Here is a 230,686-nt window from a genome sequence, read left to right on the forward strand (position 1 = left end):
CACCGACGCCTACAGCGTCAGCCGCGCCTGCGCCACCAGCTTTCAGGCGGTCGCCAACGTGGCCGAAAGCCTGCTGGCCGGCACCATTCAGGCCGGGATCGCAGGCGGTGCCGATTCCGCCTCCGTACTGCCTATCGGCGTCAGCAAAAAGCTGGGCCGCGTGCTGGTCGATCTCAGCAAAGCCCGCTCCCTGCCGCAAAAACTCCGGCTGCTCAGCCAGCTTCGCCCGCGCGATCTACTGCCTGTACCGCCAGCCGTGGCGGAATATTCCACCGGGCTGCGCATGGGCGACACCGCCGAACAGATGGCGAAAAGCTACGGTATCACGCGCGAACAGCAGGACGCGCTGGCGCATCGCTCGCACCAGCGCGCCGCGAAAGCCTGGCAAGAGGGCAGTCTGGCGCAGGAAGTGATGACAACCTGGGCGCCGCCGTGGCGCGCGCCATTACAGCAGGACAATAATGTGCGGCTGCACTCCAGCCTGAAAGACTACGCCAGGCTACGACCCGCTTTTGACCGTAAACACGGTACCGTCACCGCGGCCAACAGCACGCCGCTGACCGACGGCGCCGCCGCTGTGGTGATGATGACGGAGAACAAAGCCAGAGAGCTTGGCATTGAGCCGCTCGGCTATCTGCGTAGCTACGCTTTCACCGCGATCGGCGTGCAGGAGGATATGCTGCTCGGCCCGGCCTGGGCTTCGCCGCTGGCGCTCGACAGGGCAGGCATCAACTTACAGGATTTGACGCTAATCGATATGCATGAGGCTTTTGCGGCGCAGACGCTGGCTAACCTTAAAATGTTCGCTGATGAGAGATTCGCGCGCGAAGTCCTTAATCGGCCGCGCGCGCTGGGCGAAGTGGACGAAGAAAAATTCAACGTGCTGGGCGGCTCTATCGCTTACGGCCATCCTTTTGCCGCGACCGGCGCGCGGATGATCACCCAGACATTATATGAGCTGCGTCGTCGCGGCGGCGGTCTGGGACTGGTTACCGCCTGCGCCGCGGGCGGTCTGGGCGCGGCCATGGTTCTGGAGGCGGAATAATGACGAAATCCGCATTTACCTTCGAGCTGCGCGCGGACAATGTCGGCGTAGTCACTTTCGATGTGCCAGGTGAAAAACTGAATACGCTGAAAGCGGAATTCGTCGGGCAGATTCGGGAGGTTATCGCCCAGGCTCGCCGCCAGCCGCAGCTGGTCGGGCTGGTGTTGATTTCCGGTAAGCCGGACTCTTTTATCGCCGGCGCGGACATCACTATGATCGCCGGCTGCCGCTCGGCGGAAGAGGCGGCGGCGCTGGCGCGGCAGGGACAAAAAGTCATGGCGGAGATCGCGGCTCTGCCTTTTCCGGTAGTGGCGGCTATCCACGGCGCCTGTCTTGGCGGCGGGCTTGAGCTGGCGCTCGCCTGTCATCAGCGCGTCTGCACGCTGGATGAAAAAACGCAGCTTGGACTGCCGGAGGTGCAGCTGGGCCTGCTGCCCGGCTCTGGCGGTACGCAGCGGCTGCCGCGGCTGATTGGCGCCTCGCGCGCGCTGGAGCTGATACTGACCGGTAAAACGCTGCGCGCTAAGCAGGCCTTAAAACTGGGACTGGTGGAGGAGGCCGTACCGCAGACCATCCTGTTGGAAACGGCGGCGGAAATGGTGCGCAAAGGACGGCAGCCGCGCAAAAGCCTGCCGCTGCGCGAGCGCCTGCTCAATGCGCCTTTAGGTCGCGCTCTGCTTTTTAAACAGGCGGCTAAAAGCGCGGAGGCGAAAACCCGCGGCAACTATCCCGCCACGCGCAAAATTCTTTCGGTGGTACGTACCGGGCTACAGCATGGTCGCAGCGCGGGCTACGCCGCCGAAGCGAAAGCCTTCGGCGAGCTGGCGATGTCGCCGGAATCCGTTGCGCTGCGCGGCCTCTTTTTTGCGACCACGCAAATTAAGAGCGATCGCGGCGCCGAAGCCGCGCCGGTCGAGTTGAAAACGATCGGCGTGCTGGGCGGCGGACTAATGGGCGGCGGCATCGCTTACGTCACCGCCTGTCGCGGCAACCTGCCGGTGCGCATCAAAGATATTCGGCCGGAGGGCATTAATCACGCGCTGAAATATAGTTGGGATCTACTAAGCAAAAAGGTCGAACGCCGCCACCTGACGGCAGGGCAGCGCCAGCGGCAGATGGCCCTGATAAGCGGCGCTCTGGATTACCAGGGGTTTCGCCATCGCGATCTGGTGATCGAAGCGGTGTTTGAAGATCTCTTTCTCAAGCAGAAGATGGTAGCGGAAGTCGAAGCCAACGCCTCGCCGACCACGATTTTCGCCTCCAATACCTCTTCGCTGCCGATTAGCGATATCGCCGCCCATGCCCGCCGGCCCGAAAACATTATCGGCCTGCACTATTTCAGCCCGGTTGACAAAATGCCGCTGGTTGAGGTGATCCCTCACGCGCAAACCAGCGCGCAAACCGTCGCCACCACGGTAAAGCTGGCGAAGCTGCAGGGAAAAACGCCGATAGTAGTGGCGGATCGCGCCGGATTTTATGTGAACCGGATCCTTACGCCCTGCATCAACGAGGCGCTGCTCTGCCTGTTAGAAGGCGAACCGATAGAAAATATCGACGAGGCGCTGATGGACTTCGGCTTTCCTGTAGGGCCGATCCAGCTGCTGGACGAGGTCGGTATTGATACGGGCGCGCATATTTCGCCAGTGCTGGAAAAAGCCTGGGGCGAGCGTTTTCAGGCGCCGCCCGCGCTGGACGCTATCCTTAACGATAACCGGAAAGGGAAAAAAAACGGTCGGGGATTTTATCGTTACGACAGGCCCGGTGGTAAAAAACAGCCGGACGCGTCAGTTTACCGCTTGCTGAACCTGCAGCCGAAGGCGCGGCTGGGCAAGGAGATCATCGCCCGACGCTGTGTCATGATGCTGCTGAACGAGGCGGCCAGGGCTTTTGACGAAGAGGTCATTCGCAGCGCGCGCGACGGCGATATTGGCGCGGTGTTCGGCATCGGTTTTCCGCCGTTTTTAGGCGGCCCGTTCCATTATATGGACAGGCTGGGCGCGGAGCGGATAGTGGCGCAGCTGGAGCAGCTTTCGCAAAGTTTGGGGGCGCGCTTTACGCCCTGCGAGCGGCTGCGAAAAATGGCGCAAACGGGAGAAACCTTTTACAAAACGTTAAGTAAGGCGAATACCCAGCCTGTTTCAACGGGTTAAATCAGGCGCTGTGAAAACCGGCTGGCAACCGCTGGTTAACGGGCGGTTATTTAGTAAACAATCGGTTGACTTGCCTTCGGGCATTAGGGTACAACACAGCGTTCATTCACAGAGTGAAGAGTCGGGCAACGCGTTTTACCCGGCGTTTATGTTTAATAACAGCGGTGCGATATGCAAGTTTTCATTATGCGTCACGGCGATGCGGCACTGGATGCAGCCAGTGATGCGGTAAGACCTTTGACTCTTTGCGGCTGCGACGAGTCAAGACAGATGGCGGGCTGGCTTAACGGACAGAAACCCGATATCGATCGGGTGCTGGTGAGTCCTTACCTTCGGGCCGGGCAGACGCTTTCCACAGTGCGTGAAGCGCTGATCCTGCCTGCGGAACCGGAAGTGCTGGCCGAGCTGACGCCCGGCGGCGATCCAGGCCTGGTGGCTTGCTACCTGCAGGCGCTGGCGAAAGAGGGCGTGAAAGCGGTGCTGGTGATCTCTCATCTGCCGCTGGTGGGCTATCTGGTTTCCGAACTCTGCCCGCAGGAAGCGCCGCCGATGTTCGCTACTTCCGCTATCGCCAGCGTCACGCTGGACGCCGAGAGCGGCTGCGGCAAGCTCGAGTGGCAGGTCAGCCCGAGGCGGCTGGCAAAAGCGATGTAGTTTGCCGAGGATACCGATCTCGTTGCGGGCAGCTGTAGCGGCTGCCGCTTCTCAACGCGGGTCGGATAGCCTGACTCCTCTCTAAGGCAGTTCCGGCGGCTGCCACTCTTCCACTTCAATCAGCACCAGCAGCGCGGCGTCGCCGCCGAACAGCTTCGGCGCCTGATGAAAAGCCATCACCATCGGATGCTGCGCCAGCCACAGCGGCGTCTGCTGCTTGAGCACATGCTTGCCGTGACCGTGCATCACGCTGGCGCAAAAAATATGCTCGCGACGGCAGGCCGCAATCAGCGCGCCCAGCTCCTCTTTGGCCTGCTTCTGCGTCAGGCCGTGCAAATCCAGAAAGATTTCCGGCGTGTAGTCGCCGCGCCGCAGCTTCTTCAGCTCATAGTGGCTGACATCGCTTCTGACATAGCGCACCGGGCCTTCCGCCGAGAGCAGAGGTTGAAACTCATCGGAAAAATAGTGGCTGTTGTCCATCTGCTCTGAAAGCAGGCGTTTTTGCGGCACCTGCGAAAATTTTTTGCGCGCCGGCTTATGGACAATAGTGTCCTGAGCCAGCCTGCGGGTGCCGGTCATCAATCCACGAAACAGCGCTTCATCTTCGGCGCTCAGGGGCTGTTTTTTACTCATTTTTTCCTCGGGCGGCGCGCGGCGGCGGGATTTTTAGCAATATATTTGCAAGTTTACCCTGTCTGCTCCCCGCAAATAAACAAATGTCAGTTTTTTCACGCCTGCGCGCTGGATTCTCGTCAGCTTCATGGCAAACTAGCTGCCGAGTTGAGTTTGGCCTGTGGAGGGCATTTTGGACAAAATTTTCGTTGATGAGGCAGTCAGTGAGCTGCATACCATCCAGGATATGCTGCGCTGGACGGTTAGCCGGTTTGCGGCCGCGGATATCTGGTACGGCCACGGCACCGACAATCCCTGGGACGAAGCCGTACAGCTGGTGCTGCCGACGCTCTGGCTGCCGCTGGACATCCCGGAAGATATGCGCGCCGCGCGGCTGACTTCCAGCGAGCGCCACCGCATTGTCGAACGGGTTATTCGTCGCATCAACGAGCGCCTTCCTGTCGCCTACCTGACCAATAAAGCCTGGTTCTGTGGTCACGAGTTCTATGTGGACGAGCGCGTGCTGGTGCCGCGTTCGCCTGTCGGCGAGCTGATCAACGATCGCTTCGCGGGGCTGATTTCGCATGAGCCGAAACATATTCTGGATATGTGTACCGGCAGCGGCTGTATCGCTATTGCCTGTGCCTACGCCTTCCCGGAAGCGGAAGTGGACGCCGTGGATATCTCAGCGGACGCGCTGGCCGTCACCGAACAAAACATCGCCGCCCACGGTATGGATCACCAGGTTACGCCGATTCGCGCCGATCTGTTCCGCGAGCTGCCGAAAACCCCTTACGATCTGATCGTCACTAATCCGCCTTATGTGGATGAAGAAGATATGGACGACCTGCCGGATGAGTATCGTCACGAGCCGGAGCTGGGACTGGCGGCGGGCCGCGACGGGCTGAAGCTGGCGCGTCGCATTCTGGCCTGCGCGCCGGACTACCTGAGCGAAGAGGGCGTGCTGATCTGCGAAGTGGGCAACAGCATGGTGCATATGATCGAACAGTATCCCGATGTGCCTTTCACCTGGCTGGAATTCGCCAACGGCGGCGACGGCGTCTTTATGCTGACCCGTCAGCAGCTGATCGACGCGCAGCACCACTTCTCCATTTATAAAGATTAAGCTAAGAGGTCTTAATGGCAGGCAATACGATTGGACAGTTATTCCGCGTCACCACTTTTGGCGAATCTCATGGACTGGCGTTGGGCTGTATCGTCGACGGCGTGCCGCCCGGCATTCCCCTGACGGAAGCCGATCTGCAGCACGATCTTGATCGCCGTCGTCCCGGCACTTCGCGCTACACCACTCAGCGTCGCGAGCCGGATCAGGTAAAAATCCTCTCCGGCGTGTTTGAAGGCGTTACTACCGGCACCAGCATCGGCCTGCTGATTGAAAACACCGATCAGCGTTCGCAGGACTACGGCGCAATCAAAGATCTGTTTCGTCCTGGCCATGCCGACTATACCTATGAGCAAAAATATGGCCTGCGCGACTACCGCGGCGGTGGACGCTCGTCGGCGCGCGAAACCGCGATGCGCGTAGCGGCCGGCGCTATCGCCAAAAAATATCTGGCGCTAAAGCACGGCGTGAAAGTGCGCGGCTACCTGGCGCAGATCGGCGACGTAGCCTGCGAGCTGAAAGACTGGGAGCAGGTTGAGCAGAACCCATTTTTCTGCCCCGATCCTTCTAAAATCGAGGCGCTGGACGAGCTGATGCGCGCGCTGAAAAAAGAGGGCGATTCAATCGGCGCAAAAGTTTCCGTGATGGCGGAAAACGTGCCGGTCGGCCTGGGCGAACCGGTATTCGACCGACTGGACGCCGATCTGGCCCACGCGCTGATGAGCATTAACGCGGTGAAAGGCGTGGAGATTGGCGACGGTTTTGCCGTGGTCACCCAGCGCGGCAGCGAACATCGCGACGAAATCCGCGCGGGCGGCTTTAGCAGCAACCATGCGGGCGGCATCCTCGGCGGCATCAGCAGCGGCCAGCCGATTCTGGCGACGCTGGCGATGAAACCGACCTCCAGTATCACCGTGCCGGGCAACACCATTACCCGTCAGGGCGAAGAAACCGAGATGATCACCAAAGGCCGCCACGATCCCTGCGTAGGGATCCGCGCCGTGCCGATCGCCGAAGCGATGATGGCGATTGTGCTGATGGATCATTTACTGCGTCACCGCGGGCAGAACGCAGACGTACAGACCACTATTCCACGCTGGTAAAAACATGAACAAGACGCTGTTCGCGCTTTGCGGCCTGCTGCTCAGCGCTTCCGCTCTGGCGGCGACGCCCTGGCAATCTATCCGGCAGCCAATAAGCGGCACGCCGCAGGCGATCGGCTCCTTCGCCAACGGCTGTATCGTCGGCGCGCAGGAACTGCCGCTGAACGATCCGACTTACCAGGTGATGCGCCAGGATCAGCGTCGTTTTTATGGCCATCCCGATCTGATCCTCTTTATTCAGCGGCTCAGCGCGCAGGTGCACAATCTGCAGCTGGGCGAAGTGCTGATCGGGGATATGGGTATGGCGGCAGGCGGGCGCTTCAGCAGCGGTCACGCCAGCCACCAGACCGGGCTGGACGTCGATATCTGGCTGCAATTGCCGAAAACGCGCTGGAGCCCGCAGCAGCTGCTTAAGCCGCAGCCGCTGGATTTGGTGACGGCAGACGGCAAAAATGTGGTGGCGCGCCACTGGCAGCCGCAGATCGACAGTTTGATTAAACTGGCGGCGAAAGATGACGATGTAACGCGCATCTTCGTTAATCCGGCGATTAAAAAGCAGCTTTGCGCTGATGCGGGCAGCGATCGCGACTGGCTGCGCAAGGTGCGGCCGTGGTTTGGTCATCGCGCGCATATGCACGTGCGTCTGCGCTGTCCGGTGGGCAGCATGGAGTGTGAGGATCAGCCAGCGCCGCCGCCGGGCGACGGCTGCGGCGCGGAGCTGGAAAGCTGGTTCGCGCCGCCAAAACCGTCCGGCGCGCCGGTGAAGCGCGAGCCGCCGCCGCTGCCGCCTTCTTGTCAGGCGTTGCTGGATAATCATCAGCTTCAGGAATAAAAAATGGAATGGTTTGCCGTTAGTCCGCTGCTGCTTGGCGTGCTGTTTTTTATCGCCGTACTGGCCGCGTTTATCGATTCCATCGCGGGCGGCGGCGGCCTGTTAACGGTGCCGGCGCTGCTGGCGGCCGGACTCTCTCCGGCCCAGGCGCTGGCCACCAACAAGCTGCAGTCGGTAGGCGGCTCGTTCTCCGCCAGCCTCTATTTTATCCGCCGTAAAGCGGTGGATCTCAGCGCGCAGCGGCTGAATATTCTGATGGCCTTTATCGGTTCGATTATCGGCGCGGTGCTAATCCAGCATATCCAGCCGGGCCTGCTGCGCCAGGTACTGCCGCTGCTGATTATCTCAATTGGCCTCTATTTTCTGTTGATGCCTAAAATCGGCGAAGAAGATCGCCAGCGGCGCCTGCATGGTCTGCCGTTCGCGCTGGTGGCGGGCGGCTGCGTCGGTTTTTACGACGGCTTTTTCGGGCCGGGCGCCGGCTCCTTCTACGCGCTGGCCTTCGTCACGCTGTGCGGCTTTAACCTGGCGAAGTCCACGGCACATGCCAAAGTACTTAATTTCACCTCTAACCTCGGCGGCCTGCTGTTTTTTATCTTCGGCGGCAAAGTGGTGTGGGGCACCGGCCTGATTATGCTGATCGGCGCCATCTGTGGCGCGCGGCTCGGCGCGAGACTGGTGCTGAGCCGAGGACAAAAGCTGATCCGTCCGATGGTAGTCACCGTTTCCGTGGTGATGAGCGCTAAGCTGCTCTACGACAGCCACGGCGCGGCGATTTCCGCCTGGCTGCACCAGCTGTCGGGCTGAATTTTTGACTCTCAGCGTCGCAAGACATGAATTTTTGCAGAAGAGAACCATGCTGACTCACGACTATCCGCAGCTGATTGAGATTTTCGACCGCTGCTTTTTCGCCGATTATCAGACTCGTCTGGTAAAGGGCGACGACGAACCCATCTATCTGCCCGCCGATGACGAAACGCCTTATCACCGTATCGTATTCGCTCACGGCTACTACGCCAGCGCGCTGCATGAGATTTCGCACTGGTGCATCGCCGGCGCGGAGCGGCGTAAGCAGGTGGATTTCGGCTACTGGTACTGTCCCGATGGCCGCGACGCCATGACGCAGGGCCAGTTTGAGGCGGTGGAAGTGAAGCCGCAGGCGCTGGAGTGGATGTTTTGTGTCGCGGCGGGCTTTCCCTTCAACGTAAGTTGTGACAATCTCAATGGCGATTTCGAGCCGGACCGCATCGCGTTCCAGCGCAAGGTACATGCGCAGGTAATGGCTCACCTGGAAAAGGGAATTCCGTCACGGCCAGCCCGCTTTATCGCCGAACTGGGTCGCTACTACTCAACGCCGCCGCTGACCGCAGCGCAGTTTTCCTGGCCGGAAGATCTCTGAGCCAGCAGGGTAAATAAGGAATTGTATGATTGATGAATTTGAAGCGCGTATTCTGGCTCTGATCGACAACATGGTAGAGAGCGCCAGCGACGACGAACTCTTCGCCAGCGGCTATCTGCGCGGCCATCTGACGCTGGCGGTAGCCGAGATTGAGCAGTCTGGCGAGCATACGCCGGAAGCGCTGCAGATCCAGGTGCTGAACAGCCTGGAAAACGCCATCCATGCCGGTGAGCTTTCGCCGCGCGACCAGGCACTGGTTCTGGGCATGTGGGATAATCTGTTCCTGCAGGCGCGCCATCCTTCTTGATCCGCAGGCGGCCGTAGCGCCGCCTCAACTCGCTAGCCCGTCGCCTTCACCGCTTTGCCTTTCAGCAGCTTTCTGACCCAGTAGCGGTTAGGATGCGTGGCCGCCAGCGTCTGGCGATCCAGCGGAATCGGCTCGCCGCACAGCTCCGCCGCCAGCGCTTCCGCCGCTAGCGGGGCGCTGCATAAGCCTCGCGAGCCCAGCGCGCCCAGCACGAACAGACCGCGATAAACCGGCGCGGGTTGAGCATCGACCAGATTTTTCGCCAGATCCGCATACTGCTCCAGCGTTTGCTGATAGTCGGGCAGCGGCCCGATCATCGGCAGGTGATCGCGGGTGGCGCAGCGCACGCCGTTACGCGCACTGCCCGCGCTGACGTCCACTTCCTGCGGCCAGTCGGCCTCCGGCAGGCAGCGGATCAGCCGTTCCCGGTTCTCCTGCTGATCGGCTTCCCGATAGTGCGTAGAGCTGTCGGCGCGATGATAGCTCGCGCCGATGCAGTGATGCTGATTGCGCGGATTCACCGGCGTCAGATAGCCGTCGTAGCATAATACCTGCTTAAGCTGGCCCAGCTTTGGCGCGGTTGGAATATGGCTAACCTGACCGCTAACGGCATAGGCGGGAAGCTTTTCGCTCTGCGCAAACGCGGTTAGCTGATGGCCGGTCGCCAGCACCACGTTGCGATGTGTCCGCGCGGGCCTGTCGACGAACTCAAGGCGCCAGCCCTCAGCGGTATCGGTAAGCGTTGTCAGCGCGTGATGCCAGTGGACAATCAGTCCCTGCTGCTGTGCCAGCCCGAACAGCGCGGGCGTCAGCTGCCCTGGCGAAAGCCAGCCACCGGCCGGATAGGTGATGCCGCCGCAGCCGGTTTCCACGCCGCACAGCGCTTCCGCCTGCTGGCGATCTACTCCGCAGGCAATCTCTTCCGGCAGCCGCATCGTCAGCATTTTAGCGATCTTCTCCGCGCTTTTTTCATCCCAGCCAAGCTGCGTCACGCCGCACCAGTCGTGATCGAAGGCGACCGGCAGCCGATCGTACAAGCGACGGGCAAAGGTAAAAGCCGCCGGAAAAAAGCGAGCCAGCGCCGGATCGTGATGGTTCAGCAGCGGATAAAGCGCGCCCTGACGATTGCCGGAAGCGCCCTGAGCCGGTTCGCCGTCGCTGCTGTAAAGCGTGACTTTTTTGCCGCGCCGCAGCAGCGCCAGCGCCAGCAGCACGCTGGCGATACCGCCGCCGACCAGCGCGATATCCTCACCTTCCGCCGCCGGACGGCAGTACCACGGCGCAACGGCCTGCGCATCGACACCGTTTTCCAGCACGCCGCAAAGCATATGACGTTTGGGGCCGAACCCTTTACGCTTAGTCAGCGTGAAGCCCGCCTCCTGTAAACCGCGCCGTACAAAGCCAGCAGAGGTAAAGGTCGCCAGCGTGCCGCCTGGACGCGCCATTTTCGCCATGCAGGCAAACAGCTCGGGCGTCCACATATCGGGGTTTTTCGACGGCGCGAAACCATCTAAAAACCAGGCGTCGACCTGCTGACGCAGGCTGTCGTCAAAAGCGGTAATCAGCTGATTGATATCGCCAAACCAGAGATCCAGCGTGACGCGCCCGCCATCCAGCAGCAGACGATGACAGCCGGGCAGGGCGACGGGCCACTGTTCGCGTAGCGCCTGCGCGTACTCCGCCAATTCCGGCCAGCGCTGATGCGCGCTGGCCAGATCTTCGGTGCTGAACGGGTATTTTTCACAGCTGATAAAGTGCAGGCGCCGCAGCTGCGCCTGCGGCTTTTCGGCGCGGAAGCGGTCGAACGCCTGCCACAGCGTCAAAAAGTTCAGGCCGGTGCCGAAACCGGTTTCGGCAGCGATAAACAGCTCGCGTGAGTGCTGCGTGAAACGGTCGGGCAACCCGTTGCCGCCGAGAAACACGTAGCGCGTCTCTTCCAGTCCGTTTTCGTTGGAAAAATAGACGTCGCCAAAGGTTCGGGATACAGGTGTACCCTGTTCATTCCAGCTTAGTTCGGCCTGCTCAATCGGGGCGCTGTTCACGGCAAAAGCTCAGTTATCTTGTGGTGTTGCGATTGTAATCCCGAGGGCGCGCCCACGCAAATTTACAAAAGTTAACCGCTGGTTGGACTTGTTCGGCTTACAACTGTAAGCTAAAGTGCGTGTCGAATCCTAATATAAGTAGTTAACGAGGTATTGAATGAAACGTGCAGTGATTACTGGCCTGGGTATCGTTTCCAGCATTGGTAATAACCAACAGGAAGTTCTTGCATCTCTGCGTGAAGGTCGTTCCGGCATTACCTTCTCCCAGGAGCTGAAAGACTCCGGCATGCGTAGTCACGTCTGGGGCAACGTCAAACTTTCTAAAGACGAAATCTCCAGCCTCATCGATCGCAAAACCCTGCGTTTTATGAGCGACGCTTCCATTTATGCCTATATCTCTATGCTGGAAGCGGTAAAAGATTCCGGTTTAACCGTTGAACAGTACCAGAACAACCCGCGCGTTGGCCTGGTGGCCGGTTCCGGCGGCGGCTCGCCGATCAACCAGGTAGCCAGCGTTGACGGTATGCGCGCCAAAGGCCTGCGCGGCGTCGGCCCTTACATGGTGACCAAAGCGATGGCTTCCGGCGTTTCCGCCTGCCTGGCGACGCCGTTTAAAATTCACGGCGTTAACTACTCTATCAGCTCCGCCTGCGCCACTTCCGCGCACTGCATCGGCAACGCCGTAGAGCAGATTCAGCTGGGCAAACAGGACGTAGTCTTTGCCGGCGGCGGCGAAGAGCTGTGCTGGGAAATGTCCTGCGAGTTCGACGCTATGGGCGCGCTCTCCACCAAATATAACGAGACGCCGGAAAAAGCGTCACGCACCTACGACAACAACCGTGACGGCTTTGTTATCGCCGGCGGCGGCGGCATGGTAGTTGTGGAAGAGCTGGAGCACGCACTGGCTCGCGGCGCGCACATCTACGCGGAAGTGGTCGGCTACGGCGCCACCTCCGACGGCGCGGACATGGTAGCGCCATCGGGCGAAGGCGCAATGCGCTGTATGCATCTGGCGATGGAAGGCCTCGATACGCCAATCGACTACCTGAACACGCACGGTACTTCCACGCCGGTCGGCGACGTAAAAGAGCTGGGCGCAATCCGCGCAGTCTTTGGCGACAAGACGCCAGCCATGTCGGCTACCAAAGCGATGACCGGTCACTCTCTGGGCGCGGCCGGCGTTCAGGAAGCGATCTACTCGCTGCTGATGCTGGAGCACGGCTTTATCGCGCCGAGCATCAACATTGAAGAGCTGGATCCGGCAGCGGAAGGTCTGAACATCGTGACCAAACCAACCGAACAGCAGCTGACCACCGTTATGTCCAACAGCTTCGGCTTCGGCGGCACTAACGCTACGCTGGTAATGCGCAAGCTGTAATCGTCTGTCTTAAAAGGATGCTCCACAGGGGCATCCTTTACTCCCTTCGTTGTTTACCCCGCTAAACGCTCTGTTTACCACCTTAAACAATGTCTTGCCGTTAGCCAGTTATACTTCTGTTTTTAACTCCTTTAAGCGTGATTGTATCGGGAAGCGTTGCCGCCTCGGAGCTGCTGTTCCGACACCGACGGCTTAAGGATTTCCGTTCGTTATCTTCAGAAAACAGGCGATCCATGCTCTCCCTTATGCATAAAAACGTCTCTGTGAGGCTGGCCTCAATCTCTTTCGCCGTCTTTCTGACTTATCTGACCGCCGGCCTGGCGCTGCCGGCAATCCCGCTGTTTGTCTATCAGGAGCTGGAGCTGAATAACGTGATGGTCGGCGTAGCAGTTGGCATTCAGTTCTTCGCTACGCTGCTGACGCGCGGCTATGCCGGAAAGCTGGCCGACCAGCGCGGCGCGAAGCGCTCGGTGCTGCAGGGAATGATCGCCTGTGCACTGGCAGGCGTCGCCTGCATGCTGGCGGCCACGCTACCCGTGCCGGTGATGGCGAAATTTACGCTGCTGGCGGCAGGAAGGCTGCTGCTGGGCTTTGGCGAAAGCCAGCTGCTGACCGGCAATCTCACCTGGGGAATGGGGCTGGCGGGAGCAACGCGCGCCGGTCAGGTCATCTCCTGGAACGGCATGGCTATTTACGGCGCGCTGGCCGCTGGCGCGCCGTTGGGACTGATGCTGTACCAGCGTTGGGGATTCGCCGGGATCGGCGTTGCCGCTCTGTTGCTGCCCGTTGTCGCGCTACTGTTTAACTTTTGGGTAAAGCCAGTGCCGATACATGGCGGCGAGCGGCCTTCGCTGTGGAAAGTAGTGGGGCAGATCCGCTCTCCCGGTATTGCGCTTGCCCTACAGGGAACGGGCTTCGCCGTTATCGGGACTTTTACCACGCTTTGGTTCACCAGCCAGCACTGGAGCAATGCCGGCTTCGCGCTGACCGCTTTTGGCCTCGCCTTTGTGCTGGTGCGCATCCTGTTCGGCTGGATGCCGGATCGCCTCGGCGGCGTGCGGGTGGCGTTGTTTTCGCTGGCGGTGGAAGCGGTCGGGCTGCTGCTGCTGGGGATGGCGACCAACGGCTGGCTGGCGCTGGCGGGCGCGGCGCTGACCGGCTGCGGCTGCTCGCTGGTATTCCCGGCGCTGGGCGTGGAAGTCGTTAAACGGGTTGCGCCGCAGGTTCGCGGCACGGCGCTGGGCGGCTTCTCGGCCTTTCAGGATATCGCCTACGGCGTCAGCGGCCCGCTTACCGGCATCCTCGCCACCTCGCTGGGCTACGGCTCCGTTTATCTTGCCGGCGCGGCCTGTGCGGCGTTGGGTATCGGCGTCACGCTTGGCTTTGCACGAAAGGGGTAAAAGGTCGCGAGCGATACAGGGCTGATTGTTATCGCCAAATACGTTAATCTTGCCGTTTCGTAGACCGCAGATAACACTCATGATGAAAAACCGGCTGACAATCAAGGATATCGCCCGACTGAGCGGCGTAGGGAAATCCACCGTTTCGCGCGTGCTGAACGGTGAGCAGGGTGTCAGCCAGAAAACGCGAGAAAAAGTAGAAGCGGTTATCCACCAGCAGGATTTTACGCCTTCCAGATCGGCCCGCGCCATGCGTGAACAAAGCGACAGGGTCGTTGGCATTATCGTCTCGCGACTCGACTCGCCGGCGGAAAACCAGGCGCTCAGGGCTATGCTGCCGCTGTTTTATCAGCAGGGCTTCGACCCGGTGATAATGGAAAGCCAGTTCGACCCGGAGCAGGTGCAGGGACAGCTGCATATGCTGGCGCGACGCCACGTGGACGGCGTTATCCTGTTCGGCTTCAGCGGCCTGAGCGAAGGGATGCTCGACGGCTGGCAGCAGAAAATGGTGGTGATGGTGCGCAGCTACGCCGGTTTCTCATCGGTCTGCTATGACGACGCGGGCGCGGTCAATCTGCTGATGGATAAGCTTTATCAGCAGGGGCATCGCCATATCAGCTACCTGGGCGTACAGCAAAGCGACGCCACCACGGGAGCCTGTCGCTGGCAGGCCTATCTGGCGGCCTGTCGGCGGCTGGAGCTCAATGCGCTTGGCGAACTGGGCGAGTTAAGCTGGCAGCATGGTTTTGAGCGCGCGCGCGACGTGCTGACGCCGCAAACCACGGCGCTAATCTGCGCCTCGGACAGCATCGCGCTTGGCGCCAATAAATATCTGCAGCAGCAGCCTGGCCGCATCCAGGTTTGCGCCATCGGCAATACGCAGCTGGCGAGCTTCTTGTTCCCGGAAACGCTGGCCGTCGAATTTGGCTACGGCGAAGCGGGCACGCAGGCGGCCAGGCAATTGCTTGCCCAGCTAAACGGCGAAGCTGACATCACTCATTTTATCGTTCCGTGTCGCCTTTCCGGCGTTGAATAAGCATTATTCCCTCCGCTTTTGTGATCTTCTTTTAAAAATGGGAACGTTCCCTTTTTCTGCGGAAATATTTCCCGTTACACTCGGATAAATCAATAAGGCGCTGTGCCTGCAGTCAGTTTGAATAAAGGAAGCCAGAGTGTTATCAACAGGTTAATTATCTCTTCTTCAGCTTTCAGAATTAACGGCAAATAGTCTCTGATAAGAGTGCCGGGTTAAATATATTTTATTTTTTAATAAAAGGATTTCCCGTGGATAAAATAAAAGAAAACAGCGATCGGCTGATTGAGCTGGTCGGCGGCAAAAACAATATTGCCGCCCTTAGTCATTGTATTACCCGATTACGTTTTGTTCTTCACGATGCCAGCCTGGCGCAGCCCAAACTTATCGAAGCGCTGCCGATGGTGAAGGGCTGCTTTACCAATGCCGGCCAGTTCCAGGTGGTGATCGGAACTGAAGTCGGCGTCTGGTATCAGGCGCTACGGGCCGCCACAGGCGTTGGCGAAGCCAATAAAGAACAGGTCAAAGTCGCGGCGCGGCAAAATATGAAATGGTCCGAACGAGCGATATCCCATCTGGCTGAAATATTCTTCCCGCTGCTGCCGGCGTTAATATGCGGTGGTTTGCTGCTGGGCTTCCGCAATATTATCGGTGACGTGCCTTTTTCCAATGGGCAAACGCTGGCGCAGCAATCTCCGGCCTGGCAAACGCTCTATGATTTTTTATGGCTGCCGGGCGAAGCGATATTTATGTTTTTACCTGTAGCCGTTTGCTGGTCGACGGTGAAAAAAATGGGCGGCACGCCGGTATTGGGTATCGTGCTGGGCGTAACCCTGGTTTCTCCGCAGCTGATGAACTCTTATTTGCTGGGCCAGCAAATACCGGAAGCCTGGGATTTCGGCTGGTTCGTCATTGAAAAAGTCGGCTATCAGGCGCAGGTGATTCCGTCGGTGCTGGCCGGAATGGCATTGGCCTGGATAGAACTTCGCCTGAAAAAATGGGTACCGGACTATCTCTGGCTGGTAGTCGTGCCGGTCACCACTATCCTGCTGGGCGTCTTCCTCGCGCACGCGTTGATTGGGCCTTTTGGCCGCCTGATTGGCGATGGCGTCGCCTGGGGCGTGAAAGCCCTGATGACCGGCAGCTTCGCCCCCATCGGCGCCACGCTGTTCGGCTTCCTCTATGCGCCGCTGGTGATCACCGGCATTCATCAAACCACGCTGGCGATCGATCTACAGATGATCAACAGCATGGGCAGCACGCCGCTCTGGCCACTGATCGCGCTTTCCAACATCGCTCAGGCTTCCGCCGTGGTCGCGGTGATTATTATCAGCCGCAAAGCCAACGAGCGTGAAATCTCGGTGCCTGCGGCGATCTCCGCCTATCTGGGCGTCACTGAACCCGCCATGTACGGCATCAACCTGAAATACCGCTTCCCGATGCTCTGCGCCATGATCGGCTCCGCGCTGGCGGGCCTGCTCTGCGGCCTGACCGGCGTGCTGGCCAACAGTATCGGCGTCGGCGGCCTGCCGGGCATCTTATCCATACAGCCGCAGTTCTGGCTGACTTTTCTGGCAGCAATGCTGATAGCGATTGCGGTGCCGCTGCTGTTGACGCTGCTGGTGTGGCGTCATAAGGCCAAACGCGGCGAACTGCCCGCTTAACGCTTCAGGAACTACCGCAATGAATAAAGAACTTGCCTGGTGGCAAAACGGCGTTATCTACCAGATCTATCCAAAAAGTTTTCAGGACAGCAGCGGCGACGGACACGGCGATCTGAACGGCATTATCGTCCGGCTGGACTATCTGCGGCAGCTCGGCGTGGACGCGATCTGGCTGACGCCGGTTTATCTCTCGCCGCAAATTGATAACGGTTACGACGTGGCCGACTACTACGCCATCGATCCCGCCTACGGCACGATGGCCGACTTCGACAGGCTGGTGGCCGAAGCGCGTCGGCGCGGCATCCGTATCGTGATGGATATGGTGTTTAACCATACCTCGACCGCTCATCCCTGGTTTGTGGCTGCGCAGCATCCCGACAATCCTTACCGACAATTTTATATCTGGCGCGACGGCAGGGAAGGCGCGCCGCCGAACAACTGGCGCTCTAAGTTTGGCGGTTCAGCCTGGCAGTGGCACGAGGCGAGCGGGCAATATTATCTGCATCTGTTCGCCGCAGAGCAGGCCGATCTTAACTGGGCGCATCCGCCGGTGCGCGAAGAGTTGAAAAAGGTCTGTCGCTTCTGGGCGGCGAAGGGCGTCGACGGCCTGCGGCTGGACGTCACTAATCTTGTCTCCAAACATCCGCATCTGCCGGACGATGAAGAAGGCGACGGACGGCGTTTCTATACCGATGGCCCGGCGATCCACGACTACCTGCAGGAGATGAGCAGAGAGGTGTTTCAGCCGCTGGGCCTGATGACCGTAGGCGAAATGTCCTCCACCACGCTGGAAAATTGTCAGCGCTACGCCGCCAGCGACGGCAGCGAACTCTCAATGACGTTCAACTTTCATCACCTGAAAGTGGACTATCCCGGCGGCGACAAGTGGACGCTGGCCGCGCCCGATTTCGTCGAGCTGAAGCGCATTTTCAGCCACTGGCAGCGCGGGATGCACGGTCGCGCCTGGAACGCGCTGTTCTGGTGTAACCACGATCAGCCGCGCATTGTTTCGCGCTTTGGCGACGAAGGTGCGCTGCGCATCCCTTCGGCGAAGATGCTGGCGATGGTGCTGCACGGCATGCAGGGCACGCCCTATATCTATCAGGGTGAAGAGATCGGCATGACCAATCCGGGCTTTACCCGGATCGATCAATACCGCGATGTGGAAAGCCTGAATATCTATGCCGAACGGCGCGCCAGCGGCGCCAGCGAAGCGGAACTGCTTGCCGTGCTCGCCAGCAAATCGCGCGACAACGGCCGTACGCCGATGCAGTGGAGCGCGGAGGCAAACGCGGGCTTTACAACAGGTCAACCCTGGCTGAGCTGCGCAGCGAACTATCCGTCGGTAAACGCGCAGCAGGCCGTGGCCGATCCCGACTCTGTCTTTAATACCTATCGCCAGCTTATCGCCTTGCGCAAGCACTATCCGCTGCTGACCTTTGGCGACTACGAGGATCTCGATCCGTCGCACCCGCAGTTATGGAGCTATCTGCGGCGCTGGAACGGGCAGCAGCTTCTGGTTGTGGCCAATCTGAGCCGCGATCCGCTTCGCTGGCATCCCGCCGACATGCCGGCCAAAAGAAGCTGGCGCAGGTTGCTCAGCAACTACGGCGATGCGCCGCAGCAGCCTCAGAGCGTCATGCTGCGTCCTTTTGAGGCAATCTGGTGGCTAATGGAATAACCTTTCCGGTTTTTTTTTACTAAGGGAATAACTAAATGAAAAATAAGAACATACCTCTGGGCAAAACCTTACTCGCCGCCACGGTGGCCGTAGCCTTTTCCACGCCGGCGCTGGCGGTGGATTTTCACGGCTATGCGCGATCGGGCATCGGCTGGACAGGCAGCGGCGGCGAGCAGCAGTGCTTCCAGGCTACCGGCGCGGGCAGCAAATATCGTCTGGGCAACGAGTGCGAAACCTACGCGGAATTAAAGCTGGGTCATGAGGCGTGGAAAGAGGGCGACAAAAGCTTCTATTTCGATACCACGCTGGCCTACGCCGTCTCCCAGCGGTCCGATTTCGAAGCCGTTTCGCCAGGCTTCCGCGAGGTAAATATCACCGGCGTTAACCTGATCGACGCGCTGCCCGGCTCGACGCTGTGGGCGGGTAAACGTTTTTACCAGCGCCACGACGTCTTTATGACCGACTTCTTCTACTGGGATATTTCCGGGCCGGGCGCCGGACTGGAAAATGTCGATCTGGGCTTCGGCAAGCTGTCGTTCGCGGTTACCCGCAACAGCGAAGCGGGCGGCACTCAGGGCTATATCGATACGCAGCAGGATGAGCGGCCGACGGTTAACGATGTTTTTGACCTGCGCCTGGCCGGACTGCAGACCAATCCCGGCGGCAGTCTGGAGCTGGGCGTCGATTACGGTCGCGCCAACGTGCAGGATGGCTATCGACTGGCGGAGAACGCCAGCAAATCCGGCTGGATGCTGACCGCTATCCATACGCAAAACGTGACGGGCGGCAATAACAAGTTCGTGGTGCAGTACGCTACGGATTCCATGACTTCGCTGGGCAATGGCCGCAATGAAGGCGCGTCAGTGGACAACAACGGCTATATGCTTCGCGTGCTCGACCACGGCTTTGTGGATCTCAACGAGCGCTGGGGAATGATGTATATCGCGATGTACCAAAATAGCAATCGCGACAATAACAACGGCGCCGAATGGTATACGGCAGGCGTCAGCCCGATGTACAAGTGGACGCCGATAATGAGCACCGTGCTGGAAGCGGGCTATGACAATATCAAATCGCAGCGTACCGGCGAGCGCAACAGTCAGTATAAGGTGACGATCGCCCAGCAGTGGCAGGCTGGCGACAGCGTCTGGTCGCGTCCGGCGCTGCGCCTGTTCGCCACCTGGGCCAAATGGCAGGAAAAATGGGGTTATGCGGGCGCGAGCGATAGCGGTTACGATGCCGGACTGGCTTACAGCGACACCAGCCTGCGTACCTTCAGCCGCGGCAACAATGATGAGGTGACCGTCGGCGCGCAGATGGAAATCATGTGGTAAACCCGCCTGGTTAATCCGGCGCGGCGAAAAGCGCTGCCAGCTTCTCTACCGCGCCGACGATCTCCGCTGGCTGCAGGGCGGAAAACCCCAGCAGCCAGCCTTCCTGACGCGCCGCGCCGCGATACAAAGGCGACAGCCGCGGCAGCAGCAAACCCGCCCGCAAACCCTGTCGCGTTAATCTCTCTTCGCCGCCCTCCGGCAGCGTTACCGTCAACTGCAGGCCGTGCTGCTGGCTCAGCGGCCGCACTCTGTCGCCAATTTTAGCGGCAAGCGCCGACAGCAAAATGTCGCGTCGGCTGGCGTAAAGCCGGCGCATCAGCCTTAAATGCGCCTGAAAATGGCCGTTATCGATAAAATCCGCCGTGACCGCCTGCATCAGCTGCGCGCTGTGGCCATCCATTACGCTGCGCATTCGCTGGAAAGCTTCGGCCAGCACGGGCGGCACGACCAGATAAGCCAGCCGCAGGGAAGGAAACAGCGTTTTGGAAAAGGTGCCGAGATAGAGCACGCGTCCGGCTTTATCCAGCCCTTGCAGGGCGGGCGCGGGCTGCGCGCCGTAGTAAAATTCGCTGTCGTAATCATCCTCAATTATCCAGCTGCCTTGCGCGCGGGCAAACGCCAGCCACTGCAGGCGACGAGACAGGCTCATGGTGACGCCGGTAGGATACTGGTGCGAAGGCGTCAGGTAGATTAGCTTTGGCGCTGGCCGGTCAGCTATTTTCGCGCCCTGGTCGTCCAGCTCAAGCGTGCCGAGGGTCGCGCTCGCGCTGACAAAAGCGTGGTAAGCGCCGCTATAGCCCGGCTCTTCCAGCCAGATATCATCGCCCGGATCGCACAGCAGCATCGCCAGCATCTGCAAAGCCTGCTGCGAGCTGGTAAGAATAATGACCTGTCCGGCATCGCAGCGTACGCCGCGCGACTGCCCCAGATAGCGCGCGACCGCCTCGCGCAGTTCGGGCAGGCCCTGCGGCGCGCCGTAACCCATGAGCTTTTCCGGCGCGTGACGCAGGCGCTGCGTCGTCAGCCTGCGCCAGATATCGTGGGGAAAAGCGCGCAAATCGGGCGATCCTGCGGCGAAGGCCTGTGGAAAAAGCGGGTCGTCGCAGCCGCCGCTCGCGGCTATCTTGCCGCCGCGCAGGGAAAGCGTCGGCGCCGCAGCGGGCAACGCCTTCTTTACCGGCTGCGCCGTAGAGAGTCCGGTGGTCACAAAAGTGCCTCTGCCGCTTTGCCGCAGCAGGCAGCCTTCGCTTTCCAGCTGCGTATAGGCAGCTTCCACCGTCACTCTGGAGAGCGAAAGATCGGCGGCGAGCAGCCGCGAAGAGGGCAGCCGCTCGCCCTGGCGTAGCGTACCGTCGGTAATAAGCTGCCGTAAAGCCGCGCACAGTTTATCCCGCCGCGAACGGGCCTGCTGCGAGGCGAAAATCTGAATCAGGGGAACGCTGTTGAGCGGCATAGTGGTCTTATCGTCTGGCCGGAATGGGTATTATTTTTAAGGCCGTTTTACCCTATCATCAGGCCAACATTAAGCAAAGGAGTTCACGCTATGACTATTTCCGCCGTTTTACAGTTTCCGCCGCCCAATGCCATGCAAAGCGAGGCCTGGCTGAGCGCAAAGCTGGCTTACTATAGCGACGCCTGGGATCTGGCGCAGGATCTCGCCAACGGTGTCACCGATATTGCGGTGATCGATACCCGTTCGGCAGAGCAGTACCAGGCCGGGCATATTCCCGGCGCGATAAGCTTTCCTCATCGCACCATGAACGCTAAAACGCTGGCGCTGCTGGATAGCAGCAAGGTATATGTGACCTACTGCGACGGCATCGGCTGTAACGGCTCCACCAAAGGCGCATGGAAGCTGGCCGCAGCAGGCCTGCGGGTAAAAGAGCTGATTGGCGGACTGGATTTTTGGCTGCGCGACCGCCATCCGATCGCGCAGGGAGAAGAAGCGGGCGTCTGGCCGCTACAGGATTTGCAGGAATGCGGCTGCTGAACTCAGAGAAAAACCCACACCAGGAAAATAAACAGCAGCAGGGCGGCGAATGCGGTTACTGCCGGACGGGTCGCCAGCGGCCTTAGCGCCGGCGGCACATAGCCGGAAACAATCGGCTGCGGGTGGATTTCGCTGTCGGCCAGCGGCATCTCTTTCAGACGTTCGGCGCGGCGGGCGAAAAGCAGGTTGATCAAATCCTGCGCCTGCGCGGCGGTCAGGATCGCCTGCGGCGGCAGCTGAAAACGCTGCTGGCTGGCTTCCTCCAGCATACGCTGCTCGGCGTGATCGGAAGGCACTTTCAGCGAGGCGAGCAGCGAGTGCAGCGTCGGCGCAGGCTGTTGACTGAGCATCTGGCTAACCTGCAGATATTGCGTCAGCAGCGGGAACAGACGCGAAGGAATAGGGTCGCCGCTGTGCAGGTTGACCACTTTCAGTACGGAAGTCCACAGCTTAACCGGCTGCTCGCCGGTGACGGCGGCCAGTCGGGCGACCTGCTGATTAAGCGCGTGATGCTCGGCCGGCAGCAGCGAGCGATCGGTCACGCGATTCTGCTGCGGTTGCGGGATCGCCATCTCGCCGTTTTGCAGCATGGTCAGCACCTGACGCAGCTGATCGGGATTCAGGGAACTGAGCACGGTATGGCCAAACTGCTGGCGGATAAAGTCGCTGACCGCCTGACGGTTGTTGCCTGCGGGCAGCAGATCGCTCAGCTGCTGAAAAAGCTGGCGGGTCGCGTGAGTATTCTGCACCTGCGCCAGACGCGTATTCAGAAACTGTTCCGCCGCCGGGAAATGGCGAGCCAGCAGGCCAGCATCGTTTCTGACGCCCACTTCGTGGCGCAAACCGGCCCATAATTCCGGCGCTTTTAGTGAACTGAGCGACATGATTTTGACAATCAGCCTTTCCAGCGTGGTGCGCTGAGCGGGCGTAAGCGGCTGATCGCCCAGGCCGCTGCGGCTGGTATCAGCGGCACTCGCTCGTTCGCCGGGTAATGGCGTGCCGGGGCCATTAAGAGGTTGCATGGCAAAATCCTTAACTCAACACTGTCCGGAAAACGCCGGAAAAACGGGGATTGGCTATGATAACAATCCCGTTACGCGATAGGTAGTAGTGCCGGGCCGTCCGGCGGATTATTTTTCAGGAATCGGCCGCGGCGCGCGCGGTTTTGTCAGGCCGCAGCGGCGTGCGCAGCCGCTGCGCCAGGATAACGCCGCCTAAGGTGACGCCGCCGCCGATAAAGTGATAGCTGTGCAGCTGCTCATGCAGAAAAAGCACGGCGATCGCGGCGGTAAAAACAGGCGTAAGATTCATAAAAATCGAGGCGGTACTGGCGCCCATTCGCATTACGCCCTGAATCCATAAAAAAGGCGCAATCACCGAAGCCGGGATCGCGGCAAACAGCACCAGCGGCAAATTTTGCGCGTTCAGCGACACATCCTTCGCCAGTAAAAATCCCGGCAGCAGCAGCGCGACGCCGAAAACGATCTGCACATAAAGGCTTTGCCAGTTGGGTAGCGGGATCGCCCAGCGGCGAGTCAGCACGCCATAGAGCGCGTAGGAGGTGGAAGCGGCAAACATCATCAGCTCGCCCGCGCCCATGCCCTGGGTCAGCAGCCGCTCAGGATTGCCCTGGCTAATCAGCCACACCAGCCCGCTAAACGACAGCACGCTGCCGATAAGAATGCCCAGCGTCGGCGCCGCTTTCAGCACCGGAATGCTGATCAGCACCGTCAGCAGCGGAATAAGCGAAACCAGTATCCCCATCGAAAGCGCGCTGACGCTGTGCGCCGCGTAGTAGGCCAGGCTCTGATAAAGCACCATGCCGAGCAGACCGAGCGTCAGCAGTTTCCACCACAGCTGCCTGACCAGCGCGCGGTTGCGCCAGACCGCAGGCAGTACAAAAGGCGTCAATGCCATCAGCGCTATCAGCCAGCGATAGAAAGAGATCGCTGCGGGATCGATGGCGTTAGCCGAAACTTTGCTGACTATCGCGTTAAACGACCAGATCAGCACCGCCGTCAGCGGATAGAGAAAATTCATTTTTAGGCCTGTAGCAATCATAGAACGGCAGAAGTGTACCTCGCTTAGCGCAAATAAATAACTTTTCCTTCCTCGTGATCCCGGTTCAAAAAGCGACAAATCATTCCCGATCTTATGTATATTTTTTGTTATAAATACATAGTTAATGTTACATGAGTTATTAATGACATTGAATATCAACGAGATAAGAAAATCCTATGGCAAACCCAGGCTAAGGCTTTTACACGATTTTCATCAAAAGTCAGAATGAATTCAGGAAATGACAGTTTCATGACAGCGAAGCTGTGAAAGGGAATTCGTACAGGAGAAAGCGCTAAACATCCTCACCTCTTATGCGGGAATATCTATGAGTCACACACCAAACATGCAGTCTGCGCTCGGCAACGGGCTGACCAGCCGTCAGGTCACGATGATTTCCATTGCCGGTATTATCGGCGCAGGATTGTTTATCGGTTCCGCCAGTGCCATTGCTACTACCGGCCCGGCGATATTAATTTCTTATGCTCTTGCGGGCGTTCTGGTACTGCTTGTTATGCGGATGCTGGGCGAAATGGCGGTCGCGCAGCCCGATTCCGGCTCCTTTTCCACCTATGCTTCGCGGGCGCTTGGTCCCTGGGCGGGCTTTACCATCGGCTGGCTCTACTGGTGGTTCTGGGTGCTGGTAATCCCGGTTGAAGCGATCGCCGGCGCTAATATCCTCCACGCCGCTCTGCCTGCCGTCCCCGCCTGGCTTTACACGCTTGCCATTATGTTCCTGCTGACCGGCACCAATCTCTTTAACGTAAAAAATTTTGGCGAGTTTGAATTCTGGTTCTCTCTTATCAAGGTTGTCGCCATTATCGCTTTTATCGCCATCGGCGTGATGGCGGTCACGGGCTACTGGCCGCTGGCACGGCTTAGCGGCGTGTCGCGTCTCTGGGATCACGGCGGCTTTATGCCACACGGTGGCGGTGCGGTGCTTTCCGGCGTGCTGATCACTATCTTTTCTTTCTTTGGCGCGGAGATCATTACTATCGCTGCCGCCGAGTCGAAAGATCCGGGCCAGCAGATCCGTCGCTCAACCAATCTGGTGGTTTACCGTATTGCCTTGTTCTATCTGCTGTCGATTTTCCTGGTCGTCTCGCTGGTCGGCTGGAACGATCCACAACTGAAAGAACAGGGAACTTTTCAATACGTATTGAAAACGCTTAATCTGCCGGGCGCCGAAATTCTGGTCAGCGCGGTGGTGTTTATCGCCGTTTGTAGCTGCATGAACTCCGGGCTTTATACCGCTTCCCGCATGTTTTATTCGCTGGCGCAGCGCGGCGACGCGCCACAAGCCGGCACGCGCGTATCCGCTGGCGGCGTGCCGCGCGTCGCCGTGCTCTGTTCGACGCTGGCCGGTTTTGCCGGCTGTGTCGCCAACTATGCTTTCCCCGGCAAAGTGCTGGATTTTCTGCTGTCGTCCACCGGCGCCATCGCGCTGCTGGTCTATCTGACCATCGCCGTCTCTCAGCTGGTGATGCGCCACAGGCTGGAGCGCAGCGGTCAGCCGCCGGAATTTAAAATGTGGCTGTTTCCGTGGCTGACGCTCTTTACCATCGGCATTATCCTGCTGGTGCTGGGCTATATGTTTTTCTCACCGGCCTTTCGTTATGAAGCGCTGATGACCGGCGCGGTGACGGTTATCATCCTGATGTTAAGCTTCTTTGTAACCCGCAGACGCACGACGCAAAGCCGTGGTGCCTTGCGTCCTCAGCCGCGTGCCGTACAGACGATGCGATAAATCGGAGATCGGCTTTGTCGGCGACGGCGTCTCTTCCTGATTAACCAATCCAGTGCGCGCCTGCAGAAAAGCGGCGCGCATTTTGACTCGGCGTATTACTTAAGCCTAAAGTTAGCGGGATCAAACGCGGGCAGCTTCTCTGCCCGTACGGCCGTCATTCAAGGAGATTATGATGAAAACAAGGCTGGTTATTCTGCTTCTGACCCTGTTTCTCGGCGTGGGCAACACTTTTGCCGCCACGGTGCAGGAGGTTGATCAACGGCTCGATTCCCTGTTTGGCTCGCACCAGCCGTACCGCGACTTTTTTATGGATCTGCAGAAAGCGGTGGCGGCGAAGGATAAAGATAGAGTCGTTACGCTGGTCGCTTATCCGCTGAAAGTCGGCGTAAAAGGCAAAGAACATATTTTCCGGACGCCGGCAATGCTAAAAAAACGCTACGACAGCGTTTTCACTCCTGAATTAAGTCAAATCATCGTCAGTCAGAAATATGAAGAGCTTTTCGCCAGGGATCAGGGCGTGATGATGGGCGACGGCCAGCTCTGGTTTAGCGGCGTCTGCGCGGACAAAGCCTGTAAAAAGAGCCGCGTGCTGATAACCCGTATTAATCAATAAAGAATGTGATGCTTAAAGGCCTGAATTATTAGCGGCTCGCAGCCTGCCAACAAAATCCTTATCGCAATATGATCTACAAGCCGCCTGTCGGGCCAATCGGCCCGCCGCACCGCAGGCTTATCCCTTACGCCGCTTTATGGCAGAATAGCGCCCCTCACTGTTACCAGCAGGAACCCGATTGTGAAAATTCTCGTTGATGAAAATATGCCCTACGCATGCGAACTCTTCAGCCGTACCGGCGATGTAGTAGCCGTGCCGGGCCGTCCGGTACCGCAGGCCGAGCTGAATGACGCCGACGGGCTGATGGTACGTTCCGTCACTAAGGTTAATGCCGAACTGCTGAGCGGCAAACCGGTGAAGTTCGTCGGCACGGCCACCGCAGGCACCGATCATATTGATGAGGCTTTTCTGCGCGAGCAGGGCATTGCTTTCTCGGCCGCGCCCGGCTGCAACGCGATTGCCGTGGTTGAGTACGTTTTCTCCGCGCTGCTGATGCTGGCGGAGCGCGACGGTTTTGAGCTGAAGGATCGCACCGTTGGCATTGTCGGCGTTGGCAACGTCGGCGGCCGCTTGCAGGCTCGCCTCGAAGCGCTGGGTATCCGCACGCTGCTTTGCGATCCGCCGCGTGCCGATCGTGGCGACGAGGGCGATTTCCTGCCGCTTTCACAGCTGGTGGCCGAAGCCGATATCCTGACTTTTCATACGCCGCTGTTTAAACAGGGCGACTACAGAACGCTGCACCTGGCCGACGAGGCGCTGCTGCTGGCGCTTAAGCCTGACGCCATCCTGATCAACGCCTGCCGCGGGCCGGTAGTGGATAACCAGGCGCTGCTGAAGGTGCTGGAAACGCGCCACGATCTCAGCGTGGTGCTGGATGTCTGGGAGCCGGAGCCGGAACTCTCTCTGCCGCTGCTGGATAAAGTGGATATCGCCACCGCGCATATCGCTGGCTATACGCTGGAAGGGAAAGCGCGCGGCACCACGCAGGTATTTGAAGCCTGGACGCAGTTTTTAGGCAACCCGCAGCAGGTGGCGCTGGAAACGCTGCTACCCGCGCCGGAATTCGGCCTGGTAACGCTGCGCGGCGAGCTGGATCAGCCGACGCTGAAAAGGCTGGTGCATCTGGTGTATGATGTGCGCCGCGACGACGCGCCGCTGCGCAAAGTGGCCGCCGTACCGGGCGAGTTCGATCGCCTGCGCAAAAATTATCTGGAACGTCGCGAATGGTCTTCGCTGCGCGTGCAGTGCGATACCGAAAGCACCGCGAAGCTGCTGGCGAAGCTGGGCTTCAACGCGTTCTGGCAGGCAGGCTGCTGACAGATTCCTGCGCGAAGCGGGCTGCGAAAAATTCTGAATCGTCGGGCGGTGGCGTCACCGCCCTCTGTTTTTTATGTACATTATCTGGAGTAAACCAACATGTCTGACGGCTGGAATATTGCGCTACTGGGCGCGACAGGCGCAGTAGGGGGAGCAGTACTGGAACTACTGGCCGAGCGCCAGTTCCCGGTTGGTGAGCTGTATCTGCTGGCGAGCGAACGCAGCGCGGGCGAAAACCTGCGTTTTGAAGGCAGAACGCTGCTGGTCGGCAACGCCGGCGAATTTGACTGGTCGCAGGCGCAGCTGGCTATTTTCGCCGCCGGGCGCGAAGCTTCAACGTGCTATGCCGAAGAAGCCGCCAGCGCCGGCTGCCTGGTGATCGACACCAGCGATCTCTTCGCGCTGGAGCCGGACGTGCCGCTGGTGGTGCCGGACGTTAACCCGCAGGTGCTGGCCGATTACCGCAACCGCAACATCGTCAGCGTGGCCGACAGCGTCACCAGCCAGCTGCTGTGCGCGATCAAACCGCTGGTGGATCAGGCGGGACTGGGCCGTTTACAGGTCACCAGCCTGATTGCCGCTTCGGCGCACGGCAAAGCGGCCGTGGACTCGCTGGCGGGCGAAAGCGCGCGGCTGCTCAACGGCATGCCGGCGGAAGAGAACTTCTTCGGTCGCCAGCTGGCTTTCAATATGCTGCCGCTGCTGCCGGACGCTGAAGGCAGCGTGCTGCAGGAGCGCCGCCTGATCGACCAGGTGCGCAAAGTATTGCAGGACGAAGGTTTGCCGATCGCGGTTTCCACCGTACAGGCGCCGGTTTTCTACGGCAATGCGCAGATCGTGCATATCGAAAACCTGCGCCCGATGTCGGCGGAAGAGGCGCGAGAAGCGCTGATGCAGGCGGAAGATATCGCGCTCTCTGAGGAAAACGATTATCCGACGCAGGTCGGCGATGCTTCCGGCAATGCGCAGCTCAGCCTGGGCTGCGTGCGTAACGACTACGGCATTCCGGAGCTGCTGCAGTTCTGGTCGGTAGCGGACAACGTGCGCTTCGGCGGCGCGCTGATGGCGGTGAAGACTGCCGAGAAGCTGGTGCAGGAGTACTTCTGGTAATGTCAGCGGCAGAGACCTATAAGCTGGCGCTGGGCGTTGAATATGACGGTAGCCGCTACTATGGCTGGCAGCGGCAGCAGGAAGTCAGAAGCGTGCAGGAGAAGCTGGAAAAGGCGCTCTCTAAAGTAGCCAATCATCCGGTCGTGGTTTTCTGCGCCGGACGTACCGATGCGGGCGTCCACGGCACGGGGCAGGTGGTGCATTTCGAAACCACGTCGCTGCGTAAAGATGCTGCCTGGACGCTGGGCGTCAACGCCAACCTGCCGGACGATATCGCTGTGCGCTGGGTAAAGCCTGTGGCGGAGGATTTTCATGCCCGCTTCAGCGCGACCGCGCGGCGCTATCGCTACGTTATCTACAATCGTCGCCTGCGTCCGGCCATTTTGCATGGCGGCGTCACGCACTTTTACCATCCACTGGATGCGGAAAAAATGCATCGCGCGGGGCAGGCGCTGCTGGGCGAAAACGACTTTACCTCTTTTCGCGCGGTGCAGTGTCAGTCGCGCACGCCCTGGCGTAATGTGATGCACCTTAATGTCAGCCGTCACGGCGCTTATGTGGTGGTGGATATCAAAGCCAATGCTTTTGTGCACCATATGGTACGCAACATTGTCGGTAGCCTGATGGAAATAGGCTGTGGAAATCAGCAGGAAAGCTGGATGGCCGAGCTGCTGGCGGCAAAAGATCGCACGCTGGCGGCGGCGACGGCAAGAGCCGAAGGGCTTTATCTGGTCGCGGTCGATTACCCTGAACATTATGATTTACCACGTCCACCGATGGGACCGCTGTTCCTCGAGGATTAACGCATTAAGGAACCCAATATGGAAGTGATTCACACCGTCATCGACTTTATTCTGCACATTGATGTGCACCTGCAGGCGATGGTTGCGCAATACGGCGTCTGGATCTACGCCATTCTGTTTCTGATCCTGTTTTGCGAAACGGGTCTGGTGGTCACGCCTTTCCTGCCCGGCGATTCGCTGCTGTTCGTGGCCGGCGCGCTGGCGGCGATCCCGGACAGTGCGCTGAATGTGCATCTGATGGCGCTGCTGCTTTGCGTCGCGGCGATTGTTGGCGACGCGGTGAATTACACCATCGGCAGGCTGTTCGGCGACAAACTCTTCAGCAATCCGAACTCGAAGATTTTCCGCCGCAGCTACCTGGATAAAACCCACCAGTTTTACGAGCGTCACGGCGGCAAAACGATCATCCTGGCGCGTTTCGTGCCGATCGTACGCACCTTTGCGCCGTTCGTTGCCGGTATGGGGAAAATGTCCTATCGCCACTTCGCGCTGTTCAACGTAGTGGGCGGCATTCTTTGGGTCGTGCTGTTCTCCTATGCCGGTTATTTCTTCGGCAACTTGCCGGCGATTCAGCAAAACCTGCACTACCTGATTATCGCTATTATCCTGGTGTCCGTGCTGCCGGGTGTGGTGGAGGTGCTGCGCCATCGTCGCGCGGCGCGTCAGCAGAAGCCGCAATAACCGTTTTATCGCCCGCACGCCGGTAGCGGCGGCGGGCGCCTCCTCTTTCACCCATTTTTTCCGCCTTTTCCGTTTTTTTTATCTGTTTTCCTCCACGCTTTCACGCATTTCCTACATTTTGCCGTTAGGGTCGCAGATCGCCTCGCGAACGAGAAATAAACAGCCTGAAGTCCCGGCGTGCCGCGGCGTTAAAGAGAAAATCGCTCCCTTGACGAATAGGTAGCGCACCAGGCTGTTTTATGGTGTAATACCGCCTAATTCTCAGGCGATAATCTGTGTTAAGTATCTGATTTAGCACAACAAACAACATAACAGGTCATCAATGAGCTGGATTGAAAAAATTCTCAACAAGAGCACAATTACTCCATCGCGCAAAGCCAGCATTCCGGAAGGCGTGTGGACTAAATGCGACAGCTGCGGTCAGGTTCTCTACCGCGCCGAGCTGGAGCGTAATCTGGAAGTCTGCCCGAAGTGCGATCACCATATGCGTATGCATGGCCGCGATCGTCTGCACAGCCTGCTGGATGAAGGTTCGATGACCGAACTGGGCAGCGAGCTGGAGCCGAAAGATGTGCTCAAGTTCCGCGATTCCAAAAAGTATAAGGATCGTCTGGTCGCGGCGCAGAAAGACACCGGCGAAAAAGACGCGCTGATCGTAATGAAAGGCACGCTGCACGGTATGCCGGTTGTGGCGGCGGCTTTTGAGTTCGCCTTTATGGGCGGCTCTATGGGCTCCGTGGTTGGCGCGCGCTTTGTTCGCGCCGTTGAGCAGGCGCTGGAAGACAACTGCCCGCTGATCTGTTTCTCCGCTTCCGGCGGCGCGCGTATGCAGGAAGCGCTGATGTCGCTGATGCAGATGGCGAAAACCAGCGCCGCGCTGGCGAAAATGCAGGAGCGTGGACTGCCTTATATCTCCGTGCTGACCGACCCGACGATGGGCGGCGTTTCCGCCAGCTTCGCGATGCTGGGCGATCTGAATATCGCCGAGCCGAAAGCGCTGATCGGCTTCGCCGGCCCGCGCGTTATCGAGCAGACCGTGCGTGAAAAACTGCCGCCGGGCTTCCAGCGCAGCGAGTTCCTGATCGAGAAGGGCGCTATCGATATGATCGTGCGCCGTCCGGTGATGCGCTTCAAGCTGGCCAGCATTCTGGCGAAGATGATGAATCTGCCGGAACCGCAGGTAGAGCGCGTACAGGAAGTGGAAGAGGCGCCGCAAACCCCGGAAGCCTGACCGATGACCGAAAGGGCGCGCGTCGCCCTTTCACCAATGAACCGTAACTTGTGAACGGGATACATGGATAATCTTCCTCAAGCCACGTCGCCTCTGGTCACGTGGCTTCATTATCTTGAGAATCTGCATTCTCAGGCTATCGAACTGGGGCTGGCGCGCGTGCAGCGCGTCGCCGCGCATCTTGACCTGTTAAAACCCGCTCCGGTCGTCTTTACCGTCGCCGGCACCAACGGCAAAGGCACTACCTGCCGCACGCTGGAAACGCTGCTGATCGCCGCAGGCTATCGCGTTGGCGTCTACAGCTCGCCACATCTGGTGCGCTATACCGAACGCGTGCGCATTCAGGGCGAGGAACTGCCTGAATCCGACCATACCGCCTCTTTTGCCGATATCGAGCAGGGACGAGGCGACACTTCGCTGACCTATTTTGAATACGGCACGCTTTCCGCGCTCTGGCTGTTTAAGCGTGCGCAGTTAGACGTGGCGATCCTGGAAGTCGGCCTGGGCGGTCGTCTGGACGCGACCAATATCGTCGATGCCGACGTAGCGGTGATCACCAGCATCGCGCTCGATCACACCGACTGGCTTGGCCCGGATCGCGAGAGCATCGGCCGGGAAAAAGCGGGGGTGTTCCGTAGCGGCAAGCCCGCCGTGGTCGGCGAGCCCGATATGCCGCATACCATTGGCGAAGTGGCCGAGGCGTCAGGCGCGCGGCTGCTGAGGCGCGGCCATGACTGGTCTTACTGCGTCGGCGAAAACGACTGGAGCTTTACCGACGCGAAGGGGACGCTGAACGGTCTGCCTCTGCCGCAGGTGCCTTTACCCAACGCGGCTACCGCATTGGCCGCGCTGCGCGCTGCGCCGCTTAACGTGGCCGATGAAACGCTTTACGAGCTGGATAAGGCCGTTTTACCCGGTCGTTTCCAGACCGTTGCAGAGTCGCCGCGCATTATTCTGGACGTCGCGCATAACCCTCACGCGGCAGGTTATCTGGCCGGACGCCTGAGCGAGCTGCCGAAAAGCGGCAAGGTTCACGCGGTGGTCGGTATGCTGCATGACAAAGATATTGCCGGTACCCTGGCCTGCCTCGCGCCGCAGGTGGATTACTGGTACTGCGCGCCGCTGGCAGGGCCAAGAGGCGCGACGGCAGAACAGCTGCTGGCCCATCTGCCGGATGGCCAGGCTTGCTCCAGCGTCGCCGCGGCGTTTCACCAGGCGCGGCAACAGGCCGAAACGCAGGATATCGTGCTGGTGTGCGGCTCTTTCCACACCGTAGCGCAGGTAATGGAAACGATGGAAACGGAGAGTGGCAGTGGCAAGTAAGTTTCAGAATCGTTTAGTGGGAACGGTGATTATAGTGGCGCTGGGCGTGATTGTGCTGCCGGGCCTGCTGGACGGTAAGAAAAAGCATTACAAAGAGGAGTTCGCCGCCATTCCGCTGGTGCCCAGGCCTGGCGATCAGCAGGAGACGGAAATGGTGCCGCCGGTAACGCAGTCGCTACCGGCGCAGCCGCCGGAAGGCGCCGGCTCGGCGGTCGCGGGTGAAAACACCTCGCAGGCGGAAAGCGGCTCGACCGCGCCGCAGGCTGACAATCAGCCAACCGTGGTGTCGCCGCCGCCGGTAAGTCACGTAGAGACAAAGCCTGCGGAAAAACCCGTTGAGAAACCCAAACCGCAGCCGAAACCGGTAGAAAAGCCGAAGCAGGAACCGAAGCCGGTAGTGAAAACGGAACCTAAACCGGAAGCTAAGCCGGAAACCCGGCAGGAGAGCGCGCCGGCAGGGCAAGCCTGGGTCGTGCAGCTGGGCGCGTTGAAAAACGCAGCCAAGGTCAACGAGATTGTCGCCTCGCTGCGCCTTTCCGGCTATCGCGCCTATACGGTGCCGTCGACGCCGGTGCAGGGTGAAATCACCCGTATTTACGTCGGGCCGGACGCCTCGAAAGCGAAAATGCAGAGCGCGGTCGGCGAGCTGAAAGGCATTTCCGGTCTGAGCGGCGTGGTTAAGCCTTACAGCGCGCGTTAGGCGTTCGCTATCGTTGAAAAAGGCAGCGCCTTTCAGGCGCTGTCAGGCCGCCGCTTCAGCCGAAGCGGTGGCGTGTAAAATAAGTTAAAACAAACAGTTGCCGAGGCATTACGGCCAGCCTGTTTCACGCTTTTTCCCGCAGGCTCCGCGCCGTTTTTTTTCATGCCCGGTTTTCATCAGAACGGTTAAGGAAAAGGTACGCAAACGTTTTCTTTTTCTGTTAGAATTCGCCCCGAACTCAGGCTGCGTTCTGTGTTGCCCCGTGCCGCCGCGGTACGCGGCAGAAAAATGCAGCCTGATCAGAGGCACAGTCGCTGGAAGAGTTCATGGTCTGGATAGATTACGTCATTATTGCGGTTATTGGTTTTTCGGCTCTTGTCAGCCTGATCCGCGGGTTCGTTCGGGAAGCATTATCGCTCGTCACCTGGGGTTGCGCATTTTTTGTCGCCAGTCATTACTACTCCTTCCTTGCTGTCTGGTTCACAGGTTTTGAAGACGAACTGGTTCGAAATGGAATCGCCATCGCAGCCTTGTTTATCGCCACGCTAATTGTGGGCGCGATAGTCAACTATGTGATTGGTTCGCTGGTTGAAAAAACCGGCCTGTCGGGAACCGACAGGGTGTTGGGAGTCTGTTTCGGGGCATTACGCGGCGTACTGATTGTGTCGGCCATGCTGTTTTTCCTGGATACCTTCACCGGCTTTTCCAAAAGTCAGGACTGGCAACAGTCTCAGCTGATTCCCCAGTTTAGCTATATTATCAGGTGGTTTTTCGACTACCTGAAAAGCACGTCGAGTTTTTTACCCCGGTAATCGAGCCGGGGTTGCGGCTTATGAGGAAATGACCACATGTGCGGTATTGTCGGGATCGCCGGTTTTATGCCGGTCAACCAGTCGATTTATGATGCGTTAACGGTGCTGCAGCACCGTGGCCAGGATGCTGCGGGCATCGTGACTATCGATGCTTTAAACTGCTTCCGCCTGCGCAAGGCGAACGGCCTGGTGAGCGATGTGTTTGAAGCTCGCCACATGCAGCGCCTGCAGGGCAATATGGGCATCGGCCACGTACGTTACCCGACTGCTGGAAGCTCCAGCGCTTCCGAAGCGCAGCCTTTTTACGTCAACTCGCCTTACGGCATCACGCTGGCGCATAACGGCAACCTGACCAACGCCCACGAGCTGCGCAAGCAGCTGTTTGAAAGCGGCCGCCGTCACATCAACACCACTTCCGATTCGGAAATTCTGCTCAATATTTTTGCGGCAGAACTGGATCGCGTTCAGCACTACCCGCTGGAAGCCGAAAACATTTTTACGGCAGTGGCGTCGGTACATCAGCAGGTGCGCGGCGCCTACGCCTGCGTGGCGATGATTATCGGCCACGGCCTGGTCGCTTTCCGCGATCCTAACGGCATTCGTCCGTTAGTGATCGGCAAGCGCGCGCTACCGGATGGCCGCAATGAGTATATGGTGGCTTCTGAAAGCGTGGCGCTGGATACCCTGGGCTTTGAGTTCCTGCGCGACGTCGCGCCGGGCGAGGCGATCTACGTCACCGAAAAAGGGCAGCTTTTCACCCGCCAGTGCGCGGAGAACCCGAAATTCAATCCGTGCCTGTTCGAGTACGTCTATTTTGCCCGCCCGGACTCGTTCCTGGACAAAATTTCCGTCTACAGCGCGCGCGTGCGTATGGGCACAAGGCTCGGCGAAAAAATCGCCCGCGAATGGGAGGATCTGGATATCGACGTGGTTATTCCGATTCCGGAAACCTCCTGCGATATCGCGCTCGAAATGGCCCGTATTCTGGACAAGCCATACCGCCAGGGCTTTGTGAAAAACCGCTATGTGGGCCGTACCTTTATCATGCCGGGCCAGCATCAGCGCCGCAGCGCGGTACGTCGCAAGCTGAACGCCAACCGCGCCGAGTTCCGCGGCAAGAACGTGCTGCTGGTGGATGACTCCATCGTGCGCGGCACTACCTCGGAGCAGATTATTGAGATGGCGCGCGAAGCGGGCGCGAAAAAAGTCTATCTGGCCTCGGCCGCGCCGGAAATCCGTTTCCCGAACGTTTACGGTATCGATATGCCAAGCGCGACCGAACTGATTGCGCACGGTCGTGAAGTTGATGAGATCTGTAAGCTAATTAAAGCCGATGCGCTGATTTTCCAGGATCTGGACGATCTGATCGAAGCTGTACGCGAAGAAAATCCGGATATCGCCCAGTTTGAGTGCTCGGTGTTCAACGGCGTCTACGTTACCAAAGACGTTGACCAGCGTTATCTGGAGCATATCCAGTCGCTGCGCAATGACGACGCCAAAGCGGTAGCGCGGCAGAACGAAGTGGAAAACCTGGAAATGCACAACGAAGGCTGATGCGTTCGCAGGTTTCCTGGTATCATGGGTCGGAAGCAATTCCGGCCCATTTTTTTTGCGGCGCGGACACAGACGGCTAAGGACTATTATGAAACGACTGATCATCGGCATTTCGGGCGCCAGCGGCGTGATTTACGGCGTGCGCACGCTGCAGATCCTGCAGCAGGTTGCAGGCGTGGAAACGCATCTGGTCATGAGCCAGGCTGCGCGGCAGACGCTGGCGCTGGAAAGCGACTATTCGGTGCGCGACGTGCAGGCGATGGCGGATGTGGTGCATGACGCGCGCGATATCGCCGCCAGCATCTCCTCCGGCTCTTTTAAAACCGATGGCATGGCGATCCTGCCTTGTTCGATGAAAACGCTCTCCGGCATCGTCCACAGCTACAGCGACGGTTTGCTCACGCGCGCGGCCGACGTGATCCTGAAAGAGCGGCGTCGGCTGGTGCTCTGCGTGCGCGAAACGCCGCTGCATCTCGGTCACCTGCGCATGATGACTACCGCGGCGGAGCTGGGCGCGATTATTATGCCGCCCGTGCCCGCTTTCTATCATCGTCCGGAAAAAGTGATGGATATCGTCGATCAGACGGTTAACCGCGTGCTGGATCAGTTCGAGATCGAACTGGCGGAAGATCTTTTCACGCGCTGGCAGGGTGCATAGACGCCTGTCTCGCGCTCCTTTTTGGTGCATTTTTCCGCATAAAAACGCTTTGCGTGCAAAAAATGCACCAAAGCGATGCATTTTTCTTCGCTATCCTCGCCATCGGGTCGCGTTTTTTTAACGTTTCCCTGACCCGGTGCGCCCAATCGCTTTGCCTGAAAGCTGGCATGAAACCTGCAAGTGTTTGCGCTGGCCCCTCCATAATAAAACTCTGAGGATAATCTATGAAGAAGCAGGTTATGGCTCTTTCCCTGCTGCTGGCGCTCTCTGCCGGCAGCGCTTTTGCCGCCGCGCCGAAAACGCTGCGTATCGGCACCGATCCAACCTACGCGCCATTCGAATCGAAAAACGCTCAGGGCGAGCTGGTGGGCTTTGATATCGATTTGGCCAATGAACTCTGCAAGCGTATGGAGGCTAAGTGTACCTTTGTGGAAAGCGACTTCGACGCGCTGATCCCGTCACTGAAGGCGAAAAAAATCGACGCGATTATTTCTTCGCTCTCTATTACGGAAAAGCGCCAGCAGGAGATCGCCTTTTCTGAAAAACTCTACGCGGCCAATGCCCGTCTGATTGCGCCGAAAGGCTCTAAGATCGAACCGACAATAGCGTCGCTGAAAGGCAAAACCATTGGTTTGCTGCAGGGCACTACTCAGGAAACCTATGCTAACCAGTACTGGCGCACTAAAGGCGTCACCGTTACGCCTTACGCCAATCAGGATCTGGTCTATCAGGATCTCACCGCTGGCCGTATCGACGCTGCCTTCCAGGATGAAGTCGCCGCCAGCGAAGGTTTCCTCAAGCAGCCTGTAGGCAAAGATTACGCTTTTGCTGGCCCGGCAGTGAAAGATGAGAAAATCTTCGGCGTCGGCACCGGCATCGGTTTGCCGAAAGAGAGCACCGAGCTGAAAGCCGCTATCGATAAAGCTTTCGACGACATGCGCAAAGACGGTACCTACGACAAGCTGGCAAAAAAATATTTCAATTTTGACGTGTACGGCGGTTAAGAAAACCTGTCACGGGGAGGGCGCTGGCTCTCCCCGATTTGCCCTGCGCGCGGCGGGTCAAACGTTCAGAATCAGACAGGAAACTGCTTATGCTGTATGGCTACTCTGCACTTATTTTTAAAGGCGCGATGGTAACGCTGGAGCTGGCGCTCAGCTCGGTGCTGCTTTCAGTGGCGCTGGGCCTGATCGGCGCCGCCGCCAAGCTCTCCCGACGTCGCGCGCTGGTGATGCTTTTTGAAGGCTACACTACGCTGATCCGCGGCGTGCCCGATCTGGTGCTGATGCTGCTGATTTTCTACGGCCTGCAAATCGCGCTTAACCAGCTTACCGATCTGCTGGGTTTCAGCCAGTTTAATATCAATCCTCTGGCGGCGGGCATTATCACGCTGGGATTTATCTACGGCGCCTACTTCACTGAAACCTTTCGCGGCGCCTTTATGGCCGTGCCGAAAGGGCAAATCGAAGCGGCGACAGCCTTCGGTTTTAGCGCTTCTCAGACCTTCCGCCGCATTCTTTTTCCGGCGATGATGCGCTACGCGCTACCCGGAATCGGCAACAACTGGCAGGTTATCCTCAAAGCTACCGCGCTGGTATCGCTGCTGGGGCTGGAAGATGTGGTGAAAGCGACGCAGCTGGCGGGTAAAAGTACCTGGCAGCCATTTTATTTCGCCATCGTGGCCGGCGTGATTTACCTGATTTTCACCACGCTCTCCAACGGCGTGCTGTGGTGGCTGAATCGTCGCTACTCGGTGGGCGTCAAGAGGGCTGACTTATGATCGATATCCTGCAGGAGTACGGGAAAGCTCTGCTGTGGTCGGACGGCTACCGCTTTTCCGGCGTGGCGATTACGCTCTGGCTGCTGATTATCTCCGTGGCGCTTGGCGGCTGCCTGGCGGTGCTGCTGGCGATAGCGCGCGTCTCCAGCCTGAAAGTCGTGCGCTTGCCGGTCTGGCTGTTTACTTATGTTTTTCGCGGCACGCCGCTCTATGTGCAGCTGCTGGTGTTCTACTCCGGGATGTACACGCTGGAAGTGGTCAAGGGCAGCGAGTTGCTGAACGCCTTTTTCCGTAGCGGCCTGAACTGCACGCTGCTGGCGTTGACGCTCAATACCTGCGCCTATACCACGGAAATTTTCGCCGGCGCCATCCGCGCCGTGCCGCATGGTGAAATCGAGGCGGCGCGCGCCTACGGTTTTTCCACCTTTAAGCTCTGGCGTTGCATTATCCTGCCTTCGGCGCTGCGTATCGCGCTGCCGGCCTACAGCAACGAAGTCATCCTGATGCTGCACTCTACGGCGCTGGCGTTTACCGCTACCGTGCCGGATTTGCTGAAGGTGGCGCGTGATATCAACTCCGCCACCTATCAGCCTTTTACCGCCTTCGGTATCGCCGCGGCGCTTTACCTGATTATCTCTTATGTGCTGATTAGCCTGTTCCGTAAGGCGGAAAAACGCTGGCTGGCACATATAAAATCTTCTTCGACCCACTGAGCAGAGCTATGGCCAATAAACTAAACGTCACCGAGCTGCATAAGCGTTACGGCGATCATGAAGTGTTGAAAGGCGTCTCGCTGCAGGCGAACGCGGGCGACGTCATTACCATCATCGGCTCTTCCGGCTCGGGAAAGAGTACATTTCTGCGCTGTATTAATTTCCTAGAAAAGCCCAGCGAAGGATCTATCTCCGTTAATAATCAGCCGATTAATCTGGTGCGCGACAGCGACGGTCAGCTAAAGGTTGCTGACAAAGAGCAACTTCGGGCGCTGCGCACCAGCCTGACCATGGTATTCCAGCACTTTAATCTCTGGAGCCATATGACGGTGCTGCAAAACGTGATGGAAGCGCCGATCCAGGTATTGGGACTGAGCAAGGCGGAAGCGCAGTCGCGCGCTATCCACTATCTGGAAAAAGTGGGCATTGACGAGCGTGCCCGGGCGAAATATCCGGTGAATCTTTCCGGCGGTCAGCAGCAGCGCGTATCCATCGCTCGCGCGCTGGCGATGGAGCCGGAAGTGCTGCTGTTTGATGAGCCAACGTCAGCGCTCGATCCGGAGCTGGTAGGCGAAGTGCTGCGCATCATGCAGAAGCTGGCGGAAGAGGGCAAAACCATGGTGGTGGTGACGCACGAAATGGAGTTCGCCCGTCACGTTTCCAGCCAGGTTATCTTTCTGCATCAGGGCAGAATAGAAGAGCAGGGGCCGCCGGAAGCGCTGTTTAATAATCCGCAGAGCCCACGGCTGCAGCAGTTTTTATCGGGCGCGCTGAAGTAGAGCGCGTGGCTGAGCTACACCACGTCCGCCAGCGCCTCGTCCAGCTGATACCAGCGGAAGCTGAAGCCGGAATCCTCCAGCCGCTTTGGCAGCACGTGCTGACCGCCCAGCACCAGCACCGCGGATTCGCCCATCATCAGCTTAATCGCGCTGGCGGGCGTGCGCATAAAGGCCGGACGATGCATCGCGTGTCCCAGCATAGCGGCGAACTGTTCGTTGCGCACCGCATAGGGCGAAACCATGTTAAACGGGCCGCGCAGCTGCGGATTGTCGAGCAGCCACAGAATGGCGTTCAGCATATCGTCGATATGTATCCACGGCATATACTGCTGGCCGCTGCCGAGCGGGCCGCCGATGCCCAGCTTAAAGGGCAGTTTCATTTTGCCCAACGCGCCGCCCTGTTTCGCCAGCACCACGCCGGTGCGCAGCAGGCAAACCCGCGTTCTGTCGCTGTCGGCCGCCATTGCCAGCGATTCCCAATGGGCGCACAGCTTGTGGGTAAACTCCTGCTGGCCGGGATCGTCCTCGGTGAGCACCAGATCGCCGGTGTCGCCGTAAAAGCCCGTCGCCGAGCCGGAGATAAACACCCCGGGCGGCGTGGCGCTGGCGTTGATCAGCGTCGCCAGCCGTTCGGTAATCTGCCAGCGGCTTTCGCATAGCTGCTGTTTATGCTGTTCGGTCCAGCGTTTGTCGGCGATAGGCTCGCCGGCCAGGTTGATAATGGCATCCACGCCGTCAAGATTACGCTGTTGATCCAGGCCGGACCACAGGCTCACTTTTTCACCCAGCTTCTGGCGCGCGCTGACCACGTCGCGGGTAACCACGCTCACGCTTTCGCCGCGGGATAACAGACGAGGAATCAGGTGGCTACCGATCAGGCCGGTACCGCCCGTGAGTAAAATGTGCATGCTGAAACTCTCCCCAAATAGTATCGTTAAGCATGCCATAAGCTTAGGCGAAGTTAGCGGAAAAGAGCGTCCCGCGACCGTCGCCAACCTCAGCGTCTCGCGTGCCGATTGCCTTTCGTCAGAAAAATGGGTAAACAGAGTGCAGACGCCGCGCTTTAAGGAACCCGGAATGAACTCTCCTAACGTTGTTTTGTGGTCTGACGCCTGTTTTTTTAGTCCGTATGTGATGTCCGTCTTTGTCGCGCTGAGTGAAAAGGGCGTGCCGTTTTCGGTAAAGCGCCTCGATCTCGCAAGCCGGGAGCATCTTCAGCAAGCCTACGGCGAGCTCTCACTGACGCGGCGCGTGCCGACGCTGCAGCTTGACGGTTTTCTGCTCTCTGAGTCTTCCGCCATCACGGAATATCTGGAAGAGCGCTTTCCCGCGCCGGACTATGAGCGGCTCTATCCGCGCGAGCGTGAAAAGCGCGCCAGGGCCAGAGAGATTCAGGCCTGGCTGCGCAGCGATTTTTTGCCGCTGCGTCAGGAGAGGCCAACAGAAGCGATCTTTGCCGGCGAAACCTTTCCGCCGCTCTCCGCAGCCGCGCTCCGTTCCGCTGAGAAGCTTATTTCCGCCGTCGAACGCCTGCTGCCGTCCGGCCAGCAGAATCTTTTCGGCGAATGGTCGATAGCGGACACGGATCTGGCGATAATGATTAACAGGCTGGCGCTGCATGGCGACAGCGTGCCGCAACCTCTGGCCGATTACGCCCATTTTCAGTGGCAGCGCGCTTCGGTACAGCTCTGGCTGACAGAATCTTTTAAAGATGCCGCGCAATGACACAGCGGGATCAATATTTTAAGACAGCCCGTGGCAGACTGCGCGGGCAGGCATCAACGAGCGCAAAAGCGCCAGACAAGTAAGGGTTAGGGATGGTGGAGCAAGACAGCAACACGGAGTGGGTGGATATCGTTAACGAGGATAACGAAGTGATCGCGCAGTCCAGCCGCGCGCATATGCGTGCGCAGTGTTTACGTCATCGCGCGACCTATATTGTGGTGCACAACGGCGCAGGAAAGATTCTGGTGCAGCGTCGGACGCAGAATAAAGACTTTATGCCCGGGATGCTGGATGCGACGGCGGGCGGCGTGGTGCAGAGCGGCGAAGAGATGCTGGAATCGGCGCGCCGCGAGGCGGAGGAAGAATTGGGCATCGCTGCCGTGCCTTTCGCTGAACACGGTCTGTTTTACTATGAAGACGACTATTGCCGCGTTTGGGGCGGGCTGTTTAGCTGCGTTTCTCATGGCCCTTTCGCGATGCAGGAAGAAGAAGTGGAAGAGATATTCTGGATGACGCCGGAAGAGATCACCGCCCGCTGCGACGAATTCACTGCGGATTCGCTGAAGGCGCTGTCGCTGTGGCTAAGCCGTAACGGCGAGCAACACCGTTAAAAAAGGCCGCTATAGCGGCCTGAAGAGCGTTGAAGAACCCCATGCTTTCATGGGGTTCTGCTTTTTTAACGACGCTGCTTAACGGGTTTCGCGTACGGCCAGACGAGGCTGCGTTTTGCGGCCCAGCATACCTAACCAGCCGGCGATAGCAGCTTCGACCAGCAGGACAATCAGCGTAATCCAGCTGGCTTTCGCCGTGGCCGCGGCGGCTTTATCGCCTGCTTCACGGGCTTTCTGCTCAGCCTGTTTTTTCAGCTCCTGATATTTCTGATAAGCCTGCTCATAGCTCTGCTGAGTCTGGGCGACGATCTGATCGACTTCCTGATCGCTTTTGCCGGTGCGGGCTTTAATGATGTTTTTCAGCGCGTCCACGTCAGCAGCCTGCAGCGTAGCCTGATTGCGCTGCACTACGCCAGAAAACCAGTTAGCCAGATCGGTATCGGCGTTCTGCTGGTTTTGCGCGGTATTCTCTGCCTGATTCTGCGCGGTGTTGGCTTCCTTGTTGGCGTCCTGCTGCAGTTTTTCCGGCTGCAGTTCCGGCTTACCGGTCTGACGCAGCGTGGTTTCCAGCTCGTTCTGCAGATTATTCAGGTCGATATTGTTTTCCTGCAGCTTCTGCTTGATGTTCTGACCGACGGAAGGCGCGATAGCGGAGATGCCATTGCCCAGCATACTGAAGCCGGAACCGACCACGCTGGCAGTACCGCTCACCGCGCTGCTGAGCACGGCAACGACCAGCCAGACGCAGACCAGCGTATTAACCGCCCACATCAGCAGTCCGTGCAGCGCACCTTCGCGCTGTGCCAGACGGCCGCTAATATAAGCGCCCGCGCCGACAGAGATCAGCATACTTAATCCTGTCCAGATGGTGGCGCCGGTGCCCAGGCCATCAAGCGGATTCTGCTCTTTTAAAGGATCGATGGTGGTGGCACCTATCGCCGTGCCTAAAACGGTCAGCAGCAAATAAATAACCATAGAAAGGATCACGCCCGCAAAAATAGCGCTCCATGAAATACGTTTTAGCGGAAGACCGCTATTTACTTCATTATAAACCGGATGAATTTGATGATCGCTCATGAGAGAACTCCCTTGCCTGATATCGGTTGGTTCCTGATGACATTATTATCGATAAGACTCAGTCTCTTGCCATGATAAGCCTGGCACCGGAAGCTGAATTCTACCAGGAATAATTTCACCTCGATTTTTTGTCTTATAATTCAACAGGAAAGGGGGTGTTTTGCTTACAAAAAACGCCAGAAGGGAAGCACGAGACGCCTGATTGAAATAGCGGTTTTCGACTTATTTCCGCTTGAAAGATTCTTTTATTATAAACAAAGAAAGGCGGATCTTTCGATCCGCCTTAATTTAAAGCGCGCTTAGCCTTCGGCCTGTTTTGCCTGAATGGCGGTCAGCGCGATGGTATAAACAATATCGTCCACCAGCGCGCCGCGTGACAGGTCGTTAACCGGCTTGCGCATGCCCTGCAGCATCGGCCCGATAGAGATCAGATCCGCTGAACGCTGCACGGCTTTATAAGTGGTGTTGCCCGTGTTCAGGTCAGGGAAAATAAACACGGTGGCGCGACCGGCGACCGGCGAATTCGGCGCTTTGGATTTAGCCACGTCCGCCATAATAGCCGCGTCGTACTGCAGCGGGCCGTCGATAACCAGATCGGGACGTTTTTCCTGCGCGATACGCGTTGCTTCACGAACTTTCTCTACGTCGCTGCCCGCGCCGGAGTTGCCGGTGGAGTAGGAGATCATCGCCACACGCGGCTCGATACCGAAAGCGGTCGCGGAATCGGCAGACTGAATGGCGATCTCAGCCAGCTGCTCCGGGTTAGGATCCGGGTTGATGGCGCAGTCGCCGTAGACCAGCACCTGCTCCGGCAGCAGCATAAAGAACACCGAGGAAACCAGCGAGCTGCCCGGCGCGGTTTTAATCAGCTGCAGCGGCGGACGAATGGTGTTGGCCGTGGTGTGCACCGCGCCGGAAACCAGACCGTCCACTTCGCTGCGCTCCAGCATCATGGTGCCGAGCATCACGTTGTCTTCCAGCTGCTCCTGCGCCACCACTTCGGTCATGCCTTTGTTTTTACGCAGCTCCACCAGGCGAGGAACGTAGTTCTCACGCACGACTTCCGGGTCGACAATCTCAATGCCTTTGCCCAGCTCGACGCCCTGAGCGGCGGCCACGCGCTGGATCTCTTCCGGATTGCCCAGCAGCACGCAGGTAGCGATACCGCGCTCGGCGCAGATGGCGGCGGCTTTAACCGTGCGCGGCTCGTCGCCTTCCGGCAGCACGATGCGTTTGCGCGCCTGGCGGGCCAGCTCGGTCAGCTGGTAGCGGAAGGCAGGCGGCGACAAACGACGGCTGCGTTCGGAAGCGGCGGTCAGCGATTCGATCCAGTCAGAGCTGATATGGCTCGCGACATACTCCTGCACGCGCTCGATACGCTGGGTATCATCGCTTGGCACTTCCAGGTTGAAGCTTTGCAGGCTCAGCGAGGTTTGCCAGGTGTTGGTTTTCACCATAAAGACCGGCAGGCCGGTAGCGAAAGCGCGTTCGCAAAGGCGCTGGATAGGCTCGTCGATTTGATAGCCGCCGGTCAGCAGGATCGCGCCGATCTCCACGCCGTTCATCGCCGCCAGGCAGGCAGCGACCAGCACGTCGGGACGGTCGGCAGAAGTCACCAGCAGCGAACCGGGACGGAAGTGCTCCAGCATATGCGGCAGGCTGCGGGCGCAGAAAGTCACCGACTTGACGCGGCGCGTGGCGATATCGCCTTCGTTGATAACGGTGGCGTTCAGATGACGGCACATATCAATGGCGCGGGTAGCGATCAGATCGAAGCTCCACGGCACGCAGCCCAGCACCGGCAGCGGACTGTTAACGGCGAGCTGCTGCGGATCGATATTGGCCACGCTGGCTTTGGTGGAGTCGTCGAAAATCTCGGACAGATCGGGACGTGTACGCCCCTGTTCATCGACCGGCGCGTTCAGCTTGTTGACGATAACGCCGGTAATGTTTTTATTTTTGCTGCCGCCAAAGCTGCTGCGTACCAGCTTGATGCGCTCCTGCAGCTGGGCTGGCGAATCGTTGCCCGGCGACATCACGAACACGATTTCCGCGTTCAGCGTTTTGGCGATCTCATAGTTCAGCGCGGAAGCGAACTGATGCTTACGCGTCGGCACCAGGCCTTCCACCAGCACGACTTCCGCGTCCTGGGTGTTTTCATGATAGCGCGCGATGATCTCTTCCATCAGCACGTCCTGCTGATTGGCGCCCAGCAGCGACTCAACATGGCTCATCTGCAGCGGTTCGGCGGCCGGAATGGCGGAGTTGGCGCGGATAATCAGCGTGGTCTGATCGAGCGAGTCGCCGCCCGAACGAGGCTGGGCGATAGGTTTGAACACGCTCAGGCGAACGCCTTTGCGCTCCATCGCGCGAATAACGCCAAGACTGACGCTGGTTAGACCGACGCTGGTGCCGGTCGGGATTAGCATTATGGTACGAGACAAAGTAGACCTCTCAAAATTAGACCCGCGATGCCGTGGTTCGGACTGTCACTGCCGAAAAACGGCGCCGGTGGATTTCCTGATGCCTGAAACAACACCGTCAGCCTCGGCTGACGGTGTTCACTTAAGCGGTTAAACGGCTGGCGTCCTGCGCAATCACCAGCTCTTCGTTAGTTGGGATAACGATAGCGGGCCGCGTGCCCTCTTTATTAATAAAGCCGCCTTTACCGAAGCGGGCCGCCAGGTTGCGTTCGTGATCGACCTCGAAGCCGAGCAGCGCCAGTTTATTCAGCGTCAGCTCGCGCACCATCGCGGCGTTTTCGCCGATGCCGCCGGTAAAGATCACCGCGTCCAGACGACCTTCCATCAGCGCCGTATAGGCGCCGATATACTTGGCGAGACGGTGGCAGAACACATCCATCGCGCGCTTCGCATCCTCTTTTGTGGCGTAGTTATCCTCCACGTAGCGGCAGTCGCTGGTCACGCCGGTCAGGCCAAGCAGGCCGGACTCTTTGGTCAGCAGCTTGTTGATAGCGTCCACGCTCATGCCCAGCGTGTCGTGCAGGAAGAAGATGATGGCCGGATCGATATCGCCGGAGCGGGTACCCATCACCAGGCCTTCCAGCGGCGTCAGGCCCATAGAGGTATCCACGCACTCGCCGTTGCGAATGGCGCTGATGGAGCCGCCGTTGCCCAGATGACAGGTAATGATGTTCAGTTCGCTCAGCGGCTTGTTAAGCACCTTAGCCGCCTCGTGCGTCACATAGTAGTGGCTGGTGCCGTGCGCGCCATAGCGGCGCACGCCATGCTCTTCATATAAATAGTAAGGCAGGGCGTAAAGATAGGACTCTTCCGGCATGGTCTGATGAAACGCGGTATCGAATACCGCCACGTTTTTATCGGAGAGGTGCGGAAAGTTTTTCATCGCTTCATCGATGCCGATCAGATGTGCCGGATTATGCAGCGGCGCGAAAGAGGAAGCGTCCTTGATACCCTGGATAACGTCCTGGTCAATTACCACGGACTGGGTCAGTTTCTCGCCGCCATGCACGATACGGTGGCCTATTGCAGTAATTTGTGCAGACAGCGCTGGTTTTTGTGCCAGAATAGTTTTAACGATAAAGTTAAGAGCCTCACTGTGAGCTGCGCCAGCGCCTAGTGCCGCTTCCTGTTTGTCGCCCTCCATTTTCCACTTGATGCGCGCTTCAGGCAGATGGAAACATTCGGCTAAACCGGAAAGGTATTCGTCGCCGTTTGCGGGGTTGAGAATAGCGAACTTTAACGATGAGCTACCGCAGTTCAAAACCAGAACTAACTTACTCGACATGGTAGGTCCTATTGGTTGAGGGTGGCGAAAAAAAACTCAATCAACTATCAGCGTAGCGCATGAAAGCTGGTACATTAATGATGAACATCATGCTGACGGCAATATTTGTCCGAAAGCAAAAAAATTTCATAAAAATCACAAGATTTTTTGAATTTGTGCGCGCTGGTGGACTCTGAACCAGCAGAATCGCAGCAAGCATGTAACAGCCATTCAACAATCGCGCACAGGATAACCGAGTGCCTTGCAAAGACAAAATTTTTTGAAAGATGTCAGGTAAAGTTGTTGAGCTATATTTTTTGTTTAATTTTTATCCCTGAAGTTGAGGTCAACCATGGCAAATGAATCCGGCACCGTCGGTTGGTTTAAACTGTTCCAGAACGGGCAGCACTACATGAAAACATGGCCAGCCGACAAGCGTCTCGCGCCTTTGTTTCCGGAAAACAGAGTGACGACAGCGACGCGCTTCGGCATTCGTTTTATGCCGCCGTTGGCTATCTTCGCCATGACCTGGCAAATCGCCTTAGGCGGCCAGCTCGGGCCAGCCGTCGCTACCGCGCTGTTTGCCTGCAGCCTGCCGATGCAGGGTCTGTGGTGGCTGGGCAAGCGCTCCGTTACGCCGCTGCCGCCCGCGTTGCTGAGCTGGTTCCATGAAGTGCGCGAAAAGCTGCAGGCGGCCGGACAGGCGCTGGCGCCCGTGGAAGGCAAGCCTACCTATCAGTCTCTGGCCGACGTGCTGAAGCGCGCTTTTCGCCAGCTGGATAAAACCTTTCTCGACGATCTCTGAGTTTTGCCGTTTTTCGCTGCGGCGGCGGCGAAAAACTGGCCTGCGTCAAAGAAGTGGCGGTTTGCTGTGCCTTGCCGCAGCGCGTTGTGCAATCCTTGCGCCATCCTAATTTCACCTGTCCTACGGACACCAGGAGTTGATGATGGAAATGAGCCATGCGCAGCGTTTAATCCTTTCTAACCAGTACCGGCTGATGAGCCTGCTGGATCCCGACAACCTCGAGCGCTATCGCCGCCTGCAGACTATCGTCGAGCGCGGTTACGGATTGCAGATGCGTGAGCTGGACCGCGAGTTCGGCGAACTGCCCGAAACGGTGTGCCGCACCCTTATCGATATTATGGAGATGCACCACGCGCTGCACGTGTCCTGGACAAATCTGAAAGATCCCAACGAAATCGAAGAGCGGCGCCTGCAATTTTTGGGCTTCGACGCCGCTACCGAGGCGCGATATCTCGGCTACGTGCGGTTTATGGTGCAGACTGAAGGCCGCTATACCCATTTTGACGCCGGCAGCCACGGCTTTAACGCGCAGACGCCGATGTGGGAAAAGTATCAACGTATGCTCGCCGTATGGCACACTTGTCCAAGGCAGTATCATCTGAGCGCGAACGAGATCGCGCAAATCATCAACGCCTGAGAAGGAATATGCAGTGAAGTGTAAAGGTTTTCTGTTTGATTTGGACGGCACGCTGGTGGATTCCCTACCGGTGGTCGAACGCGCCTGGGTAAACTGGGCCTCGCGGCACGACATCGCAGCGGATGACGTGCTGAATTTTATCCACGGCAAGCAGGCTATCACCTCACTGCGTCATTTTATGGCCGGCGCTTCGGAAGAGGCGATCCAGCAGGAGTTCCTGGCGCTGGAAAAAACCGAAGCGGAAGACACTGACGGCATCGTGGCTCTGCCGGGTGCGGTGCAGCTGCTCGCCACGCTGAACGAGCTCCGCGTACCCTGGGCTATCGTCACCTCCGGCTCGGTGCCGGTCGCCTCAGCCCGACGCAAAGCGGCTGGCCTGCCGGAGCCGGAGATTTTTATCACCGCAGAGCGAGTGCAAAACGGCAAGCCAGCGCCTGACGCCTATCTGCTGGGCGCACAGCTGCTGGAGCTGGAGCCGGAAGAGTGCGTGGTGGTGGAAGATGCCGCTGCGGGCATCCTTTCCGGACTCGCTGCCGGCAGTCACGTTATCGCCGTCAACGCGCCCGCCGGATCGCCGAGGCTGGAGGATGTCGATATGCAGCTCAGCTCGTTGGAGGAGCTGATTATCAGCAAAAATGCTGACGGCACGCTCGATGTGCACCGAAAGCACTAAGATATGATTTAGCCCCGCATCAGCGGGGTTTTTTTATGGCATCCTCCCGAAAGTTTTTCTCACGGGCGGGAAGCGGAAGTGAATAAAGAGCTTATCTGGGTGTTGAGCCTGCTGGCGATAGCGATAGCGCTGTTCGTCAGCGGCAAAATGCGTATGGATGTCGTGGCGCTGCTGGTGATTATCGCTTTTGTGCTGAGCGGCACATTAACCTTGCAGGAAGCGATGATGGGCTTCAGCGACGCCAACGTTATTCTGATCGCGGCGCTGTTTGTGATTGGCGAAGGACTGGTGCGCACCGGCGTGGCGCTGCGTATGGGCGAATGGCTGATGAAAGCGGCCGGCAGCAGCGAGGCGAAAATGCTGGCGCTGCTGATGCTGACCGTGGCTGGCCTGGGCGCCTTTATGAGTTCGACCGGCGTGGTGGCTATTTTTATTCCGGTGGTGCTGAGCGTATCGGCGAAAATGAACCGTTCGCCAGGCAGGCTGATGATGCCCCTGAGCTTTGCGGGTCTGATCAGCGGCATGATGACGCTGGTCGCCACAGCGCCTAACCTGGTGATCAACAGCGAGCTGGTGCGCGAAGGGCTGGCGGGCTTCGGCTTTTTTGACGTGACGCCAATCGGGCTGGTGGCGCTGGTGCTGGGTATCGGCTATATGCTTCTTGCCCGCTTCTGGCTGGGCGCGGCGGAAAACAAACAGGCGAAAAAAGGGCAGGAGCGCACCTTCCGCGATCTGATTCGCGACTACAAGCTTAGTGGCCGCGCGCGTCGCCTCGCGGTGCATCCTGGATCTTCGCTGATTGGGCAGCCGCTGGACGATTTACAGCTGCGCGAGCGCTACGGCATCAACGTGGTCGGGCTGGAGCGCTGGCGTAAATTCCGGCGAGTAATGGTGCCGGTGACCGGCGTTACGCAGTTTCGCGTCCGCGACGTGCTGCTGATCGATATGTCCGCCGCCGATATCGATATCCGCGAATTTTGCAGCGAGCATCGCCTGGAACCACTGATCCTGCGCGGCGAATATTTTTCCGATCGCGCGCAGGATGTCGGTATGGCGGAAGCGCTGATTTATCCCGATTCCGAGCTGCAGGGGAAAACGCTGCGGGAAAGTTCGTTCCGCACCCGCTACGGCGTCAGCGTTATCGGCATTCGCCGCCGCGGCGAAGTGCTGCAGGGTATACTAAGCGATCTGCCGCTGGAGCTGGGCGACTGCCTGTTGGTGATTGGCGACTGGAAGAAGATCCGTCAGCTCCAGCTGCAAAAGCGGGACGTGCTGCTGTTGAGCCTGCCTGCGGAAGTCAAAGAGGTGGCGCCCGCCAGCAGCCAGGCGCCGCACGCTATCTTTTGCCTGGCGCTGATGGTGGCGATGATGCTGACCAACGAGATCCCGAATCCGGTGGCGGCGCTGATCGCCTGTTTGCTGATGGGCAAATTCCGCTGTATCGATATGGAGAGCGCCTACCGGGCGATCCACTGGCCGAGTATTATTTTGATTGTGGGCATGATGCCGTTTGCGCTGGCGCTGCAGAAAACCGGCGGCATTACGCTGATTGTTGATGGGCTGATGGATTTGGCCGGCGGCTACACGCCCTATGTGATGCTGACCTGTCTGTTCGCGCTGTGCGCCACTATCGGGCTGTTTATCTCGAATACCGCCACCGCCGTCCTGATGGCGCCGGTGGGCGTCGCGGCAGCGCACCAGATGGGGTTGTCGCCTTATCCTTTCGCGATGATCGTAGCGGTGGCGGCCTCCAGCGCTTTTATGACGCCGGTTTCCAGTCCGGTCAATACGCTGGTGCTGGGGCCTGGCGGCTATCGTTTTGGCGACTTTGTGAAAACGGGCGTGCCTTTTACCCTGCTGATCATGGCGGTCAGCGTGGTACTGGTGCCGCTGCTATTCCCGTTCTGATGTTTACAGCGACTCCTGGCTGATTTCATCCAGCGACAGGCTGAAGCTCGGCACAAACACCTCGACAAAATAGTCCATTTCCGGGCTTTTCCGCTGGGTGAGCGTTTTTTCAAGCCGGGCTTTCGCCAGCTGAAACTCATGGTTGCCGGCGGAAAGCTCCTCCAGACATTTCAGATAGGCGCAGAGCGCGTCCGCCTGCTTGACGATAGCCTCTTCATCCTCGCTGCGCTGCCGCTCGTCCAGCAGCGGCAGCCAGGCATCCTGCAGCTCTTCGGGCAGCATCTCGACCAGTTTCTGCTGCGCTATCTTCTCTATCTTTTTATATTCGTTGGCGATCTGCGCATTGTAATACTTCACTGGCGTCGGCAGGTCGCCGGTCAGCACTTCGCTGGCGTCATGATACATCGCCGTAAGCGCGATCCGCTCAGCGTTAAGGTTGCCGTTGAACTTTTTGTTTTTAATCACTGCCAGCGCGTGAGCGACCATCGCCACCTGCAGACTGTGTTCGGAAACGTTTTCCGTACGCACGTTGCGCATCAGCGGCCAGCGGTTAATCAACTTGAGACGGGAAAGATGGGCAAAAAAATGGCTCTGATTCATTAAACGTTTTCCTGTGCCAGAAGACCAGAGCGGGGCGACTCCCGCTCTGGCGACACAGTATAGCCGCTTCAGTTTACAGAATGCAGCGATATCCGTGGCGGGCTACTGGCGATAACCTTCCAGAAAACGGCCAAACTTGCCAATAGCCATTTCCAGATCGTTAACGTGCGGCAGGGTGACGATACGCACGTGATCCGGCCATGGCCAGTTGAAAGCGCTGCCCTGAACCAGCAGTACTTTCTCCTGCAGCAGGAAATCCAGCACCATTTTCTGATCGTCGTGCAGGTTGAATTTTTTGGCGTCGATTTTCGGGAACATATAGAGCGCGCCGTCCGGCTTCACGCAGCTGACGCCCGGAATGTCGTTGATCAGCTCCCAGGCGCGCTGGCGCTGTTCATAAAGTCTGCCGCCCGGCACGATAAATTCGCTGATGCTCTGATAGCCGCCCAGCGCGGTTTGAATGGCGTGCTGAGCCGGCACGTTGGCGCAAAGACGCATTGAAGCCAGCATTTCCAGACCTTCGATATAGCCCTTGGCGTGCTTCTTCGGCCCGTTAAGCACCATCCAGCCCTGGCGGAAACCCGCCACGCGGTAAGTTTTTGACAGGCCGTTAAAGGTGATGGTCAGCAGATCCGGCGCCAGCGCGGCAATCGAATGGTGCTGCGCCGCGTCGTAAAGAATTTTGTCGTAAATTTCATCGGCGAAAATGATCAAATTATGCTGTCTTGCCAGCTCGACGACTTCCAGCAGCAGCTCCTTGCTGTACACTGCGCCGGTTGGATTATTTGGGTTAATAATCACGATGCCGCGGGTACGCGGAGTGATTTTGCTGCGAATATCGTCCAGATCCGGGAACCAGCCGGCGGACTCGTCGCAGAGATAGTGCACCGCTTTACCGCTGGAAAGCGAAACGGCAGCCGTCCATAAAGGATAGTCGGGCGCCGGTACCAGCATCTCGTCGCCGCTGTTGAGCAACGCCTGCATCGACTGCACGATCAGCTCGGAAACGCCGTTGCCGATATAAACGTCTTCGACCGTGATTTCACGCAGGCCGCGAGCCTGATAGTGCTGCACGATAGCCTTGCGTGCCGAATAGAGGCCTTTAGAGTCGCAGTAGCCCTGAGCGCTTGGCAGGTTGCGGATAACGTCGACCAGAATCTCGTCCGGAGCTTCAAAACCAAAAGGCGCGGGGTTGCCGATATTGAGTTTGAGGACTTTATTGCCTTCTTCCTCAAGGCGTTTGGCCTCTTTTAATACCGGGCCGCGGATATCGTAACAGACATTGTCTAGCTTGCTGGATTTATCAATAGGGGTCATTTCATTCGCCTTTGGCTGAGCCGCATTCCTGCCGTGGAAAAGTAAACCCGCACAATGTACTCCTCTCGCTAGCGCTTTTGAAGTCCATGCTCGCGCCGATGACGTGAGGCCGTGGAAAAGCGCGACCGGACAGCAGCGCTTCGACAGGGGAAGGATTAATAAAATTTACGCCTGGATGAAGCGTATCGTTATGTAAATATGCTGAACTTTTTACCCGCGATGAGGACTTTTTTGTAATGATTAGGTAAAATAAGGTGCATTGATACAGAGGTAAACTATTAAATAAAGCTTAACATGGCGACGAGCGTGCGTTGCGAGATAGCAATAACGGGCGCTTCCGGCCGTAAGCCCGGTTGGGTGACGAAGAGCGGCCTCAATGCTGAAATATTGTTACCAATTGATAAATTTTTGTGGTGACAGACGGGTGTGAGACGACATTCTCAATAAAAACTTATTTTACTGATAAGAATAATCGGATTTGGGCTTAAAAAGTAAACGCCAGTATGTCAGGATAACAGTCAGAAAGCGGCTTGTGGGGTATTGCGCTTTCCTGGAGGGTAAACGGCAGAGGTTACCCGGTATAAAGTTAAGTTTTTTTTATTATTCTTTCACTGTGACTACAGTTTTCTGGCAAGTTGATTTTCTATAAGTGTTTTACACTTACAGCATTAGCTGAATTCAGCGCATTTTTACCGTAAAACGTCGACGCTGCGTATTTAGCCGCAGCACGGCGCGCACCGGTGATGTATCAAACGCACAAATCTGTCAGCGGCTCTGCGGCGACCTAAGTCGGGCATATTGGGCCGCTGGGGTAGCGCGTTTGCGAAGCAAGGTAGTGACGACCACATTGGCCGCATTACACCATTGTTGTCTTTTATCTTATTGATAGTAAGGCAATAACACCAGGGTAGTAGTATCTTAAAAATCTTATAAAGTGAAGAAAACATGACCAGCGCAAATCGTCCAATTCTAAATCTCGACCTCGATCTGCTCAGAACTTTTGTGGCTGTTGCCGATCTGAATACTTTCGCCGCTGCCGCAGCAGCCGTATGCCGTACGCAATCCGCTGTCAGCCAGCAGATGCAGCGTCTGGAGCAGCTGGTAGGCAAAGAGCTGTTCGCCAGACACGGCCGTAATAAACTATTAACCGAGCATGGCATCCAGCTGCTGGGCTATGCGCGAAAAATCCTGCGTTTTAACGATGAAGCCTGCACCTCGCTGATGTACAGCAACATTCAGGGCGTGCTGACCATCGGCGCTTCCGACGATACTTCGGATACGATCCTGCCTTTCCTGCTGAATCGGGTGACCTCTGTCTATCCAAAGCTGGCTATCGATGTTCGCGTTAAGCGCAATCCATTTATGATGGAGATGCTGAACCAGGGCGAAGTGGATCTGGTAGTGACAACTTCCAGCCCAATGAACTTCACCTGGCAGGTACTGCGTACTTCGCCAACGCTCTGGTATTGCGCGGCGGACTATGTGTTTCAGCGTGGAGAAGCGATTCCGCTGGTGCTGCTGGATGAGCCAAGCCCGTATCGCGACATGGCTATCGACCACCTGAACGAAGCGGGCATTCCGTGGCGTATCTCCTACGTCGCTTCTACGCTGGCCGCCGTACGCGCCGCGGTAAAAGCGGGTCTGGGCGTTACCGCTCGTCCGGTAGAAATGATGAGTCCGGAACTGCGCGTAATGGGCGCAGCGGAAGGTCTGCCGGTGCTGCCAGATACGGAGTATCTGCTGTGCCGCAACCCGGAAAGCGACAACGAGCTGGCGCTGGCAATTTTCAACGCCATGGAATCCAGCAATGACCCTTATAATCTGACGGCAAGCGGCCAGGATCGTTCCGCTTTCGCTGATGAAGATGAATAAAGTTTTATTTATTTTAATTAATTAATTTTAAAGAAAAAATAGATAAAAAATTGTCATTAAAAAGCCTTCTGGAGATATATTCCTTCCGGAAGGCTTTTTTGTTGTCTTTTCCAGGCATTTTCAACCCCGCCTGCGCTGAGTTTACTTCTCTGTTGCGCTAAAAAGCAGCGAAACCCGCTTTTCTCCTTTTCCCGGCCTGCTTAACAAACCCAACTTCAGGTCGAATTGATTTTACTCACTTCAGGCTGTCTGTTTTTCTTTCAAAAAAGCTTAAACCGTGTTCTGGATCAAAAAAATAACCCTTGTAAGGGGAAGGAAATGCAGCCATTTCCTGCCAGAATAGCCGTTGTTAAAACCGTGATCCATGCAAGGAAATACCCGCTACACTTAAGTACAGGGCGTTTCACTGACACGATTTAGCGCAATTTTTGCGCATCAAATGTTAAATAAATGCTACTTGTGTAAAATAACCTGTGGATACTTTTATCAAAGTTGACAAAAGGTTATATAAAGGAGTAAAAAACCCCATAAAATTGCTGCTTAATCGACAAAGACAGCATGGTTTTCGGTTTTTTATTTTTCCCTTGAATCGAGGCGTCAGCCAACTGCCAGCTATCAGAGCAGCCCCCTGAAGCCCCTTTATTGAGTTAAGCAGAGTGTATGTCAACTACCAATGAAGTCGTCGCTCATCACTGGGCGTTTGCCGTATTTCTGATCGTCGCCATAGGTCTGTGCTGCGCAATGTTGGCCGGAGCATGGTTTTTGGGCGGAAAAGCCCGCGGAAGATATACAAATACCCCTTTTGAGTCCGGCGCGGCGCCGGTCGGCACCGCCAAACTGCGCATGTCCGCTAAGTTCTATCTGGTCGCTATGTTCTTCGTCATCTTCGACGTGGAAGCGCTCTATCTTTATGCATGGTCGACCGCCATTCGCGAAAGCGGCTGGATCGGCTTTATCGAAGCCACCATCTTTATTTTGGTACTGCTTGCCGGACTGGTTTATCTGGTACGGATCCGCGCGCTGGACTGGGCTCCGCCCGCTCGCCGTGTGGTCGCCAAATCAGTTCCTGTTTCGCATTCCCACCGTCACACGCAGTAAAAGCGAGGCATAACAATGGATTATACGCTAACCCGCGCAGACCCAGACGGCGAAAACGATCGCTACCCGCTGCAAAAGCAGGAGATTGTCACCGACCCGCTGGAAAAGCACGTTCATCAAAGCGTTTATATGGGCAAGCTCGAACACGCCCTGCATGACATGGTGAACTGGGGACGTAAAAACTCTCTGTGGCCGTTCAACTTCGGCCTTTCCTGTTGTTACGTAGAGATGACAACTTCCTTTACCTCGGTGCACGACGTGGCGCGCTTTGGTTCAGAAGTTATCCGCGCCTCGCCTCGTCAGGCCGACTTTATGGTGGTGGCCGGTACGCCTTTCACCAAAATGGCGCCGGTGATCCAGCGGCTCTACGACCAGATGCTGGAGCCTAAATGGGTTATCTCAATGGGCGCCTGCGCTAACTCCGGCGGCATGTACGATATTTATTCCGTGGTGCAGGGCGTGGATAAGTTCCTGCCTGTAGACGTCTATATTCCCGGCTGCCCGCCGCGTCCTGAAGCCTATATGCAGGCGTTGCTGCTGCTGCAGGAGTCGATCGGCAAAGAGCGTCGTCCGCTCTCCTGGGTTGTCGGCGATCAGGGCGTTTATCGCGCCAACATGCAGTCCGAGCGCGAAAGAAAGCAGGGCGAACGCATCGCGGTCACCAATCTGCGTACGCCGGACGAAATTTAAGAGTTAATGAACAAGGCCCGAGCAGCACGCCGACAACAACAATACGCGCGCGGCCTGTTCTGACGCCAATACTGAGTGCCTGTCGACAGGCCCACATGGTGAACGACCTATGACAGATTTAACCACGCAAGATCTCGCCCAGCCAGAGTGGCAAACCCGGGATCACCTGGATGACCCGGTGATCGGCGAGTTGCGTAACCGTTTTGGGCCAGATGCCTTTACCGTTCAGCCAACCCGTACCGGCATTCCGGTGGTTTGGGTCAGGCGCGAACAATTACTGGAAATCGTCGAGTTTCTGCGCAAGCTGCCGAAACCTTACGTCATGCTGTATGACCTGCACGGTATGGACGAACGCCTGCGTACGCATCGCGAAGGCCTGCCTGCGGCAGATTTTTCCGTGTTCTATCACTTCCTCTCTATTGAGCGTAATCGCGACATTATGCTCAAGGTGGCGCTGTCTGAAAAAGATCTGCATTTGCCGACCATCACCAAAATTTTCGCCAACGCCAACTGGTACGAGCGCGAAACCTGGGAGATGTTTGGCGTGACTTTCGATGGCCATCCGCACCTGACGCGCATCATGATGCCGCAGGACTGGGAAGGCCATCCGCTGCGCAAAGATTATCCGGCGCGCGCCACCGAATTCGATCCCTTCCAGCTGACTAAGCAGACGGAAGATCTGGCGATGGAGCAAATGACCTTCAAGCCGGAAGAGTGGGGCATGAAGCGCGGCACCGCCAACGAGGACTTTATGTTCCTCAACCTCGGCCCTAACCATCCATCCGCGCACGGTGCCTTCCGTATTATTCTGCAGCTGGACGGCGAAGAGATCGTCGACTGCGTGCCGGATATCGGCTATCACCATCGCGGCGCGGAAAAAATGGGCGAGCGCCAGTCATGGCACAGCTATATTCCCTATACCGACCGTATTGAATATCTCGGCGGCTGCGTCAACGAAATGCCGTACGTGCTGGCGGTTGAAAAGCTGGCGGGTATCAAGGTGCCGGAGCGCGTCGACGTTATCCGCGTCATGCTGTCAGAGCTGTTCCGCATCAACAGCCATCTTCTCTATATTTCGACTTTTATTCAGGACGTCGGCGCTATGTCTCCGGTGTTCTTTGCCTTTACCGACCGCCAGAAAATTTATGACGTGGTGGAAGCCATCACCGGTTTCCGTATGCATCCGGCCTGGTTCCGCATCGGCGGCGTGGCGCACGATCTGCCGAAAGGCTGGGATCGCCTGCTGCGCGAATTCCTTGACTGGATGCCGAAGCGCCTGAAAGCCTATGAGCAGACCGCGCTGAAAAACTCCGTGCTGATTGGCCGCGCCAAAGGCGTCTCCGCTTATAACCTGGACGAAGCGCTGGCCTGGGGCACTACCGGTGCGGGTCTGCGCGCGACCGGTCTGGATTTCGACGTGCGCAAATGGCGGCCTTATTCCGGCTATGAGAACTTCGATTTTGAAGTGCCGATCGGCGACGGCATCAGCTGCGCCTATACCCGCGTTATGCTGAAAATGGAAGAGATGCGCCAGAGCATGCGCATTCTGGAACAGTGCCTGAAAAACATGCCGGAAGGGCCGTTTAAAGCCGATCATCCGCTGACCACGCCGCCGCCGAAAGAGCGCACGCTGCAGCATATTGAAACGCTGATCACCCACTTCCTGCAGGTTTCCTGGGGACCGGTGATGCCGGCCAACGAATCCTTCCAGATGATTGAAGCCACTAAAGGGATCAACAGCTACTACCTGACCAGCGACGGCAGCACCATGAGCTACCGCACCCGCGTGCGTACGCCAAGCTTCCCGCATCTGCAGCAGATCCCTTCCGTTATCAACGGCAGCCTGGTATCCGATTTGATCGTGTACCTCGGCAGTATCGATTTTGTTATGTCAGACGTGGACCGCTAATTATGCACGATCAAAGAATTGCGATCGAAACGATCGAGCCTTCCGAAGCTTTCGTCCTGAGCGCGGCAGAGCGTGACGCCATTGAGCATGAAAAACATCACTACGAAGATGCGCGCGCGGCGTCGATTGAGGCGCTGAAAATCGTGCAGAAGCAGCGCGGCTGGGTGCCGGACGGCGCCATCAACGCCATCGCCGACGTGCTGGGGATTCCGGCCAGCGACGTGGAAGGCGTGGCTACGTTTTACAGCCAGATTTTCCGTCAGCCGGTTGGCCGCCACGTCATCCGCTATTGCGACAGCGTTGTCTGCCATATTACCGGCTATCAGGGTATTCAGGCGGCGCTGGAAGAGAACCTGAAAATCAAACCGGGACAGACTACGGCGGATGGCCGCTTCACGCTGCTGCCGACCTGCTGCCTGGGCAACTGCGACAAAGGCCCGACGATGATGGTGGATGAGGATACCCATGTGCATCTCACCCCGGAAAACATCGTCACTTTACTGGAGCAGTATCAATGACTATCAAAGAGATCGTCCGTACTGCGGAGACGCATCCGCTGACCTGGCGTATGCGCGACGACAAGCAGCCGGTGTTTCTTGACGAATACCGCAGCAAAGATGGCTACGCCGGCGCGGAAAAAGCGTTGAAAGGCATGGCGCCGGATGAAATCGTGGCGCTGGTAAAAGATTCCGGCCTGAAAGGGCGCGGCGGCGCGGGCTTCTCCACGGGACTCAAGTGGAGCCTGATGCCGAAAGACGAATCGATGAACATTCGTTATCTGCTGTGCAACGCCGATGAGATGGAGCCGGGCACCTATAAAGACCGCCTGCTGATGGAGCAGATGCCGCACCAGCTGGTGGAAGGCATGCTGATCAGCGCCTTCGCCTTAAAAGCCTATCGTGGCTATATCTTCCTGCGTGGCGAATATATCGAGGCGGCCGTTAACCTGCGTCGCGCCATTGCGGAAGCGACCGAGGCGGGCTACCTGGGCAAAAACATTATGGGCACCGGCTTTGACTTCGAGCTGATGGTGCACACCGGCGCGGGTCGCTATATCTGCGGCGAGGAAACGGCGTTGATTAACTCGCTGGAAGGCCGTCGCGCCAACCCGCGTTCCAAGCCGCCGTTCCCGGCATCGGCGGGCGCGTGGGGCAAACCGACCTGCGTTAACAACGTTGAAACGCTCTCCAACGTGCCGGCGATCCTGGCTAACGGCGTCGACTGGTACAAAGGCATCTCTAAAAGCGAAGATACCGGCACCAAAATGATGGGCTTCTCCGGCCGGGTGAAAAACCCTGGCGTCTGGGAGCTGCCTTTCGGCACCACCGCGCGCGAAATCCTCGAAGATTACGCTGGCGGTATGCGCGACGGCCTGAAGTTCAAAGCCTGGCAGCCGGGCGGCGCAGGCACCGATTTCCTGACCGAAGCCCATCTGGATCTGCCGATGGAGTTCGCCAGCATCGGCAAAGCGGGCAGCCGTCTGGGCACCGCGCTGGCGATGGCGGTGGATCACGAAATCAATATGGTGTCGCTGGTGCGTAACCTGGAAGAGTTCTTCGCTCGCGAATCCTGCGGCTGGTGTACGCCATGCCGCGACGGCCTGCCGTGGAGCGTAAAAATTCTGCGCGCGCTGGAGCGTAAAGAGGGTCAGCCGGGCGATATCGAAACCCTGCTGCAGCTTTGCCGCCAGCTTGGCCCAGGAAAAACTTTCTGCGCGCACGCGCCAGGCGCGGTCGAACCCTTGCAGAGCGCCATTAAATATTTCCGTGAAGAGTTTGAAGCGGGCATGGCGCCGCAGGTTTACAGCAACGCGCACGCTATCGCCGGTATCCAGGCCAACCTGTTAAAGGCTCGCTGGTAAAAAAATACTGCGCAAACGCGCGAAATAACCCAATTAATGGGCGTTGTAGCAGGGCAGAGAACGCCTCCCCGGGAGCTTTTAATCCGTGACCGGGGTAAGAGAACACCGCTACAACGCCAGGTAAGCAGGTTATTTGAAGAATTGTGTTTAACGCTCGTTCCGAGCCTTACTTGAGCAATTTCACTATGGCTACAATTCATGTAGACGGTAAAGAATACGACGTCAATGGGGCGGACAACCTGCTGCAGGCTTGCCTCTCGCTCGGCCTCGATATTCCTTATTTTTGCTGGCATCCGGCGCTCGGTAGCGTCGGCGCCTGCCGCCAGTGCGCGGTAAAGCAATTCCAGAATGCCGAAGATACCCGTGGTCGCCTGGTGATGTCCTGTATGACGCCAGCTGCCGACGGCACATTTATCTCGATTGACGACGGCGAAGCGAAAGAGTTTCGCGAAAGCGTGGTGGAGTGGCTGATGACCAACCACCCGCACGACTGTCCGGTCTGTGAAGAGGGCGGCAACTGTCACCTGCAGGATATGACGGTGATGACCGGCCATAGCTTCCGCCGCTACCGTTTTACCAAACGTACCCACCGCAATCAGGATCTCGGGCCGTTCATCTCACACGAAATGAACCGCTGCATCGCCTGCTATCGCTGCGTGCGCTACTACAAAGATTATGCAGACGGCAAAGATCTGGGCGTCTATGGCGCACACGACAACGTCTATTTCGGTCGTCCGGAAGACGGCGTGCTGGAGAGCGAATTCTCCGGCAACCTGGTGGAAATTTGCCCGACCGGCGTCTTCACCGATAAAACGCACTCGGCGCGCTATAACCGTAAATGGGATATGCAGTATGCGCCAAGCATCTGCCAGCAGTGCAGCGTCGGCTGCAATATCAGCCCGGGCGAGCGCTATGGCGAGCTGCGTCGTATCGAAAACCGCTATAACGGCACCGTGAACCAGTACTTCCTGTGCGACCGCGGTCGCTTCGGCTACGGCTATGTGAATTTGAAAGATCGTCCGCGTCAGCCGATGCAGCGTCGCGGCGACGACTGGATCGCGCTTAACGCCGAACAGGCGATGCAGGGCGCGGCGGACGTGCTGCGTCAGGCGAAAAAAGTCATCGGCATCGGTTCACCGCGCGCCAGCGTGGAAAGCAATTTCGCGCTGCGCGAGCTGGTTGGCGCGGAAAACTTCTCTACCGGCATCCCGGCTGGCGAGCAGGCGCGGCTGGAGCTGATGCTGAAAGTGCTGCGCGAAGGCGGGGTTTATACGCCATCGCTGCGCGAAATTGAAAGCTACGACGCGGTGCTGGTGCTGGGCGAGGATCTGACTCAGGTTGGCGCGCGCGTCGCGCTCTCCGTACGTCAGGCCGTCAAGGGCAAAGCACGCGAGCTGGCGGCGGCGCAAAAAGTGGCCGACTGGCAGATTGCCGCGATTATGAATATCGGCCAGCACGCTAAGCATCCGCTGTTCGTCACCAACGTCGATGAAACCCGTCTGGACGATATCGCCGCCTGGAGCTATCGCGCGCCGGTGGAGGATCAGGCTCGCGTGGGCTTCGCCATCGCCAACGCGCTGGATGAAAGCTCGCCTGCGGTTGAAGGCATCGACCGCGATCTGAGCGGCAAAATCGATGTGGTGGTGCAGGCGCTGGCCGGTGCGAAAAAGCCGCTGATTATTTCCGGCGTTCATGCCGGTAGCGAGGCGACGATTCAGGCTGCGGCCAACATCGCTAAAGCGCTGAAGGGACGCGGCGCGGATGTCGGCATCACGCTGCTGGCGGGCGCGGCTAACAGCGTCGGCCTGGGCATGATCGGCGGTAAACCGCTGGACGCGGCGCTGAGCGAGCTTTCGAGCGGTGCTGCCGACGCGGTGATCATCATGGAAAACGATCTCTATCGCCACGCGCCAAAAGCACAGGTCGACGCGGCGCTGAGCAATACGCCGAACGTGATTGTGGTCGATCATCAGCGTACCGCTACCGCTGAAAAAGCGGGGCTGATCCTGTCGACCGCCAGCTTTGCGGAAAGCGACGGCACCGTGGTCAACCAGGAAGGCCGCGCGCAGCGTTTCTTCCAGGTCTACGATCCGGCGTATTACGACGACAAGATCCAGATGCTGGAGAGCTGGCGCTGGCTGCATGCTTTGCAAAGCACCATTGCCAGTCGTGAACCGGACTGGACGCAGCTCGACCACGTGATCGACGCCTGTGTGCAGTCGCTACCGCAGCTGGCCGGTATTAAAGACGCCGCGCCGGACGCCAGCTTCCGCATTCGCGGCCAGAAGCTGTCTCGTTCGCCAATTCGCGCCAGCGGCCGTACCGCTGCCCGCGCCAATATCAGCGTACACGAGCCGCGTCAGCCGCAGGATAAAGACACCATGTTCGCCTTCTCGATGGAAGGGAACAACCAGCCGTCCGCGCCGCGTTCGCAGATCCCGTTTGCCTGGGCGCCAGGCTGGAACTCACCGCAGGCGTGGAACAAGTTCCAGGACGAAGTGGGCGGCAAGCTGCGCTTTGGCGATCCGGGCGTGCGCCTGTTCGAAGCGGGTGAAGGCCAGCTTGCATGGTTCACCGTAGTGCCGGAAGCGTTTAGCGGCAAAGAGAACGGCTGGCGCGTCGCGCCTTACTTCCACCTGTTCGGCAGCGAGGAGATGAGCCAGCGTTCGCCGGTATTCCAGCAGCGTATGCCGCTGCCTTACCTGGTGGTTAACGCCGACGACGCCGCGAAACTGGGCGTGAACGCAGGCGCCACCGTAGCCTTCAGCTGCGCGGGCGAAACGCTGCGGCTGCCGGTACGCTTCTCGACGACGTTGCAGGCAGGGCAGGTTGGCTTGCCGCTGGGCTTGCCTGGCGTACCGCCGTTCCTGCTGGGCGCGAGTATTGAAAATCTGCAGGAGGCTTCGCAATGAGCTGGCTGACACCGGAAGTTATCGACGTCCTGATCGCCATCGGCAAAGCGCTGGTGATCCTGTTTGTCGTCGTGGGCTGCGGCGCCTTTATGAGCTTTGGCGAGCGCCGTCTGCTGGGCCTGTTCCAGAACCGCTACGGGCCAAACCGCGTGGGCTGGGGCGGTTCGCTCCAGCTGGTGGCGGACATGATCAAAATGTTCTTTAAAGAGGACTGGACGCCGCCGTTTACCGATCGGGTCATCTTTACCCTGGCGCCGATGATCGCCTTCACCTCGCTTCTGCTGGCGATGGCGATTGTGCCCGTGACCTCAACCTGGATGGGCGCCGACCTGAATATCGGTCTGCTGTTCTTCCTGATGATGGCGGGGCTGGCGGTCTATGCGGTGCTGTTCGCCGGCTGGTCGAGTAACAACAAATACTCGCTGCTGGGCGCGATGCGCGCCTCGGCGCAGACGCTGAGCTACGAAGTCTTCCTCGGCCTGTCGCTGATGGGCGTGGTGGCGCAGGCCGGCTCGTTCAACATGGTCGATATCGTCAACAGCCAGCAGCATCTGTGGAATATCATTCCGCAGTTCTTCGGCTTCCTGACCTTCGCTATCGCGGGCGTCGCGGTTTGTCACCGTCACCCCTTCGACCAGCCGGAAGCGGAGCAGGAGCTGGCCGACGGCTACCATATCGAATACGCCGGTATGAAGTTCGGTCTGTTCTTTGTCGGCGAATATGTCGGCATCGTGACCGTTTCTTCGCTGATCGTCACGCTGTTCTTCGGCGGCTGGAATGGCCCGTGGCTGCCGCCGGTGTTCTGGTTCGCGATTAAAACGGCTTTCTTTATGATGATGTTTATTCTGATCCGTGCCGCGCTGCCGCGTCCGCGCTACGACCAGGTGATGTCGTTCGGCTGGAAAGTTTGTCTGCCGTTGACGCTGTTGAACCTGCTGGCTACCGCCGCAGTGATTCTGTACAACGCGCAGTAAGAGGTTATTACCATGAAAATAAAAGACATTCTGGTAGGGTTCGGCACCACGGTACGCAGTATCGCGCTGATTGGCTCGAACGCTTTCGCGAAGCGTGAAACCCAAATGTACCCGGAAGAGCCGGTTTACCTGCCGCCGCGCTATCGTGGTCGTATCGTACTGACGCGCGATCCCGACGGTCAGGAGCGCTGCGTCGCCTGTAACCTTTGCGCGGTAGCCTGTCCCGTAGGCTGCATCTCGCTGCAGAAAGCGGAGACGCTGGATGGCCGCTGGTATCCGGAGTTTTTCCGCATCAACTTTTCACGCTGCATTTTCTGTGGCCTGTGCGAAGAAGCCTGCCCGACGACGGCGATTCAGCTTACGCCCGATTTCGAGCTCGGCGAGTTCAAGCGTCAGGATCTGGTGTATGAGAAAGAGAACCTGCTGATCTCGGGGCCTGGCAAATATCCGGAATACAATTTCTACCGGATGGCGGGCATGGCGATCGAAGGCAAAGACAAGGGCGAAGCGGAAAGCGAAGCCAAACCCATCGACGTCAAGGGTTTGTTACCTTAAGGAGCCAGGCATGGAATTAGCTTTTTATCTTTGCGGACTGGTAGCGGTATTGACGACGCTGCGCGTTATCACCCATACCAATCCGGTTCACGCGCTGCTGTATCTGATCATCTCGCTGCTTTCGGTGGCCGGCGTCTTCTTTTCGCTGGGCGCTTACTTCGCGGGCGCGCTGGAGATCATCGTTTACGCGGGCGCCATTATGGTGCTGTTCGTCTTCGTAGTGATGATGCTTAACCTCGGCGACAGCGTGCAGGCGCAGGAGCGCGAGTGGCTGAAGCCTGGCGTCTGGTTCGGGCCTGGTCTGCTGTCGCTGCTGCTGCTGGTAGTGATCGTCTACGCCATTCTGACCGCTAACGATCGCGGTATCGACGGCGCGATGATTGATGCGAAAGCGGTCGGCATTAGCCTCTTCGGCCCTTATGTGCTGGCGGTGGAGCTGGCCTCCATGCTGCTGCTGGCTGGTCTGGTGGTGGCTTACCATATCGGTCGCGAACAGCGTCCGGGCGAAGTACTGAGCAATCGTCCGGCGGATGCAGCGAAGAAGGAGGAACACGCATGATCCCTTTACAACACGGTCTGATTCTGGCGGCCATTCTGTTTGTGCTTGGCCTGACCGGCGTGGTGATTCGCCGCAACCTGCTGTTTATGCTGATTAGCCTGGAAATTATGATCAACGCAGCGGCGCTGGCTTTTGTGGTCGCGGGAAGCTATTGGGGACAGGCGGACGGTCAGGTGATGTATATCCTGGCGATCAGCCTGGCCGCCGCCGAGGCGAGTATCGGCCTGGCGCTGCTGCTGCAGCTGCATCGCCGCAGCCAAAACCTCAATATTGATAAAGTGAGCGAGATGCGCGGATGAATCTTCTCTATTTAACTATCTTATTTCCGCTGATCGGCTTTTTGCTGCTGGCATTCTCTCGCGGTCGCTGGTCGGAAAACCTGGCCGCGACGGTAGGTATGGGTTCCGTAGGGCTGGCGGCGCTGGTCACGCTCTATGCGGGGCTGGACTTCTTCGCGCAGGGCCAGCCGGTCTTTAACCAGGCGCTGTGGACATGGATGCAGGTCGGCAACTTCAATATCAAGGTGAACCTGACGCTGGACGGCCTGTCGTTGACCATGCTGTCGGTGGTCACCGGCGTCGGCTTCTTTATCCATATGTTCGCCTCCTGGTATATGCGTGGGGAAGAGGGCTACTCGCGCTTCTTCGCCTATACCAACCTGTTTATCGCCAGCATGGTCGTGCTGGTGCTGGCCGATAACCTGATGCTGATGTATCTGGGTTGGGAAGGCGTGGGGCTTTGCTCCTATTTGCTGATCGGTTTCTACTACACCAACCCGAACAATGGCGCGGCGGCGATGAAGGCGTTTATCATCACTCGTGTCGGCGACGTCTTCCTGGCGTTTGCGCTGTTTATTCTTTACAACGAACTGGGCACGCTGAACTTCCGCGAGATGGTTGAGCTGGCGCCTGCGCACTTTGCGGCAGATAACCATATGCTGCAGTGGGCGACGCTGATGCTGCTGGGCGGCGCGGTCGGTAAATCGGCTCAGCTGCCGTTGCAAACCTGGCTGGCGGACGCGATGGCGGGCCCGACGCCGGTATCCGCGCTGATCCATGCCGCGACCATGGTAACGGCGGGCGTTTATCTGATCGCCCGTAGCCACGGCCTGTTCCTGATGACGCCGGAAGTGCTGCATCTGGTCGGCATCGTTGGCGCGATTACGCTGGTGCTGGCTGGCTTCGCCGCGCTGGTGCAGACTGATATCAAGCGCGTGCTCGCTTACTCCACCATGAGCCAGATTGGCTATATGTTCCTGGCGCTGGGCGTGCAGGCGTGGGACGCAGCCATTTTCCATTTGATGACGCACGCGTTCTTTAAAGCGCTGCTGTTCCTCTCGTCCGGTTCGGTGATTCTGGCCTGCCACCACGAGCAGAACATCTTCAAAATGGGTGGCCTGCGCAAGAGCATTCCGCTGGTCTATGCCTGCTTCCTGGTGGGCGGCGCGGCGCTGTCGGCGCTGCCGCTGATTACCGCAGGCTTCTTCAGTAAGGATGAAATCCTGGCGGGCGCGCTGGCGAATGGCCATATCAACCTGATGGTTGCCGGTCTGGTCGGCGCCTTTATGACCTCGCTCTATACTTTCCGCATGATTTTCATTACTTTCCACGGCGAAGAGAAGATCCACGCGCACGCGGGCAAAGGCATTACGCATCATCTGCCGCTGATTGTGCTGCTGATCCTCTCCACCTTTATCGGCGCGCTGATTGTACCGCCGCTGCGTGGCGTGCTGCCGGAAACGGCGGAGCTGGCGCACGGCAGCGTGCTGACCCTGGAAATCACGTCGGGTGTGGTAGCGATTGTCGGCATCCTGCTGGCGGCTTTCCTGTGGCTGGGCAAACGCTCGCTGGTCAACAGCATCGCCAACAGTGCGCCAGGCCGCTTCTTCTCTACATGGTGGTTTGCCGCCTGGGGCTTCGACTGGCTGTATGACAAGATCTTCGTTAAGCCTTATCTGCTCGTAGCTCGTCTGCTGTCGCGCGACCCATTGAACGCCATTATGAACGTTCCGGCGCTGTTCTCACGCCTGGCGAACAAAGGGCTGGTGGTCAGTGAAAACGGCTATCTGCGCTGGTATGTCGCTTCAATGAGCATCGGCGCTGTCGTCGTCCTCGCGCTGTTGATGGTTGTATAAAGTTGAATTGGCGGGATGGTGTTAGTACGCCGTCTCACGGTCAAAAGATGTCGAAAATTACCTGAAGGTTGGGCGTCATCGGCGCAGTCAGTTTGGTCACCGCCAGCGCGCAGCAACCGCAGCATACTTTAGTATGTGAGGATTGCGAGCACTGCCGGGGGCCAAAATGGCAAGCAAGATAGCCCATGCAGGTTCAAAAAAGGGAATCAAACTGCCATGTTATTACCCTGGCTTATACTCATCCCGTTCATTGGCGGCCTGCTTTGCTGGCAGCTTGAACGCTTCGGGAGCAAGGTGCCGCGCTGGATCGCACTGATTGCAATGGGGCTGACGCTGGCGCTGTCGCTACAGCTCTGGCTGCAGGGCGGTTACTCGCTGACTCAGGCCGCCGGGCTGCCGCAGTGGCAATCCGAATTTCTGGTTTCCTGGATCCCGCGTTTCGGCATTAACGTGCATCTGGCGCTGGATGGCCTGTCGCTGCTGATGGTGGTGCTGACCGGCCTGCTGGGCGTGATGGCGATTCTCTGCTCCTGGAATGAAATCGAAAAATGGCAGGGCTTCTTCCACCTTAACCTGCTGTTTATCCTGGGCGGCGTTATCGGCGTCTTCCTGGCTATCGACCTGTTCCTGTTCTTCTTCTTCTGGGAGATGATGCTGGTACCGATGTACTTCCTGATCGCGCTGTGGGGACACAAGGCGTCGGACGGGAAAACGCGTATCACCGCGGCCACCAAGTTCTTTATCTACACTCAGGCCAGCGGTCTGGTGATGCTGATCTCGATCCTGGCGCTGGTATTCGTTAACTACAACGCGACCGGCGTCTGGACTTTCAACTACGAAGATCTGCTGAAAACACCAATGAGCAACAGCGTCGAGTACCTGCTGATGCTGGGCTTCTTTATCGCCTTCGCGGTGAAAATGCCGGTGGTGCCGCTGCACGGCTGGCTGCCGGATGCGCACAGCCAGGCGCCGACGGCGGGTTCCGTGGATCTGGCGGGTATTTTGCTGAAAACGGCGGCTTACGGCCTGCTGCGTTTCGCGCTGCCGCTGTTCCCGAACGCTTCCGCCGAGTTCGCGCCGATCGCCATGTGGTTAGGGATTATCGGGATTTTCTACGGCGCCTGGATGGCTTTCTCGCAGTACGACATCAAACGTCTTATCGCCTACACCTCGATTTCGCATATGGGCTTCGTGCTGATCGCCATCTACACCGGCAGCCAGCTCGCTTTCCAGGGCGCGGTGGTGCAGATGATCGCTCACGGTCTTTCCGCTGCGGCGCTGTTTATCCTGTGCGGCCAGCTCTATGAGCGCCTGCATACGCGCGATATGCGCCAGATGGGCGGGCTGTGGTCGCGTATTAAATGGCTGCCGGGTCTGTCGCTGTTCTTTGCGGTCGCTAACCTGGGTATGCCGGGCACGGGTAACTTTGTCGGTGAATTTATGATCCTGACCGGCAGCTTCCAGTCGGTGCCGGTGATTATCGTCATCGCTACCTTTGGTCTGGTGTTCGCGTCGGTCTACTCGCTGGTGATGATGCAACGAGCTTATTACGGTGCGCCGAAATCGGAAACGCCGCTGCGGGGCATGTCGCCGCGCGAGTTCCTGATGATTATGGTGCTGGTGGTTCTGCTGCTGCTGCTGGGCGTTTATCCGCAGCCGATTCTGGACACCTCACATGCTGCGATGAGTAATATTCAGCAGTGGTTTACCGCTTCAATTTCAACTACAAGGCCGTAATTCGCCATGACAATAACTCCTCAACATTTGATCGCGCTGCTGCCTATGCTGATCGTCGGATTGACGGTGGTGGTGGTGATGCTCTCCATTGCGTGGCGGCGCAACCACTTCGTCAATGCCACGCTGGCAGTGGTCGGGCTGAACCTGGCGCTGCTGTCGCTGTGGTTTGTGGGACAGGCGGGCGCGATGGACGTCACGCCGCTGCTGCGCGTCGATGGCTATTCGATGCTCTACACGGGACTGGTGATTTTAGCCAGCCTTGCCACCTGTACGTTCGCCTATCCCTGGCTGCAGAACTATCCGGACAATCAGGAAGAGTTCTATCTGCTGGTGCTGATTGCGGCGCTGGGCGGCGTGGTACTGGCGAGCGCCAACCATCTGGCCTCGCTGTTTATCGGTATTGAGCTGATTTCTCTGCCGCTGTTCGGCCTGGTCGGCTACGCCTTCCAGCTGAAACGCTCGCTGGAAGCCAGCATCAAATACACCATCATGTCCGCCGTAGCCTCCTCTTTCCTGCTGTTCGGTATGGCGCTGCTTTACGCCAACTCCGGCAACCTGGGCTTTGTGGCGCTGGGTCATAGCCTGAACGACACTATGCTGCATCAGCCGCTGCTGCTGGCTGGCCTGGGCATGATGATTGTGGGCCTGGGCTTTAAGCTTTCGCTGGTGCCTTTCCACCTGTGGACGCCGGATGTTTACCAGGGCGCGCCCGCGCCGGTTTCCACTTTCCTGGCCACTGCCAGCAAGATCGCCATCTTCGGCGTGGTGATGCGTCTGTTCCTTTACGCGCCGGCCGCCGACAGCGAAGCCGTGCGCCTGGTGCTGGCGATTATCGCTTTCGCCTCGATTCTGTTCGGCAACCTGATGGCTATCTCGCAGAGCAATATCAAGCGCCTGCTGGGTTACTCCTCCATCGCACACCTGGGCTATCTGCTGGTAGCGCTGATTGCCATCCAGACGCACCAGCTGTCGCTGGAAACCGTCGGCGTTTATCTGGCGGGCTACCTGTTCAGCAGCCTGGGCGCCTTCGGCGTGGTCAGCCTGATGTCCAGCCCGTACCGCGGCCCGGATGCGGATTCGCTCTACTCCTATCGCGGCCTGTTCTGGCATCGTCCGATCCTGTCGGCAGTAATGACGGTGATGATGCTGTCGCTGGCGGGTATCCCGATGACGCTGGGCTTTATCGGCAAATTCTACGTGATTGCCGTCGGCGTTGGCGCGCACCTGTGGTGGCTGACCGGCGCGGTTGTGGTCGGCAGCGCAATTGGCCTCTACTACTATCTGCGCGTGACAGTCAGCCTTTATCTGAATCCGCCGGAGCTGTTGCAGCGTGATACGCCAGCCAACTGGGCCTTTACCGCTGGCGGCGTGGTAGTGCTTATCTCTGCGGTACTGGTACTGCTGCTAGGCGTTTATCCGCAGCCGCTGATCTCGCTGGTGCAGATGGCGCAGCCGCTGATGTAGCGCTATAGCCTGCCGCTTGTTGATGAAAAATCCCGGCATCTGCCGGGATTTTTTTATGCGATGGCAACCGGAATTAAGCGGTGACGCTCAGTCAACCAGCTCAATGCCCAGGCTTTCCAGCAGGCTGAGCGCTTCCAGGCGAGAAAACTTTGCGCTGGTCACGATATTGTTCAGCACATCAATCGCAAAGTTCCACGAATCGGTAAAGTCCGCCGACTGCAGCTTCGTGTGGCTAAATAAGCTTCCGGTCAGGTCGCAACGGACAATCTCTGCGCCCGTAAGATCGCACTCCCTGAAATCAACGTCATGAAGTTTGCATCCGTCCATTTTTAGCCCTTGCAGCGTCAGGCCGAAAAAAGAGGCGCTGCTCAGAATACACTGCTTGAAAGAGAGTTCGGGATCGGGATGAAAATCCGGCCAGTAAGCGCGCGTCCAGTCGGTGCCGCTTAGCTTGCATTCGGTAAAACTGACCTCGTTGAAGCGCGAGCCGGTAATATCGATGACGCTGAGGTTACAGTGATTAAAGGTACAATTAATAAACTTACAGTATGCCAGCCGGGCGGCGGTAAAGTTACAGCGGGTAAATTCGCACGCTTCAAACTCGGCACGTTCTAAGCAAGCGGAAGAGAAATCCTGCTTATTGAAAGTTTCATCATAATAGTCTTTATTGTGAGCTAGTTGCGTCATGAACACCTCGTTCATCCTGAGAAGGTATCAGCGATGATAACGTAAATGCTAACGGGCAGCCTGAACAACCGCCTGGCTTAATCAGGAAAACTCATGGATATCGTCTGGCAGGATCTTCACCACAGCGAACTTAGCGCGCCGCAGCTCTATCAGATACTGGCGCTGCGCAACGCGGTATTTATTGTTGAGCAGAACTGTCCTTACCAGGATGTGGATGGCGCGGATCTGGTCGGGGAGAACCGTCATTTGCTGGGAATAGCCGATAACAAACTGCTGGCCTACGCCAGACTGCTTGCGCCGGAAAGCGCCAGCGAGCCGGTAAAAATAGGACGAGTTATCGTCTCAGGCGAGGCGCGAGGGCTGAAGTTAGGCAACCGGCTGATGGAGCAGGCCATTGCCAGCTGCGAGCGGCACTGGCCGCAGCAGCAAATCAAGCTTTCCGCCCAGGCGCATCTGCAGGCTTTTTATGGTCAGTTTGGTTTGACTGCGATCGGTGACCCTTATCTGGAGGATGGTATCCCGCATATAGATATGATCACTCAAAAGGTTCATTTTTGACCCTTTAAGGGGAGTCAGGCGTAATAGCAAGCAGGTAAAGGTGGAAATTCAACCAAAAGTGTCAAATTTGAACCTGAGGTGTAGTCGATAATCGATTACACGATAGCGCTAAGCCCGGACAGAAATCCCAGCGTGGCTATAGAGAAAAGGGCGAGTTGCCTCGCCCTTTTACCGTCAACCCGCCGTCATCTGGCGGTCGTCAACGTATTTACGCTTGTCCGGCGCTGGCGGGAAGTACTGATAGAGCCAGGTTTCGGTCAGCGTCTCGTCCTTAGTCCGCAGGAACAGGCGCAGGTTAACCGGCTCGACGGAATCGCTGTTGGGATACCAGTCAAACAGGATACGGTAGCCGTCGATTGGCTCGACATAGAGAATTTCAACCTGTTTAACGGTGCCCGAGGTCACGGTAATCACCGGTTCAATGCCTTTCGGCGCGGCCGCTTTCAGGTCGCCGCCGACAAAATCTATCGCAAAACGGCGCGCCCAGACTTCAGGATAATGCTCGCCCGGCGCCCAGCCTTCAGGGAAGCCGCCCATACCGGTACGCGTCGCCTTCACGCGGGAAAGATTGCTCTGAACCGGCGGCAGGCCGCTCCAGTAAAGCTTGTAGCTGAAGCTGTGCTCGCTGCCCGCTTTAATGCTCTCCGTCGGACGCCAGAAGCAGACGATATTATCCAGCGTTTCGCCCGTGGTCGGGATCTCCATCAGATTAATCGCGCCTTTACCCCATTTGCCAACCGGCTCCACCCACAGACTCGGGCGCTTGTTGTACCAGCCGATGACGTCCTGATAATCCTGGAAATCGTGATCCAGCTGCAGCATTCCGAAGCCGCGCGGATTCTCATCCTGATAGGCGTTAAAAGTCAGACGCTGCGGATTGTTCAGCGGTCGGCAGATCCACTCGCCGCTGCCGGTCCACATTGCCAGACGATCGGAGTCGTGGATCTGCGGATGAATAGTGTCGCACATGCGGCGTTCGTTGGTGCCGCAGCTAAACATGGTGGTCATCGGCGCGATGCCCAGCTGCTCAATATCTTTACGGGCATAGAGGTGATTTTCCACCTCCATCACCACGCGCTTCTCTTCGCAGTGGATCACGAATTTAAAGGCGCCGGTGCAGCTCTCGCCGTCCAGCAGCGTATAGACGGTAAAGGTGGTATCGTCCGCTTTCGGCGTTTCAAACCAGAAGGCGGTAAAGTCCGGAAACTCCTCCTTGCTGCCGAAGGTGTTGATAGCGACGCCGCGGGCCGAAAGGCCATATTGGTAAGTATCGTCAACCGCGCGGAAGTAGCTGGCGCCGAGGAAAGAAACGATATCTCGGCGTCCCAGTTCCGGTTTTTTAAACGCGCGGAAACCGGCGAAGCCCAAATCGGTTTTGCCTTCCAGCTGTTTAGTATCGACTTTGGCGTCATTGTAGTTAAACAGCTCGGGGCGGAAGTGGATCTCGCGCGCCTGACGATCGGCATCCACGGCGAACATGCGCAGACGGCGTTTAAAGCCCATACCGACGTGGAAAAACTGCACGTCCAGCTCGCGGTCGCCATTGTTGTTCCACAGCGAATGGTTCGCATCATACTGAATTTCGTTGTAGGCCTGCGGCGTTAGCGTCGCCAGCGTCTCTGGCAGAGGCGCTGGCGCACCGCCATAGGGTTTCTGGGCCAGTGAAGCGGCCATCTTTTTCAGCACGTCAAAATCAAACTGCTTCGCCGCGCCGTCGGCGATATCGGTATCGGCCCAGGCGGCCTGAGCAAATAACGTCGACAGGCCGGACATCCCGCTTACCGTAGCGAAAGCCATTGACGCCTTCATAAACATTCTTCGATTCATGCCAGAGTCATATCCTTTGCTGAACGGAATTGTTAAAACTGCGCTATATCTGTGGCTATTAAAGCCTTCTTGTAGCTGAATTGTGAGCGGGTCACAGGGAGTTACGACAGCTTGTGGCGTCAGAAATTCAGTCAGGCAAAATTTAGCAGATAAATCTGACAAAAGCAGGCAGTTACCGGCAGGCAATATCAGTGCATTCCTGGCCGCGTAAACCAGCAGAGCGGCAAAAAGTGTCTATAGTTACTGATATTAATCGCACAAGGAGATGTTATGGCTAATACAATTGACCCACAAGAAACTAATCTCGATGATGATTTGGCGCTGCTGTCCGAAACGCTGGAAGAGGTGCTGAAGTCCTCTGGCGATCCGGCCGATCAGAAATATGTCGAGCTGAAAGCCAAAGCGGAAAAATCGCTGAATGAAGTTAAAGCTCGCGTCAGCAACGCTTCCGATACCTATTACCATCGCGCTAAGCAGGTTGCCAACCGCGCCGACGAATATGTTCACGAAAAACCGTGGCAGGGCATCGGCGTCGGCGCCACGCTGGGCCTGGTTGTTGGTCTGCTGCTGGCTCGCCGCTAAGCAAAACCGATTAGTCACTAACGGGCATCCTGCGGGATGCCCGTTTTGTTTCAGGAAACCGCGTTACAAAACTGAAAATAACACGTTAACCCTGGTCTAAATCAAAATCGCGCCTTTTGGGCGCTCTTATACTGCGCGCTGCTTGTTTGATCTGGAGTGCGCGATGTCACACAGTATCTTCAACCGCCGCTGGGCTGCGGTGATCCTGGAAGCTCTGAGCCGACACGGCGTACAGCATCTCTGTATTGCGCCCGGCTCCCGATCCGCGCCGCTCACCCTGGAAGCCGCTGCGGGCAACTTCATCTGCCATACCCATTTTGACGAGCGCGGCCTGGGCTATCTGGCGCTGGGCCTGGCGAAGGCCACGCGACAGCCGGTAGCGATGATTGTCACTTCCGGCACCGCCGTTGCCAACCTTCTGCCAGCCGTTATTGAGGCCAGCCTGACCGGCGAGCGGCTGATCGTGCTCAGCGCCGACAGGCCGCCGGAGCTGATCGACTGCGGCGCCAATCAGGCTATCGCGCAGCCGGGCATTTTCGCCGGACACGTCGGCGGCGCGCTCAATCTTCCTCGTCCTTCTGCGGATATTCCGGCGCGCTGGCTGGTATCGGCTATCGACGCGCTGCTGCAGCAGCATCCCGCTGGCGCCGTGCATATCAATACGCCTTTTGCCGAACCGCTGTATGGGGAAGCGTCGCTGGCGTTTAAAGCCTGGCATGACGAGCTGGGCGACTGGTGGCACGAAGAGAAGCCGTGGCTGAATATCAACGCCGATTGGGCCACGCCTTTTTGCAGCGACTGGTCGCGCTGGCGGCAAAAGCGCGGGCTGGTGGTCGCCGGTAAAATCACTGCGGAAGAGGGCGTCGCGCTGGCGAAATGGGCGGAAACATTGGGTTGGCCGCTGCTTGCGGATATTCAGTCGCATACCGGCGCGCCCTGGCCCTGTAGCGAGCTATGGCTGCAGGAAACGCATGCCAGACAGGCGCTGGCCGAGGCGGAAATTGTTGTTCAGTTCGGCGCGCGGCTGACAGGAAAAACACTGACGGGCTGGCTCGCGGAAATTCACCCGGCCGCCTGGTGGCTGATCGATCCGCTGCCGGGTCATCTGGATCCTGCTCATCATCGCAGTCAGCGCATTGTGGCGAATATTACCGCGTGGCTCGCCGCGCATCCGGCCGTCTCACAGCCTGCGTGGCTGCCTTCTCTGCAAACTCTCGCTCAGGAAACTTATACGGCGCTGACGCGCAGGCTGCAGGAGTTCGGAGAAGCGCAGCTGGCGCTGCGGCTGCCGGAGCTGCTGCCGCAGGAAGGCGCGCTGTTTCTTGGCAACAGCCTTACCATCAGGCTGGCCGACGCCTTCGCCCGGCTGCCCGCGGGTTATCCTGTCTACGCCAGCCGCGGCGCCAGCGGCATCGATGGGCTTATCGCCACGGCCGTCGGCGTACAGCGCGGCAGCGGCAAACCCCTGCTGGCGATAGTGGGCGATCTCTCTGCGCTTTACGATCTCAACAGTCTGGCGCTGCTCGACGGGCCGCTGGTGCTGATCGTTGTAAACAACGGCGGCGGCCAGATATTTTCCCTGCTGCCGACGCCCGTCAAAGAGCGCGAGCGCTTTTTTACCCTGCCGCAGCGGGCGGATTTCGCCAGCGCCGCCAATATGTTCGGGCTGGCTTACCGGCAGCCGCAGGACTGGCCTTCGCTGCTTGACGCCGTGGCGGCGGGCTGGCGGAGCGACAAAGCCATGCTGATTGAGCTGAAGGCGGTGGCGGATCGCGGCGCGCAGTGGCTGGCGGGAGCCTGGCAGCAATGATACTGCACGCTCGCTGGCAGGGCGCTCACTGCGACAACAGGCCGACGCTGGTCTGGCTGCACGGTTTTCTGGGTAGCGGTCAGGAGTGGCAGCCGATACAGGATTTATTTAGCGGCTGGCCGCAGCTGAGCGTGGATTTGCCCGGCCACGGCGGTTCGCGCGCGCAGCGGGTTGAAGGTTTTGCCGAGCTTTCAGCAAGGCTGGGCGCGACCCTGCAAAGCCATCGCGTCAAACGCTACTGGCTGATCGGTTACTCGCTGGGCGGCCGCGTCGCGCTTTATCACGCCTGTCGTAGCGCGGACGCCTCTCTCACAGGCGTCATCACAGAAGGCGCTCACTTTGGCCTGGCGACAGCCGCAGAGCGAGCGCAAAGGCTCGCCAGCGATCGGCATTGGGCCGCGCGTTTTCGGCAGCAGCCGCTGGTCGAAACGCTTGAGCAGTGGTATCGCCAGCCGGTTTTCGCCGACCTGAACCAGGCGCAGCGCGCAGCGCTGATAGCGTTACGCGCCGACAACGATCCCCAGGCGCTGGCCGCTATGCTGCTGAGTACCTCGCTCGCCCGGCAGCCTTATCTGCTGCCGGAAAGCCAGCGTTTGGCAAGGCTTCACTCTCTCTGCGGCGAATACGACCTTAAATTCCAACGCCTGGCGGCCCGCTCGGGCGCGCCGCTCACCCTTATTCCGGCAGCGGGCCATAACGCCCATCGCGCCAGCCCGCAGGCTTTCGCCGCCGCCCTGATGCAAAAGATCACAGCCTAAGGAGCAACCATGATCTATCCCGACGAAGCTATGCTGTATGCGCCGACAGAGTGGCAGGCGTACGGCGACTACAGCGATATCCTTTATCACAAGACGCCGGACGGCATCGCCAGAATCGCCATTAATCGTCCGGAAGTGCGCAACGCTTTCCGCCCGCAAACGGTTAAAGAGATGCTGCACGCCTTAAGCGACGCGCGGCATGATGAGCAGATCGGCGTCATTATTCTCACCGGCGTCGGTGACCAGGCTTTTTGCGCCGGCGGCGATCAAAAAATTCGCGGCGACTACGGCGGCTACCGTGACGAAGCGGGCGTGCATCATCTTAACGTGCTCGACTTTCAGCGTCAGATCCGCACCTGTCCCAAACCGGTGGTAGCAATGGTGGCGGGCTACGCCGTTGGCGGCGGCCACGTGCTGCATATGCTGTGCGATTTAACCATCGCGGCGGATAACGCGCGGTTCGGCCAGACCGGCCCTAAAGTCGGCTCTTTCGACGGCGGCTGGGGCGCTTCCTATATGGCGCGCATCGTCGGCCAGAAAAAGGCGCGCGAAATCTGGTTCCTGTGCCGTATGTACGACGCGCAGCAGGCGCTGGAGATGGGGCTGGTCAATACGGTGGTGCCGCTGGCCGAGCTTGAAAGGGAAACGGTGCGCTGGTGCCGCGAGATGCTGCAGAACAGCCCGATGGCGCTGCGCTGTCTGAAGGCGGCGCTTAACGCCGACTGCGACGGTCAGGCAGGGCTGCAGGAGCTGGCGGGCAACGCCACCATGCTTTTCTACATGACGGAAGAGGGTCAGGAAGGGCGCAACGCCTTTAACCAGAAGCGCCAGCCGGACTTCAGCCGCTTTAAGCGGAATCCCTGATGCGCCGGACAACGCTTTTTAATTACAACATACCATTGGCGCCGGGCGTGGCGCTGCGCGATCGGCGGGTGACATCGCGCCTCGGGCTGCTGGTCAGGCTGGAAGAGGCGGGACGAGAAGGCTGGGGCGAGATTGCGCCGCTGCCCGGATTCAGTGCCGAAACGCTGCCGCAGGCGCAGGAAGCCGCCGTTCGCTGGCTGCGAAGCTGGCGTGCGGGCGCGGTGCTTGCTTCGCCGCCGTCAGCGCCGGACAGCGCACTGTCCTGTGCGGCGCTTGATGGTTTGCCGCCTTCGGTGGCTTTCGGCCTCAGCTGCGCGCTGGCGGAACTGGCCGATGCTCTGCCGTCGACGGGCAACTATCGTAGCGCACTGCTCTGCACCGGCGATCCGGATGAGCTGATCGGCCAGCTAAGCGAGCGGCCGCAGCCGGTAGCCAAAATGAAAGTCGGCCTGTATGAAGCGGCACGCGACGGTATGATCGCTTCGCTGCTGCTGGAAGCCGTACCGGATCTGACGCTGCGCCTGGACGCTAACCGACAGTGGAGCCTGGACAAGGCCAGGCAGTTTGCCCGCTTTGTGCCGCCGGCCCTGCGTTCGCGCATCGCTTTTATTGAAGAGCCTTGCCGCTCGCAGGAGGAATCCAGAGCTTTTGCGCGGGAAACGGGTATTGCGCTTGCCTGGGATGAAAGCACGCGCGAACCGGGGTTTATAGCGGCCGCGGAACCCTGTTTGCGCGCGCTTGTGATCAAGCCGACGCTAATCGGCAGTCTGGCGAAGGTGGGCGATATCATCGCGCGAGCCAATGAAGCGGGTTTAACCGTGGTAATTAGCTCAGCGGTAGAGTCAAGCCTGGCGCTAACCCAGCTGGCGCGCATTGCCGACTGGCTGACGCCCGGCGTCGCGCCAGGTCTGGACACGCTGTCGCTGATGCAGCAGCAGTTAGTGCGCACATGGCCGGGTTCGCCTTTGCCGCTGGCGTCGTCCACAGATCTGGAGGTGCTATGCTGACGCCGGATGAGTGGCCGTGGCAGAGCTGGGCGCGATGCGCACCGGATCGCACCGCGCTGACGGTTGACAATCGGGCTTACAGCTGGACAACGCTGGCGGAAAAGGTGGAAGCGCTGGCGACAGGATTTCACCGTCAGGGCGTGCGCGCAGGCAGCGGCGTTATGCTGCTGTCCGGCAACAGCGAGCCGGCCGTGCTGGCGTATCTGGCGCTATTACGCTGCGGCGCGCGGCTGCTGCCGGTCAATCCGCGTCTGCCTGCCTGTCAAATCGCGACGCTGCTGCCTTTGTTAAATATTGACTACGCGCTGACGCTGGATGGGCAGGCGCCCGCTAATTTACCGGCGTTGAAAATCCTCAGCCAGCCCGGTGCCGTCGCCCATCGCTGGCAGCGCGATGCCATCGCCACCTTAACGCTGACTTCCGGCTCCACGGGGCTGCCGAAAGCCGCGGCTCACGCCTTTGATGCGCATCTCGCCAGCGCGCATGGCGTCACCACAACGCTTGGCTTTACCGCCGATGACAGCTGGCTGCTCTCGCTGCCGCTCTATCACGTTTCCGGCCAGGGGATCCTCTGGCGCTGGCTTTATCGCGGCGGCAAACTGATGCTGGCGGAAAACAGCAGCGAAGCGACATTTGCCTCGCTGGTACCGACGCAGCTCTGGCGTCTGCTACGGCAGCCATCATTGGAGCTGCGTACCGTGCTGCTTGGCGGCGCGGCGATTCCGGTAGAGCTGACCGCGCAGGCCGAAGCGCGTGGCGTTGCCTGCTGGTGCGGCTACGGCATGACGGAAACGGCCTCAACCGTGGCGGCGAAAAGAGCCGATGGCAAACCAGGCGTCGGTCAGCCGCTGCCGGGCCATCGCGTTCGGCTGGTCAAAGGCGAAATCGCGATTCAGTCGCAGGCGCTGGCTCGCGGCTACTGGCGCGAGGGAAAATTACTGCCGCTGACCGAAAGTGACGGCTGGTTTTACACCCGCGACAGCGGATTGCAGGTTGATAACGATCTGGTGATTGCTGGTCGTCTGGACAACCTGTTTTTCTCGGCGGGCGAAGGTATCCAGCCTGAGCAGGTTGAAGGCGTACTGGCGCAGCATCCGGCGGTAGAGCAGGTGTTTATCGTGCCGCTGCCAGATGAGGAGTATGGGCATAGGCCGGTAGCGCTGGCGAGGTTAAAAGAGACAGGTTCTTTCCCGCAGCTGCAACGCTGGGCAGCAAATCGACTGGCTGGCTTTCAGCGTCCCGTTCGCTGGTACGCGCTGCCGGAGCTGGAGAGCGGCGCGGTGAAATACTCCCGCAGGAAGCTGGCGGATTGGGTGTGGCAACAGCGCCAGCGATAATTCCTTAAGCTAAAAAAAGGCACAGACTCGCGGAGCCTGCGCCTTGTCATTCACCTTAAAGCAGAAGCGTTATTCGGCTTCTTTCAGCGCTTTTTCCACACCGGCGCCATAGGCAGGATGCACCTGATAGAACAGCGCGATCTGACGCTGCTGGATAAATTCCGGGATCTGGCGCAGCTCGCCAGCGATACGACGGAACATCCGTTGATGCTCTTCTTCGCTCAGCAGGTTGAACAGCGCGCGTGGCTGGGTGAAATAATCCTCGTCTTCGCGATGGTTCCAGTGGTCGGCCGCGCCTTCCAGCGACAGCGGTGGCTCGCTGAAATCCGGCTGCTCCTGGAAAACGTTGAAGCTGTTTGGCTCATAGGTCGCGCCGTTGCCGCTGTTGCCGTCCACGCGCATTGCGCCGTCGCGGTGATAGTTGTGGAAAGGACACTTCGGCGCGTTCACCGGGATCTGATGGTGGTTGACGCCCAGGCGATAGCGGTGCGCGTCGCCATAAGAGAAGAGGCGGCCCTGCAGCATCCGGTCTGGCGAGAAGCCGATACCCGGCACCACGTTAGCCGGGCTCATCGCCACCTGCTCAACCTCAGCGAAATAGTTGTCCGGGTTACGGTTTAGCTCAAACTCACCCACTTCAATCAGCGGATAGTCGGCGTGCGGCCAGACTTTGGTTAAATCGAAAGGATTATAAGGCGTGGAGGAAGCTTCCGCTTCCGGCATAATCTGCACGAAAAATTTCCAGCGCGGGAAATTGCCTTGCTCGATCGAATCGAAAAGATCGCGCTGAGAACTTTCGCGATCGCGTCCGATCAGCTGCGCGGCTTCGTCATCCATCAGGTTCTGAATGCCCTGCTCGCTGCGCATATGGAATTTAACCCAGAAGCGCTCCTGATTGTCGTTGATAAAGCTGTAGGTATGGCTGCCGAAGCCGTGAATATGCCGGTAGGAGAGCGGCAGGCCGCGGTCGCTGAAGTCGATGGTCAACTGGTGCAGGGATTCCGGCAGCTGGGAGAAGAAATCCCATTTATAGGTCGGATTGCGCAGGTTGGTGCGCGGGTCGCGTTTTACGACGTGGTTAAGATCGGGAAACTTCAGCGGATCGCGCAGATAAAATACCGGCGTATTGTTGCCGACCAGATCCCAGTTGCCTTCTTCAGTATAAAATTTCAGCGAAAAGCCGCGAATATCTCGTTCGGCATCGGCGCCGCCGCGCTCGCCTGCCACGGTAGAAAAGCGCATAAACAGGTCGGTTTTCTTGCCGATTTCAGAGAAGATCTTCGCACGGCTGAAACGAGTGATATCCTGGGTGACGGTAAAGGTGCCGTAGGCGCCGGATCCTTTGGCGTGCATACGACGCTCAGGGATCACTTCGCGGTCGAAATGGGCCAGTTTTTCCAGAAACCAGACATCCTGCAGCAGCATAGGGCCGCGACGTCCGGCGGTCATTACATTATTATTATGGGCAACAGGCGCGCCTGCGGCGGTGGTGAGACCTTTTTTCGTCATCTGATCACGCATCCTTATTAACTGAAGGTTTACCTTTCAAAAATATATTTTTAATCGGCTCTGGCTATTGTATGGGCTATTTTGCGCCTGTGGCGTGATCCACGGCAATCTGGCCTTAGCTATTGCTGTCATTCGCTATTCTGATAAGAAATCACGTTGTAATTTCTGCTGAAGCTTCATACAGTTAAATAATACTGAACGATTCGGAGAATCTCATGATCAGAGTGGAAATGCTGTCCACGGGCGACGAAGTACTGCACGGACAAATTGTGGATACCAATGCGGCATGGCTGGCGGAGCTGCTGTTTGAGCAGGGATTGCCGATGACCAGCCGCCAGACCGTGGGCGATAGTATGGAAGAGCTGGTCAGCGTACTGACCGAACGCAGTAAAGTGGCGGACGTGCTGATCGTCAACGGCGGCCTTGGGCCGACCAGCGACGATTTAAGCGCGGCGGCGGCGGCGAAAGCGGCGGGCGTCGGTTTGGTGATGCAGGAAGCCTGGCTGGAGAAAATGACAGCCTTTTTCGCCAGCCGCGGCCGCAAAATGGCCGACAGCAACCGCAAGCAGGCGGAAATCCCGGCGGGCGCGGAGATGATCGACAATCCCATTGGCACAGCCTGTGGCTTTGCGATGGAGCTTAACCGCTGCTGGATTTTTTTTACGCCCGGCGTGCCGTCGGAATACAAAATGATGGTCGAGCAGCAGATTCTTCCGCGCCTGAAAGCGCGCTTCCCGATAGCCGATTCGCCAGTGTGCCTGCGTCTGACTACCTTTGGTCGCGGCGAAAGCGATCTGGCTTCGGCGATCGAACCGCTACCGTTGCCGGAAGGCGTGGTGATGGGCTATCGCGCTTCAATGCCCATTATTGAACTCAAGCTCAACGGCCCGAAATCAAAGCTGCCTGAAATGGAGCAGTTCTGGCAGCAGGTGCGCGCTATCGCGGGTGAAAGCATTATTTTCGAAGGCAGGGAAGGACTGCCCGCGCAGCTGTCGCGCCGCCTTAAAGAGCAGAATTATCGGCTTGCCGTGAGCGAGCAGTTTACCTCAGGACTGGTGCAGTACCAGCTCGCTTCCGTAGAGGCGCCGCTGGCGGCGGGCAACGTGCTGCCCGCGCAGGAAGAGAGCCTGGATGAGCTGATGCAGCGCGCGCGGCAGCTGGCGGCAGGCGACGCCGATCTGGCGCTGGCGATCGGCGGCGAAAAAGAGAATCACTTAAGCTTTGCTCTGCATACGCCGCAAGGCAGCCTGGCGCAGCGGGTGAAATTCAGCAACAGCCGTCACGGCCTGAAGGCGCGGCAGGATGTAGTAGCGATGATGGCGCTGAATATGCTGCGCCGCTGGATGGATGGCCTGGAAGTTGCGGGCGGCCACGGCTGGATAGATGTAGTGGAAACGCGTTCTTATTAACTATCAGTAATTTAAAAATTTTTTCATAGCCTGCTGGCGTATTAGCGACAGCAGGCAAGGATAAATAACAGACAAAAACGTCTTGCCGATCCGGCTGGGTTTGTATAAAATTTTGTACAAATCAGCAAAGGGAGCATGCCGATGGAAAAAGAAAAGGATATCGATTGGCGTGGATCTTCTTACGAAGATCTTCTCACTTTTCCGGATGCAGCAAAAAAAACGGCAGGTTTCGAGCTACACAGATTACAAAATGGCGAATTACCAACCAATTATAAATGGATAAACAGATGGGGTGCAGGGATTATCGAAATCCGCCTCGAAGAAAAGACGAATGCGTTTCGCGTAGTCTGCATTGTTAAGTTTGACGAGGCTGTTTACGTGCTGCACAGCTTTCAAAAGAAATCGCAAAAGACCAGTAAGGAAGATAAAGGCATTATCGAAGCCCGCTATAAAGGCGTGATTGCGGAAAGGAGTAAAAAAAGATGAGCGATAAAATTGATACTAAGTCCCGTCATCTCACTAAAGCCGACGGCAACGTTTTCGCCGATCTCGGCTTTGCGCCTGAAGAGGCCGCTTCGCTGCTGGCGCAGTCGCAAGCTGACATTGCGCGCACCAAAGAGATGAAGCAGCAAATGATGACGGAGATAGCACGCTGGATCGCCGAGCACGATTACAAACAGGAAATTGCGGCAAAGATGCTACAGGTATCGCGCCCGCGCGTGTCGGATGTGGTTAATAAAAAAACGCATCTTTTCACGCTCGATGCGCTGGTCAGTATGTTGAGCAATATCGGCAAAAAAGTTCGGCTGGTCATCGAATAAAAAAAATCCGTATCCCTTATGGGTACGGATTTACTGTTTTCGCTAAATATGCAGGAATTCGATCTCAATATCGCCCTTAGCCTTGCAGCAGCAGGGCAAGATCTCGCCCGGCTGCACAAAGGCCAGCGGTTTCTCCGCGTAGCTGACTTCACCTTTTACCAGCCGTATACGGCAGGAGCCGCAGTAGCCTTCGCGACACTGAAACTCCACCTGATGGTTATGGGCTTCCAGCGTGGTCAGCAGGTTAGGGTGATCCTCAGCGCACTCCAGGCGCGTGCCGCAGGCGCTGAGGGTAATAAAGGTTCGCATACTACAGCTGGAAGTCGTCGAAATCGTTTTCGCCCACTTCGGAGTCGATCTGGCCAACCAGATAGGAGCTCACTTCCACTTCCTGCGGCGCCACCTGCACGTTATCGGAGACCAGCCAGGAGTTGATCCACGGAATCGGGTTCGAGCGGGTTTTAAACGGCAGCTCCAGGCCCACCGCGTTCATGCGGATATTGGTGATGTACTCGATATACTGGCAGAGAATATCTTTGTTCAGGCCAATCATCGAGCCGTCGCGGAACAGATATTCCGCCCACTCTTTCTCCTGCTGCGCCGCCAGCACGAACAGGTCATAGCACTCCTGCTGGCACTCTTTGGCGATTTCCGCCATCTCCGGATCGTCTTCGCCGCTTCTGAGCAGGTTCAGCATATGCTGAGTGCCGGTCAGGTGCAGCGCTTCGTCGCGGGCGATCAGGCGGATGATTTTGGCGTTGCCTTCCATCAGCTCGCGCTCGGCGAAAGCAAAAGAGCAGGCGAAGCTGACGTAGAAACGGATCGCTTCCAGCGCGTTAACGCTCATCAGGCAGATATAAAGTTGCTTTTTCAGCTCGCGGAGATTAACGGTGACGGTTTTGCCGTTGACCTGGTGCGTGCCTTCGCCCAGCAGATGCCAGTAGTTGGTCATCTCGATCAGATCGTCGTAGTAGCCGGAGATATCTTTGGCGCGCGACAGGATCTGCTCGTTGGTAACGATATCGTCGAACACCAGCGCCGGATCGTTAACGATATTGCGGATGATATGGGTATAGGAGCGCGAGTGGATGGTTTCAGAAAACGCCCAGGTTTCGACCCAAGTTTCCAGCTCGGGGATCGAAATCAGCGGCAGCAGTGCCACGTTCGGGCTGCGGCCCTGAATAGAGTCCAGCAGCGTCTGATACTTCAGGTTGCTGATAAAAATATGCTTTTCGTGATCCGGCAGACCCTGATAGTCGATGCGGTCGCGCGATACGTCCACTTCTTCCGGACGCCAGAAAAAGGAGAGCTGCTTTTCGATTAGCTTTTCAAAAATCGCGTATTTCTGCTGGTCGTAGCGGGCGACGTTAACCGGCTGGCCGAAAAACATCGGTTCGTTCAGCTGGTCGTTTTTATTTTGCGAGAACGTGGTGTAAGCCATGACATTATCCAGTGAAGAGGGTCGGCGAAACCGACCCGACACATAATCAGGGGGCGAAGCTCGCCCCGCTTGCGTTAAATCTTGCAGGCGCCGCTTTCGCAGCCGTCATCCTGAATGGATGGCGCCAGGTCGTCCTGGGCATCTTCCGCGCCGTCGCGGGTGTTCTGGTAGTAAAGCGTTTTCACGCCGAACTTATAGGCGGTCAGCAGATCTTTCAGCAGCTGCTTCATCGGCACGCGACCGTTGGCGAAGCGCGTCGGATCGTAGTTGGTGTTCGACGAAATCGCCTGATCGATAAACTTCTGCATCAGGCCGACCAGCTGCAGATAGCCGTCGTTGTTCGGCATATCCCACAGCAGCTCATACTGATCTTTCAGGCGCTCATACTCCGGCACCACCTGACGCAGAATGCCGTCTTTGGAAGCCTTGATGCTGATATGACCACGTGGCGGCTCGATACCGTTGGTGGCGTTGGAGATCTGCGAAGAAGTCTCTGACGGCATCAGCGCGGAGAGCGTAGAGTTGCGCAGGCCGTGCGTTTTGATCGCCTCGCGCAGCGCTTCCCAGTTCAGGTGCAGCGGCTCGTCGCTGATCGCGTCCAGATCTTTCTTGTAGGTATCGATCGGCAGAATGCCCTGCGCATAGGTGGTTTCATTGAACCACGGGCAGGCGCCTTGCTCCTGCGCCAGCTCGTTAGAGGCTTTCAGCAGGTAATACTGAATTGCTTCGAAAGTCTTGTGCGTCAGGTTGTTGGCGCTGCCGTCGGAGTAGCGCACGCCGTGCTTCGCCAGATAGTAGGCGAAGTTGATTACGCCGATACCCAGCGTACGACGGCCCATCGCGCCGCGTTTGGCGGCCGGGATTGGGTAATCCTGATAGTCCAGCAGCGCATCCAGCGCGCGTACCGCCAGCGTCGCCAGCTCCTGCAGATCGTCCAGGCTCTCGATGGCGCCCAGGTTAAAGGCGGACAGCGTACAGAGCGCGATTTCGCCGTTCTCGTCGTTGACGTCCATCAGCGGTTTGGTCGGTAGCGCGATCTCCAGGCAGAGGTTTGACTGGCGAACAGGCGCGATAGCCGGATCGAACGGGCTGTGGGTGTTGCAGTGGTCGACGTTCTGAATATAGATACGACCGGTGGAAGCGCGTTCCTGCATCATCAGGGAGAAGAGGTCTACGGCCTTCACGCGCTGCTTGCGGATGCTGTCGTCTTTCTCATATTTGGTGTACAGGCGCTCGAACTCATCCTGATCGGCAAAGAACGCGTCGTACAGGCCAGGCACGTCAGACGGGCTGAACAGGGTGATCTCTTCGCCCTTCAGCAGACGGGTGTACATCAGCTTGTTGATCTGCACGCCGTAATCCATATGACGTACGCGGTTGCCTTCCACGCCGCGGTTGTTTTTCAGCACCAGCAGGCTTTCCACTTCCAGATGCCACATCGGGTAGAACAGCGTCGCCGCGCCACCGCGCACACCGCCCTGCGAGCAGGACTTCACCGCGGTCTGGAAATGTTTGTAGAAAGGGATGCAGCCGGTATGGAAAGCTTCGCCGCCACGGATCGGGCTGCCCAGCGCGCGAATGCGGCCAGCGTTGATGCCGATGCCGGCGCGCTGGGAAACATACTTCACGATGGCGCTGGAGGTCGCGTTGATAGAATCCAGGCTGTCGCCGCACTCGATCAGCACGCAGGAGCTGAACTGGCGGGTTGGCGTACGCACGCCGGACATAATCGGCGTCGGCAGCGAGATTTTAAAGGTGGAGATCGCGTCGTAAAAACGTTTTACGTAGTCCAGACGCGTTTCGCGCGGATAGCCGGAGAACAGGCAGGCTGCCACCAGAATATAGAGGAACTGCGCGCTCTCGTAGATATCGCCGCTAACGCGGTTCTGCACCAGATATTTGCCTTCCAGCTGCTTGACGGCGGCGTAGGAGAAGTTCATATCGCGCCAGTGGTCGATAAAACCATCCATCAGCTCGAACTCTTCCGCGCTGTAATCTTCCAGCAGGTGACGATCGTATTTGCCCAGATCGACCATGCGTTTTACCTGATCGTAGAGCTTTGGCGGCTCGAACTGGCCATAGGCTTTCTTACGCAGGTGGAAAATAGCCAGGCGCGCGGCCATATACTGGTAGTCCGGCGCGTCGCGGGAGATCAGGTCCGCAGCGGATTTGATGATCGTCTCGTGGATATCGGAGGTCTTGATGCCTTCGTAAAACTGGATATGGGAACGCAGTTCAACCTGAGAGACGGAAACGTTTTGCAGCCCTTCTGCAGCCCAGTCAAGCACGCGGTGGATTTTATCCAGATTGATGCGTTCGGTACGGCCATCGCGTTTTGTGACAAGCAGGCTCTGATTCATGTGGCGGTTTATCCTGTCCGTGAGATCGAAAATATCCCCCGTTTATACACAGACTGCTCAGATGTGAGTAACTCTGTGGATAAACACTATATATAGGGGGTAGGCGAAGTATTGATAACAATATGGTGGTTATTCTAGTAATTTCTGCGCGCTTAACAAGGCTTGACGAAGCGGCGATTTTACTGATCGCTAAGAGGGAATTTTCCTAAGTCCGCGTTTCTCAAGGCTCCAGGTCCTTGTCAACATCAGGGAAAAAAATTTCAAAAAAATGCTGACAGCGGCTTTATTGTCCAGCGTTGAAACTACATGATTTTTTTTGCGCAAAAAGTATACTTCAGATAGCGAAAAAGTCCTGGCGGGCGGCGAAAAAAAGCGCTTAAGAGAGCGTAATAACGTCTCAGCAAAGAATAAAAAAATCGTATGACGGCAGCTGATGGGGAAAAGGGCGCGGAAGCTTAAGGTAATTTCCCTTAAGCGCCGCGTCCGACGCTTAAGGAAGGCGGATTTACTTCGCCGGAGAGTGCGTATGCACCATATAGTTAACGTCGACGCCGGGCGCCAGTTTGAATTTATTGGTCAGCGGATTGTAGTGCAGGCCAATGATATGACGCTCGCGCAGCGGCGTTTCATCCACCCAGTTCAGCAGCTCGCCAGGACGGATAAATTTTTTGATATCGTGCGTGCCGCGCGGCACCATACGCAATACATACTCCGCGCCGACGATCGCCATCAGCCAGGATTTGCTGTTGCGGTTTAGCGTCGAAAAGAACACCTCGCCGCCGGGCTTCACCAGCTTCGCGCAGGCGTGCACCACGGAACGTGGATCCGGCACGTGCTCCAGCATCTCCATACAGGTCACCACGTCATACTGTCCGGCGAACTGCTCCGCGTGCTCTTCAACGGTTTGCTGCACGTAATCGACCTTAACGCCGCTTTCCAGCGCGTGCAGGCGAGCGATCTCCAGCGGCTCGGCGCCCATATCGAGACCGGTGACCTCGGCGCCTTCACGCGCCATGCTTTCCGCCAGAATGCCGCCGCCGCAGCCGACGTCCAGCACCTTTTTACCGAACAGGCCGTCGCTGTGCTGGGCGATATAGCCAAGACGCAGCGGGTTGATACGGTGCAGCGGTTTAAACTCGCCTTCCAGATCCCACCAGCGCGAAGCGACCGCCTCGAACTTGGCAATTTCCTGATGATCCACGTTAGCCGTGGCGCTGTTTTGCTCTGCCTTCATTGTTTGTTACTCCCTGGAAGTTTGGCTTCATTATACATCTTTCCGCAGGCGAGCGGCCGACAGGATAAAAGCGCGGGATTAAAGCGCCGGCAACGACGCTTTCCGTTCACCACGAGGCCTAAAGGTGATATACTTTCGCACCTTTAAATCCGGGTATAATTTAGAAGGAAAGCGCCTCCATGAGTGACCTGGCCAGAGAAATCACACCGGTCAATATCGAAGAAGAGCTAAAGAACTCTTACCTTGATTATGCCATGTCGGTCATCGTTGGCCGTGCATTGCCGGACGTCCGCGATGGCCTGAAGCCAGTACACCGTCGCGTGCTCTACGCCATGAACGTGCTGGGCAATGACTGGAATAAACCTTATAAAAAGTCTGCCCGCGTTGTCGGCGACGTCATTGGTAAATATCACCCGCACGGCGATACCGCCGTTTATGACACCATCGTGCGTATGGCGCAGCCGTTCTCGCTGCGTTATATGCTGGTTGATGGCCAGGGCAACTTCGGTTCCGTTGACGGCGACTCCGCCGCGGCAATGCGTTATACCGAAGTGCGCATGTCCAAAATCGCCCATGAACTGCTGGCGGATCTGGAAAAAGAGACCGTCGACTACGTGCCGAACTACGACGGCACCGAGCAGATCCCGGAAGTCATGCCGACCAAAATCCCCAACCTGCTGGTTAACGGCTCGTCGGGCATCGCCGTGGGCATGGCGACTAACATTCCGCCGCACAACCTGACGGAAGTGATCAACGGTTGCCTGGCCTATATCGAAGATGAAAACATCAGCATCGAAGGGCTGATGGAGCACATTCCGGGGCCGGATTTCCCGACTGCTGCCATCATCAACGGTCGCCGCGGTATCGAAGAAGCCTACCGCACCGGGCGCGGAAAAATTTATATCCGCGCGCGCGGCGAAGTGGAAGTGGACGCCAAAACCGGCCGTGAAACCATCGTCATCCATGAAATTCCTTATCAGGTCAACAAAGCCCGCCTGATCGAGAAGATGGCGGAGCTGGTGAAAGAGAAGCGTCTGGAAGGGATCAGCGCGCTGCGCGACGAGTCCGATAAAGACGGGATGCGCATCGTGGTTGAGGTCAAACGCGATGCGGTCGGCGAAGTAGTGCTCAACAACCTCTACTCGCTGACCCAGCTACAAACCTCGTTCGGCATCAACATGGTGGCGCTGCATCAGGGCCAGCCGAAGATTATGCCGCTGAAGGATATTCTGGAAGCCTTTGTGCGCCACCGCCGCGAAGTGGTAACGCGCCGCACTATCTTTGAGCTGCGCAAGGCGCGCGATCGTGCGCATATCCTTGAGGCGCTGGCGATTGCGCTGGCCAATATCGATCCTATTATCGAGCTGATCCGCCGCGCGCCGACGCCGTCGGAAGCGAAAGCGGGCCTGGTGGCGCGTCCGTGGGAGCTGGGCAACGTCTCCGCCATGCTGGAGCGCGCGGGCGACAACGCCGCGCGTCCGGAGTGGCTGGAAGAAGAGTTCGGCATCCGCGACGGTCAGTACTACCTGACCGAACAGCAGGCGCAGGCGATTCTGGATTTGCGTCTGCAGAAGCTGACCGGTCTGGAGCACGAAAAGCTGCTGGACGAGTACAAAGAGCTGCTGGAGCAGATTGCCGAGCTGATCCACATTCTGGAAAGCGCTGAGCGCCTGATGGAAGTGATCCGCGAGGAGTTGGAGCTGATCCGCGATCAGTTTGGCGACAAGCGCCGCACGGAGATCACCGCCAACAGCGCCGATATCAATATCGAAGATCTGATCAACCAGGAAGACGTGGTCGTGACGCTGTCTCACCAGGGTTACGTCAAGTATCAGCCGCTGTCGGATTATGAAGCGCAGCGTCGTGGCGGCAAAGGTAAGTCGGCGGCGCGCATCAAGGAAGAGGACTTTATCGACCGCCTGCTGGTGGCCAATACCCACGATACGATCCTCTGCTTCTCCAGCCGTGGCCGTCTCTACTGGATGAAAGTCTATCAGCTGCCGGAAGCGAGCCGTGGCGCGCGTGGACGCCCAATCGTCAACCTGCTGCCGCTGGAAGCGAACGAGCGTATCACGGCGATCCTGCCGGTGCGCGAGTACGCGGAAGGCTGGAACATCTTTATGGCGACCGCCAGCGGCACCGTGAAGAAAACCGCGCTGACCGAGTTCAGCCGTCCACGCAGCGCCGGTATTATCGCCGTCAACCTGCGTGAAGATGACGAACTGATCGGCGTGGCGCTGACCAACGGCAACGATGAGGCGATGCTCTTCTCCGCTGCGGGTAAAGTGGTGCGCTTTGCCGAGAGCGCAGTTCGCGCGATGGGTCGTACGGCATCGGGCGTGCGCGGCATCAAGCTGGCGGAAGGCGACCGCGTGGTGTCGCTGATCGTGCCTCGTGACGATGGCGCTATCCTGACGGTAACGCAGAACGGCTACGGTAAGCGTACTGCCAACAGCGAGTATCCGACCAAGTCGCGTGCGACGCAGGGCGTGATCTCCATCAAAGTAACCGAGCGCAACGGCCCGGTTATCGGCGCGGTTCAGGTTGTCGACAGCGATCAGATCATGATGATCACCGACGCCGGCACGCTGGTGCGCACCCGCGTTTCTGAAGTCAGCGTGGTGGGACGTAACACTCAGGGCGTGATCCTGATCCGTACTGCGGAAGATGAAAACGTGGTGGGTCTGCAGCGCGTGGCCGAACCGGTAGCGGAAGAAGAGCTGGACGCTATCGACGGCAGCGTGGCGGAAGGCGATGATGATATCGCGCCGGAAGTGATTGAAGACGATGCGCCAGAGGGCGACGAGGAAGAGTAACCTCGATTATTAACGCCAGAAGGCCGGTTCAGTGAACCGGCCTTTTTTTATGCGTCGGAGAAATTCCGGAAGACGCTACGCAATCCAGGCGACTGAAACGGACGCGGCCAGCGCGGGCTGCTATACAGGCATGGCACACAAGGAGGGCTGCTATGCAGATTAAAGCCGGACGCTATTTTTCGCCGCTGGCCGGCAGGGGAGAGAACTATCTGATCAACGTCCGCAAGCGGGACGGCAGAACGCGAGAATATCTCGTCGAGATAAACCCGCTGCACAAAGCGATGCACTTTCTTTTTACTGGAAACTGGACGCAAAATTATGTTGAAAATTTCGCCTGGATGGTGAGCTTTTATCCGCATGATGCGCTATTGTGGCCGGGTGAAGGCGGACGTTTTCAGCCGAACGGCGAAATGGGCTTTACGCGCGGCGAGCTGGAAGCGTTGATGGTGCAGGGGATTGGCGCAGCTATAGAGGATTTTTCTACGCGGCATCGGCCGATGCTGCTGGTAGCGGTAGCCGTCCGTGAAAACCTGGGCAGGCTCTATCATCGTCTTCTTATCCGGCACGCTGCGGCGGCTGGCTATCTTTATCATCAGACATACGTGCAGGAGGCTCTCTATGTTATTGAGAAAAATCAGGGAAGCGCGGAACCCGCAGCAACCGTCCGCCAGACCTTCCCGGGAAGAGATTATCGCGCTGTCGCTGGGGTGTATGCACGAATACGCGGAAAAGCTGGCCGCGCAGGCGTTGCAAAACGGTGTTTTCACCGCACGGCAACCCCTTTCCGACCGTCATCCAGAAAAATCTTAGGCAAACGCGGTTTTAAGGAGAAAACAGGGCGTTGGACGTACGGGCAACTGGCTTTTTAACGGATCTGGCGGTACTGTAGCGGGATCGTATTTGTTATCCCGATCAGCCGCCACTGTAGGTTCCGCTTGAAATATTTAGTCTCGTTCAGAACGACGTTAAGGATCTCCCGCTATCTGTTCCGGGCGCTGGCGCTGATGCTCTGGACGCTCGGCGCGCTGTTGACCACTTTCTACATTATTAGCGTGCTGCACGAGAAAGAGGCGCAGGTGCGGCAGGAGTTTAACGCCAACTTCGAGCAGGCGCAGTGGTACGTTCGCCATTCGGCCGACGTCACACGGGAGCTGAAGTATATTGCCGAAAACCGCCTGAACGCTTCCGCCAACGGCCTTGATGTGCTCAACGGCGTATTTCCAGGCAAAACCACGCTGCCGCAGTTTTATCCGCTCTATTCCGATTCTGACTGCAGCGCGATGAGCGACGTCTGGCGCAACTCGCTGGAGTCGCTCAGCTACTTTTTGCACTACTGGAAAGCCAACTTCGCTTCCGCCTATGAGCTGAACCGGGTGTTCTTTATCGGCGGCGAAAGCCTCTGCCTGGCGGACTTCGGCGTCGGCAACGCTTCCGCCAACCGCGAGCGCACTCTGAAATCGCTGCACGAACGCATCCTGAAATACCGCAACGGCAATGAAGAGGAGCGTAAAAGCAGCTTCTTCTGGGTCGCGCCCGCCAACCAGCCCGGCGTAGGTTACTACTATATGGTGACGCCGGTTTACGTCGCCAGCAAAATGGCGGCGCTGCTGGGCATCGAGCAAACCCTGCGGCTGGACGACTTAATTGTTCCCGGCAGCTTCCCGGTCAACGCCATGCTGCTCGACGCCAATAATCAGCGTGTGCTCACCTCATCCCGTCCTGAAAGCCGGCTGTCGCTGGACGATCTGCCTGACGACAGCACCTGGTTTGGCTATATCAACGGCTACAAACAGCTGGTATTGAAAAAAACGCTGACGCCTTCTTCCCTGAGCGTGGTCTATTCGGTGCAGACCAACGAAATGGTCGAAAAGCTGAAGATGCTGATTATCAACGCTATTTTACTTAACGTTATCAGCGGCATTATTCTGTTCACGCTGGCCTGGCTGTTTGAGCGGCGCATGTTTTTACCGGCGGAAGACAACGCGCACCGGCTGGAAGAGCACGAGCAGTTCAACCGCAAGATCGTCGCCTCGGCGCCGGTCGGCATCTGTATCCTGCGCACCAGCGACGGCACCAATATTCTCAGCAACGAGCTGGCGCACAACTACCTGAGTATGCTGACTCAGGAAGACCGGCAGCGGCTGACGGAAATCATCTGCGGCCAGCAGGTCAACTTTGTCGACGTGCTGACCGGCAGCAACACCAATCTGCAAATCAGCTTTGTTCATTCGCGCTATCGCAATGAAAACGTGGCGATCTGCGTGCTGGTGGATGTATCAGCCCGCGTGAAGATGGAGGAGTCGCTGCAGGAGATGGCGCAGGCAGCGGAGCAGGCCAGCCAGTCGAAATCGATGTTTTTGGCTACCGTCAGCCACGAGCTGCGCACGCCGCTGTACGGCATTATCGGCAACCTGGATCTGCTGCAGACGCGGGCGCTGCCGAAGGGCGTTGAGTCGCTGGTGACGGCGATGAACAACTCCTCCAGCCTGCTGCTGAAAATCATCAGCGATATCCTCGACTTTTCGAAAATCGAATCCGAGCAGCTGCGTATTGAGCCGCGAGAGTTCGCGCCGCGTGAAGTCATTACCCATATTGCCTCTAACTACCTGGCGATGGTGGTGAAAAAGCGCCTGACGCTCTGGTGCTTTATCGACAGCGACGTGCCGGTGACGCTGGATGGCGATCCGATTCGCCTGCAGCAGGTGATCTCCAACCTGTTGAATAACGCCATCAAGTTTACCCATACCGGCGGTATTATTCTGCAGGCCTACGTCAAAGACGGCTATCTGGCTTTCCGCGTGCGCGACACCGGCGTCGGCATTCCGGCGAAAGAGATCACGCGCCTGTTCGATCCTTTTTTCCAGGTTGGCACCGGCGTGCAGCGTAATTTTCAGGGCACCGGCCTGGGCCTGGCAATCTGTGAAAAACTGATCAACATGATGGACGGCGATATCGAAGTCGATTCCGAGCCGGGCATGGGCAGCCAGTTTATCGTGCGTATCCCGCTCTATAACAGCAAGGTGAAAACGCCGCTGCGCCACGATGGCCTGCAGGGAAAAACCTGCTGGCTGGAGCTGCGCAACGAGGCGCTGGCCGCTTTCCTGGAAAAGCTGCTGGAGGAGCACGGCCTGACCGTCAGACGCCTGCAGGAGCAGAGCCGCTGCGAGCCGGATGACGTTATCGTTGCCGATTACGATTTCCAGACCTCGCAGCCGCATCGCGCCACCATTCGCTTCGACGGCAGCCATAACGACGGCCCGCAGGAGCTCTCCGCCGGACGCTGGATCTACGGCACTACTACGCCGCATGAGCTGCCTGCGCTGCTGGGACGCATCTATCGGGTCGAGGTGGAAATGCCTGACGCGTCCTCCGCGCTGCCGGAAACGGACGAGAAGGGCGTCACCAACGAAGACATTCTAATCCTGGTGGTGGACGATCATCCTATCAACCGTATGCTGCTTTCCGATCAGCTTGGCTCGCTGGGCTATCGGGTAAAAACGGCGCAGGACGGCGTGGACGCGCTGAATGTGTTAAGCCGCAACGAGATCGACATTGTGCTCACCGACGTCAATATGCCGAATATGGACGGCTATCGCCTGACGCAGCGGCTGCGGCAGCTGGGACTCACTTTCCCGGTGGTCGGCGTGACCGCTAACGCGCTGGCGGAAGAGAAGCAGCGCTGTATGGAAGCGGGCATGGATAATTGCCTGTCGAAACCGGTTACGCTGGATACGCTGCAGCAGACGCTGGCGTTCTATGCGGAGCGGGTCAGGAAAAGCCGGGAAGGGTAGCGCATAAAAAAGCCTGGCGAAAGCCAGGCTTCAGGCGGTTTAGACCGGAACCGGCGCAGAACGCCTGCGGGCGTTTTGCGCGAGACGTCGGCCTGAGCCGACGGGCCTGTTACTCCTTATCAACCGGCATGGTGCTGACGGAAGAAAGGTAGTTGAGCAGGGCGATATCGTTGTCCACGCCAAGCTTCATCATCGCTGATTTCTTCTGGCTGCTGATGGTTTTAATGCTGCGGTTCAGTTTCTTGGCGATCTCCGTCACCAGGAAACCTTCGGCGAACAGGCGCAGCACTTCGCTCTCTTTCGGCGAGAGACGCTTGTCGCCATAGCCGCCAGCGCTGATCTTCTCCAGCAGCTTGGCCACGCTTTCCGGCGTATACTTCTTGCCTTTCTGCAGTGCGGCCAGCGCTTTCGGCAGGTCGGTTGGCGCGCCCTGTTTCAGTACGATCCCTTCAATATCCAGGTCCAGCACGGCGCTGAGGATCGCCGGGTTATTGTTCATGGTCAGCACAATGATCGACAGGTCCGGGTAGTGGCGCTTGATATATTTAATCAGCGTAATACCGTCGCCATATTTTTCACCAGGCATCGACAGGTCGGTAATCAATACATTGGCATCCAGCCTGGAGAGGCTGTTGATTAATGCTGTGGAATCTTCGAACTCACCAACAACATTGACCCATTCAATCTGTTCAAGTGACTTGCGAATACCGAACAGAACAATAGGATGGTCATCGGCAATAATTACGTTCAGGTTGTTCATATTATTGGTTACCTTGCTGCAGCAGTTCGTTGACGTAGCGGTCAATTTCACTGGTGGTATTTTTAATGTTTGAATTGTCACACTCGGTTATGTGCTGTTCTAACGTTTCACAAAGCTGCTTGCCCGGTGTCAAATTAAGCATGGCAAACACGCCCTTCAGGCGATGCGCAGTCTGAGCAAGCGAACTCAAGTCCCTTTCTGCCGCCTCATTATACAATCTCTTTACATCATCTGGTACTGTCTCAACAAACAGCTGGAAATAGCCTGGCGCGAACAGCTGCGCTGGCGCCTCCTCTTCTTCCGTTTCATCCAGGGCCAGCTGAAGCTCAATAAGCTGCAGCAGAGCGTCCTGCATAGCGCTGCTGATATTGAAGTTCACCCTGAAGCAATCGCGGGAAATCGCGGTGTAGCCTGGCTCATCATCCGTCAGCAGCAGCGACCAGGCCGTCAGGCTGCCCGGATCGTCTGTAACCAGCACATCATGATCCTGGCCGGAAAAACGCTCATCCGGCGTAATACAGCTGGCGCCCCAGTTTTCCAGCTGGCGCACCACGATCTTCCTGACCTCGTCCACATTGATATCAATCAAGGTGGTCAGCCCTTCCAGCAGCTTCTCTTCCTGAATCTGCTGATGCTCCTGAGGCGCATGAACCTGAATGCTGTAGCGCGTGCCGATATCGGGACGCGCCACAATCTCCAGATGGCCGCCAAGCTGCTTGCACAGCTGTTTACAGAGGAAAAACGCCAGTCCCGAAGCCTGACCGAAACGATCGTGGCTGGTTTCGCCGAGGAAAGGGAAATCGGTATTACCCAGCTCGTCCACCGTCAACCCGGCGCCGGTATCCACCATCTCGATAGCCAGACGATCCGGCCGGTCGGCGGCATGGCTGACCTCAATGGAAATACGGCCCCAGGTGGTGCTGGTGATCGAGTAATGTAGCAGTGTGGTGAGGATTTTATAGATCGCCCGCCGATCGCCAAAGCGGTTTTCGTCGCTGTTCAGACGATTGCTGACCACCAGCTTCAGCCCTTTACGGCGCAGCGAAGGCAGCGCTTCCGTCACCAGCTCGTCCAGCACGCTTTGCAGATTAAAGGCTTCGGCGTCCGGCGCCCAGTCGTGCGTCTCCAGGCGGTTCAGCAGCACGATATCGTCCACCAGCCGCCGCAGCGCCTGTGCTTCCTGCACCGCGTTTTCCAGCTGGTCGCCCGGCTGCGCGGACTCTATCGCCTGCAGATGGTCGATAACGTTGCTCAACGGCCGGTTCAGCGCGTGGCCCAGGTTTTGCAGCAGCTGCTGGCGCGTCTGATGGCTTTTATCCAGCACCTGCTGCGCCTTCTGCAGCTTTTTATTCACCAACAGCTCGCGATCCTGGTCGCGCATCATAAATAGCTGGGTGTTAGCCGCCAACATGCTGCGCGCGTGGCGGATCTCATAAACCTCGTTATTGACGGTCGCTTGCAGTACGCCCTGATGCTGATCGGACATATTGATAATCTTCTGCAAATTAAGATGCGGCAGCAGATGCTCGGCTATTTTATTGCTGATAATGGTGCGATTGCTGGCGAAGTCATACACCAGCAGGCCAACCGGCAGACTGGCGACAATCTCATCATTCAGAATGCGCAGCGACTCCAGCTCGGCGCTCTGGTTTTCACTGGGGCGCAGCGACTGCTGGCGCAGCAGCAGCAGCCCGGCCAGCGACAGCAGCAGCAGCACGAAGTTAGCCAGCAGCGGCCACAGCAGGTTGCGCAGCGTATCGGCGATCAAGCCCAGAATCGGCACGCGATAGACCAGCTGCAGCGGCGTGCTGGCCAGCGAAGCGGCGATCTCTACGTTGGGATTAAGCAGCGTGACCGTGGTGCTGTGCATCCCATCGTCGTCCGTGCTGGCGGTGCCGGTCACATCTTGCTTCAGCTGAAAATTCTCCAGCGGCATATTCAGCGGGATCAGATCGTTGATCGGCATATCAAAGGCGACCACCGTTGCCAGATGGCCCGGCTGATTAAAGGTGGTGCGCACGGTAAAGTAGTGATCGTTCTGCCAGGTAAAGCGGCGCAGCGGCGAAAAGCTTTCCCGTTCGTCCAGCGCGTTGGCCTGCTGGAGCATCTCCGCACGGCGCGCGTCCACGATGGAACTGATGGCGCTGTCCTTGTAGCGCGTCGCCATATCTTTCAACGGCAGGGTCGAAATCAGGATCAGGCTGTTGTCCTGGCCGTTAAGAAAATACATCGACCAGGGATTGTTCTCGGCGCCCCACAGCGTATCAAGGTAGTTAGACATGCGCAGCGTCATATCAAGCGTGCTGCTGTCGTGCGAGCCGAAGATCAACGCCTCGGTTTTGCGGCGCGTTTTCTCCAGATAGTAGACGTCAGGACGCAGCCGGGTTTCCTGCAGGCTGTTCGGCGGCGAACCGGCCGCGTTAGCCGCCAAATTTTCATAAATCTGCCAGGTTGCGAAGCGATAGGCGTCGATCCGTTTCTGCATCACATGGGCGATGTCCGCCATCGCATAGCGTTTGTCGGTCAGCCACGCGTTAACCGCGTTATGGATCATAAATCCGGACGCCAGCAGCAGCACCAGGATAAACATCACGAAAAAGCGCGTGACGTTACCCGAAGTCAATGGAAATTTGTAGGGCCTCATAGCCGTGTAACCCCAGTTAACGAGCCGTCAGTCAGGCGCAGGTATAGGCAATCTGCAGACAAAGCGCCGCAGCAAAACGCGGCAGGCGGACAGCGGTGACTCTCTGTCGATCCATACTGGCGCAGAGTTAAACTGTTATGCGGTCGCGTACGCATAAGCCAGGCGTTTGATCGTCGTGCTGCCTGCGCATTTGCGCTCGCGGTTCCGGCATCCTGAATCGTCATAAGTTCCGTTAAAAGCTTGTCGCAGTAAACGCTACTTTTTATCACATTTCGCTAAATTAAAGAAGAACGGGCCGTAGGTAGAGCATAAACAAACTAAAGGCAAACCCACAGCGCCACAGGCGTTGGTGTTAAATAACCTGAAAAAATGGCGCTGTTAACCAAATATTGTAGCTAAAGGCGATTTTACAGATAACTCCTGGTAGATCGGCCTCGATTGCGACTTAACTCAAATCATTGGCCCGCGATAGAAAACAGGCGAAAAGGCGAAGCTATCGCGTATTGACTCCGTGTATATTCTGCGCGCCTGGCCAGCTGTTCCTCTGTGCCAGCTTTCACATAAACAGATAAAATTTTGCGCTAACGTAAAAAAAATCCCGCCCGGTCCAGACGCAGAGTTTTACAAAATATCCTCCCATTTTTACATTTACGCAAATAAAAACCTTAAGCCAAATCAATTTATTAACCATTCATCACATCAGTTTTTCTTGATATTTACCGGTTCGTTTTGTGGCGACCGAATGGGGTGGATAAAAAATATTTATCTTTACGATAAAGATTAATCACGGCGATCGAGCCGGTTTTTCTTACTATCAGAAAGGCGAAAGTAAAAATAAATAGCGTATCAGCGCCTCTTTTTAACTTGTTTTTTACATTTTCATCCCCGCTGGGAACTTCATGCACCAGGTAAAGCCGCCGGTCTTCGGACAGGGTGAACTATTACTTTGCGCGCAATACTAAAGTATTTCTTTATGTTTGCGCGCGGAACATCTAAATGTTTGGTGCATAAGAGGTTACTATGGCACAGCTTACTGACGGCAGCGTGGAAATACTTTCGCGCGACGATGGCAGCGTTCTTTCTCAAATCGCGGCAGGGAACTCCAACAATACCATCCTTCTGAATCAACCTAGCGTAGTCAGGATCCACGGTACTCGTGCGATGGTGACGGAATTTGAGCGCCAGGGTAACGACCTCATTGTGCATATGCGCGACGGCAGCGTTAAACGCTACCAGCAATTCTTCTTCGATGACGTTGACGGCGATCACAGCGAACTGGTTTTCGATGATGGCGTCAATCCGCCGGAACATGCTCTGTTCCCGATCACTACTGAATTTGCCGATGCGCAGACAGCGATGGCGCTTACGCCGGAGTATGAGTCGCTTGGCTCGCTGGAGCCGCTGCTGCTGGCCGATACCGGCGCGACGACCGGCGTGGTCACGGCGGCCGGTATTGGCGCTCTGGGGCTGGGCGCGGCAGGTGTCGCCGCGCTGGCTAACGGCGGTGGTGGTGGCGGCGGCGGCGGTGGCGGAGACGATACGCCAGCGGCCACGCCGACCATTATCGTCAATCCCTTTACCGGCGACGATACGCTGACGGTCGCGGAGAAAAACGCCGATCAGACGCTGAACGGCACCACTACCGGCGCGGAAGCGGGCAACACGGTGACGGTGGTGCTTAACGGCGTGACCTACACCACGACCGTCGCCGCTGACGGCAGCTGGAGCATCACCGTTCCCGCCGCCGCGCTGGCCGCCTTGCCCGACGGCAGCAACACGCTGACCGTCAGCGTGACCAACAACGCGGGCGTCACTACCTCCACCTCCGATACCTTTACCGTTGAAGCCGGCACGGTAACGCCCGGCGCGCCTTCGATCGCTATCGGCGCCTTTGCAGGCGATGACGTGCTGGATAGCGGCGAACAGCAGCAATCGCAGACCATCAGCGGCACCACCACCAACGTACAGCAGGGTCAGACCGTTACCGTTACGCTGAATGGACAGACCTATAGTGCTACCGTGGACGGCAGCGGCGCATGGAGCGTGGCGGTTCCTGCCAGCGCATTACAGGCGCTGGCGGCAGGCACAACGACCATCACCGCTACCGTAACCGATGCAGCGGGTAACGCCGCAACCACCACGCACGACTTTACCGTTAACGCTCCTGCTTCCGTACCAACTATTACTGTCGCCGCCTTCGCAGGCGATGACGTGCTGGATAGCAGCGAACAGCAGCAGTCGCAGACCATCAGCGGCACCACCACCAACGTACAGCAGGGTCAGACCGTTACCGTTACGCTGAACGGACAGACCTATACCGCCACCGTTGACGGCAGCGGCGCGTGGAGCGTGGCGGTACCAACAACCGCGCTGCAGGCGCTGGCGGCTGGCACGGCGACTATCAACGCCAGCGTCACCGATGCGGCAGGCACCGCCGCGACCGCCTCCCGAGATTTCACCGTGCAGGCAGCAGATGCCAGCAGCATCAGCGTCGGCCAGCTGAGCGGCGACGGTTATCTCAGCATTGCGGAAGCGCAGTCCGATCTTACCGTTAGCGGCGTTTCAACCGGTTTGCCTGCCGGAACGGTGATTCGGGTAACGCTGGGCGGACGTTCTTACAACGCCAACGTCGCCGCTGACGGCAGCTGGAGCACCACGGTTCCGGCCGCCGATCTGCAGCAGCTGCCGCAGGGGCCTAATCTGGTTATCGCATCGGCGACGCTGGCAGACGGCACCGTGGTACAGAATGGCTCTGCCGCTTCGCTTAACGTGGCGACTACCGAGCCGAATGCCGGTATTAACGCGCCGTTCGGCGACAGCGTGCTAACCGGTAATGAAGCAGGCGCGGATCAGACGCTGACGGGGAATACCGGCGTGGCGGGCGCCGGACAAACGGTTACCGCGACGGTCGGCGGCACTGACTATACCGGCACGGTAAACAACGACGGCAGCTGGAGCGTCACCCTTCCGGCCAACACGCTGCAGAATCTGCCGCAGGGCAGCAACGACATTACGGTAGTGGTAACCGATCCAGCCGGCAACAGCAGCACGTCGACCACGCCGGTCAATGTGGCGACCGCCGCTCCGGCGCTTACCGTTACCCAGCCGGACGGCACGCTGAATCAAAATGATGTTACCCAACCGCTGACGCTGAGTGGCGTCAGCGCCGATGGCCAGAGCGTAGCCGTGACGCTGAATGGCGTCACCTACAACACCACGGTCAATCCTGACGGCAGCTGGAGCGTTAATATTCCGGCCTCCGATTTGCAGCAGCTCGCCGATGGCGACTACGCTATCGGCGTGGTGGCGACCGACAGCTACGGCAACAGCAGCACGCAGAGCATTCCACTGAGCGTGGACGTTACGCCGCCGACGGCAACCGTTAATCCTCTGGGCGGCGACGGCTACATTAACGCGGGTGAAGCGGCGCAGGCGCTGGATATTACCGGCACCACGCAGCCGGGCAGCACGGTGCTGGTGCGCTTCGACAGCGTTGATGTGCCTGCTACCGTAGATCCGGTCACCGGCGCATGGACGGCGACCTTAAGCGCGGACAGCCAGGCCGCTATCGCAGACGGCACCTACGTGGTCACCGTGGTCACCACCGACGCGGCTGGCAACACCAGCGAAACCTACACCACGGTGACTTATGCCACCACTACGCCGATTATCACGCTTAATGAACTGACCGCTGACGGCACGCTCGACGGCGCGGAAGTCGCGGTGGATCAGGTATTGACCGGCACCGCAACCAACGTAGCCATAGGTAGCCCAATTACCCTCACGCTGGCGGATGGCACGACCTATACCAGCACGGTGGAGCCGGGCGGCAACTGGAACATTACGCTGCCAGCCGCTACGCTGTCGGCGTTGGCCAACGGCACGCAGAACTATAGCGTTACCGTAAGCGACGCGGCGGGCAATACCGGCAATGCCACCGGCAGCTTCGATGTGGCCGTGGATAATAGCGTGCCCACGCTTGCCGTCTCGCCGGTTAGCGGCGATAACGCTATCAACGCCGCGGAAGCGCAGTCCGACCTGGTTGTCAGCGGCAGCAGCGCCGGGCTTGCCGCCGCTACGCCGCTTACCGTGACCTTTAACGGCGTCGATTATGCGACGGCCATTAACCCGGACGGCAGCTGGACGGTTACCGTGCCCGCTGCGGCGCTGGCCGACATCGCCAACGGCAGCTATCCGCTGACCGTTACCGGCACGGATGCCAACAGCAATCCGGTGACCAGCGTCAGCGACGTAACCGTGCGTACCTCATTCCCGACAGAGATCATCCTTAACTCGCCGTTTGGCGACGGCGTTCTCAACGCGGCGGAAAGTAGCGCAGCGCAAACGCTGACTGGCAACACCGGCGTAAATTTCCCCGATCAGGCGGTCACGGTAACGGTGGGCGGCGTAAGCTATCCCGCTACGGTAGACTCCACTACCGGCAACTGGAGCGTGGCGCTACTGCCTCCCGCGCTGGAGTCGCTGCAGGACGGCACGACGGACATCGTGGTAACGGTCACCGATTCGCTTGGCAACACGGCTTCCTCAACCACGCCGGTAACGGTGGATACCGCCGCGCCAGCGCTGGATGTCGCCGTACCGGGCGATAACGGCGTAATCAACGCGCAGACGCAGAATCAGCCGCTAAACGTCAGCGGCACGGCGGAGGCGGGCAGTACTATTAGCGTGGTGCTGGATGGCGTAACTTATCTCACCGGCGCGGACGCCAACGGCAACTGGAGCCTGGCGATTGCGCCTTCCACGCTGCAGTCGCTGCCGGACGGTAAATATGATATCACCGTCACCGCGACGGACGCGGGCGGCAACCAGACCACTTCGCTGACGCCGCTGACGCTGGATACCGTTGCGCCAGCGCTGACTATCGCGCCGGTTTCCGGCGACGGCTATCTGAACACGGCGGAACACGCCGCCGCCCTTGATGTAATCGGCACCGCCGAAGCGGGTGCCGCGATTGTCGTCACGCTCAACGGTCTGACCTACAATGCGGTTTCGGATGCCAATGGCAACTGGAGCGTGAGCGTGCCTGCTGCCGACGTCACTGCGCTGACGGATGGCACCTATTCAGTCAGCGTGCAGGCGACTGACGGCGCGGGCAATGCCACATCGAGCCTGCGGCCGCTGACCGTGGTAGCCGACGCCGGTTCGCAGCCAGCCATCACCGTTAATGCCTTTACGGGCGACGGCGTGCTCGACGGTGCGGAAAAAGATCTCAATCAGCTGGTGACCGGCAACACCACCAACGTGCAGGCGGGACAAATCGTTACCCTGACCATGAACGGCGAGCAGTATACCGGCACGGTGCAGGCGGACGGCAGCTACAGCGTGCTGGTTCCGGCGACGGCCTATTACGAGCTGGCTAACGGCACGCAAACCTTTACCGTAGATGTCGCTGACGTGGCGGGCAACACCGCTACGGCGGCAGGCAGCTACACCGTTGATAACACCTTCAGCGCCATCGCCATCGGCGTTATCAGCGACGACAACGCTATCAGCGCCGCCGAAGCGCAAAATCCGCTGGTGATCCACGGCAGCACCCGTTTCGTCGCTTTTGGCGCGCGCATTCTGGTACGTTTCAACAATACGGATTATGAAACTACCGCCAATAATGACGGTAGCTGGAGCGTCACCGTTCCGGCCAGCGCGCTGAGCAGTTTGCCAAACGGCAACCAGACGGTTACGGCGACGGCGACCGACATCAACGGCAATGTGCTCACCACCACGCAGAGCCTGGATGCCGCCGTCAACCCTGACTTCACCGTCACGCTGAACCCGCCGTTCGTCGACGGCACGCTGAACGGCGCGGAAGCGCTCAGCGATCAGCCGCTTTCCGGCACGACCGGCGTCGGCGGCAGCGGCCAGAGCGTCAGCGTGGTGCTGAACGGCATTACCTACAACGCCAGCGTCGACGCAGACGGCAACTGGTCGCTGACGCTGCCGAACGCGGTACTCCAGGGACTGCCGCAGGGCGATAACACGCTGACGGTGACCGCCACCGATCCGGCAGGCAACACCTCATCACTGATCAATACCTTTACTGTTGATACCGCCACGCCAGTGCTGACGCTGAACGCGATTGCGGAAGACAATCGCCTGAACCAGGCGGAACAGGGCCAGGCATTGACGGTGACAGGCAACGGCGAAGCGGGCGACGTAGTGACGCTGGTGCTGAATAACGTCACCTATACCGCCACGGTCGCCGGTACCGGCAGCTGGAGCATCGAACTGCCGGCGGCGGCGCTGCAGGCGTTGACCGACGGCAGCTATCCGATTTCAGTCAGCGTGGTGGACACGGCGGGCAACGTTTCCTCGCTGACCCGCACGCTGGATGTGGATTTGACGCCGCCAGCGGTCACGGTGAACACTGTCTCTACCGACGGTTACCTTAGCGCCGCCGAAACCAGCCAGCCGCTGGTGGTCAGCGGAACAGGCGAAACCGGCAACACCGTTGCCGTCGAGCTGAACGGCACCACCTATAACGCTATCGTCGGCGCCGACGGTCAGTGGACGCTGACCGTGCCGAACACGGCGGTGAACGCGCTGGCGGAAGGCAGCTATACGCTGACCGTTACCGCCAGCGACGCGGCGGGCAATACTACCGTCACCAGTACGCCGCTGGTGGTGGATACCAGCGCGCCGGTTATCGCCGTCAACGACCTGACCGATAACAATATTATCGACGGGGCGGAACAGCAGACCGATCAGCTGCTTAGCGGTACGGTGACCAATGCCGAAGCGGGTCAGCCGTTAACGGTCACGCTTAACGGCGTCGATTACGCCACCACGGTACAAACAGGCGGCGGCTGGCAGGTCACGATCCCGGCTGCCGATCTCGCCGCGCTCGCCAACGGCACGCAGACGCTCAGCGTTACCGTGACCGATCTGGCGGGCAACAGCAGCACCGTGGATAAAACCTTCACCGTAGACAATACCCTGAGCAGCGTGGCGTTCGATCCGCTGAGCGACGATGGCTATTTGAATGCGCTTGAGGCGCAGACGGATCTGACCGTCACCGGTTCAGCGGCGAACGTCGCGGAAGGCAGCACGGTGACCTTTACTCTCGGCGGACAAACCTACACCGGCACCGTAGCCGCTAACGGCAGCTGGACGGTAACCGTTCCGGCAGCGGATCTGCAGGCGCTGCCGGAAGGCCCACAGACGGCGACTGCCAGCGTGACGGCGCAGGACGGTAGTACCGTCACCAGTGAAAGCTCGCTGAATGTCTATGTCGATCGCGTGCCGACTCCTACGCTGGAAACGCCGTTTACCGACGGCATTTTAACCAGTGATGAAGCGGGCGTGGCGCAGACGCTCACCGGCACCACGGGCCAGGAGGGCGACGGCCAGACGGTGACGGTGAACATTGGCGGCACGGACTACACTGCCACCGTCAACAGCTCCGGCATCTGGACGCTGGATCTGGCGCCAGCCGTGCTGCAGGCGCTGCCACAGGGCCAGTCTGCGGTCACGGTGACGGTAAGCGACGTGGCGGGCAATACCGCCGCCATTACGCCAGCGCCGACTATTACCGTTGCTACTACGCTGCCAGCGCTGACGCTCGATCCGGTGGCCGGCGGCGATAACATTATCAACACGGAGGAGCAGGGCGCTCCACTGGCAATTAGCGGTACGGGAACCGCAGGCAACGATATTACCGCGACGCTGAACGGCGTGGAGTACACCACCACGGTAGATACGGATGGCAACTGGAGCCTGAACGTGCCTGCTGCCGATCTCGCCGCGCTGGCTGACGGCCCTTATACGCTGCAGGTGAACGCCAGCGACGCTTTCGGCAACGTCGTTACGCAAAATGTTGGCGTTTCTGTTGATACGGCGGCACCGACCTTTACGGTGGATCCGGTTACCGGCGACAACACCATTGACAGCGCCGAACAGGCTCAGGCGCAAACTATTACCGGCTCGGGCAGCGAAGGCGACACTATCTCCGTCACGCTGGGCGGCGATACCTTTACCACTACCGTACCGGCTGGCGGTCAGTGGTCGGTCAGCGTACCGGCCAGCACGCTGGCCAACCTGACCGAAGGCGATAACACGCTGACCGTGGCGGCGACCTCGCCAGCGGGCAACACCACCAGTCAGGACTCCACCATCACCCTGGCGTCCGGCGTGGATATCGCGCTGATTATCAATCCGGTTGCCGGCGACGATATCATCAATGCCGCCGAAGCGGCGCAAGGGGTCACCGTGACCGGCAGCGTGCCGGATGACACTACGGCAGTCGTGGTAACGTTTAACGGAACGGACTACCCGGCGACCGTCGGCGCCAACGGCTTGTGGAGCGCGGCTATTCCGGCGTCGGCGCTGGCTGGCGTGGCGGACGGCGACTATCAGCTTACCGTGACCGCCTCGCCTGCGGGCGGCGGTACGCTGGCTCTTCCTTATACCGTCACGCTGGCAACCGCCGCGCCGGTACTGAGCGTGGAAGCGATCTCCGGGGATAACCTGCTGAATGCCGCCGAACAGATTCAGCCGCTGGATATCACCGGCACGGGCACCGCAGGCGACAGCGTGCGGGTAACGCTGAACGGCAATATTTATAGCGCTACCGTGGACGGCGACGGCAACTGGACGATTACCGTACCGGCCACGGATACGCTGGCGCTGACCGACAGTAGCTACCCGGTCACCGTCACCGCGACAGACGCGGCGGGCAACGCCACTACGCAAACCAGCACGCTGGCGGTCGATCTAATCGCACCGGTGCTAACGGTTAATCCGCTTAGCGGCGATGGCCTGCTGAATGCCGAAGAGCAGGCGCAGCCGCTTACCGTCAGCGGGACGGCGGAAAACGGCGCGACCATTACCGTCACGCTGGAGGGAACAGATTATACCGCCACGGCGGGCGCTAACGGACAGTGGACGCTGGATATTCCGGCAGCCGATCTGGCCGGACTGACCAATGGCGACTACACGCTAACCGTTACGGCGGCCGACGCGGCGGGCAACGTCACGACTCAGCAGAGCGCGCTGACGGTGGTAGCCGACGCCGACACGCTGCCGACGCTGACGCTGGATAATTTCGCCGGTAACAACATTCTGGATGGCGCTGAACAGCAGGTCAGCCAGCAGCTCAGCGGCACTGCCACTAACGTTCAGCCTGGTCAGATCGTGACCGTTACGCTGAACGGCCAGACCTACACTGGCGAAGTGCAGGCCAGCGGCGCCTGGAGCATCACTATTCCTGCAGCGACGCTGGCGGAGCTGCCGTCGGGCACGCAAAACTACACCGTTTCCGTGGGCGACGCGGCGGGCAATCCGGCGACCGCCTCCGGCAGCTTTGATGTCAATACCGACATCAGCGCGCTGGCCATCAACCCAATTAGCAACGACGGCTATCTGAACGCCACAGAAGCGCAGAGCGATCTGACCATCAGCGGCGTGGTATCGAACGTGCCTGAAGGCAATACCGTTACGGTAACGCTTAACGGCGTCGACTACACCACAGCCGTAACCACCGGCGGTAGCTGGAGCCTGACCGTTCCGGCCGCCGATCTGGCCACGCTGCCGGATGGCGCGCAGACCGTCAGCGCCAGCGTGTCGGATGCTGCAGGCAACGCGATCGCTACCGAAGCGACGCTGAATGTCGCCATCGCCACGCTGCCGACGCTAAGTACAGATACGCCGTTCATCGACGGCACGTTGAATGCGGATGAGGCTGGCGTGGCCCAGACGCTGACCGGCACCACTGGCGTGACGGGCGACGGCCAGAGCGTTGGTATCGCCATTAACGGCAATCTCTACACCGGTACCGTCGACAGCGACGGTAACTGGAGCGTTGTGCTGCCGCCGCAAATACTGCAGACGCTGCCGCAGGGCGACACGATTACCACTGTCTCCATCAGCGACGCGGCGGGCAATACGGCGACTGCCGCACTAACCCTTAGCGTGGATACGCTGCCGCCTGCGGTGACCGTTAACGCTATCGCCGACGACAATATCGTCAACGCGGCCGAGCAGGCTAACGATCTGCCTGTTAGCGGAACAGGCGAGGCGAACGCCGCTATCGTCGTCACGCTGAACGGCACCGACTATGCCACAACGGCCGATGCGGACGGCAACTGGACGCTAACCATTCCGGGCGCCGATCTGGCGGCTCTGCCGGACGGCAGCTACGTTGTGACCACCACCGCCACCGATTCGGCAGGCAACGCCACCACTACCGACAGCCCGCTGACGGTGAAAGCCAGCGCGGCCGCGCTGCCGACAATCGCTGTCGATCCTTTCACCGGCGACGACGCGCTTAACGGTGCCGAGCAGCAGTCCGCACAATATCTTAGCGGCACCACTACCAACGTTGAGGCAGGCCAGCAGCTTACTGCGACGCTGAACGGCGTGGCTTACTTTACCCGTGTGGAAGCCAGCGGCGCGTGGCGCGTGGCGATCCCTTCCACAGCGCTGGCCGCGTTGGCCGATGGTACGGCCACCTTTACCCTGGCGGTCAGCGACGCGGCGGGCAATCCGGCTACCCTCGGTTACGATATAACGGTAGACAGTACTGCCGCCGGTATCAGCCTCGATCCGCTCAGCGGTGACGGCTACCTGAATGCGACAGAGGCGCAGGATCCGCTTATCGTTACCGGCACCTCCGTAGGCGTGCCGCAGGGCGCGGCGGTGACCGTTGATTTTAACGGCCAGACTTTTACCGGCACGGTAGGTGCCGGCGGAACATGGAACGTGGTTATTCCGGCCGCCGCGCTGGCGGGCCTGGCGGATGGCGCCAGCACGCTGACGGCTACCGTGACCGAAACCGGCGGCGCGACGGCCACCACAACCGGCACGCTTAACGTACAGGTTAACGAGCTGCCAGCGGCGGCGGCAGACGCGCCGTTTAACGACGGCGTCCTGAATGCCGCTGAGGCGGCGGGCGATCGCACGCTAACCGGCTCCACTGGCGTGGCGGGCGACGGCCAAACCGTCACCGTGGTCGTGGGCGACACCACCTATACCGGCGTGGTGGACGGTAACGGCAACTGGAGCATCACTCTTCCAGCCACGAAACTGCAGGCGCTGCCGCAGGGCGATACGACGCTGCAGGTCACCGTCGTCGATGCTGCCGGCAACACCAGCTCGGTCGGCGTGCCGGTCACCGTGGATACCGTCGCGCCGACCCTGACGCTTGATGCGATAGCGGGCGACGGCGTGGTCAACGCCAGCGAAGCTGCGGCGGACATTACCGTCAGCGGCGGCAGCGCAGGCGCGGAAGAAGGGCAGATCGTCACCGTTTCCCTGAACGGACAGAACTACACTACCGCCATCGCGGCGGACGGCAGCTGGAGCCTGGCGCTGCCAGCGGGTCTGCTACAGGCCTCGCCGGACGGTACTTATCCGCTTACCGTCACCCTTAGCGACGCGGCAGGCAACACGGCGACGGCCGCGACAGATATTACGCTTTCCACTGTAGCGCTGCAGCCAACGCTGGATACGGCGTTCGGCGACACTTATGTCAGCCTTACCGAAGCGCAGAGCGACCAGACGCTGAGCGGCACCACCGGCGCCACCGGCGCAGGCCAAACTATTACGGTCAATATCGCCGGAACGGACTACGCCGCCACGGTGGCTAACGACGGTAGCTGGACGCTGCCGGTCAGCGCCGCCACGCTGCAGGCGCTGGGCGAAGGCGTTCAGACCCTCACCGTGACCGCCACCGATGCGCAGGGCAATACGGGCGTGATTACCTCCGCTATTGCCGTCGACTATACGGCGCCAACGCTGACGCTCGATCCGATCGCGGGCGACAACACCATCAACGCGGCGGAAAGCGTGGGGCCGGTTGCCATTACCGGCACGGCTTCCACAAGCGAAGCGGGCCAGCTGGTCACCGTCACCTTTAACGGCATAAATTATCAGCAGACGGTGCAGGATGACGGCAGCTGGACGGTCAACCTGCCTTCCAGCGTCACTCAGGGTATTGCGGATGGGGATTATCAGGTCGGCGTCAGCCTGACGGATGCGGCGGGCAACGTCACTGCTCTGGCGCAGACGGTCACCGTTACCGCCAGCCAGGCAGTTCTGCCAGTGTTAACGCTCGATCCGATCAGCGGCGACAGCTATGTGAACCAGAGCGAAGCGGGCGCGGATCTGATCGTGACCGGCACCGTCACTAACACCGCCGAAGGGCAGACCGTAACCGTAACGCTTAACGGTACGACCTATACGGGAGTGGTTCAGGCCGATGGCAGCTGGTCTGCCACGATACCGGCAGCTGATATCGGCGCGCTGGACGACGGCGCGCAAACGCTCGCCGCCACGGTAGTGAATGAAATAGGCAATATCGGTGGCGCTTCCGCTGCCTTTACCGTTGTCGCTCAGACGGCGGATCTGCCGACAATAGCCGTTAATCCGGTAACCAATGACGATGTTGTTAACAGTCAGGAAGCGCAAAGCGACGTGCAGATTACCGGCACCAGCCAGCGCATCCCGGAAGGCGGCGTAGTTACCGTCACGCTGAACGGCGCGACCTATACCGGCACGGTTGACGCAGACGGCAACTGGACGGCGACCGTGCCTGCGGCGGATGTGCAGGCGCTGGCGCAGGGCAGCAATACCTTTACCGCCAGCGGCAGCGATGCGGCGGGCAATGTGGCGACAACAACTGCCGACTTTACCGTCGATACCGCTGCGCCGACGCTGGAAGTGGCGCTCAGCGCGGGTGCCGACAACATCCTGAACGCGGCGGAAGCGACGGCCGGTCTGGTGGTCAGCGGCACGACCGAAGCTGGCCTGCCGGTTAGCGTCACCCTTAATGACAAAGTTTACGCGGCCACGGCGGATGAGAACGGTGCCTGGAGCGTGACTATCGCCAATGGCGATCTGGCGGCGCTCAGCGACGGCTCAAATCCGCTTACTGTCACGGTAACGGACGCCAGCGGCAACGTGTCCACTAATATCACCGATCTTAACGTAGCGATTAACGCGCTGCCGACGCTGACGCTGGACACGCCGTTTACCGACGGCCTGGTCAACGCCACCGAAGCGGCGGCGGAGCAAACGCTGACCGGCGCGGCGACCAACCTTGCGGCCGGCACGGCGGTCACCGTAACCCTCGGCGATCAGACCTATAACGGCGTAGTCAATCCCGACGGCGCCACCTGGAGCGCTACGGTGCCGGCAGGCACGCTCAGCGGGCTGGCCGATGGCCTCTATCAGCTGACGGTAACGAGCGCGGACGTGGCGGGCAACCCGGCAACGGCGGCAGCCAGCGTTGAGGTGCTGGCGGCGACGGTGCCGACAGCCTCCATCAACACGCCGTTCGCTGACGGTCTGCTCAATGCTGCCGAAGCGGGCGTCGAGCAAATTATCAGCGGCGGCACCGGCGTTACCGGCGCAGGCCAGACGGTCACGCTGACTATCGACGGCACCACCATTCCTGCCACGATAGACAACAACGGTAACTGGACAGCGACGCTGACGCCTGAGCTGGCAGCCACGCTGGGCAACGGCGAACACACCATCGACGTTACGGTCGCTGACGCCGCGGGCAACGCCAGCAGCAGCGCGCTGACCTATACCGCCATCGTTACCGGCCTGCCGTCGCCGACGCTCGCCGCGCCTTTCAATGATAACGTGCTGAACGCCGCTGAAGCGGCAGCGGGGCAGACGCTGACCGGCAACACGGGCGCCACCGGCGCGCAAACCGTCAGCGTCGATATCAACGGCACTGCCTATAACGCCACGGTCGATCCCGCTACCGGCGACTGGACGCTGCCGCTGAGCGCGAGCGTACTGACGACGCTGCCGGACGGCACGCTGCCGATTACGGTCACGGTTACGGACGCCGTAGGCAACGTCGCCACGGCCAGCGATACGGCGCTGGTGGCCGTTAACGCGCTGCCTGCCGTCACTATCGATCTGCCGTTCACCGATGGCCTGCTCAACGTTGCGGAAGCGGCGACAACGCAGACGCTGAGCGGCAACACCGGCCTGGTAGCGGCTGGACAGACGGTCGCCGTCGCTATTGATGGGGGCGCGCCGCTGACGGCCACCGTCAACGATAACGGCAACTGGACGCTGGATCTCACTTCCGAACAGCTGACGGCGCTGGGCAGCGGCAACCATACCTTTGCGGTCACCGCCACCGACAGCGCGGGCAACGCCGACACGGCGACGCTGAGTTTCGACGCGCTGCTGGCGCTGCCGCAGCCGACCATCAGCTCACCGCTGTTTACCGACGGCATTCTGAATATCGCCGAGGCGGGTTCAGCCATTACGCTGGCAGGGACTACCGGCGTGACCGGCGCAAATCAGGGCGTTCAGCTGCAAATCGACGTGGCCGGCATTACCTATACCGGCAGCGTAGACGCCAGCGGCAACTGGACAGTGGATTTACCGGCAGGCGCGTTGAGCACGCTGAATGACGGCACGCACACTGTAGACGTCACCGTTATTGATGCGGCAGGCAACGTCAACACCAGCACGCTCGGCTTTACCGCAGCGCTGACTGCGCCGACGCCGACGCTGGACGTGCCGTTTGCCGATACCTACCTCAATGCTGCGGACGTGGCGGCTGGCGCTTCGCTAACCGGCACTACGGGATTAACGAGCGACGGTCAAACGGTAACGGTGACGCTGGGCGGGACTAACTATCCGGCGACGGTGGGTGCGGATGGCAACTGGACGCTGGCGCTGACGCCAGCGCAGCTGAGCACGCTGCCTCAGGGCGCGCAGAACTACACCGTGACGGTTGCGGACGTGGGCGGCAATACCGCGACGGCGACGGGCAGCTTTACTCTTGATACGGCGTTGCCGACTGTCGCTATCACGCCGTTTACCGGCGATGGCGCGCTGACCTATCAGGAGAGCCTGACCACACAAACGCTGAGTGGTACCACCACCGGCGCGGAAGAAGGCCAGCCGGTCACGGTCACTATCGGCACGGCGACCGTGACTGGCGTGGTCGCCGCTGACGGCAGCTGGTCGGTGAACCTGACGCCGGAAATCCTGGCGCAGCTGGGCAACACTGGCGATACCGGCACCATTACTGCGACGGTGGCTGACGTGGCGGGCAACGCTGGCACAGCGACCGCCAGCGTGGCGGTGGATCTGACGCCGCCAGCAACGCCGTTCCTGACGCTGGACCCCATTTCCGGCGACAACATTATTAACAGTACGGATGGCGCGACGCTGACGGTCAGCGGCACCTTCGCCAATCTGCCCGCCACCGGCGGCGTGGTAACGGGCACCGTAGCGGTAAGCATTAATGGCGTGGCGCAAACCGCCACGGCCACGGTCAACAGCGAAAACGGCACCTGGACGCTGACCGTGCCGAATACGGTAGCGAATATTGCCGAAGGAACGGCTACGGTAACGGCCACCCTGAACACCGATCAGGGCACCACGCTGAGTACCAGCAGCCAGGTGCTGGTGGATCGCATTGCGCCAACGGTGACCATCAACGCCTTTGCGGGCGATGATGTGCTGAACGGCACGGAAGCGGCGGCGACCCAGACCATCAGCGGCACGGCTTCTACCAGCGAAGCGGGCCGGGCGGTCGAGGTAACGTTGAACAGCAAAACCTACACGGCGGTGGTGCAGGCGGACGGCAGCTGGTCAACTACGGTGCCTTCAGGCGATCTGCTGGCGCTGGCGCAAAACGGCCAGACCATTAACGCCACCCTGACCGACGCGGCGGGTAACACCGGCACGGTGACGCGCGACTTTACGGTCGACACCGGCGCGCCGGTGATTCAGGCGGACGCGCTGTTGGGCGACAACCTGCTGAACGCGACGGACATCCTGACCACGCAGGTGCTGACCGGTACGGCAAGCGGCGCGGAAGGTCAGACTATCGGCCTCTACCTGGGCGACGGCTCGCCAATCGCCACGGCGCTGGTCAATCAGGACGGCACCTTCAGTCTGAATTTAACGCCGGAAGTGCTGGGCAGCCTCACCGATGGCACGCTGGTGTTCGGCCTGCGGGTTAGCGATGCGGCGGGCAACGCCACCGACGCCACGCTGACGGTGAATAAAGTCGTCAACGCGGCGCTGAATCTGGTGGTGGATTCCGTCTTTGGCGATGGCTTCCTGAACGCGGTCGATACTACGGTCGCGCAAACCATCACCGGTGTGGCGACCTCAGCCGGGATCGGCGCAACCGTCTCGCTGGCGCTGGGCGGTACCACGCTGACGGCTAACGTCGGCCAGGACGGCCGCTTCGCGCTGGTGGTGCCACCAAGCCTGCTTGGTCTGTTAAGCGATGGCGACACCGCGCTGAATATTGTGCTGACCGACGCGGCGGGCAATACCCGTACCGTGGGCGAAACCGTCACCACCATTCTGGAAGCGCCGGTCATCAACGCGCTGACCGGCCTGTTTGGCGGCGATAATCTGCTGAATATTGCGGAAGCGGCGGTAGCGCAGACCGTTGGCGGCACTATCAACGGCACCACAGGTTCCACTGTGACCGTTACGCTGGGCAGTAAAACTTACCAAACGACGCTGCAGGCTGGCGGCGCCTGGAACGTTACTATTCCGGCGCTGGATTTGACGGCGCTGACCAATGGCAATCAGACGTTAGGCGTATCGGTTACCGATCCGGCGGGCAATACCTCTTCCACCTCCGCGACCATCGGCATCTTTACCGCGCAGCCGTCGATTACGCTTAACCCGATCTTTGGCGACGGCATCCTGAATATCGCGGACGCGCTGACCAATCAGACCATCAGCGGGACGGTCAATAACGTGGCGGCTGGCTCGACCATCAACCTGACGCTGGGCAACTCAACTGTGCAGGCAACGGTAGGACAGAATGGCGCCTTCACGGCCACGGTCACGCCAGACATCCTGGGGACGTTGACCAGCGGCACCCTGACCGTGGGCGCCAGCGTCACCGACGCGGCGGGCAACAGCGCTTCCACCACGGGCAACCTTGTCGCTAAGCTAACCGCGCCGGTTGTCAGTATTGCGCAGCTGTTTGGCGATGGCCTGCTGAACGCAGCGGACGCGGCGCTGGGCCAGACCATCAGCGGCACCGTGAGCAATGCCGAAGCAGGTTCCAGAGTGGTGGTTTCGGTCGGCGGCACGCAGCTTGTCACCACGACGGCGGCGAACGGCAGCTTCAGCGTCGCCTTGACGCCGACGATATTGAAAGGCCTGACCGATGGCAACCTGACCGTTGGCGTCAGCGTCACCGACAGCGCGGGCAACACCAGTTCGGCTACGGCTGGCGCGGTGGTCGGCCTCACGCTGCCAACAGTGACGCTGAATCCGGTCTTCGGCGGCGACGGGGTGCTTAACCTGGTGGAATCACTGGTGACGCAGACCATCAGCGGTACGGCTACCAACGTTGCGCAGGGATCGACGGTTACTATCAGCCTGGGCAACACCACGGTGACCACCACGGTCGGCGCCAACGGCGCCTATAGCGCGCAGGTATCGCCAGCCATTCTCAGCACGCTGCTGGACGGCAACCTGACGGTAGGCGTCTCCGTCACCGATGCGGTCGGCAACACTGCTAATACCAGTGCGGGCGTGCGGGTCGGCATTCACACTACGCCAAGCCTGACGGTGAACACCGTATTCGGGGACAGCGTGCTCAGCGCTAACGATATCAACACCGTCCAGACCATTAGCGGTACCACTCGCAACGTGTCGGCAGGATCGATCGTCACCGTGACGCTGAACGGCAAAACCTACACCGCCGCGGTTAACAGCGGCGGCGGCTGGACGCTGAACGTGCCGAAAGCGGATCTTAGCGCGCTGGCTAACGGCGTGCTGACGGTCAACGCCTCGGTCACGGACAGCTACGGCAACGTCGCCAGCAACACCGGGCAGCTGGTGGTTATCGCCCAGACGCCGCCATCGGTTACCATTTCCAGCATCTTTGGCGATGGCCTGCTGAGCGCCGCCGATGCGCAGAGCGCGCAAACCATCACCGGTTCCTCCAGCAATGCCGAAGGCTCGATTCTGACCGTGCGTGTCGGTACGGCAACGCTGAACACCACCATCAGCGCTAACGGCACCTGGAGCGTAACCGTACCGGCAGCGACGCTGGCCGCGCTGCCGGACGGCACCACGACGGTGACCGCCAGCGTCACCAACGCCGTCGGCAACACCGGATCGGGTTCCGATACGGCGATAGTGAAAACCCATACGTTGCCAAGCGTGGCTATCACCAACAGCACGGTATTCGGCGGCGATCACTATCTCAATCTGAGCGAAGCCAACGTTGCCGAAACCATCAGCGGCACCTCGACCAACGCGGTAGGCAGCACGGTGACGGTGAACCTGGCGGGAAATACCTTTACCACAACGGTAGGCGCAAACGGCGCATGGAGCGTTTCTATCCCTTCAGCGACGCTGAAAGCGCTGGCGGACGGTAGCTATACCATCACCGCCACCGTGACCGACGCGGTAGGCAACACCTCGACCGGCAGCGACACCTTTACCGCGAAGACCCACAACCTGCCGGTAGTTGGCGTCGATCCGGTAACGAGTCTGGTGAGCGTTCTGGTTACCGGCCTGACCATTACCGGCGGCACGCTCAACCTGGCGCAAGGCTCTACGGTCAACGTCACGCTGAACGGCACCACGCAAACCGCCACAACGGATGCGCTGGGCCGCTATAGCGTGAAATTCACCGGCGGACTGTTGAGCACGCTCGATCTGAACTCGCGCGTTACCGTGTCGGCTACCGACGTGGCAGGTAACCCAACTACCACCACGACAACGCTGCTGTTGGGCTCGCTGCTGCCGGCAACCGGCACTGCCGCCGCAACGGCTCTGCTGGCGGTAGCGGCGGATGATGCTGTCGCCGTCGCCTCTGCGGACACCAGCGATTCCGGCACTACCGACGCTTCTGCGGTAACGGTTTCCGCAAGAGCGGCGACGGTGAGCACAGAGAGCAGTGATAGCGACAGCGTTGCCAGCGTGACTGCGGATAGCACTACTACTGACGCCACCACCACGGTAAGCGATAGCGCTTCTTCAGGTAGCGCCGCCGTCATTGACGACAGCGGCTACAGCATTGGCGGCGTTGTGGTCACGCTGGCGGATGGGCAGACGGTAGAGGGCGCTTCGGTAACGGGCAGCAGCGGCAGCGATACCGTGACGCTCAGTACGCTGAACTTCACGCATATCGACGGCGGCGCGGGCACCGATACGCTGGTGCTCAACGGCGAACATATGACGCTGGATCTCACCGCGCTCGGACTGAAGGTAGAGCATATAGAAATCATCAACTTAGGCCAAAGCGGCACCAACAGCGTCAAGCTGGATCTCAACGAGGCGCTGAACATCACCGATAAACAGAGTGACGATCTCATCATCAAGGGGGTAACAGGCGATCAGGTCACACTGGCTAACGGCGACGGCGGCACCTGGGCCACGACCGCACAACGCACGGTAGATGGGCAGACATTTGATGTCTATCACAACTCGGCGCTGGATGCGGCCAACACGCTGGGCGACGTGCTGATTCAGCATAATCTGCAGGTTCATTTGGTGTAGTAAAGCAAGTCCTGCGCGAGCGAAACGCTGCTCGCGCAGGACATCTATATATTAGAAGGAGTTATTATTACGGGCGGCGAAAACAGGCTGAATAAAACGAAAGGAAAGGAAAGTTTTATTATTTTTTCGTAAAGTGACCGTAAAGACATTATTAAGAAATAATGGTGTTTCAGACAACTTTCCAGATTTACACCAGTAGTAAAGTATGTCTCCTGAGACTAGCTTATCCCCTATCCGGCGTCGACTGTTCACCTTTCTTTATGACCATAAGTCATTGAGGTTAATGGCAGTAAGTCAGGCTGACGCTCGGGCTCTGGCAAAGAGTGGTACTAGTTTTTTTCTTGCCGACGGAGAAATTCCGCGCCTTGACGTTAGCGTTTTTTGGTTTGTTATTTTTTACCATTATCCTTGTTGTGGGTTGTTTGTAATCCGATGAGCACCGGGTCAGGTTTGGCACCGTTATTACGGCGCAGGCCGCTGCATGCGCGCATTGCAGTAAAGAAAAACTTTACTTTAATGCGGCATCGCTTTACTCATTTATCTGGTGCACAAGGGGATTTACATGGCGTACTCAGGCTCCGGCCGCGTCACTATCGCATCGCTGACTGGTGGTGAAACACTGGCACAGCTGACCGAAAATGATGTTCAGGCTTACACCCTCAGCGAACCCAGCCTTATTACCTTACAAAGCGCGCCTGCGCAAATTTCTGCCTGGCAAAAGCAGGGCGACGAGCTGATCCTGCAGCGGCAGGATGGCAGCGTGTTACGTTTTCAACAGTTTTTTAGTACCGATCCGCAGGCACAGAGCCAGCTGATTTTTCAGGATGGCGCTTCGCTGCAGCAGGCGCTGTTCACCACTGGCACAGAGAGTGCGGAAACCACCGCACTGACGCCGACGCTGGCTGCCGTCAGTGCTGCGCAGGAAGCCGCCACGGTCGACTCCACGCTGAGTCTGGCCGCAACGCCGGTGACGGCGGAAAGCGCCGCAGTCGCCGAAGCGGCAGCACCCGCCACCTATCCCACCACGCCGGTGCTGACGATCGGCAGTTTTACCGGCGATAACGTAGTGTCGGCCAGCGAGAAGCTGACGCCGCAAACCTTCAGCGGCACCGCGCAAAACCTTGCCGAAGGCACCACGCTGACCGTTGAACTGAACGGCAAAACCTATACTACGGCGCTGGCGGCGGATGGCAGCTGGAGCGTGGCGATCCCGGCGGCGGATTTGCAGACGCTGCCGGTGGGCGATAACGTTGTCAGCGTCAGCTTCGCCAACAGCACCGGCGGCACCACAACAACAAATAACACCATCAGCGTGGAAGCGTCTGAAGCGCCGCCGGACGCGCCGCTGCCGCAGCCGACCCTTGATGCGCCGTTCGGCGACGGCTGGCTTAATCAGGATGAGCATGACGAAGCCTATACGCTGACCGGCAAAACCGGCATCAGCGGCGCGAGCCAGCAGATCGCGCTGACCATCGACGGCGTCAGCTATGCGGGCACGGTAGACGAGCAGGGCAACTGGAGCGTGCCGCTGTCGCTGGAGGCGATGCGGGAAGCCAGCTTCACCGACGGCGAGCACAGCATTAGCGTTACCGTTACGGATATCTGGGGCAGAACCGGCACCACGACCGGCGCCTTCACCGTGGATACGGTCGCGCCAGCGCTTACCATCAATAACGTTTCCGACGATAACGTGATTGACGCCACGGAGATCAACGAGCCGCTACTTATTTCCGGCACAGCGGAAGCGGGGCGCGAGATTACCGTAACCTTCGGCAGCGAAAGCTGGACAGGCACCGTGGATGAAAACGGCCAGTGGCAGTTTACCGTGCCGGCAGATGTGCTGCAGACTATGCCCGAAGGCGGCTATAGCGTGGTCGCCAGCCTCAGCGACGAAGCCGGCAACAGCCGCACCGTTAGCCATGCCGTACAAATCTACGCGTCGGACGCGCTGCCTGCGCTGGCGATTGACCCCATTTCCGGCGATGACGCCGTCAGCTATAAAGAGGGCGTCTACGGCGTAGAGATCACCGGCACCAGCGCGCATCTGGCCTCCGGTACGCTGATTGAGCTGACGCTGGACGGCAAAAGCTGGACTGGCTACGTCAACAACAATGTCTGGTTAGTGAAGATCGACGACACCGACCTGGCGACGATCAAAGACGGCAGCTACAGCGTTTCCGTCAGCGCCACCGACGGCAGCGGCAACACCACCAGCGCCAGCCGCGATCTGCTGCTGATCAGCCACTATAACAGCAGCAACCCGCTGGTGACCACCAACGAGCTGACGCTGGCCGATGTCACTTATCAAAACGGCGAGCCGATCTACACCGTCACCGGCACGCTGGAAACTAAATTCCCGCTGACCCAGTTTGCCGTTAAGGGCGATATTGAAAGCTATCGTACCGGCATGCTCAACGCGGACGGCAGCTGGAGCGTGCAGCTGAATTCTCAGGATATTCATACCGAGCAGGGACTGAACACGCTGGTGTTTGGCGTTCAGGACGGCGCGGGCAACTGGTTTGAACAGCTGATTTACGTCAGCACCGATCTGATTACGCCGGTTACGCCGGTTACGCCTGGCGGCGGCGGTGCGGAAGTTCCGCTACCGCCGGTAGATAACCCGACCGATGGTACAACGCCGGGCACCGATAATCCCGGCAGCGGCACCGTACCGCCTGAAACGGGCGGTGGCGCCATTGCAACGCCGAAACCCTCCATCAGCACGCCGTTTGGCGACGGCTGGCTGAATCGTCAGGAGAAAATCGACGGCGATACGCTGAGCGGCACCACCGGCGTGAGCGGCAGCGGCCAGAAAGTGACGGTCAATATCAGCGGTACCAACTATCTGGCCACGGTCGGCGACGACGGCAAATGGAGCCTGGCGCTGACTTCCGACCAGCTTATGGGCAAGGAGTTCACCACCGGCAAACACTGGATCAACGTCTACGCCACCAACAGCGAAGGGGAAACCGGCAAGGCCAGCGCCTGGTTCTTTACCGATGTCAGTACGCCGCACGTCGCCATTAACGCAGGCCGCGACGAGGTAATTAACCTGCGCACAACCGGCGCCAACGGCACCACGCTGGTTGGCACGGGCGATGCAGGCGACGCGCTTACCGTAACGCTCGGCCCGCTGAGCTGGCACGTTACCGTGGATTCCGGCGGCATCTGGCAGGTAGCCGTCACGCCACAGCAGGCGCAGCAGCTGCAGGCGGGTGACTATACGCTGACCGCCAGCATCAGCGATACGGCGAAGAACGTCGGTACTGCCTCGCTGAACGTCGTGGTTATCAGCGGCGAAGATCTGCCACACGTCACTATCGACAGCTTTTCTGGCGATAACCGCATCGATCTGACGGCGATTAGTGCCGATCTCACTATTTCAGGCACTGCCGATGCAGGCGACAAGCTGGACATCACGCTAAGCGGCAATCCGCCTTACACCTGGCACCTTACCGTGGATGACTCCGGTAAATGGTCGGTAACGCTGAATGAAGCGGACGCGCAGGCGTTAGATCCGGGCAATTATGACATTAACGTGGTCGCCACCGACCAGTATGGCGTCACCAACAGCGCCACGCTGGGCGTCAATTTCTATGATGCCGGCGTTACGCCGACCCTGACCATTGAGCCGGTTACGGTGGATGATATTGTTCAGCCCGACGAGCTGAACAGCGGCCTGAATATTTATGGCCTCGCAAGCGGAATTTCTGCCGGTACGGAGGTGGAAATTAAGATAGGCGACGCTATTTTCCACGGCATCGTGACCGGAGGCAGCTGGTTTGCCACGCTTGACGCAGAGGCGGTACAGGCTATCGCGGATGGCAAATATGAGCTGCAGGTCAGCGCGGGCAACGGTAGCCAGACGGCGACCGCCGAGCGCGATATTATCCTTTTTACCCACTATAACAGCAGCGATCCGACGCTGACCTTCAATGCCCTGAACGCCGATGACGTCGTTTATCATCAGGGCATAGCCTACTACCAGCTGAGCGGCACGATAACCGAAGGCTCGTTGCCCATTACCAACCTCGGGCTGTACGGCGGCGAACTGCTGAACACCTGGCCGTTAACCGTTGCGGCCGACAATACCTTTCAGGTGGAAGTGCGGGCAGATGACTATGCCCGCTACGATTTCGAGGTCACCTATCGCGATGTGGCGGGTAACTGGGATCGGTCATGGGTCAGTGTCGTTCTGCCTGAATTGCCCGATGCGGCCAGCGCCAATGCGGCAACGGCTGCCGCTGCCGCTGCCGATAGCGTGGTCGCTGACGCAGCCGCCGTCGCCGCTGTCGCCGACGCTAATACCGCCGCTGATGTTGCGAATGGCACGGCGGTCGAACCTGTTGCCGTAGCCGTTCCTCATCCCACTATTGCGACGCCATTCGGCGACGGCTGGCTGAACTGGGGCGAACGGATCGGCGGACAGACGCTAAGCGGCTCCACCGGTATTACCGGCAGTGGTCAGCAGGTTACAGTAAATATCAGCGGCACCCGCTATCAGGCAGAGGTCACAACGGCAGGCGTCTGGACGCTGCAGCTGACGGAGCAGCAGCTGGAAGGTAAAGCGTTCGGGACAGGAAAACACTGGATCAACGTCACCGCCAGCAATGGTGAAGGCGAAACCGGTCAGGCGCAGGCGTTCTTCTTCACCGACATCAGCACGCCGCAGGTGACAATCAGTGAGCTGGCCGACCGTCATATCGACATCAACCAGCTTAACGAGGATGTGATTTTCCGCGGCACGGGCGATGAAGGCAATGCGCTGACCCTGACGCTGGGCGCGCTGACCTGGCATACCGCCGTCGATTTCGACGGCAACTGGCAGATAGCGCTGACGCCACAGCAGGCGCAGCAGCTGGCCAATGGCGACTACACGCTGGAAGTCAGCATCAGCGATACGGCGAAAAACGTCAGTTCTGACTCGCTGGCGCTGGATTTCTACCGGGGTGATACTTTGCCGGCTGTCGCTATCAACAACCTGTCTGACGATAATCGCGTCAATCTGAATACGATTACCAATGACTATCCGATTACAGGCACCGGCGAGGCGGGCGACAGAGTTACCCTGGTGCTCGGTTCGCTCAGCCTCGGCACGGTAACCGTCGGCACCAATGGCGAATGGAAAGTCTGGCTTTCTGAAAGCGACGCCCTTCAGCTGAACGCTGGCGATACCACGCTTACCGCCACTATCCAAAACACCGTCGGACAGACTAACAGCGCTTCGCTGGGCGTGGCGTTTTACGCGGCGGACGTGCAGCCGACGCTGGCGATGGATACGGTGGAGATCAACGATATTGTTGATTACTCCGTCTACAGAAACGACGTCCAGCTGCACGGCGACAGCTACGGCCTGCATACCGGTACTGAAGTCACCGTCACGCTGAACAACAAATCTTATATCGGCTATGTCAACAGCGATCACTGGATGGCGACCATTCCATCCCAGGATATAGAGGCGGCGGCAGATGGCTTTTACAGCCTGAGCGTCAGCGTAGAGAGCGCAGGCGGCAGCGCCAGTGCCAGCCGTGATGTGCTGCTGCTGTCGCATATCTACAGCAGCGATCCGACGCTGACGTTTAACGCCCTGACGCCGGAAGATCTGATTTATCACGGCGATAACGCTTACTACCTGGTCAGCGGCACTATAAACGAGCCGCTGCCGATAGATAAGCTGTCGTTCTATGGCGGCGAGATGCTCAACTACTACGCGATTAACGTGGCGGCGGACGGCACCTTTACGTCAGAAATACCGATCGACGAATACGGGTCTTCTTCCGCGCCCGGCTTTTACGTTTCCTATCAGGATGCCGCAGGCCACTGGTATAAATCGTCGGACGCCGTCACGCTGCCGGTTGCGCCAGCCGCTGCGGAAACCGCTGACCAGAACGCCGCCAGCGTGCTGGTGGAGGATAATCCTGTAGAGGGCGTTCACGCCACGGAAGAGAGCGTCGCCGTCGCTGTTGCTACGCCGGAAAGCGCCGCAGAGAACAGCACCATTCACGGTACGGGCATCGACGGCGCGGCTACCGTCACAGGCACGGCAGGCGACGATACCTTTACGCTCTCCACGCTGAATCTGCTCAACAATCTGAGCGGCGGCGCCGGTCACGATACGCTGGTGTTAAGCGGTTCGCACGAGGCGCTGGATTTTGCCGCGCTGGGGCTGAAGGTCAGCAGCGTGGAAACCCTCGATCTCGGCACCTCCGGCAGCAACAGCCTTACGCTGGGGCAGAAGGATTTGCTGGCGCTTACCGACAACGCCAGCGAAGCGCTGACCATCAAAGGCGCGGATGGCAGCTCGGTGACGCTGAGCACCGCCGAAGGCGGCGTCTGGAGCGATGTCGGCCAGCGTACGGTGGACGGTCAGCAGTTCGAGCTCTATCACAACGCTTCCGCCAGCCATGAAGGCTCGCTGGCGGATCTCCTGATTCAACACAACTTACAGGTACAAACTGCCTGAACCCACAGCCAGGGCTTAGCGGCCCTGGCTGATAAGATATGGGATGGCATAGCCGTGGCCTGGGTGGAACACGTCATTAAGTTGAATGCTGCTTATAGTTAAGAGCGAGGAAACAGTAACGGGAAAACGATGAAAGCTGAGGTTATCAGAATGGGGTGACGCAAGAAATTGTAATGTTAACGAATAAAAAAAGTTAAATTTGTTATAGGAGTTTAGGATTTTCGCCATTGGTAAAAAGGCAGCGCGCCAGCTAACTTATCTTTACCCAGCGTCGGGCTTTAACTTTTATCTTATCTAATGCGTTGAAGTTAATGGTTTTAGTTCGAGTAACTGCACGAAATTTAGCGAAGTATGAATTTACGATCGCTCTTTTTCTGGCGTCATCTGTGCCTTCCATTCGCTATTTTTGGCCCTGTTTTTGGTCATTATCTTTTTGAGTGATTCTTTGCGTAGTCGTGATATTTCGAGCCGAATTTTTAAACTATTTTTGCGACGCTGATCGCTGCGTGCTGGCTAAAAGTGAAATTTTACTTTACTTTTTTCTGGCGCCATTTTACTCATAGTTAGTGACCAGGGGGATTAACATGGCGAACTCAGGTTCAGGCCGCATTACTATCGTGTCTTTGGCAAACGGACAGTCGCTCACTCCGCTTTCTGATATCAGTGCTCAGGTTTATGCCCTCAGCGAACCCGGGATCGTCACCCTACAGGGCGCTCCATCGCAAGTGACGTCATGGCTGCAACAGGATAACGATCTGATCCTGCAACAGCAGGACGGCAGCGTTACCCGCTTTCAGCAGTTTTTTAGCGCGGACAGTCGTGGGCAGAGCCAGCTGGTTTTTCAGGATGGCGAGGTGGCGAAACAGATAGCCCTGGCGACCACGACCGACGTTAACGAGGGCGTTACCACGCTGACGGCGAACTGGTCTACGGCTGAAAGCGCCGCTTCCACACTCAGCATTAACCGAATGGCGGCAGAAACGGCTACGCCGGTAGAAAATCATGCTGCAGAGGTGAACAGCAGCGCCAGCGAGGCCGATGTCGCAGCCACGGCAAACGTTGCGGCCACAGCGACGCCTTCCCCGACCATCAGCGTGCCGTTCGGCGACGGCTGGCTGAACCGCGAGGAAAAACTCGACGGCCAGACGCTGAGCGGCTCTACCGGTATCAGCGGTAGCGGCCAGCAGGTTATCGTCAATATCAGCGGCACCCAATATCAGGCCACGGTCGACGATAGCGGCAAATGGAGCCTGACGCTGACTTCCGACCAGCTAATGGGCAAAGAATTCACCACCGGCAAGCACTGGATTAACGTCTACGCCAGCAACAGCGAGGGCGAAACCGGCAAGGCCAGCGCTTATTTCTTTACCGACGTCAGCACGCCGCATGTCGCCTTTGTCGAAGAGAGAGACTCGGTCATCAATTTGCATAACGCCAGCATCTCCGGCGTGACGCTTTTCGGCTCCGGCGACGCGGGAGACACGCTTACCGTGACGCTGGGGCCGCTCTCCTGGCAGGTGACGGCCAATTCCGGCGGCGACTGGCAGGTGGAGGTGACGCCGGAACAGGCGCAGCAGCTGCAGGCGGGCGACTATACGCTCACCGCCAGCATCAGCGACACGGCGAAGAACGTCGGCGCCGCTTCGCTTAACGTCGAGGTTATCAGCGGTGAAGAGCTGCCTGAGGTCACTATCGACAACCTTTCGGCGGATAACCGCATCGATCTCACCACCATCAACTCGGACATTACCATTAGCGGTACAGGCGAGGCTGGCGACCATCTTCGGGTAGAGTTCGGCACTTTCAGAGAGCCTTACTGGGATCTGACCGTTGACAGTTCCGGCAAATGGTCGGTTACTCTGGCAGAAGCGGAAATACAGGCTCTGGCATCAGAGCCGGGTTATTATCCCATCGTGGCCACCATCACGGATGCCAACGGCCTGCAGAATACCGCCACGCTTAACGTCAACTTTTATGATGTCAATATCACGCCGACGCTGACTATCGACCCCATTTCGCCAGACGATATCGTGGTTGGCTCAGATATCATCCAGAATGAGCTGCAGCTGCAAGGAAAGGCGAGCGGCATCGCGCCTGGTACGGATCTGGTGGTGAAAATAGGCGACAGCACTTTTCAGGGAGTGGTCACCGGAGCAGGCTGGAGCGCCAGTATTGATGGCGATGCGATTAAAGCGCTGGCCGACGGTAAATATACGCTGGAAATCAGCGCGGACAACGGCACGCAAAGCGCCGTCGCCGATCGTGATTTCACTCTTTATACCCATTTCCACAGCAGCGAGCCGACGCTGACTTTTAACGAGCTGACCGCCGATGACGCCTTTGAGCGTAATGGCGAGCTTTACTATACGGTTAGCGGCACGATTACCGAAGGCGTTCTGCCCGCCAGCGACGTGGCGCTGTATGACGCCGATCGAGGCGATTACTTTGCGCTGGCCATCAACAGTGACGGCACCTTCAGCGTCGAGGTGCCAGCCGATATCATTGCCTCAACGGACAGCTTCCGTGTCTCCTATCAGGACATCGTTGGCAATGACGAGCAGTCTCGCCAGTATATCGATCTGCCGGGTCTGCCAGGCACCGTCGGCGAAAGCGCAGCCGAACCTCATCCCACTATCGACACGCCGTTTGGCGACGGTTGGCTGAATCACAATGAGCATGAGTCGGCCGATCAGACGCTGCACGGCACCACAGGTGTTACCGGTGCGGGTCAGAGAGTCACGGTGAATATCAGCGGCGTCAATTATGAAGCGGACGTTACCGGCACGGGTAACTGGACGCTATCGCTGTCGCAGCAGCAGTTGGCGGCCAGCGGATTTAACACCGGCAAGCACTGGATCAACGTCACCGCTACCAACTCAGAAGGCGAAACGGGCACCACTCAGGCCTTCTTCTTCACCGATATCAGCACGCCGCAGGTAACCATCGATTCGCCAGCCAGCGATACTACGCTCGATCTCTCTACCATCACGGAAAACTATATTTTCAGCGGAACGGGCGACCAGGGCGACGCGCTGACGCTGACGCTCGGCTCGCTGACGTGGAACGTGACGGTGGGCTTTGACGGAACCTGGCAGGCGGCGCTGACGCCGGAGCAGGCGCAGCAGCTGGAAACGGGCGACTACAGGCTGCAGGCCAGCATTGCGGATACGGCGAAAAATATCGGCACCGCCTCGCGCGCGCTGGAGCTCTACCACGGCGACGTGCTGCCTCAGGTCACGATTGACGATCTCTCGGCGGATAACAGGATCAACCTGAACAGCCTGACCACCGATTTTATTATTTCGGGCACGGCTGAATCCGCTGAATATATCACCATCAAGCTGGGCGATGCGAAAGAATGGTATCCCAACATCGCCGCCGACGGCAGCTGGCAGGTCGAGCTCTCCGAGGATGACGCGCGCCAGCTGGCGACAGGGGATTACACGCTGACGGCCACCGTCGTGGACGCCGGCGGCAACCGCAACAGCGCCTCGCTGGACGTCGAGTTCTACAGCTCGCCCGTGCAGCCGACGCTGACCATCAGCGCTTATGGCGACAACAACGTTATTACCGACGCAGATTTAGCCAACGCGTTTGTTGAAATCAGAGGCACCAGTACCGGCCTGCACAGCGGCGATGATGTAACCCTGACCTTTGGCGACAAGACCTTCACCGGCGTGGTTTATAACAACAGCTGGTATGTGGATATCACGGCGGACGATGTCAAAGATCTGCAGGATAACTTCTATACGCTGACCGTAAGCGGCACGGCGGAAGGCGGCCTGACCGGCAGCGGCAGCGAAGATTTTCTTCTGCTGCGTTACGCCCACGATCCGGTAGTCACCGTCAATCCACTGACCAGCGACGATGCCGTATTACGCGACGGCGTGCTCTATTATGAAATCAGCGGCACGGTTGATAATCCTTTCCAATCCACTAACCTCGCGCTTGATCCTGGCGGCTCGCGTACCTATCCGCTGACCGTGGCCCAGGACGGCACCTTTAGCCTGGAAATCCGGGCGGATGACTATAATTCCGCCTCAGGCGTACATGTTGACTATACGGATCTGGGCGGAACCAAACGCTTTTCGGATTCTATCGATCTGCCTGACGCGCCGCCGCATCAGTTTACCGAGCCGACGATCACCTTTAATCCGCTGACCGCTGACGATGCCTATTATGTCGGCAATGCCCTTCATTATAAGGTAAGCGGCACGATAGATATGCCGGATCCGGTCACCTATGTGGTGCTGCAGGGCCTGACAACCATGAGCTACGCGCTGCAGATAGCGGATGACGGTACCTTTACCGTTGGGGTATACGCCGAAGACTTTACTCAGTGGAACGTGGTGCACCTGGAATATACGGATGCGACCGGCGAGCGGCAAATCGGCACGCAGACTTATACCTGGCCTGCTTTGCCGACCGCCGAGACAACTGAATCGGCTTCGGCCAGCTTACTGGCGGAAGATAACCCAACGGATGGCGACGGCGATCACGCCAGCGCTTCTGTCGACCACAGCAGCGTAACGGACGACAGCGCCACTACGACCAGCGACGTCGCTGCAGCGAAAGAAAGCGGCAGCGAAAGCGCGACGGCTGCTAACACGGCCCATAGCGAAAATATCGACGGCGCGGCTACCGTCGCCGGCACGGCAGGCGACGATACCTTTACGCTCTCCACGCTGAATCTGCTCAACAATCTGGACGGCGGCGTTGGTCACGATACGCTGGTGTTGAGCGGCTCGCACGAAGCGCTGGATTTCGCCTCGCTGGGGCTAAAGGTCAGCAGCGTGGAAACCATCGACCTCGGCAGTTCCGGCAGCAACAGCCTTACGCTGGGGCAGAAGGATCTGCTGGCGCTCACCGACAACGCCAGCGAAACGCTGACCATCAAAGGCGCGGATGGCAGTACGGTGACGCTAAGTACTGCCGAAGGCGGCGTCTGGAGCGATGTTGGCCAGAAAACCGTCGACGGACAGCAGTTCGATCTTTATCACAACGCTTCCGCCAGCCATGAAGGCACCCTGGCGGATGTTTTAATCCAACATAATTTGCAGGTACAGACTGCCTGATGTAACAGGCCGACGCGGGTTTGCCGCGTCGGCCTTTTTTCGGCAAAAAGGAAGAAGGAAGAGGGTACCAGGATGAAGAAAGTGTGGGTCTCTTTGTGCCTGGCCGCGATGTGCGGCACCGTGGTACAGAACTCGCTGGCAGCAAAGCAGCAAAAAGTGGAGTTTAACTGGCGAGCCGCGCCGACCGAGGAGCAAATTTCAACCCTGACATTACGTGAAGCCATTCTCCGGGCCTTTGCCCGCAACCCAAAAATTTCCGAAGCCGCCGCGCAAATCCGCGTGGGCGAGGCCGATCTGGACGCTGCCGAAAGCGCCTGGTATCCACAAATTTCCCTGTCGGCGACCGGCGGACGATCGCATACCACCGACTCCTCCGGCAGCCTCAACAACAACGGCTCAGGCGGGATTACCCTCAGTCAGCTGCTCTATGATTTTGGCCGCACCGGCGGCGCTATCGACGAGCAGCATCACCTTTCCGAAGCCTATCGCTTCGCGCTTTACGACACCATGACCACGGTGGCGCAGGATACGCTGCAGGCCTATCTGCAGGTCAAGCGCTATCGGGCGCTGGTGGAAGCGGCCCGCAATAACGTCGCTTCGCTGGAGCATGTTAAAGAGATCGCCCATATGCGCGCCGACGCCGGACTGAGTTCCCAGTCGGACGTGTTACAGGCGGAAACCCGCATCGCCGGAGTGCGCGCCACTATGGAACAGTATCGCGCCTCGGAACGCTCCGCGCTGGCGCAGCTGACGGTGCTGACCGGCGTGGTGCCGAGCGCGCTGCCGGAGCTGCCGCAGTCGCTGCTGAACCAGCAGATCACGCTGGACAGGATCGCCTACGAGAAAAGCGCGGCGGTACGCAGCGCGCAGGCCAAACAGGAAGCGGCGATCGAGCGTGTTCGCCAGGCGTCCTCTAACCACTGGCCAACCATCAAAGTGCAGGCGGGCCGCACGCGTTATGAAAACTCGGCCCGTTCTTACTGGGACGACGAGCTGCAGCTGCAGGTGGAAGCGCCGCTCTATCAGGGCGGACTGGTCAACGCCAAAACCCGCGCGGCGGAAGGCGATCGCGAAGCGGCTCAGGCCGCGGTCGAGCAGTCCAAGCTCGACATCAATCAGAGTGCCTCTACCGCCTACGCCGATATGATCGGCGCGCAGCAGCGTCAGGCGGCGGGCGAGCAGCAGCTGAGCAGCGCTGACCATACCCGTTCGGTCTACGCCGACGAATATAAATTAAACAAGCGCAGCCTCAACGATTTATTGAGCGTAGAACAGGATGTTTTCCAGGCTGACAGCAGCCGCCTGACCGCGCTTTACGACGGCTGGGACGCCACCGTGCGCTACGCCGCCGCCGTCGACAACCTGCTGGATATTATGGGCATCGATCGCGAAGCCACCAGTGGACAAACTCTGCCATCGCTCTGATGCCAAACAAGATAAGGCTGTACTTATGACCAAAACCGCTAGCACCGAAAACTGGATTGACGCCATGCTGCGCGTGGCGGCGCGCTTTGGCAAACCGGCGGATGGCGGCACGCTGCGCCAGCAGATGCGCTGGTTTGAACATCTCTCGCCGGCCCAGCAGCTGGAAAGGCTGGCCGGTCTGTTGGGCCTGCATTTGACCATGATGCCGCGCGATAAAATTCGCTGGCGGCAGGAAGTCACGCCGGTAGTGCTGATCCTGGAAAACGCCAGCGTGGCGGTGGTGGAAGGCATCGACGCCGACGGCAAGGCGCGCTACTGGCTGAGCGACGGCGGCGACGTGGTGCGGGAAAGCGAACTGGCGCTGCTGCTGGCGCAGAGCCAGGAACAGGTCGGCATCATCGGCGTGGCGGCGCGGGGACGCGACGCGCGCATCGATGAATTCGTCAAGCCCTATAAAAAGCACTGGTTCTGGGAAAACTTTCGCGGCATGGGCCGCCGCATCATGGAGATCTCGCTGGCTTCGGTGGTCGGCAACGTGCTGGCGCTGGCCGGTATCCTCTTCTCGATGCAGGTTTACGACCGCGTAATCCCGGCTCAGTCGCAGCCGACGCTGTGGGTACTCTTTACCGGCGTACTGATCGCCGCCGCTATCGAATATATCATCCGCCTGATGCGCACCCAGGTTTCGGATCTGATGGGAAAACGCATCGACCTGAAAGTTTCCTCGATGCTGTTCGCCCGCGCGATGAATATTCGCAACGAGGCGCGGCCTAAATCCACCGGCTCTTTTATCTCGCAGCTGCGCGAAATCGATCAGGTACGCGAACTGCTGACTTCCACCACCGTGGGCGCCGCGGCGGATATGCCTTTTGTGCTGCTGTTTCTCTGTTTGATGAGTTTTATCGGCGGCCCGCTGGTGATTATCCCGCTGCTGGCAATCCCGCTGATCGTGATCCCTGGCCTGCTGGTGCAGATCCCGATGGCGAAGCTGGCGAAAGAGGGGCTGCGCGAAGGCGCGCTGCGTAACGCGGTGCTGGTGGAAACCATTGAGGGCATCGAAGACATTAAATCGCTGCAGGCGGAACCCTATTTCCAGCGTCAGTGGGAACAGACGCACGAGGTCAGCGCCACCATCGGCATGCAGCAAAGACTGTGGGGCGCCAGGCTGACCGGCTGGGCTTCCACGGTACAGCAGCTGACCTACGCGGGTATGCTGGTGTTTGGCGTCTACCTGGTGCTTAACGGAGATATCACTACGGGTACGCTGGTAGCCTGTAGCCTGCTCTCTTCGCGTACCATCGCGCCGCTGATGCAGCTGACCATGGTCTTTTCCCGCTGGCAGCACGCCAAAACCGCCATGCAGGGCCTGGACGAGCTGCTGAAAAAGCCGCTGGATCAGGCGGAAGAGGGCGAAATGGCGCACTGTCCCACGCTGACCGGCCACTACGATCTGCGCGGCGTGCAGTACAGCTACGATGAAGAGAACGTTAAAAACGTGGTCACCATCGGGCAGTTGCAGATTAAACCGGGCGAGCGCGTGGCGATCCTCGGCAAGGTCGGCGCGGGCAAGTCGACGCTGCTGAAGCTGCTGGCCGGACAGGCGACGGCGACCCAGGGCAAAGTGATCGTCGACGGCGTGGACGTCCGACGTATCGATCCGGTGGATCTGCGTCGTCAGCTTGGCTGGCTGTCGCAGGATTCACGCCTCTTTTTCGGCACGCTGCGGCAGAATCTGATGCTGGGTAACCCGCACGCCAGCGAGCAGGAGATGCTGCAGGCGCTGAAAGTCAGCGGCGCGCTGAGCCTGGTACAGCAGGACGCCGCCAGCCTGGATCGCATCATCAACGAAGGCGGGCGCGGCCTCTCCGGCGGCCAGCGGCAGATGGTGATGCTCAGCCGCATGATCCTGCGTCAGCCGCAGGTAGTGCTGATGGACGAGCCGACCGCCTCGATGGATGAATCGCTGGAAGAGTATGTGATCCGGCAGATGCAGGGCTGGCTGTCGGGCCGCACGCTGGTGCTGGTCACCCATCGTCCGGCGCTGCTGAAGCTGGTGGACAGGATTATCGTGATGGACAACGGCCGCATTGTGGCGGACGGCCCGCGCGATGAGATTTTACGCGCCGCCGCCGCGCAGACAACGAAGCAGAGTGCCGGACAAGGGGATGCCGCATGAGCCTGATACTGATTGACCGCAGCCTGAAACGTAACGAAAGTCGCACCTCGGCCATTATCTGGCTCTGCACCGCCGCGCTGGTGATTTTCTTTGTCTGGGCGCACTTCGCTGTCCTGGACGAGGTCACGGTTGGCACCGGCAAAGTGACGCCGTCCAGCCGCGCGCAGGTGATTGAAAGCCTTGATGGCGGCATCGTGGATCAGCTTAACGTGCATGAAGGCGATATCGTTGAAAAAGGCCAGGTGCTGGGGCGTCTCGATCCTACCCGTTTTCAGTCTAACTTTGGCGAAGCGGCGGCAAAAGTCCGCACGCTGCGCGCCTCGGCGGAACGTCTGCGGGCGGAGCTGACCGGCGCGCCGCTGGCCTTCAGCGCGGAAACATTAAAAGAGCCCGAGCTGGTGGCGCGCGAAACGCAGCTTTACGAGTCGCGGCGCCGTAACCTGACGGAAACGGTCAGCAACCTTCAGCAGTCGTTAAAACTGGTGCAGGATGAGCTGCGTATGACGCAGCCGCTGGTGGCGAAAGGCGCCGCAGGCGAAGTCGAGGTAATCCGCCTGAAGCGCCAGATCAGCGATCTGCGCGGCAAAATCGACGAGGCGAAGAACGACTATGCGGTCAGGGCGCGCGAAGAGCAGGTCAAAAACAACGCCGATCTGGACGCGCAGCTACAGGTGCTTACCGGCAAAGAGGATCAGCTGACGCGCGCCACGCTCTATTCGCCGGTGCGCGGCATCGTCAAGGATATTCAGGTCACCACGGTTGGCGGCGTCCTGCAGCCTGGCGGCAAGCTGATGGAGATTGTGCCGCTGGAAGATCAGCTATTGATTGAAACCCGCATCAATCCGCGCGATATCGCCTATATCCGGCCAGGCCTGCCGGCGATAGTGAAAGTCACCGCCTACGACTCCTCCATCTACGGCAACCTGGAAGGCGAGGTCGAAACGGTTTCGCCGGATACGCTGCAGGACGAGGTTAAGCGCGACCAGTATTACTATCGCGTTTATGTACGCACGCAAAAAGCGGAGCTGGTGAACAAAGCGGGCAGGAAGTTCCCGATTGTGCCCGGCATGGTGGCGAATGTGGAAATTAAGACCGGTCAAAAAACCGTGATGGATTATTTAGTTAAGCCACTGAATAAGGTCAAGGAGTCGCTGCGTGAAAGGTAAAAAATAACGCTGCTGAATAATCAATGTTATAAACTGCCGTCGAGCGGGCTATTTCGCCGCCCGGCGGTTTTTTTTGGTAGATATTGGGCGAAAAAACAGCACCATAATTAACCGGAGTCGGCGTGGTTTTTGCAGGATAAAAAAAAGCCGAACACAAGGTTCGGCAGACAAATAGGGTAAAATATCTCATTCGGGGTGAATGAAGGTAATAATGAAATAAAATGATGATAGCAAGGTTATTATAAACGAAAAGGACACTTCCGTTTATCATTCAGTGCTCATAAGGATAACATTACATAACAACATGAATCCTTTCGTTTAAATCATTACTTGACATTAAGTGCGTTATTTTTAACAGCGCGTGCGGTGAAAAAGTTCGCTGTCGTTATCATTTTGTAATATTTATTTTACACAATGAAACAGAATCGGAGGTTTAGTATCATTTTCTTGATAGATTATTACTGCCCTGTCTCTACCATGGGGTGCCGGCTGAATTTTCGACGTTCAGCACGCAGTGGTAAATAAGGCATATAACCAGAGGATAATAAAATGAAACTTCGCGTACTCTCGCTGGTCGTTCCGGCCATGCTGGTCGCCGGTTCTGCCGGAGCGGCAGAAATCTATAATAAAGACGGCAACAAACTGGACCTGTTCGGCAAAGTAGATGGTTTGCACTATTTTTCCGATAACGACGGTTCCGATGGTGACCAGTCCTATCTGCGCTTCGGCTTTAAGGGTGAAACCCAGATCAGCAACGAACTGACCGGTTACGGCCAGTGGGAGTATCAGGCAGCGCTGAACACCACCGAGAACGAAGGCACTGCTAACAGCTACACGCGCGTCGGTTTCGCCGGTCTGAAGTTTGGCGATTCGGGCTCGCTTGATTACGGTCGTAACTACGGCGTGGCTTACGATGTGGGCGCATGGACCGACGTGCTGCCAGAGTTCGGCGGCGACACCTACGGCGCGGACAACTTTATGTTCCAGCGCGCCAGCGGCCTGGCGACCTACCGCAACAACAACTTCTTCGGCATGGTTGATGGCCTGAACTTCGCGCTGCAGTATCAGGGCAAAAATAACAGCGGCACAGAGCTGGACGGTCGCGACGTGCTGGCGCGTAACGGCGACGGTTGGGGACTTTCCACTACTTATGACATCGGCACCTCTGGCCTGGCTGTCGGCGCGGCGATGTTCAGCTCGGATCGTACTAACGAACAGAACAACAACACCAACGGCATCCTGGGCAACGGCGACAAGGCGACGGCTTACACCGGCGGCCTGAAATATGACGCCAACAATATCTATCTGGCGGCGATGTATACCCGTTCCTACAACGCGACGCGTTTCGGCGACAGCCGCACGGCGGGCGACGTTTACGGCTATGCGGATAAAGCGGATAACTGGGAGCTGGTGGCGCAGTATCAGTTCGACTTCGGCCTGCGTCCTTCTCTGGCCTTCGTCAGCTCTCGCGGCACCGATATCGAGCGCTTTGGTTCGCAGAACCTGAAGAAATATGTTGATGTAGGCGCGACTTACTACTTTAACAAAAACATGTCTACCTACGTTGACTACCAGATCAACCTGCTGGATGACAACAACTTCACCGATGCTGCCGGCATCAATACTGATGACGTTGTGGCGCTGGGCCTGGTTTACCAGTTCTGATTTTCGTGGGAGCGCGCAACGCGCTCCCGCTTCTTAACTCTTCGCCCTTTCCCTGCGCTTGTTCACTTTCTCAACGATAACGTGGACGATTGAGCTGTCTGGTGTGCGTCTGCTTGTAATGCTTGTAGCCTGAAAAGATAATCAGCGCGAGACAGATAAAAGGCAGCAGATAGTAGATCATAAAGACCTCCATTAGTGCGGCAACAGCGCCGCGGTAAGTGGATACAGCAGATATACTGAGTAGCATCCGCCAGAAGATCAACCCCGTCCGGCCCGACGCCATGCTGCCTTTTCACGCTTTCAGGGCCAAAATTAATCCAGGGAAATTTGCCTAAAATGAAGACGAAATGGCTGTACTATCCTGTTATGGCGCTATTTATGCTGCTTGCCGGCTGTGACGCCCGTCATGAAAGCGCTGGCGCTTCCGCGCTGGTGCTCGAAGGACGCACTATGGGAACATTCTGGAGGGTTAGCCTGGCCGATGTCGACGCCAGCCGTAAAGAAGCGCTGCAAAAAGCGGTGCAGCAGCGGCTGGATCAGGATGACCGAGAGCTGTCGACCTGGAAGGCGGATTCGGTGCTTTCTCGCTTTAACCAGTACCGCGGCAACGACCCGCAGCCGGTCAGCGACAACATGGCGGATATCGTCACCGTGGCGCTGCGTATAGGCCAGAAAACCCAGGGTAAAATGGATATCACCATCGGGCCGCTGGTTAATCTTTGGGGCTTCGGCCCGGTTAAACAGCCTGATAAAACGCCGACTCCGGCGCAGATCGCAGCGGCGCGCGCGTTGGTCGGTTTGCAGCATCTGCGCGTTATCCAGCGCAGCGAAGGCGCTTATCTGCAAAAAGATCTGCCGGATCTTTATGTCGATCTCTCCACGATGGGCGAAGGCTTCGCCACCGATCATCTGGCGCGGCTGATGGAAGAAGAGGGCATCCATAACTATCTGGTTTCCGTTGGCGGCGCGGTGCTGACGCGCGGTAAAAACAGTGAAGGCAAGCCGTGGAGAGTCGCTATCCAGAAGCCTACCGATAAAGAAAACGCGGTTCAGGCGATAGTGGATTTGCAGGGACACGGCATCAGTACCTCCGGCAGCTATCGCAACTATTATGAACTGAACGGCAAGCGTATTTCGCATGTCATCGATCCCACAACCGGCGAGCCGATTCAGCACCGGCTGGTTTCCGCTACCGTTATCGCCACCACCGCGCTGGAAGCGGACGGCTGGGATACCGGACTGATGGTGCTGGGCGAAGAGAAAGCCAAAGAGCTGGCGCTGCGGGAAAAGCTGGCGGTCTATCTGATTGTCAAACAGGGAGACGGCTTTACCAGCTGGATGTCGCCGCAGTTTAAGGCTTTCATCCTGCCGGATCGAGAGTAATATCACTAACCGGCCGCCGTTATCGCGGCCCGCTAAGGAGCCACCATGCTGGACTTATTTGGCGAAGAAGCACCCTGGTCGGAACCGCTGGCCGAAGGTGCGGTTATTTTACGGCGACGCGTGCGCGACGAGGCGGAAGCGCTGCTGGCGCTGGTTGACGATATCGCTGCGCAGAACCCTTTTCATCACCGCATCACCCCAGGCGGCCACCGTATGTCGGTGGCGATGACCAACTGCGGCGATTTCGGCTGGTCTACGGACGCGCGCGGCTATCAGTACAGCGAGTATGACAGCGTCAGCGGCCAGCGCTGGCCGGCGATGCCGGATCGCTTTCGCCAGCTGGCGATAGCCTGCGCCGCCGAGGCGGGTTTTCCCCATTTTCAGCCCGACGCCTGTTTGATTAACCGCTATGCGCCGGAGGCGAAGCTCAGCCTGCATCAGGATAAAGACGAACAGGATATGCGCCAGCCTATCGTCTCGGTTTCGCTTGGCCTGCCTGCCGTTTTCCAGTTCGGCGGCTTTGCGCGCGGCGACGCGGTGCAGCGCGTGCTGCTGGAGCACGGCGACGTGGTGGTGTGGGGCGGCCCGTCCCGGCTGCGCTATCACGGCATTCTGCCGCTGAAAGCGGGCAGCCATCCGGCGACCGGCGCCTTTCGCTATAACCTGACCTTTCGCCGCGCTTTTCGCTAAACGAGAATTATTATTGCTATCGTCCCGCTTCTCATTAAACTGCAGGCTGCTCAGCTTAATGGGATGGTTGTATGGAGTTGCTTCGCGTCGTTTATCGCCAGTATCGCTGGCCTTTCGTGCTGGTTATCGGCCTCAGCCTGCTCAGCGCCGCGCTCGGCATTGGGCTGATCGCCTTTATCAACCGCGAGCTGATCGTCTCGCTGCAGGCCGACGCCTGGCTGCTGCCGAAATTCCTGGGACTGCTGCTGCTGCTGATGGCGGTCACGCTGGCTTCGCAACTGGCGCTGACGCTGCTGGGACACCACTTTGTCTGGCGCCTGCGCGGCGAGTTTATCCGCCGTATTCTGGATACCCGGGTTGAACGGATCGAGCAGATCGGCAGCGCTCAGCTGCTGGCCGCGCTGACCAGCGACGTACGCAATATCACTATCGCTTTTGTGCGCCTGCCGGAGCTGATTCAGGGCATTATTTTAACGCTGGGCTCGGCGGCTTATCTCGCCTGGCTTTCGCCGAAAATGCTGGCGATCACCGCGCTCTGGCTGGTGGTCACTATTGTCGGCGGCTGGCTGCTGGTTTCCCGGGTCTATCGCCATATGGCGAAGCTGCGGGAAGTGGAGGACGCGCTCTACGCCGACTATCAGACTATTATCGAAGGCCGCAAAGAGCTGGCGCTGAATCGCCAGCGTGCGCAGCAGGTTTTTGACAACGTCTATCAGGAAGACGCGCGCACTTATCGCCATCACATTGTGCGCGCCGATACTTTTCACCTCAGCGCGGTTAACTGGTCGAATATCATGATGCTGGGCGCTATCGGCCTGGTGTTCTTTATGGCTAACGGCCTGGGCTGGGCCAATACGGCGGTGGCGGCGACCTATTCGCTGACGCTGCTGTTTCTGCGCACGCCGATGCTCTCCGCCGTTGGCGCGCTGCCCACTTTGCTGAGCGCGCAGGTCGCCTTTAACAAGCTCAATACCTTTAAGCTGGCGCCTTATCAGGAAGGCTTCGAACAGCCGGCCGCGGCGCGGCAATGGCAAACGCTGGAGCTGCGCGAGCTGGTGTTTCACTACGGCGACGGCAATTTTACCGTCGGCCCGATCACTATGACGCTGCGGCGCGGCGAACTGGTGTTTCTGATCGGCGGCAACGGTAGCGGGAAATCAACGCTGGCAATGCTGCTGACCGGGCTTTATCAGCCGGTCTCCGGGCAGATCCTGCTGGATGGCGTGCCGGTCGCGGCTGAGCAGATGGCTGATTATCGCCGTCTTTTCTCCGCCGTCTTTACCGATCCGCATCTGTTCGATCGCCTGATAGACGACCAGGGCGAAGCGGCCGATCCGGCTCAGGTGCAGCTGTGGCTGGAGCGTCTGCAGATGCAGGACAAGATCAGGCTGGAAGGAAATCGGGTGCTCAACCTGAAACTGTCGAAAGGGCAGAGCAAGCGGCTGGCGATGCTGCTCGCCACGGCGGAACAGCGCGATATCCTGCTGCTGGACGAATGGGCCGCCGACCAGGACCCGCACTTCCGCCGCGTATTCTACCGCGAGTTGCTGCCGTGGCTGCGGGAAATGGGCAAAACCGTTTTCGCCATCAGCCACGACGATCACTACTTTCTGCACGCCGACAGGCTGCTGGAGATGCGTGAAGGGCAACTAAGCGAGCTGACCGGCGAGGCGCGCGACCTGGCGACGCTGGACGCGGTAAAACGTACCGGCACCGGGTAGCGTATAAGTTCTGCATAAATAGTTATTAGTCAGCGGCATGGACTGGCGTTAAGGTGAAGCTGACGGTCACATGCCGTCACGGACTTTCCCGTCGTTTTGCCGTTATGGTCGATGCCGGGCTGATTGTGTATCAGCCCGGTTTTTTTACGCCATCACCCAGCTGGTAAGCGTCCGCTCGTGCAGCGTGACGTGGCCGCTAAATAGTCTGCCGACGGCAAAGTCCGGCGACAGTGCGCGGTTCAGCCGCAGCGTGACGCTGGCCATCTCAGCTTCGCAGGCGACGATCTCCGCTTCTTTAAAATCCATAAACTGGCGGAAGAGGGGAAACAGCGCTTTATACAGGCTCTCTTTCAGGGAAAAAGCGGCGGTAAGCGCGGTGGCGAAAGGCAGGCCGCTTCTCTGCAGCACAGCATATTCTCGCTTATTGATAATCATCTCCTGCATCTCCGCCGCGGCGGCAGGCAGCATAATTTCTTCGCAATCCACGCCCGGTTGTTTTCCGGCTGACGCTGTTGTCAGCATCAGGCTGACGCGGGTTCGGGTATGCGACAGCGAGCCGGCAACGCCTGGCGGCCAAATCGGCGCGCGGTCGGCATCGTTCGTCAGCAGAAAGTCGCTGAAGCCAAAGAGGCTTAACGTCTCGCGTACGCAGACACGGCTGGCAAGGTATTCCGCGCGTCGTTTCGCCACGGCTTTAGCCAAATGGGTGGGAAAAGGCAGGAGATAGCGTGCAAACAGCTGGTCGCTGTAGCGGACAGGATCGTAGCTGGCCTCTGTCAGCAGGACATCGGGATGTCCTGCCGGAGAGAGACGGCTGACCGCGGTAATAAAGTCATCGGCGAGCGCGGGAAGGTTCGCTAATTGCGCCAGGCCACCTGGCGTCAGGCTGTTTATCTGTTCAACACGCATCTTTTTTCTGTTTAATCGCTAAAGAAGAGATTTAAACAGGTTCGCGAATTGATAGCAAAAGCGCGGCTTACTCGTTAGGAGGAATAATCAGGCCTTTCAGCGAAATCACAAAGTGCTCATGGCCACGGGAAATTTTCGCGCCGCGATCGCACCAGTGACTTGCAAAACGGAAAAAGTCATCGCTGTCAATGTCATAAGCCAGTTCAACTTTGCTGATACCTGACTGCAGCATTTCCTCAGCGTCCCTGTAGTTCTTTGCCTTAATCGTTGCCATTGGATTACCTGTAGTGATTTTACTGCCTCGAAAAGTGTAAAGAGAGCCTATGTCAGTAATGTGACAGATTTGTTGCAATGCGGCGCTTTGAGAATTTCGCCAGTCTCCGGCAAGCCAGCCAAAATTGATAAGATATAAAATATTATCTTTCTTTATCAATGTCTTGCATTTTTTTGTGGCTTTTTTTATTACCTGAGAGCGGTCTTGCGTCGGACTCTAAATTTGGTTGCAGGCTGGTAAGAGGGCCGACCAGACTGACAATGAAGGTGACAAGGCATCATATCAGGCAGATTTTGCGCGGCAGGACGGAGATAAAGCGAAAAATTGGCTAACCATTAATGTGTGTAAATAAAGCAATAACGGTATCGAAGAGATATTTTCGTAACGGAGTTATATTATAAATAGTAGTATAATTACGGGATTTATTTTTAAGCTGCGAAGTGTGGATATTGTGAACATTACTGGTATTTCGGATGTTTCTGTATTCAGACAAACAGGGAAAAAGTTAAAGAAATAGTTGTGTAACCTTTTGAATATAAAAAAGTATTATTGATTTAGTTTCTGGTGTTATTATCATTTTTGATTATTATTAAATAATCCAGGAGTTATCCTGGATATGAATATTATTTATGAGTGTTATGTTCCCGCTATTGCTAATAAGTGCTATCAGAGGTAGCCATGAATGCGCGTATAAAACACCTGGACGGGATGCGGGGTCTGGCAATATTGCTGGTAATTGGTTTTCATGCCTGGGCAAGGTGGCCTGAATACCTTGACTATGTCTCATTAACCAAAGATTTTCCGGTGTTCGCCTGGGGTTATCTTGGCGTTCCGCTCTTCTTTATGATTTCCGGTTTCGTTATTTTTATGACGCTGGATAAATCTAAAAGCTTCACTGAATTTATGATGAAGCGTTGGCTCAGGCTTTTTCCGGCGATGCTCATTGTGACGCTACTTATCTTCGCCACGGCCGGTTTTTTCAGCGAAAGGCCGCTTGGCGTTCCTCATCCGGCCAGCGCCATACCTGGCCTGACCTTTATCAGCCCGGAAATTTTATATTACCTGACAGGCATCACTTTTAACCCGCTGGAAGGATCTTTCTGGTCGCTCTATGTCGAAGCCGCTTTCTATATTTTTATCGGCACCATCTACTTCACGCTAGGTCGAAAATATTGTCTGCCTGCACTGATATTGCCAATGTTGCTAACCGCGGGCGCTTCCGCTTTTAAAATGATCGGTTATCCGGCTATTGCGGATTTTGTCGCTAAATTCGGCTTTATCCACTATTCGTGGTTTATGATCGGCTGCCTGATGTATGAACGTTTGCACCAGCGCGACGTTAAGTATCACTATCTGCTGGTTTTACTGGCGGTAATGATTAATTTTAGCTATTACGTCAAAAATAATGGCTATATGATTATCGCTCCGCTGCTGCTGATGCTAGCGCTGTTTATCGTCAGTTTTTACAGCCGTACCGTTGAACGTCTGCTCTCAGGCAAGCTGCTGACGCTAACCGGCTTTATCAGTTACACCATTTATCTGCTGCATGAAAACATTCTGATCGCTACATTAAGGAAACTGGATCGCTATATCGCCAGCGACTACGTGATGGCTTTGATGCCGCTGGTCGTAGCGGTTGGACTCTATTTCGTTGCGTGGCTGATTACGAAATATGTCGAGCCACAGGTAAGAGAAAAACTGAAGCAGCTCCTTTCGTTTCGCACTAAAACAAAAGAGCTGCGTGGCTGATAAAAAATAACCCGGAATAATCCGGGTTATTTCGTAAGGCGACGAAGATTATTTCACTTCGGTAATTACGCTGCCTTCGCTGGCCACCGGCTTCTCTTTCACCTTACGGAAAATCACTATGGCCAGCGCCAGTGCCGCTACCGCAGGGATTGCGCCGATATAGCCAACCGACGACATGGAAAGATCCAGGCTGACTTTATTGCCCAGCAGCGCGCCTGCGCCGATGCCAATATTAAAGATACCGGAGAACATCGCCATAGCCACATCGGTAGCGTCCGGCGCCAGCGTCAGCACCTTCATCTGCATTCCCATACCGATCATCATAAACGCCATGCCCCAGAACAGGCCCAGCGCAATCAGTCCGGCTTTGCTCGCCGCAACCGTGGCCAGCAGCAGCAGACAGATTGAAAGCAGCCCAATAGAGCCGGTCAGCAGCGGCGTCAGGCGTTTCTCGCCGCTTTTGCCAAAAATGATGCTGCCGGTAATCCCTGCAATACCAAAAACCAGCAGCAGCAGGGTAGCGAAGCTCTGATCGAAACCGGCCACTTTCTCGACGAACGGCTCAATATAGGTGAACGCGGTAAAGTGCGCGGTCACTACGGCGACGGCCAGCACATAAAGCCCTACCAGCGCAGGGCGGCGCAGCAGATCCGGCAGGCTTTTCAGCGAGCCGGTATGCTCTGACGGTACGCGCGGCATAATTTTCAGGATCAGACCCAGCAGCACAAACGCGCCCGCGCCGATAGCCAGGAAAGTACTGCGCCAGCCGAAGGCCTGACCGATAATTCTGCCCAGCGGCAGACCAAGCACGGAAGCCAGTGCGGTAGCCGTCGCAATCAGGCTGAGCGCCTGCGCTCGTTTGCCCGGCGGCGCCAGTCTGACCGCCAGCGAAGCGGTAATCGACCAGAACAGCGCGTGCGCCAGCGCCACGCCCGCGCGGCTCAGCAGCAGCACGTCGAAGCTCCAGGCGAAAAAGGCCAGCACGTGACTGAAGGTAAACAGGCCGAATATGGCAATCAGCAGCAGACGGCGATCCGTATTGCTGGTCATCAGCATCAGCGGCAGCGACATCAGCGCCACAATCCAGGCATAGATAGTCAACATAATGCCCGCCTGCGCCGACGCCATACCGAAGCTGTTGCCGATATCGGAAAGCAGGCCGACAGGCATATATTCCGTGGTGTTAAAAATAAACGCAGCTACAGCCAGAGCCAGCACGCGTGACCAGGCAACTTTGCGTGAAACGGTGGTGATGTCAGACATAGGCTTCAGCTCCGCAAAAATCTCAAAACGCGTCATTCTAGAGCCGGCTGGCTGAAATTCAATCCGAAAGTGATCGCCATCACACTTTTTACATAGTTTGAAGGTATAGAAAAGGCTAAATCGCTTTACTTTCAGCGTGTTGAATCGAGTCCGCTTTTTGGCATTATCTGCTATGTTTGCGTTTGTAACCCTACACTCTGATCCTCATATTTTTTAACATCGAGGTGAAGAGGAAGGTAGCGCCCGAAACGTCCGCAGCGCAAAAGAAAAGTCTGCATCATGCGTACTGTATTAGTCCATTATGTATTGGCTCAATTCATAGAGGGAAAAAGCGAAATGGTTTAAAGCATATCGCTGGCACTTTACTCATTGAGTATGCGGGTTCTTGTGGGAAGTCTGTCAGTCATCATTACTGACAGAATAAATAGGGAACCTGGGTATTTTCCAGCGCGATAAACGGCACGGGGACGGCTTCTGGTTTGGTCAGAGGGTTCTGGGCTGGAGTTAAACGCGACGCCGCTGTCTGTCAGGCTTATCTCAACGCGCTGGACGTTATACAAAGCGGGTCGGATTCTGATAATGATTTTAGATTAGAATAAAAAAACCGGCGCGAGGCCGGTCTGTTTAATCAGGCAACTTTCTTACCGGATTTTTTGCGTTGTTTTTTCATTTCTTCCGAGTGTACTTCCTGCAAAATCCTTTTTTTCTCGCAATCAGTAAAGCGAGTCAATACCTGGCGGATTAGCGGCTGATAACCCAGCCCTGCCAGCTCTGCTATCATCTTCAAATCTTCAATTAAAGATTTGTTCAGGCGTATAGAAATCGGCTGAAGCTCGAGAGCTTCATTGATTTTGCTTTCAAATTCAGCATCATCAGAAAGCGCGGAAATCTCTGCGTGAGCCTCACTACGCCCAAGCTCACCGTTTTCCCATGCTTCATCTGATGCAGAGACTACCTGTGATTTATTTTTTGGCTTGTTAACGTTTATTTTGCTCATGGTTTAACCTTTTTCGTATCCATATTTATTGTAGATGCGCAATTCGTCATCGTTGGGGACATACGCAGTCCTGATTGCGATCCCCATGTTTTCGCGATAAACAAACACAATCTTTAATTTTTTACCGTAATCGGTTTCTGCAATAAACCATTGTGTAGGCGGATCGGACTTATGATCCTCGCGCGAATCTTCTAAAAAATTACCGTCCCGATTTGAGAAACATTCTACGATTTCACTTTCGGTAACGGGGGGTATTTTGGTCGCCAGTTTGAGGCGGATTTTATGCGAAAACAAAAGCTTCATGCTCGTTCATCCCCATCCTGGGTGTCTTTTGTATATACATAATAGTTTGATAAAGCGGCAACTTCAACAGAAAAAAAGCAAACAAAAGCAATTGCTTAGTAATCTATGAGGATAAGCTTATGACGGGTAACGTTAAAATAATTTAATCATGTATATACAAGTATATGGGTAGGTTAACTACATTGCTGGAGAAAGAACCAGTGCAAAACGCCATATGATGCCTGTCCCTGTGGCAATGAGTTTCATCGGCGTTTAAGATCGACAACGAAAAGTCAGGTATCCGGAAGGGGACTGCTATTGCTGATTTTATGATGATGACTCCGGTCAATTTGGAAATCACCGCCATCTGGTTCTAAGTACAGGACTGGAACTACCGATCATCATGAAACCCGGTGCGCCAGAGCGCTCCTGTGCGCCTCACCATTTTGGAAAAGCTGTATTATGTGATTGGCGAGCTAAATCTTTGCGTCAGATGGCACTGAGGGTCGGGGCAGTGTTAAAAATAAATGTTTAGCTGTCAATCACCGAGCTTTCACCGCTTAATGTTTAAGCAAACAAAAAAAGCAGCCGTAAAAGGCTGCTTTATAAGGGATTTTTGGTCGGCACGAGAGGATTTGAACCTCCGACCCCCGACACCCCATGACGGTGCGCTACCAGGCTGCGCTACGTGCCGACGCGTGAGCTAATACTACGCAAATCCGCTACGATTGCAAGCAGCTAACACGTTGACTGCTATGAAAATAACCAACGACGCGGCCTGCGTTAAGCGCTGCAAGGCGGAAATTCCGCCCTGTCTAGTTAGCGATAAACCTTTTCTCTTCTGTCAGCACCTGTAGCAGCAGCGTCAGCTGCGGCTTATGATCCTTCAGTCGCTGACCGCGGCTGTCCCAGGCCGTGTAGCTGCCGTTGCTGTTCAGCTCCAGCGTCAGATTCGGCGTGGTCACGACCAGCTGCCCGTTATTGATGCTGGTGATCCAGTTCTGGCTGCGCCGCACGGCGAACAGATCTTCACCCTGTGAATAATCAGACGCGGCCGTACGGACGTGCAGCAGGCGCTGCATCAGCGTCGTCATAATATCCTGATGGCTGGTCAGCTTATCGATCTGCTGCGCTGGCGTATTCGGCCAGTGAATCACCAGCGGCACCTGCAGATTAGCGCGATTACCCATGCTGCTGTCGTCATTGAGCGCCACGCCATGCTGCGCGGTGATCACCACCACCGTATTATCCAGCAAGCCTTTCTCCTGCAGCGTGGTCAGCACGTTCTGGATCTGCGCGTCCACGTCGGCAGCGCTGCGCGCGTAGCGCCGCATAGTTTCTTTCGGTGTGTTGCCGGCTTTGCCGGTTGACAGGGAAACATACGAGAACCACGGCGCGCTTTTGGCCTTTTGCGTCTCCAGCCAGCGTTGCCACTGCGCCACGGTCTGCGCGTCGGACTGGCTTTCCCTGTTCGGCAGCGAATAGTCCGTCAACAGCGCCTGACGATAGAGCGGGGAAGCGAAGCCGTCGCTGGCGAACAGGCCGAACTGGTAACCCTGTTTCGCCAGCGCGTCGGTCAACGCCGAAGGAATGCGTGAAGAAAGCACGCCATCCATATAGCCTGCCGAAATACCGTAGAAGAGGCCAAACAGGCCGCTATCGGCCTGGCTACCCGCGCTGAAGTGCTGCGTAAAGCGCACGTTTTCGCTGGCAAACTGCGCCAGGTGCGGCAGCGATTTCGCCATGGTGGCTTCGTTCAGGCCATCGACGGTAAGGATCAACAGGTTGCTGCGAGCGCCGCCGTCACGGAAAGTGATATCGTTCAGCGGATAGGCGACCGACAGCGCTTCCGGATTGCCCTGCTGCACCAGCCTGCGCTGATACTCCTGCGCATCCAGCAGGCCGTGGCGCTCCAGAAAACGTCTGGCCGTCATCGGATAGGAGAGCGGCAGGTTAGAACGCTGCATGGTGATGGGGCGATAGAAATTGGCGTCGGCCCAAATATACATCAGGTGGCTGGTAAAAAAGGCGAAGATAAAGAGTATCGCCAGCGGCTTGCCAAAGCTGCGGCGGTTCAGGCTGCGCAGCTTTTGCCAGCTCCAGGTGGCGAACAGCATCTCTACCAGGAAAATAGCGGGCACGCTGATAAACATCAGCTGCCAGTCACGCGCCATCTCGCTCTGATCGGGGTTGACCACCAGCTCCCAGACCACGGGATTAAGATGCAGATGGAAGCGCGAGAACACCGCGCTGTCGATCAGCAGCAGCGTCAGTCCGGCCGTTGCGATAATAGCGGACAGAAAGCGCAGCAGCCGCTGCGACATCACCACAAAGGTCAGCGGAAAAACGATCAGCAGATAGGCGGCGAAAACAATAAAGCTGAAATGGCCTGTCCAGCTGGCGAAAGCGTAAACGCGCCCAACCAGCGAGGCAGGCCAGTCGGCAACAAACAGATAGCGACTACCCAGGATAAGGGCGAAGATAATATTAAACAGGGCGAACCAGTGCCCCCAGCCAATCATCTGGGAGACTTTATCACGGTAGCGCGGCTGACTTGTTACCATAGCGGGATCACATCAATGGGCTTTATCTTCACGTACCGAAGCCTGCAGCGCCTCGGCAAATGAACGCGCGAGCGCGCGACGCTGCTCCGGCGCAACGCTGGTGTTCAGCAGATTAGTTACCATATTGCCCAGCACCATCAGAGAGAGATCGGTGGGCGCTTTGTCTTTTTCAAGCACGTTGACCATTTCGGCGAGGAGTTTTTCCACGCGGTCGTCGCTGTAACGGGATGATTGTGGCATAGCGTCAAATTTATCGAGTATTAAAAGGCGGCATCTTACCGTAAAAGCGCAATTTTTTCTGCAATTTTATCGTCAGATAAGGGTTAATGTTGTTGCCTGTTGATCCCGGCCACGCTCGGTGATTGAATACGCGCTTAAGTTTAAAGGAGAGTTTACATGAGTCTGGATATCGAGCAGATTGCCCTTCATCAGCTGGTTAAGCGTGACGAGCAGACGCTGGAGCTGGTGCTGCGTGAGTCGCTGCTGCCGGCCAATGGCCCGGTCACGGCGATGATGGAGGAGCTGCATCGCGTCTACAGCGCCAAAAGCAAAGCCTACGGCTTGTTCAACGAAGAGAGCGAGCTGGCCGACGCGCTGCGCAACTGCCGTAAAGGCCAGGACGACTTTCTGGCCTTCAGCCGGGCAGCCACCGGACGCCTGCGCGACGAGCTGGCCAAATATCCCTTTGCCGACGGCGGCGTCGTACTGTTCGCCCACTATCGCTATCTGGCGGTGGAATACCTGCTGGTTGCGGTGTTAAACAGCCAGAACAGTATGCGCGTCAATGAAGAACTGGATATCAGCACCACGCACTATCTGGATATCAATCATGCGGATATCGTGGCGCGCATCGACCTGACCGAATGGGAAACCAATCCGGAGTCGACCCGCTATCTGACCTTCCTGCGCGGTCGGGTAGGGCGCAAGGTGGCAGACTTCTTTATGGATTTCCTGGGCGCCAGCGTCGGGCTGGACACCAAAGCGCAGAATCGCGGCCTGCTGCAGGCGGTGGATGACTACTGCGCCGAGGCGGCGCTGGATAAAAACGAGCGGCAGAACTATCGTCAGCAGGTCTACAGCTACTGCAACGAGCAGCTGCAGTCGGGCGAGGAGATCGAGCTGGAGGGGCTGTCGAAAGAGCTGGCGCCGCTGGGCGAGAAAACCTTTCAGGACTTTACCCAGGAGCAGGGCTACGAGCTGGAAGAGAGCTTCCCGGCAGATCGCAGCACGCTGCGCCAGCTGACCAAATTCGCCGGCAGCGGCGGCGGACTGACCATCAACTTCGACGCCATGCTGCTGGGCGAGAGAATTTTCTGGGACCCGGCTACCGATACCCTGACCATCAAAGGCACACCGCCTAACCTGCGCGACCAGCTGCAGCGCCGCAGCGGCGGTAAATAGCCAAAAACGCCCATAAAAAAACGCCGCATTAAGCGGCGTTCTTTTCACAGCGGTTTCGTCAGCGATTAAGCGCGAACGAAGTCGATGTGGTGCAGTTTTGGCTTGAACGGGTGACGCTGAACAGCCTGCACTTTTACTTTGATTTCTTTGCCATCGACAACCAGGGTCAGCACGTCGGTGTAGAAACCAGGTTTAGCCTGGGTGTTCATCACGCTGTCGTGGTCCAGTTCGATAGCTACAGCTGGCTCGTTACCGCCATAAATGATGGCCGGGAACTTGTTAGCTGTACGCAGGCGGCGGCTCGCACCCTTGCCCTGCTCTTTACGTTCTACTGCATTGATAGTGAACATTGTTCAGTCTCTTTCTAAGTAATTATCCTGCTACAGGCGACCCAGCAGCAGGTTGGAGTGTTCAGCTTTTGCATTGGCAAAAGCGGGGCGCATTGTAGCAGGCCAGGCCCGCGCGGGCAACGCATTAAACGCCGCCTGGCTTAGCGAAGCTCGTTGGCGCGCCGGAAACGGCCCTGATAATCGAATACTTTTTCACGAATCTGCCAGAAATGGCGCTGTTTGCGCGCCACCACAAAATCGGGATGGCGCAGCAGCGGCTGCATCGCCACGATATCCGCCGCGTTTTCCCAGCCGAGCGGCACGCCGGGCGCGCGCTGGTGCGGACGCATAAAAAGCTGCTCGAAGGCTTTACGCTGCGCGGGCGTGTGGAGACGAAAACGTTCGCTTACTTCCGTCGCCTCTTCGTCAAAATAGCGCGCCTTCAGCCACTCGCCTTTTTCATCTTTGCCGTTTTCCAGCACCATAGCGGCGCAGCGCAGCACCAGCGCGTCTTTCAGTTTCAGCGCCGCCTTGAGCATATCGTCGGGATCGACCAGCACCGCGTCGCACTGATGACAGCGACGGGCGGCGATATCGTTTTCGGCGTTGCAGTGCGGGCAGCTTTTAAAGCGAAAGCGGAAATCGCACTGCTCGCGCTCGCCGTCGTCATCTTCCAGCACGCCCTGACAGCGGCGGCCAAAGTGCTCAATAATGGTGCCGTCGGCGGTGGTTTTACCCCAGAAGGTGTTGGCGAAGCCGCAGGCCGGACAGAATACCTGCACCGGTTTATTGTCGCTTTTCCCTTTCGGCGCGCCCACTTCCGGCGTAAAGATATCGTGCGGATTGCCTGCGTAATCCAGAATCAGGCAGTCGGTTTTGCCAGGGCAGAGCCGTAGCCCGCGCCCGACAATTTGCTGATAAAGGCTGACGGATTCGGTAGGGCGCAGAATAGCGATCAGATCGACATGCGGCGCGTCAAAGCCGGTAGTCAACACCGCGACGTTAACCATATAGCGGATCTCACGCGCCTTGAAAGCAGCAATCAGCGCGTCGCGCTCGGCGCCCGGCGTATTGGCGCTAATCAGCGCTTTGCTGCCCGGTAGCAGGCCCAGCACCTCTTTGGCGTGCTCGACCGTGGCGGCGAAAATCATCACGCCCTGACGATCCTGGGCGAACTCGACAATCTGCTGAATAATATGCGGCGTAATACGCTGCTGCTGTTTCAGCTCCAGGTTGAGATCCGCCTCGCTGAACAGGCCGTTTTCTCTCGCCGTCAGGCGGCTGAAATCGTACTGCACCACCGGCATATCCAGCCTTTCCGGCGGCACCAGAAAGCCGTTTTTAATCATATAGCGCAGCGGCAGCTCGTAGATGCAGTCGCGAAACAGCGCCCGCTCGTCGCCGCGCACCATGCCGTGGTAGTGGAACTGATAGATCCAGCCTTTGCCCAGCCGATAGGGCGTGGCGGTCAGACCCAGCAGCCGCAGCTGCGGGTTGCGCTGGCGCAGATGGTTGAGGATCTGCTGATACTGGCTATCTTCGGCGTCGCCAATGCGGTGACATTCATCGACGATCAGCAGTGAAAACTCGCTGTCGAACTGCGCCAGGTTGCGCGCCACCGACTGTACGCTGCCGAACACGACCTTGCTGCGGCTCTCTTTTCTTTGCAGGCCGGCGGCGAAAATATCCGCTTCCAGCCCGTAAGCCCGGTATTTGCTGTGGTTCTGCGCCACCAGCTCCTTGACGTGCGCCAGCACCAGCACGCGGCCGCGCGCCACTCTCGCCAGCTCGGCGATCACCAGACTTTTGCCCGCGCCGGTCGGCAGGACAATCACGGCGGGCTGATGGGAACGACGGAAGTAGCTGAGCGTGGCGTCAACCGCTTCCTGCTGATAGGGGCGCAGGGTAAACATAATGAAATCCGCGAGCAAAGCCGCATTATGCCATGAAAGCACGATCCGTGCGCGTGCGCCTCTGTGCCTGAGCCGCAACACCCGATATACTTCCGGCGTTACTCTTTTCTGACGTTCCCGGCGGGAACGGCGAATTCATTCATTGAAACAGGCAGTGCAGATTTAATGCGACTCGATAAATTTTTATCTCAGCAACTGGAAGTCAGCCGGGCGATCGCCGCTCGCGAGCTGCGCGCGCGCAAAGTGACGGTTGATGGGGAAGTAGTGCGCGACGGCGCTTTTAAACTCAGCCCGGAAAGCGAAGTGGCGTATGACGGCAATTTGCTGCAGCTGCAGCTCGGCCCGCGCTATTTTATGCTGAACAAGCCGCAGGGCTATGTCTGCTCCACCGACGATCCGGATCACCCAACCGTGCTCTATTTCCTGGAAGAGCCGACCGCTTATAAGCTACACGCGGCCGGACGGCTGGATATCGACACCACGGGCCTGGTGCTGATGACCGATGACGGCCAGTGGTCGCACCGCATTACCTCGCCGCGCCACCACTGCGAGAAAACCTATCTGGTGACGCTGGAAAATCCGGTAGCGGACGACACGGCGGAACAGTTCGCCGCAGGCGTGCAGCTGCATAACGAAAAAGATCTCACCAAACCGGCAAGCCTGGAAATCCTCAGCGAAAATCAGGTGCGGCTGACCATCAGCGAGGGGCGCTATCATCAGGTGAAACGGATGTTCGCTGCGGTGGGCAACCACGTGGTGGCGCTGCATCGCGAGCGCATCGGCGAAATCGTGCTGGATGAAGATCTGGAGCCGGGCGAATATCGTCCGCTGACGCCGGAAGAGATCGCCAGCGTGGGTTTGCCCGCGGAATTAAAATAAGGAAACAGGGATGCGTAAGGAAAAGAACTCTTCGGCCGGACTGGTGGTGATCCTCGGCCTGCTGGCGATGCTGATGCCATTGTCGATCGATATGTATCTGCCTGCGCTCCCGCAAATCGCCCGCGAGTTCGGCGTGTCGGCAGGCAGCGTGCAGATGACGCTGAACCTCTATATCCTCGGCTTCGCGCTGGGGCAGCTCATCTACGGCCCGCTGGCGGACAGCTTTGGCCGCAAGCCGGTAATCGCCGTGGGCACGCTGATTTTTGCCGTAGCGGCAGCGGCCTGCGCGCTGGCGCAAACCATTGACCAGCTGATCTTTATGCGCCTGCTGCACGGCCTGTCGGCGGCGGCGGGCAGCGTGGTGATCAGCGCCCTGATGCGCGACAGCTACTCGAAAGAGGAGTTCTCGCGCATGATGTCCTTTGTCATGCTGGTCACCACCATCGCGCCGCTGCTGGCGCCGATCCTGGGCGGCTGGATGCTGCTGCTGTGGAACTGGCACGCCATCTTCTGGACTATCTCTCTGGCCGCGGTGGTGACCACGCTGCTGGTCGTGACGCAGATTAAAGAGACGCTGCCGCGCGACAGGCGACAGAAGTTCAATATGCGCACCACGCTGCGCAATTTTCTGTCGCTGTTTCGTCACAAACGCGTGTTCAGCTACATGCTGGCCAGCGGTTTCTCCTTCGCCGGCATGTTCTCTTTTCTTAACGCCGGGCCTTTCGTCTATATCGAACTCAACCATATTTCGCCGCAGGATTTTGGCTACTACTTTGCGCTGAACGTGGTTTTCCTGTTTTTGATGACGCTGCTGAACAGCCGCTGCGTGCGCCGCTTCGGCCCGCTGGCAATGTTTCGTCTGGGGCTGCTGATTCAGTTTACGATGGGCGTCTGGCTGGTTGCGGTCAGCGCGCTGAACCTCGGTTTTCTGCCGCTGGTGTTTGGCGTGGCGATGTTTATCGGCTGCGTGGCAATGGTTTCATCCAACGCGATGGCGGTGATCCTGGAAGAGTTTCCGCATATGGCCGGCACGGCTTCTTCGCTGGCGGGCACGCTGCGCTTCGGCGTGGGCGCGCTGGTCGGCGCGCTGCTCTCAACCATGACCTTTACCAGCGCCTGGCCGATGGTTGGCTCAATCTTTATCTGCGCGACCGTTTCTGTGCTGCTATTTATCTACGCCACGCGTCCGCGCAAGAACGCAACCCGCTGATTTCCTGCATCAAACCAGCACGCGCCCTTCGTCAGTCACCTGCCTCAAACCGGGAAGCGTCGCTTCCCGGCGTTTCCGCCGATACCCGCTATAATGTTGACTTATTGTAAAAATAACTAAGCTTAAATTACTTTTGTGCAACAAAATTGATTGTTATTACAGCGTCGACGCGGTAAAAATGAGAACAAAATCACGCATTGACGTTACTCAAGCCCTCAAAGAAAGGGCGGATCGGAAAAAGGCAAACATGATGATGGCTAAAACCTGGGGAGTTGGGGTGAATAAATTACAACATTCAATAGTGCATCGCCTGCCGCAGAGCTATCGTTGGGGCGTCGGCAATCTGCCCGAGCCGCGCCTGACGGACGTGCTGGCGGCGGAAGACGATTTAATCGGGCTTAACCTGCTCAGCCATCAGGGCGCGCAGGCCTGGGATATCATGCAGATGCTGAAAGAGGCGCTGGCGGAGATCCAGCTCGACTGCGCCGTGGTCGAATGGGAAGGCGAACCTTGCCTGTTCGTAGCGCGCAACGACGAGTGCACTGCCACCTGTCGCCTGAAAAACTTTGGCGTCGGCATCGCCGAAACCTTCAAAGATATGCCTGCCTGAGCCAGCCTCAGGCAAGCGCAATCAGCTCCTGCGTATAACGCGCTTTCGGCGCGGTAAAGAGGGTTTCGCAGTCGCCCTGTTCCACGACTTCTCCCTGACGCAGCACCACGACCTGATGGCACAGCGATCTGACCACGCGCAGATCGTGGCTGATAAAAATATAGGCCAGCTGATGATCCTGCTGCAGCTTTTTCAATAGTGTCAGGATCTGCTTCTGCACGGAACGATCCAGCGAAGAGGTCGGTTCGTCCAGCACGATCAGCCGTGGCTTAAGGATCAGCGCGCGCGCGATGGCGATGCGCTGCCGCTGGCCGCCGGAAAACTCCGCCGGATAGCGATGGCGCGTTTCGGCATCGAGGCCGACTTCCTGCATCGCCTGAATGACCAGCGCTTCCCGCTGCTGTTCGTTCAGCTCGGGCTGATGTACCTGCAGCCCTTCCGCGATAATCTGCTGGACGTTGAGACGGGGATTGAGCGCGGAGTTTGGATCCTGAAAAACCACCTGCATTTCGCGCCGTACCGGCAGCATCCGTTTGCGATCCCACTGATGCAACGGCCTGTCGCCAAGCCAGATTTCGCCTTCAGCCGCAATCAGCCGCAGCAGCGCCAGCCCGGTGGTGCTTTTACCGGAGCCGGATTCACCGACCAGCCCCAGGCTTTCGCCAGGACGCAGTTCGAAGCTCAGCGACTTCAGCGCCTGATGCGCGCCCGTTACGCGGCGCAGCAGCCCTTTTTTCAGGGCGAAGGCGACACTGAGGTTACTAACGCGCAGCAGCGGCGGCGCGGCACGATCCACCGCATCCGGCACGCCTTCCGGCTCCGCTTCCAGCAGCGTGCGGGTATAGGGATGCGCGGGGGCGCTAAACAGCTGACGGGCGCTGTTGCTCTCCACGCCCTGGCCGTTGCGCATCACCAGCACGTTATCCGCCAGCTTCTGCACGATATTCAGGTTATGGGTGATAAACAGCAGGCCCATATTCATCTCTTGCTTCAGCTCTTTCAGCAGAACCAGAATCTGCGCCTGCACGGTCACGTCGAGCGCGGTAGTCGGCTCGTCGGCAATCAGCAGCTGTGGTCGCGTCAGCAGCGCCATCGCAATCATCACGCGTTGACGTTCGCCGCCGGAAAGCTGATGGGGAAAATCACCCAGCCGTTTGGCTGGCTGCCGAATGCCTACGCGATCCAGACAGCTGAGGATTTCGGCTCTCGCCGCTGCCGCGCGCATCCCGCGATGCAACGAGAGCACCTCGTACAGCTGCTTTTCGATGCTGTGCAGCGGGTTCAGCGATACCATCGGCTCCTGGAAGATCATCGCCATGCGATTGCCGCGCATAGCGCGCAGCGTCCGCTCGTCGGCCTTCAGCATATCCTGACCGCCGAACAGGATCTCGCCTTGTGGATAGACTACCGGCGGCGTCGGCAGCAGACGCATCATGGAGAGCGCGGTTACGCTCTTGCCGGAACCGGATTCGCCCACCAGCGCCAGCGTTTCGCCAGCCTCCAGGCTCAGCGACAGATTATCGACCACCTGGCGGTCAACGCCGGCCTGGCGAAAGGCGATGCTTAAGTTTTTGACGTTCAGCAGCGACATCAGTGCACCTTACTGGGATCGAAGGCGTCGCGAACCGCCTCCCCGATAAAGATCAACAGCGACAGCAAAATCGCCAGCGAGAAAAAGGCCGCCATGCCGAGCCAGGGCGCCTGAAGATTGTTTTTACCCTGCAGCAGCAGCTCGCCCAGCGAAGGCGAACCCAGCGGCAGCCCGAAGCCGAGGAAATCCAGCGAGGTCAGCGTGGTGATAGAGCCGCACAGGATAAACGGCAGCCAGGTCAGCGTCGCCACCATGGCGTTCGGCAGCATATGGCGCAGCATAATGGTACGATCGCCGACGCCCAGCGCCTGCGCGGCACGGATGTAGTCGAAATTACGGGCGCGTAAAAACTCGGCGCGCACCACGCCGACCAGCTGCATCCAGCCGAACAGCACGCTAATCGCCAGCAGCCACCAGAAACCAGGTTGGATCACGCTCGACAGCAGAATAATCAGAAACAGCGTCGGCATACCCGACCAGACTTCGATAAAGCGCTGTCCCCACAAATCGACCCGGCCGCCGTAGTAACCCTGACAGGCGCCGACGATAATGCCGATAACGCTGGAGATTAGCGTCAGCATCAGGCCGAACAGCAGCGAGATGCGCGCGCCATAAAGAATTCTCGCCAGCACGTCGCCGCCGTTGGCGTCGGTGCCCAGCCAGTTTTCCATCGAGGGCGGAGAAGGGAAGGGCACGCTGGAGGCAAAGTTGATGGTGCCGTCGCCAAATTTAATCGGCGCCCAAATGGCATGGCCCTGCAGACGGGACTTCAGCCAGGGATCCTGATAGTCCGCCTTTGTGGCCAGCTCGCCGCCGAAGTCGGTTTCGCTGTAATTCACCAGCAGCGGAAAATAGAAGCGATGCTCGTAATGCACCACCAGCGGCTTGTCGTTGGCCAGCAGTTCGGCGCCGAGACAGAGCACAAACAGTACGGCGAAAATCCACAGCGACCAGTAGCCGCGACGGTTATGACGAAAACGCTGCCAGCGCGCCTGGTTTACGGGGCTTAATCGGCTCATCAACGTCCCTCGAAATCGATGCGCGGATCGACCAGCGTATAGGTGATATCGCTGAGGATATTCAGCAGCAGGCCGATCAGGGTGAAAATATAGAGCGTACCGAACATTACCGGATAGTCGCGCTGGATAGTGGCGTCGTAACCCAGCAGGCCGAGACCGTTTAAGGAGAACATCACCTCAATCAGCAGCGAACCGGTAAAAAACATGCTGATAAAGGTGGCCGGGAAACCGGCGATCACCAGCAGCATGGCGTTACGGAAAACGTGGCGATAAAGGATTTTCTTTTCATCCAGGCCCTTCGCGCGCGCCGTCACCACGTACTGTTTGCGGATCTCATCCAGAAAGGAGTTTTTGGTCAGCATGGTCAGCGTGGCGAAGCCGCCAATCACCGTCGCCAGCACCGGCAAAGTGATATGCCAGAGGTAGTCGGTGATTTTGCCGTACCAGGGCAGCGAGTCGAACTGCGCCGATACCAGTCCGCGTAGCGGGAACCAGTCCAGGTAGCTGCCGCCTGAGAACAACACGATCAGCAGCGTAGCGAAAAGGAAAGAGGGAATGGCGTAGCCGATGATAATCAGCGAGCTGCTCCAGATATCGAAGGCGCTGCCGTTATGCACCGCCTTGCGGATGCCAAGCGGGATCGACACCAGATAGATAATCAGCGTGCTCCACAGCCCCAGCGACACCGAAACCGGCAGGCTCTCTTTAATCAGCTGCACCACCGAGCTGCTGCGAAACAGGCTGTCGCCAAAGTCGAAGCGCACGTAGTTCCACAGCATCGTCAGATAACGCTGATACAGCGGCTTATCAAAGCCGTAACGTTTGGTAATTTCCGCCACCACTTCCGGATCCAGACCGCGCGAACCGCGATACTGGCTGTCGCCGGGCTGCGCGTGCAGCGTACTGCGGCCCTGAGTTTGTGGCGTGCTGCTGGCGCCCGGCATTCCGGTGGACTGACCGAACTCGATATTGGCCAGCGCCTGATCGACCGGGCCGCCCGGCGCGATCTGCACAATAAAAAAGTTAATGGTGATAATCGCCCACAGCGTGGGGATAATTAATAACAGTCTGCGTAGCAGATAAGCGCCCAAATCTGACTCCTTAACGACGCTGCGCCGGCAGCTTCGCGGCTTTATTCACGTCATACCACCAGCTGTCGAAGCCTAAAGAGTAAGTCGGCCGCGTGGCGGGCATTGAAAATTTATCCCAGTAGGCATAGCGATCGCTGGCGCCGTACCACATCGGGATCATGTAAAAGTTCCACAGCAGCACCCGATCCAGCGCGCGGCCCAGCGGCAGCAGGGCTTTTTCGTCGCCCTGATGCTGATTAATCTGTTCGATCAGCCGGTCAATGACCGGGCTGGCGACGTGCGGCCGGTTATAGCTGGAGTTCAGATAGGCGCTGGACCAGTAGATTTGCAGATTGCTGTCGGGATAGGGCATCGCCGGGTAGGGCGAAACCAGCATATCGAAATCGCTTTTACGCATACGCGCCAGATACTGCGAGCTGTCTGTCTGGCGGATAACCAGCGTAATCCCCAGCCGCGCCAGATTATGCTGGAAGGGCAATACCCACTGATCGTTGCCGCCGCTGCGCAACAGCAGTTCAAAGGTGAAAGGCCTGCCGTTTTTATCCACCAGCCGCTGATTCTTCAGCGTCCAGCTCGCCTGCTTCAGCAGATCGACGGCTTTCAGCAGATTAGCGCGATCGTAGCCGCTGCCGTCAGTCACGGCGGGCTGATAAATCTGCGAGAAAACCTCGTCGGGAATTTTGCCCTTGAACGGCGCCAGAATTTCCAGCTCCTGCGCATTCGGATAGCCGCTGGCGGCATAGTCGGTGTTTTGAAAATAGCTTTGGGTTCGCTTATAGGCGCCATAAAACAGCGCCTTGTTCATCCACTCGAAATCAAAAGCTAACGAGATGGCTTCGCGTACCCGGCGATCGGTGAACAGCGGTTTCTGAACGTTAAAAGCGAGCCAGTTTGAGGCGGTGGTCACGGTATTCGGCTTTTCATCTTTGATGATATAACCGTTTTCAAAGTTGCGGCCGCGATATTGCGTTGCCCATTTTTTTGCCGAACCTTCGGCGCGGAAATCAAACGCGCCCGCTTTAAACGCCTCAAACGCCACGTTGTCATCCAGATAATAGTCGTAGCGCAGCGTATCAAAGTTAAACCGTCCTTGGTTAACGGGCAGATTAGCGGCCCAATAGTCCTTCACGCGCGACCAGGTTACCGATTGCCCGACCTTATAAGCGGTGACGCGATAGGGGCCGCTGCCGGGCGGCGGCGCGGGCAGCGGTTCGCTGAGATTATGATCCTGCCAGAAACTTTTCGGGAAAACCGGCAGGGAAAGCAGCGACAGCATCATATCCTTGTTGCCGGTCGGCAGTTCAAAACGCACCGTCAGCCGCGAAATCGCTTTGGCCGTGACGCCTTTATAAAACACCCGAAACTGCGGCACGCCTTCGGTCATAAATTTATTGAAAGTAAAAGCGGCGTCTTCTGCGGTAATCGGCGAGCCGTCCTGAAAGCGCGCCTGCGGATTCAGCGCAACTTCCACCCAGCGATAGCTTTGCGGATAGCGGGCGAATTCGGCAATCAAGGGATAGAGGCTGCCCGTTTCATCTTCGGAATTGACGAACAGCGTATCGTAAAGCGTGTCCGTGCCCGCCGCCGGATTGCCGCGCGAGGCGAAACGGTTGAAATTATCATAGGTGCCGATAGCGGAGAGCGTAATGCTGCCGCCTTTGGGCGCGGCCGGATTCGCATAGTCGAAATGCGTGAAGTTAACGGCGTATTTAGGTTCGCCGAGCTGCGCAAAGGCGTAGCTCTCGTGAATTTCATCAGCCCGCGCCGCCGTCGCGGCCAGGCAAAACAGCAGTAAAGTCAACCAGCGAAGTATCATCTTATTATCCGAATTCAGACAAAAACGCAGCGCGAGGCACAGCCTGCCAGATGCGCGCCGCGGAAGCAATGCGCCATATTATCCTTTACGTTTCCGCACGGCGCAGCGCGTAAATTTACCCTGCGGCCGCTTCGCTGCTGTTCTCATGCTGAAAATAGTCAATCAGCTGCGTGACCGTGCGCGGCCGGCTGAACAAAAAGCCCTGAAAGTGGCAAACGCCGCGATGACGCAGCCAGCGCGCCTGTTCACCGGTTTCCACGCCCTCAGCCACCGTATGCAGATTGAGCTTTTTAGCCAGCGCCAGCACGGCGTCCAGCACCGGCGAAGTAAAGGATTCGCGGGCGATATTTTTCACGAAGCCCCGATCTATCTTCAAATAATCAAAGCGGAACTTTTCAAGATAGATCAGCGCGCTGTGACCGGTGCCGAAATCATCCAGCGCGATGCGGATATTTTTGCTGCGCAGCCAGTCAAACACGGACTGAGCATTGCGGGTTTCCACCATAGTGCGTTCGGTAATTTCAAAAACGTAGCTGAAATGATCCTGCGGCATCGCCTGCAGCCACTGCGTGACGTCCTGATAAAAGGCGGCGTCGCTCAGGTGGGTCGGGGAAAGGTTCAGGTTCAGGTTGGTGCCTGCGGGCACCGCATGGCATAGCCTGTGGCAATCGCGTGCCACCAGCTCGAACAGATGGCGGGTCAAGGGCACAATAAGATTTTTGTTCTCGGCGTAGCGGATAAAAGCGTCGGGCGGGATTGCGCCCGCTTCAGGATGCGTCCAGCGCAGCAGCGCTTCCAGGCCACAGGCTTTGCCGGTCGCGGCGGCGATCACCGGTTGATACTCAACGTGAAACTCACCGCGCCGGATACCCAGCAGGATCTCTTTGCCCGGTCGGGCGCGCAGCGTCAGCAGAATAAAACAGACAAGGCCGCCAGCAAGGCCCAGCAGCAGGCCAACCGGCACTATCAGCGTGATATCGTCAGCGGAGAGTTTGCCGCCGTACAGCCGCAGCTGTAAAGGGTAGTCGGGCAGATTAATTGTTTTTAATGCGTCGCCGGGAAGCGAGCCGACGGCGTCCACGCGCTGCTCCCAACTGGTCAGCGCCTTTTTCCCGGTGACGATAGCCATTCCGGTGATTTCCTGCTGCCTGCCGGTAAACAACAGCCAGGGCGTGAGATTAATATTCAGGGTAACCAGCAGGCCGTTACCGGCTTCGCCATTTCGCAGCCAGAGCTGTAAAACAGGCTTATCGGGCGACAGCGGCGCGGCGGCCAGCTGGATATCTATTGCTTTTCGGGTATCCGTCGCGGGCGAAAGCTGCGCTATATCGGTTTGCATCTCGCCCACCAGCGAAGAGCAGTAAGCCTGATTGTTGGCGACCAGCAGAATGGTTTGAATATTATCGTTAAAGGCCGCTCGCTGGGTCAGATCGCTTTTTACGGCGGCGCAGGCGGAATGAGGCAGTTGTTGAAGCGGCAGCAGATTGTGATTTAGGTCATCAAACATTGTCTGCACGTAGGCCTGCGTATTTTTCGCCAGCCTGTCATGGCTGTCGGCGCGGCGCTGCAGCATCACAATCAGCACAAGAGCAATAAAGGCCAGAGACAAAAATAAGCCAAAGGTCGCGCTAAAGCAGGCAATCTTGCGAGGATTGAGAAGAGGCCGCGTAAGGCTTGATGAGAGTGGCATGGGGTTTGTCTCCCGGAAGTGCCTGTTTAGTCATTGCGCTGTCCTGCACAACAGGCGCCCGTTTCAGTACGGCAGGATATACCGGGAAAGCGTGTTTTGTCTCCATATAATTATGATTAGCATCGCTTTTTTAACGTATTCTGTTATAGCCGGCAACGGCTTGCACGCATGTGGCATGAAAGGCAAAGCAACGGTAAACGGGCAACAACAAGGGTTAGCAAAGAAAAACCCCGCATAGAGCGGGGTTTATCAAAGTAGAGCTTTCTCGTTCGCACAGACTTCAGGGATATCAGCTTTGCGTACGGCTCAGTACCCGGCGGGCGTCGCGATAGCGGTTCTTCCAGTAGGCGTCGTTGAGATTTGAAATCATGACGCCGCTGCTGGTGGAAGCGTGAACAAAGTTATCGTTGCCCAGGTAGATGCCGACGTGGCGACCGGTGGAACCGGCGCGGAACAGCACTAAATCGCCCGGACGCAGCTTGCTGCGCTGAATGCTTTTCCCGGTATCTTCCTGTTCGTAGGTGGAGCGAGGCAAATCAAGGCCAAACTGCTCACGAAACGTGGTCTGCACAAAGGCAGAACAGTCAATGCCGCGTTTACTGGTACCGCCAAGACGGTAACGAACGCCTTTCCAGTCCGAATATTGATCCATCAGGCGGGATTTAATATCCACATTCTGAACCATCTGTTCGAATTCATCCTGAGACGCTTGCAGTAAAAAGCCGTTGTGGCCGTTAACTGCATGCGTATCAGTTTGTGCATTGCTATGGGTATTCGTCGAGCTACAGGCTGAAAGCAGCGTGGCTAATGCCACTGCGGGCAATACCCGCCATATATATCTCAGAATCGGTTGAGACTTGACCATTATGTTTGTGATCCCTTGAAGTCCTTAACGACAAAAGTCGCTAGCTATGCGAAACGGAACGAGAGTAATTAGCGCAGGCGCGCAAGACAATTTCACAAAATTCAAAATGTGCGAAAGTGCACAGTTTAAAATGTAAATAATGGAAATATCTTACAGCTTTGTCCTAATCGGAAATGAGATTACCCGATTAACAGCGCGGTGGCGAGGGGTTTTACCGACTTTTTTACAGGTTTTTATGATAAGAAACAGTGAGGTCGCAACATGGCCACTTTATCGGCGGAAAAGGCGAAAACCTGAGGGCGTCTGAGTAAAAAAAGCGTTAAAAAAGGCGATTCGGCTGTGAATTAGTTTAATAATGATAATTATTTTCTGCGGCCAGTGGATTCTGCTGGCCGCAAGTCATAAGGCTGGCTTTTGCATAAAGTGGGATTTTGTGATTTACATCGCATAAAAAAACAGAGCGAAAAGGGATGTAAAGATCTTTCGCTCTGTTTTTTGCGCAATAAAAAGCCGCGCAATTAATTAGCTGGCTTATATTTTCCTGGTAAATAGCGATATAGCGCGTTCACCAGCCAGTCGCTGCCTGGCGTAATTAACCACCAGCTCATGCCCGTCAGCACGACAGAGAGCGAGCCCACCGCCACATCGGTAAACCAGTGCGCGCCAATCATAATGCGCGGCGTGGCGAATATCAGCACGATCGCTACGGCGATTAAAAACGCGCGGCGGCCAAAATAGCGCAGCATAAAGCAGGCGAAAATCATTAGCATCATACCGTGGTCGCCAGGGAAGCTGTCGGAAGAGGCGTCTTTGGTTGGAATGCCGGTTAGCGTCGTCACATGGTTAACGTCCGGGAAAAACTTCGTCGGGCTTGGGTGTGAAACCGGAATCAGATGGCCGAGCTGATTCAGCACTACCGCCGTCAGTAACATAGTGACGCCAATGGCGAACAGCCGTCTGCGTCCCTGAGGCGTCTCGCGCCGCCAGAAGCTGTAGTAAAGCGCGCCCATCGCCAACAGAGATACTGCGTCAAAAGGACGGAAGTTAGTGATGGCCACCAGCCACAATAGCGCTTTATTAGTGACCAGACGCTCGTTAAACCAGTAAAACAGGTTTTTATCCAGCGTAAACCAGGCGCCGTGGTTTTCCGGCAGATACCAGGAAAAAAACAGCGCCAGTCCCAGTGCATTAAGCACCAGGATAGTGAGTAAACGATTAGCTCGCATTTTATTGATATTAAGTTAAGAAGAAGTGATGGCGTACATTATACAACAGGGGTTAAACGAAGTTTCAACAAAGATGCCTGCAGGCTGTTCCAGTCAGCTTCTTCTTCGTGAATAATTTCGATCCTGCTGTCTGGCGGCAGGGTCTGACGAGTTTCGATATTAAAATCTTCGCCCTGACGATTTACGCTCAGCAGACCTTCAGGAATACGCATCACGCCTTTAACCCGACTGACCGGAGAGAGTCGCGCCCACTCCAGCAAACCGACCGTATCGAAGACGGTGTCCGCATCAAATACCCATCCGCATGAGTAATAGCCCTGGCCCTGATTAAGCGAACGCCGCCAGCGGGTGTTCTGCACGGGCGCCAGCGCCGCCAGATGCGAAGCGGGTCTGGCGTGATGATGCGTCGCCTGCGGCAGCGGCCGCTGATTCAGCCGTGGTCGCGTCAGCAGCTCACCAGCGATCTGGCCGAAGCGGGCAGGGATGACGGGACGCTGCAGCTCATCCTGCTCGCGCCAGCGTTGCAGAGCGGCAAGCGTGGCTTCATCCCAGCGATCTTCTTTATTGGCGACAATAATATCGGCCGCCGCCAGCTGATCGCGAAAATTTTCATTCTCCGTTACACGGGCTTCTTTCAGCTGGCGCGGGTCGAGCAGGCAAAGCGTGGCGTCCAGCGTCAGCCAGGGCTGATAAACATCGGCGGAGAGCAGATCGAGGATCTGCTTAGGGTGGCCTAAACCGGTCGGTTCAATTAGCAGACGATCAGGTCTGGCCTGTTTTAACAGCATATTCAGTCCGACCTGCATCGGCAGGCCGTTAACGCAGCACATGCAGCCGCCCGGAATTTCTTTTAGTATCGCACCGCTCTCCGCCAGCAGCGCGCCATCTATGCCGACTTCGCCGAATTCATTAACCAGCACCGCCCATTTCTCTTTCTGCGGTTTTTGCGCGAGCAGATGGAGTAGCGTGGTGGTTTTACCACTGCCTAAAAAACCAGTAATAAGATTAACTCTGGTCATAGTATTCTCCTTAACGGTCATGGATGGTAATGCGGACTCGAAGCACCAGTAAGCGTTGCCGACTATATTAATAACCAGGAAGTTACTAATGAGGTAAATATGAGCAGTATGAAATTCGCGCTGATGTTTTTTCTCGCCGTGCCAGGATGCGCGCTTGCTACACAATCCGCCAGTACAGGGATCATTTCATTTTCCGGTGCGGTTACCGTTGAGGGCGATCCGGAGCAGCAGGCCGACGCTCAGAACTACCGCGACGATCAGGTTACGGCAGCCCCCGTTTCGCTGCGCATAGAAGAAATGCCGACGGACAATACTGCTTATACTGATGTCAACTGGCTGGACAGCGAGAGACGACACGGCGTATTGACCGTCAACTACAAGTAAATTGTTATAACATAACATTCCTGGCGAGGCATCCTGCGATTGCCGCCGACGCGCAGTTAGTCTGCGCGACCCATATAGCGGCGTTCGGCGATATGAATGCGGATGCGTTCGCCGCTGCTAAGATATTCCGGCACCTGAATCACCAGACCCGTGCTCATCGTCGCTGGCTTGGTGCGAGCGCTGGCGGATGCGCCTTTAATGCCTGGCGTGGTTTCGATAATCTCCATATCCAGCGTTTGCGGCAGCTCCAGCGCAAGGATTTGGCCATCCATCGTCAGCACCTGAATGCCCGGAATGCCGCCTTCCGGAATAAACAGCAGCTCCTCTTCGATCTGATCTTTTTTAAAGACGTAAGGGGTATAGTCTTCGTCATCCATAAAGACATATTCGTCGCCATCCACATAAGAGAAGGTGACCTGACGACGGCTTAACGAAATCGCCTCCAGAATATCGTCACCCTTGAAGCGCTCTTCGACCTTCATGCCGGTACGGATATCGGTAAAGCGCATTTTATAAAGGGTGGAAGCGCCGCGCGCGCTGGGACTTTGTACATCAATATCTTTAACTAACAGCAGTTTGCCGTTGTGACTGACGGCCATGCCTTTTTTAATTTCGTTTGCTCTTGGCATTGGGTTATTCCGGTAAAAGAAGCGGTGGAAAGCATCGCGACAACTTACTCTTGCTGAAGCCTCCAGGCAAGTGCTGAACGTGACATAGTATTCCCCGGACGCGCCTGCTATTGTCGCGCTTTCAATCAGAGGATCCCCCATGCAATGTCGAGCTGCCTGCGGCGCCTGCTGCACCGCGCCTTCCATCTCAACGCCTATACCCGGCATGCCCTACGGCAAGCCGGCCAATACGCCCTGTGTTCAGCTGGACGAGCAGCAGCGCTGCAAAATTTTTACTTCTCCACTGCGGCCCGCCGTTTGTGCCAGTCTGAAACCGGATGCGGAAATGTGCCGCGACAGTCGGGAAGAGGCGATGGTCTGGCTGCTGGATCTGGAACAGCAAACGGCGAGCTGTTAATCAGCTGTTGGTGGAAAGTAAAGCATCAGCCATTTGTCAGCAGAAGGCGCGTTTTTTCTGAAAGGAAAAGGCGAAGTGTGCGTCGCTTCAAAAATCTGCTACCTCGTTGGCGTTAAAACTTGCCAGAAAGGCCGGATCGGGGCCAAAATCATTGAAACGTTTCAGCGTTGTCGGCACAGACAGTTAGCGGCCTGAGGGGCCGTTTCCCGGCCCTGTAGCTGAAACGATTCAATGAAGCAGTGAGGAGAACTATGTTCCAGCTTGAACTGAATGCAATTCATCCCGGCGCCAGGGCCGGAGATAAAGAAGAGGCTATCCGTCAGGTAGCGGCTGCGTTGACCTCGGCCGGCAATGTGGGCGAAGGGTATGTCAACGGCATGCTGGCCCGCGAACAGCAAACCTCGACCTATCTCGGCAACGGCATCGCGATTCCCCACGGCACAACCGATACGCGCGATCTGGTACTGAAAACCGGCGTGCAGGTTTTCCAGTTCCCGCAGGGCATCGCCTGGGGTGAAGATCAGACCGTTTATGTCGCTATTGGCATCGCCGCTAAATCGGACGAGCACCTGACGCTGCTGCGCCAGCTGACGCACGTCCTGAGCGACGACAGCGTAGCGGAACAGCTGAAAAACACCGACTCCGCAGAGACGCTGCGTAGCCTGCTGATGGGCGAAAAACAGGGAACGGAATTCAAATTCGACACTTCGCTGATCACCGTCGACGTGGCGGCCAGCGATCTGATCACCCTGCAGGCGCTGAACGCGGGTCGCCTGCAGCAGGCTGGCGCGGTTGACGCCAGCTTTGTCAGCCGCGTCATCGCCTCGCGTCCGCTGAACCTGGGGCAGGGCGTCTGGCTGAGCGACAGCGCCGAGGGCAACCTGGGCAGCGCCGTCGCCGTAAGCCGCAGCGCGACGCCTTTTGATGTCGATGGCGAAAAAGCCGCGCTGCTGGTCACCGTTGCGGTGGCCGACGAGCAGCCGCTGAACGTGCTGAACTACTTAAGCGATCTGTTGATTAAACAGAAGGCGGAGCGCCTGCTGAGCGCTGATGCGGCGGGCATTCTGGCGCTGCTGACCAGCGAAGTTTCCGAGCAGGCCGACGTGCTGACGGAAGAGTTCACTATCCGCAACGAACATGGCCTGCATGCTCGTCCGGGCACGGCGCTGGTTAGCGTTATCAAGAAATTTAACTGCGACGTTACGGTGACCAACCTTGACGGTAGCGGCAAACCGGCCAACGGCCGCAGCCTGATGAAAGTGGTGGCGCTGGGCGTGAAAAAAGGCCACCGCCTGCGCTTCACCGCCAGCGGCGAAGATGCCCGCGCGGCGCTGGATGCGATCGGCGAGGCAATCAACGCCGGTCTGGGCGAGGGGGCGGCATGAGCAGACGCGTAGCAACTATTACGCTGAACCCGGCCTACGATTTAGTGGGCTACACGCCAGAAGTTGAGCGCGGCGAAGTTAACCTGGTAAAAACCACCGGACTTCACGCCGCTGGCAAAGGCATTAACGTCGCCAAAGTGCTGAAGGATCTGGGCATCGATGTCACCGTCGGCGGCTTTTTAGGCAAAGAGAACCAGGACGGCTTTCAGCATCTGTTCAGCGAGCTGGGCATCGCCAACCGTTTTCAGGTAGTGGAAGGCCGTACCCGCATCAACGTCAAGCTGACGGAGAAAGATGGCGAAGTTACCGATCTTAACTTCTCCGGCTTCGATGTAACGCCGCAGGACTGGGAGCGTTTCACGGCCGACTCGCTGAGCTGGCTGGGTCAGTTCGATATGGTTTGCGTCAGCGGCAGTCTGCCGGCAGGCGTCAAACCTGAAGCCTTTACGGAGTGGATGAGCGCGCTGCGCACGCATTGTCCATGCATTATTTTCGACAGCAGCCGCGAAGCGCTGGTGGCCGGCCTGAAAGCCGCGCCCTGGCTGGTGAAGCCAAACCGGCGCGAGCTGGAAATCTGGGCCGGGCGCAAGCTGCCGACCCTGCAGGATGTGATTGAGGCGGCGCATGCGCTGCGCGAACAGGGGATCGCCCACGTGGTGATTTCGCTGGGTGCAGAAGGCGCGCTGTGGGTTAACGCTTCAGGCGAATGGATCGCCAAACCGCCAGCCTGTGAGGTGGTGAGTACCGTGGGTGCGGGAGATTCGATGGTTGGCGGGCTGATTTACGGCCTGCTGATGCGTGAATCCAGCGAGCATACCCTGCGTCTGGCCACCGCCGTGGCAGCCCTGGCGGTAAGCCAGAGCAACGTGGGCATTACCGATCGTACCCAGTTGGCCGCGATGATGGCGCGCGTCGACCTGAAACCCTTTAACTGACAGCAGGAGAGGCATAATGAAAACGCTGCTGATACTTGATCCTTCGCTGGGGCTGGCTACCAGCCATCTGGCAAAAAATATCACCAGAGCGGCCGCAGCCGCGAAAGGGCTGACGCTGACGGAAAACCTGGCGGAAGCCGGGCAGATTATCCTCGTGGGCGAAATGCCGCCTGCGAATAGCGATTTGACAGGCAAAGCCGTTTACCAGACCACGGCTGAACGGCTGCTGCGCCAGCCGGATGTGGAGCTGGACAAAGCGCAAACCGAGGCGAAAGCCTGGACGGCCGTAGCCAAACCGGCAGTGGCAAACAGCGCCGCCGACGTGGTCGCCAGCGGGCCAAAACGTATCGTGGCGGTGACCGCCTGTCCGACCGGCGTGGCACATACCTTTATGGCGGCGGAAGCCATTGACGCCGAAGCGAAAAAACGCGGCTGGTGGGTGAAGGTAGAAACGCGCGGCTCCGTAGGCGCGGGCAATGCCATCACGCCGGAAGAAGTGGCGGAAGCCGATCTGGTTATCGTGGCGGCGGATATTGAAGTCGATCTGGCGAAGTTCGCCGGTAAGCCGATGTACCGTACCTCTACCGGACTGGCGCTAAAGAAAACCGCGCAGGAGTTTGATAAAGCGCTGGCGCAGGCTAAACCTTATCAGCCGCAGGGCGGCGGCCAGCCAGCGGCGCAGGGCGAGAAAAAAGAGAGCGCGGGCGCCTATCGTCACCTGTTGACCGGCGTTTCCTATATGCTGCCGATGGTGGTAGCGGGCGGCTTAAGCATTGCGCTTTCCTTCGCCTTCGGTATTACCGCTTTTAAAGAGCAGGGTACGCTGGCGGCAGCGCTGATGGAGATCGGCGGCGGCAGCGCCTTTAAGCTGATGGTGCCGGTGCTGGCAGGCTTTATCGCCTTCTCGATTGCCGACCGTCCGGGCCTGACGCCGGGTCTGATCGGCGGCTGGCTGGCCAGTACCATCAACGCTGGCTTCCTGGGCGGCATCATCGCCGGTTTCATCGCCGGTTACGCCGCGAAATTTATCAGTTCTAAACTCAGGCTGCCGCAGAGTATGGAGGCGCTGAAACCGATCCTGATAATTCCGCTGGTCGCCAGCCTGATCACCGGCCTGCTGATGATCTATGTGGTGGGTGGCCCGGTTGCAAAAATCATGGAAGGGCTGACTCACTGGCTGAGCAATATGGGCACCGGCAACGCCGTGCTGCTGGGCGCGGTGCTGGGCGGCATGATGTGTACCGATATGGGTGGCCCGGTGAACAAAGTGGCTTACGCTTTTGGTGTCGGCCTGCTCAGTTCGCAAACCTATGCGCCGATGGCCGCTATTATGGCTGGCGGCATGGTGCCGCCGCTGGCGATGGGTCTGGCGACGCTGGTTGCGCGCAGGAAGTTCAACAAAGGTCAGCAGGAAGGCGGTAAAGCGGCGCTGGTACTGGGACTGTGCTTTATTTCCGAAGGCGCTATCCCGTTCGCGGCCCGCGATCCGATGCGAGTGCTGCCATGCTGTATCATTGGCGGCGCGCTGACAGGCGCAATCTCAATGTGGGTAGGCGCGAAACTGATGGCGCCGCACGGCGGCCTGTTTGTGCTGCTGATCCCAGGCGCGATTACGCCGGTGCTGGGCTATCTGCTGGCGATTATCGCCGGTACGCTGGTGGCCGGCCTCTCTTACGCGGTGCTGAAGCGCCCGGAAGCGGAAATGGCTAAAGCCTGAGTGCGGTAGAGTGATAAAAAGCGCGGGCGACCGCGCTTTTTTTTCGTCTGTCAGTTCTGTTCCGACTTGAGCCAGGCGATTTCATCTTTCCAGATATCGGGATTGACGGTTTCCAGAATTAATGGGATATGGTCGAAACGGCTGTCCTTCATCAACCAACTGAACACCGTTTTGCCGATATTGCCTTCGCCGAGACTGTGGTGACGATCGACGCGGCTGGCAAATGCGCTTTTCGCGTCGTTCAGGTGCATACCGCGCAGATACTTAAAGCCCACGATGCGCTCAAATTCTTCAAACGTTTTTACGCAATCTTCTTCGGTACGCAGATCGTAACCGCCCGCGAAAGCGTGGCAGGTATCAATACAGACGCCGACGCGTGATTTATCCTCCACGCCATCAATAATCGCCGCCAGATGCTCGAAGCGAAAGCCCAGGTTGCTGCCCTGGCCAGCGGTGTTTTCAATCACCGCCGTAACGTTTTGCGTCTTATCCAGCGCGATATTGACCGATTCGGCGATACGCTTCAGGCAGGTTTCTTCGTCAATCTGCTGCAGATGGCTGCCCGGATGGAAATTCAACAGCGTCAGGCCCAGCTGGTCGCAGCGCTGCAGCTCGTCGATAAAGGCGACGCGTGATTTCTCCAGCGCCTCCTCCAGCGGATGGCCCAGGTTAATCAGAAAACTGTCGTGCGGCAGGATCTGCGCGGCGCTGTAGTTGTATTTCTCGCAGGCGTTGCGAAAGGCGGAAATCACCTCTTTGCCGAGCGGCGCCGCGCGCCACTGGCGCTGATTTTTGGTAAAAAGCGCAAAGGCCGTCGCCTCGATTTCATGGGCGCGCAGCACCGCCTGATCCACGCCGCCGGACGCGCTGACGTGGGCGCCGATATATTTCATGCCTGCTCTCCTGTCTGTTCTTCTGAAGCGGGCCATCATAACCGGAAACGGCGCGAAATTATGCCAGCAAATGTTGGATCGCCAGGTTAATTGCGCCGCCGCCCGCCAGTAGCCAGACAAACAGCAGCAGGCCCAGCAGCAAAGGCTTGAGTCCCGCCTGCTTCAGCAGGCTGAATTTCGTGGTTATGCCCAGCGCGGTCATTGCGACAGCCAGTAAAAAATTATCCACCGCGTTCAGAACAGCGACATACGGTTGCGGCAACAGATGCAGCGAATTAAACAGCGCCACGCCGATAAAGCCCAGCGCGAACCAGGGAAAACTTACGCCGCCGCCAGCGTGGCCAGCGCCACCAAAGCGGCTCAGCAGCAGCAGAAAAGGCGCCAGCATCATTACCCGCAACATTTTGGCGATCACCGCGGCGTTCTCCGCTTCCGGGCCGATGGCGTGACCCGCCGCGACAACCTGCGCAACTTCATGTAGCGTGGAGCCGGTAAAAATGCCCCATTGCGTGGGCGTCATATTCAGCAGCGTTGTGCCGATTTCGCGCCACAGCAGCGGGTAAAGAAAAATGCCGAGCGTGCCGAACAGCACAACGGTAGCTACCGCGACGGCGACTTTTTGCGGCTCCGCTTTAATCACCGGTTCCGTGGCCATAATTGCCGCCGCGCCGCAGATGCTGCTGCCGGCGCCAATCAGCCAGGCGGTATCGCGATCTAACCCCAGCACGCGGCGACCCAGCCAGCACGCCAGCAGAAAGGTGGAGGCCAGCGTCAGCAGATCGGTCAGCACGCCGCTCAGCCCGATAGCGGTGATTTGCTGAACGGTCAGACGAAAACCGTACAGCACGATCCCAAGCCGCAGCAGTTTCTGTTTAGCGAAAAGCACGCCGGCGTCGCAGCGCCAGGCCAGCCTGCTATAAAAGGTATTGCCTACGACAATACCGGCCAGCATCGCCAGCGTCAGGCTGCCCAGTCCGCTGGCCGCAACGGCAGGCTGACTGCCGAGCCAGCCCGCGACGGCGGCCAGCAACAGCGTCAGCGTCAGACCCGCGGCATAACGCAGCGGCGTTGAAAGTGAAGGCGTAAAGGAAAGTTCGGCCATAGTCAGGTTCCTCCAGAAGACTTGCGCAGCATGACGCAGCCTGGCTTAAAGGAGAAATTGTTTATATATTTATAATTAACCGGAATAAGTGATATAAGAGAGGGCAGGATGTTCAGACGATTCAGAAAATGGGCGAGCCTGATGCGCAAAAACGGCGTCACGCTCTGGTATGCCTGTCGCGACCCGCGCACGCCGCTCTGGCAGAAAGGCATAGCCGTGGGTCTGGCGGTTTACGCCTTCAGCCCGATCGATCTGATCCCGGATTTTATTCCGGTGGTGGGACTTCTGGACGACGCCGCTATCGTGCCTGTCGGCATGATGCTGCTGCTGCGTCTGCTGCCAGAGGAGGTGCGGCTGGAGAGCCAGCGGCGCATCGCCGCCACCCAGGCAAAAAGAAAAACAGGTCGTCGCATGGGAATGATCCTGCTGCTGTGGCTGATGATTGTTATCGGGCTGGCGCTCTGGTACGCCAGGTAAGGAAAAATAATGCATATCACCTTAAGGCAGCTTGAAGTCTTTGCCGAAGTGCTGAAAAGCGGTTCGACCACCCAGGCGTCGCAGGTGCTGGCGCTGTCGCAGTCGGCGGTCAGCGCGGCGCTGGCGGATCTGGAAAATCAGCTTGGCGTACAGCTATTTGACCGGCCGGGAAAGCGGCTGATGGTCAACGAGCACGGCAGGCTGCTTTATCCGCGTGTGGTCGCGCTGCTGGAACAGGCCACGGAGATTGAACAGCTGTTTCGGGAAGATAGCGGCGCGCTGCGGGTCTACGCCAGCAGCACCATCGGCAACTATATGCTGCCGGGCATGATCGCTGGCTGGCGGCGTGATTTCCCCGATCTGCCGCTGGAGCTGAGCGTCGGTAACAGCCAGGACGTGATTAACGCCGTGGTCGATTTTCGCGTGGACGTTGGGTTTATTGAAGGACCGTGCCACGTCAGCGAGCTGATCGGCGAGCCCTGGCTGGAGGATGAGCTGGTAGTGTTCGCCGCTGCGGACGCGGCTATTTTTCGCCAGCCCGTCACGCTGGAAGCCCTGGCGGCCGCGCCGTGGATCCTGCGCGAGCACGGCTCCGGCACTCGTGAAATTGTCGACTATTTACTGCTTTCCCATCTGCCGCAGTTCAGCCTGGCGCTGGAGCTGGGTAACTCCGAGGCGATTAAACACGCCGTTCGCCACGGCATGGGCATCAGCTGCCTGTCGCGCCGGGTGATCGCCGAGCAGCTGGCTGCCGGAACGCTGCGAGAGGTGCCCATTCCGCTGCCAAAGCTCAAGCGCACTCTGTATCGCGTTCATCACCGTCAAAAACATCTGTCGAAAGCACTGCTGCGCTTTTTAAGCTACTGCGCTGAATAACAGGAAGCGCGCCAGCGCGGCAATCGGAAAGACTCTTTTACGGGGCGCTAATAATTCCTGACGGATCATGAAGCTATCTTATAACGTCGCTGAATTACTTCTTCTGACGGAGGAGTTTGTTACAATCGCGCCTCATTTTAGCCAGAGCACAGCATTTACCAATGGATCATGACACAAAAACAACACAACAGCCTGAATTACAGCGCAAACTAAAAGCGCGTCACCTGACGATGATCGCCATCGGCGGCTCGATCGGCACCGGACTTTTCGTCGCTTCCGGCGCAACCATCTCCCAGGCGGGGCCGGGCGGCGCGCTACTCTCCTATGCTTTAATCGGCCTGATGGTCTACTTCCTGATGACCAGCCTCGGCGAACTGGCGGCCTTTATGCCGGTATCCGGTTCCTTTTCCACCTATGGCTCCAACTTCGTTGAGGAAGGTTTCGGCTTCGCGCTGGGCTGGAACTACTGGTACAACTGGGCGGTGACCGTGGCTATCGAACTGGTGGCGGCGCAGCTGGTCATGACCTACTGGTTCCCCGACACGCCCGGCTGGATCTGGAGCGTAATCTTCCTGGGCGCCATCTTTCTGCTCAACTACATTTCGGTAAAGGGCTTTGGTGAGGCAGAATACTGGTTCTCCCTGATCAAAGTGGTCACTGTGGTGATTTTTATCGTAGTGGGCGTGATGATGATCCTGGGCATCCTGCGCGGCGACGCGCCGGTCGCGGGTTGGCAGAACTGGCAAATCGGCGACGCGCCTTTCTCCGGCGGCTTCGCCGCGATGATCGGCGTAGCGATGATCGCCGGCTTCTCTTTCCAGGGAACCGAACTGATCGGCATCGCCGCGGGCGAATCGGAAGATCCGGCCAAAAATATTCCGCGCTCGGTTCGTCAGGTCTTCTGGCGTATTCTGCTGTTCTATATCCTGGCAATCCTGGTGATCAGCCTGATCATTCCTTATACCGATCCCAGCCTGCTGCGCAACGACGTGAAGGATATCAGCGTCAGCCCGTTCACGCTGGTGTTCAAACATGCCGGACTGCTGTCGGCGGCGGCGATTATGAACGCCGTGATCCTGACCGCCATTCTGTCGGCAGGCAACTCGGGCATGTACGCTTCGACTCGCATGCTGTTTACGCTGGCGCGTGAAGGTAAGGCGCCAGCGATTTTTGGCAAACTCTCCAAAGGCGGCGTGCCGCGCAACGCGCTGTATGCCACCACGGTCGTCGCCGCGCTCTGCTTCCTGACCTCTATGTTCGGCAACCAGACGGTTTATCTGTGGCTGCTGAACACCTCCGGCATGACGGGCTTTATCGCCTGGCTGGGAATTGCGATCAGCCATTACCGTTTCCGTCGCGGCTATGTGGCGCAGGGCCATGACATCAAGGATCTGCCTTATCGCTCGAAGTTCTTCCCGCTGGGGCCAATCTTCGCCTTTGTGCTCTGCCTGATTATTACGCTGGGGCAGAACTACCAGGCGTTTCTGGCGGATCGCATCGACTGGTACGGCGCGGCGGCGACCTATATCGGCATTCCGCTGTTCCTGATTATCTGGTTCGGCTACAAGCTGACCAAAGGCACGCGCTTTGTGAAATACAGCGAAATGCAGTTTCCGAAAATCAAGTAATCGCCACTCCCTGTAAGGCGCGGTCTCCGCGCCTTTCTCCCCTGACACACTCCGTTACACATATGATTGATAACTATTATCATTTCCTTTATTGTTAGCGCCGTAAGTTTTTCGCTTTGCTAATTTTGCAGGGTTTGCGAGAAGCGTTTCGCAAATTCAATCACAGGTAGAAATCATGAGCGTGACCCACAACCCCGACCGCTGCGGTATGCAACAGCATGCAGGCGCGATGGATCGATATCATTATCTGCTGCGTCGCCGCCTGTTTTTTATGGGCGTACTGGTGCTGGCCATCCTCGCTTCGCTGCTGTTTGACTTTACGCTGGGGCCGTCTGGCCTGTCGCTGGAAACCCTGTGGCAAACGCTGATCTCGCCTGCGAGCGTGGATGCCGGTTCACGTGTAATCGTCTGGGATATTCGTCTGCCTTATGCGCTGATGGCGGTGGTAGTGGGGCTGGCGCTGGGGCTTGCCGGCGCGGAAATGCAGACCATCCTGAATAACCCGCTCGCCAGCCCGTTTACGCTGGGCGTCTCTTCCGCCGCCGCTTTCGGCGCCGCTTTAGCTATCGTACTGGGCATCGGCCTGCCGGGTATTCCGGATCAGTGGTTTATCTCCGCTAACGCCTTTATTTTCGCGCTGCTGGCGGCGCTGATGCTGGACGGCGTCACCCGCTGGACGCGCGTGGCGACTTCCGGCGTAGTGCTGTTCGGCATCGCGCTGGTTTTTACCTTTAACGCGCTGGTTTCCATGATGCAGTTTATCGCCAGCGAAGATACCTTGCAGGGCCTGGTGTTCTGGACGATGGGCAGCCTGGCGCGCGCTTCCTGGGAGAAGCTGGGCGTGCTGACGCTGGCGCTGCTGGTTATTCTGCCGTTTTCCATGATGAGTTCCTGGAAGCTGACCGCGCTGCGCCTGGGCGAAGATCGCGCCATCAGCTTCGGCATCGACGTGCGTCGCCTGCGCCTTGGCACGCTGCTGCGTATCAGTATTCTCTCCGCGCTGGCGGTGGCTTTCGTCGGGCCAATCGGCTTTATCGGCCTGGTGGCGCCGCATATCGCTCGCCTGATTTTCGGTGAAGATCACCGCTTCTATCTGCCGGCCAGCGCGCTGACCGGCGCGCTGGTGCTGTCGATGGCGTCGGTGGTTTCCAAAAATCTGGTGCCTGGCGTGATTATTCCCGTGGGCATAGTGACGTCGCTGGTTGGCGTACCTTTCTTCCTGAGTATTATTCTGCGTCATCGGGGGAACGTCTGATGGATGGCTTAAAAATCAGCAGCTTTCATGCCGGCTATCCGAAACGTAAAATTATCAGCGATCTGAACGTGCCGCTGCTGCCGCGCGGTAAAATTACCGTGCTGCTGGGGCCAAACGGCTGTGGTAAATCAACGCTGCTGCGTTCGATTGCCGGCCTCAATCAGGCGCAGGGCGAGCTGTGGCTGAACGGCACCGAATTGCTGAGCCAGCCCTTCGCGAAACGTGCGGAAAAGGTGGTTTACCTGCCGCAGTCGCTGCCTGCCGGCGTACATCTGCACGTGCTCGAATCTATTATCGTCGCCCAGCGCGCTTCTGGCGGCCGCAGCAGTGCGGCAGGCGAAGCGGAAGTGATGGCGCTACTGGAAAGACTCGGCATCGCGCATCTGGCGCTGAGCTATCTCGATCAGCTTTCCGGCGGGCAAAAGCAGCTGGTAGGGCTGGCGCAGTCGCTGATCCGCCGTCCGGAGCTGCTGCTGCTGGACGAGCCGCTTAGCGCGCTGGATTTAAACTATCAGTTCCACGTGATGGATCTGGTACGTCGCGAAACCAGCAAGCGCAATATCGTTACCGTCGTGGTGGTGCACGATATCAATATCGCTCTGCGTCACGGTCAGCATGTCTTGATGCTGCAAGACGGCGGGCTGATTGCGGACGGTCTGCCGGAAGAGGTGATCACGCCGGAAAGCCTGGCAAAGGTCTATGGCGTACGCGGCCGTATCGAGCGCTGCTCGCAGGGCACACCTCAGGTGCTGATTGACGGTCTGGTCAGCGAACCAGTTTGCTAGCGCGGAGTTGTGTACCACGATAAAAGGCCGGGAAATCCCGGCTTTTGACGTTTATAACAGCCGCCAGCGGCACGGTCGCAAATTGCTATCCCGTTTTTGCTTCTGTACACTATTTGTACTCGTCACAGGAGGGAGAAGCGATGCCAGCAAGATTAATCAACGCCGCAAAAGTCAACGAGGTCTTCGCGCATCTGAACGAAAGCAAGGATAATGTCGTGCTCTACTCTGCGCTGGCGAACGGCAAAGAGATTCAGCTGACCGGACTTACGCTTTCTCCTGGCTACCGTCTTGTCCGTGTCGATGGCCGTCTGGCGGGTAAAATAACGCAAGAGCACTTTGAACTGGCCTTGATCAACGATGTTTCAGAAGATGTCGCTTACTACAATCGTGTGGTGATTCAACCAGACGTTTTTTTAAATTGTCGCCCTGTAACGCAGGTGCTGGTATGGCGAACGCAGAAGCCGAAGCATCGTAAAGAGCTACACGAACTGGCAGGCGAAATCTTTTTAGGCTATCTGCTTAAGTATTACGACGTCATTATCTCTGATATGAATCAGACCTACGATGGTATCGCTTTCTGGCAGGCCAGGATGTATGACGCGCTGGCTTATGGGCTGAAAGTCTACGCTTACGATATGATTAGCTGCGAGCTGAATGAGATTAAATCTGACGACGATGTCGGGCATTATGAGCAGTGGCTGTGGGGAGATCTGAGGCATTATCAGCACCGCCTGGCTATTATTTCAAAATTGCCGCTTCCGGTTGCTGATACCAGCCTTTAATGCAATAAAGACCAGTGAAAGGCCGGGAAATCCCGGCCTTAGTTTTATCCCAGCAGATACTTAGCGTGAAAGCGCAGATGGTCTTCCACAAAGCTGGCGATAAAGTAGTAGCTGTGATCGTAGCCAGGCTGAATGCGCACGGTCAGCGGATAACCTTTCTCCTGAGCGATGGCCTCCAGCCTTTCCGGACGCAGCTGATCGGCGAGAAACTGGTCGCTGTCGCCCTGATCCAGCAGCATCGGCAGCGGTTGCGTCGCCTGCAGCAGCAGCGAGCAGCTGTCCCAGGCTTCCCACAGGCTGCGATCCTCGCCCAGATAGGCCGTAAAGGCCTTTTCGCCCCACGGTACCTGTGAAGGATTGACGATCGGCGCGAAAGCAGAGGCCGAGACGAAACGCTGCGGGTTACGCAACGCCAGCATCAGCGCGCCGTGACCGCCCATGGAATGGCCCATAATCGCCTGACGATCGCTGACGTTGAAGTTGCCGGCGATAAGCGCGGGCAGCTCTTCGGTCAGGTAGTCATACATGCGGAAATGCGCATCCCACGGCGCCTGCGTGGCGTTCAGATAAAATCCTGCGCCCTGGCCCAGATCGTAAGCTTCGTCATTCGGAACAACCTCGCCGCGCGGGCTGGTATCCGGCATCACCAGCACCAGACCCAACTCCGCCGCTACGCGCTGCGCGCCCGACTTGGTTGAGAAATTCTCGTCGCTGCAGGTCAGGCCGGCCAGAAACCACAGCACCGGCGGCGGCTCATCGCTTTTCGGACCGGGCAGAAAAATGCTGAAGGTCATCGAGCAGTTCAGCGTGGCCGACAGATGGCGATAGCGCTGCTGCCAGCCGCCAAACATGCGGTGTTCTTCAAGTAGCTCCAGGCTGGAGGTCATCCCTGTCTCCTTATTTAAAGTGCACCACGGAACGAATCGATTTCCCTTCGTGCATCAGGTCAAACGCGTCGTTAATCTCTTCCAGCGGCATATTGTGGGTAATGAAATCGTTAAGCTGGAACTCGCCGTCCAGATAGCGCTGTACGATGCCCGGCAGCTCGGAACGGCCTTTTACGCCGCCGAAAGCGGAACCACGCCAGACGCGACCGGTCACCAGCTGGAATGGACGGGTGGAAATCTCTTCGCCCGCGCCCGCTACGCCGATAATCACCGACTCGCCCCAGCCTTTGTGGCAGCACTCCAGCGCCGAGCGCATCACGTTCACGTTGCCGATGCACTCAAAGGAGAAATCGACGCCGCCGTCGGTCATTTCCACGATAACGTCCTGAATCGGCTTATCGTAATCTTTCGGGTTAACCAGATCGGTGGCGCCCAGCTTTCTGGCCAGATCGAACTTGCTGGTGTTGAGATCGATACCGATAATGCGGCCCGCTTTCGCCATTTTCGCGCCGATAATCGCGGAAAGGCCAATGCCGCCCAGGCCGAAGATCGCCACGGTGTCGCCTTCTTTGACCTTCGCCGTGTTCATCACCGCGCCCATACCGGTAGTGACGCCGCAGCCCAGCAGGCAAACTTCTTCCAGCGGCGCTTCCTTGCTGATTTTCGCCAGCGAGATTTCCGGGATCACGGTGTATTCAGAGAAGGTCGACGTCCCCATATAGTGGAAAATCGGTTTGCCGTCTTTAAAGAAGCGCGTGGTGCCGTCCGGCATCAAGCCTTTGCCCTGAGTAGCGCGAATCGCCTGGCAGAGGTTGGTTTTGCCGGAAAGACAGAATTTACATTTGCCGCACTCCGGCGTGTAAAGCGGGATAACGTGATCGCCGACCGCCACGCTGGTCACGCCTTCGCCAACCGCTTCGACGATGCCGCCGCCTTCATGGCCCAGAATTGCCGGGAAAACGCCTTCAGGATCCTTGCCGGAAAGCGTATAAGCATCCGTGTGGCAGACGCCGGTGGCCACAATGCGCACCAGCACTTCGCCTTTCTGCGGCGGCATCAGATCCACTTCTTCAATTTTCAACGGCTCGCCGGCGGCCCAGGCAACAGCGGCGCGAGTTTTGATCATCTGCATATCGGTTTTATTCCTTATAAGGGTGCCTTTCGGCACGGGTGGGGCGAGCGGCCCGAAGCCGCGTAAACCCATTAATTATGGCTGAATTTCGTCATCCGGCGATTGCTCTATAATCAGATACTTCAGCGCCTTGACGTTGGGCGTGAAGGCGTCACGACGCCAGACCAGATAAGTGGCGGTAGCGCTGATTTCGGCTGGCAGCTCGTGCCGCTGTACCTGACCGGGATCGGCTATCTTCGCCAGCACCGACTCCGGCAGTATCGCCACGCCAGCGCCGCTGGCCACGCAGGCCAGCATGGCGTGGTAAGACTGAATCTCCATAAACTGACCGGGCGAAACGCCGCCCTGACGAAACCAGTTTTCCAGCCGCAGGCGATAAGAGCAGCCGGGACGAAAGGCAAACAGCGTATCGCCAGCGGCATCGGCAGGATGAGTAATCGGCGCGTGCCTCAGGTTGCTGATCAGCACCATACGTTCGGCGAAAGCCTTACAGCTGTTCAGCTCGTCCGCCACTACCGGGCCTTCCGCCAGCGCCGCCGCCAGGGTGCCTTTGCGTACCTGCTCGATAATTTCGCCGGAGGTGCCGGTAATCAGTGACAGCGCGACCTCGGGGTAGCGCTGGTGATAGGACGCCAGCAAAGAGGGCAGATGAACCGCCGCGGTGCTCTCCATTGAGCCTAACGCGAAGGCGCCGCCCGGTTCGCCGTTATGGGTCATCGCCAGCGCCTCTTCGCTGAGCGCCAGAATGCGCTGCGCATAGCAAAGAAAGTTGTGGCCCATCGGGGAAAGCCGCAGGCGCTGCTTTTCACGAATAAAGAGATCGATGCCCGTTTCCTGCTCCAGCTGGCGCAGCCTGGTGGTCAAATTGGACGGCACGCGATGCAGCTGCTCAGCGGCGCGCGCCAGCGAACCGGTTTCGGCCACCGCGCAGAACATCTTAAGCTGGGTCAGATCCATTTATTCTCTTTTCGTAAGCAAGTTGATCACTATTATTCACTTTTTGTAAGTCTATCCATGATGCAGACTGGCTGCAACACTTTCATGACAGCAGAAGGAACAAAGCATGGCGGGACGAGTAGCGCTGAGCGCGTTTATTGCGCTGATCGTGGCGATGGGCATTGGACGGTTTACCTTTACGCCTCAGGTGCCGCTGATGATTGCCGACGGGCAGCTGACGCTGACCAGCGCGGCGGTGGTCGCGGCCTTTAACTATCTGGGCTACCTTTGCGGCTCGTGGCATGCGATGCGTACCACCACGCGGGTGGAAGCGAAACTGAAAGCGGGTATCGGCGGCGCGGTGATGCTGACGCTGCTTTCCGCCTGCGTCTCCGACGCCTGGCTGCATGGCCTGGTGCGCTTTGTGATTGGCTGGGCCAGCGGCTGGACAATGGTGCTGGTGGCGGCATGGAGCAACGATCGGCTGCATAAGTATGGCCGTCCCGGCTTAAGCGCCGCAGTGTTTGCCGGGCCGGGCGCGGGGATTTTCCTCAGCGGGCTGCTGGCGGTTTTCCTGCACGCGCAGCAGGTCAGCGCCGCACAGGCCTGGTGCGCTTATGGCGTGCTGGCGCTGATTTTAGTGTTACCCATCCTGCGTTTTCTGCCGCGCAAAGGCGAGCTGCATCGTCCCGAAACGGCGCCGGAGCCGCTGTTGCTGACATCAGGGCTGAAAAAGCTGGTCTGGAGCTACAGCCTGGCCGGCTTCGGTTACATTATTCCAGCCACCTTTATGTCGCAGATGGCGACCGCACGCTTTCCCGACAGCGCCTTTGCCCAGTTTGTCTGGCCTGTTTTCGGCGGGACGGCGGTGCTGGGCGTGGGGCTGGGCATTCTGCTGCGGCGTTTCGGTTGCACCAATACGCGGCTGGCGCTGAATCTGTGGACGCAGGCGCTGGGCGTTTTTTGCGCTGCGCTGGTGCCGGGTCTGAGCGGGCTGATCGTGGGTTCGGTGCTGATGGGCATGCCTTTTCTGAACCTGGTCTATCTTTCGCTGCAGTACGCCCGCGAAATGGCGCCGCTGCACAGCCGCTATATGGCGGGTCTGTTAACCACCGGCTACGCCGTAGGGCAGCTGACAGGGCCGCTGGTTTCCGCGCTGTCCACTACGCTAAGCCATCGACTGGAGCCAGCGCTGTATGTGGCGGGCGCGAGTCTGCTGCTGGCCGGCACGCTGGTCTGGCGACGCGATACCGCCGCGACGTAAAGCCGATTCAGGCCAATTGGATTGATTACTGGATTAACGTCGCGTTGTGTACCAAAATACCGCCTCTGAAATTGTACCGGTCCCGTCGGACTGGCGTCACATCTGCTGGAGAAAAAATCGCCATGGCTACGTTAAGTCAGGAAGCCACACTTGTTCACGAAGCGCTGCTCGCACGTGGACTGGAAACCCCACTACGCTCGCCTGCGCGTGATATGGATGACGAAACCCGCAGACGGCTGATCGCCGGTCATATGACTGAAGTTATGCAGCTGCTCAATCTGGATTTAGAAGATGACAGCCTGATGGAGACGCCGCACCGCATCGCGAAAATGTATGTGAATGAGGTTTTCTCCGGTCTGGACTACGCCAACTTCCCGAAAATCACCCTGATTGAAAACAAAATGAAGGTGGATGAAATGGTGACGGTGCGTGATATCACGCTGACCAGCACCTGCGAACACCATTTTGTGATTATCGACGGCAAGGCGACGGTAGCCTATATCCCTAAAGACAAGGTGATCGGCCTGTCGAAGATTAACCGCATCGTGCAGTTTTTCTCTTCGCGTCCACAGGTGCAGGAACGTCTGACCCAGCAGGTCCTGATCGCGCTGCAGACGCTGCTCGGCACCAATAACGTCGCGGTTTCTATCGACGCAGTACACTACTGCGTGAAAGCGCGCGGCATTCGCGACGCCACCAGCGCCACGACCACCACTTCGCTGGGCGGCCTGTTCAAATCCAGCCAGAACACGCGCCAGGAATTTTTGCGCGCCGTTCGCCACAATTAACCTTTCAGGCGGCTGACTTTCGCCGCCGCGCGTTACGCTCAGGATCTCGCCGATGCCTCGTATTCAGACGCTGGATTTTATTCGGGGCATCGCCATTCTGGGGATCCTGCTGCTTAACATCAACGCCTTCGGCCTGCCTGGCGCCGCCTATCTGAATCCTGCCTGGCAGGGCAGCGTAACGGCGCGCGACGCCTGGAGCTGGGCGCTGGTCGATTTCTTCGCCCAGCTTAAATTTCTGGCGCTGTTTGCGTTGCTGTTTGGCGGCGGCCTGCAGCTGCTGCTTTCCCGAGGTAAAAGCTGGCTACAGGCGCGGCTGAGCTGGCTGGTGCTGTTCGGCTTTCTGCACTGTCTGCTGTTTTGGGAAGGCGATATTCTGCTGGATTACGGGCTGATTGGGCTGGTGGCCTGGCGAATGATCCGCGACGTCGCTTCGACGCGGCAGCTGTTTAATACCGGCGTGACGCTTTATGCGCTGGGCTGCGGCGTGCTGGTGATATTTGGCCTGCTGTCGGGTCATCAGCCGAACAACTCCTGGCTGCCGGGCGCGGCGGACATTCAGTATGAGACTTTCTGGCGAACGCACGGCGGCTGGCAGGCGATGCGCAACCGTCTGGATCTGCTCTCGTCAGGGCTGCTGTCGCTGGCGGCGCAGTATGGCTGGCAGCTGGCCGGTATGATGCTGATTGGCGGCGCGCTGATGCGCAGCGGCTGGCTGCAGGGCCGCTGGAGCCTGGCACATTATCGGCGCGCGGCGTTGATCCTGCTGCTGGCGGCGGCGGCGATTGAAATTCCGGGCATCTGTCTGCAGTGGCGAGCCGGCTGGGCATTTTATCCCAGCGCCTTCTGGCTGCAGCTGCCGCGCGAGCTAAGCGCGCCGCTACAGGCGACAGGCTACGCCGCACTCTGTTTTGGCTTCTGGCCCGTGCTGGCGCCCCTTAAAATCACGCGCGCCGTCAGCAGTGTAGGGCGGATGGCGCTGAGCAACTATCTGCTGCAAACGTTGCTCTGCACCACGCTGTTTAATCACTTTGGCTGGTTTAATCAACTTGACCGGCTGCAGCTGCTGGCTGTCGTGCCCGCGATCTGGCTCTGTAACATTCTTTTCTCCCTGCTGTGGCTGCGCTATTTCCGTCAGGGCCCGGTCGAACATATCTGGCGCATTCTTACCCGTTTTGGCGGCGGCGAGCCGCAGCGGTAATGATAGCCGTCACAAATGTGACGGAAACACATGTAACCGTTTTCATCCCTGTGACCTGATTCACGCAGCGTCGCGACGCCCTTTGTCAGAATAGCCTCCGCAATCAATCCATCCGGGAGGGCTATGCAAACCTTATCTTCCACAGGCGCTCAGCCATGATCACCATTCGCGATGTAGCCCGTGAGGCTGGCGTGTCGGTGGCGACGGTATCGCGCGTGCTCAACCATAGCGCAGCGGTCACTCAGGAAACGCGGGAAAGGGTGCTGAGCATCGTCGGTCAGCTGGGCTATCGGCCTAACGCCAACGCGCAGGCGCTGGCTTCTCAGGTCAGCGATACCATTGGCGTAGTGGTAATGGACGTCTCCGACCCCTTTTTCGGTGCGCTGGTCAAAGCGGTGGACACCGTGGCGCAACGTATGCATAAGCATGTACTGATCAACAATTCCTATCATCAGGCCGATAAAGAGCGTCACGCCATCGAAGTGCTGATCCGGCAACGCTGCGGCGCGCTAATCGTACACGCCAAAGCGCTGGCGGACGAAGAGCTGGCGTCGCTGATGGATCAGGTGCCGGGTATGGTGCTGGTCAACCGTGTTGTGGCGGGCTATGCGCATCGCTGCGTCTGCCTGGACAACGTCAGCGGCGCGCTGATGGCGACCCGTATGCTGCAGCAGCAGGGCCATCGGCGCATCGGCTTTTTAGGTTCCAGCCATGCGATAGAAGACAGGGATCAGCGGCGTACGGGCTGGCAGCAGGCGCTGGCGGAACAGGGTATAACGCCTGCCGAAAGCTGGATCGCCAGCGCCGAGCCGGATATGCAGGGCGGCGAAGCGGCGATGGTAGAGCTGCTGGGCCGCAATTTGCAGCTCAGCGCGGTGTTCGCCTATAACGACAGCATGGCCGCCGGCGCGCTGACCGCGCTAAAAGACAACGGCATTGCGGTACCGCAGCAGCTGTCGGTGATCGGCTTCGACGATATTCCTGTTTCGCGCTATACCGATCCGCAACTGACCACAGTACGTTATCCCATTGTATCTATGGCCAAACTCGCCACGGAACTGGCGCTGAAAGGCGCAGTAGGGCTGCTCGATGAATCGGCCACGCACTGTTTCATGCCGACGCTGGTGCGGCGTCACTCCGTTGCTGTCTGTCAAAGTGTGGCGGCGATCACTAACCGCAACGATACCGCCATGTAACCGTTTTCAATCCGTGAGTAAGTTCACAGTTAATTAACATCTGCTTCACTAAGATGGCCGTGCCTGGCGGGACAGAACCAGAAGAACACGGTCCGGCCGCATGCACACGCATACCGACCCTACACAGAACCGGAGATAACAATGAAGAAGGCATTCACCCTCACAGCCCTGGTTGCCAGCATGATGTTTGGTGCGACGGCGCAGGCGGCCGATACCCGCATTGGCGTGACGATTTATAAATACGACGACAACTTTATGTCCGTGGTGCGCAAGGATATTGAGAAAGAAGCGAAAAACAGCAGCGGCATCCAGCTGCTGATGAACGACTCGCAGAACAGCCAGTCAACGCAGAACGATCAGGTCGACGTTATGGTCGCGAAGGGCGTGAAGGCGCTGGCGATTAACCTGGTCGACCCGGCTGCGGCTGCGGTGGTGATCAGCAAAGCGAAAGCCAACGATATTCCGGTCGTCTTCTTCAACAAAGAGCCCTCCGCTAAGGCGCTGGCCAGCTATGACAAAGCCTATTACGTCGGCACCGATTCTAAAGAGTCCGGCGTCAAGCAGGGTGAGCTGATCGAGAAACACTGGAAAGCCAATGCAAACTGGGATCTGAACAAAGATGGCGTAGTGCAGTTTGTGCTGCTGAAAGGCGAGCCGGGCCATCCGGATGCCGAAGCGCGCACCAAATATGTGATCGACAAACTGAATCAGGACGGCGTGAAAACGCAGCAGCTGCATCTGGATACCGCCATGTGGGATACCGCGCAGGCGAAGGATAAGATGGACGCGTGGCTCTCCGGCCCGAATGGCAACAAAATCGAAGTGGTTATCGCCAACAACGATGCGATGGCGATGGGCGCGGTAGAAGCGCTGAAAGCGCACAATAAATCTTCCGTGCCGGTGTTCGGCGTGGATGCGCTGCCGGAAGCGCTGGCAATGGTGAAATCTGGCGCGATGGCCGGCACCGTGCTGAACGATGCGGAAAATCAGGCTAAAGCCACTTTTGACATGGCGAAAAACCTGGCGGCAGGCAAACCAGCCACCGAAGGCACTAACTATAAGCTGGACGGCAAAGTGGTGCGCGTCGCCTATGTGCCGGTCGATAAAGACAATCTCAATCAGATTGGCAAATAACGCTTTCCGGGCGCAGCCGCGCCCGTTACCGGGCCTGTCGCTGGACAGGCCCGATCGTAAAACGATCCGCCAGGTAGAATTATGAGCAGCGATCAGGGGCAGTATCTGCTGGAAATGACTAACGTCAGCAAATCCTTTCCGGGCGTAAAGGCGTTAGACAACGTTAATTTAAAAATCCGTCCCCATTCGGTTCACGCGCTGATGGGTGAAAACGGCGCGGGTAAATCGACGCTTTTAAAATGCCTGTTTGGTATTTACAGCAAAGACACGGGAAGCATTCTTTTTCAGGGCAAAGAGATCGATTTTAAAAGCTCCAAAGAGGCGCTGGAAAACGGCGTTTCTATGGTGCATCAGGAATTAAACCTGGTATTACAGCGCACGGTCATGGATAACATGTGGCTGGGACGTTATCCGCGCAAAGGTTTTTTCGTCGATCAGGAAAAAATGTATCGCGATACCAAAGCGATCTTTGAAGAGCTGGATATCGATATCGATCCGCGCGACAAAGTGATCAATCTTTCCGTTTCGCAGATGCAGATGATCGAAATTGCCAAAGCGTTCTCCTATGACGCCAAAATCGTCATTATGGATGAGCCGACCTCTTCATTAACGGAAAAAGAGGTGAACCACCTGTTCACTATTATCCGTAAATTAAAAGATCGCGGCTGCGGCATCGTTTATATCTCTCACAAAATGGAAGAGATCTTCCAGCTCTGCGACGAGATTACTATTTTGCGCGACGGTCAGTGGATCGCCACCCAGCCGCTGGAAGGGCTGGACATGGATAAGATCATCGCCATGATGGTGGGACGTTCGCTGAACCAGCGCTTCCCGGATAAAACCAACGTGCCGGGTGAAACCATTCTGGAAGTGCGTAACCTGACTTCGCTGCGTCAGCCTTCTATCCGCGATATCTCCTTTGACCTGCGCAAAGGCGAAATCCTGGGCGTGGCCGGGCTGGTGGGCGCCAAACGTACCGATATCGTCGAGACGCTGTTTGGCATCCGCGAAAAGTCAGGCGGCACCATCAAGCTGCACGGCAAAAAAATCAATAACAACTCCGCCAACGAAGCGATAAACCACGGTTTTGCGCTGGTGACGGAAGAGCGGCGCGCCACCGGTATTTACGCCTATCTCGATATTGGCTTTAACTCGCTGATTTCGAATATTCGCAAATATAAAAACTCGATCGGCCTGCTGGATAATAATCGTATGAAAAGCGATACCCAATGGGTTATCGACGCCATGCGGGTAAAAACGCCGGGCCATGCGACATCCATTGGTTCGCTGTCGGGCGGTAACCAGCAAAAAGTGATTATCGGCCGCTGGCTGCTAACCCAGCCGGAAATATTAATGCTGGACGAACCAACGCGCGGTATCGACGTCGGCGCGAAGTTTGAAATCTATCAGCTTATTTCCGATCTGGCGAAAAAAGAGAAGGGCATCATTATTATCTCTTCCGAAATGCCGGAGCTGCTGGGCATTACCGACAGGATCCTCGTCATGAGTAACGGCATGGTCGCGGGCATTGTCGACACTAAAACTACCACGCAAAACGAAATATTACGTTTGGCATCGAAGCACCTTTAATGAGGCAAGGGCTGACACCATGAATGCTGTAAATAAAAAGAATGCGCTCACCTGGCTGAAAGAAGGTGGCATCTACGTCGTGTTGCTGGTGCTGCTGGCGATTATTATTTTCCAGGACCCGACGTTTTTAAGTCTGATGAACCTGAGTAATATTTTAACCCAGTCTTCCGTGCGTATTATTATCGCGCTCGGCGTGGCGGGCTTAATCGTTACCCAGGGTACCGATCTGTCGGCCGGTCGTCAGGTCGGTCTGGCGGCCGTAGTGGCGGCGACGCTGCTGCAGGCGATGGACAACGCCAACAAAGTATTCCCGCATCTGGATACCGTGCCGATTCCGCTGGTGATCCTGATTGTCTGCGTAGTGGGCGGTCTGATTGGCCTGATCAACGGCGTGATTATCGCCTACCTGAAGGTGACGCCGTTTATCACCACGCTGGGCACGATGATTATTGTCTACGGCATCAACTCGCTCTACTACGACTACGTGGGCGCTTCGCCGATCGCTGGCTTTGACGAAAAGTTTTCGACCTTCGCGCAGGGCTTTATCCGCCTGGGGGATTTCAAGCTCTCCTACATCACGTTTTATGCGGCTATTGCCATCTTCTTTGTCTGGATCCTGTGGAACAAAACCCGCTTCGGCAAAAATATTTTTGCTATCGGCGGCAACCCGGAAGCGGCAAAAGTCTCCGGCGTGAACGTGAATTTCAACCTGATCCTGATTTATGCGCTCTCCGGCGTCTTCTACGCCTTCGGCGGGATGCTGGAAGCGGGCCGTATCGGTTCGGCGACCAACAACCTGGGCTTTATGTATGAGCTGGACGCCATCGCGGCCTGCGTGGTCGGCGGCGTGTCGTTCGCTGGCGGCGTCGGTACCGTGGCGGGCGTGGTGACGGGCGTGCTGATATTTACCGTGATTAACTACGGCCTGACCTATATCGGCGTTAACCCGTACTGGCAGTACATTATCAAAGGCGGCATCATTATTTTCGCCGTTGCGCTGGACTCGTTAAAGTACGCGCGTAAAAAGTAACGCCTCACTAAAAAGAAAAGGCCAGATTATCTGGCCTTTTCCCTTTCTGAATCAGAACTGAACGCCTTTGGTCAGCCCGCCATCCACCAGCAGATTGGTGCCGGTAGTGAAACTCGCCGCCTCGCTGGCAAGAAAGACCGTGGCTTTCGCAACTTCCTCTGGCGTCGCCATACGTCCCAGCGGGTTCGCCGCCAGGCATTTGGCGAAGGTTTCCGGCTGATTGCGTTCGATATCGCCCCAGACGCCGTCGCTGAAATAGACGTTGCCCGGTGAAACGGTGTTGACGCGTATTCCGTCCGCGGCATGGCGTTCCGATAAGGTTTTACCATAATGGATCAGCGCCGCTTTCATAATGCCATAGGGTTCGGCAAACATATCCACCTCGCGTCCCGCCACGCTGGATATCAGCACTATCGCCGCCGCAGAAGATTTTTTCAGGTAAGGAAGGGCGGCCTGCACCATGCTCACGGTGCCCATCAAATCGGTATCGAAGGCTTTACGCCATACTTCGGGATCGCTACCGGCCGCCAGCGCGCTGACGTTAGGCACGACGATATCCAGTCCGCCCAGCCGGTTTGCCGCTTCCTGAATCCATTTTTGCATCTGTTCGGAAGAGGTGACGTCGACCGCCGTGCCTTTAGCGCGTGAACCCAGCGCCTGTTGAGCTTCGCTTACGCCTTCAGGGCTGCGGGCGCAAAATTCGACCTGTGCGCCTTCGGCAAGAAAGCACTCCACAATCGCTCGTCCAATTCCGCGCGAGCCGCCGCTGACCAGTACGCGACGATCTTTCAAATTCAGATCCATTTGTCTCTCCTGTTAACATTTGATGAGTAATGCGAGAGACAGACTGACAGAAGAGCGTGGCAGGTTTATAACAATCAGTGCGTTACTGCGGCTGTTTTAGGTCTGCGGACGAGCGTCCGCTTTGGTTTTCTGTTCCAGTTCCAGCAGCTGTTCTGGCGTGACCGCCGGGTAGCTCTGCGCATCTTCCGGAATCTCATGCCTGGCCGGGATCGGCACCAGCGGCCCTAAAAAACGCGGCTCGCGCTTCATCACATAGAGATCGGCCAGCGCGCCCAGCCGCGCCGCGACTTCCCGGACGCGAATGTTCAGCATATTTTTGGGCGATGGCACCGCGTAGCACTGCGCCTGAATGCCCATATGCAGCGCGATAAAGAGCGCGCGCTCGCAGTGGAAACGCTGGGTAATGATAATAAAGTCGTTGGTATCAAACACTTTGCGGGTGCGCACAATAGAGTCCAGCGTGCGGAATCCAGCGTAGTCCAGCACGATATCGGCAGGCGCCACGCCGGCGGCAATCAGATCGCGGCGCATGGTCATCGGCTCATTGTAGCTTTGCTGCGCGTTATCGCCGCTCAGCAGCAGATAGTTGACCTTGCCGCTGTTATAGGCGTTAAGCGCGCCCTGCATACGATAAAGGTAATACTGATTAATGACGCCGGTGCGGTAATATTTCGCTGTACCCAGCACCACGCCGACCTGACGATGGGGCAGAGATTTGAGATTATCGTAGACGTAAGGCGCAGTTTTAACGCTTATCCAGCGATCCAGGCCGAGCGCGACTATTACCATCAGGATAATGAGGGTAACCAGGCCGTAGATCGCGCGTTTTATCATGCCGTACGCTACTCAGAATTAAGCAAAAAAGGTGGCTCAAGGCTACTGTACCCGACGAGGTGAAGCAAGCGGCAGCGTAACGGGCGGTCGCTTTTTGCACAATACAGAGAGGCAGAGGTAGGGGCGGCGTTGCGCAGGACAAAAGAACCGGGCGCGCGTTGCGCCCGGCCGCAATCATCAGATAGAGGTACGACGATAGTTACGGTATTGCGGCAGCCAGAAATTGGCGGCAATCGCTCGCGACAGCACATCTTCTGAGGTCACTACCGCCACGCCCGCCAGCTGCGCCGCTTTGCCGACCGCCATCGCAATCACTTTCGACACGCCCTGGATATCCTTCACTTCCGGCAATACCGGGCCTTTACCGTCGTTCACCAGCGGCGAACAGTCGGCCAACGCACGGCTGGCGGCCATCAGCATACTGTCGGTCACGCGCGTGGCGCCAGAGGCGATAACGCCCAAGCCGATACCGGGGAAGATATAGGAGTTGTTGCACTGGGCGATCGGGTAAGTTTCCCCTTTCCAGCTCACCGGCGCAAACGGACTGCCGGTCGCTACCAGCGCCGCGCCATCCGTCCACTCCATAATATCCTGCGGCGTCGCTTCCACGCGTGAAGTTGGGTTAGAAAGCGGCATCACGATAGGGCGCGCGCAGTGTTTATGCATCTCGCGGATAATCTCTTCGCTGAACAGGCCCGGCTGGCCGGAAACGCCGATCAGAATATCCGGGTGCGCGTTACGCACTACGTCCAGCAGCGACAGCGAGTCGGCATCGGCGTCCCAGCTCGCCAGATTCTCGCTCTTCTGCACCAGCTTGCTCTGGAAACCGAGCAGGTTAGGCTGTCGGTCGGTCAGCAGGCCGAAGCGGTCCACCATAAAGACGCGGGCGCGGGCTTCTTCGTCGCTCAGGCCTTCGGACTTCATCTGCGCGATAATCTGTTCGGCGATGCCGCAGCCTGCTGAGCCAGCGCCGAGGAAGACCACTTTCTGCTCGCTCATTTTGCTGCCTGCCGCGCGGCTGGCGGCGATCAGCGTGCCCAGCGTAACGGCGGCGGTGCCCTGAATGTCATCGTTGAAGCAGCAGACTTCGTCGCGATAGCGCTCCAGCAGCGGCATAGCGTTTTTCTGGGCGAAGTCTTCAAACTGCAGCAGCACGTTCGGCCAGCGGCTTTTCACCGCCTGGATAAACTCGTTGACGAAGTTGTCATACTCTTCGCCGGTAATGCGCGGATGGCGCCAGCCCATATAGAGCGGATCGTTAAGCAGCTGCTGATTGTTGGTGCCGACATCCAGCACCACCGGCAGCGTATAGGCCGGGCTGATGCCGCCGCAGGCGGTATAGAGCGACAGCTTGCCGATAGGAATACCCATGCCGCCAATGCCCTGATCGCCCAGGCCGAGGATGCGCTCGCCGTCGGTGACCACGATCACCTTCACATTCTGCTTGGTGGCGTTTTGCAGCATATCTTCGATATTGGCGCGATTTGGATAGGAGATAAACAGCCCGCGCGCGCGACGGTAGATTTCAGAAAAGTGCTCGCAGGCCGCGCCGACGGTCGGCGTATAGATAATCGGCATCATCTCTTCGAGATGGTTGTCCAGCAGGCGATAGAACAGCGTCTCGTTGGTATCCTGGATATTGCGCAGGTAAACGTGCTTGTCGTTGGCGTTTTTGAAGTCCTGAAACTGGCGCCAGGCGCGCTGGGCCTGCTCTTCAATGGTTTCCACCGTCTCAGGCAGCAGCCCGTTGAGATTAAAATCGTTGCGCTCTTCCACCGAGAAGGCGCTGCCTTTATTCAGCAGGGGAAACTCCAGCAGAATAGGGCCAGCGTAGGGAATATAAAGAGGGCGTTTACTTTCGTAGTCGAGTTCCATGTAAAATACTCACTGGGATCTAATGTTGTGGCCCAATCCTAAAATAATTCATCTGAAAGTACAGCATTTGTTAACAGCTGATAACAAAAGCGGGCGCTTTGCCGCAACTCAGAGGCTGCGGCCGTTGCGCTCAGCGTAGAGGAATGGTCTGCAGCGTGTCGCAGCCGAGAGCCTGTAAGGTCGCGGCGGTGGCCTGCCGTTGGATAAGACGGGCGTCGGGCGCCTCCGCCAGCACGGCACGCTGAATTTGCAGAACGTCATAGCCCGCGAGATTCAGCAGGATCAGCGCGGCCTGCAGCGGCGGCAGGCTGGGGTTGAAAGCGGCGTTTTCGGCATAGCTGCCGGCGAAGATGGCGCCGTCGGCCATCTGCAGCGCTACGCCGCTCAGCGCCTGCGAGTAGGGCGCATGACTGCGGTTGGCGGCCGCCAGCGCGGCGCGACAAAGCTCGTCCCCTTTGAGCGGTAAACCGTGATCGACTTCATCCAGCAGTAGCTTCTCAATCGCCAGATCGCGCGGGCCGAAGGCGTCGGGCAGATAATCGCCCAGCGTCGCCGGTTCGCGGCCCGGCAGGTTGATACGCAGCGCGGTGCCGCTGTTCAGCTCATTCATAAACTGGCGGCAGTGGCCGCAGGGCGTGTAGTTGACGGTAATCGCCTCCAGCCCTTGTTCGCCGCGCAGCCAGGCATGTGTCACCGCGCTTTGTTCCGCATGAACGGTTTGCTGCATCGTCGCGCCGGAGAACTCCATGTTGGCGCCAAACCAGAGATGCCCGCTTTTTCCCAGCGCCAGCGCGCCGACGTTAAAGCCGGAGAGCGGCGTCACGGCGCAGGCTGCGGCCAGCGGCAGCAGGGCGAAGGTCAGCTCGCGATTCTCCAGCCCGGTTTGCGTTCTGATGAGCTGCATCTGTTCAGGGGTAAAAAACGAGGGAAAGGTATCGGTCAATAAAGGCTGCAGCGCCGCCTGCAGCGGCGAAGGCAAAGCGGCGAAAGCCGCATGAAAACGTGATTGCATAGGGGCTTCTCTTGCATAGTTGGCCGCTTATTCTGGCGGGCAGCCACCGGGATGTATGTGATTATAATCACATAGATTATGCAATTTATGAAAGAGAACCACAAAATGCGCGACGCATCGCAAGTTTTACTGCCATAAACGCAGCAGCAGCGGAAAGAGAAACGGCGCCAGCAGTGAGGTGATAATGCCGCAGAGCACCAGCGCCAGCGAACTCCAGGCGCCTTCCTGGTAATCTACCTCCGAGCTGCGTGCCGTACCCAGCGCATGGGAAGCGTTGCCGATCGCCAGGCCGCGCGAGGATTTGCTGCGGATCTTAAAGAGATTGAGCACCATATGGCCGAAAACCGCGCCGAGCACGCCCGCGATCAGCACGCAAATAGCGCTGATGGCGGGAATGCCGCCCAGCGTGGCGGAAACGGCCATCGCGATCGGCGTAGTCACCGACTTGGGCATAATGGTCGCCGCTATCTGCGGCGTGGCGCCCATCCATAAAGCGATAGCTGTGCCGGAGATCATTGCCGTCATGCTGCCGATAAAGCAGACGCCGATAATCGACTTCCAGCGCGCGCGGATTTGATGCAGCTGCTCATACAGCGGCAGCGCCAGCGCCACTACGGCCGGCTGCAGCAGCTGGTTGAGGATAGCGCTGCCCTGAAAGTAGCGGGCGTAAGGCATCTGAAGCAGCAGCAGCAGCGGAATAATCGCCGCCACGGAGATCAATAGCGGGTTGAACAGCGTCAGTTTCACCTTCGTCGCCAGCCAGCGAGCGCAGAAAAACACCAGCAGGGTCAGCGGTAGCGACCACCAGATATCACTCATCCGCGCCTCCTTTTGCCTTGCCGAGCAGCTTATCGGCAACCACTCCTACGGTCAGCAGCACAATAAAGGTACTCACCACGCAGGAGATCACAATGGGGCCGAACTGCGCGCTGAGCAGCTCCGTATAGCCCATTACGCCGACGCTGATCGGCACGAACAGCAGCGCCATATAACGGATCAGCAGCATACTGCCAGGGCGCACCCAGTCGGGCGGCACCAGCTGAAAAGCCAGCAGGAAAAACAGGATCAGCATACCGATAATACTGCCCGGAATGGTGACAGGCAGCAGTGCCGCCAGCGCGTTGCCGGCATAGAGACAGAGACAGATAATCAGAAAGGCGCGCAGATAGCGCCAGATGGCCAGCAGTGCGGTACGCATGATTAGCTCCGGTTTTTCAACGCATTAATCATACGATCAACGGAATAAATGTGCCAGAGATCCCATTTTCGGATGGCGGGCGCCTGCGTTGGCCGAAAAGCGAATAAAAAAACGGGCGAATCGCTTCGCCCGTTGCTCTCTTATTTGACCTGCATCCCTGGCTGAGCGCCGCTGTCTGGCGAAAGCAGGAAGATCTCTTTACCGCCGGGGCCAGCAGCCATCACCATGCCTTCCGAAATGCCGAAGCGCATTTTACGCGGCGCCAGGTTGGCGACCATCAGCGTCAGACGACCGACCAGCACTGCCGGATCCGGATAGGCGCTGCGAATACCAGAGAAGATATTGCGCGTTTCGCCGCCGATATCCAGCGTCAGGCGCAGCAGCTTGTCAGAGCCTTCCACAAATTCGGCGTTCTGGATCAGCGCGATACGCATATCCACCTTAGCGAAATCATTGAAGTCGATGGTTTCGGCAATCGGCGCATCCGCCAGCGGGCCGGTCAGCGCAGGCTTGTTCGCCGCGGCCGCGTCCTCTTTCGAAGCCTCGATCAGCGCGTTGACCTTGTCCATTTCCACACGGCTGTAAAGCGCCTTAAAGGCGGAGAGAGTGTGATCCAGCAGCGGCTGCTCAATGGCGTCCCAGCTCAGCTCCTGATTCAGGAAGGCTTCGGCGCGCTCGCTTAAGGAAGGCAGCACCGGTTTCAGCCAGGTCATCAGCACGCGGAACATATTGATGCCCATTGAACAGATCGCCTGCAGGTCGGCATCGCGGCCTTCCTGCTTCGCCACGACCCACGGCGCCTGCTCGTCGACATAGCGGTTCGCCACGTCGGCCATCGCCATAATTTCACGTACCGCGCGACCAAACTCGCGGCTCTGCCAGGCTTCGGCAATGCTGGCGGACGCGTCGACAAAAGATTGATACAGCGCCGGATCGGCCAGCTCCGCCGACAGTTTGCCGTCGAAACGCTTGTTGATAAAACCGGCGTTGCGCGAGGCCAGGTTGACCACTTTGTTAACGATATCGGCGTTTACGCGCTGCACGAAATCTTCCAGATTAAGATCGATATCATCAATGCGCGAGGAGAGCTTGGCGGCATAGTAGTAACGCAGGCTGTCCGCGTCCAGGTGCTGCAGCCAGGTGCTGGCCTTGATAAAGGTGCCGCGCGATTTGGACATCTTGGCGCCGTTTACCGTCACATAGCCATGCACAAACAGGTTATTAGGCTTACGGAAGTTGCTGCCTTCCAGCATCGCTGGCCAGAACAGGCTGTGGAAGTAGACGATATCTTTGCCGATAAAGTGATAGAGCTCGGCGTCGGAATCTTTTTTCCAGAAAGCGTCGAAATCGATGTCGCCGCGCTTGTCGCACAGGTTTTTGAACGAGCCCATATAGCCGATCGGCGCATCCAGCCAGACGTAGAAATATTTGCCCGGCGCGCCCGGAATTTCAAAGCCGAAGTAGGGCGCGTCGCGGGAGATATCCCACTGCTGCAGGCCCGACTCGAACCACTCCTGCATTTTGTTGGCGACCTGCTCCTGCAGCGCGCCGGAACGGGTCCAGGCCTGCAGCATCGCGCTGAACTCCGGCAGATCGAAGAAGAAGTGCTCGGAATCGCGCAGCACCGGCGTCGCGCCGGACACCACGGATTTCGGATCGATCAGTTCGGTCGGGCTGTAGGTCGCGCTGCACACTTCGCAGTTATCGCCGTACTGATCCGGCGATTTGCATTTCGGGCAGGTACCTTTCACAAAGCGATCCGGCAGGAACATGCCTTTTTCCGGATCGTACAGCTGTGAAATGGTGCGGTTTTTGATAAAACCGTTCTCTTTCAGACGGGTATAGATCAGCTCGGACAGCTCGCGGTTCTCGTCGCTGTGCGTCGAGTGGTAGTTGTCGTAGCTGATGTTAAAACCGGCAAAGTCGGCCTGATGCTCCTGACTCATTTCGGCAATCATCTGCTCGGGCGCGATACCCATCTGCTGAGCTTTCAGCATAATCGGCGTACCGTGCGCGTCGTCGGCGCAGATGAAGTAAACCTCGTTGCCGCGCATTCGCTGGTAACGGACCCAAATATCCGCCTGGATATGCTCGAGCATGTGGCCGAGATGAATAGAACCGTTGGCGTAAGGGAGTGCGCACGTTACCAATATTTTCTTCGCGACTTGAGTCATAGTGAGACTTGCTATACCTGTTTAAAATAAGGGATTCCGATGTTACCCGAAAGGCCCGGCCTGCGTAAACAGCGCCGGGACGACCGCACTGTTTTTTGCCGCCTGCCGCTCGCCGCTATATCTGATATGCTCTGACTAACGTCATAAGAAAAAGGAGCCGGGATGATGCAACAGTCCCAACACTCGCCGGAAGCGCTGCGCGCGATGGTGATGGGCGTTTTAACCACGTTTGAACATCCAACGCTGCAGCGCAACCTGACCGCGCTGAAGGCGCTTCGCCACTGCGCCATGCTGGACGAGACGCTACATATTGAGCTGCAGATGCCTTTCCCCTGGCAGAGCGGCTTCGAGGCGCTGAAGGAGAGCGCCAGCGCCGAGCTGCTGCGGCTGACCGGCGCCGCCGCTATCAGCTGGAAGCTGAGCCTGGATATCGCCACCCTGAAAAGGGTGAAAAACCAGCCTGGCGTAAAAGGCGTGAAAAATCTTATCGCCGTCAGCTCCGGCAAGGGCGGCGTCGGCAAATCCAGTACGGCGGTAAACCTGGCGCTGGCATTAATCGCCGAAGGCGCGAAGGTCGGCCTGCTGGATGCGGATATCTATGGCCCGTCGATTCCCGATATGCTCGGCACGCAGAACGAGCGGCCTACGTCGCCGGACGGTACCCATATGGCGCCGATTATGGCGCACGGACTGGCCACTAACTCAATCGGCTACCTGGTGACCGACGATAACGCGATGGTGTGGCGCGGGCCGATGGCCAGTAAAGCGCTGATGCAGCTGCTTAACGAAACGCTCTGGCCGGATCTTGATTACCTGATCCTCGATATGCCGCCGGGCACGGGCGATATTCAGCTGACGCTGGCGCAGAATGTGCCAGTAACCGGCGCGATAGTGGTGACCACGCCGCAGGATATCGCGCTGATCGACGCCCGCAAAGGCATCGTCATGTTTGAGAAAGTTAACGTGCCGGTGCTGGGTATTGTGGAAAATATGAGCGTGCACGTCTGCAGCAACTGCGGCCACCATGAGCCGATCTTCGGCAGCGGCGGCGCGCTGGCGCTGGCGGAACAGTATCAGACGCGTCTGCTGAGCCAGCTACCGCTGCATATCACGCTGCGCGAGGATCTGGACGATGGCGAGCCGACAGTAGTGCGTCGCCCCGACAGCGAGTTCACCTGGCTTTACCGTCAGCTGGCGGGCCAGGTCGCCGCGCAGCTCTACTGGGACGGCGAGGTGATCCCGGACGATATCGCTTTCCGCGTGGTGTGATTTTCCCTGCAACGGGCGCGCTGTTTGCTACAGCACATAGTGCAGCAGCAAATACTCGCCCTGTTCGCTTTCGCCACTGCTGATAATCTGCCAGCCGTGACGCTGATAAAAAGCCAGCGCCCGCTGGTTCGCCTTCAGGCATTTCAGCGCGCCGGTCGAGGTGAAGCTTGCCTGCACGGCTTCCAGCAGTTCGCTGCCGATGCCCTGACCCTGGCGATCGGGATCGACAAATAAACTGTGCAGAAAGTTATCGGCCGGCAGCAGGGCGGCGAAACCCGTTCGATGCCCGTCGTGCTCCGCTACCAGAATGCGCTCGCCCAGCGTCACGCGGTCGAAATCCTCCAGCTGCCAGTCGCTGCCGTCAAGCCAGTGCCAGTTCGCTTTTCTGGCGGCCAGAAACAGCGTGCGTAAAAAAGGGCGATCGGCTTCGGTAAAGGCGCGTACCGTCATGCGTTTTCTCCCCAGACCGGCTTAACGTGTCTTTCGCTTTCAATGCCCGTGCCGCGATAGTCGTAATCGATTTTGCCTGCTTCAAAAAGCTGATCCAAAAGTCTGAAATTATCCGGCGGCGTGACGTTGCAGCGGCTGTTAAGCACGGTATCACGGATGGTAAAGGCGCGATCGCCGCGCGCGATTTGGTGCAGGTAACGCAGCATTTGCAGCGCCGCTACGCTAATACCGTATTGCTCATTAAGCGGTCTTGTCATTTTACTTCTCGTCAGGGCGATGGGTTATTTCAGCGTAGCGAACCTTAGCAAAAAGTCGCGGAGAGAGGAATTATGACGGGAAAAAACCGGCGACGAATGCCGCCGGAACAGGGATCAGAAGCTTACCGTGACGCCGCCGGAGAGCAGCCAGTCGTTGGCGCCTTCCTGTTGTAGCCTGCGCTGGTGGCGAAGCTGAGTGGAGAAGGTTACGTTGTCCGTAACGGCCAGACTGGCCTCGGTTTGCAGACTAAGCGCATCGCCGCCGTTGCCGGTACGGAAAGTATCGCTGTTAACACCGTCGCCGATGGTAACTTTCCCCTGGCCTGACGGACGTTTCAGCAGGTGCGCATCCGCGCCCAGCCGCAGCGTGCCTGCGCTTACCGGTAGCGAATAATCCCAGGCCAGCCCGCCGATCCAGGCCTCTCGCCGCTGCTGCTGATAGCTGACGCTAGCGCGATCGACATCGGTGAACTCTCTGACGCGCAGCTGCTGGTGGCGATAGCCGATATAGGGACGGAGTTGCCAGGTACCAAAATCCAGCGTTTTGCCCGCTTCGATTTCGCCAAAGGTTTGCCTGACGTGCGGCGAGGCCACGTTGCCGCGCAGATGCGTAACGATATCGCCTTTCAGCCAGCCGTAGCCGGAGAGCAGAGTCAGGTAATAATCGTCCATATGCCAGGCTAACATAAGATTCAGGGTGTTGTTATCAAATCTGCCCTGGCTGTAGCCGTCCGCTGCGGAAGGTTTGAAGGTCAAATCGCCCTGTGACCAGGCGCCGCTCAGGCTAAGCGACTGATTGTCGTTCTGCCATGAGGCCAGCGTTGCGCCCATCATCCAGCCTTTATAGCGGCTCTTGTAGCTGTAGCCATAGTCGAGAAAACCGTTGGCCGGGCGATAGCGCTCTTCGCCGCGATAACCGAAGATAAAGAAATCGGAACTGCCTTTTTGCGCGCTCTGCAGGGCGCTCTCTTTAAACAGCTGAGTGCGCTGCTCATCTGCGCGGAACAGCGCAGACGGCAGAGAAATATAGGCTGGAACCTGCGGCGTAACCGCGCGGCGCACGGGCGCTGACGGCGTGACGGCAGGCTGCTCTTGCTGCTGGCTATCCGTGTCATCGGCCGGCACGGTTTCGTCAGCAGGCGTTTCCGGCGTGGCTTCAGGCGTTTCGTCCGCAGGCGCTTCTGGCGTGGCTTCAGGCGATTCATCCGCAGGTGCTTCCGGCGTGGCTTCAGGCGTTTCGTCCGCAGGCGTTTCCGGCGTGACTTCAGGCGATTCATCTGCAGGCGCTTCCGGCGTGGCTTCGGGCGTTTCGTCTGCAGGCGTTTCCGGTATTACCTCTGGCGTTTCCGGCGTAGTTTCCGGGAGTTCAGGAACAGACGGCTCGCTAATTCCCTCTTCAGATAACAAGATATTCTGCAGACGATAGTCCCAGTATTGATTGCCGGAGCCGGTGACCTCGCGCTCGCTCGCCGCCGCTTTGCCCGGCGCGAAAGCATACAGGCCGTAGGCCCAGGCGCCCTGAGCCACATAATCACCAGCCAGCCGGAAGCTTTCTTTCGTAGCCTGGCCGCCTACCTGAATAACGGATACGCCTTCCGTATTATCGGCGCTGCCGTTCTGGTTGCTGTCGCTGTCGCGCCACAGGCTCTGGCTGTTAACTGTTACCTGAATCGGTTCGCTGGTGCTAACGTCGCCCTCTATTAACAGCTTATCCGTAGCGCTGTTGCTGAAGGCGCTGTTCAGCGTTACGCCAACCGGGCCGGAAGTAGTCAGCGAGGCCAGGCGCAGCGTGGCATATTCGGCGGTATCGGTCAGCAAAGCACCGGGATAAATCGTGCCGCCAGCCGCGTTCAGCTTCTGCAGCGAGCCGCTGCCGGCCAGCACCGTCTCGCTGGTCATATTGACGGTAGAGGCGGCGTTACCGTTCAGCGCCAACGTGCCCGCCAGCAGCTCGGTATCGCTGTCGGTCGTGATATCGCCATCGACAATTAAGGTGCCGGCGCCGCTTTTCACTATCTGACCCTTACCGCTGATATCCGCCGTAATAGTTGAAGAGAGTCCCGCCACGCTGCTGGCCCGCTCGCTGATATCCGCCTGCAGCACGCTGTCCGTTTCGCTCAGCACGACGCTGCCCGACAGCAGAGCATGCGCATAGAGATTTAACGCGGCATTTTCAGCCACGGCTATTTCACCTTCCAGCGTGGCGTGATCGCTGACGACCAGCTTAGTGCCGGACTGAACCTCTACCGTATCCGCGGTATAGCTTTTATCCTGCCAGTCATCGCTGTACAGCACGCCGCCAGCGTGAGGAGTTTGTTCGCCTGACAGCGCCAGTTCGCCACGTTTTACCTTCAGCGAGGCGAGTTCGGCGCCGCCCGAAAACGTAGCCTGATAAGCGCTGTCAGAGGCGTAATAGCTGAGGTTTAAGCTGCCGCTATCTTTTTCGCCAAAATGTCCGGCGAAATTAAAGCCGTCGCCATAGAGCGTAACCGTACCGGCTTTCCCGACGTTGCGGTTGACGACAGTGGCGCCGCTGTCGTTATGATTAATTTCGCTGAAGCTCAGGCTGTTGCCGTTGATATCCAGCGTGCCGCCGCGATAGCCAAAAAAGATATTTTTAGCGGCAACCTGATTCGCGTCCGCCAGCACCACTACCGGACGACCGCTTACCAGCGTCACGGTGGAAAAGGCCTGTTTCTTGCCGTTCTCGTCCGCCTGCTGATCCAGTATGACCGTACCGTCACCGACGTTCAGGCTGCCGCCGTTTACGCCGGTCGCATTCACGTGCAGCGTGCCTGCGCCGATCTTATGCAGCGCGTCGCCCGCCTGGCCGTTTACCTGCCACAGCACCGTTTTCCCCGCGTCCACCTCAATGCCGCCGCCGACCCAGGTATACTGCTGGCCGCTGGCTGAAACCACCTGGTAGTCGTTGGAAAACTGCAGCTTGCCAGCGCCAAGATTGACTGACTGGTTCAGAACCAGCGTGCCGCCTTCGCCGTTAAAGCGCAGATCTTTACTGCTGTCCAGCTCTTCATTGGTCGCGGCGGCTGGCGTAAGCGCCTCGACGCCGTGCCAGGCCCAGCTGCTGTCGCCCTGGACTACCGCTTCTTTATTCCAGTAAAGCGTGCCGTTCGCCTGTATATCGATAATATCGGCGTCCTGATTAGCGGCCATCACCTGCGCGACGAAATCATCCTGAATATAAAGCACATAGGTACGCAGATCGTAGGGCGCGCTACCGGCGATAGAGGTTAATACGCCCATCAGCTTCCAGACTTTTTCTTCATTATCGTAAACCAGCATCGGACTGCCGCTGTCTCCGCCCTGAGCGGCACTGTCAAACGGCTGTACGGCTGGATTGTCGGGGCTATAGTTGTACCAACGCAGCCGCCAGTTTTCAAAAGTGGGATTGGTCATCATACCGCCCGACTTCCAGCTATAAGCATCGGCGAGCCAGGTAAGCGTCTGCGTTTCTGCATTAACCTGATATTGCGTTCCTGCGCCGACGCGGGCGTACCAGGTATAGCGTTCCGGATTATCGCGTAATTCAGTCCCTGTCATCGAAGGGATGGCAGCCGCTTCGGTAACAACCTTATTTAAGCGAGGTAAATGAAAATCGCGCTCGTAGTACTCATTACGATTGATTAACTTATAGCTGGTGCTGTATTTGGCGTTATTACCGAAATCCAAGGACTGGTAGCCGGTATTATGCTGGACGCTGGCAAGATAAGAGGGCGCGAACAGCGTCGCGAAGCCGCCGGATACCACGGCGCCAAAGTCAGGCACAGGAAACTCAAGCACGCCAGCCAGCGTACCGTCGGTTTTATAAACGTGAATGTTTTCTGCTCCGACGCGATATTTACCTAAGTTTTCGGCGAAATCACGATAGTCCTGCACCGCGACGTCTTCACGCATGATACCGGCGAACAAGGATGAAGATGTAAAAGAATAGCAACATAAAAACGCAATTATTTTTAATTTCATTGAAATCCCTTTAATTCAAATTAACGATTGCGATATGTAAGATAAATATTAATTTCCCGTGTTTTTTTGTGCCGGGTTAAGCGTGGTTTACCAAATCATATATTTACAGACTTTTCTTATAGTCTAACAATAAAGACATTATCTGTGGAATTTTTTGCGGTCTTGCGCCAGATGGGACGCAATAATATTGATTACCGTCAAGTTAACTCTATTTAATGAATATTATTGGCTGGCTGCCTGCCAGATAAAAAAGAGTTCACTGTGGTTCTTTGAATACTTGTCGGATAAATATTTTTATAATTGTTTAATGATTGGGGTTACTATTTTAATTAAAGGTTTTCTCTGTATAGAAAAGACGTGAAAGATAATAATGCTGTCGGATATTTCCTTCATGAATTTTTATAATCACGCCAGCTAAACGCGCGTCTTTAACACAGGTGAAGAAGAGTTCAGGACGCCAGCGTGCTGATACTTCCTTCTTTCAGCATTCAGCGTTTAATCAGCCGCGCCAGGCTTGCGTAACATCACGCATTTCCCTATGCTGCGAAGCTTGCACTATGACTCGGGGTGCCCTTCCTTGTGAAGGCTGAGAAAAACCCGTTGAACCTGAACTGGATAATGCCAGCGTAGGGAAGTCAGATGCCTGCCCGCATCGCCTTCTTGATCGCCGGTTGGGAGCGCTATGATCCAACCTTCTCGCTTTACGGCCAGCCCGGCCGCTTCACTTTCCCTGTTTCGCCAGCGTTCGCCGCTGGTGCACTGCCTGACCAATGACGTGGTGCAGAGCTTTACGGCCAACGTGTTGCTGGCGCTGGGCGCGTCGCCAGCGATGGTGACCGAACCCGTGGAAGCCGCGCAGTTCAGCGCGATTGCCGATGCCGTATTGATTAACGTCGGCACGCTGACCGCCGCGCGCGGTGAAGCCATGCTTGCGGCGGCGCAGAGCGCTACGGCGGCAGGCAAACCCTGGACGCTCGACCCGGTCGCCGTCGGCGCGCTGACCTTCCGCAGCGATTTTTGTCAGCAGCTGCTGGCGTATCGTCCTGCCGCCATCCGCGGCAACGCCTCTGAAATTATGGCGCTGGCGCGACAGGCGGTTTCCGGGCGCGGCGTGGACAGCCTGCACGATTCCGCCGCAGCGCTGGATGCCGCCGTGCTGCTGGCGCAGTCAAGCGGCGCGATAGTCGCGGTGACGGGCGAAACGGACTACGTCACCGACGGCGAGCGGTTAGTAGCGGTGGCGGGCGGTTCCCCGCTGATGACGCGGGTGGTGGGAACTGGCTGCGCGCTTTCCGCCGTGGTCGCCGCATTCTGTGCGCTGCCCGGCGACCGGCTGCAGCATATCGCTGCGGCCTGTCGGGTAATGAGCCAGGCGGGCGAACGTGCCGCGGCGGCAGCCGGTGGGCCAGGCACTTTTGAGCCGCTGTTTCTGGATGAGCTGTATCACCTGCACAGGGAGGCCGCGCTATGAGAGTCAACGCGCTAACCATAGCCGGTACGGACCCCAGCGGCGGCGCCGGTATTCAGGCCGATCTAAAAACTTTTTCCGCGCTGGAGGCTTACGGCACCAGCGTGATCACGGCGCTGGTGGCGCAGAATACCTGTGGCGTGCAGTCCGTTTATCCGATCGCGGCCGAGTTTGTTTCAGCCCAGCTCGCTTCAGTGCTCAGCGACGTTCGTATTGATAGCGTGAAAATTGGCATGTTGCAGGATAGCGATATCGTGGAAGCGGTGGCGGAAGGGCTGGCGACGGCGTCCATTCCCTGGCTGGTGCTGGATACGGTGATGCTGGCGAAAAGCGGCGATCCGCTGCTTTCCGCGCGGGCGGTGGCGACGCTGCGCGAAAAGCTGCTGCCGCAGGTGTCCATTATCACGCCTAATCTGCCGGAAGCCGCTGCGCTGCTGGCGTGTTCGCCAGCGCGCGACGAAAAAGAGATGCTGCGCCAGGGGCGAGCGCTGCTGGAACTGGGCTGTCAGGCGGTGCTGATGAAAGGCGGCCATCTGAGCGACAGCGAAAGCCCGGACTGGCTGCTGACCCGAGAAGGAGAAGAGCGTTTTACCGCGCCGCGCGTGCCAACCAAAAATACGCATGGCACGGGCTGTACGCTCTCTTCCGCGCTCGCCGCGCTACGGCCACGCCACAATGACTGGCTGACCACGGTGCGCGAGGCAAAGCAGTGGCTGCAGGGCGCGCTACAGCAGGCCGATACGCTGGAAGTCGGGCAGGGCTTTGGGCCGGTTCATCACTTTTACCGCTGGTGGTAACGCGGCGTTAGCCAGCGCTATAGCGGCTCGAACCACTCGCCGTTCTGCTCTGCGATTGGCGTGATGGAAAAAATCATCTCCTGCAGATGGCGGCGCAGCGCCTGCTCCGCGGCTGTGGCGTCTTTCGCCAGCAGCGCCTGCAGGATCTCTTCATGCTGTTCAATCAGGATTTGCGGCGGCGAGACTTTGCTGAGGGTCAGAAAGCGTACGCGATCCATCGTCGCCTTGATATTCTCCACCGTTTCCCAGGCCAGCTCGCAGTTGATGCTCTGGGCGATCAGGCGGTGGAACTCATCATCCAGCAGCAGAAACGCCTGGCTATCCTGACGCTGCGCGGACATCTTTTGCAGCTGAAGATTCTGCTCCAGCAGTGCCAGCGCGGCTGGCGAGGCTTCGGTTGCCGCGCGGCGCACTACGGCCATTTCCACGGCTTCGCGGATAAAACGGCCATCGGCAACGCGCTGAGCGGAGATTTTACGCACAAAAGTGCCGCGCTGAGGCAGGATCTGCACCAGTCCCGCTTCCGCCAGTTTGATAAAGGCTTCGCGAACCGGCTGGCGGGAAACGCTGAAGCGGGCCGAGACTTCTTTTTCGGAAAGCAGCGCGCCCGGCGCAATCGCGCAGGTAACAATATCCTGGCGCAAAAAACGGTAAATTTGCTGGTTAACGGGTTCGCTGGCGGTAATCGTGTAGGCAATAGACATTCGGCAATTTTCATATCAAGGGTGGCCTGACGCCGGGGATGCTCAGTCTAATCAGCCTGATGCCCCGGCGCCAGTGCTTTTCCCTTAGCTTAGCCGATAACCTGACGCACCGTTTCTTTTGCGCCTGCTGTCAGCAATTTCTGGTAATAGTGACTGACGCGCTCGCGGAACAGCGAGTTGTCCGGCAGATCGTCGCCGAATACCGCCCGCAGCGAAAGCAGTGCGGCAACGCGCTCATCGCCTTCAGCGCTGCTGTTGACCAGCTGCGCCAGCTGCTCGTGCAGCGGATCGTTGATGACGATAGTTTTGCCCTGTTCATCCACGCCGCCAACGAAACGCATCCAGCTCGCCACGCCCAGCGCCAACAGCGTAAAATCGCTGCCTCGCGCCAGATGCCAGCGGATGCTGTCCAGCCAGCGCTGCGGCAGTTTTTGCGTGCCGTCGGTAGCGATTTGGTAAGTACGGTGCTTAATCGCGCGGTTTTGATAGCGGGCGATCAGCGAATCCGCATAGGCGACCAGATCGACATTTTTCGTGCTTAGCGTTGGCGCCTGTTCATCCAGCATCAGGCTGCGCGCGGCTTTCAGGTAGTAAGGATCGTCCATGCAGTCGCTGATGTGCTCGTAGCCCGCCAGGTAACCCAGATAGGCCAGCAGCGAGTGACTGCCGTTAAGCATACGCAGCTTCATCTCTTCAAAAGGCAGCACGTCCGCCACCAGCTCCGCGCCCGCTTTCTCCCACGCCGGGCGGCCGCTGACAAAGTTGTCTTCGATGACCCACTGGAAAAAAGGCTCGCACTCCACGCCAACCGGATCGCTGCAGCCGAGTTTGCCGCTCAGTTCCTCAAAAGCTTCCGGCGTCATGGCGGGAACGATGCGGTCGACCATAGTCGACGGGAAAGTAATATGGCTACGAATATAGTCGGCCAGTGCCTGGTCCTGCTGTTCCGCCAGCTGTATCACCACATTGCGGGTTACCCGACCATTTTCCGGCATATTGTCGCAGGACATCACGCTGAAAGGCGGCAGGCCGAGCGCGCGGCGGCGTTTGATCGCCGCCAGAATAATGCCCGGCAGCGAATCCGGCTGCTCAGGATTAGCCAGATCGTGTTTGATCGCCGGGTTATCCAGGTTCAGCTCGCCGGTCGCGGGCTGATAGCAGTAGCCTTTTTCTGTCACCGTCGCGGAGACAATCGCCACGTCCGGCTGGCACATCGCGTCAATGATCTTCTCGATGCCGTCGCCGTGGCGATAAAGCGCTTCTTTGATGACGCCGACCACGCGCGTTTTCAGGCCGCTGTCGGCCTTTTCCGTCACGCTGTAGAGTAAATCCTGCTGGCGCAGCGCCTTAATTAACTCGCCGGTGTTAGCCGGGTTGATTTCGCACTCGCAGTAGCCCCAGTCGCTGTGCTGTTCGGCGGCAAGGATATCCGTGCAAACAGCCTGATGAGAACGATGGAAGGCGCCAAAGCCAAAGTGCACGATGCGTTTATGCAGGGCGGAACGATCGTATTTCGGTAATACAGTGCCTTCAGGCAAAAGATCGACAGATAGCATGGTCAGTCCTTATTAAAGAGAAAAGCGCGCCTGGACAATCAGACGGAGACAGGTTTAACAGTGCCTTTCGGGCTCTTAATCACCACCAGCACCAGCATTGCGCCCAGCGCGGCAATCACGCCAGCCAGCACGAAGGCGCTGTCGAACTTGCCGGTATGGTGCACGATATAGCCGGTGACGATCGGGCCGATAATGCCGGAAAGACTGCCGATCAGATGGATAAAGCCGCTGATGCCGCCAACGCGGCTTTTGTGGACGACGTCCTGGATAATCGCCCAGTAGATCGCGCCGGTGATATAGAGGAAGAAAATGGAAACCGACATCAGAATAACGGCCGGATAAACGCCTTTTACCGAGCCGGCGAAGGCGACACAGATAGCTGCGGCCAGTAGCGACACCACTAGCACAATTTTGCGCGAGAGCAGCAGCTTGCCGGTAATATTGAAAATTTTATCTGAAATCCAGCCGCCAAGCGCCAGACCGACGAAACCCACAACCCACGGAATAACCGTCGTCATGCTCATCGATTTGATATCCAGGTTGTGCGCCTGCACCAGATAGGCCGGGAACCAGCTAAGGAAAAAAAACAGGATGTAGTTGTAGCAGAAGAAGGCGAAGGCGGTGACCAGGATAATCGGCTGGCGTAGATAGTGGCCAAGACCGTGCGCCGCCTGCGCCAGTTCCTCATCCGGCGTGGTCTGCTCAGCTTTCAGACTGTCGATCAGTTCACGCTCCCGCGCGCTGACAAGGCGACTTTTCAGCGGGTTGTCCGCCGCGATAAAGAACCAGGCCACCATCCAGACGATGCCGATAGAGCAGATAATCACGAAGGCCGGACGCCAGCCGAACGCCAGCGCCAGATAGCCGATAATGGGCCCGGCGACCGCGCCGCCCAGCGGCGAACCGGCGCTGAGAAAGCCCATCGCGGTGGCGGCCTGTTTTTTCGGGAACCAGCCGTTGATGGCTTTATTCGCGGAGGCGCAGATTGGGCCTTCCGCCATCCCAAACAGCACGCGCAGGATCAGCATCGACCAGAAGCCGGTCGCCAGCGCGGTAAAGCCGCAAAACAGCGACCACATGCCTACCGCGATGCCCAGCACCAGCGTTGGGCCAAATTTATCCGTCGCCAGCCCGCCGACAAAATTAAACAGGGCGTAACCGAAGAAGAAGCTGCCGAAAATCAGGCCAAACTGCTCGGCGTTCAGCATGAGATCTTTTTCGATCATCGGTACGGTAAGCGAGAGCGCTACACGATCGAGATAGTTGATCATGTAGACGAGAAACAGCAACAGTACAATGGTCCAGCGGAGATTCTTAAACATAAAAAAATCCTTAATTATTATAGTATTGAAAGATTTCTTTACGATTCAGGGAGCCTGATTAAGGGAGAGCGACTCTCCCTTACCGAATACGGCCCTGACCGTTAAGCCCGGCGTTCGTTAACTGACCTCAAGGATAACTTTGCAGCAGCTGCGCGGGTCCTTTTCAAACAGCGTCATCGCTGCCTCGACATCATTCAGCGGCAGGTAGTGCGTCACCAGTTTTTCTGGCGCTATCAGCCCCTTTTCCATCCACTCAATCACCTGCGGAAAGCGCTGGCTGTTGAGGCGGGAAGTAAACAAAGAGAGCTCCTTGCTGGTCAGGCTCTGCTGCGTCACCGTGCAGGGCTCGCCGGAGAAGCCGAGCAGGCCGATGCGCGCCGCAGGCGAGGCGAGCGCCACCGCTTCGGCCAGAATCGCCGGATGGCAGGCGGCATCGATAATTAGCGTTGGTTTTTCGCCTTCCAGCTGTGCCGCCAGCGGGATCTCGCTGTTGTCCAGGGTCACATCGGCACCGCTTTCTTTCGCCATCGCCAGCCTTTCCGGCAGACGATCGGCGACGATCACCTTTTTAACCTTATACACGCCTTTCAGCGCCTGAATCGCGGTCAGGCCCATGGGGCCAGCGCCGAAAATCAGCGCCACATCGTTCGGCTGCGGCTGCAGAAAAGCGCAGATATTGGCCGCGATGGTAAAAGGTTCGATCAGGCTGGCCAGCTTGTCCGGGATCGCTTCCGGCACCCGGTAAGCGTTGCGAGCGGGCGCGACGGCATAGTCGCTGAAACCGCCGTCGCGGTGAACGCCAATCACCTGAAGTTCGCTGCAGACGTTGGGACGACCAACGGAACAGGGATAGCAGTGGCCGCAGCTTACGACCGGATCTACCGCCACGCGTTCGCCGATGCGGGCAGCCTCGACGCCGGCGCCAACCGCGTCAATCACGCCAAAGAACTCATGACCTATCACTCGCGGATAGCGGGCGAAGGGATTATGACCGTGCCAGATATGCACATCCGATCCGCAAATACTGGCAAATTTTACTTTGACGCGGACTTCGCCCGCCGCCGGTTCCGGCAGCGCGCGCGTTTCCAGCACCAGTTTGCCGGGTTCGGCTATCACCACACTTTTCATTATCTTCTCCTTACCAGTTCCACAAGGTGCCGTCTTCCAGACGAGCTACAGGCAGATAAGCGGGTTCATAGGGATATTTCGCCGCCAGCTTTTCGTCGAATTCGATACCCAGGCCAGGCTTGTCGCCCGGATGCATATAGCCATCTTCAAAAGTCCAGCTGTGCTGGAAAACCTCCATCATCTGCGCGGAGTAGCCCATATATTCCTGCACGCCGAAATTAGGCACCCAAAGGTCAAAGTGCAGCGCGGCCGCCATGCAGATTGGCGAGAGATCGGAAGGGCCGTGCGAGCCAGTGCGAACCTGATAGAGCGAGGCGAAATCGGCGATGCGGCGCATACCGGTGATGCCGCCCGCGTGGGTAATGGTGGTGCGGATATAGTCGATGAGCTGCTCTTCGATCAGCTGCTTGCAGTCCCAGATGCTGTTGAACACCTCGCCGACCGCAATCGGCGTCACGGTATGCTGACGGATCAGACGGAAGCACTCCTGATTTTCGGCAGGCGTCGGATCTTCCATCCAGAACAAACGGTATTCCTCCACGCTTTTCCCGAAGCGGGCGGCTTCAATCGGCGTCAGGCGATGGTGCATATCGTGCAGCAGATGCTCATTGAAGCCGAATTTATCGCGGATCGCGGCGAACAATTTAGGCGTGAAATCGAGATATTTTTCCGTTGACCAGAGCTGCTCTTCCGGCCAGTCGCCTTTGGTGGCCGGTTCATAGGCCTGGCCTTTGCCTTTCGCCATACCGTAAGTGGTCTTCATGCCCGGCACGCCGCACTGGGCGCGAATGGCTTTAAAGCCCATCTCTTTGTGCTTCGCGTAGTCGTCCATCACTTCGTCGATGCTGTGGCCGGTAGTGTGGCAATAAACCATCACGCCTTCGCGCGAGGCGCCGCCCAGCAGCTGATAAACCGGCATATTGGCCGCTTTCCCTTTGATATCCCACAGCGCCTGATCGATGGCGGAGATGGCGGACATCGTTACCGGGCCGCGACGCCAGTAGGCGCCCTTATAGAAATATTGCCAGATATCTTCGATTTGATGCGCGTTACGGCCGATCAGTTGCGGGCAAAGATGATCTTTCAGATACGAGGCGACCGGCAGCTCGCGTCCGTTCAGCGTGGCGTCGCCGATACCGGTCAGACCCTGATCGGTAGTGATCTTAACTGTGACAAAGTTTCTGCCTGGGCAGGTTACAAAGACTTCGGCTTTTACGATTTTCATTCCTGTCATCCTGGTGAAGAGAATGGGGAAAAAATACGCACTGTCGTACTACCATACAAGTAGTCTGCGGTGGATTTTAGACAGGGATCACATTGTAAAAACGGCGTGAGCCATGCAGGGCGCTCGCTTTTCGCCGCGCGGCGGCGACAAATTTAGGGGCAGGGAGGGAGTTAAAGCGGGATCAGGTACGGGTTTCAGCTCTCAGACTATGGGCATAAGATCTTTCAGGCGCTGAGAGGATGAAAGGCAGGTTGTCAGATAGCGAGGTGAAAGTTACGGCCAAAAACCATAAGCTGAAAAAAGAAAGCCGGGGCCGGGCGGCCCCGAGATTCAGGCCAGCAGCTCGCAGGAAGGCGGCAGACGGCAGCTCAAAGCTGCAGGCAGGATCTCAATACGGAAAGCGTCGCCGCGCAGCGGCTCGCCGTCGAGATTAAACACCATCTCATTCGGTGAAGTGATTTCCAGCCACGGCAACGAGGCGCGAATAATATTCGGGTTTTCATCATCGCCGCCGGTCAGCGAGTTAAACAGCGTCGGCAATATTTCCTTAGAGGTGACGATGGTCAGTTCCAGCTTGCCATCGTCGATCAGTGCCGTCGGACAGAGCCGCTGACCGCCGCCCGCCTGACGACCGTTGCCGATACCGATTACCAGCGCGTCGCCCTGCCAGCTGAAGTCTGGACCACGCAGTTCGCAGCTGTCCGCCTTCAGCGTATCCATGCGCAGCAGGCCGTGGATCAGATAGGAGACGCCGCCCAGCGCCGACTTCAGCTTTTCCGGCGTTTCGGTGGTAATGCGCGTGCCGAATCCGCCGGTCGCCATATTGATAAAGTAGCGATCCTGATTCACCCGGGCCAGATCGACGGCGGTGGCTTTACCGACTATCGCCAGGCGCAGCGCGTGCTCCATCTCTTCAGGAATGCCTGCGCTGGTGGCGAAATCGTTGGCGGTGCCGAGCGGAATAATACCCAGCACCGGACGTTGAGCGGTTTCCACGCCGGCCAGCGCAGTGGCGATCTCGTTAATAGTGCCGTCGCCGCCGCCCGCTATCACAGTTGCCGCGCCCAGCGCCACGGCCTCTTTCACAAAGCGCTCGCCGTCGCCCTGCTCCCAGGTGACGCGAACCTCAATTGACATTCCTTCTTCGCGCAGCTTCAGAATCGCCTCGCGCAGCTCTTCATTGCCTGCGCCTTTACCGTTAAGGATCGCCAGCGTCAGTGAATGTTGCTCCATCTTCTTGCCCTGTCAGATTGGCCTTGGCCGAAAGTGCTTCAGTTATAGCATATTCAATTAAGAGTGGAAAAAAAGAAGGGACACCAGGCTCCCACAGTGCTGAAAAGGATGACACGCAAAGAAAGCTGCGGTATTCAGCAAGCAGACGGAGATAAAAAAAATTGGTGTACACAGTACCCCAAAAATGTTAAAGACAGCCTGACGGAAGCTGAAAAAGCTGAACTAAAAAAACTGACTAACATACTGCGAAACGAGGTGTGAAATGAGTTTCTTTGACGATCTTAAAACTTCTCTGGAAGAGGCTGTAGAGATTAAGAAAGGCTCAAAAGCGTCAGCCAGAGTCACCCGTTATGAAATTGCCGACGTGCGGGCGATACGGGAACAGCTAAATATTTCCCAGAGCGAAATGGCTAAGGCGCTGGGAACCAGCATTGATACCATTAAAAGCTGGGAGTCAAAAAGAAGAAACCCTACGGGGCTGGCTGCGAAAGTGTTGGCGACCATTCAGGCTAATCCAGCTTTTTTCTATGCGTTAGCTGCTCACTAAATTGATTTATCTGTCCAGCGTAAACCTGCCAATCGATCAAGGCGTTGCATGGATGATAATTAACGGCGCCTGTCGAAAAAAGAAAGGCCCGCGCGGCGAACCGGCGGGCCAGGAGGTGGTAAAACAAAATGCTGTTTGGAATTTTTCATTCGGCGCCCGCGCATCATAGCGGTAAATGAGAGCCGGGAATGTGATGGTATTCTAAAAGTTACGTCAGGAAACTTTCCCGCGCCGTTTTATTCGCTGCCGGGGAGGTTTCGCATCAGCAAAGCCCAGGCGAGATCGATATCCTCCGGCACCGGGATCCAGACAAAATGCCCGTTGCCTGGCGCGACTTCGGCAGGCTGCAGCTTCGCGTTTTCCATGCTCTCCAGCTGAAAGTGAATATTGCCCGCAGGCGTTATCAGCTCCATGCTGTCGCCGACGCTGAACTTATTCTTCACCTCGACCAGCGCCATCCCGCCGCGCCGTTCGCCGGTAAACTCGCCGACAAACTGCTGGCGATCGGAAGCGGAAAAGCTGCGATCGTAGGTCTGGTAGCTGTCGTGGGTATGACGGCGTAAAAAGCCTTCGGTATAGCCGCGATGGGCAAGGCCTTCCAGCGTTTCCAGCAGCGAAGGATCGAAAGGTTTGCCTGCGGCGGCGTCGTCAATGGCACGGCGATAGACCTGGGCCGTGCGGGCGCAGTAGTAATGCGACTTGGTGCGGCCTTCAATCTTCAGGGAATGCACGCCCATTTTGGTCAATTGCTCCACGTGCGCCACCGCGCGCAGATCTTTGGAGTTCATGATGTAGGTGCCGTGCTCGTCCTCGAAGGCGGTCATATATTCGCCCGGTCGCATCGACTCTTCCAGCATAAATACTTTGTCGGTCGGCTGACCCACGCCCAGCGTCGGCTCAATATTGGTCACCGGGATCGGCTGATGCTGGTGGACGATATTGCCGATTTCATCCTCCTTGCCTTCCTGCACCTTGTACTCCCAGCGGCAGGCGTTGGTGCAGGTACCCTGATTCGGGTCGCGCTTGTTGATATAACCGGAAAGCAGACAGCGGCCGGAATAGGCCATACAAAGCGCGCCATGAACAAAAATTTCCAGTTCGATTTCCGGTACGCGCTCGCGGATTTCGGCGATCTCCTCCAGCGACAGCTCGCGAGAGAGGATCACGCGCGACAGCCCCATCTGCTGCCAGAAGCGCACGGTAGCCCAGTTTACCGCGTTGGCCTGCACGGAAAGATGAATCTCCATCTCCGGAAAAGCCTCGCGCACCATCATAATCAGGCCCGGATCGGACATGATCAGCGCGTCCGGCCCCATCGCCACCACCGGCGTCAGGTCGCGGATAAAGGTTTTCAGCTTGGCGTTATGCGGCGCGATATTCACTACCACATAGAATCGCTTTCCCTGCGCGTGGGCTTCGTTGATGCCGATAGCCAGATTTTCGTGGTTAAACTCATTATTACGCACGCGCAGGCTATAGCGGGGCTGGCCGGCATAGACGGCGTCCGCACCATAGGCGAAGGCGTAACGCATATTTTTCAGCGTGCCCGCGGGAGAAAGCAGTTCTGGTTTAAACATGGGGGTCTCAATCCTGACATAAGGCCGCGGCGACCGGCGGCCTTACAAAATGTGCGGGGATTGTAAAAGCTGAAGCGGGGAATGTAAATTGCGCTAGATCAAACGGCACACGTCCGCTTCCCAGCGATAGCCCATGCCGTAGACCGCGCGGATAAAGGGCTGGTCCGCATCCAGCGCCTCCAGCTTACGACGCAGGTTTTTGATATGGCTGTCGATGGTGCGATCGGTCACCACGCGATAGTCGTCATAAAGATGGTTAAGCAGCATTTCGCGAGAGAAAACCTTGCCCGGCTCCTGCGCCAGCGTTTTCAGCAGGCGAAACTCGGCGGGCGTCAGCTCCAGCGGCGTATTGTCCCAGCTGGCCTGGAACCGCGCTTCGTCAACCACCAGCAGCGAAGCCTTCTGCGCCTCTTCCGGCGTGCGCTTACAGCGCTTAAGAATAGTTTTTACCCTCGCGACCACTTCGCGCGGGCTGAACGGTTTGCAGATATAGTCGTCGGCGCCGATCTCCAGCCCCAGCAGGCGGTCGATCTCCTCGATTCTGGCGGTGACCATAATGACCGGCAGCTCGGAGAAGCGACGCAGCTCGCGGCACAGCGTCAGACCGTCCACGCCCGGCAGCATCAGATCCAGCAGCATTAAATCCGGCGGCGTCTGCCGGATCCAGTCCAGCACCTCGTCGCCGCGCAGCAAATGGTGGGTTCGATAGTTGGCGGCCTGCAGATAGTCGACCAGCAGTTGACCGAGCCTGGGTTCATCTTCCACCACCAGAATGAGCGGGCTGAGCGGTTCCTGATTCATGGCACTCTTCTTTGCAAGCGGGCGAATTACGCCCGGATTAATCTTGCGGGTAAGTGTACCGTAATTTTAAGTCCGCCGGCATCAGAGTGATCCGCTTTGATGGTGCCTTCGTGCGCCGCCACGATGTTCTGGCAAATCGCCAGGCCCAGACCTGAACCGCCGCTGGCGCGGTTGCGCGAGCTTTCCGCGCGGTAAAAACGCTCAAAAATCTGCTCGCGCTGCTCATCGGTAATGCCTGGCGCGCTGTCCTCAAACCAGATTATTGTCTGGTCCTGTTCCGCGCGCAGCGTAACGGTCAGTCCGCCGCCCGCATCGGTATAGCGCAGGCTGTTTTCCATCAGATTGGTGAACAGCTGCATCAGGCGATCCGGATCGCCGAACAGCGGCGCCGAATCGGGCAGGCGCAGCTGCAAAGTCAGTTCGCGGCTCTGGTAGCGCGCGATAAAGTTGGCCGCCACTATCTCCAGCAGCGGCACCAGGTCGATATCGCTGCGGCGATAGGCCAGCGCGCCTTCATCGGAGAGCGAAAGTTGATGAACATCGTCCACCAGTTTGGTCAGGGTCGCCACTTCGCCCTGCAGAGAAATAATCGATTCCGGCGTCAGCTTGCGCACGCCGTCCTGGATTGCCTCCAGCTCGCCGCGCAGGATTGCCAGCGGCGTGCGCAGCTCATGGGAAATATCAGCCATAAAAGCGCGCCGCATACTCTCGTTTTTCTCCAGCGTGCTGGCCAGCCGGTTGAAATCCTGCCCAAGCCGTCCCAGCTCGTCGCGATTATTGGCCTGCACGCGGGTGGTGAAATTGCCGGCGGCCAGATGATGCGTGCCTTCCACCAGCCTTTTTACCGGCGCCAGCAGGCCGCGCGACATCAGCCAGGTGACCAGCGCCGCCATCAGCATAGTCAGACCGACGATAATCCAGCTGGTGCGTTTCTGCTGCTGGTCGAAATTGATATCGGCGCTGCGGGTCAGTCTTTCCGGCGGCGAGCCAATGACCCAGCCCACGATATGGCCGCTGCTGGTGGTAATACTGCGGCGGCTGCCTTCCTGCGGCACCGGCGCGCGCGGCCCCATCATCACGCGGTACTGCTGATCGATAATCCAGAACTGCGTGCGCCAGCCGTGCGGCGGCAGCTGACTGTTAGCGTCGGGATTCTGCTCTAGCGAATGCAGGATTTGAAACACCAGCTTGTTGTTATGGCGCAAAAAATCCCAGTTGCCGTGCTGCTCGTACTGTTCAGCCAGCGCGTCGCTCAGTAACCCGAGCCGCTGCTCATTGCCTTTTTTGATGTAGTCGATAAAGCCGTGCTCAAAGCTGAGGCGGACGCCCCAGTGCATGGTGATCAGCACTAACATGCAGGTGGAAAAGATGGCGATAAAGAGTTTGGCGGTGATGCCGATTCGTAATTTTGCAAACATTCAGGGCTTTCTCCGACGGCTCGGCAGCGCATTTTTCGTGGAATCAGGGGGAACGTGGCGAAATATCAGCGCCGGCAAAATAATCACGGCCGCCATACAGATATAGGTGTAAATAAAGGCCTGCTGCGGCAGGCCGTCAGGCTGCGCCTGCTGGCCAAAGGCGCCCAGCAGCAAACCGGCGAGGGTAACGCCGACGCTCATCGACAGCTGCATCACCATCGACAGCAGGCTGTTGCCGCTGCTGGCCAACTCGTCCGGCAATGCTTTCAACGTCAGCGTGTTCATTGCCGAGAAGCGAATGGCGTTGACCATGCCCTGTAAAAACAGCACCAGCGGCAGCAGCCAGGCCCAGCCGAGCAGCGCCACGACCGGAAACAGCAGCACCACCAGCGCAAGCGCGACGGTGGCGCCGACCAGCACGTGGCGATAGCCGAAGCGGTTGACAATCTGCACTACGATACGCTTCATGCCCATGTTGCCCAGCACCATCGGGATCATCATCAACCCGGCGTGAAGCGGCGTATAGCCCAGGCCAACCTGCAGAAAAATCGGCGTCATAAAAGGCAGCATGCCGCTGCCGATACGGCCGGTAAGGCTGCCCAGCAGCCCGATGGCGTAGACAGGATTAGCAAACAGCTTCAGGCTGAACAGCGCGTCGTCATTGGCGCGAGCGTAAAACAGATAGGAGAGTAGAGAAAAGACGCCAGCCAGGATAAACAGGCACAGCAGCAGTGGCGACAGGCCCGTCACGCGCGAGCCGTCAAGCGCCAGCGTCAGCGTCGCCATGCCTGTGGCCAGCAGCAGAAAGCCGCGAAAATCGAAGCGGCGGCGCGGCAGCCGCAAATCGGGCATCAGCAGCAGCGTCGCCGTTGCGCCCGCCAGGCCGACCGGCAGGTTGATCAAAAAGATCCAGTGCCAGCTGGCGTACTGAACCAATACGCCGCCCAGCACTGGCCCGAGCAGCGGCCCGACCTGGCCCGGCAGCGTGACAAAGGTCATCGCCGCCATATACTGCGTGCGCGGCACCAGCTTCATCACCGTCAGCCTGCCGACCGGCACCATCATCGCGCCGCCGATCCCCTGCAGCACGCGCGAGGCGATCAGCTGATCGAGCGTGGCGGAGAGGGCGCAAAACAGCGAGCCGAGGCTGAACAGCACGATGGCGCTAAAAAAGATATTGCGCACGCCGAAGCGATCGGCCAGCCAGCCGCTGACCGGCAGCATCACCGCGACGGTCAGCACGTAGGAAACCACCACCGAATGCATATGCAGCGGATTCTGGCCGAGGCTGTGCGCCATCGCGGGCAGCGCGGTATTAACGATAGTGGTGTCCAGCGACTGCATAAAGAAGCCGAAAGCCACAATCCACAGCTGCCAGCGCACGCCGGGCGAAAGCGCGTTCATCAGCCCGTCGCCTCTTCGCCCGCCCGCACGCGGGGTTTTCTGCGCAGCTTATCCATATAGAGATAAATCACCGGCGTGGTGTAGAGCGTCAGTAGCTGGCTCATCACCAGGCCGCCGACGATAGTGATCCCCAGCGGCTGGCGCAGCTCCGCGCCGTCGCCCGAAGTCAGCACCAGCGGCAGCGCCCCCAGCAGCGCCGCCAGCGTGGTCATCATAATCGGCCGAAAGCGCAGCAGGCTTGCCTGGAAGATCGCCTCGCGCGCGCTGAGATTGCCGTTGCGCTGCGCGTCCAGCGCGAAATCGACCATCATAATGGCGTTCTTTTTCACGATGCCGATCAGCAGCAGAATACCGATCAGCGCAATCAGCGAGAAGGGCGCGCCGAACAGCTCCAGCGCCAGCAGCGCGCCCACGCCCGCCGAAGGCAGGGTTGAGAGGATAGTCAGCGGATGCACATAGCTTTCATACAGGATGCCGAGCACGATATAGACGGTGGCAATCGCTGCCAGGATCAGCCACAGCTGGCTGCTTTGCGTCTCCTGGAATATCTGCGCCGTGCCGGCGAAGCTGCCGCGCACGCTGGAAGGCACGCCCAGCGCGGTCATGCTGCGTTCAATGGCATCGGAAGCCTGGGAAAGCGACACGCCTTCCGGCAGGTTAAACGAAATGGTCGAGGCGGCGGAAAGCCCCTGATGGTTAACCGACAGCGGCGCGTTGGCTGGTTGCCACTTCGCGAAGCCGGAAAGCGGGATCGCTTTGCCTTCGTTATTAATCACGTACATCAAATCCAGCGAGCTGATGTCCTGGGTGTAGCGAGGGTCAACCTCCATCACCACTTTGTACTGATTCAGCGGCTGGTAGATGGTGGAAATCTGTCGCTGGCCAAAGGCGTTGTTCAGCAGGCTGTTGGCTTCGGAAACGTTGATCCCCAGCTGCGCCATACGCGTGCGGTCGTAGACCAGCGCCATTTCCGATCCTTTGTCCTGCTGATCGGAGTTGACGTCCGCCAGCTCTGGCAGGGCGGCAAAGGCCTGGCGGATTTTCGGCTCCCAGGCGCGCAGGTCGTCCAGATCGTCCGACAGCAGCGTGTACTGGTAACCCGCGTTGGATTCGCGTCCGCCGGCCCGCAAATCCTGCACCGCCATCAGAAACAGATTGGCGCCCGGCTCTTTCGCCAGCTTAACGCGCAGCCGGGCAATAACCGCCTGAGCGCTGTCGCTGCGTTCGCTAAGCGGCTTGAGCGAGATAAACATCGAGCCGCTATTGGTGCGGGAGCCGCCGGTAAAGCCGACCACGCTCTCCACTGCCGGATCGTCGCGGACGATTTTCATAAAGTCTTCCAGCTTGCCGCGCATCGACTGGAAGGAGATGCTCTGATCGGCCTGGATAAAGCCCATCAGCCTGCCGGTATCCTGTTCAGGCATAAAGGTTTTCGGCACCACCACGTAGAGATACATGGTCAGGCCGATGGTGGCGATAAACAGCAGCAGCGTCCAGCGCGAGTGATTCAACACCCAGTTAAGCGAACGTCCATAGCCGCGCTGGATCCCTGTCAGCACGCGGCCGAAACCGCGCAGGCGCGGCTGCTCGCGTTTGGCGTGCGCCTTCAGCAGTCGGCCGCACATCATCGGCGTCAGCGTGATGGAGATCAGCAGCGAGATAAGGATAGAGACGGAAAGCGTTACGGCGAACTCGCGGAAGAAGCGGCCAATCAGCCCGCCGAGCATCAGCAGCGGCAGAAACACCGCCACCAGCGACAGACTCATCGACAACACGGTAAAGCCGACTTCGCGCGTGCCCTGCAGCGCGGCCTGAATTGGTTTCATGCCCGCTTCTACATGGCGGGAAATATTCTCCAGCACCACGATGGCGTCGTCGACCACAAAGCCCGTCGCCACCGTCAGCGCCATCAGCGAGAGGTTATTGAGGCTGAAGCCGCACAGATACATGGCGGCGAAGGTGCCGATCAGCGACACCGGTACGGCTACAGCGGGGATTAGCGTAGCGCGTCCCGAACGCAGGAAGATAAACACCACCAGGATCACCAGCCCGACGGAAATCACCAGCGACTGCTCCACCTCGGCCAGCGAAGCGCGGATCGTGGGCGAGCGATCCTGGGCGACATCCAGCTGGATAGAGGCCGGAATGCTGTTGCGCAGCTCCGGCACCGCCGCACGAATGCGATCGACGGTATCGATAATATTCGCTTCCGGCAGCTTGCGGATCATCAGCAGGATCGCCGGTTTGGCGTTGGCCATCCCGGCGTTACGCACGTCCTGTACCGAATCCGTGACGTTGGCGACATCCTGCAGGCGTACCGCCGCGCCGTTGTTATAGTGGACGATCAGCGGCTGATACTCCGCCGCCGTTTTCAGCTCGTCGTTGGTTTTAATCTGCCAGCGATGCTGTTCGTCTTCAATCGCGCCCTGCGGCCTGCGCTGATTGGCGTTGCTGATGGCCGTGCGCACCGCGTCCAGCGACACGCCCTGGTTGAACAGCGCCTGCGGATTGAGATCCACGCGCACGGCGGGCAGCGAGCTGCCGCCCACGGAAACGTCGCCGACGCCTTCGATCTGCGCCAGCTTCTGCGCCAGCTGGGTTGAGGCGTAGTCGTAGAGATCGCCCTGCGACCAGGCGTCCGAGGTCAGCGTCATAATCATAATCGGCGCGTCGGAAGGATTGATTTTACGCCAGGTCGGCCGGCTCGGCATGCCCGTCGGCAGCAGGCTTTGCGCCGCATTGATCGCGCCCTGCACGTCGCGCGCCGCGCCGTTGATGTCGCGGTCGTAATCAAACACCAGGATAATGCGCGTGCTGCCCAGCGAGCTGGTAGAGGTCATTTCGCTGACGCCCGCGATACGGCCCAGCGAGCGCTCCAGCGGCGTAGCCACCGACGAAGCCATCGTCTCCGGCGAGGCGCCGGGCAGCGAGGCGGAGATCAGGATGACCGGGAAATCGACCTGCGGCAGCGGCGCCACCGGCAGCAGGCGAAAGCTCAGCACGCCCGCCAGCGCGATGGCGATGGTCAGCAGAATAGTGGCGACCGGCCGGTGAATAAACAGCGCGAAAAATTTCACTCAGCCTCCTTTGCCAGCAAACGACGGCGTGTGGCGTGCGCCAGGCGGTCAAACAGCAGGTAGATGACCGGCGTGGTGAACAGCGTCAGCACCTGGCTGACGATCAGGCCGCCCACCATCGCCACGCCCAGCGGACGGCGCAGCTCGGCGCCGACGCCGGTACTGAGCATCAGCGGCAGCGCGCCCAGCAGCGCCGCCAGCGTGGTCATCAGAATAGGGCGGAAGCGCAGCAGACAGGCCTGGTAGATCGCCTCGTATGGCGCCATGCCCTGTTCGCGCTCCGCCGCCAGCGCAAAGTCGATCATCATGATGGCGTTTTTCTTCACGATGCCGATCAGCAGGATAATGCCGATAATGGCGATCACATCCAGCTCGTTGCCGCTGAGCATCAGCGCCAGCAGCGCGCCGACGCCCGCCGTCGGCAGCGTGGAGAGAATGGTGATAGGGTGAATAAAACTCTCGTAAAGCACGCCCAGCACGATATACATCGCCACTACGGCGGCCACGATCAGCCAGACGGTGCTGGAGAGCGCCGCCTGAAACGCCAGCGTGCTGCCCTGGAATTTGGTCATGATTTCCGCCGGCATCGCCATATCCCGTTCGGCCTGGGTAATGGCGTTGACCGCTTCCTCCAGCGAATAGCCGTCGCTGACGTTGAAGGAAAAGGTGGTCGACGGGAACTGATCCAGATGGTTGATGCTTAGCGCGCCGTGACGCTGCTCGACGCTGGCGATAGCGCTGAGCGGCACGCTGCCGCCGTCGGTGCTGTTCAGGCGAATGGACTCCAGCGCGGCCAGGCCCGGCGTGGCGGAGATATCGTTTTCCAGCACCACGCGGTACTGGCTCGCCTGAGTATAAATAGTGGAGATCAGCCGCTGACCAAAAGCGTTATAAAGGGCGTTATCGACGTCGGCCATGCTGATGCCGAGACGGCTGGCGTTATCGCGATCCACCTTGATATAGGCTTCCAGTCCCCGATCCTGCCAGTCGCTGCTGACGTCCTTCAGCTGCGGCAGCTGCTTCAGCGCCTCGGTAAGCTTCGGTACCCACAGGCTCAGCGACTCCAGCGAGCCGGTCTGCAGCGTAAACTGGTACTGCGTGCGGCTGAGCTGGGTATCGATAGTCAGATCCTGCACCGGCTGCAGATAAAGCTCGATGCCGGGCAGGCTGGCGATAGACTGCTGCAGGCGCTCAATCACTGCCGGAATGCGATCCTCGCGCTCGCTCAGCGGCTTGAGGTTAATCTGCAGCCGCCCGCTGTTCAGCGCCGGATTGGTGCCGTCCACGCCGACGAACGAGGTCAGGCTCTCTACCGCCGGATCTTTCATGATAATCGAGGCAACCTGCTGCTGGCGCTGCGCCATGTTGCGCCAGGAAACCGACTGCGGCGCCTGCAGCGTACCCTGGATAATGCCGTTATCCTGCAGCGGGAAAAAGCCTTTCGGGATCGCAATCCACAGCAGGATGGTGATGGCCAGCGTGCCGAGCGCCACGCCCAGCGTCAGCCACGGATGGTTGAGCACGCGCTTCAGGAAGCGGCCATAGGCGGCGATAACGCGATCGAACAGCGCCTCGCTGGCGCGCGAAAAGCGGTTTTGTTTGCGCAGGGATTCCACGCTGAGCATCCGCGCGCACATCATCGGCGTTAATGTTAGCGACACCACGGCGGAGATCAGAATCGAAATGGCCAGCGTCACGGCGAATTCGCGGAACAGCCTGCCGACGATATCCCCCATAAACAGCAGCGGGATCAGTACCGCAATCAGCGAGAAGGTGAGTGAGATAATGGTAAAGCCGATCTCGCCCGCGCCTTTCAGCGCCGCAGCCAGCGGCTTTTCGCCTTTTTCGATATAGCGCGAAATGTTCTCGATCACCACGATGGCGTCATCCACCACGAAACCGGTGGCGATGGTCAGCGCCATCAGCGTCAGGTTATTGATGGAGAAGCCAAGGAAATAGATAACGGCGAAGGTGCCGACCAGCGACAGCGGCACCGCCACGGCCGGAATAATCGTCGCCGGCACGTTGCGCAGAAACAGGTAAATGATCATCACCACCAGCGCAATCGCCAGCATCAGCTCAAACTGCACGTCATGCACCGAGGCGCGGATATTGGTGGTGCGATCGGTAAGGACCTTGACCTCTACCGATTTCGGCAGCGAGGCGGTTAGCGCGGGAAGCATTTTGCGGATGCTGTCGGCGGTGGTAATGATATTGGCGCCCGGCTGGCGCTGAATATTCAGCACGATCGCCTGCTGGCGATTGGCCCAGGCGCCCAGCCAGCTGTTTTCCGCGCCTTGCTCAACGGTGGCGACGTCGCGCAGGCGCACCGGCGCGCCGTTCTGCCAGCTGATAATCAGCTGACGATAATCCTCTGCCGACTTCATCTGATCGTTGGCGGAAAGGGTAATAGAGCGCTCCGGCCCGTCCAGGCTGCCTTTCGCCGAGTTGACGTTGGCGCTGCTGATGGCGGTGCGCACCGTTTCGCTGGTTAAGCCCAGCGAGGCGAGCGCCTGCGCGTTCAGCTTCACGCGCACCGCAGGACGCTGACCGCCCGCCAGCGTCACCAGGCCGACGCCGGAAACCTGCGAAATTTTCTGCGCCACGCGCGTCTCCACCATATCCTGCACCTGAGTCATCGGCATACTGGTGGTGGTGACGGCCAGCGTCATAATCGGCGGATCGGCAGGATTGACCTTGCTGTAAACCGGCGGATTAGGCAGATCGGAAGGCAGCAGATTGGTCGCCGCGTTGATGGCGGCCTGCACTTCCTGCTCGGCCACGTCCAGCGGCAGCGACAGCTGAAACTGCAGCGTCACCACCGAGGCGCCGCCGGAGCTTTGCGAAGCCATCTGCTTTAAGCCCGACATCTGGCCGAACTGCCGCTCCAGCGGCGCGGTGACCGCCGAGGTCATCACATCCGGGCTGGCGCCGGGATAGAGCGTCACCACCTGAATGGTCGGGTAGTCGACCTCCGGCAGCGCGGAAACAGGCAGATAGCGATAGCCGAGAATACCGGCCAGCAGGATGGCGATCATCAGCAGCGTGGTCGCTACAGGACGCAGAATAAACAGGCGGGAAGGGCCGCCGCCCGGCGTGGATGGCATCACCTGCATTACTGGCGCGCTCCTTTAGCGGGCGGCGTCGTCTTGCCGGTGAGCGGCGTGGACTGCGGCGCGACCACTTCAACCGTGGCGCCTTCCGTCAGGCGATCGATACCGTCGGTGACCACGCTTTCGCCTTCGTCCAGCCCGGCGTCGATAATCGCTTTTTCGCTGTCCTGCACGCTAACGGTAACGGTTTTTTTGCTGACCTTGTTGTCGCTGTTGACCACCCAGACAAAGTGGCCCTCGTTGCCCATCTGCAGCGCCGCGACCGGGATAACGATAGCGTCCTGCAGCGTGTTGACCTGCAGACGGGCGTTAACGAACTGATTCGGGAAGAGGCGATCGTCTTCGTTGGCGAACTGCGCTTTGACCTTGATAGTGCCGGTGGTGACGTCGATTTGGTTATCCATACTCAGCAGCCTGCCGGTAGCCAGCAGCGTTTTATTGCTGCGATCCCAGGCTTCGACCGGGATTGGCTGTCCCGATTTTTGCGCTTTCAGCAGGGTTTCGATCTGATTTTCCGGCAGCGTGAACACCAGCTCTACCGGATGCGTCTGGGTAATCACCACGATGCCGTTGCTGTCGCCGCTGCTGACATAGTTGCCGATATCGACCTGACGCAGGCCTACACGGCCGTCGATGGGCGAGGTAATGCGGCTGTAGGTCAGATTCAGCTGGGCGCTGGCGACGCTGCCTTCGTCCGCTTTAATCGTGCCCAGGGTTTCGCTGACCAGCGCGCGCTGTGTATCCAGCTCCTGTTGCGATACCAGGTTGGTTTTCACCAGTTTCTCCAGCCTCGCCAGATCGCGACGGGCATTGGCCAGCGTCGCCTGATCTCTGGCCAGCTGGCCCTGAGCCTGGGTCAGCGCCACCTGAAATGGGCGGGGATCGATTTCCGCTAGCAGCTGGCCCGCTTTGACCTGTTGGCCTTCGGTAAAGTGGATCGCCACCAGATCGCCATCCACGCGGCTGCGCAGCGTAACGGTATTAGCGGCGGCAACGGTGCCGAGCCCGGTAAGATATTGCGGCACGCTCTGGCGCGCGGCGGCGGCGGCCTGCACCGGCGACAGCGCGCCGCCCATCGCATGACGTCCGCCGCCCTTAGCGCGCGCAGAGTCCGTTTTTTGTGTTGGGGCAGGCTGCGTGCCGTGGCTGTGCCACCAGTAGATTCCGCCCGCTGCGAGAGCGACGAGCACCAGAAGAGTGATTTGAGTACGGCGCCGGGTGTTCATCCTGTTATCAATTCTCCAGAAGCAAAGTTAGCGTCGGGCAAAGAGCCATACAGACTATGGAAGCCGGATGGCGAAGACGCTTAATTTTTCAATTTTAACGGGTTTATCAATGATAAAAATGAAGGAATTAAGAATAACCGTTCAGTAAGTGTAAGTATTCATGCCTTGTAATGCTTTTACTTTGCCTCAACAGGCTCCTCGTCAGGATGTTTGCTAAGCTAATAGTCACTGCAGAAACCCTTTCAATACAGGAGCATAAAGATGACTATACCGCATCGCGCGCTGGGCCGTACCGGCATTCAGGTTCCGACGCTGACTTTCGGCGGCAACGTGTTCGGCTGGACGGTCGATCAGCAAACGTCTTTCTCCCTGCTGGACGCGCTGGTGGAAAAAGGCCTCTTTTTTATCGATACCGCTGACTGCTACTCGCGCTGGGCGCCGGGCAACCAGGGCGGCGAATCCGAAACCATTATCGGCAACTGGCTGAAAAAAACCGGCAAACGCAACCAGATCGTACTGGCGACCAAAGTGGGTATGGAAATGGGCGAAGGCAAAACCGGCCTGGCGCCCGCTTATCTACGCCAGGCGGTTGAAGCTTCGCTGCGGCGTCTGCAAACCGACTATATCGATCTCTATCAGGCGCACCGCGACGACAGCGACACGCCTTTGCAGGAAACCCTGGCAACTTTCGACGCGCTGATTAAAGAAGGCAAAGTGCGGGCGATTGGCGCCTCCAACTACAGCGCGGAGCGCCTGGCGGAAGCCCTGAAAATCAGCGAAGCGCAGAACCTGGCGCGCTATGAAACGCTGCAGCCGGAGTATAACCTCTACGATCGCCAGCAGTACGAAAGCGGGCTGGAGCAGGTAGCGCGGCAAAACGAGCTGGGCGTCATTAACTACTACTCGCTGGCCAGCGGCTTTCTGAGCGGCAAATATCGCAGCAGGGCTGACGCGAGTAAAAGCAAGCGTGGCGAAGGCGTGGTCGATAAATACTTAAACGACCGTGGCCTGCGTATCCTGCAGGCGCTGGATGACGTTGCCGAAGAGAGCCAGGCCACGCCCACGCAGGTCGCGCTGGCATGGCAGATCGCGCGTCCGGGCATTACCGCGCCAATTGTCAGCGTCACTTCGCTTGCTCAGCTGGAGGAGCTGAGCAAAGCCGCCGCGCTTAAGCTCAGCGATGCAGCAATCAGCAGGCTGACCGAAGCCAGCCGCTACTGATTAGCGAAACAGCACCTGCGCCCAGCGCGCCAGACCGGCGGTGACGGAACCAAAGTCATCGCCGCTGGCCAGCGGAATATCGGGCAGCAACTGCTGCAGCGCCTGCCGCAGCACCGGCGAGCGAGCGCTGCCGCCGGTCAGATAGATCACATCCGGTTTGGTGCCGCTCTCGTCCAGCGCCAGCTTCACCTGCTCCTGAATGCGCTCCAGCGGCTGCGCGATAGCGGCTTTCAGGGCCTCGGCACTGATATCTGTCGCCAGAGCCTGGTCGATAAAATCCAGCGTCGCGGTTGCCTGAGGCCGTTCCGAAAGGGCGATCTTACTCTCTTCCGCCGCGCGCACCAGGCGATAGCCCAGACGCTGCTGCCAGACTTTCAGCAGGCGCTTCACTTTTTCCGGCTCCTGCGCGTCGCGGATCAGATCCTGCAGCTGCTTGCGGCTGGCCGTGGCGTAAAAATCGCTCTGCGCGGGCACGTCGTTAATGGCGATAGCATTCCACCACGGTAGCGCAGGCAGCGCGATGCCTTTCTGCGTCTGGCCGCCGCTGCCCAGCAACGGCATCAGCTCTTTAAAGGCCAGCATGATATCCAGATCGTTACCGCCGACGCGACAGCCGCTGTGGCCCAGCAGGCTCTCCTGACGCTCGGCTTTATCGTGCCACTGCGGCCCCATCAGCAGCATCGAGCAGTCGGTGGTGCCGCCGCCGATATCCACGATCAGCACGCGCGTCTCTTCTTTAAGGGTAGCTTCAAACTCCAGTCCTGCCGCTACCGGCTCGAACTGAAACTCCACTTCTTTGAAACCGGCACGGCTTGCGGCGCGGGCCAGAATACCCTGCGCCTGGCGGTTGGCCTCTTCGCCGCCCAGCCCCTGAAAGTTGACCGGACGACCGATAACCGCCTGGGTAATGCTCTCGTCGATCTGCGCTTCAGCCTGCTGGCGAATATGCAGCATCATCGCGCACACCAGATCTTCGAAAAAAGCGACCTGTTGCGGCTTCAGGCCGCTGGCGCCCAGGAAGGACTTCGGCGATTTCACGAACCAGGTCTCTTCCGGCTCCGCCATATACTGCGCCAGCGACGCCAGCCCGAACTGCACGCTGGCGGGCGTCACTTCGATATCTTCTTCGCGGTTGAAGGCCAGCGCGCGACGTAAAATCGCCTGGTTTTCAGCTTCCGGGGTCGGCACCTGATGATGGCGGAACAGCCATTCGCTGACCGTGTCGCGCGTTGGCGAGCAGAGCATCGAGGGCAGCAATCTGGCGCCGTTTTCCAGCGGCAGCAGGAGAGGCGAGCCCTCTTTCATAATGGCTACCGAACAGTTTGCCGTCCCGTAATCAAAGCCGATAAACATTCCTTCTCTCCGCTAATAAAAAAAGGGAGCGACTTTAGCCCAGGGGCGACAGGAGAGCAAGGGCCGCGCGCGCTTTAATTGCGTCGGCGGCGGGAAGGGCGAAGCGCGGTCAGCGCGGCGGCTGCGGCAGAATCTGTTCGTTTTCGCGCTGCGACAGCACGGGTTTCAGGGTATCGATCAGCCTGGCGTCGTAAACGGAAAGCTGGCCGCGACCGTTGTGCTTGGCGTTATAACAGGCCAGGTCGGCCTGAGCCATCACTTCGCTGGCGTGAGCATTCTCCCGGCTCAGCAGCGTGATGCCCGCGCTGGCGCCGATGCGATGCAGCTGGCCTTCCCAGTAAAAAGCGTAGTGATTCACCGCGTCCACCAGCCGTTCCGTCACTTCGCGCGCTTCATTCAGGGCGCAGTCAGGCAGCAGCACGCCAAACTCGTCGCCGCCCAGCCGCGCCAGGAAATCGCCGCTGCGCAGGTGCTGTTTCATCTGTACGGAGATCTCTCGCAGTAGCGCGTCGCCCGCGGCGTGTCCGGCGCTGTCGTTAACCGCCTTAAAGCGATCCAGATCGATAAAGATCAGCGTGTGCTGGCGCTGCTGCTGACAGGCGCTGAGCAGCAGCTGCTTCAGCCGCTGTTCGAAGCTGACGCGGTTAGGCAGGCGGGTCAGCATATCGTGCGAGGCGCCATAGCTCAGCCGTCGCATCATCTCCCGCGATTCGCTGACGTCCTGAATGACGATTACGCTGCCGATATAGTCGCCCTGTTGGGTTTTCAGCGGCGTAATGCTGTAGTGAATATCGAACCGATCGCCGGAGCGGTTATGCAGCACCAGCTCCCGATCCAGCTCCGATTTGCTGTGCGGCAGTTCGCACAGCAGCAGATTTTCCATCTCCGGCCCGTCGCTGCCGTGCGTGATGCGCAGCAGTTCGCTGAGCGGTTTGCCCGCCGCTTCCTCCTGCGTCCAGCCGCTCATTACCTCCGCCACCGGATTCATAAAGGTAACGCGCATCTCTTCGTCGGTGCTGATCACCGCTTCGCCGATGGCGTCCAGCGTGATATGCATTCGCTCTTTTTCCTGATAGAGCGCGTCGGTCAGCAGGCGCATCTCCGTAATATCCTGATTGATGCCGAGCATTCTTTCCACGTTGCCGTCGTCGTCGAGCACCAGCGTCGACTGGCTGCGGATAAAGCGGATGCCGTTGTCGGTGACGATGCGAAATACTACGTCCACCGCTGAAGACTTTCTTATTCCCTGGTCAAATGCGTCGATGGCCAGCTGCCGATCGGCGGGCAGCAGGCTGTTGACCCAGGTAAGGTAGGTCGCATGACCCTCTTCCCGCAGGCCGTAGATCTGGAACATGCGCTTGTCCCAGTTCATCTTGCCGGTCTTCAGGCTCCAGTCCCAGACGCCGATGCCTGCCGCTTCGTTGGCCAGGGTAATGCGCTGCATCAGGCGACGGTTAACCGCCTCGGTCTGTTTGAGATCGGAGATATCCTCGATTTGCGAGATAAAGTAGAGCGGCCGCCGGTCGACGTCGCGCACCAGCGAAACCGCCAGCAGCACCCAGACGATGCGGCCATCTTTCCGCAAATAGCGTTTTTCATGACTGTAGGTTTCAATAGTGCCCGCGAGCAGCGCATTGAGCTTGCCTTCATCGCTGACCAGATCGTCGGGATGCGTCAGCGCCTGAAAGGTCATACTGGTCAGCTCTTCCCTGCTGTAGCCCAGCAGCCGGCAAAGCGACTGGTTAACCTGCAGCCAGCGACCATCCGGCGACACCAGCGCCATGCCGATTACCGAATACTCCATGGCGTGGCGAAAGCGCGCTTCGCTCTGCGTGATATGCTTTTTCTCCTCGCGAAAAGAGTGCATTACCTGCGTCATGATATGGCTGGGAATAATCGCCAGCAAAAACGGCAGCCAGGGCGCGCTGCCCGCCACGGAAAGGGCGTCGGTATACTGCATCAGCAGGTTCAGCGCCAGCAGTATGCTCATCATTACCAGCGTAGCCAGAAACACAATATAGGCGGAAAAGCGCGGCAGGCGCACGGCGCTATAGAAGAGCACCACCATGACAAAAGTGAAAGACCAGGGCAGGTAGCGCAGCGCGCAGTAGCTCAGGGCCAGGGTAGCGATCAGCGTCAGCAGCGTTTCAAACAGCGCGCGCTGGCTGAAGGATCTACGCAGCTCGTCGCGCTGCCACAACAGACATACCGGGCCAAGCGCCAGCATACCGATGGTTTCCGAGATGGCCCAGGTGCTAAAAAAATGGAGGCTGGCCTGGCCGCTAAAGCTCAGCGCCCAGCAGGCGAGCAGCGCGCCGGCCAGCGGCATAAAGATACCAACCGCCGCCACCATTTTGCACCAGCTGAGCAGGGAATCCAGCGGCGCCTTCTGGTCGAGTAACCGCCGCAGCAGCAGGCCGCCCAGCAGCGCCTGCAGCAAATTAATCAGCGGAAACATGAGCAGCGTCAGCTCGCTGCCCATGATTAAGCGATTAGCGACGACGACCCCAATCAGACAGCCGCCCAGCAGCACCGGCAGCTTGCGCAGCGGATAGCGGAAAACAAGCATGGTCATCAGCGCGGTGGGCAGCCACAGCGAAGAGATTTGCA

At 58.1% G+C, this 230,686-nt stretch carries 171 protein-coding genes, 1 tRNA gene and 1 riboswitch (2 of these 173 running past the window's edge); of the genes, 103 read left to right on the top strand and 69 right to left on the bottom strand.

The features are described from left to right. From fadI to sixA, 3 genes are all read left to right on the top strand, one after another. Positions 1-1,045, top strand: the 3' portion of a protein-coding gene (gene fadI / locus MKZ79_RS00290; protein WP_336139112.1) for an acetyl-CoA C-acyltransferase FadI. It extends 257 nt beyond the left edge of the window; 1,045 of the gene's 1,302 nt are visible here — the last part of the coding sequence; the start codon falls outside the window, past its left edge; the stop codon is at positions 1,043-1,045. Beyond that, positions 1,045-3,195, top strand: coding sequence for a fatty acid oxidation complex subunit alpha FadJ (gene fadJ, locus MKZ79_RS00295; protein ID WP_442897112.1), 2,151 nt, complete (start codon positions 1,045-1,047; stop codon positions 3,193-3,195). Before fadI ends, fadJ begins: the two co-directional genes overlap by 1 nt. A 171-nt stretch (positions 3,196-3,366) precedes the next feature. Continuing rightward, positions 3,367-3,849, top strand: coding sequence for a phosphohistidine phosphatase SixA (gene sixA / locus MKZ79_RS00300; protein ID WP_336139113.1), 483 nt, complete (start codon positions 3,367-3,369; stop codon positions 3,847-3,849). Between the two features lie 81 nt (positions 3,850-3,930). Here sixA and smrB read toward each other — a convergent pair whose 3' ends face one another. Further along, complete coding sequence (gene smrB, locus MKZ79_RS00305; RefSeq protein WP_336139114.1) at positions 3,931-4,482, bottom strand: endonuclease SmrB; 552 nt, start codon at positions 4,480-4,482, stop codon at positions 3,931-3,933. 172 nt (positions 4,483-4,654) lie between these two features. On the opposite strand from smrB, the gene prmB reads away from it, so the two are divergent. Genes prmB through MKZ79_RS00335 form a run of 6 tightly spaced genes read left to right on the top strand, consistent with a single transcriptional unit; the run spans position 4,655 to position 9,225 of the window. Next, positions 4,655-5,587, top strand: coding sequence for a 50S ribosomal protein L3 N(5)-glutamine methyltransferase (gene prmB, locus MKZ79_RS00310; RefSeq protein ID WP_336139115.1), 933 nt, complete (start codon positions 4,655-4,657; stop codon positions 5,585-5,587). Between the two features lie 14 nt (positions 5,588-5,601). After that, positions 5,602-6,687: a chorismate synthase gene (gene aroC / locus MKZ79_RS00315; protein ID WP_336139116.1), complete on the top strand. Its 1,086-nt coding sequence runs from the start codon at positions 5,602-5,604 to the stop codon at positions 6,685-6,687. A gap of 4 nt (positions 6,688-6,691) precedes the next feature. Next, positions 6,692-7,519, top strand: a complete 828-nt coding sequence (mepA, locus tag MKZ79_RS00320) for a penicillin-insensitive murein endopeptidase (RefSeq protein ID WP_336139117.1) — start codon at positions 6,692-6,694, stop codon at positions 7,517-7,519. 3 nt (positions 7,520-7,522) lie between these two features. Further along, entirely contained in the window at positions 7,523-8,326 is an 804-nt protein-coding gene (locus MKZ79_RS00325; RefSeq protein ID WP_336139118.1) for a sulfite exporter TauE/SafE family protein, read from the top strand. A 49-nt stretch (positions 8,327-8,375) separates the two neighbouring features. Next, entirely contained in the window at positions 8,376-8,918 is a 543-nt protein-coding gene (locus MKZ79_RS00330) for an elongation factor P hydroxylase (protein ID WP_336139119.1), read from the top strand. Between the two features lie 25 nt (positions 8,919-8,943). After that, positions 8,944-9,225, top strand: a complete 282-nt coding sequence (locus MKZ79_RS00335; RefSeq protein WP_336139120.1) for a YfcL family protein — start codon at positions 8,944-8,946, stop codon at positions 9,223-9,225. 32 nt (positions 9,226-9,257) lie between these two features. On the opposite strand, the gene mnmC is transcribed toward MKZ79_RS00335, so the two are convergent. Continuing rightward, on the bottom strand, positions 9,258-11,267 hold the full coding sequence (gene mnmC / locus MKZ79_RS00340; protein ID WP_336139121.1) for a bifunctional tRNA (5-methylaminomethyl-2-thiouridine)(34)-methyltransferase MnmD/FAD-dependent 5-carboxymethylaminomethyl-2-thiouridine(34) oxidoreductase MnmC: 2,010 nt from the start codon (positions 11,265-11,267) through the stop codon (positions 9,258-9,260). 157 nt (positions 11,268-11,424) lie between these two features. Between mnmC and fabB the strand changes: the two genes are divergently transcribed. The 6 genes from fabB (at position 11,425) to MKZ79_RS00370 (ending at position 19,757) form a co-directional block, all read left to right on the top strand. After that, a complete protein-coding gene (gene fabB, locus MKZ79_RS00345) occupies positions 11,425-12,645 on the top strand; it encodes a beta-ketoacyl-ACP synthase I (RefSeq protein ID WP_336139122.1) in 1,221 nt (406 codons plus the stop codon). A 233-nt stretch (positions 12,646-12,878) separates the two neighbouring features. Beyond that, positions 12,879-14,045, top strand: a complete 1,167-nt coding sequence (locus tag MKZ79_RS00350; protein ID WP_336139123.1) for an MFS transporter — start codon at positions 12,879-12,881, stop codon at positions 14,043-14,045. Positions 14,046-14,127: 82 nt separating this feature from the next. Continuing rightward, the gene (gene treR, locus MKZ79_RS00355) at positions 14,128-15,081 is read left to right on the top strand and encodes a trehalose operon repressor TreR (protein ID WP_336141310.1); all 954 of its coding nucleotides are present in this window, start codon (positions 14,128-14,130) and stop codon (positions 15,079-15,081) included. 248 nt (positions 15,082-15,329) lie between these two features. Further along, positions 15,330-16,742, top strand: a complete 1,413-nt coding sequence (gene treB / locus MKZ79_RS00360; protein WP_336139124.1) for a PTS trehalose transporter subunit IIBC — start codon at positions 15,330-15,332, stop codon at positions 16,740-16,742. Between the two features lie 19 nt (positions 16,743-16,761). Continuing rightward, positions 16,762-18,423: an alpha,alpha-phosphotrehalase gene (treC, locus tag MKZ79_RS00365; RefSeq protein WP_336139125.1), complete on the top strand. Its 1,662-nt coding sequence runs from the start codon at positions 16,762-16,764 to the stop codon at positions 18,421-18,423. A 35-nt stretch (positions 18,424-18,458) separates the two neighbouring features. Beyond that, complete coding sequence (locus MKZ79_RS00370; protein ID WP_336139126.1) at positions 18,459-19,757, top strand: maltoporin; 1,299 nt, start codon at positions 18,459-18,461, stop codon at positions 19,755-19,757. A gap of 10 nt (positions 19,758-19,767) precedes the next feature. Here MKZ79_RS00370 and pdxR read toward each other — a convergent pair whose 3' ends face one another. Beyond that, entirely contained in the window at positions 19,768-21,210 is a 1,443-nt protein-coding gene (gene pdxR / locus MKZ79_RS00375) for a MocR-like pyridoxine biosynthesis transcription factor PdxR (protein WP_336139127.1), read from the bottom strand. 90 nt (positions 21,211-21,300) lie between these two features. Between pdxR and MKZ79_RS00380 the strand changes: the two genes are divergently transcribed. Continuing rightward, positions 21,301-21,747 carry a rhodanese-like domain-containing protein gene (locus MKZ79_RS00380; RefSeq protein ID WP_336139128.1) on the top strand — a complete coding sequence of 149 codons (447 nt, stop codon included), beginning with the start codon at positions 21,301-21,303 and terminating at the stop codon, positions 21,745-21,747. A 2-nt stretch (positions 21,748-21,749) separates the two neighbouring features. Here the strand turns inward: MKZ79_RS00380 and flk are convergent, their stop codons facing one another. Next, positions 21,750-22,769, bottom strand: a complete 1,020-nt coding sequence (flk, locus tag MKZ79_RS00385) for a flagella biosynthesis regulator Flk (protein ID WP_336139129.1) — start codon at positions 22,767-22,769, stop codon at positions 21,750-21,752. 115 nt (positions 22,770-22,884) lie between these two features. Next, a complete protein-coding gene (locus MKZ79_RS00390; RefSeq protein WP_336139131.1) occupies positions 22,885-23,787 on the bottom strand; it encodes a DMT family transporter in 903 nt (300 codons plus the stop codon). Positions 23,788-24,133: 346 nt separating this feature from the next. Between MKZ79_RS00390 and MKZ79_RS00395 the strand changes: the two genes are divergently transcribed. The 16 genes from MKZ79_RS00395 to hisP all read left to right on the top strand — a co-directional run bounded on the left by MKZ79_RS00395 (position 24,134) and on the right by hisP (position 39,626). Then, the gene (locus MKZ79_RS00395) at positions 24,134-25,552 is read left to right on the top strand and encodes an amino acid permease (RefSeq protein WP_336139132.1); all 1,419 of its coding nucleotides are present in this window, start codon (positions 24,134-24,136) and stop codon (positions 25,550-25,552) included. A gap of 169 nt (positions 25,553-25,721) precedes the next feature. Then, positions 25,722-26,165: a hypothetical protein gene (locus MKZ79_RS00400; protein ID WP_336139133.1), complete on the top strand. Its 444-nt coding sequence runs from the start codon at positions 25,722-25,724 to the stop codon at positions 26,163-26,165. Between the two features lie 180 nt (positions 26,166-26,345). After that, positions 26,346-27,482, top strand: a complete 1,137-nt coding sequence (pdxB, locus tag MKZ79_RS00405) for a 4-phosphoerythronate dehydrogenase PdxB (protein WP_336139134.1) — start codon at positions 26,346-26,348, stop codon at positions 27,480-27,482. Positions 27,483-27,581: 99 nt separating this feature from the next. Then, positions 27,582-28,592, top strand: a complete 1,011-nt coding sequence (locus tag MKZ79_RS00410) for an aspartate-semialdehyde dehydrogenase (RefSeq protein ID WP_336139136.1) — start codon at positions 27,582-27,584, stop codon at positions 28,590-28,592. Next, positions 28,592-29,395, top strand: coding sequence for a tRNA pseudouridine(38-40) synthase TruA (truA, locus tag MKZ79_RS00415; protein ID WP_336139137.1), 804 nt, complete (start codon positions 28,592-28,594; stop codon positions 29,393-29,395). Before MKZ79_RS00410 ends, truA begins: the two co-directional genes overlap by 1 nt. Before the next feature lie 18 nt (positions 29,396-29,413). Next, positions 29,414-30,076: a DedA family protein gene (locus MKZ79_RS00420; RefSeq protein ID WP_336139139.1), complete on the top strand. Its 663-nt coding sequence runs from the start codon at positions 29,414-29,416 to the stop codon at positions 30,074-30,076. A gap of 322 nt (positions 30,077-30,398) precedes the next feature. Then, on the top strand, positions 30,399-31,307 hold the full coding sequence (gene accD, locus MKZ79_RS00425) for an acetyl-CoA carboxylase, carboxyltransferase subunit beta (RefSeq protein WP_336139140.1): 909 nt from the start codon (positions 30,399-30,401) through the stop codon (positions 31,305-31,307). A 63-nt stretch (positions 31,308-31,370) separates the two neighbouring features. Next, on the top strand, positions 31,371-32,630 hold the full coding sequence (gene folC / locus MKZ79_RS00430; protein ID WP_336139141.1) for a bifunctional tetrahydrofolate synthase/dihydrofolate synthase: 1,260 nt from the start codon (positions 31,371-31,373) through the stop codon (positions 32,628-32,630). After that, entirely contained in the window at positions 32,620-33,330 is a 711-nt protein-coding gene (gene dedD / locus MKZ79_RS00435; protein ID WP_336139142.1) for a cell division protein DedD, read from the top strand. The genes folC and dedD overlap by 11 nt, the downstream gene beginning before the upstream one ends. Before the next feature lie 326 nt (positions 33,331-33,656). Continuing rightward, positions 33,657-34,142: a colicin V production protein gene (cvpA, locus tag MKZ79_RS00440; RefSeq protein WP_336139143.1), complete on the top strand. Its 486-nt coding sequence runs from the start codon at positions 33,657-33,659 to the stop codon at positions 34,140-34,142. Between the two features lie 36 nt (positions 34,143-34,178). Continuing rightward, complete coding sequence (gene purF, locus MKZ79_RS00445; RefSeq protein ID WP_336139144.1) at positions 34,179-35,696, top strand: amidophosphoribosyltransferase; 1,518 nt, start codon at positions 34,179-34,181, stop codon at positions 35,694-35,696. 88 nt (positions 35,697-35,784) lie between these two features. Then, positions 35,785-36,354, top strand: a complete 570-nt coding sequence (locus tag MKZ79_RS00450) for a UbiX family flavin prenyltransferase (protein WP_336139146.1) — start codon at positions 35,785-35,787, stop codon at positions 36,352-36,354. Positions 36,355-36,578: 224 nt separating this feature from the next. Continuing rightward, complete coding sequence (gene argT, locus MKZ79_RS00455; protein WP_336139147.1) at positions 36,579-37,358, top strand: lysine/arginine/ornithine ABC transporter substrate-binding protein ArgT; 780 nt, start codon at positions 36,579-36,581, stop codon at positions 37,356-37,358. Positions 37,359-37,447: 89 nt separating this feature from the next. Further along, positions 37,448-38,134, top strand: coding sequence for a histidine ABC transporter permease HisQ (locus MKZ79_RS00460; protein ID WP_336139148.1), 687 nt, complete (start codon positions 37,448-37,450; stop codon positions 38,132-38,134). Beyond that, complete coding sequence (locus MKZ79_RS00465) at positions 38,131-38,847, top strand: ABC transporter permease (RefSeq protein ID WP_336139150.1); 717 nt, start codon at positions 38,131-38,133, stop codon at positions 38,845-38,847. Before MKZ79_RS00460 ends, MKZ79_RS00465 begins: the two co-directional genes overlap by 4 nt. Positions 38,848-38,855: 8 nt before the next feature. Then, positions 38,856-39,626 carry a histidine ABC transporter ATP-binding protein HisP gene (gene hisP, locus MKZ79_RS00470; protein ID WP_336139151.1) on the top strand — a complete coding sequence of 257 codons (771 nt, stop codon included), beginning with the start codon at positions 38,856-38,858 and terminating at the stop codon, positions 39,624-39,626. A 14-nt stretch (positions 39,627-39,640) separates the two neighbouring features. On the opposite strand, the gene MKZ79_RS00475 is transcribed toward hisP, so the two are convergent. Then, positions 39,641-40,534 (bottom strand): TIGR01777 family oxidoreductase, encoded by an 894-nt coding sequence (locus MKZ79_RS00475; RefSeq protein WP_336139152.1) that lies wholly within the window; start codon positions 40,532-40,534, stop codon positions 39,641-39,643. A gap of 169 nt (positions 40,535-40,703) precedes the next feature. Between MKZ79_RS00475 and yfcF the strand changes: the two genes are divergently transcribed. After that, positions 40,704-41,351: a glutathione transferase gene (gene yfcF, locus MKZ79_RS00480; protein ID WP_336139153.1), complete on the top strand. Its 648-nt coding sequence runs from the start codon at positions 40,704-40,706 to the stop codon at positions 41,349-41,351. A gap of 92 nt (positions 41,352-41,443) precedes the next feature. Next, on the top strand, positions 41,444-41,962 hold the full coding sequence (gene yfcD / locus MKZ79_RS00485) for an NUDIX hydrolase YfcD (RefSeq protein ID WP_336139154.1): 519 nt from the start codon (positions 41,444-41,446) through the stop codon (positions 41,960-41,962). Positions 41,963-42,040: 78 nt separating this feature from the next. Here yfcD and MKZ79_RS00490 read toward each other — a convergent pair whose 3' ends face one another. The 3 genes from MKZ79_RS00490 to ackA form a co-directional block, all read right to left on the bottom strand. Further along, positions 42,041-43,039: a TIGR04086 family membrane protein gene (locus MKZ79_RS00490; RefSeq protein ID WP_336139155.1), complete on the bottom strand. Its 999-nt coding sequence runs from the start codon at positions 43,037-43,039 to the stop codon at positions 42,041-42,043. A gap of 299 nt (positions 43,040-43,338) precedes the next feature. Then, a complete protein-coding gene (gene pta / locus MKZ79_RS00495; RefSeq protein WP_336139156.1) occupies positions 43,339-45,483 on the bottom strand; it encodes a phosphate acetyltransferase in 2,145 nt (714 codons plus the stop codon). Between the two features lie 121 nt (positions 45,484-45,604). Continuing rightward, a complete protein-coding gene (ackA, locus tag MKZ79_RS00500; protein ID WP_336139157.1) occupies positions 45,605-46,807 on the bottom strand; it encodes an acetate kinase in 1,203 nt (400 codons plus the stop codon). Positions 46,808-47,138: 331 nt separating this feature from the next. On the opposite strand from ackA, the gene yfbV reads away from it, so the two are divergent. The 4 genes from yfbV (at position 47,139) to MKZ79_RS00520 (ending at position 50,809) form a co-directional block, all read left to right on the top strand. Beyond that, positions 47,139-47,591, top strand: a complete 453-nt coding sequence (gene yfbV, locus MKZ79_RS00505) for a terminus macrodomain insulation protein YfbV (protein WP_336139158.1) — start codon at positions 47,139-47,141, stop codon at positions 47,589-47,591. A gap of 142 nt (positions 47,592-47,733) precedes the next feature. Continuing rightward, a complete protein-coding gene (locus tag MKZ79_RS00510) occupies positions 47,734-48,228 on the top strand; it encodes a YfbU family protein (protein WP_336139159.1) in 495 nt (164 codons plus the stop codon). Between the two features lie 13 nt (positions 48,229-48,241). Next, a complete protein-coding gene (locus tag MKZ79_RS00515; RefSeq protein ID WP_336139160.1) occupies positions 48,242-48,901 on the top strand; it encodes a sugar phosphatase in 660 nt (219 codons plus the stop codon). 78 nt (positions 48,902-48,979) lie between these two features. After that, on the top strand, positions 48,980-50,809 hold the full coding sequence (locus MKZ79_RS00520) for an SLC13 family permease (protein ID WP_336139161.1): 1,830 nt from the start codon (positions 48,980-48,982) through the stop codon (positions 50,807-50,809). 3 nt (positions 50,810-50,812) lie between these two features. On the opposite strand, the gene yfbR is transcribed toward MKZ79_RS00520, so the two are convergent. Then, positions 50,813-51,409 (bottom strand): 5'-deoxynucleotidase, encoded by a 597-nt coding sequence (gene yfbR / locus MKZ79_RS00525; RefSeq protein ID WP_336139162.1) that lies wholly within the window; start codon positions 51,407-51,409, stop codon positions 50,813-50,815. Positions 51,410-51,511: 102 nt separating this feature from the next. Continuing rightward, positions 51,512-52,726: a pyridoxal phosphate-dependent aminotransferase gene (locus MKZ79_RS00530; protein WP_336139163.1), complete on the bottom strand. Its 1,215-nt coding sequence runs from the start codon at positions 52,724-52,726 to the stop codon at positions 51,512-51,514. A gap of 945 nt (positions 52,727-53,671) precedes the next feature. On the opposite strand from MKZ79_RS00530, the gene lrhA reads away from it, so the two are divergent. The 14 genes from lrhA (at position 53,672) to nuoN (ending at position 70,491) form a co-directional block, all read left to right on the top strand. Next, positions 53,672-54,598 (top strand): transcriptional regulator LrhA, encoded by a 927-nt coding sequence (gene lrhA / locus MKZ79_RS00535; protein WP_336139164.1) that lies wholly within the window; start codon positions 53,672-53,674, stop codon positions 54,596-54,598. Positions 54,599-55,258: 660 nt separating this feature from the next. Next, a complete protein-coding gene (locus tag MKZ79_RS00540) occupies positions 55,259-55,696 on the top strand; it encodes an NADH-quinone oxidoreductase subunit A (RefSeq protein WP_336139166.1) in 438 nt (145 codons plus the stop codon). A 15-nt stretch (positions 55,697-55,711) separates the two neighbouring features. Then, complete coding sequence (locus MKZ79_RS00545; RefSeq protein ID WP_336139167.1) at positions 55,712-56,386, top strand: NuoB/complex I 20 kDa subunit family protein; 675 nt, start codon at positions 55,712-55,714, stop codon at positions 56,384-56,386. A 109-nt stretch (positions 56,387-56,495) separates the two neighbouring features. Further along, entirely contained in the window at positions 56,496-58,295 is a 1,800-nt protein-coding gene (nuoC, locus tag MKZ79_RS00550) for an NADH-quinone oxidoreductase subunit C/D (RefSeq protein WP_336139169.1), read from the top strand. Positions 58,296-58,297: 2 nt separating this feature from the next. Beyond that, complete coding sequence (gene nuoE / locus MKZ79_RS00555; RefSeq protein WP_336139170.1) at positions 58,298-58,813, top strand: NADH-quinone oxidoreductase subunit NuoE; 516 nt, start codon at positions 58,298-58,300, stop codon at positions 58,811-58,813. A gap of 2 nt (positions 58,814-58,815) precedes the next feature. Further along, positions 58,816-60,156 (top strand): NADH-quinone oxidoreductase subunit NuoF, encoded by a 1,341-nt coding sequence (gene nuoF / locus MKZ79_RS00560; protein WP_336141312.1) that lies wholly within the window; start codon positions 58,816-58,818, stop codon positions 60,154-60,156. Positions 60,157-60,341: 185 nt separating this feature from the next. Then, entirely contained in the window at positions 60,342-63,068 is a 2,727-nt protein-coding gene (nuoG, locus tag MKZ79_RS00565) for an NADH-quinone oxidoreductase subunit NuoG (RefSeq protein WP_336139171.1), read from the top strand. Continuing rightward, the gene (gene nuoH, locus MKZ79_RS00570) at positions 63,065-64,042 is read left to right on the top strand and encodes an NADH-quinone oxidoreductase subunit NuoH (protein ID WP_336139172.1); all 978 of its coding nucleotides are present in this window, start codon (positions 63,065-63,067) and stop codon (positions 64,040-64,042) included. Before nuoG ends, nuoH begins: the two co-directional genes overlap by 4 nt. A gap of 12 nt (positions 64,043-64,054) precedes the next feature. Next, positions 64,055-64,597 (top strand): NADH-quinone oxidoreductase subunit NuoI, encoded by a 543-nt coding sequence (nuoI, locus tag MKZ79_RS00575; RefSeq protein WP_336139173.1) that lies wholly within the window; start codon positions 64,055-64,057, stop codon positions 64,595-64,597. Between the two features lie 10 nt (positions 64,598-64,607). Then, complete coding sequence (nuoJ, locus tag MKZ79_RS00580) at positions 64,608-65,156, top strand: NADH-quinone oxidoreductase subunit J (protein ID WP_336139174.1); 549 nt, start codon at positions 64,608-64,610, stop codon at positions 65,154-65,156. After that, a complete protein-coding gene (gene nuoK, locus MKZ79_RS00585) occupies positions 65,153-65,455 on the top strand; it encodes an NADH-quinone oxidoreductase subunit NuoK (RefSeq protein WP_034894855.1) in 303 nt (100 codons plus the stop codon). The genes nuoJ and nuoK overlap by 4 nt, the downstream gene beginning before the upstream one ends. Then, on the top strand, positions 65,452-67,290 hold the full coding sequence (gene nuoL / locus MKZ79_RS00590; RefSeq protein ID WP_336139176.1) for an NADH-quinone oxidoreductase subunit L: 1,839 nt from the start codon (positions 65,452-65,454) through the stop codon (positions 67,288-67,290). The genes nuoK and nuoL overlap by 4 nt, the downstream gene beginning before the upstream one ends. Before the next feature lie 216 nt (positions 67,291-67,506). Further along, positions 67,507-69,027 carry an NADH-quinone oxidoreductase subunit M gene (gene nuoM, locus MKZ79_RS00595; RefSeq protein WP_336139177.1) on the top strand — a complete coding sequence of 507 codons (1,521 nt, stop codon included), beginning with the start codon at positions 67,507-67,509 and terminating at the stop codon, positions 69,025-69,027. A gap of 6 nt (positions 69,028-69,033) precedes the next feature. Beyond that, positions 69,034-70,491, top strand: coding sequence for an NADH-quinone oxidoreductase subunit NuoN (gene nuoN, locus MKZ79_RS00600; protein ID WP_336139178.1), 1,458 nt, complete (start codon positions 69,034-69,036; stop codon positions 70,489-70,491). An 87-nt stretch (positions 70,492-70,578) separates the two neighbouring features. Here nuoN and MKZ79_RS00605 read toward each other — a convergent pair whose 3' ends face one another. Continuing rightward, entirely contained in the window at positions 70,579-71,178 is a 600-nt protein-coding gene (locus MKZ79_RS00605) for a pentapeptide repeat-containing protein (protein ID WP_336139179.1), read from the bottom strand. A gap of 93 nt (positions 71,179-71,271) precedes the next feature. Between MKZ79_RS00605 and MKZ79_RS00610 the strand changes: the two genes are divergently transcribed. Continuing rightward, a complete protein-coding gene (locus tag MKZ79_RS00610) occupies positions 71,272-71,736 on the top strand; it encodes a GNAT family N-acetyltransferase (RefSeq protein ID WP_336139181.1) in 465 nt (154 codons plus the stop codon). Positions 71,737-71,910: 174 nt separating this feature from the next. Here the strand turns inward: MKZ79_RS00610 and MKZ79_RS00615 are convergent, their stop codons facing one another. Beyond that, entirely contained in the window at positions 71,911-73,563 is a 1,653-nt protein-coding gene (locus tag MKZ79_RS00615; RefSeq protein ID WP_336139182.1) for a glucan biosynthesis protein D, read from the bottom strand. Between the two features lie 270 nt (positions 73,564-73,833). On the opposite strand from MKZ79_RS00615, the gene elaB reads away from it, so the two are divergent. The 6 genes from elaB to menE all read left to right on the top strand — a co-directional run bounded on the left by elaB (position 73,834) and on the right by menE (position 79,921). Further along, complete coding sequence (gene elaB, locus MKZ79_RS00620; RefSeq protein ID WP_336139183.1) at positions 73,834-74,145, top strand: stress response protein ElaB; 312 nt, start codon at positions 73,834-73,836, stop codon at positions 74,143-74,145. A gap of 163 nt (positions 74,146-74,308) precedes the next feature. After that, the gene (menD, locus tag MKZ79_RS00625; RefSeq protein WP_336139184.1) at positions 74,309-75,955 is read left to right on the top strand and encodes a 2-succinyl-5-enolpyruvyl-6-hydroxy-3-cyclohexene-1-carboxylic-acid synthase; all 1,647 of its coding nucleotides are present in this window, start codon (positions 74,309-74,311) and stop codon (positions 75,953-75,955) included. Beyond that, positions 75,952-76,713, top strand: coding sequence for a 2-succinyl-6-hydroxy-2,4-cyclohexadiene-1-carboxylate synthase (gene menH, locus MKZ79_RS00630; RefSeq protein ID WP_336139185.1), 762 nt, complete (start codon positions 75,952-75,954; stop codon positions 76,711-76,713). The genes menD and menH overlap by 4 nt, the downstream gene beginning before the upstream one ends. A 9-nt stretch (positions 76,714-76,722) precedes the next feature. Then, on the top strand, positions 76,723-77,577 hold the full coding sequence (menB, locus tag MKZ79_RS00635) for a 1,4-dihydroxy-2-naphthoyl-CoA synthase (RefSeq protein WP_336139186.1): 855 nt from the start codon (positions 76,723-76,725) through the stop codon (positions 77,575-77,577). After that, positions 77,577-78,584 (top strand): o-succinylbenzoate synthase, encoded by a 1,008-nt coding sequence (gene menC, locus MKZ79_RS00640; protein WP_336139187.1) that lies wholly within the window; start codon positions 77,577-77,579, stop codon positions 78,582-78,584. The genes menB and menC overlap by 1 nt, the downstream gene beginning before the upstream one ends. Further along, the gene (menE, locus tag MKZ79_RS00645) at positions 78,581-79,921 is read left to right on the top strand and encodes an o-succinylbenzoate--CoA ligase (protein WP_336141314.1); all 1,341 of its coding nucleotides are present in this window, start codon (positions 78,581-78,583) and stop codon (positions 79,919-79,921) included. The genes menC and menE overlap by 4 nt, the downstream gene beginning before the upstream one ends. A gap of 69 nt (positions 79,922-79,990) precedes the next feature. On the opposite strand, the gene MKZ79_RS00650 is transcribed toward menE, so the two are convergent. Further along, complete coding sequence (locus MKZ79_RS00650) at positions 79,991-81,430, bottom strand: catalase (RefSeq protein ID WP_336139188.1); 1,440 nt, start codon at positions 81,428-81,430, stop codon at positions 79,991-79,993. A gap of 215 nt (positions 81,431-81,645) precedes the next feature. Between MKZ79_RS00650 and MKZ79_RS00655 the strand changes: the two genes are divergently transcribed. From MKZ79_RS00655 to MKZ79_RS00665, 3 genes are all read left to right on the top strand, one after another. Continuing rightward, positions 81,646-82,839 (top strand): nicotinamide mononucleotide deamidase-related protein YfaY, encoded by a 1,194-nt coding sequence (locus tag MKZ79_RS00655; protein WP_336139190.1) that lies wholly within the window; start codon positions 81,646-81,648, stop codon positions 82,837-82,839. Positions 82,840-82,980: 141 nt separating this feature from the next. Beyond that, complete coding sequence (locus MKZ79_RS00660) at positions 82,981-83,325, top strand: type II toxin-antitoxin system RelE/ParE family toxin (protein ID WP_336139191.1); 345 nt, start codon at positions 82,981-82,983, stop codon at positions 83,323-83,325. Further along, positions 83,322-83,660, top strand: coding sequence for a helix-turn-helix domain-containing protein (locus MKZ79_RS00665; RefSeq protein ID WP_336139192.1), 339 nt, complete (start codon positions 83,322-83,324; stop codon positions 83,658-83,660). Before MKZ79_RS00660 ends, MKZ79_RS00665 begins: the two co-directional genes overlap by 4 nt. A 42-nt stretch (positions 83,661-83,702) precedes the next feature. Here the strand turns inward: MKZ79_RS00665 and yfaE are convergent, their stop codons facing one another. The 4 genes from yfaE to ubiG form a co-directional block, all read right to left on the bottom strand. Further along, positions 83,703-83,969 (bottom strand): class I ribonucleotide reductase maintenance protein YfaE, encoded by a 267-nt coding sequence (yfaE, locus tag MKZ79_RS00670; protein WP_336139193.1) that lies wholly within the window; start codon positions 83,967-83,969, stop codon positions 83,703-83,705. A 1-nt stretch (position 83,970) separates the two neighbouring features. Next, positions 83,971-85,101, bottom strand: a complete 1,131-nt coding sequence (gene nrdB, locus MKZ79_RS00675; RefSeq protein WP_336139194.1) for a class Ia ribonucleoside-diphosphate reductase subunit beta — start codon at positions 85,099-85,101, stop codon at positions 83,971-83,973. A 74-nt stretch (positions 85,102-85,175) separates the two neighbouring features. Beyond that, positions 85,176-87,461: a class 1a ribonucleoside-diphosphate reductase subunit alpha gene (gene nrdA / locus MKZ79_RS00680; RefSeq protein WP_336139196.1), complete on the bottom strand. Its 2,286-nt coding sequence runs from the start codon at positions 87,459-87,461 to the stop codon at positions 85,176-85,178. 505 nt (positions 87,462-87,966) lie between these two features. Further along, positions 87,967-88,695 (bottom strand): bifunctional 2-polyprenyl-6-hydroxyphenol methylase/3-demethylubiquinol 3-O-methyltransferase UbiG, encoded by a 729-nt coding sequence (ubiG, locus tag MKZ79_RS00685; protein ID WP_336139198.1) that lies wholly within the window; start codon positions 88,693-88,695, stop codon positions 87,967-87,969. A gap of 179 nt (positions 88,696-88,874) precedes the next feature. On the opposite strand from ubiG, the gene gyrA reads away from it, so the two are divergent. From gyrA to rcsC, 3 genes are all read left to right on the top strand, one after another. After that, the gene (gene gyrA, locus MKZ79_RS00690; protein WP_336139200.1) at positions 88,875-91,511 is read left to right on the top strand and encodes a DNA topoisomerase (ATP-hydrolyzing) subunit A; all 2,637 of its coding nucleotides are present in this window, start codon (positions 88,875-88,877) and stop codon (positions 91,509-91,511) included. Between the two features lie 152 nt (positions 91,512-91,663). After that, on the top strand, positions 91,664-92,380 hold the full coding sequence (locus tag MKZ79_RS00695; protein WP_336139202.1) for a hypothetical protein: 717 nt from the start codon (positions 91,664-91,666) through the stop codon (positions 92,378-92,380). Between the two features lie 66 nt (positions 92,381-92,446). Beyond that, positions 92,447-95,302, top strand: a complete 2,856-nt coding sequence (gene rcsC, locus MKZ79_RS00700; protein ID WP_336139204.1) for a two-component system sensor histidine kinase RcsC — start codon at positions 92,447-92,449, stop codon at positions 95,300-95,302. A 109-nt stretch (positions 95,303-95,411) separates the two neighbouring features. Here rcsC and rcsB read toward each other — a convergent pair whose 3' ends face one another. Both rcsB and rcsD read right to left on the bottom strand, forming a co-directional pair. Continuing rightward, positions 95,412-96,062 carry a response regulator transcription factor RcsB gene (gene rcsB, locus MKZ79_RS00705; RefSeq protein WP_336139207.1) on the bottom strand — a complete coding sequence of 217 codons (651 nt, stop codon included), beginning with the start codon at positions 96,060-96,062 and terminating at the stop codon, positions 95,412-95,414. Between the two features lies 1 nt (position 96,063). Beyond that, on the bottom strand, positions 96,064-98,706 hold the full coding sequence (gene rcsD, locus MKZ79_RS00710) for a phosphotransferase RcsD (protein ID WP_336139209.1): 2,643 nt from the start codon (positions 98,704-98,706) through the stop codon (positions 96,064-96,066). A gap of 1,020 nt (positions 98,707-99,726) precedes the next feature. On the opposite strand from rcsD, the gene MKZ79_RS00715 reads away from it, so the two are divergent. From MKZ79_RS00715 to MKZ79_RS00760, 10 genes are all read left to right on the top strand, one after another. Then, entirely contained in the window at positions 99,727-118,188 is an 18,462-nt protein-coding gene (locus tag MKZ79_RS00715) for an Ig-like domain-containing protein (RefSeq protein ID WP_336139210.1), read from the top strand. Between the two features lie 562 nt (positions 118,189-118,750). After that, positions 118,751-124,651: an Ig-like domain-containing protein gene (locus MKZ79_RS00720; RefSeq protein WP_336139214.1), complete on the top strand. Its 5,901-nt coding sequence runs from the start codon at positions 118,751-118,753 to the stop codon at positions 124,649-124,651. Positions 124,652-125,235: 584 nt separating this feature from the next. Beyond that, positions 125,236-129,726: an Ig-like domain-containing protein gene (locus MKZ79_RS00725; protein WP_336139216.1), complete on the top strand. Its 4,491-nt coding sequence runs from the start codon at positions 125,236-125,238 to the stop codon at positions 129,724-129,726. 108 nt (positions 129,727-129,834) lie between these two features. Then, positions 129,835-131,151, top strand: a complete 1,317-nt coding sequence (locus MKZ79_RS00730; RefSeq protein WP_336141315.1) for a TolC family outer membrane protein — start codon at positions 129,835-129,837, stop codon at positions 131,149-131,151. 25 nt (positions 131,152-131,176) lie between these two features. Further along, positions 131,177-133,327 (top strand): type I secretion system permease/ATPase, encoded by a 2,151-nt coding sequence (locus MKZ79_RS00735; RefSeq protein WP_336139218.1) that lies wholly within the window; start codon positions 131,177-131,179, stop codon positions 133,325-133,327. Beyond that, positions 133,324-134,493: an HlyD family efflux transporter periplasmic adaptor subunit gene (locus MKZ79_RS00740; protein WP_336139220.1), complete on the top strand. Its 1,170-nt coding sequence runs from the start codon at positions 133,324-133,326 to the stop codon at positions 134,491-134,493. Before MKZ79_RS00735 ends, MKZ79_RS00740 begins: the two co-directional genes overlap by 4 nt. Before the next feature lie 549 nt (positions 134,494-135,042). Further along, on the top strand, positions 135,043-136,158 hold the full coding sequence (ompC, locus tag MKZ79_RS00745; protein ID WP_336139222.1) for a porin OmpC: 1,116 nt from the start codon (positions 135,043-135,045) through the stop codon (positions 136,156-136,158). A 336-nt stretch (positions 136,159-136,494) separates the two neighbouring features. Then, entirely contained in the window at positions 136,495-137,541 is a 1,047-nt protein-coding gene (apbE, locus tag MKZ79_RS00750) for an FAD:protein FMN transferase ApbE (RefSeq protein ID WP_336139224.1), read from the top strand. A 45-nt stretch (positions 137,542-137,586) separates the two neighbouring features. Next, complete coding sequence (gene alkB / locus MKZ79_RS00755; protein WP_336139225.1) at positions 137,587-138,231, top strand: DNA oxidative demethylase AlkB; 645 nt, start codon at positions 137,587-137,589, stop codon at positions 138,229-138,231. A 71-nt stretch (positions 138,232-138,302) separates the two neighbouring features. After that, positions 138,303-139,952: a multidrug ABC transporter permease/ATP-binding protein gene (locus MKZ79_RS00760; protein ID WP_336139229.1), complete on the top strand. Its 1,650-nt coding sequence runs from the start codon at positions 138,303-138,305 to the stop codon at positions 139,950-139,952. A gap of 144 nt (positions 139,953-140,096) precedes the next feature. Here the strand turns inward: MKZ79_RS00760 and MKZ79_RS00765 are convergent, their stop codons facing one another. Continuing rightward, positions 140,097-140,861 (bottom strand): 4'-phosphopantetheinyl transferase family protein, encoded by a 765-nt coding sequence (locus MKZ79_RS00765; protein WP_336139231.1) that lies wholly within the window; start codon positions 140,859-140,861, stop codon positions 140,097-140,099. A gap of 67 nt (positions 140,862-140,928) precedes the next feature. Next, positions 140,929-141,135, bottom strand: a complete 207-nt coding sequence (locus MKZ79_RS00770; RefSeq protein WP_336141316.1) for a hypothetical protein — start codon at positions 141,133-141,135, stop codon at positions 140,929-140,931. Positions 141,136-141,813: 678 nt separating this feature from the next. Between MKZ79_RS00770 and MKZ79_RS00775 the strand changes: the two genes are divergently transcribed. After that, positions 141,814-142,884, top strand: a complete 1,071-nt coding sequence (locus MKZ79_RS00775; RefSeq protein WP_336139233.1) for an acyltransferase family protein — start codon at positions 141,814-141,816, stop codon at positions 142,882-142,884. A 48-nt stretch (positions 142,885-142,932) separates the two neighbouring features. Here the strand turns inward: MKZ79_RS00775 and MKZ79_RS00780 are convergent, their stop codons facing one another. The 6 genes from MKZ79_RS00780 to MKZ79_RS00805 all read right to left on the bottom strand — a co-directional run bounded on the left by MKZ79_RS00780 (position 142,933) and on the right by MKZ79_RS00805 (position 148,230). Further along, positions 142,933-144,147 carry a sugar transporter gene (locus tag MKZ79_RS00780; protein WP_336139234.1) on the bottom strand — a complete coding sequence of 405 codons (1,215 nt, stop codon included), beginning with the start codon at positions 144,145-144,147 and terminating at the stop codon, positions 142,933-142,935. A 628-nt stretch (positions 144,148-144,775) separates the two neighbouring features. Beyond that, on the bottom strand, positions 144,776-145,144 hold the full coding sequence (locus tag MKZ79_RS00785; RefSeq protein WP_336139237.1) for a hypothetical protein: 369 nt from the start codon (positions 145,142-145,144) through the stop codon (positions 144,776-144,778). Positions 145,145-145,147: 3 nt separating this feature from the next. Continuing rightward, the gene (locus tag MKZ79_RS00790) at positions 145,148-145,447 is read right to left on the bottom strand and encodes a hypothetical protein (protein WP_336139240.1); all 300 of its coding nucleotides are present in this window, start codon (positions 145,445-145,447) and stop codon (positions 145,148-145,150) included. A gap of 596 nt (positions 145,448-146,043) precedes the next feature. Next, positions 146,044-146,120: transfer RNA gene (locus MKZ79_RS00795), tRNA-Pro, on the bottom strand. Positions 146,121-146,241: 121 nt separating this feature from the next. Continuing rightward, the gene (yejM, locus tag MKZ79_RS00800; protein ID WP_336139244.1) at positions 146,242-147,990 is read right to left on the bottom strand and encodes an LPS biosynthesis-modulating metalloenzyme YejM; all 1,749 of its coding nucleotides are present in this window, start codon (positions 147,988-147,990) and stop codon (positions 146,242-146,244) included. Positions 147,991-148,002: 12 nt separating this feature from the next. Beyond that, positions 148,003-148,230: a YejL family protein gene (locus MKZ79_RS00805; protein WP_125288209.1), complete on the bottom strand. Its 228-nt coding sequence runs from the start codon at positions 148,228-148,230 to the stop codon at positions 148,003-148,005. Positions 148,231-148,386: 156 nt separating this feature from the next. Between MKZ79_RS00805 and yejK the strand changes: the two genes are divergently transcribed. After that, positions 148,387-149,391: a nucleoid-associated protein YejK gene (gene yejK, locus MKZ79_RS00810; protein ID WP_336139247.1), complete on the top strand. Its 1,005-nt coding sequence runs from the start codon at positions 148,387-148,389 to the stop codon at positions 149,389-149,391. A 65-nt stretch (positions 149,392-149,456) separates the two neighbouring features. On the opposite strand, the gene rplY is transcribed toward yejK, so the two are convergent. Further along, positions 149,457-149,741: a 50S ribosomal protein L25 gene (rplY, locus tag MKZ79_RS00815; RefSeq protein WP_336139249.1), complete on the bottom strand. Its 285-nt coding sequence runs from the start codon at positions 149,739-149,741 to the stop codon at positions 149,457-149,459. 140 nt (positions 149,742-149,881) lie between these two features. Further along, a complete protein-coding gene (locus tag MKZ79_RS00820; RefSeq protein WP_336141317.1) occupies positions 149,882-151,636 on the bottom strand; it encodes a DEAD/DEAH box helicase in 1,755 nt (584 codons plus the stop codon). Between the two features lie 162 nt (positions 151,637-151,798). Between MKZ79_RS00820 and rsuA the strand changes: the two genes are divergently transcribed. The 3 genes from rsuA (at position 151,799) to MKZ79_RS00835 (ending at position 154,332) form a co-directional block, all read left to right on the top strand. Next, positions 151,799-152,512 carry a 16S rRNA pseudouridine(516) synthase RsuA gene (gene rsuA, locus MKZ79_RS00825; RefSeq protein WP_336139251.1) on the top strand — a complete coding sequence of 238 codons (714 nt, stop codon included), beginning with the start codon at positions 151,799-151,801 and terminating at the stop codon, positions 152,510-152,512. 10 nt (positions 152,513-152,522) lie between these two features. Beyond that, positions 152,523-153,722: a Bcr/CflA family multidrug efflux MFS transporter gene (locus tag MKZ79_RS00830; RefSeq protein ID WP_336139253.1), complete on the top strand. Its 1,200-nt coding sequence runs from the start codon at positions 152,523-152,525 to the stop codon at positions 153,720-153,722. Positions 153,723-153,999: 277 nt separating this feature from the next. Next, complete coding sequence (locus MKZ79_RS00835) at positions 154,000-154,332, top strand: YejG family protein (protein ID WP_336139255.1); 333 nt, start codon at positions 154,000-154,002, stop codon at positions 154,330-154,332. A gap of 7 nt (positions 154,333-154,339) precedes the next feature. Here MKZ79_RS00835 and yejF read toward each other — a convergent pair whose 3' ends face one another. The 8 genes from yejF to MKZ79_RS00875 form a co-directional block, all read right to left on the bottom strand. Next, entirely contained in the window at positions 154,340-155,923 is a 1,584-nt protein-coding gene (gene yejF, locus MKZ79_RS00840; RefSeq protein WP_336139257.1) for a microcin C ABC transporter ATP-binding protein YejF, read from the bottom strand. After that, on the bottom strand, positions 155,923-156,942 hold the full coding sequence (locus MKZ79_RS00845) for a microcin C ABC transporter permease (protein ID WP_336139259.1): 1,020 nt from the start codon (positions 156,940-156,942) through the stop codon (positions 155,923-155,925). The genes yejF and MKZ79_RS00845 overlap by 1 nt, the downstream gene beginning before the upstream one ends. Next, the gene (locus MKZ79_RS00850; protein ID WP_336139262.1) at positions 156,942-158,033 is read right to left on the bottom strand and encodes a microcin C ABC transporter permease YejB; all 1,092 of its coding nucleotides are present in this window, start codon (positions 158,031-158,033) and stop codon (positions 156,942-156,944) included. The genes MKZ79_RS00845 and MKZ79_RS00850 overlap by 1 nt, the downstream gene beginning before the upstream one ends. A 10-nt stretch (positions 158,034-158,043) precedes the next feature. Further along, entirely contained in the window at positions 158,044-159,849 is a 1,806-nt protein-coding gene (locus tag MKZ79_RS00855; protein ID WP_336139263.1) for an extracellular solute-binding protein, read from the bottom strand. A 115-nt stretch (positions 159,850-159,964) separates the two neighbouring features. Then, entirely contained in the window at positions 159,965-161,539 is a 1,575-nt protein-coding gene (locus MKZ79_RS00860; RefSeq protein ID WP_336139265.1) for a cyclic di-GMP phosphodiesterase, read from the bottom strand. A 289-nt stretch (positions 161,540-161,828) separates the two neighbouring features. Beyond that, a complete protein-coding gene (mepS, locus tag MKZ79_RS00865; RefSeq protein WP_336139267.1) occupies positions 161,829-162,404 on the bottom strand; it encodes a bifunctional murein DD-endopeptidase/murein LD-carboxypeptidase in 576 nt (191 codons plus the stop codon). Between the two features lie 518 nt (positions 162,405-162,922). Beyond that, complete coding sequence (locus MKZ79_RS00870) at positions 162,923-163,630, bottom strand: phosphatase PAP2 family protein (protein WP_336139269.1); 708 nt, start codon at positions 163,628-163,630, stop codon at positions 162,923-162,925. Positions 163,631-163,668: 38 nt separating this feature from the next. Next, positions 163,669-164,649: a CobW family GTP-binding protein gene (locus MKZ79_RS00875; protein WP_336139271.1), complete on the bottom strand. Its 981-nt coding sequence runs from the start codon at positions 164,647-164,649 to the stop codon at positions 163,669-163,671. A gap of 99 nt (positions 164,650-164,748) precedes the next feature. On the opposite strand from MKZ79_RS00875, the gene MKZ79_RS00880 reads away from it, so the two are divergent. Next, on the top strand, positions 164,749-165,033 hold the full coding sequence (locus tag MKZ79_RS00880) for a hypothetical protein (RefSeq protein WP_336139273.1): 285 nt from the start codon (positions 164,749-164,751) through the stop codon (positions 165,031-165,033). Positions 165,034-165,089: 56 nt separating this feature from the next. Here MKZ79_RS00880 and yeiP read toward each other — a convergent pair whose 3' ends face one another. Then, a complete protein-coding gene (gene yeiP / locus MKZ79_RS00885; RefSeq protein WP_253459914.1) occupies positions 165,090-165,662 on the bottom strand; it encodes an elongation factor P-like protein YeiP in 573 nt (190 codons plus the stop codon). A gap of 139 nt (positions 165,663-165,801) precedes the next feature. Here yeiP and MKZ79_RS00890 point away from each other — a divergent pair, with 139 nt between their 5' ends. From MKZ79_RS00890 to fruA, 4 genes are all read left to right on the top strand, one after another. Beyond that, entirely contained in the window at positions 165,802-166,059 is a 258-nt protein-coding gene (locus tag MKZ79_RS00890) for a YkgJ family cysteine cluster protein (protein ID WP_336139276.1), read from the top strand. A 251-nt stretch (positions 166,060-166,310) separates the two neighbouring features. Next, entirely contained in the window at positions 166,311-167,444 is a 1,134-nt protein-coding gene (gene fruB / locus MKZ79_RS00895; protein WP_336139278.1) for a fused PTS fructose transporter subunit IIA/HPr protein, read from the top strand. Next, positions 167,441-168,379, top strand: a complete 939-nt coding sequence (gene fruK, locus MKZ79_RS00900) for a 1-phosphofructokinase (protein WP_336139279.1) — start codon at positions 167,441-167,443, stop codon at positions 168,377-168,379. Before fruB ends, fruK begins: the two co-directional genes overlap by 4 nt. A 16-nt stretch (positions 168,380-168,395) precedes the next feature. Further along, positions 168,396-170,096, top strand: a complete 1,701-nt coding sequence (fruA, locus tag MKZ79_RS00905; RefSeq protein WP_336139280.1) for a PTS fructose transporter subunit IIBC — start codon at positions 168,396-168,398, stop codon at positions 170,094-170,096. Positions 170,097-170,146: 50 nt separating this feature from the next. Here the strand turns inward: fruA and nfo are convergent, their stop codons facing one another. Beyond that, positions 170,147-170,989 carry a deoxyribonuclease IV gene (nfo, locus tag MKZ79_RS00910; RefSeq protein WP_336139281.1) on the bottom strand — a complete coding sequence of 281 codons (843 nt, stop codon included), beginning with the start codon at positions 170,987-170,989 and terminating at the stop codon, positions 170,147-170,149. A 58-nt stretch (positions 170,990-171,047) separates the two neighbouring features. Further along, positions 171,048-172,091 (bottom strand): YeiH family protein, encoded by a 1,044-nt coding sequence (locus MKZ79_RS00915; RefSeq protein ID WP_336139283.1) that lies wholly within the window; start codon positions 172,089-172,091, stop codon positions 171,048-171,050. 108 nt (positions 172,092-172,199) lie between these two features. On the opposite strand from MKZ79_RS00915, the gene MKZ79_RS00920 reads away from it, so the two are divergent. The 6 genes from MKZ79_RS00920 (at position 172,200) to MKZ79_RS00945 (ending at position 177,894) form a co-directional block, all read left to right on the top strand. Next, positions 172,200-172,568 (top strand): YkvA family protein, encoded by a 369-nt coding sequence (locus MKZ79_RS00920; RefSeq protein WP_336139285.1) that lies wholly within the window; start codon positions 172,200-172,202, stop codon positions 172,566-172,568. 9 nt (positions 172,569-172,577) lie between these two features. Beyond that, a complete protein-coding gene (gene yieE, locus MKZ79_RS00925) occupies positions 172,578-173,444 on the top strand; it encodes a DNA-binding transcriptional regulator YeiE (protein WP_336139287.1) in 867 nt (288 codons plus the stop codon). Positions 173,445-173,605: 161 nt separating this feature from the next. After that, positions 173,606-175,072 (top strand): amino acid permease, encoded by a 1,467-nt coding sequence (locus MKZ79_RS00930; RefSeq protein ID WP_336139289.1) that lies wholly within the window; start codon positions 173,606-173,608, stop codon positions 175,070-175,072. Between the two features lie 175 nt (positions 175,073-175,247). Beyond that, positions 175,248-176,327: a FecCD family ABC transporter permease gene (locus tag MKZ79_RS00935; protein ID WP_336139290.1), complete on the top strand. Its 1,080-nt coding sequence runs from the start codon at positions 175,248-175,250 to the stop codon at positions 176,325-176,327. Further along, a complete protein-coding gene (locus tag MKZ79_RS00940) occupies positions 176,324-177,112 on the top strand; it encodes an ABC transporter ATP-binding protein (protein ID WP_336141320.1) in 789 nt (262 codons plus the stop codon). Before MKZ79_RS00935 ends, MKZ79_RS00940 begins: the two co-directional genes overlap by 4 nt. A 140-nt stretch (positions 177,113-177,252) precedes the next feature. After that, a complete protein-coding gene (locus MKZ79_RS00945) occupies positions 177,253-177,894 on the top strand; it encodes a hypothetical protein (RefSeq protein ID WP_336139291.1) in 642 nt (213 codons plus the stop codon). A 44-nt stretch (positions 177,895-177,938) separates the two neighbouring features. Here MKZ79_RS00945 and fghA read toward each other — a convergent pair whose 3' ends face one another. From fghA to ptrR, 3 genes are all read right to left on the bottom strand, one after another. Beyond that, positions 177,939-178,781, bottom strand: a complete 843-nt coding sequence (gene fghA / locus MKZ79_RS00950; RefSeq protein ID WP_336139292.1) for an S-formylglutathione hydrolase — start codon at positions 178,779-178,781, stop codon at positions 177,939-177,941. Between the two features lie 10 nt (positions 178,782-178,791). After that, the gene (locus MKZ79_RS00955; protein WP_336139293.1) at positions 178,792-179,913 is read right to left on the bottom strand and encodes an S-(hydroxymethyl)glutathione dehydrogenase/class III alcohol dehydrogenase; all 1,122 of its coding nucleotides are present in this window, start codon (positions 179,911-179,913) and stop codon (positions 178,792-178,794) included. Positions 179,914-179,988: 75 nt separating this feature from the next. Then, a complete protein-coding gene (gene ptrR, locus MKZ79_RS00960; RefSeq protein ID WP_336139294.1) occupies positions 179,989-180,870 on the bottom strand; it encodes a putrescine utilization regulator PtrR in 882 nt (293 codons plus the stop codon). Between the two features lie 106 nt (positions 180,871-180,976). Between ptrR and MKZ79_RS00965 the strand changes: the two genes are divergently transcribed. The 7 genes from MKZ79_RS00965 (at position 180,977) to mglC (ending at position 189,049) form a co-directional block, all read left to right on the top strand. Beyond that, on the top strand, positions 180,977-182,113 hold the full coding sequence (locus MKZ79_RS00965; RefSeq protein WP_336139297.1) for a YbfB/YjiJ family MFS transporter: 1,137 nt from the start codon (positions 180,977-180,979) through the stop codon (positions 182,111-182,113). Positions 182,114-182,235: 122 nt separating this feature from the next. Then, positions 182,236-182,901 carry a GTP cyclohydrolase I FolE gene (gene folE / locus MKZ79_RS00970; protein ID WP_336139299.1) on the top strand — a complete coding sequence of 222 codons (666 nt, stop codon included), beginning with the start codon at positions 182,236-182,238 and terminating at the stop codon, positions 182,899-182,901. 52 nt (positions 182,902-182,953) lie between these two features. Then, a complete protein-coding gene (gene yeiB / locus MKZ79_RS00975; RefSeq protein ID WP_336139300.1) occupies positions 182,954-184,099 on the top strand; it encodes a DUF418 domain-containing protein YeiB in 1,146 nt (381 codons plus the stop codon). A 155-nt stretch (positions 184,100-184,254) separates the two neighbouring features. Continuing rightward, positions 184,255-185,295, top strand: a complete 1,041-nt coding sequence (galS, locus tag MKZ79_RS00980) for an HTH-type transcriptional regulator GalS (RefSeq protein ID WP_336139303.1) — start codon at positions 184,255-184,257, stop codon at positions 185,293-185,295. Between the two features lie 141 nt (positions 185,296-185,436). Continuing rightward, positions 185,437-186,429 (top strand): galactose/glucose ABC transporter substrate-binding protein MglB, encoded by a 993-nt coding sequence (gene mglB / locus MKZ79_RS00985; protein ID WP_336139307.1) that lies wholly within the window; start codon positions 185,437-185,439, stop codon positions 186,427-186,429. An 81-nt stretch (positions 186,430-186,510) separates the two neighbouring features. Continuing rightward, positions 186,511-188,019, top strand: a complete 1,509-nt coding sequence (gene mglA / locus MKZ79_RS00990) for a galactose/methyl galactoside ABC transporter ATP-binding protein MglA (protein ID WP_442897113.1) — start codon at positions 186,511-186,513, stop codon at positions 188,017-188,019. Positions 188,020-188,038: 19 nt separating this feature from the next. Then, complete coding sequence (gene mglC, locus MKZ79_RS00995; RefSeq protein WP_336139309.1) at positions 188,039-189,049, top strand: galactose/methyl galactoside ABC transporter permease MglC; 1,011 nt, start codon at positions 188,039-188,041, stop codon at positions 189,047-189,049. Between the two features lie 51 nt (positions 189,050-189,100). Here the strand turns inward: mglC and MKZ79_RS01000 are convergent, their stop codons facing one another. The 7 genes from MKZ79_RS01000 to metG form a co-directional block, all read right to left on the bottom strand. Next, a complete protein-coding gene (locus MKZ79_RS01000) occupies positions 189,101-189,853 on the bottom strand; it encodes an SDR family NAD(P)-dependent oxidoreductase (RefSeq protein WP_336139312.1) in 753 nt (250 codons plus the stop codon). A 96-nt stretch (positions 189,854-189,949) separates the two neighbouring features. Beyond that, positions 189,950-190,687: an outer membrane permeability protein SanA gene (gene sanA, locus MKZ79_RS01005; RefSeq protein ID WP_336139313.1), complete on the bottom strand. Its 738-nt coding sequence runs from the start codon at positions 190,685-190,687 to the stop codon at positions 189,950-189,952. 177 nt (positions 190,688-190,864) lie between these two features. After that, positions 190,865-192,562 carry an NAD-dependent malic enzyme gene (locus tag MKZ79_RS01010; RefSeq protein ID WP_336139314.1) on the bottom strand — a complete coding sequence of 566 codons (1,698 nt, stop codon included), beginning with the start codon at positions 192,560-192,562 and terminating at the stop codon, positions 190,865-190,867. Positions 192,563-192,692: 130 nt separating this feature from the next. Next, positions 192,693-193,574, bottom strand: a complete 882-nt coding sequence (gene cdd / locus MKZ79_RS01015) for a cytidine deaminase (protein WP_336139317.1) — start codon at positions 193,572-193,574, stop codon at positions 192,693-192,695. 126 nt (positions 193,575-193,700) lie between these two features. After that, positions 193,701-194,393 carry a CidB/LrgB family autolysis modulator gene (locus MKZ79_RS01020; protein WP_336139320.1) on the bottom strand — a complete coding sequence of 231 codons (693 nt, stop codon included), beginning with the start codon at positions 194,391-194,393 and terminating at the stop codon, positions 193,701-193,703. Beyond that, the gene (locus tag MKZ79_RS01025; RefSeq protein ID WP_336139322.1) at positions 194,386-194,772 is read right to left on the bottom strand and encodes a CidA/LrgA family protein; all 387 of its coding nucleotides are present in this window, start codon (positions 194,770-194,772) and stop codon (positions 194,386-194,388) included. Before MKZ79_RS01025 ends, MKZ79_RS01020 begins: the two co-directional genes overlap by 8 nt. Positions 194,773-194,912: 140 nt before the next feature. Then, positions 194,913-196,946 (bottom strand): methionine--tRNA ligase, encoded by a 2,034-nt coding sequence (gene metG, locus MKZ79_RS01030; protein WP_336139335.1) that lies wholly within the window; start codon positions 196,944-196,946, stop codon positions 194,913-194,915. A gap of 162 nt (positions 196,947-197,108) precedes the next feature. Here metG and apbC point away from each other — a divergent pair, with 162 nt between their 5' ends. After that, positions 197,109-198,215 (top strand): iron-sulfur cluster carrier protein ApbC, encoded by a 1,107-nt coding sequence (gene apbC / locus MKZ79_RS01035; RefSeq protein WP_336139338.1) that lies wholly within the window; start codon positions 197,109-197,111, stop codon positions 198,213-198,215. A gap of 27 nt (positions 198,216-198,242) precedes the next feature. Here apbC and MKZ79_RS01040 read toward each other — a convergent pair whose 3' ends face one another. The 3 genes from MKZ79_RS01040 to MKZ79_RS01050 form a co-directional block, all read right to left on the bottom strand. Further along, complete coding sequence (locus MKZ79_RS01040; RefSeq protein WP_336139340.1) at positions 198,243-198,665, bottom strand: GNAT family N-acetyltransferase; 423 nt, start codon at positions 198,663-198,665, stop codon at positions 198,243-198,245. Next, the gene (locus MKZ79_RS01045) at positions 198,662-198,922 is read right to left on the bottom strand and encodes a hypothetical protein (protein ID WP_336139343.1); all 261 of its coding nucleotides are present in this window, start codon (positions 198,920-198,922) and stop codon (positions 198,662-198,664) included. The genes MKZ79_RS01040 and MKZ79_RS01045 overlap by 4 nt, the downstream gene beginning before the upstream one ends. 114 nt (positions 198,923-199,036) lie before the next feature. Continuing rightward, positions 199,037-202,837, bottom strand: a complete 3,801-nt coding sequence (locus tag MKZ79_RS01050) for a S6 family peptidase (RefSeq protein WP_442897114.1) — start codon at positions 202,835-202,837, stop codon at positions 199,037-199,039. 622 nt (positions 202,838-203,459) lie between these two features. Continuing rightward, positions 203,460-203,556, top strand: a riboswitch (TPP riboswitch). A gap of 32 nt (positions 203,557-203,588) precedes the next feature. Here MKZ79_RS01050 and thiM point away from each other — a divergent pair. Together thiM and thiD are read left to right on the top strand one after the other, a co-directional pair. Next, positions 203,589-204,377, top strand: coding sequence for a hydroxyethylthiazole kinase (gene thiM / locus MKZ79_RS01055; protein ID WP_336139349.1), 789 nt, complete (start codon positions 203,589-203,591; stop codon positions 204,375-204,377). Further along, the gene (gene thiD / locus MKZ79_RS01060) at positions 204,374-205,171 is read left to right on the top strand and encodes a bifunctional hydroxymethylpyrimidine kinase/phosphomethylpyrimidine kinase (protein WP_336139351.1); all 798 of its coding nucleotides are present in this window, start codon (positions 204,374-204,376) and stop codon (positions 205,169-205,171) included. The genes thiM and thiD overlap by 4 nt, the downstream gene beginning before the upstream one ends. 17 nt (positions 205,172-205,188) lie before the next feature. On the opposite strand, the gene MKZ79_RS01065 is transcribed toward thiD, so the two are convergent. The 6 genes from MKZ79_RS01065 to yegS form a co-directional block, all read right to left on the bottom strand. Beyond that, complete coding sequence (locus MKZ79_RS01065; RefSeq protein WP_336139353.1) at positions 205,189-205,875, bottom strand: GntR family transcriptional regulator; 687 nt, start codon at positions 205,873-205,875, stop codon at positions 205,189-205,191. 89 nt (positions 205,876-205,964) lie between these two features. Further along, entirely contained in the window at positions 205,965-207,431 is a 1,467-nt protein-coding gene (locus MKZ79_RS01070; protein ID WP_336139355.1) for a mannitol dehydrogenase family protein, read from the bottom strand. 38 nt (positions 207,432-207,469) lie between these two features. Continuing rightward, positions 207,470-208,753, bottom strand: coding sequence for an MFS transporter (locus tag MKZ79_RS01075; protein WP_336139356.1), 1,284 nt, complete (start codon positions 208,751-208,753; stop codon positions 207,470-207,472). 117 nt (positions 208,754-208,870) lie between these two features. Next, a complete protein-coding gene (locus MKZ79_RS01080) occupies positions 208,871-209,881 on the bottom strand; it encodes a Zn-dependent oxidoreductase (RefSeq protein WP_336139358.1) in 1,011 nt (336 codons plus the stop codon). Between the two features lie 10 nt (positions 209,882-209,891). Continuing rightward, positions 209,892-211,106, bottom strand: a complete 1,215-nt coding sequence (manD, locus tag MKZ79_RS01085; RefSeq protein WP_336139361.1) for a D-mannonate dehydratase ManD — start codon at positions 211,104-211,106, stop codon at positions 209,892-209,894. Between the two features lie 330 nt (positions 211,107-211,436). After that, a complete protein-coding gene (yegS, locus tag MKZ79_RS01090) occupies positions 211,437-212,339 on the bottom strand; it encodes a lipid kinase YegS (protein WP_336139363.1) in 903 nt (300 codons plus the stop codon). 262 nt (positions 212,340-212,601) lie between these two features. Here yegS and nadS point away from each other — a divergent pair, with 262 nt between their 5' ends. Continuing rightward, a complete protein-coding gene (gene nadS / locus MKZ79_RS01095) occupies positions 212,602-212,886 on the top strand; it encodes a NadS family protein (protein WP_336139364.1) in 285 nt (94 codons plus the stop codon). Positions 212,887-213,122: 236 nt separating this feature from the next. Here nadS and trhP read toward each other — a convergent pair whose 3' ends face one another. From trhP to MKZ79_RS01130, 7 genes are all read right to left on the bottom strand, one after another. Then, positions 213,123-214,463 carry a prephenate-dependent tRNA uridine(34) hydroxylase TrhP gene (gene trhP, locus MKZ79_RS01100; protein WP_336139366.1) on the bottom strand — a complete coding sequence of 447 codons (1,341 nt, stop codon included), beginning with the start codon at positions 214,461-214,463 and terminating at the stop codon, positions 213,123-213,125. A gap of 93 nt (positions 214,464-214,556) precedes the next feature. Continuing rightward, a complete protein-coding gene (baeR, locus tag MKZ79_RS01105; protein WP_336139367.1) occupies positions 214,557-215,264 on the bottom strand; it encodes a two-component system response regulator BaeR in 708 nt (235 codons plus the stop codon). A gap of 26 nt (positions 215,265-215,290) precedes the next feature. Then, on the bottom strand, positions 215,291-216,682 hold the full coding sequence (gene baeS, locus MKZ79_RS01110; protein ID WP_336139369.1) for a two-component system sensor histidine kinase BaeS: 1,392 nt from the start codon (positions 216,680-216,682) through the stop codon (positions 215,291-215,293). After that, on the bottom strand, positions 216,683-218,086 hold the full coding sequence (gene mdtD / locus MKZ79_RS01115; RefSeq protein ID WP_336139371.1) for a multidrug transporter subunit MdtD: 1,404 nt from the start codon (positions 218,084-218,086) through the stop codon (positions 216,683-216,685). Beyond that, positions 218,086-221,163, bottom strand: coding sequence for a multidrug efflux RND transporter permease subunit MdtC (gene mdtC, locus MKZ79_RS01120; RefSeq protein WP_336139373.1), 3,078 nt, complete (start codon positions 221,161-221,163; stop codon positions 218,086-218,088). Before mdtC ends, mdtD begins: the two co-directional genes overlap by 1 nt. Further along, positions 221,160-224,279: an MdtB/MuxB family multidrug efflux RND transporter permease subunit gene (locus MKZ79_RS01125; protein ID WP_336139376.1), complete on the bottom strand. Its 3,120-nt coding sequence runs from the start codon at positions 224,277-224,279 to the stop codon at positions 221,160-221,162. Before MKZ79_RS01125 ends, mdtC begins: the two co-directional genes overlap by 4 nt. Then, positions 224,279-225,502: an MdtA/MuxA family multidrug efflux RND transporter periplasmic adaptor subunit gene (locus MKZ79_RS01130; protein WP_336139380.1), complete on the bottom strand. Its 1,224-nt coding sequence runs from the start codon at positions 225,500-225,502 to the stop codon at positions 224,279-224,281. The genes MKZ79_RS01125 and MKZ79_RS01130 overlap by 1 nt, the downstream gene beginning before the upstream one ends. Positions 225,503-225,763: 261 nt before the next feature. On the opposite strand from MKZ79_RS01130, the gene MKZ79_RS01135 reads away from it, so the two are divergent. Beyond that, a complete protein-coding gene (locus MKZ79_RS01135; RefSeq protein ID WP_336139383.1) occupies positions 225,764-226,723 on the top strand; it encodes an aldo/keto reductase in 960 nt (319 codons plus the stop codon). Here the strand turns inward: MKZ79_RS01135 and yegD are convergent, their stop codons facing one another. Together yegD and MKZ79_RS01145 are read right to left on the bottom strand one after the other, a co-directional pair. Next, complete coding sequence (gene yegD / locus MKZ79_RS01140) at positions 226,724-228,076, bottom strand: molecular chaperone (protein WP_336139385.1); 1,353 nt, start codon at positions 228,074-228,076, stop codon at positions 226,724-226,726. 109 nt (positions 228,077-228,185) lie between these two features. Next, a protein-coding gene (locus MKZ79_RS01145) for a diguanylate cyclase (protein ID WP_336139387.1) crosses the window boundary here: on the bottom strand, positions 228,186-230,686 show its 3' portion. The gene runs 121 nt beyond the window's last position; 2,501 of the gene's 2,622 nt are visible here — the last part of the coding sequence; its start codon lies beyond the right edge, outside the window — the gene reads right to left on this strand; its stop codon occupies positions 228,186-228,188.

The organism is Erwinia sp. CGal63 (assembly GCF_037026505.1).
Taxonomy (GTDB): Bacteria; Pseudomonadota; Gammaproteobacteria; order Enterobacterales; family Enterobacteriaceae; genus Erwinia.

What these genes read in the sequence shown, in the direction of transcription:
- fadJ (WP_442897112.1), top strand. Translation starts at nt 1,045, where the DNA reads ATGACGAAATCCGCATTTACCTTCGAGCTGCGCGCGGACAATGTCGGC.
- sixA (WP_336139113.1), top strand. Translation starts at nt 3,367, where the DNA reads ATGCAAGTTTTCATTATGCGTCACGGCGATGCGGCACTGGATGCAGCC.
- smrB (WP_336139114.1), bottom strand. Translation starts at nt 4,482, where the DNA reads ATGAGTAAAAAACAGCCCCTGAGCGCCGAAGATGAAGCGCTGTTTCGT.
- aroC (WP_336139116.1), top strand. Translation starts at nt 5,602, where the DNA reads ATGGCAGGCAATACGATTGGACAGTTATTCCGCGTCACCACTTTTGGC.
- mepA (WP_336139117.1), top strand. Translation starts at nt 6,692, where the DNA reads ATGAACAAGACGCTGTTCGCGCTTTGCGGCCTGCTGCTCAGCGCTTCC.
- MKZ79_RS00325 (WP_336139118.1), top strand. Translation starts at nt 7,523, where the DNA reads ATGGAATGGTTTGCCGTTAGTCCGCTGCTGCTTGGCGTGCTGTTTTTT.
- MKZ79_RS00330 (WP_336139119.1), top strand. Translation starts at nt 8,376, where the DNA reads ATGCTGACTCACGACTATCCGCAGCTGATTGAGATTTTCGACCGCTGC.
- MKZ79_RS00335 (WP_336139120.1), top strand. Translation starts at nt 8,944, where the DNA reads ATGATTGATGAATTTGAAGCGCGTATTCTGGCTCTGATCGACAACATG.
- fabB (WP_336139122.1), top strand. Translation starts at nt 11,425, where the DNA reads ATGAAACGTGCAGTGATTACTGGCCTGGGTATCGTTTCCAGCATTGGT.
- MKZ79_RS00350 (WP_336139123.1), top strand. Translation starts at nt 12,879, where the DNA reads ATGCTCTCCCTTATGCATAAAAACGTCTCTGTGAGGCTGGCCTCAATC.
- treR (WP_336141310.1), top strand. Translation starts at nt 14,128, where the DNA reads ATGAAAAACCGGCTGACAATCAAGGATATCGCCCGACTGAGCGGCGTA.
- treC (WP_336139125.1), top strand. Translation starts at nt 16,762, where the DNA reads ATGAATAAAGAACTTGCCTGGTGGCAAAACGGCGTTATCTACCAGATC.
- MKZ79_RS00370 (WP_336139126.1), top strand. Translation starts at nt 18,459, where the DNA reads ATGAAAAATAAGAACATACCTCTGGGCAAAACCTTACTCGCCGCCACG.
- pdxR (WP_336139127.1), bottom strand. Translation starts at nt 21,210, where the DNA reads ATGCCGCTCAACAGCGTTCCCCTGATTCAGATTTTCGCCTCGCAGCAG.
- MKZ79_RS00380 (WP_336139128.1), top strand. Translation starts at nt 21,301, where the DNA reads ATGACTATTTCCGCCGTTTTACAGTTTCCGCCGCCCAATGCCATGCAA.
- flk (WP_336139129.1), bottom strand. Translation starts at nt 22,769, where the DNA reads ATGCAACCTCTTAATGGCCCCGGCACGCCATTACCCGGCGAACGAGCG.
- MKZ79_RS00390 (WP_336139131.1), bottom strand. Translation starts at nt 23,787, where the DNA reads ATGAATTTTCTCTATCCGCTGACGGCGGTGCTGATCTGGTCGTTTAAC.
- MKZ79_RS00395 (WP_336139132.1), top strand. Translation starts at nt 24,134, where the DNA reads ATGAGTCACACACCAAACATGCAGTCTGCGCTCGGCAACGGGCTGACC.
- MKZ79_RS00400 (WP_336139133.1), top strand. Translation starts at nt 25,722, where the DNA reads ATGATGAAAACAAGGCTGGTTATTCTGCTTCTGACCCTGTTTCTCGGC.
- MKZ79_RS00410 (WP_336139136.1), top strand. Translation starts at nt 27,582, where the DNA reads ATGTCTGACGGCTGGAATATTGCGCTACTGGGCGCGACAGGCGCAGTA.
- truA (WP_336139137.1), top strand. Translation starts at nt 28,592, where the DNA reads ATGTCAGCGGCAGAGACCTATAAGCTGGCGCTGGGCGTTGAATATGAC.
- MKZ79_RS00420 (WP_336139139.1), top strand. Translation starts at nt 29,414, where the DNA reads ATGGAAGTGATTCACACCGTCATCGACTTTATTCTGCACATTGATGTG.
- accD (WP_336139140.1), top strand. Translation starts at nt 30,399, where the DNA reads ATGAGCTGGATTGAAAAAATTCTCAACAAGAGCACAATTACTCCATCG.
- folC (WP_336139141.1), top strand. Translation starts at nt 31,371, where the DNA reads ATGGATAATCTTCCTCAAGCCACGTCGCCTCTGGTCACGTGGCTTCAT.
- cvpA (WP_336139143.1), top strand. Translation starts at nt 33,657, where the DNA reads ATGGTCTGGATAGATTACGTCATTATTGCGGTTATTGGTTTTTCGGCT.
- purF (WP_336139144.1), top strand. Translation starts at nt 34,179, where the DNA reads ATGTGCGGTATTGTCGGGATCGCCGGTTTTATGCCGGTCAACCAGTCG.
- MKZ79_RS00450 (WP_336139146.1), top strand. Translation starts at nt 35,785, where the DNA reads ATGAAACGACTGATCATCGGCATTTCGGGCGCCAGCGGCGTGATTTAC.
- argT (WP_336139147.1), top strand. Translation starts at nt 36,579, where the DNA reads ATGAAGAAGCAGGTTATGGCTCTTTCCCTGCTGCTGGCGCTCTCTGCC.
- MKZ79_RS00460 (WP_336139148.1), top strand. Translation starts at nt 37,448, where the DNA reads ATGCTGTATGGCTACTCTGCACTTATTTTTAAAGGCGCGATGGTAACG.
- MKZ79_RS00465 (WP_336139150.1), top strand. Translation starts at nt 38,131, where the DNA reads ATGATCGATATCCTGCAGGAGTACGGGAAAGCTCTGCTGTGGTCGGAC.
- hisP (WP_336139151.1), top strand. Translation starts at nt 38,856, where the DNA reads ATGGCCAATAAACTAAACGTCACCGAGCTGCATAAGCGTTACGGCGAT.
- MKZ79_RS00475 (WP_336139152.1), bottom strand. Translation starts at nt 40,534, where the DNA reads ATGCACATTTTACTCACGGGCGGTACCGGCCTGATCGGTAGCCACCTG.
- yfcF (WP_336139153.1), top strand. Translation starts at nt 40,704, where the DNA reads ATGAACTCTCCTAACGTTGTTTTGTGGTCTGACGCCTGTTTTTTTAGT.
- yfcD (WP_336139154.1), top strand. Translation starts at nt 41,444, where the DNA reads ATGGTGGAGCAAGACAGCAACACGGAGTGGGTGGATATCGTTAACGAG.
- MKZ79_RS00490 (WP_336139155.1), bottom strand. Translation starts at nt 43,039, where the DNA reads ATGAGCGATCATCAAATTCATCCGGTTTATAATGAAGTAAATAGCGGT.
- ackA (WP_336139157.1), bottom strand. Translation starts at nt 46,807, where the DNA reads ATGTCGAGTAAGTTAGTTCTGGTTTTGAACTGCGGTAGCTCATCGTTA.
- yfbV (WP_336139158.1), top strand. Translation starts at nt 47,139, where the DNA reads ATGGCAAATGAATCCGGCACCGTCGGTTGGTTTAAACTGTTCCAGAAC.
- MKZ79_RS00510 (WP_336139159.1), top strand. Translation starts at nt 47,734, where the DNA reads ATGGAAATGAGCCATGCGCAGCGTTTAATCCTTTCTAACCAGTACCGG.
- yfbR (WP_336139162.1), bottom strand. Translation starts at nt 51,409, where the DNA reads ATGAATCAGAGCCATTTTTTTGCCCATCTTTCCCGTCTCAAGTTGATT.
- MKZ79_RS00530 (WP_336139163.1), bottom strand. Translation starts at nt 52,726, where the DNA reads ATGACCCCTATTGATAAATCCAGCAAGCTAGACAATGTCTGTTACGAT.
- lrhA (WP_336139164.1), top strand. Translation starts at nt 53,672, where the DNA reads ATGACCAGCGCAAATCGTCCAATTCTAAATCTCGACCTCGATCTGCTC.
- MKZ79_RS00540 (WP_336139166.1), top strand. Translation starts at nt 55,259, where the DNA reads ATGTCAACTACCAATGAAGTCGTCGCTCATCACTGGGCGTTTGCCGTA.
- MKZ79_RS00545 (WP_336139167.1), top strand. Translation starts at nt 55,712, where the DNA reads ATGGATTATACGCTAACCCGCGCAGACCCAGACGGCGAAAACGATCGC.
- nuoC (WP_336139169.1), top strand. Translation starts at nt 56,496, where the DNA reads ATGACAGATTTAACCACGCAAGATCTCGCCCAGCCAGAGTGGCAAACC.
- nuoE (WP_336139170.1), top strand. Translation starts at nt 58,298, where the DNA reads ATGCACGATCAAAGAATTGCGATCGAAACGATCGAGCCTTCCGAAGCT.
- nuoG (WP_336139171.1), top strand. Translation starts at nt 60,342, where the DNA reads ATGGCTACAATTCATGTAGACGGTAAAGAATACGACGTCAATGGGGCG.
- nuoH (WP_336139172.1), top strand. Translation starts at nt 63,065, where the DNA reads ATGAGCTGGCTGACACCGGAAGTTATCGACGTCCTGATCGCCATCGGC.
- nuoI (WP_336139173.1), top strand. Translation starts at nt 64,055, where the DNA reads ATGAAAATAAAAGACATTCTGGTAGGGTTCGGCACCACGGTACGCAGT.
- nuoJ (WP_336139174.1), top strand. Translation starts at nt 64,608, where the DNA reads ATGGAATTAGCTTTTTATCTTTGCGGACTGGTAGCGGTATTGACGACG.
- nuoK (WP_034894855.1), top strand. Translation starts at nt 65,153, where the DNA reads ATGATCCCTTTACAACACGGTCTGATTCTGGCGGCCATTCTGTTTGTG.
- nuoL (WP_336139176.1), top strand. Translation starts at nt 65,452, where the DNA reads ATGAATCTTCTCTATTTAACTATCTTATTTCCGCTGATCGGCTTTTTG.
- nuoM (WP_336139177.1), top strand. Translation starts at nt 67,507, where the DNA reads ATGTTATTACCCTGGCTTATACTCATCCCGTTCATTGGCGGCCTGCTT.
- nuoN (WP_336139178.1), top strand. Translation starts at nt 69,034, where the DNA reads ATGACAATAACTCCTCAACATTTGATCGCGCTGCTGCCTATGCTGATC.
- MKZ79_RS00605 (WP_336139179.1), bottom strand. Translation starts at nt 71,178, where the DNA reads ATGACGCAACTAGCTCACAATAAAGACTATTATGATGAAACTTTCAAT.
- MKZ79_RS00610 (WP_336139181.1), top strand. Translation starts at nt 71,272, where the DNA reads ATGGATATCGTCTGGCAGGATCTTCACCACAGCGAACTTAGCGCGCCG.
- MKZ79_RS00615 (WP_336139182.1), bottom strand. Translation starts at nt 73,563, where the DNA reads ATGAATCGAAGAATGTTTATGAAGGCGTCAATGGCTTTCGCTACGGTA.
- elaB (WP_336139183.1), top strand. Translation starts at nt 73,834, where the DNA reads ATGGCTAATACAATTGACCCACAAGAAACTAATCTCGATGATGATTTG.
- menD (WP_336139184.1), top strand. Translation starts at nt 74,309, where the DNA reads ATGTCACACAGTATCTTCAACCGCCGCTGGGCTGCGGTGATCCTGGAA.
- menH (WP_336139185.1), top strand. Translation starts at nt 75,952, where the DNA reads ATGATACTGCACGCTCGCTGGCAGGGCGCTCACTGCGACAACAGGCCG.
- menB (WP_336139186.1), top strand. Translation starts at nt 76,723, where the DNA reads ATGATCTATCCCGACGAAGCTATGCTGTATGCGCCGACAGAGTGGCAG.
- menC (WP_336139187.1), top strand. Translation starts at nt 77,577, where the DNA reads ATGCGCCGGACAACGCTTTTTAATTACAACATACCATTGGCGCCGGGC.
- MKZ79_RS00650 (WP_336139188.1), bottom strand. Translation starts at nt 81,430, where the DNA reads ATGACGAAAAAAGGTCTCACCACCGCCGCAGGCGCGCCTGTTGCCCAT.
- MKZ79_RS00655 (WP_336139190.1), top strand. Translation starts at nt 81,646, where the DNA reads ATGATCAGAGTGGAAATGCTGTCCACGGGCGACGAAGTACTGCACGGA.
- MKZ79_RS00660 (WP_336139191.1), top strand. Translation starts at nt 82,981, where the DNA reads ATGGAAAAAGAAAAGGATATCGATTGGCGTGGATCTTCTTACGAAGAT.
- MKZ79_RS00665 (WP_336139192.1), top strand. Translation starts at nt 83,322, where the DNA reads ATGAGCGATAAAATTGATACTAAGTCCCGTCATCTCACTAAAGCCGAC.
- yfaE (WP_336139193.1), bottom strand. Translation starts at nt 83,969, where the DNA reads ATGCGAACCTTTATTACCCTCAGCGCCTGCGGCACGCGCCTGGAGTGC.
- nrdB (WP_336139194.1), bottom strand. Translation starts at nt 85,101, where the DNA reads ATGGCTTACACCACGTTCTCGCAAAATAAAAACGACCAGCTGAACGAA.
- nrdA (WP_336139196.1), bottom strand. Translation starts at nt 87,461, where the DNA reads ATGAATCAGAGCCTGCTTGTCACAAAACGCGATGGCCGTACCGAACGC.
- ubiG (WP_336139198.1), bottom strand. Translation starts at nt 88,695, where the DNA reads ATGAAGGCAGAGCAAAACAGCGCCACGGCTAACGTGGATCATCAGGAA.
- gyrA (WP_336139200.1), top strand. Translation starts at nt 88,875, where the DNA reads ATGAGTGACCTGGCCAGAGAAATCACACCGGTCAATATCGAAGAAGAG.
- MKZ79_RS00695 (WP_336139202.1), top strand. Translation starts at nt 91,664, where the DNA reads ATGCAGATTAAAGCCGGACGCTATTTTTCGCCGCTGGCCGGCAGGGGA.
- rcsB (WP_336139207.1), bottom strand. Translation starts at nt 96,062, where the DNA reads ATGAACAACCTGAACGTAATTATTGCCGATGACCATCCTATTGTTCTG.
- rcsD (WP_336139209.1), bottom strand. Translation starts at nt 98,706, where the DNA reads ATGAGGCCCTACAAATTTCCATTGACTTCGGGTAACGTCACGCGCTTT.
- MKZ79_RS00715 (WP_336139210.1), top strand. Translation starts at nt 99,727, where the DNA reads ATGGCACAGCTTACTGACGGCAGCGTGGAAATACTTTCGCGCGACGAT.
- MKZ79_RS00720 (WP_336139214.1), top strand. Translation starts at nt 118,751, where the DNA reads ATGGCGTACTCAGGCTCCGGCCGCGTCACTATCGCATCGCTGACTGGT.
- MKZ79_RS00725 (WP_336139216.1), top strand. Translation starts at nt 125,236, where the DNA reads ATGGCGAACTCAGGTTCAGGCCGCATTACTATCGTGTCTTTGGCAAAC.
- MKZ79_RS00730 (WP_336141315.1), top strand. Translation starts at nt 129,835, where the DNA reads ATGTGCGGCACCGTGGTACAGAACTCGCTGGCAGCAAAGCAGCAAAAA.
- MKZ79_RS00735 (WP_336139218.1), top strand. Translation starts at nt 131,177, where the DNA reads ATGACCAAAACCGCTAGCACCGAAAACTGGATTGACGCCATGCTGCGC.
- MKZ79_RS00740 (WP_336139220.1), top strand. Translation starts at nt 133,324, where the DNA reads ATGAGCCTGATACTGATTGACCGCAGCCTGAAACGTAACGAAAGTCGC.
- ompC (WP_336139222.1), top strand. Translation starts at nt 135,043, where the DNA reads ATGAAACTTCGCGTACTCTCGCTGGTCGTTCCGGCCATGCTGGTCGCC.
- apbE (WP_336139224.1), top strand. Translation starts at nt 136,495, where the DNA reads ATGAAGACGAAATGGCTGTACTATCCTGTTATGGCGCTATTTATGCTG.
- alkB (WP_336139225.1), top strand. Translation starts at nt 137,587, where the DNA reads ATGCTGGACTTATTTGGCGAAGAAGCACCCTGGTCGGAACCGCTGGCC.
- MKZ79_RS00760 (WP_336139229.1), top strand. Translation starts at nt 138,303, where the DNA reads ATGGAGTTGCTTCGCGTCGTTTATCGCCAGTATCGCTGGCCTTTCGTG.
- MKZ79_RS00765 (WP_336139231.1), bottom strand. Translation starts at nt 140,861, where the DNA reads ATGCGTGTTGAACAGATAAACAGCCTGACGCCAGGTGGCCTGGCGCAA.
- MKZ79_RS00770 (WP_336141316.1), bottom strand. Translation starts at nt 141,135, where the DNA reads ATGGCAACGATTAAGGCAAAGAACTACAGGGACGCTGAGGAAATGCTG.
- MKZ79_RS00775 (WP_336139233.1), top strand. Translation starts at nt 141,814, where the DNA reads ATGAATGCGCGTATAAAACACCTGGACGGGATGCGGGGTCTGGCAATA.
- MKZ79_RS00780 (WP_336139234.1), bottom strand. Translation starts at nt 144,147, where the DNA reads ATGTCTGACATCACCACCGTTTCACGCAAAGTTGCCTGGTCACGCGTG.
- MKZ79_RS00785 (WP_336139237.1), bottom strand. Translation starts at nt 145,144, where the DNA reads ATGAGCAAAATAAACGTTAACAAGCCAAAAAATAAATCACAGGTAGTC.
- MKZ79_RS00790 (WP_336139240.1), bottom strand. Translation starts at nt 145,447, where the DNA reads ATGAAGCTTTTGTTTTCGCATAAAATCCGCCTCAAACTGGCGACCAAA.
- yejM (WP_336139244.1), bottom strand. Translation starts at nt 147,990, where the DNA reads ATGGTAACAAGTCAGCCGCGCTACCGTGATAAAGTCTCCCAGATGATT.
- MKZ79_RS00805 (WP_125288209.1), bottom strand. Translation starts at nt 148,230, where the DNA reads ATGCCACAATCATCCCGTTACAGCGACGACCGCGTGGAAAAACTCCTC.
- yejK (WP_336139247.1), top strand. Translation starts at nt 148,387, where the DNA reads ATGAGTCTGGATATCGAGCAGATTGCCCTTCATCAGCTGGTTAAGCGT.
- rplY (WP_336139249.1), bottom strand. Translation starts at nt 149,741, where the DNA reads ATGTTCACTATCAATGCAGTAGAACGTAAAGAGCAGGGCAAGGGTGCG.
- rsuA (WP_336139251.1), top strand. Translation starts at nt 151,799, where the DNA reads ATGCGACTCGATAAATTTTTATCTCAGCAACTGGAAGTCAGCCGGGCG.
- MKZ79_RS00830 (WP_336139253.1), top strand. Translation starts at nt 152,523, where the DNA reads ATGCGTAAGGAAAAGAACTCTTCGGCCGGACTGGTGGTGATCCTCGGC.
- yejF (WP_336139257.1), bottom strand. Translation starts at nt 155,923, where the DNA reads ATGTCGCTGCTGAACGTCAAAAACTTAAGCATCGCCTTTCGCCAGGCC.
- MKZ79_RS00845 (WP_336139259.1), bottom strand. Translation starts at nt 156,942, where the DNA reads ATGAGCCGATTAAGCCCCGTAAACCAGGCGCGCTGGCAGCGTTTTCGT.
- MKZ79_RS00855 (WP_336139263.1), bottom strand. Translation starts at nt 159,849, where the DNA reads ATGATACTTCGCTGGTTGACTTTACTGCTGTTTTGCCTGGCCGCGACG.
- MKZ79_RS00860 (WP_336139265.1), bottom strand. Translation starts at nt 161,539, where the DNA reads ATGCCACTCTCATCAAGCCTTACGCGGCCTCTTCTCAATCCTCGCAAG.
- mepS (WP_336139267.1), bottom strand. Translation starts at nt 162,404, where the DNA reads ATGGTCAAGTCTCAACCGATTCTGAGATATATATGGCGGGTATTGCCC.
- MKZ79_RS00870 (WP_336139269.1), bottom strand. Translation starts at nt 163,630, where the DNA reads ATGCGAGCTAATCGTTTACTCACTATCCTGGTGCTTAATGCACTGGGA.
- MKZ79_RS00875 (WP_336139271.1), bottom strand. Translation starts at nt 164,649, where the DNA reads ATGACCAGAGTTAATCTTATTACTGGTTTTTTAGGCAGTGGTAAAACC.
- MKZ79_RS00880 (WP_336139273.1), top strand. Translation starts at nt 164,749, where the DNA reads ATGAGCAGTATGAAATTCGCGCTGATGTTTTTTCTCGCCGTGCCAGGA.
- yeiP (WP_253459914.1), bottom strand. Translation starts at nt 165,662, where the DNA reads ATGCCAAGAGCAAACGAAATTAAAAAAGGCATGGCCGTCAGTCACAAC.
- MKZ79_RS00890 (WP_336139276.1), top strand. Translation starts at nt 165,802, where the DNA reads ATGCAATGTCGAGCTGCCTGCGGCGCCTGCTGCACCGCGCCTTCCATC.
- fruB (WP_336139278.1), top strand. Translation starts at nt 166,311, where the DNA reads ATGTTCCAGCTTGAACTGAATGCAATTCATCCCGGCGCCAGGGCCGGA.
- fruK (WP_336139279.1), top strand. Translation starts at nt 167,441, where the DNA reads ATGAGCAGACGCGTAGCAACTATTACGCTGAACCCGGCCTACGATTTA.
- fruA (WP_336139280.1), top strand. Translation starts at nt 168,396, where the DNA reads ATGAAAACGCTGCTGATACTTGATCCTTCGCTGGGGCTGGCTACCAGC.
- nfo (WP_336139281.1), bottom strand. Translation starts at nt 170,989, where the DNA reads ATGAAATATATCGGCGCCCACGTCAGCGCGTCCGGCGGCGTGGATCAG.
- MKZ79_RS00915 (WP_336139283.1), bottom strand. Translation starts at nt 172,091, where the DNA reads ATGGCCGAACTTTCCTTTACGCCTTCACTTTCAACGCCGCTGCGTTAT.
- MKZ79_RS00920 (WP_336139285.1), top strand. Translation starts at nt 172,200, where the DNA reads ATGTTCAGACGATTCAGAAAATGGGCGAGCCTGATGCGCAAAAACGGC.
- yieE (WP_336139287.1), top strand. Translation starts at nt 172,578, where the DNA reads ATGCATATCACCTTAAGGCAGCTTGAAGTCTTTGCCGAAGTGCTGAAA.
- MKZ79_RS00930 (WP_336139289.1), top strand. Translation starts at nt 173,606, where the DNA reads ATGGATCATGACACAAAAACAACACAACAGCCTGAATTACAGCGCAAA.
- MKZ79_RS00935 (WP_336139290.1), top strand. Translation starts at nt 175,248, where the DNA reads ATGAGCGTGACCCACAACCCCGACCGCTGCGGTATGCAACAGCATGCA.
- MKZ79_RS00945 (WP_336139291.1), top strand. Translation starts at nt 177,253, where the DNA reads ATGCCAGCAAGATTAATCAACGCCGCAAAAGTCAACGAGGTCTTCGCG.
- fghA (WP_336139292.1), bottom strand. Translation starts at nt 178,781, where the DNA reads ATGACCTCCAGCCTGGAGCTACTTGAAGAACACCGCATGTTTGGCGGC.
- MKZ79_RS00955 (WP_336139293.1), bottom strand. Translation starts at nt 179,913, where the DNA reads ATGCAGATGATCAAAACTCGCGCCGCTGTTGCCTGGGCCGCCGGCGAG.
- ptrR (WP_336139294.1), bottom strand. Translation starts at nt 180,870, where the DNA reads ATGGATCTGACCCAGCTTAAGATGTTCTGCGCGGTGGCCGAAACCGGT.
- MKZ79_RS00965 (WP_336139297.1), top strand. Translation starts at nt 180,977, where the DNA reads ATGGCGGGACGAGTAGCGCTGAGCGCGTTTATTGCGCTGATCGTGGCG.
- folE (WP_336139299.1), top strand. Translation starts at nt 182,236, where the DNA reads ATGGCTACGTTAAGTCAGGAAGCCACACTTGTTCACGAAGCGCTGCTC.
- yeiB (WP_336139300.1), top strand. Translation starts at nt 182,954, where the DNA reads ATGCCTCGTATTCAGACGCTGGATTTTATTCGGGGCATCGCCATTCTG.
- galS (WP_336139303.1), top strand. Translation starts at nt 184,255, where the DNA reads ATGATCACCATTCGCGATGTAGCCCGTGAGGCTGGCGTGTCGGTGGCG.
- mglB (WP_336139307.1), top strand. Translation starts at nt 185,437, where the DNA reads ATGAAGAAGGCATTCACCCTCACAGCCCTGGTTGCCAGCATGATGTTT.
- mglA (WP_442897113.1), top strand. Translation starts at nt 186,511, where the DNA reads ATGAGCAGCGATCAGGGGCAGTATCTGCTGGAAATGACTAACGTCAGC.
- mglC (WP_336139309.1), top strand. Translation starts at nt 188,039, where the DNA reads ATGAATGCTGTAAATAAAAAGAATGCGCTCACCTGGCTGAAAGAAGGT.
- MKZ79_RS01000 (WP_336139312.1), bottom strand. Translation starts at nt 189,853, where the DNA reads ATGGATCTGAATTTGAAAGATCGTCGCGTACTGGTCAGCGGCGGCTCG.
- sanA (WP_336139313.1), bottom strand. Translation starts at nt 190,687, where the DNA reads ATGATAAAACGCGCGATCTACGGCCTGGTTACCCTCATTATCCTGATG.
- MKZ79_RS01010 (WP_336139314.1), bottom strand. Translation starts at nt 192,562, where the DNA reads ATGGAACTCGACTACGAAAGTAAACGCCCTCTTTATATTCCCTACGCT.
- cdd (WP_336139317.1), bottom strand. Translation starts at nt 193,574, where the DNA reads ATGCAATCACGTTTTCATGCGGCTTTCGCCGCTTTGCCTTCGCCGCTG.
- MKZ79_RS01020 (WP_336139320.1), bottom strand. Translation starts at nt 194,393, where the DNA reads ATGAGTGATATCTGGTGGTCGCTACCGCTGACCCTGCTGGTGTTTTTC.
- MKZ79_RS01025 (WP_336139322.1), bottom strand. Translation starts at nt 194,772, where the DNA reads ATGCGTACCGCACTGCTGGCCATCTGGCGCTATCTGCGCGCCTTTCTG.
- metG (WP_336139335.1), bottom strand. Translation starts at nt 196,946, where the DNA reads ATGACTCAAGTCGCGAAGAAAATATTGGTAACGTGCGCACTCCCTTAC.
- apbC (WP_336139338.1), top strand. Translation starts at nt 197,109, where the DNA reads ATGATGCAACAGTCCCAACACTCGCCGGAAGCGCTGCGCGCGATGGTG.
- MKZ79_RS01040 (WP_336139340.1), bottom strand. Translation starts at nt 198,665, where the DNA reads ATGACGGTACGCGCCTTTACCGAAGCCGATCGCCCTTTTTTACGCACG.
- MKZ79_RS01045 (WP_336139343.1), bottom strand. Translation starts at nt 198,922, where the DNA reads ATGACAAGACCGCTTAATGAGCAATACGGTATTAGCGTAGCGGCGCTG.
- MKZ79_RS01050 (WP_442897114.1), bottom strand. Translation starts at nt 202,837, where the DNA reads ATGCGTGAAGACGTCGCGGTGCAGGACTATCGTGATTTCGCCGAAAAC.
- thiM (WP_336139349.1), top strand. Translation starts at nt 203,589, where the DNA reads ATGATCCAACCTTCTCGCTTTACGGCCAGCCCGGCCGCTTCACTTTCC.
- thiD (WP_336139351.1), top strand. Translation starts at nt 204,374, where the DNA reads ATGAGAGTCAACGCGCTAACCATAGCCGGTACGGACCCCAGCGGCGGC.
- MKZ79_RS01065 (WP_336139353.1), bottom strand. Translation starts at nt 205,875, where the DNA reads ATGTCTATTGCCTACACGATTACCGCCAGCGAACCCGTTAACCAGCAA.
- MKZ79_RS01070 (WP_336139355.1), bottom strand. Translation starts at nt 207,431, where the DNA reads ATGCTATCTGTCGATCTTTTGCCTGAAGGCACTGTATTACCGAAATAC.
- MKZ79_RS01075 (WP_336139356.1), bottom strand. Translation starts at nt 208,753, where the DNA reads ATGTTTAAGAATCTCCGCTGGACCATTGTACTGTTGCTGTTTCTCGTC.
- MKZ79_RS01080 (WP_336139358.1), bottom strand. Translation starts at nt 209,881, where the DNA reads ATGAAAAGTGTGGTGATAGCCGAACCCGGCAAACTGGTGCTGGAAACG.
- manD (WP_336139361.1), bottom strand. Translation starts at nt 211,106, where the DNA reads ATGAAAATCGTAAAAGCCGAAGTCTTTGTAACCTGCCCAGGCAGAAAC.
- yegS (WP_336139363.1), bottom strand. Translation starts at nt 212,339, where the DNA reads ATGGAGCAACATTCACTGACGCTGGCGATCCTTAACGGTAAAGGCGCA.
- nadS (WP_336139364.1), top strand. Translation starts at nt 212,602, where the DNA reads ATGAGTTTCTTTGACGATCTTAAAACTTCTCTGGAAGAGGCTGTAGAG.
- trhP (WP_336139366.1), bottom strand. Translation starts at nt 214,463, where the DNA reads ATGTTTAAACCAGAACTGCTTTCTCCCGCGGGCACGCTGAAAAATATG.
- baeR (WP_336139367.1), bottom strand. Translation starts at nt 215,264, where the DNA reads ATGAATCAGGAACCGCTCAGCCCGCTCATTCTGGTGGTGGAAGATGAA.
- baeS (WP_336139369.1), bottom strand. Translation starts at nt 216,682, where the DNA reads ATGTTTGCAAAATTACGAATCGGCATCACCGCCAAACTCTTTATCGCC.
- mdtD (WP_336139371.1), bottom strand. Translation starts at nt 218,086, where the DNA reads ATGAACGCGCTTTCGCCCGGCGTGCGCTGGCAGCTGTGGATTGTGGCT.
- MKZ79_RS01125 (WP_336139376.1), bottom strand. Translation starts at nt 224,279, where the DNA reads ATGCAGGTGATGCCATCCACGCCGGGCGGCGGCCCTTCCCGCCTGTTT.
- MKZ79_RS01130 (WP_336139380.1), bottom strand. Translation starts at nt 225,502, where the DNA reads ATGAACACCCGGCGCCGTACTCAAATCACTCTTCTGGTGCTCGTCGCT.
- MKZ79_RS01135 (WP_336139383.1), top strand. Translation starts at nt 225,764, where the DNA reads ATGACTATACCGCATCGCGCGCTGGGCCGTACCGGCATTCAGGTTCCG.
- yegD (WP_336139385.1), bottom strand. Translation starts at nt 228,076, where the DNA reads ATGTTTATCGGCTTTGATTACGGGACGGCAAACTGTTCGGTAGCCATT.